At 57.2% G+C, this 230,686-nt stretch carries 171 protein-coding genes, 4 tRNA genes, 1 other RNA gene, 3 pseudogenes and 4 riboswitches (1 of these 183 cut by a window edge); of the genes and pseudogenes, 82 read left to right on the top strand and 97 right to left on the bottom strand.

Features of this window, described 5'->3' with window-relative positions; translation table 11 throughout:
- The 3 genes from QZ460_RS02180 to QZ460_RS02170 form a co-directional block, all read right to left on the bottom strand.
- Positions 1-2,670: the 5' portion of a helicase-related protein gene (locus tag QZ460_RS02180; RefSeq protein WP_290539945.1), read on the bottom strand. It extends 600 nt beyond the left edge of the window; only the first 2,670 of its 3,270 coding nucleotides appear in the window; the start codon lies at positions 2,668-2,670; its stop codon lies beyond the left edge, outside the window.
- A gap of 1 nt (position 2,671) precedes the next feature.
- The gene (locus QZ460_RS02175; protein ID WP_290539944.1) at positions 2,672-2,875 is read right to left on the bottom strand and encodes a helix-turn-helix transcriptional regulator; all 204 of its coding nucleotides are present in this window, start codon (positions 2,873-2,875) and stop codon (positions 2,672-2,674) included.
- A 74-nt stretch (positions 2,876-2,949) separates the two neighbouring features.
- Positions 2,950-4,437, bottom strand: coding sequence for a transposase (locus QZ460_RS02170; protein WP_290539943.1), 1,488 nt, complete (start codon positions 4,435-4,437; stop codon positions 2,950-2,952).
- Between the two features lie 252 nt (positions 4,438-4,689).
- Here QZ460_RS02170 and QZ460_RS02165 point away from each other — a divergent pair, with 252 nt between their 5' ends.
- A complete protein-coding gene (locus QZ460_RS02165) occupies positions 4,690-5,802 on the top strand; it encodes a Fic family protein (protein WP_290539942.1) in 1,113 nt (370 codons plus the stop codon).
- A gap of 382 nt (positions 5,803-6,184) precedes the next feature.
- Here the strand turns inward: QZ460_RS02165 and QZ460_RS02160 are convergent, their stop codons facing one another.
- From QZ460_RS02160 to lepA, 21 genes and pseudogenes are all read right to left on the bottom strand, one after another.
- Positions 6,185-7,105 carry a toprim domain-containing protein gene (locus tag QZ460_RS02160; RefSeq protein ID WP_290539941.1) on the bottom strand — a complete coding sequence of 307 codons (921 nt, stop codon included), beginning with the start codon at positions 7,103-7,105 and terminating at the stop codon, positions 6,185-6,187.
- Entirely contained in the window at positions 7,095-8,903 is a 1,809-nt protein-coding gene (locus tag QZ460_RS02155) for a reverse transcriptase/maturase family protein (protein ID WP_290539940.1), read from the bottom strand. Before QZ460_RS02155 ends, QZ460_RS02160 begins: the two co-directional genes overlap by 11 nt.
- A gap of 560 nt (positions 8,904-9,463) precedes the next feature.
- Positions 9,464-9,631 (bottom strand): annotated as a pseudogene (locus tag QZ460_RS02150) (DNA primase); the annotation flags it as partial.
- A 235-nt stretch (positions 9,632-9,866) separates the two neighbouring features.
- Entirely contained in the window at positions 9,867-11,057 is a 1,191-nt protein-coding gene (locus QZ460_RS02145) for a DUF5906 domain-containing protein (protein WP_290539939.1), read from the bottom strand.
- 4 nt (positions 11,058-11,061) lie between these two features.
- On the bottom strand, positions 11,062-11,370 hold the full coding sequence (locus tag QZ460_RS02140) for a helix-turn-helix domain-containing protein (RefSeq protein ID WP_290539937.1): 309 nt from the start codon (positions 11,368-11,370) through the stop codon (positions 11,062-11,064).
- A gap of 170 nt (positions 11,371-11,540) precedes the next feature.
- Positions 11,541-12,467: a DUF6043 family protein gene (locus QZ460_RS02135; protein ID WP_290539936.1), complete on the bottom strand. Its 927-nt coding sequence runs from the start codon at positions 12,465-12,467 to the stop codon at positions 11,541-11,543.
- 6 nt (positions 12,468-12,473) lie between these two features.
- Positions 12,474-13,811, bottom strand: a complete 1,338-nt coding sequence (locus QZ460_RS02130) for a site-specific integrase (RefSeq protein ID WP_290539935.1) — start codon at positions 13,809-13,811, stop codon at positions 12,474-12,476.
- 336 nt (positions 13,812-14,147) lie between these two features.
- Complete coding sequence (locus tag QZ460_RS02125; protein WP_290539958.1) at positions 14,148-14,894, bottom strand: adenine nucleotide alpha hydrolase; 747 nt, start codon at positions 14,892-14,894, stop codon at positions 14,148-14,150.
- A 587-nt stretch (positions 14,895-15,481) separates the two neighbouring features.
- Positions 15,482-17,377 (bottom strand): DUF5074 domain-containing protein, encoded by a 1,896-nt coding sequence (locus QZ460_RS02120; protein WP_290539934.1) that lies wholly within the window; start codon positions 17,375-17,377, stop codon positions 15,482-15,484.
- Between the two features lie 387 nt (positions 17,378-17,764).
- Positions 17,765-17,968: riboswitch (cobalamin riboswitch) on the bottom strand.
- 260 nt (positions 17,969-18,228) lie between these two features.
- A complete protein-coding gene (locus QZ460_RS02115) occupies positions 18,229-19,128 on the bottom strand; it encodes a hypothetical protein (RefSeq protein WP_290539933.1) in 900 nt (299 codons plus the stop codon).
- Positions 19,125-19,493, bottom strand: a complete 369-nt coding sequence (locus tag QZ460_RS02110) for a LytTR family DNA-binding domain-containing protein (protein ID WP_290539932.1) — start codon at positions 19,491-19,493, stop codon at positions 19,125-19,127. The genes QZ460_RS02115 and QZ460_RS02110 overlap by 4 nt, the downstream gene beginning before the upstream one ends.
- Positions 19,494-19,625: 132 nt before the next feature.
- The gene (locus tag QZ460_RS02105) at positions 19,626-20,198 is read right to left on the bottom strand and encodes a DUF2284 domain-containing protein (protein WP_290539931.1); all 573 of its coding nucleotides are present in this window, start codon (positions 20,196-20,198) and stop codon (positions 19,626-19,628) included.
- A gap of 141 nt (positions 20,199-20,339) precedes the next feature.
- Complete coding sequence (locus QZ460_RS02100) at positions 20,340-20,810, bottom strand: anaerobic ribonucleoside-triphosphate reductase activating protein (protein WP_290539930.1); 471 nt, start codon at positions 20,808-20,810, stop codon at positions 20,340-20,342.
- 1 nt (position 20,811) lies between these two features.
- On the bottom strand, positions 20,812-22,905 hold the full coding sequence (gene nrdD / locus QZ460_RS02095; protein WP_290539929.1) for an anaerobic ribonucleoside-triphosphate reductase: 2,094 nt from the start codon (positions 22,903-22,905) through the stop codon (positions 20,812-20,814).
- 136 nt (positions 22,906-23,041) lie between these two features.
- Positions 23,042-23,238: riboswitch (cobalamin riboswitch) on the bottom strand.
- Positions 23,239-23,523: 285 nt separating this feature from the next.
- A complete protein-coding gene (locus QZ460_RS02090) occupies positions 23,524-24,294 on the bottom strand; it encodes a S1/P1 nuclease (RefSeq protein WP_290539928.1) in 771 nt (256 codons plus the stop codon).
- Positions 24,295-24,324: 30 nt separating this feature from the next.
- Positions 24,325-26,076 (bottom strand): transcription termination factor Rho, encoded by a 1,752-nt coding sequence (gene rho / locus QZ460_RS02085; protein ID WP_290539927.1) that lies wholly within the window; start codon positions 26,074-26,076, stop codon positions 24,325-24,327.
- A 493-nt stretch (positions 26,077-26,569) separates the two neighbouring features.
- On the bottom strand, positions 26,570-27,313 hold the full coding sequence (locus tag QZ460_RS02080) for an MIP/aquaporin family protein (RefSeq protein ID WP_290539926.1): 744 nt from the start codon (positions 27,311-27,313) through the stop codon (positions 26,570-26,572).
- Between the two features lie 18 nt (positions 27,314-27,331).
- Complete coding sequence (glpK, locus tag QZ460_RS02075; protein WP_290539925.1) at positions 27,332-28,819, bottom strand: glycerol kinase GlpK; 1,488 nt, start codon at positions 28,817-28,819, stop codon at positions 27,332-27,334.
- A 320-nt stretch (positions 28,820-29,139) separates the two neighbouring features.
- Positions 29,140-29,212: transfer RNA gene (locus QZ460_RS02070), tRNA-Gly, on the bottom strand.
- Positions 29,213-29,277: 65 nt separating this feature from the next.
- Positions 29,278-31,185: an AMP-binding protein gene (locus tag QZ460_RS02065; protein ID WP_290539924.1), complete on the bottom strand. Its 1,908-nt coding sequence runs from the start codon at positions 31,183-31,185 to the stop codon at positions 29,278-29,280.
- Positions 31,186-31,206: 21 nt separating this feature from the next.
- Positions 31,207-32,997, bottom strand: coding sequence for a translation elongation factor 4 (gene lepA / locus QZ460_RS02060; RefSeq protein WP_290539923.1), 1,791 nt, complete (start codon positions 32,995-32,997; stop codon positions 31,207-31,209).
- Positions 32,998-33,124: 127 nt separating this feature from the next.
- Between lepA and lysA the strand changes: the two genes are divergently transcribed.
- Together lysA and QZ460_RS02050 are read left to right on the top strand one after the other, a co-directional pair.
- Positions 33,125-34,288: a diaminopimelate decarboxylase gene (gene lysA / locus QZ460_RS02055; protein WP_290539922.1), complete on the top strand. Its 1,164-nt coding sequence runs from the start codon at positions 33,125-33,127 to the stop codon at positions 34,286-34,288.
- 34 nt (positions 34,289-34,322) lie between these two features.
- Positions 34,323-35,225: a DMT family transporter gene (locus QZ460_RS02050; RefSeq protein ID WP_290539921.1), complete on the top strand. Its 903-nt coding sequence runs from the start codon at positions 34,323-34,325 to the stop codon at positions 35,223-35,225.
- A 180-nt stretch (positions 35,226-35,405) separates the two neighbouring features.
- Here the strand turns inward: QZ460_RS02050 and QZ460_RS02045 are convergent, their stop codons facing one another.
- The gene (locus QZ460_RS02045; protein WP_290539920.1) at positions 35,406-36,767 is read right to left on the bottom strand and encodes a TrpB-like pyridoxal phosphate-dependent enzyme; all 1,362 of its coding nucleotides are present in this window, start codon (positions 36,765-36,767) and stop codon (positions 35,406-35,408) included.
- A gap of 341 nt (positions 36,768-37,108) precedes the next feature.
- Between QZ460_RS02045 and pheT the strand changes: the two genes are divergently transcribed.
- Both pheT and QZ460_RS02035 read left to right on the top strand, forming a co-directional pair.
- Complete coding sequence (gene pheT / locus QZ460_RS02040; protein WP_290539919.1) at positions 37,109-39,574, top strand: phenylalanine--tRNA ligase subunit beta; 2,466 nt, start codon at positions 37,109-37,111, stop codon at positions 39,572-39,574.
- 95 nt (positions 39,575-39,669) lie between these two features.
- Positions 39,670-40,272, top strand: coding sequence for a lysoplasmalogenase (locus QZ460_RS02035; RefSeq protein WP_290539918.1), 603 nt, complete (start codon positions 39,670-39,672; stop codon positions 40,270-40,272).
- A gap of 3 nt (positions 40,273-40,275) precedes the next feature.
- On the opposite strand, the gene QZ460_RS02030 is transcribed toward QZ460_RS02035, so the two are convergent.
- Entirely contained in the window at positions 40,276-42,435 is a 2,160-nt protein-coding gene (locus QZ460_RS02030; RefSeq protein WP_290539917.1) for a family 20 glycosylhydrolase, read from the bottom strand.
- Positions 42,436-42,582: 147 nt separating this feature from the next.
- Here QZ460_RS02030 and mazG point away from each other — a divergent pair, with 147 nt between their 5' ends.
- The 7 genes from mazG (at position 42,583) to QZ460_RS01995 (ending at position 50,929) form a co-directional block, all read left to right on the top strand.
- Positions 42,583-43,356, top strand: a complete 774-nt coding sequence (gene mazG, locus QZ460_RS02025; RefSeq protein ID WP_290539916.1) for a nucleoside triphosphate pyrophosphohydrolase — start codon at positions 42,583-42,585, stop codon at positions 43,354-43,356.
- An 84-nt stretch (positions 43,357-43,440) separates the two neighbouring features.
- Positions 43,441-43,977, top strand: a complete 537-nt coding sequence (locus tag QZ460_RS02020) for a gamma carbonic anhydrase family protein (RefSeq protein WP_290539915.1) — start codon at positions 43,441-43,443, stop codon at positions 43,975-43,977.
- Between the two features lie 128 nt (positions 43,978-44,105).
- A complete protein-coding gene (locus QZ460_RS02015; RefSeq protein WP_290539914.1) occupies positions 44,106-45,410 on the top strand; it encodes a histidine kinase in 1,305 nt (434 codons plus the stop codon).
- On the top strand, positions 45,410-46,171 hold the full coding sequence (locus QZ460_RS02010) for a LytTR family DNA-binding domain-containing protein (protein WP_290539957.1): 762 nt from the start codon (positions 45,410-45,412) through the stop codon (positions 46,169-46,171). The genes QZ460_RS02015 and QZ460_RS02010 overlap by 1 nt, the downstream gene beginning before the upstream one ends.
- Before the next feature lie 139 nt (positions 46,172-46,310).
- Positions 46,311-46,748 (top strand): DUF4890 domain-containing protein, encoded by a 438-nt coding sequence (locus tag QZ460_RS02005; RefSeq protein WP_290539913.1) that lies wholly within the window; start codon positions 46,311-46,313, stop codon positions 46,746-46,748.
- Positions 46,749-46,922: 174 nt separating this feature from the next.
- On the top strand, positions 46,923-49,901 hold the full coding sequence (locus QZ460_RS02000; RefSeq protein ID WP_290539912.1) for a TonB-dependent receptor: 2,979 nt from the start codon (positions 46,923-46,925) through the stop codon (positions 49,899-49,901).
- Between the two features lie 371 nt (positions 49,902-50,272).
- The gene (locus QZ460_RS01995) at positions 50,273-50,929 is read left to right on the top strand and encodes a hypothetical protein (protein WP_290539911.1); all 657 of its coding nucleotides are present in this window, start codon (positions 50,273-50,275) and stop codon (positions 50,927-50,929) included.
- Between the two features lie 69 nt (positions 50,930-50,998).
- Here QZ460_RS01995 and QZ460_RS01990 read toward each other — a convergent pair whose 3' ends face one another.
- From QZ460_RS01990 to QZ460_RS01965, 6 genes are all read right to left on the bottom strand, one after another.
- Entirely contained in the window at positions 50,999-52,234 is a 1,236-nt protein-coding gene (locus tag QZ460_RS01990; RefSeq protein ID WP_290539910.1) for an ABC transporter permease, read from the bottom strand.
- A 1-nt stretch (position 52,235) separates the two neighbouring features.
- Positions 52,236-53,414: an ABC transporter permease gene (locus QZ460_RS01985; protein WP_290539909.1), complete on the bottom strand. Its 1,179-nt coding sequence runs from the start codon at positions 53,412-53,414 to the stop codon at positions 52,236-52,238.
- Between the two features lie 3 nt (positions 53,415-53,417).
- Positions 53,418-54,407 carry an efflux RND transporter periplasmic adaptor subunit gene (locus QZ460_RS01980; RefSeq protein ID WP_290539908.1) on the bottom strand — a complete coding sequence of 330 codons (990 nt, stop codon included), beginning with the start codon at positions 54,405-54,407 and terminating at the stop codon, positions 53,418-53,420.
- A 12-nt stretch (positions 54,408-54,419) separates the two neighbouring features.
- Positions 54,420-55,883 carry a TolC family protein gene (locus QZ460_RS01975; RefSeq protein WP_290539907.1) on the bottom strand — a complete coding sequence of 488 codons (1,464 nt, stop codon included), beginning with the start codon at positions 55,881-55,883 and terminating at the stop codon, positions 54,420-54,422.
- A 109-nt stretch (positions 55,884-55,992) separates the two neighbouring features.
- A complete protein-coding gene (locus QZ460_RS01970) occupies positions 55,993-57,072 on the bottom strand; it encodes a dihydrofolate reductase family protein (protein WP_290539906.1) in 1,080 nt (359 codons plus the stop codon).
- Positions 57,063-58,211, bottom strand: coding sequence for a metallophosphoesterase (locus QZ460_RS01965; RefSeq protein ID WP_290539905.1), 1,149 nt, complete (start codon positions 58,209-58,211; stop codon positions 57,063-57,065). Before QZ460_RS01965 ends, QZ460_RS01970 begins: the two co-directional genes overlap by 10 nt.
- 146 nt (positions 58,212-58,357) lie before the next feature.
- On the opposite strand from QZ460_RS01965, the gene QZ460_RS01960 reads away from it, so the two are divergent.
- The 12 genes from QZ460_RS01960 to aroE all read left to right on the top strand — a co-directional run bounded on the left by QZ460_RS01960 (position 58,358) and on the right by aroE (position 71,384).
- A complete protein-coding gene (locus tag QZ460_RS01960; RefSeq protein WP_290539904.1) occupies positions 58,358-59,713 on the top strand; it encodes a DcaP family trimeric outer membrane transporter in 1,356 nt (451 codons plus the stop codon).
- 151 nt (positions 59,714-59,864) lie between these two features.
- Positions 59,865-61,052 (top strand): mechanosensitive ion channel family protein, encoded by a 1,188-nt coding sequence (locus QZ460_RS01955; protein WP_290539903.1) that lies wholly within the window; start codon positions 59,865-59,867, stop codon positions 61,050-61,052.
- Positions 61,053-61,070: 18 nt separating this feature from the next.
- On the top strand, positions 61,071-61,373 hold the full coding sequence (locus tag QZ460_RS01950; RefSeq protein WP_290539902.1) for a DUF4491 family protein: 303 nt from the start codon (positions 61,071-61,073) through the stop codon (positions 61,371-61,373).
- Between the two features lies 1 nt (position 61,374).
- On the top strand, positions 61,375-62,457 hold the full coding sequence (locus QZ460_RS01945) for a CapA family protein (protein WP_290539901.1): 1,083 nt from the start codon (positions 61,375-61,377) through the stop codon (positions 62,455-62,457).
- Between the two features lie 110 nt (positions 62,458-62,567).
- Positions 62,568-63,146, top strand: coding sequence for a rubrerythrin (gene rbr, locus QZ460_RS01940; RefSeq protein ID WP_290539900.1), 579 nt, complete (start codon positions 62,568-62,570; stop codon positions 63,144-63,146).
- 168 nt (positions 63,147-63,314) lie between these two features.
- Positions 63,315-64,988, top strand: a complete 1,674-nt coding sequence (ettA, locus tag QZ460_RS01935) for an energy-dependent translational throttle protein EttA (RefSeq protein ID WP_290539899.1) — start codon at positions 63,315-63,317, stop codon at positions 64,986-64,988.
- Between the two features lie 4 nt (positions 64,989-64,992).
- On the top strand, positions 64,993-65,526 hold the full coding sequence (locus QZ460_RS01930) for a hypothetical protein (protein ID WP_290539898.1): 534 nt from the start codon (positions 64,993-64,995) through the stop codon (positions 65,524-65,526).
- Between the two features lies 1 nt (position 65,527).
- The gene (gene hisS, locus QZ460_RS01925; protein WP_290539897.1) at positions 65,528-66,874 is read left to right on the top strand and encodes a histidine--tRNA ligase; all 1,347 of its coding nucleotides are present in this window, start codon (positions 65,528-65,530) and stop codon (positions 66,872-66,874) included.
- 421 nt (positions 66,875-67,295) lie between these two features.
- Positions 67,296-68,867, top strand: coding sequence for a S41 family peptidase (locus tag QZ460_RS01920; RefSeq protein WP_290539896.1), 1,572 nt, complete (start codon positions 67,296-67,298; stop codon positions 68,865-68,867).
- A gap of 98 nt (positions 68,868-68,965) precedes the next feature.
- Complete coding sequence (locus QZ460_RS01915; protein ID WP_290539895.1) at positions 68,966-69,262, top strand: DUF3276 family protein; 297 nt, start codon at positions 68,966-68,968, stop codon at positions 69,260-69,262.
- Between the two features lie 439 nt (positions 69,263-69,701).
- On the top strand, positions 69,702-70,643 hold the full coding sequence (locus tag QZ460_RS01910) for a DUF368 domain-containing protein (protein WP_290539894.1): 942 nt from the start codon (positions 69,702-69,704) through the stop codon (positions 70,641-70,643).
- A gap of 3 nt (positions 70,644-70,646) precedes the next feature.
- Entirely contained in the window at positions 70,647-71,384 is a 738-nt protein-coding gene (gene aroE / locus QZ460_RS01905; protein ID WP_290539893.1) for a shikimate dehydrogenase, read from the top strand.
- A 298-nt stretch (positions 71,385-71,682) separates the two neighbouring features.
- Here the strand turns inward: aroE and QZ460_RS01900 are convergent, their stop codons facing one another.
- The gene (locus tag QZ460_RS01900) at positions 71,683-71,892 is read right to left on the bottom strand and encodes a DUF2007 domain-containing protein (RefSeq protein ID WP_290539892.1); all 210 of its coding nucleotides are present in this window, start codon (positions 71,890-71,892) and stop codon (positions 71,683-71,685) included.
- A 198-nt stretch (positions 71,893-72,090) separates the two neighbouring features.
- Here QZ460_RS01900 and dnaE point away from each other — a divergent pair, with 198 nt between their 5' ends.
- Genes dnaE through QZ460_RS01885 form a run of 3 tightly spaced genes read left to right on the top strand, consistent with a single transcriptional unit; the run spans position 72,091 to position 77,245 of the window.
- Positions 72,091-75,900: a DNA polymerase III subunit alpha gene (gene dnaE, locus QZ460_RS01895; protein WP_290539891.1), complete on the top strand. Its 3,810-nt coding sequence runs from the start codon at positions 72,091-72,093 to the stop codon at positions 75,898-75,900.
- Between the two features lie 38 nt (positions 75,901-75,938).
- Entirely contained in the window at positions 75,939-76,253 is a 315-nt protein-coding gene (gene trxA, locus QZ460_RS01890) for a thioredoxin (RefSeq protein ID WP_290539890.1), read from the top strand.
- Positions 76,253-77,245: an aldose 1-epimerase gene (locus QZ460_RS01885; RefSeq protein WP_290539889.1), complete on the top strand. Its 993-nt coding sequence runs from the start codon at positions 76,253-76,255 to the stop codon at positions 77,243-77,245. Before trxA ends, QZ460_RS01885 begins: the two co-directional genes overlap by 1 nt.
- A 19-nt stretch (positions 77,246-77,264) precedes the next feature.
- Here QZ460_RS01885 and QZ460_RS01880 read toward each other — a convergent pair whose 3' ends face one another.
- On the bottom strand, positions 77,265-77,804 hold the full coding sequence (locus QZ460_RS01880; RefSeq protein WP_290539888.1) for a nitroreductase family protein: 540 nt from the start codon (positions 77,802-77,804) through the stop codon (positions 77,265-77,267).
- 239 nt (positions 77,805-78,043) lie between these two features.
- Between QZ460_RS01880 and htpG the strand changes: the two genes are divergently transcribed.
- Positions 78,044-80,104 (top strand): molecular chaperone HtpG, encoded by a 2,061-nt coding sequence (gene htpG, locus QZ460_RS01875; protein ID WP_290539887.1) that lies wholly within the window; start codon positions 78,044-78,046, stop codon positions 80,102-80,104.
- Positions 80,105-80,436: 332 nt separating this feature from the next.
- On the opposite strand, the gene QZ460_RS01870 is transcribed toward htpG, so the two are convergent.
- The 8 genes from QZ460_RS01870 to QZ460_RS01835 all read right to left on the bottom strand — a co-directional run bounded on the left by QZ460_RS01870 (position 80,437) and on the right by QZ460_RS01835 (position 88,826).
- A complete protein-coding gene (locus QZ460_RS01870) occupies positions 80,437-82,077 on the bottom strand; it encodes an ABC-F family ATP-binding cassette domain-containing protein (protein WP_290539886.1) in 1,641 nt (546 codons plus the stop codon).
- 195 nt (positions 82,078-82,272) lie between these two features.
- A complete protein-coding gene (locus tag QZ460_RS01865; protein ID WP_290539885.1) occupies positions 82,273-82,683 on the bottom strand; it encodes a thioesterase family protein in 411 nt (136 codons plus the stop codon).
- Between the two features lie 212 nt (positions 82,684-82,895).
- Entirely contained in the window at positions 82,896-83,525 is a 630-nt protein-coding gene (locus QZ460_RS01860) for an FAD synthetase family protein (protein WP_290539884.1), read from the bottom strand.
- Positions 83,526-83,529: 4 nt separating this feature from the next.
- Entirely contained in the window at positions 83,530-84,177 is a 648-nt protein-coding gene (locus QZ460_RS01855; protein ID WP_290539883.1) for a redox-sensing transcriptional repressor Rex, read from the bottom strand.
- Positions 84,178-84,184: 7 nt separating this feature from the next.
- A complete protein-coding gene (locus tag QZ460_RS01850) occupies positions 84,185-86,005 on the bottom strand; it encodes a LysM peptidoglycan-binding domain-containing protein (protein ID WP_290539882.1) in 1,821 nt (606 codons plus the stop codon).
- 2 nt (positions 86,006-86,007) lie between these two features.
- On the bottom strand, positions 86,008-86,775 hold the full coding sequence (locus QZ460_RS01845) for a 3'-5' exonuclease (RefSeq protein WP_290539881.1): 768 nt from the start codon (positions 86,773-86,775) through the stop codon (positions 86,008-86,010).
- A 12-nt stretch (positions 86,776-86,787) separates the two neighbouring features.
- Positions 86,788-87,912: a DNA polymerase III subunit beta gene (dnaN, locus tag QZ460_RS01840; protein WP_290539880.1), complete on the bottom strand. Its 1,125-nt coding sequence runs from the start codon at positions 87,910-87,912 to the stop codon at positions 86,788-86,790.
- A gap of 32 nt (positions 87,913-87,944) precedes the next feature.
- A complete protein-coding gene (locus tag QZ460_RS01835; protein ID WP_290539956.1) occupies positions 87,945-88,826 on the bottom strand; it encodes a nucleoside phosphorylase in 882 nt (293 codons plus the stop codon).
- Between the two features lie 111 nt (positions 88,827-88,937).
- Between QZ460_RS01835 and glmM the strand changes: the two genes are divergently transcribed.
- From glmM to QZ460_RS01820, 3 genes are read left to right on the top strand one after another with little or no spacing between them, the layout of a single operon-like run.
- Positions 88,938-90,326, top strand: a complete 1,389-nt coding sequence (glmM, locus tag QZ460_RS01830) for a phosphoglucosamine mutase (protein ID WP_290539879.1) — start codon at positions 88,938-88,940, stop codon at positions 90,324-90,326.
- 4 nt (positions 90,327-90,330) lie between these two features.
- Entirely contained in the window at positions 90,331-90,777 is a 447-nt protein-coding gene (locus QZ460_RS01825) for a copper resistance protein NlpE (protein ID WP_290539878.1), read from the top strand.
- A gap of 1 nt (position 90,778) precedes the next feature.
- Positions 90,779-92,146 carry a dipeptidase gene (locus QZ460_RS01820; protein WP_290539877.1) on the top strand — a complete coding sequence of 456 codons (1,368 nt, stop codon included), beginning with the start codon at positions 90,779-90,781 and terminating at the stop codon, positions 92,144-92,146.
- A gap of 459 nt (positions 92,147-92,605) precedes the next feature.
- On the opposite strand, the gene QZ460_RS01815 is transcribed toward QZ460_RS01820, so the two are convergent.
- The 4 genes from QZ460_RS01815 to glyA are packed head-to-tail and all read right to left on the bottom strand — an operon-like array spanning position 92,606 to position 95,080.
- Entirely contained in the window at positions 92,606-92,890 is a 285-nt protein-coding gene (locus QZ460_RS01815; RefSeq protein WP_290539876.1) for a hypothetical protein, read from the bottom strand.
- Between the two features lie 39 nt (positions 92,891-92,929).
- Complete coding sequence (locus QZ460_RS01810) at positions 92,930-93,121, bottom strand: hypothetical protein (RefSeq protein ID WP_290539875.1); 192 nt, start codon at positions 93,119-93,121, stop codon at positions 92,930-92,932.
- Positions 93,118-93,798, bottom strand: coding sequence for a DUF2461 domain-containing protein (locus QZ460_RS01805; RefSeq protein ID WP_290539874.1), 681 nt, complete (start codon positions 93,796-93,798; stop codon positions 93,118-93,120). The genes QZ460_RS01810 and QZ460_RS01805 overlap by 4 nt, the downstream gene beginning before the upstream one ends.
- A 1-nt stretch (position 93,799) precedes the next feature.
- The gene (gene glyA / locus QZ460_RS01800) at positions 93,800-95,080 is read right to left on the bottom strand and encodes a serine hydroxymethyltransferase (protein ID WP_290539873.1); all 1,281 of its coding nucleotides are present in this window, start codon (positions 95,078-95,080) and stop codon (positions 93,800-93,802) included.
- Positions 95,081-95,229: 149 nt separating this feature from the next.
- Between glyA and fabG the strand changes: the two genes are divergently transcribed.
- Positions 95,230-95,976, top strand: coding sequence for a 3-oxoacyl-[acyl-carrier-protein] reductase (gene fabG, locus QZ460_RS01795; RefSeq protein ID WP_290539872.1), 747 nt, complete (start codon positions 95,230-95,232; stop codon positions 95,974-95,976).
- A 257-nt stretch (positions 95,977-96,233) separates the two neighbouring features.
- Entirely contained in the window at positions 96,234-97,109 is an 876-nt protein-coding gene (locus QZ460_RS01790; RefSeq protein ID WP_290539871.1) for a PorV/PorQ family protein, read from the top strand.
- A 159-nt stretch (positions 97,110-97,268) separates the two neighbouring features.
- Here the strand turns inward: QZ460_RS01790 and QZ460_RS01785 are convergent, their stop codons facing one another.
- Positions 97,269-97,748, bottom strand: coding sequence for a low molecular weight protein-tyrosine-phosphatase (locus QZ460_RS01785; protein ID WP_290539870.1), 480 nt, complete (start codon positions 97,746-97,748; stop codon positions 97,269-97,271).
- 245 nt (positions 97,749-97,993) lie between these two features.
- Between QZ460_RS01785 and QZ460_RS01780 the strand changes: the two genes are divergently transcribed.
- From QZ460_RS01780 to QZ460_RS01765, 4 genes are all read left to right on the top strand, one after another.
- Entirely contained in the window at positions 97,994-98,407 is a 414-nt protein-coding gene (locus tag QZ460_RS01780) for a DoxX family membrane protein (RefSeq protein WP_290539869.1), read from the top strand.
- Between the two features lie 104 nt (positions 98,408-98,511).
- On the top strand, positions 98,512-99,030 hold the full coding sequence (locus QZ460_RS01775; RefSeq protein WP_290539868.1) for a hypothetical protein: 519 nt from the start codon (positions 98,512-98,514) through the stop codon (positions 99,028-99,030).
- A 7-nt stretch (positions 99,031-99,037) separates the two neighbouring features.
- Complete coding sequence (locus tag QZ460_RS01770) at positions 99,038-100,234, top strand: BamA/TamA family outer membrane protein (RefSeq protein WP_290539867.1); 1,197 nt, start codon at positions 99,038-99,040, stop codon at positions 100,232-100,234.
- Between the two features lie 13 nt (positions 100,235-100,247).
- Positions 100,248-101,969, top strand: a complete 1,722-nt coding sequence (locus QZ460_RS01765) for a lipid A phosphoethanolamine transferase (protein WP_290539866.1) — start codon at positions 100,248-100,250, stop codon at positions 101,967-101,969.
- A gap of 404 nt (positions 101,970-102,373) precedes the next feature.
- Here QZ460_RS01765 and QZ460_RS01760 read toward each other — a convergent pair whose 3' ends face one another.
- Positions 102,374-102,547 carry a histone H1 gene (locus QZ460_RS01760; RefSeq protein ID WP_290539865.1) on the bottom strand — a complete coding sequence of 58 codons (174 nt, stop codon included), beginning with the start codon at positions 102,545-102,547 and terminating at the stop codon, positions 102,374-102,376.
- 163 nt (positions 102,548-102,710) lie between these two features.
- On the opposite strand from QZ460_RS01760, the gene QZ460_RS01755 reads away from it, so the two are divergent.
- From QZ460_RS01755 to QZ460_RS01725, 7 genes are all read left to right on the top strand, one after another.
- Entirely contained in the window at positions 102,711-103,841 is a 1,131-nt protein-coding gene (locus QZ460_RS01755) for an efflux RND transporter periplasmic adaptor subunit (RefSeq protein ID WP_290539864.1), read from the top strand.
- A 4-nt stretch (positions 103,842-103,845) separates the two neighbouring features.
- Positions 103,846-106,983, top strand: a complete 3,138-nt coding sequence (locus QZ460_RS01750) for an efflux RND transporter permease subunit (RefSeq protein WP_290539863.1) — start codon at positions 103,846-103,848, stop codon at positions 106,981-106,983.
- Positions 106,980-108,344 (top strand): efflux transporter outer membrane subunit, encoded by a 1,365-nt coding sequence (locus QZ460_RS01745; RefSeq protein ID WP_290539862.1) that lies wholly within the window; start codon positions 106,980-106,982, stop codon positions 108,342-108,344. Before QZ460_RS01750 ends, QZ460_RS01745 begins: the two co-directional genes overlap by 4 nt.
- A 259-nt stretch (positions 108,345-108,603) precedes the next feature.
- Positions 108,604-111,111, top strand: coding sequence for a ferrous iron transport protein B (gene feoB / locus QZ460_RS01740; protein WP_290539861.1), 2,508 nt, complete (start codon positions 108,604-108,606; stop codon positions 111,109-111,111).
- A 318-nt stretch (positions 111,112-111,429) separates the two neighbouring features.
- The gene (locus tag QZ460_RS01735) at positions 111,430-111,801 is read left to right on the top strand and encodes a CidA/LrgA family protein (RefSeq protein WP_290539860.1); all 372 of its coding nucleotides are present in this window, start codon (positions 111,430-111,432) and stop codon (positions 111,799-111,801) included.
- Positions 111,794-112,492 (top strand): LrgB family protein, encoded by a 699-nt coding sequence (locus QZ460_RS01730; RefSeq protein WP_290539859.1) that lies wholly within the window; start codon positions 111,794-111,796, stop codon positions 112,490-112,492. Before QZ460_RS01735 ends, QZ460_RS01730 begins: the two co-directional genes overlap by 8 nt.
- A 172-nt stretch (positions 112,493-112,664) precedes the next feature.
- Positions 112,665-113,852 carry an aminotransferase class I/II-fold pyridoxal phosphate-dependent enzyme gene (locus QZ460_RS01725; protein ID WP_290539858.1) on the top strand — a complete coding sequence of 396 codons (1,188 nt, stop codon included), beginning with the start codon at positions 112,665-112,667 and terminating at the stop codon, positions 113,850-113,852.
- A gap of 142 nt (positions 113,853-113,994) precedes the next feature.
- On the opposite strand, the gene QZ460_RS01720 is transcribed toward QZ460_RS01725, so the two are convergent.
- On the bottom strand, positions 113,995-114,435 hold the full coding sequence (locus tag QZ460_RS01720) for a peptidylprolyl isomerase (RefSeq protein WP_290539857.1): 441 nt from the start codon (positions 114,433-114,435) through the stop codon (positions 113,995-113,997).
- An 81-nt stretch (positions 114,436-114,516) separates the two neighbouring features.
- Positions 114,517-115,686 (bottom strand): formate-dependent phosphoribosylglycinamide formyltransferase, encoded by a 1,170-nt coding sequence (gene purT / locus QZ460_RS01715; RefSeq protein WP_290539856.1) that lies wholly within the window; start codon positions 115,684-115,686, stop codon positions 114,517-114,519.
- Between the two features lie 210 nt (positions 115,687-115,896).
- On the opposite strand from purT, the gene QZ460_RS01710 reads away from it, so the two are divergent.
- Positions 115,897-117,741, top strand: a complete 1,845-nt coding sequence (locus tag QZ460_RS01710) for a PQQ-binding-like beta-propeller repeat protein (protein ID WP_290539855.1) — start codon at positions 115,897-115,899, stop codon at positions 117,739-117,741.
- 34 nt (positions 117,742-117,775) lie between these two features.
- Here the strand turns inward: QZ460_RS01710 and ssrA are convergent.
- Positions 117,776-118,179: a transfer-messenger RNA gene (gene ssrA / locus QZ460_RS01705) on the bottom strand.
- A 246-nt stretch (positions 118,180-118,425) separates the two neighbouring features.
- On the opposite strand from ssrA, the gene QZ460_RS01700 reads away from it, so the two are divergent.
- The 3 genes from QZ460_RS01700 to udk all read left to right on the top strand — a co-directional run bounded on the left by QZ460_RS01700 (position 118,426) and on the right by udk (position 121,938).
- A complete protein-coding gene (locus QZ460_RS01700; RefSeq protein WP_290539854.1) occupies positions 118,426-119,163 on the top strand; it encodes an ATP-binding cassette domain-containing protein in 738 nt (245 codons plus the stop codon).
- Between the two features lie 117 nt (positions 119,164-119,280).
- Positions 119,281-121,239: a DNA topoisomerase (ATP-hydrolyzing) subunit B gene (gene gyrB / locus QZ460_RS01695; RefSeq protein ID WP_290539853.1), complete on the top strand. Its 1,959-nt coding sequence runs from the start codon at positions 119,281-119,283 to the stop codon at positions 121,237-121,239.
- Between the two features lie 75 nt (positions 121,240-121,314).
- Positions 121,315-121,938, top strand: a complete 624-nt coding sequence (gene udk, locus QZ460_RS01690; RefSeq protein WP_290539852.1) for a uridine kinase — start codon at positions 121,315-121,317, stop codon at positions 121,936-121,938.
- 150 nt (positions 121,939-122,088) lie between these two features.
- On the opposite strand, the gene mutS is transcribed toward udk, so the two are convergent.
- The 3 genes from mutS to QZ460_RS01675 form a co-directional block, all read right to left on the bottom strand.
- Positions 122,089-124,722 (bottom strand): DNA mismatch repair protein MutS, encoded by a 2,634-nt coding sequence (gene mutS / locus QZ460_RS01685; protein WP_290539955.1) that lies wholly within the window; start codon positions 124,720-124,722, stop codon positions 122,089-122,091.
- Positions 124,723-124,887: 165 nt separating this feature from the next.
- Positions 124,888-125,463 carry a uracil-DNA glycosylase family protein gene (locus tag QZ460_RS01680; RefSeq protein ID WP_290539851.1) on the bottom strand — a complete coding sequence of 192 codons (576 nt, stop codon included), beginning with the start codon at positions 125,461-125,463 and terminating at the stop codon, positions 124,888-124,890.
- On the bottom strand, positions 125,456-126,871 hold the full coding sequence (locus QZ460_RS01675) for an AAA family ATPase (protein WP_290539850.1): 1,416 nt from the start codon (positions 126,869-126,871) through the stop codon (positions 125,456-125,458). The genes QZ460_RS01680 and QZ460_RS01675 overlap by 8 nt, the downstream gene beginning before the upstream one ends.
- A gap of 51 nt (positions 126,872-126,922) precedes the next feature.
- Here QZ460_RS01675 and QZ460_RS01670 point away from each other — a divergent pair, with 51 nt between their 5' ends.
- From QZ460_RS01670 to QZ460_RS01645, 6 genes are all read left to right on the top strand, one after another.
- Positions 126,923-127,558, top strand: coding sequence for a hypothetical protein (locus QZ460_RS01670; RefSeq protein WP_290539849.1), 636 nt, complete (start codon positions 126,923-126,925; stop codon positions 127,556-127,558).
- Positions 127,536-128,150, top strand: coding sequence for a hypothetical protein (locus tag QZ460_RS01665; protein ID WP_290539848.1), 615 nt, complete (start codon positions 127,536-127,538; stop codon positions 128,148-128,150). Before QZ460_RS01670 ends, QZ460_RS01665 begins: the two co-directional genes overlap by 23 nt.
- Entirely contained in the window at positions 128,141-128,677 is a 537-nt protein-coding gene (locus tag QZ460_RS01660; protein ID WP_290539847.1) for an RsmD family RNA methyltransferase, read from the top strand. The genes QZ460_RS01665 and QZ460_RS01660 overlap by 10 nt, the downstream gene beginning before the upstream one ends.
- Positions 128,678-128,743: 66 nt before the next feature.
- Positions 128,744-128,820, top strand: a tRNA-Asp gene (locus QZ460_RS01655).
- 248 nt (positions 128,821-129,068) lie between these two features.
- Entirely contained in the window at positions 129,069-129,758 is a 690-nt protein-coding gene (locus tag QZ460_RS01650) for a phage integrase SAM-like domain-containing protein (RefSeq protein WP_290539846.1), read from the top strand.
- Positions 129,719-130,060: a hypothetical protein gene (locus tag QZ460_RS01645; protein WP_290539845.1), complete on the top strand. Its 342-nt coding sequence runs from the start codon at positions 129,719-129,721 to the stop codon at positions 130,058-130,060. Before QZ460_RS01650 ends, QZ460_RS01645 begins: the two co-directional genes overlap by 40 nt.
- Here the strand turns inward: QZ460_RS01645 and QZ460_RS01640 are convergent.
- From QZ460_RS01640 to QZ460_RS01630, 3 genes are all read right to left on the bottom strand, one after another.
- A complete protein-coding gene (locus QZ460_RS01640) occupies positions 130,039-130,311 on the bottom strand; it encodes a hypothetical protein (RefSeq protein WP_290539844.1) in 273 nt (90 codons plus the stop codon). The two genes, QZ460_RS01645 and QZ460_RS01640, sit on opposite strands and share 22 nt — an antisense overlap.
- Positions 130,312-130,448: 137 nt before the next feature.
- Entirely contained in the window at positions 130,449-131,285 is an 837-nt protein-coding gene (locus tag QZ460_RS01635; RefSeq protein ID WP_290539843.1) for an ankyrin repeat domain-containing protein, read from the bottom strand.
- Between the two features lie 292 nt (positions 131,286-131,577).
- A complete protein-coding gene (locus QZ460_RS01630; RefSeq protein WP_290539842.1) occupies positions 131,578-133,323 on the bottom strand; it encodes a S41 family peptidase in 1,746 nt (581 codons plus the stop codon).
- Between the two features lie 163 nt (positions 133,324-133,486).
- Here QZ460_RS01630 and QZ460_RS01625 point away from each other — a divergent pair.
- Positions 133,487-133,623 (top strand): annotated as a pseudogene (locus QZ460_RS01625) (IS982 family transposase); the annotation flags it as partial.
- Positions 133,624-133,862: 239 nt separating this feature from the next.
- Here QZ460_RS01625 and QZ460_RS01620 read toward each other — a convergent pair.
- The 12 genes from QZ460_RS01620 to QZ460_RS01565 form a co-directional block, all read right to left on the bottom strand.
- Positions 133,863-135,356 carry a PepSY-associated TM helix domain-containing protein gene (locus QZ460_RS01620; RefSeq protein ID WP_290539841.1) on the bottom strand — a complete coding sequence of 498 codons (1,494 nt, stop codon included), beginning with the start codon at positions 135,354-135,356 and terminating at the stop codon, positions 133,863-133,865.
- Positions 135,325-136,257 (bottom strand): hypothetical protein, encoded by a 933-nt coding sequence (locus tag QZ460_RS01615; protein WP_290539840.1) that lies wholly within the window; start codon positions 136,255-136,257, stop codon positions 135,325-135,327. Before QZ460_RS01615 ends, QZ460_RS01620 begins: the two co-directional genes overlap by 32 nt.
- Positions 136,254-137,135 carry a hypothetical protein gene (locus tag QZ460_RS01610; RefSeq protein WP_290539839.1) on the bottom strand — a complete coding sequence of 294 codons (882 nt, stop codon included), beginning with the start codon at positions 137,133-137,135 and terminating at the stop codon, positions 136,254-136,256. The genes QZ460_RS01615 and QZ460_RS01610 overlap by 4 nt, the downstream gene beginning before the upstream one ends.
- A gap of 11 nt (positions 137,136-137,146) precedes the next feature.
- Positions 137,147-137,857, bottom strand: coding sequence for an HmuY family protein (locus QZ460_RS01605; RefSeq protein WP_290539838.1), 711 nt, complete (start codon positions 137,855-137,857; stop codon positions 137,147-137,149).
- Entirely contained in the window at positions 137,854-140,214 is a 2,361-nt protein-coding gene (locus QZ460_RS01600; protein WP_290539837.1) for a TonB-dependent receptor, read from the bottom strand. The genes QZ460_RS01605 and QZ460_RS01600 overlap by 4 nt, the downstream gene beginning before the upstream one ends.
- 81 nt (positions 140,215-140,295) lie before the next feature.
- Positions 140,296-140,937: a DUF4903 family protein gene (locus QZ460_RS01595; protein WP_290539836.1), complete on the bottom strand. Its 642-nt coding sequence runs from the start codon at positions 140,935-140,937 to the stop codon at positions 140,296-140,298.
- Between the two features lie 1,615 nt (positions 140,938-142,552).
- Complete coding sequence (locus QZ460_RS01590; RefSeq protein ID WP_290539835.1) at positions 142,553-142,756, bottom strand: hypothetical protein; 204 nt, start codon at positions 142,754-142,756, stop codon at positions 142,553-142,555.
- Between the two features lie 1,254 nt (positions 142,757-144,010).
- Complete coding sequence (locus QZ460_RS01585; RefSeq protein ID WP_290539834.1) at positions 144,011-144,841, bottom strand: hypothetical protein; 831 nt, start codon at positions 144,839-144,841, stop codon at positions 144,011-144,013.
- Positions 144,842-144,869: 28 nt separating this feature from the next.
- The gene (locus tag QZ460_RS01580; RefSeq protein WP_290539833.1) at positions 144,870-145,700 is read right to left on the bottom strand and encodes an endonuclease/exonuclease/phosphatase family protein; all 831 of its coding nucleotides are present in this window, start codon (positions 145,698-145,700) and stop codon (positions 144,870-144,872) included.
- Between the two features lie 29 nt (positions 145,701-145,729).
- Positions 145,730-147,379 (bottom strand): RagB/SusD family nutrient uptake outer membrane protein, encoded by a 1,650-nt coding sequence (locus tag QZ460_RS01575; RefSeq protein WP_290539832.1) that lies wholly within the window; start codon positions 147,377-147,379, stop codon positions 145,730-145,732.
- A gap of 18 nt (positions 147,380-147,397) precedes the next feature.
- Entirely contained in the window at positions 147,398-150,499 is a 3,102-nt protein-coding gene (locus QZ460_RS01570; RefSeq protein WP_290539831.1) for a TonB-dependent receptor, read from the bottom strand.
- A gap of 748 nt (positions 150,500-151,247) precedes the next feature.
- Positions 151,248-152,429: a DNA-binding transcriptional regulator gene (locus QZ460_RS01565; RefSeq protein ID WP_290539830.1), complete on the bottom strand. Its 1,182-nt coding sequence runs from the start codon at positions 152,427-152,429 to the stop codon at positions 151,248-151,250.
- Positions 152,430-153,013: 584 nt separating this feature from the next.
- Between QZ460_RS01565 and QZ460_RS01560 the strand changes: the two genes are divergently transcribed.
- From QZ460_RS01560 to QZ460_RS01530, 7 genes are all read left to right on the top strand, one after another.
- Positions 153,014-154,606 carry an alkaline phosphatase family protein gene (locus QZ460_RS01560; protein WP_290539829.1) on the top strand — a complete coding sequence of 531 codons (1,593 nt, stop codon included), beginning with the start codon at positions 153,014-153,016 and terminating at the stop codon, positions 154,604-154,606.
- 25 nt (positions 154,607-154,631) lie between these two features.
- Positions 154,632-157,529 carry a GH92 family glycosyl hydrolase gene (locus QZ460_RS01555; protein ID WP_290539828.1) on the top strand — a complete coding sequence of 966 codons (2,898 nt, stop codon included), beginning with the start codon at positions 154,632-154,634 and terminating at the stop codon, positions 157,527-157,529.
- Positions 157,530-157,568: 39 nt separating this feature from the next.
- Positions 157,569-158,408 carry an endonuclease/exonuclease/phosphatase family protein gene (locus QZ460_RS01550; RefSeq protein WP_290539827.1) on the top strand — a complete coding sequence of 280 codons (840 nt, stop codon included), beginning with the start codon at positions 157,569-157,571 and terminating at the stop codon, positions 158,406-158,408.
- A gap of 10 nt (positions 158,409-158,418) precedes the next feature.
- A complete protein-coding gene (locus QZ460_RS01545; RefSeq protein ID WP_290539826.1) occupies positions 158,419-160,362 on the top strand; it encodes an alkaline phosphatase in 1,944 nt (647 codons plus the stop codon).
- Between the two features lie 68 nt (positions 160,363-160,430).
- On the top strand, positions 160,431-161,990 hold the full coding sequence (locus QZ460_RS01540) for a trehalase family glycosidase (protein WP_290539954.1): 1,560 nt from the start codon (positions 160,431-160,433) through the stop codon (positions 161,988-161,990).
- 23 nt (positions 161,991-162,013) lie between these two features.
- The gene (locus QZ460_RS01535; protein ID WP_290539825.1) at positions 162,014-163,012 is read left to right on the top strand and encodes a metallophosphoesterase family protein; all 999 of its coding nucleotides are present in this window, start codon (positions 162,014-162,016) and stop codon (positions 163,010-163,012) included.
- A gap of 174 nt (positions 163,013-163,186) precedes the next feature.
- Positions 163,187-164,005, top strand: coding sequence for an ROK family protein (locus QZ460_RS01530; RefSeq protein WP_290539824.1), 819 nt, complete (start codon positions 163,187-163,189; stop codon positions 164,003-164,005).
- Between the two features lie 285 nt (positions 164,006-164,290).
- Here QZ460_RS01530 and QZ460_RS01525 read toward each other — a convergent pair whose 3' ends face one another.
- Complete coding sequence (locus QZ460_RS01525; RefSeq protein ID WP_290539823.1) at positions 164,291-165,046, bottom strand: exodeoxyribonuclease III; 756 nt, start codon at positions 165,044-165,046, stop codon at positions 164,291-164,293.
- Between the two features lie 463 nt (positions 165,047-165,509).
- Here QZ460_RS01525 and QZ460_RS01520 point away from each other — a divergent pair, with 463 nt between their 5' ends.
- The 6 genes from QZ460_RS01520 to QZ460_RS01495 all read left to right on the top strand — a co-directional run bounded on the left by QZ460_RS01520 (position 165,510) and on the right by QZ460_RS01495 (position 173,937).
- Entirely contained in the window at positions 165,510-165,854 is a 345-nt protein-coding gene (locus QZ460_RS01520) for a hypothetical protein (RefSeq protein WP_290539822.1), read from the top strand.
- Between the two features lie 87 nt (positions 165,855-165,941).
- Positions 165,942-168,248 carry a TonB-dependent receptor gene (locus tag QZ460_RS01515; RefSeq protein ID WP_290539821.1) on the top strand — a complete coding sequence of 769 codons (2,307 nt, stop codon included), beginning with the start codon at positions 165,942-165,944 and terminating at the stop codon, positions 168,246-168,248.
- A 540-nt stretch (positions 168,249-168,788) separates the two neighbouring features.
- Complete coding sequence (locus QZ460_RS01510) at positions 168,789-170,471, top strand: putative transporter (RefSeq protein ID WP_290539820.1); 1,683 nt, start codon at positions 168,789-168,791, stop codon at positions 170,469-170,471.
- A gap of 436 nt (positions 170,472-170,907) precedes the next feature.
- Positions 170,908-171,104: riboswitch (cobalamin riboswitch) on the top strand.
- Positions 171,105-171,249: 145 nt separating this feature from the next.
- Positions 171,250-172,932, top strand: coding sequence for a putative transporter (locus tag QZ460_RS01505; protein WP_290539819.1), 1,683 nt, complete (start codon positions 171,250-171,252; stop codon positions 172,930-172,932).
- 97 nt (positions 172,933-173,029) lie between these two features.
- The gene (locus QZ460_RS01500; protein ID WP_290539818.1) at positions 173,030-173,395 is read left to right on the top strand and encodes a hypothetical protein; all 366 of its coding nucleotides are present in this window, start codon (positions 173,030-173,032) and stop codon (positions 173,393-173,395) included.
- A 2-nt stretch (positions 173,396-173,397) separates the two neighbouring features.
- Positions 173,398-173,937, top strand: a complete 540-nt coding sequence (locus tag QZ460_RS01495; RefSeq protein WP_290539817.1) for a cob(I)yrinic acid a,c-diamide adenosyltransferase — start codon at positions 173,398-173,400, stop codon at positions 173,935-173,937.
- Here the strand turns inward: QZ460_RS01495 and QZ460_RS01490 are convergent, their stop codons facing one another.
- From QZ460_RS01490 to QZ460_RS01470, 5 genes are all read right to left on the bottom strand, one after another.
- Positions 173,938-175,083: an ABC transporter substrate-binding protein gene (locus tag QZ460_RS01490; protein WP_290539816.1), complete on the bottom strand. Its 1,146-nt coding sequence runs from the start codon at positions 175,081-175,083 to the stop codon at positions 173,938-173,940.
- Between the two features lie 244 nt (positions 175,084-175,327).
- Positions 175,328-176,341, bottom strand: a complete 1,014-nt coding sequence (locus QZ460_RS01485) for a PKD domain-containing protein (protein WP_290539953.1) — start codon at positions 176,339-176,341, stop codon at positions 175,328-175,330.
- A 577-nt stretch (positions 176,342-176,918) separates the two neighbouring features.
- Positions 176,919-178,091 carry a DUF5074 domain-containing protein gene (locus tag QZ460_RS01480; protein ID WP_290539815.1) on the bottom strand — a complete coding sequence of 391 codons (1,173 nt, stop codon included), beginning with the start codon at positions 178,089-178,091 and terminating at the stop codon, positions 176,919-176,921.
- Positions 178,088-180,145 (bottom strand): TonB-dependent receptor, encoded by a 2,058-nt coding sequence (locus tag QZ460_RS01475; protein WP_290539814.1) that lies wholly within the window; start codon positions 180,143-180,145, stop codon positions 178,088-178,090. The genes QZ460_RS01480 and QZ460_RS01475 overlap by 4 nt, the downstream gene beginning before the upstream one ends.
- 86 nt (positions 180,146-180,231) lie before the next feature.
- Positions 180,232-181,896 (bottom strand): DUF4465 domain-containing protein, encoded by a 1,665-nt coding sequence (locus tag QZ460_RS01470; RefSeq protein WP_290539813.1) that lies wholly within the window; start codon positions 181,894-181,896, stop codon positions 180,232-180,234.
- A 186-nt stretch (positions 181,897-182,082) separates the two neighbouring features.
- Positions 182,083-182,296, bottom strand: a riboswitch (cobalamin riboswitch).
- 429 nt (positions 182,297-182,725) lie between these two features.
- Between QZ460_RS01470 and QZ460_RS01465 the strand changes: the two genes are divergently transcribed.
- The 6 genes from QZ460_RS01465 to QZ460_RS01440 all read left to right on the top strand — a co-directional run bounded on the left by QZ460_RS01465 (position 182,726) and on the right by QZ460_RS01440 (position 191,904).
- Positions 182,726-183,322, top strand: coding sequence for an RNA polymerase sigma-70 factor (locus QZ460_RS01465; protein ID WP_290539812.1), 597 nt, complete (start codon positions 182,726-182,728; stop codon positions 183,320-183,322).
- 106 nt (positions 183,323-183,428) lie between these two features.
- Complete coding sequence (locus QZ460_RS01460; protein WP_290539811.1) at positions 183,429-184,349, top strand: FecR family protein; 921 nt, start codon at positions 183,429-183,431, stop codon at positions 184,347-184,349.
- 181 nt (positions 184,350-184,530) lie between these two features.
- Positions 184,531-187,824 (top strand): SusC/RagA family TonB-linked outer membrane protein, encoded by a 3,294-nt coding sequence (locus tag QZ460_RS01455; protein WP_290539810.1) that lies wholly within the window; start codon positions 184,531-184,533, stop codon positions 187,822-187,824.
- Between the two features lie 28 nt (positions 187,825-187,852).
- On the top strand, positions 187,853-189,487 hold the full coding sequence (locus QZ460_RS01450; RefSeq protein WP_290539809.1) for a SusD/RagB family nutrient-binding outer membrane lipoprotein: 1,635 nt from the start codon (positions 187,853-187,855) through the stop codon (positions 189,485-189,487).
- A 32-nt stretch (positions 189,488-189,519) separates the two neighbouring features.
- Entirely contained in the window at positions 189,520-190,692 is a 1,173-nt protein-coding gene (locus tag QZ460_RS01445) for a glycoside hydrolase family 18 (RefSeq protein ID WP_290539808.1), read from the top strand.
- 27 nt (positions 190,693-190,719) lie between these two features.
- Positions 190,720-191,904 carry a DUF1735 domain-containing protein gene (locus QZ460_RS01440; protein WP_290539807.1) on the top strand — a complete coding sequence of 395 codons (1,185 nt, stop codon included), beginning with the start codon at positions 190,720-190,722 and terminating at the stop codon, positions 191,902-191,904.
- Between the two features lie 241 nt (positions 191,905-192,145).
- On the opposite strand, the gene QZ460_RS01435 is transcribed toward QZ460_RS01440, so the two are convergent.
- The 7 genes from QZ460_RS01435 to QZ460_RS01405 all read right to left on the bottom strand — a co-directional run bounded on the left by QZ460_RS01435 (position 192,146) and on the right by QZ460_RS01405 (position 201,997).
- The gene (locus tag QZ460_RS01435) at positions 192,146-193,084 is read right to left on the bottom strand and encodes a protein DA1 (protein ID WP_290539806.1); all 939 of its coding nucleotides are present in this window, start codon (positions 193,082-193,084) and stop codon (positions 192,146-192,148) included.
- On the bottom strand, positions 193,081-193,809 hold the full coding sequence (locus QZ460_RS01430; protein WP_290539805.1) for a hypothetical protein: 729 nt from the start codon (positions 193,807-193,809) through the stop codon (positions 193,081-193,083). The genes QZ460_RS01435 and QZ460_RS01430 overlap by 4 nt, the downstream gene beginning before the upstream one ends.
- A gap of 9 nt (positions 193,810-193,818) precedes the next feature.
- Complete coding sequence (locus QZ460_RS01425) at positions 193,819-195,561, bottom strand: hypothetical protein (RefSeq protein ID WP_290539804.1); 1,743 nt, start codon at positions 195,559-195,561, stop codon at positions 193,819-193,821.
- A 67-nt stretch (positions 195,562-195,628) separates the two neighbouring features.
- Positions 195,629-198,757: a hypothetical protein gene (locus tag QZ460_RS01420; protein ID WP_290539803.1), complete on the bottom strand. Its 3,129-nt coding sequence runs from the start codon at positions 198,755-198,757 to the stop codon at positions 195,629-195,631.
- A 17-nt stretch (positions 198,758-198,774) separates the two neighbouring features.
- Positions 198,775-200,235, bottom strand: coding sequence for a hypothetical protein (locus tag QZ460_RS01415; RefSeq protein WP_290539802.1), 1,461 nt, complete (start codon positions 200,233-200,235; stop codon positions 198,775-198,777).
- Positions 200,236-200,247: 12 nt separating this feature from the next.
- Entirely contained in the window at positions 200,248-200,721 is a 474-nt protein-coding gene (locus QZ460_RS01410) for a hypothetical protein (protein ID WP_290539801.1), read from the bottom strand.
- A 13-nt stretch (positions 200,722-200,734) separates the two neighbouring features.
- Positions 200,735-201,997 carry a hypothetical protein gene (locus tag QZ460_RS01405; protein ID WP_290539800.1) on the bottom strand — a complete coding sequence of 421 codons (1,263 nt, stop codon included), beginning with the start codon at positions 201,995-201,997 and terminating at the stop codon, positions 200,735-200,737.
- Between the two features lie 479 nt (positions 201,998-202,476).
- Here QZ460_RS01405 and QZ460_RS01400 point away from each other — a divergent pair, with 479 nt between their 5' ends.
- On the top strand, positions 202,477-203,007 hold the full coding sequence (locus tag QZ460_RS01400) for a type I restriction enzyme endonuclease domain-containing protein (RefSeq protein WP_366934979.1): 531 nt from the start codon (positions 202,477-202,479) through the stop codon (positions 203,005-203,007).
- A gap of 148 nt (positions 203,008-203,155) precedes the next feature.
- On the opposite strand, the gene QZ460_RS01395 is transcribed toward QZ460_RS01400, so the two are convergent.
- From QZ460_RS01395 to QZ460_RS01380, 5 genes and pseudogenes are all read right to left on the bottom strand, one after another.
- Positions 203,156-203,229, bottom strand: a tRNA-Asp gene (locus QZ460_RS01395).
- A gap of 66 nt (positions 203,230-203,295) precedes the next feature.
- Positions 203,296-203,451 (bottom strand): annotated as a pseudogene (locus tag QZ460_RS10195) (16S rRNA (guanine(966)-N(2))-methyltransferase RsmD); the annotation flags it as partial.
- 137 nt (positions 203,452-203,588) lie between these two features.
- Complete coding sequence (locus QZ460_RS01390) at positions 203,589-204,878, bottom strand: TolC family protein (RefSeq protein ID WP_290539799.1); 1,290 nt, start codon at positions 204,876-204,878, stop codon at positions 203,589-203,591.
- Positions 204,878-207,928 (bottom strand): efflux RND transporter permease subunit, encoded by a 3,051-nt coding sequence (locus QZ460_RS01385; protein WP_290539798.1) that lies wholly within the window; start codon positions 207,926-207,928, stop codon positions 204,878-204,880. The genes QZ460_RS01390 and QZ460_RS01385 overlap by 1 nt, the downstream gene beginning before the upstream one ends.
- The gene (locus tag QZ460_RS01380; RefSeq protein WP_290539797.1) at positions 207,928-208,938 is read right to left on the bottom strand and encodes an efflux RND transporter periplasmic adaptor subunit; all 1,011 of its coding nucleotides are present in this window, start codon (positions 208,936-208,938) and stop codon (positions 207,928-207,930) included. Before QZ460_RS01380 ends, QZ460_RS01385 begins: the two co-directional genes overlap by 1 nt.
- Before the next feature lie 154 nt (positions 208,939-209,092).
- On the opposite strand from QZ460_RS01380, the gene QZ460_RS01375 reads away from it, so the two are divergent.
- The 3 genes from QZ460_RS01375 to QZ460_RS01365 all read left to right on the top strand — a co-directional run bounded on the left by QZ460_RS01375 (position 209,093) and on the right by QZ460_RS01365 (position 212,154).
- Positions 209,093-210,013 (top strand): helix-turn-helix domain-containing protein, encoded by a 921-nt coding sequence (locus QZ460_RS01375; RefSeq protein ID WP_290539796.1) that lies wholly within the window; start codon positions 209,093-209,095, stop codon positions 210,011-210,013.
- Positions 210,014-210,097: 84 nt separating this feature from the next.
- Positions 210,098-211,261: a MalY/PatB family protein gene (locus QZ460_RS01370; protein ID WP_290539795.1), complete on the top strand. Its 1,164-nt coding sequence runs from the start codon at positions 210,098-210,100 to the stop codon at positions 211,259-211,261.
- Between the two features lie 56 nt (positions 211,262-211,317).
- Positions 211,318-212,154 (top strand): endonuclease/exonuclease/phosphatase family protein, encoded by an 837-nt coding sequence (locus tag QZ460_RS01365; protein ID WP_290539794.1) that lies wholly within the window; start codon positions 211,318-211,320, stop codon positions 212,152-212,154.
- Positions 212,155-212,234: 80 nt separating this feature from the next.
- Here the strand turns inward: QZ460_RS01365 and QZ460_RS01360 are convergent, their stop codons facing one another.
- The 10 genes from QZ460_RS01360 to QZ460_RS01315 form a co-directional block, all read right to left on the bottom strand.
- On the bottom strand, positions 212,235-213,113 hold the full coding sequence (locus tag QZ460_RS01360) for a DMT family transporter (protein ID WP_290539793.1): 879 nt from the start codon (positions 213,111-213,113) through the stop codon (positions 212,235-212,237).
- Positions 213,114-213,576: 463 nt separating this feature from the next.
- A complete protein-coding gene (locus QZ460_RS01355) occupies positions 213,577-214,422 on the bottom strand; it encodes a bifunctional methionine sulfoxide reductase B/A protein (protein ID WP_366934978.1) in 846 nt (281 codons plus the stop codon).
- A gap of 225 nt (positions 214,423-214,647) precedes the next feature.
- Positions 214,648-215,892: an imidazolonepropionase gene (gene hutI, locus QZ460_RS01350; RefSeq protein ID WP_290539791.1), complete on the bottom strand. Its 1,245-nt coding sequence runs from the start codon at positions 215,890-215,892 to the stop codon at positions 214,648-214,650.
- Positions 215,889-217,370: a histidine ammonia-lyase gene (hutH, locus tag QZ460_RS01345; protein ID WP_290539790.1), complete on the bottom strand. Its 1,482-nt coding sequence runs from the start codon at positions 217,368-217,370 to the stop codon at positions 215,889-215,891. The genes hutI and hutH overlap by 4 nt, the downstream gene beginning before the upstream one ends.
- Positions 217,371-217,386: 16 nt before the next feature.
- A complete protein-coding gene (locus QZ460_RS01340; RefSeq protein WP_290539789.1) occupies positions 217,387-219,408 on the bottom strand; it encodes a urocanate hydratase in 2,022 nt (673 codons plus the stop codon).
- A 5-nt stretch (positions 219,409-219,413) separates the two neighbouring features.
- Positions 219,414-221,111: a glutamate formimidoyltransferase gene (gene ftcD, locus QZ460_RS01335; protein ID WP_290539788.1), complete on the bottom strand. Its 1,698-nt coding sequence runs from the start codon at positions 221,109-221,111 to the stop codon at positions 219,414-219,416.
- Positions 221,112-221,302: 191 nt separating this feature from the next.
- Complete coding sequence (locus tag QZ460_RS01330; protein WP_290539787.1) at positions 221,303-223,291, bottom strand: TonB-dependent siderophore receptor; 1,989 nt, start codon at positions 223,289-223,291, stop codon at positions 221,303-221,305.
- Positions 223,292-224,009: 718 nt separating this feature from the next.
- Positions 224,010-225,314, bottom strand: a complete 1,305-nt coding sequence (locus QZ460_RS01325; RefSeq protein ID WP_290539786.1) for a cysteate synthase — start codon at positions 225,312-225,314, stop codon at positions 224,010-224,012.
- A gap of 33 nt (positions 225,315-225,347) precedes the next feature.
- Entirely contained in the window at positions 225,348-226,487 is a 1,140-nt protein-coding gene (nspC, locus tag QZ460_RS01320; protein ID WP_290539785.1) for a carboxynorspermidine decarboxylase, read from the bottom strand.
- 486 nt (positions 226,488-226,973) lie between these two features.
- Positions 226,974-228,164: a saccharopine dehydrogenase family protein gene (locus QZ460_RS01315; protein WP_290539784.1), complete on the bottom strand. Its 1,191-nt coding sequence runs from the start codon at positions 228,162-228,164 to the stop codon at positions 226,974-226,976.
- 279 nt (positions 228,165-228,443) lie between these two features.
- On the opposite strand from QZ460_RS01315, the gene QZ460_RS01310 reads away from it, so the two are divergent.
- The 4 genes from QZ460_RS01310 to QZ460_RS01295 all read left to right on the top strand — a co-directional run bounded on the left by QZ460_RS01310 (position 228,444) and on the right by QZ460_RS01295 (position 230,680).
- A tRNA-Lys gene (locus QZ460_RS01310) sits at positions 228,444-228,516 on the top strand.
- A 171-nt stretch (positions 228,517-228,687) separates the two neighbouring features.
- Complete coding sequence (locus tag QZ460_RS01305; protein WP_290539783.1) at positions 228,688-228,885, top strand: hypothetical protein; 198 nt, start codon at positions 228,688-228,690, stop codon at positions 228,883-228,885.
- Positions 228,886-228,979: 94 nt separating this feature from the next.
- A complete protein-coding gene (locus QZ460_RS01300; RefSeq protein WP_290539782.1) occupies positions 228,980-229,141 on the top strand; it encodes a hypothetical protein in 162 nt (53 codons plus the stop codon).
- A 321-nt stretch (positions 229,142-229,462) separates the two neighbouring features.
- Positions 229,463-230,680, top strand: coding sequence for a site-specific integrase (locus QZ460_RS01295; RefSeq protein WP_290539781.1), 1,218 nt, complete (start codon positions 229,463-229,465; stop codon positions 230,678-230,680).
- Positions 230,681-230,686: the final 6 nt, after the last annotated feature.

The following is a 230,686-nucleotide window of genomic DNA, read 5'->3' as shown; positions in this document are numbered from 1 at the left end:
CACACGAGCTCGCAAAGGCATCTTGTTGATTCGCTTTATCAAGTCGGGATTTTCCTCTTTCAGTTGTCTCAACCACATCAAATAGCGCAACTTCTCATCTCTGTCTTCGTCCACATTCTTGTCAAACAAACCAAAGCTTTCCGGATTTTCATCCGTAGAGTAAATCTGACTGTCCTCACCTAAAGCTGCATGGAAGGCAAAAAGCTTCATCTTGGCTTTTTTCTCCAACTCTATGTCGTTGTTCACCTTGGCTGTAGGAAAGAAGTTGAATATATGCACTTCTTTCGCTGTACTTCCGATACGGTTTACACGCCCGATACGCTGCATCAGCCTTGTCGAGTTCCAAGGGGTGTCATAATTGACGATAACATTGGCACGATGCAGATTCACACCTTCAGCCAAAACCTCAGTAGAGATAACTATGTCATAATCATTCTTTTTAACCCCCTTATAGTTGGCATCGAAGTTGGCTTCAAGCTCCGGCATTTTATCATTACGGTTATCACTTTGTATTGTAAGAATACGACCAAAACCTCTTTTCTTCAATGCCTCCGACAGATAGTTGGTAGTTTCTTTGCTTTCCGAAAAAACAACAAGTTTACCTTCTTGATTGATTGACTGATCAAAAAGTTTATCCTTGAGATACTCATTGACAAATATATCCAATTTAGGATCATTGGTTATTTTATCCCACGACTCGACCAGCTCCTGCAATATCTGTCCGTCGGCCTCCAAACCTTCCTTAAAACCGTTCTCGAAATCTTCTGGTGCACAGATTTCAATAGTCGGATCTGTATATTGCGTTTCCTCTATCAACCGTATGAGTTCGTCCTCACGACCGTCGCTCAACAATTCATTGACTTTCAAATTAGGAGCTATATACACTACACCCTTTTCAAACATATCAAGCATCACTTTGTTTGCCTGATAGTATCTTTGCAATGATTGCTTAAAGGCATAAAAACTACTATCTATTCGCTTGACAAGTAATGTTTTCATGATTCCTGCCAACTGAATAGATATCATATCCGCTTTCTTATACTTAGTCTTCTTCGAGGGAATCAAATATTTAATGGCTTGATAACGGTAATATTTAAGTCCATCGCCATCTTCTCCTCCCAAATATTTTATTGTCTTGTCATAAAGTTTATCTAATTCGGCATCCAACTGATAATAAATCTTATGAGGAGATTTCACCTCCGGAAAGTGGACATTCTGCGCCTCCAAATCCTTCTTGTAAGCTTCGTTTTCCATCAAATCAGTACGAGTACGACGCACCGTCAAAGGTTCAACCACCTTTGTTCGAATTTTTTCATATATGGCTTTTATCTCCTTCGAAATAAGTTCTATGTCCTTTTGTTTTTTTACTTTCTTATACTGGTCAATCTGTTCTCGAAAAAAACGTTGTAAGTTTCCTTCCTCCAGTGTACTGTCTTTGGAGTCTTGAAACAAATAAACCAAATTGGCAATATCTTCAGGCCTGTTATTTAACGGAGTGGCCGACACAAGTATAACCTTCTTATCATGAAGACTCCCATCAGCATACAGTGTTTTTGTCTTGCATAATTTCTGCAATTCATTATACATTGATGCTGTGTCACTTCTAAATTTATGAGCCTCATCAACAATAACCAAATCATAAAGTGCAGGCGTTTTCAATTTATGCAGACTTCCGTTAGTGATAATCTTATAATTATCTAACTTAAACTCTGTCATTGTTCGTTCCCAACCTTCTTTTAATGCCGGAGGAACAATGATTAAAGTGTGAGAGCGATGCATGGGAAATCCATTACCAAAAAAGAATTTCTTGGCAATAAGAGCCGAAACAATGGTTTTTCCCAATCCGACAACATCGGAAAGAAAAAATCCATTATGCTTCATCATTTTTGAATAACCATCATTTACAGCATCAATTTGGTAGGATAATTTTTTATATCCTTTAGGCAAATCTGACACAGAATTCGGGTCAAAATCAATACTCTTTCCGAAATACTCCAAAAGAAATTTCAAATAGACTTCATATGGTGTAAATTCGGTATTCAGATAAGATTCCTTTTTTATCTTCTCTATATGACTAATATCAATAGCAACTGATTCAGCCCACAAATTTTCAAAAGTATCTGTTGCAAATTGAATGTCATCATCGTATCTAAGTTCTACATTAAATTCAAAGTTTTTCTCCAAACCTGCTTCTGTCAGATTACTGGAACCAGTGATGACAGAACCATAGCCATGAGGATGATATACTTCTTCACGAAAGATATAGATTTTGGCATGGATATTTTGTTTAGGATGAATACGCATCTCAATTCTACCAGAAACAATGTCTTCTATAAATTGATACATTCCGTCTTCAACCTCTTTATCATACTTGGCTTCTTGAATGTTTTTCTTTATATCATTAAAGAATTCTTCTTGAGACTGGTCGCCATTGGGATTAAATAGTAATCCTTGCTGATTGGCTTGATAAGTCAACCTATCAACATTGATTCCCACCAAAATCCTAATATGAGGTGTTTGCTGTATAAACTTTCTGATTCTAAAATATCCTGAAGCTCTAAAATACCCAACTAACGCATCAAAAAAATGCACTTTTTTATACTTGAAAACACCTTCTATTTTTTCAAGTAAAGTATTTTCTTTTTCGTTAGTAAAAAAATTTGTTCCCATATTACAACTTTGTGTTTACTATCAAATCTCGGACATCAACATCAAGTTTTTCTGCAATTTGCATTAACATTTCCAACGAAGGTTGCATCTTGTTTGAACACCATTTGGATATAGTGGAAGGATCTTTCCCTAACTCTTTAGCAAGCCATTTTCCTGTTTTTTTCTGTTCAACCAAAACAACTTTAATCCTATTTATATCTTTCATCTTTCTTCCTTTTATTGGCGTATAATACAAATATACTGAAATTATATGACATAACTCAAGTTTCTGATTTAGATTTATGCTGTTTTTGCATAATTCCTCAAAGCCACAAGTCTCTCTTCTTTTTCTAAAACTTGTCGTAGGATATGTTCAGAATCAGCTTCTAGAACTTCAGCGATTACAACTACAACTTCTAGTATTATATTCCAGATTTTCTCAATTACTGTAATTTCTTTCACTCCGGCATAGACATCTCTGAACAGACCTCCTATGGTTTCGTAATCAAGTGACCTTTTTATCATTGCTAAAAGATTGTACCGTATCATCACCAAGGAAACATGAGAGATTTGTGAGGAAAAATCACGTGCAGAACATGAAGCCAAACCTAATACCCTTTTGGAGTCTGAGAAAAAAACTTCAATGGACCATCGCATAGCATAGATCTCGTAGGCTCTTAGAAAGTCCAGCTGCATGTCTGTGGTCAACAGGACTTTCCAACCCTCCTTCTTGCTTCGTCTGCAAAAGAACAACCGTACAGAGTATCCATCCAGAGTGGCATCGAAAGAAGCATGGTGACAATGATAGCGACGACTATATCTGATACTCTTCGATTTCACAATTTTAGCAATCAGCGCCTTGGCTGAAATCTCTCCATATGTCTTAGTCTTATATTTGGTGTTTCCTAATTTAGCCATGCCCGGCAGGTGAAATCTCCTGTGTGAGTGACAGACAAATTTTATGAGTCCCTTGCATGTAAACCAGCTGTCTACCAGTAAGTAATCGAAAGGTATCCTGGCACGTATGCATCTTTTGACCATCTCAATAAGTTTCTCGCCCTTGCCCATGAAATATTCATTTTTCCGCTTGGCTGAACAGGAATCCTCATCCCGCTTACGTTGGTATCTTGCCTCTCTTTGCTTTGCGGTCAGTCCTTGCTCCTTTCCCTCGACTTTTCCTGTTTCTCCATGAAGCGAGGCGTCAAGAATAAACTGACTGCGGCCATCACTCCAGCAGAGTGCAAGCATCTTATAACCCAAAATGCAGCTCTGGTGCACATGGGAAAAGATCTTTCCGATAGACTCTATATGCAGACCTGACTTGGGAAGGTCTGTGTCATCAGCTATCAGGACTGAAGGCAATGTACTCTTCCTATAGTCCTGCCGACAGGTTACATTTGAAATCAGTTTTACTGTTATGCGGTAGATGATATTGCGCCAGTCTATATTGTCTTGAGACATGAAGGAATATAGCATGTCCTTTTTACCTCCGAACATTCTACTTAAGACTGAGCCTGAATAATTGAAGGCATTGACCACTGAAAAAAATGGCATGAGAACAAGAAGCTGGAACACCTGCAGATTGGTGAGCTGGCAATTTTCACGTTTACGACCTCCGAGGTCAGCATTACCCAGATGTAGAGATTCCACAAGCTTGTTAAAGGTAGAAACAACGAGCGGAAGACGATTTTTATTGAATAAATTACAGATTTCTGATGGAATATTAGTATTTTTGCTCATGGCTTTAAGTATTGAGTAGTTATGTTTGACGACATCTAATTTACTCATTTTCCATAACATATGGGGTACTTAAAGCCCTTTTTATTTTACAAAAAATCTAAATCAGAAACTTGAGTGACATAATATTCACTTCTACAAACTTTTCTCAATCTTCCTTCCAAGGAACTTATATTGCTAAATATAGAATCCTCTACCAAACAAACGATGATGAGAATAAAGCCAATATTCCAATCACAAAATGACGAGAATAATTTGTATATTCTCGTCATAAAGGTTATTTTTGCGCAAAACAAATAGCGAATGAGACCGATATACATATGGCAGCAGCCTGCATGGCCGAAATTCACATGGGATGATTCCCATCTTATCACATTGCTTTCCGAAGTGCAGAATTTGGAAGGACGGATATATGGCATGATGAGCGGATTGGGATTCGACATGCAAAGTCATGCGTCATTGGACGTCATGACCGAAGATATTCTGCGTTCCAGCGAAATTGAGGGTGTGATACTCAATTCGGAGAAGGTCCGCTCTTCGATAGCGAGACATTTGGGACTCGACACTGTGGGTATGCCCGTTCCGGACCATTATACGGAAGGTGTGGTGCAGGTGATGATTGACGCGATAAATAACAGTCAAAGTCCATTGACTACCGAAAGGTTGTGCAACTGGCACGCAGCGATGTTTCCAACCGGAAGAAGTGGAATGTATGCGATAAAGGTGGGTGAATACAGAACAGGTGCCGAACCTATGCAGATTGTCTCCGGGGCCATGGGAAAAGAGAAGGTTCACTATGAAGCCCCGCCGTCAGAGGTGGTGCCGCAGATGATGGAGGACTTTATGGCCTGGGTAAACGGATGTCAGACCATTGACCCTGTATTGAAGGCGGCGATAGCCCATTTGTGGTTTGTGGCAATACATCCTTTTGATGATGGAAACGGAAGGTTGTGCAGAACAATTACAGATATGCTGTTGGCCAAGGCCGACGGATACAAGTTGCGGTTCTACAGTATGTCGGCGGAGATATTGCACGAAAAGAAATTCTATTATGAAGTATTGGAAAAGACAACAACGGGAACCACAGATCTGACCCTCTGGCTGGAGTGGTTCTTGCAGACAATGAAGTCCGCCATTCTTCGTTCTCAAACTACGGTGGAGCATATTGTCCGTAAGAGTTCTTTCTGGCAACGTAACAGGCAGGTGTCGATGAATGACCGACAGGTAAAGGTCGTCAATATGATGTGGGAGGGATTTGAAGGAAAACTCACCTCTTCCAAATGGGCCAAGATAACCAAATCCTCACAGGCCACGGCACTCAGAGACATTACGGATTTGATAGATAAAGGAATCTTAGCCGTTGCACCGGACGGAGGTCGCAGCACCAATTATATTCTGAATGAGAACGAGGAATAATTGATAAGAATCCGTGATAGAACATTTGTTCTGTCACGGATATAATTTGATGCTATTAGTCCGAATCGAAAGCAAACAGCGACTTTGGAGCTGTCCCGCCCTCCGCACGGAGCAAGGTTTTTTGTCGGACAAAACGGAGTTTGTCTGACAAAAACACACCTTGCCAACAGATAGCGGTAAAACGGGAGAAGCCGTTGCCTTCTGTCCGATTTCCCTTGAAAATGACTGTAAACAAAATTGCAGAAAGAACGACAAAAACGCATGACAACAAAACGTCTTGACGACAAATCTGCAAACAAACATGTCGGCAAGTCGGCATAACGACAAAACGACAAGTCTGTTGTCGACAGAACCGGGGATATATTCGGCGATGAGGGAAGGACTAAAGTCCCCGACTTTTCTTCCGTGGAAGACATTGCGTCTGCACCCGCTGTCTGTCGGACTTTGGGGTCTGCCGTTGTGACGGCTGCCGCTGGAGGCAAAGGTATTCGTTAAGGTCCTTGCAACCGCCATAGATGTGTGAGGCATCTCGTATCTGTCGGGTGCCGGCGTATTCCCTTCGGATTTGCTGCAGGGCTTCCATTCCCGCACGGTCATTGTCCAGGAAACAATGGATGCGCTCATAACCGCCCAGCGAATAGAGGGCTTTGGGGACATTGGCCGTGGAGTTCAGAACCATGTAGTCCTGTGCATCGAGTTCGGGCATGTCAGGGCATCTCTCGAAACGCAGGGTCAGAAACGAAAGGTAGTCGATGAACCCCTCGAAAACGTAACATGCACTCCTCTGTTCTCCCGACTGGCGGATATGGGATATTGCCTTGGGGGCGATGCACCCCTTGAAATAGCGGTTGCGGATTTCATATCCGCCCGACAGGTTCGGGAAGGCAATGGCAAAATACCGTTTGCCGTTATGAGTGAAGCGCGCTTCCCTGCATTCTCTTTTCGCCAATGCCGTATTTATGCCCCTTTCCTGCAGGTAATCCAGCAGGGCAGATGAAGAGAGCGGTGTGATGTTCAGTTGTTGGAAACACGGCTCGGAAGAGGATTGCCAACCAAAAGAGAAAGATACGGGGCGAAGCCAAGGGGTCTGTTGTTCGATGCGGTTCAGCAAGTAGGGCAAATGGTCGGAGGCGTAGAGATGCTCCGCAAGGGCGATGATGTTTCCACCCTTGCCCATGCGTAGGCTCGGTACAAGACGCCTTGCCGCCTTTCGGCAGTAGGTTTCCTCATACCTGCCCCCAAACCGTACTTGCATGTCTCCACGCATACGGCTCTCCATTGATAACATGACTTTATCCTGCATGGCTCTGTATTTTTGCATTACAACTTGTGCATACGACCAAAGTCTTTCGATGTTTTGCGAGCATCAGTTTTTCCCATTCCGTATCTCCTTTCAGATGATTCAGATTTCTTACATGATGCATTACAACAGGACCGACTTTCCCACACAACTCACATTCCTCGGATTTTAACCTTTCAACCAGCGTTGGTTGTGGTACTGTGATTATATATGGGATATTGTCCACATCTGCGAAAGACGATGGCAGTTTGCGTTTGAAACCTTCATTGTAGAATACTCTGTAACGTAGTTTACCTTTTGCATCGTGATACGGAACAATGATGTCATTTCCTTTTTTGTATTTGTCAATGACCTTACTGATTGAACTGTTTGTTTTTGCTGCAATGGTATGATACATACTGTATTCCATAATGTAGCCAAATTTAGAAGCTGCATACGAGACGTTATTGGCTATACTGTAATAGTTGTAGAATCCTCTGATTTCAGAGTTGTACCGTGCTACTATGTCTTCTATTTTCTTTTTCATCAGTTTGCCCCTCAATTTAGGAAACCACGTTTGAACCCCGTTTTCCATCTTATATTTAATGGCTTCATAGTGTTCCAATCTGTTTTTTACAGTTTCTGTGGCTACCTTGAGGACAACTGTACCATTGAAACTTCGGACTGGTACATTGAACTTGTTACGTTTGGTTACGTCAGTTTTACGGACTAAGACTTCATATCCGAGAAATTTTGCAGGCTTTTGAGCGTTTGTTATCAAAGTCTTTTCTTGCGACATTTCCAAATGCAGACATTCTTGCATATATTGAGTTATGTCAGACTTGATTTTGATACAGTCCGCCTTGCTACCAATAACACCGATTAAAAAATCATCGGCGTATCTCGTGTATTTCAGTCTTTTATAGGTATCGTCCATATAATCCCTACATGTAACCTTTAGCCGTTCACGTCTAAGTTTCTCATATTTGTCTTTAAGTTGTTTCGCACTTTCGGCATCTTTCGCACTTTCAATCTCAGCTTTCAGTTTGTATATCTGTTCGCTGAGTCTTGAATACTCCTTTGTTAGATGTCTTTCTTTTCCCTTGTTGAAATTACGGGTATATTCTTCCATGTACTTATCGAAACAGTCAAGATAGATATTTGCCAATATAGGACTTATTATACCTCCTTGCGGTGTTCCCGAAAAGGTGTTATGGTATTCCCAATTTTCAATGTAACCAGCATTCAAGAACTTACGGATGAGTCTGAGAAATCTTTCGTCAGAGATTCTTTTCCTCAGAATTCCTATCAATACATTGTGGTCGATGTTGTCGAAGAATCCTTTGATGTCTCCCTCTATGAACCACTTTGTACTTTTGAATGTTTTTTGTATGCGGGTTAAGGCGGTATGGCAGCTCCTGTTAGGTCTGAATCCATGTGAAGAATCTTCAAACACTTCTTCATAAATAGCTTCGAGAATTGTCCGTACTACCTCCTGCACAAGCTTATCCTCAAAGGAGGGTATGCCAAGCGGTCTTTTCTTGCCGTTTTTCTTGGGTATATACTTTCTCCTTGCCGGATTCGGCTTGAAAGATTCATCCTTTAGGGATGCGATGATGCAGCTTATTCTTTGAGGGCTCATTTGGTCTATTGTCTTACCGTCAGAGCCGGGTGTCATATTTCCCGGCTTTGCATAGATGCGTTGGTAAGCCATATAGAACATTTCCTCGTTGAACAAAATGCGATACAATCTTTCGAACTTGTAATCCGAAACTTTGCCATGCTTGTTTAAAGCTTTTAATACTTGCTCTGGACTTCTCATAATGTCTCACACATTTTCCGTTGTTTGTATTAAGTTATCTAACTGCTTCCCTTCGCCATGTACAAGGCTTTCCCTTGCTCGGACTACTACGGAAGCTCCGTTCCCATGTCAGATATTCAGAGCCTATGCTCATAGCTTTTCAGCATTCTGATTTAGGGAATCCCCATTTGCTTTCACAATAACTATTTGGCGCGACTGACTGTCGGATGCGACTTACGTTCTATATCCGCTTATTGCGGTTGCTCAGAAGCCAGTTCTTGCCCTGTTGTAATTTCGGTTTACATAGGGTGCTTCTGCCCGACATTTCAATTACCTTACGTCGGGGCCGGTACAGGTGCCGCAGAACTATCGTTCAACCAATCAGGCTTCATCCTTGTGTCTGTCTTTTCCTCTTGCCATACAGTCGCAGCGTAGTAATTGGCTGACTAATGGCTTTACTGACATGCTTCTGTCACCTTTGGGTTTCCCCTCCAGCTAAGTCGTTGAGGATAGGTCTATTTGAACTCTAACCTAATCTCTTGCCAAAGAGATATTTATTGTGTAGCCTATATGGGCGCATCGAAGTCATACCACAGGTTACGCTCGGTGTTCACCTTGAACGAGGCTTCCCGCTCGTTGCGGAACGGGGATTTATACCAGAGGTTGGGGCCCTGCTGCTTTACGGGACGGTACCCCAGACTGAGCAGGTAGTCCGCAAGGCGGATTTGTTTGATTTCCTGTAAGGTCATATCGATAATGGATTTGATGGTGAATAAAATAATGATGATTTGATGAATGTGTAAATCAATACACTGAACAACAAGTATCGAACGCTTCATCAGCAGCTCATCGGAATACTCACCAAAAGAGGAACACCCATTTCTCTTTTCATCGGTTCGATATTGACGATGAGTATTTGATAAGAGCGTATGTATTTGTAAGATATGTTTTTAATGCCGTTATTCATCATTTCATCAAGATGAATCATAAGGTGGCAAGTTGTTCTTTAGTAATCGTGTAGAACCGTCCGATTTTTCTTGTCGAAGCATAGGAGCGTTCACTACCGACTACCGCCTCATAAGTGGTGTAGGAAAGTGAGTTGGGGGCCGGAGACAGCTTCCACGACTCCTGCACCACTTTCCGCACTTGATACTTTTCCGCCTTCACCTGTGAGACGAAGAGCAGGTTTATCAGATCGTTCAGACAGAAAGAGACGCTTTCCACATTCATTTCGGCCATAATGTCGAGGAACAACTCCGTCATCTCGACTTCCACACGGTTACGGTTACTCCGGATAATTTTCTGCAGAGCGGCAGTATGGGTCTGTTTCGGGTTGAACCACATGCGGCTTTGCTTTTCCGTTGAAAGCGTCCTTTGTGTCAGAAAAAAGAGGAAGGCAGGGATCTCCGCTTTTAACTTTTGCAGGAAATTCGTGTCGTCGTTCTGCAACGGGTTGATCTTCCTTACCCAGTATCGAGTCTCCCCGGCATCAATGATTACAGGCAGATGTTCGTTATTGGAACACAATACGAACTTGGCGAAGAAGGCTATTTCCGTACGGTCTTTCCCTTTGGCTTCCACCTTGTAGTTGAAAGTGGTGCTCAGATTCTTCAACCGCTCGCTGTCTTCACGGCGGTTGAGTAACACCTCGTCCACTACAATGAGCAGCTTGCCGGCCCAATCGGAATTGAACTGACTGCGGAAATCCTCGTTGGTATTGAATGTCACATTATCCCCAAATACGGCTTTCAGAAAATTTAGGAATGTACTCTTGCCCGTGTTCCTTTCTTCCGATACCAGCAGCAGAATCGGTAATTTCTGTATCGGTTGCAGATAGAGCAGTTGCAGATAGTCCATGCCGATTTCATACTGTTCGTCGAAGATGTGCCGCATCAAGGAGGTGATGTGCGAAAAATCTCCTTCCTGTGGTTGATGGGCAATCGGTTCATAGAGATTCAGGAACCCGTCGATCTCTTTTTGGTAGTTCAGATGGTTGGGAACGGTACAAAAACCGTCATACTTCGGTACAGAGGCAAGATAATTCTTTCCGTAGTCCTGCCTAAGCGTACTGTTGTTCCATATCATGCGTCTTTTCTCATGTCCACCGTTAGCGCAGGGTTGCTTGACGACTTTGTACAGTGTCGTTCCCACACGCATGTATTTTTCTTCTTTCATAGGCTCAAATCGAAGGGGTGCGTTCTCCCAGGATTTTCTGTATGTCCGACTGTCGGTATCTGACCTTGTTGCCGATTTTCACGGGTTTCAGATAATTTTTCTTTGCCCAGTGCCAAAGGGTGGTGTCGCACACATCGCACATCTTCCTCACTTCCTCCTTGGTGAGGTACTTTTCCTTTTTCGCTTCCGTCATGAGGGTGGAGAGTTCATGCTGGGCACGGCTGATCAGTTGGTTGGAAAACGCAAGCAGGTCTTCTCCCGTCACCTCTAGTTTGATGTTTCCGTTGCGGAGGATTGTCATCAAGTCTGTCATAATTTATACGGTAACTGCCGGATATGAGACTTCTCGTTTCGGCAGCATGATAAACGAAAAGCCACTGCCCCGACAGGAGCAGTGGTGCAAATATATAATATTAATTAATTGAAAATCAACAATATTTAATACGTTAAATTCGCCGAATACAAAAACGAATCAAACGTATTTCAATCGAACAGATAGGCCTTCAGTTCTTCTATGGCGGCGAGGTCTTCTCCTATGTCTTTCATCAGTTTTCTGCTGTTCCCCCAAGGGGAGGTTAGGTTTCGGTATGCTTTCTGTATGCCTCTTTCGTGTACGATGTTTATTCCCTCATATTGCCGTTGCAAGGCGTTTCTGAAGGTTTTGATAGGGCAAGTGTACATGAAATGGCACTCCACCAAAGCGATGTACAGACGGGCGATGTCCGTTTCCGAACCTTGAGTCTTCAACCGCTCACCAATCTTTTCAATGATATGTGCGTTGCCGATCAGAAGTTCGGGCAGCGTGCGCACATCCGCCTTGCGGCCTACCGTTTTGTTAGTGCCTTTGGTTGAAATATTTTCCGAAGTCGACAGCTCTTCTATCGACCATTCCACAAGACGGTTTTCTTCGATGGCCCTCTGCTGCCGTCTAAAATCCGCCCACTCCTCTTGGGTTCTCATGCCGCTGCTGATGCTCTTTTTTATGATGTATCGGATCATGTGCGAGACGAGCCATCTGTATAATCCTGAAATATCCTCTCTTCGAATCAACTGTTCGCCCTGTTCTACCATACACTCATAACTTCGGCCGTAGTATAACCATGCAATCATGGCCGGAATGATACTTTTGGGAGACGAGGTCTGAAATTCGCCGATAATCTTCGCAGCGAGGTCTGATTGCAGAATCAGGGTCTCCAGCTCTTCGAAATCATGATGTCTCTCGTCGCAGATTCTTTTGCCGATGACTTGTCTGTATTTCGGTACGAGCCGTGTGGCTGTGTTGAAGATTTTGAAGAATCCCTTGAAATTCTTGTCATTAATCTCCCTCACAAAGGCGGCATACTCATCGGGGTGGCTGTCGAGCCACTCCTTGATGAGTCGTTTGAAGTTATCGTATTCCTGCTGTCCCATATATGGTTAGTCCAATAGTTTGACGAGGTCCTTTTTCATCTCTTCATCAATATCTCTGTACCGTCGGAAAGCCTTGCTGCCCTCCTTGTGCCCCGACAATGCAGAGACCAGATTGGGGTCTTTCACTTTCTTGTAGATATTACCGATGAATGTCCGCCTTGCCAAATGGCTGCTTGCCACTTCGTAGAGCGGTTTTTTTACCTCGTCGCGTGTTAGCGGATCTAAGATAGTGACAATACGGTCTACCCCCGAAAGTTTAAATATTTTTTTTATCGCATCATTGTATTTTTGTTCGGAGATGAACGGCAGGAGCCTGCCCTTATGGCCCTTGTAGCGTTCAAGGATCTCTTTGGCCTTGTTGTTCAGCGGAACACGCACCGTTACGGGATTTCCCTCCTTGGTCTTCTTGGGTATGTATTCGATGGCTCCATCGACCACGTTGAGCTGGGTCATGCGGTAGAGGTCGCTCACACGGCAGCCGATAAGGGTCTGAAAGATGAAGATGTCCCTCTGTATTGCTAGCTGTGGAGTGGCTGAAAGATTTGCATTGAAAATTCTGTCCCTTTCTTCAAGGTTGATATAAATAGGGGTTCCGTATTTGCACTCCTCTATCGGAAACTTGTCAAACGGTCTGTTGGCGGTCAGCTTGTTGTCGAAGCACCACAGAAAGAACGTGCGTATTCTCGAAAAGCAGTCGATCAGCGTGTTTTTGCTTCTCGGTTGTGGCGTGCGCTTTTCGGGGATAGTTGCATAGATACTCGGGTAAAGCCGACAATATTGGTATTCGTTCTGAAAGAAATCCCACATGTCCTGTAAAGTATCGGAGGTCACCGTATCAACATCAAGGACAAAATCCTTCTGTCTTTTTTTTGTGGTGCGCACATAAAGTTCATATCTTGCCAACGCCCGCTGTATCACACGGAAATTCTTTTTGCGGACTTCGGATAACGGGTGCTTGTCCAAAAAATTATTGAAAAGTTCCCCTATATTCGGTTTTATGACTATCTCTTCGGGGAGACGGTACTTTTCGGGATTGTAGTATTTGTCCAACGAGAGTTTTAGCCATTCTTTGTCGATGTCGTCCTTCTCAGCTTGGAAGGATTTCTCCATGAAAGTTTTCAGATTCCTTATTTCTTCGTTTATCTCGGAACGCAAACCATTATCGCATACGGCCTTGGTCTTTACGCACTCTCCTTTGTCATCCCACAGGTTGGGATTGATTGAAAGCTGGGTAGGAGCAACAGAATCAAGCTGTCTTCCATTTCTCAGACGGATATAAATAGTTGCGGTTGATTCAGTATCATACCGTTTGGCCGCTTTTTTAATGATGAAAGTTACTTTCATAGGCTTACAGGTTAAATATCTATCTGGATGCAAATATAGATATTTCCCCACATTTTCCCCACATCTGCTAAATAATTTGCAATCGGATTAATTCGGATTAAAATTCAATATGATTGTAAATAGTTGATATATAGTTGTATTACTGTGTTTTTCTACATTTTCCTTTTTACCCATATTTCCCCTACTTTAATTATTTCAAATGCGGCTCCGGGTACGCAGAAAGAAACCCCAATCAACGATCATGCTGTTGGTTGGGGTTTTTGTTCTATGCGCCGTATCTGTATCGTATCCGCATATTGGCCGGAGGCAGGAAACCAAAGGAGGTTTTATGGCTCATCATCGCTCTTTCAGATCGGCAAACCAGTAGGAGTATGTCTTCACGGTTCCGTTGTCGAGAGGGATGTCGTAACTTTGCGAAAAGGGTTCTCCCAGCCGGAACGGAATAGGATTTCGGAAGATCGGACCGTCGTAACAGAAGGTATGGTATTCGCCGTTTTCGCCGTTGGGATCGACATCGTTCGGCAGAGAGTCAATAAACTCCCGATTGATCTCCCGACCGATGGCTCCGGCTCCAAGGCCGTCGGCCATGGTAGTTACAACAACAGTGCGCAGTCCCGACTTGAGGAAATCGGCAATTACTTCCCCGGAGGTCTTCCCCCAAAGCGGTTCAACGACATCGATACCATGAGGAGCAAGCTGATCTTCACGATATTTGCGCACGTCGTGCAGGTGAATGTCTCCGAAAATAAAATGGGTAACACCTTGTGCCTTGAAATGCACGACAGCCCGGGACATGGCCGCCCCGTAATCTTCCATGTTCCCTTTCGGGGTCAGGTCTACAACATGAAGGGGGATCCCGATGCTGTCGGCTTGCGCCTGCAACAGCGGAAGGGGAATGCCGTGCATCGTCGAACGTCGTGTCGCGCGATTTACGGTGGTCAGCAGAGCCACGATTTCGTATTTGTCCGATTGCTGCGCCCGCAGCAGGGCATGGGCGGAATCTTTTCCCCCGCTCCAGTTGAAAACCGCTCTTATCCGTTTTCTGTCACCTTCTGAGCGGGTCGATGCCGTTGCATCCGTAATCGGGAGGTTGCAGGTCTGGGGGGTGATCTTTGTGGAGCCAAGCAGCATGGAATCGTACCATGCGAGATACTCCTCCTCTGCGCGGAATCCGAATGGCGAGCAGCCCCAACCGCGGCCGTAGTCGGGATGGAAACGGCAATGTCCTCCGATGCGTTCGGCATCGCGGAAGCGGGCGGTGCAGTCGTCGGCAGGCAGTGTCGCCGTGGGATCCGCGGCGGTATATCGGAGCGATGAATTCATGGGACAAAGATAATCCGTTTTTTTGGTTTTGGCGGAGATGGGTGCATCTCATATCGCAGCGTGAAGCGCTCTTTCAAAACAAACCGCAGTCGCTGCTGCAGATTTGTTTTTTTGGGGGGGGCGTTGGGATGCGGAGATGCAAAGGGTGTCGGATGCAAACCCCGCATCGTCCCGCTGCGGTGAAGGCTCCCGTGCAGGACCCGAACTTTTCCGCCGTCGGTCCGCAGGGATCGGGACAAAGTGGAGGGACGGGATTTCGTTCCCTTCGTGATGTTTTGTTCGCCCTGGGGCGGATGTGCCGCTGAAGGGCGGCACATCCGTTTCGGGCGGACAGATCCGCTGATGGGTCAGAACGAAGCCGGGAAGAAAACGCCGGCCGGGAAGTGGGTGTAGTTCTGATAATCGGCGACCATGGTTGGGGCTCCGTTGCTCAGGTTGTACACCGAAATATCATTGGTGAGGAAGCTCCAGCCGTATCCCAGGATCGTGTTGAAATAGTATTCGCCGGTTGTGGGATGTACGGCCGGCATGCTGTAAATCATCCCCCAGTTCGGGATGTTCGACTTTACATCGCCGAGCGTCTCCGTGGTATTTGTGGCGAAATCGTGACGGTAGATCGTTGAGGTGTTGTTGCAGAAGTAGATCTCGTTGCCCTTTGCTGAGATGCCGGGCGTGGCTCCCCAGCCGGACGAGACGCCGCCTGCATTCAGCGAGTGCTTGTCCATCGTGTAGTCGGAGGCGGAGAGCTTGATGATCTGAGCGGGGTTGGTCGAACACGAAACCCACAGATAGCCCTCGGTGTCGGACTTGATGACTCCGGTCACGGCTCCCTCCATGTTAATCGTCTGCACGACGGCTCCGTTTTCCAGCACGAGAACCGACTTGTTGGCCGGGGCGAAGACCTTGTTGCCGACGACGGCCATTCGGTTTTTCAGGGCGCCTTTCGTATTTTTCACAGCGGTGAGGGCTTTCGAGTCGAGATCGAACGTCCAGATGCCGGCATTGTCGCGGATGTAGGCCGTGCGTCCGATGACGGCCACATGCGAGGGCCAGGAGAGTCCGGGGAGCTCGTCCTTGCTGAATTTGGCGGTGTTTTTGAGCGTTTTGGCGTCGGCCTCGACCAACATGCCGTCATTGCCGCCGTTCTGGGAGATGATGTACATCTTGTCGTCGGTGATGAACAGGTCCTGAGTTACATTGCCCAGCTCCGAGGAATTCATCCGCCAGTAGGCGTGGTCGATGACGTGTCCGTCGGCGGTGATGTGGATGATCGAGCCGTTCTCCGTCGTCATGTTGCCCTCGTTGAGGACGAATGCCGCTTTGGGGTCGGAGAAGTCCACGGCGCAAATGCGTGCCGAAGCCAGCACCGTCTGGCCCTTGGCATCAATGGCGACAAGCGAGAGAATTCCCTCCGTATAGTAGGATTGGGTGAAAGCCGGGGCCTTAACTTTTATGCTCTTGGTTTTCAGGTCGATATCGGCGGTCCATCCCTGCGGCGTGTTCATCAGGTCGACGGCCGTGACATCCCCCGTGAAGGTCAGCGTGCGCTCCTGGTCGAAAGCGAACAGGAAGTAGTTCTCCTCTCCTTTCGAGCCTAACGGCAGCTCTTTGGGATAGACGAACGCGAAACCGGTCGTCGAGGCTTTCGGGATGACGATGGTCGTCTCGCCGTCGGCCAGTGTGAAGACTACCTCGGAGTCGCCGTCCTTCACGTCGGAGAAGATCGAATCGCCGTTGGTGCCTTCGGCTTTGACACCCATTGAGGTCCAGTTTTGTCCACCGTCGGTCGACATCTCCCACTCTTTCGAGTCGGGGTTGATGCGCAGTTGCGGGGTGATACCGTCGGCACCGTCGGCTTTGATCTTATGCCCGTCGACCTCGATGATCACACCGTCGAGCGCCCAGTAGTAGACCCCGTCCTCGTCTTTCTTGACGGACAGAGCCGGAGCGTCGGTTCCATTTTTACCGTTGGAGATCGTGGCTGTCGTTCCGTCGGAGAAGTTGATGGTGCATCCGGTCTCCGTTTTGTCGACGGAGGTGATCCTCACGTTGTCCTGCACGGCCTCGACCAGTTTTCGGAGGGCTTCGATGTCGGTGTTTGCCTTTTTGACGGCCTCTTCCATGGTTTCCACACGACCGCTCAGGTCGTTTACGGTGTTCCATAAATCGTCGTCGTCATACGAACAACTCCATGTCACAACACCCAGGAGGGCAATTGCAAGGAAGGTAAATAGTTTTTTCATGTCTGTAATTTTTTATTGGGTACTATTCGGAACAAAACGAGAAATGCTTGCCAACGGCAGCAATCCTTTGGCAAGCACTTGAACTGTAGGAGTAATGATCCAGGCCGGTGCAAGGCTGATTTTCCTCTCACCGCAAGCAGATCCATTATGTCGTATCCCAGTCATCATTAGCGTCAAGTTGACTACTGCACGACGGGGTGCGCGGAACAATCAAAACGGGGGAAGTGCGTTGCAATATGCGACAACCGAACCTTTTGACTCCAACCCGAAACCCGCGGGGTGCAAATCGGCAATGATGTACAGACGGGGAGTTGGGAAAAATCAAATCGGGGGGGAAGCGTTACGATAACGTTAGCCAGGCTTTTGATTCCGACCCGAGACCCGCAGGTGCAAATCATTGGTTAAGGCAGGTCTTCTGACTCGTCCCGTTTATCGCCGCCTTCCCGGTATGAACCAGTGGCAAAGATTTGGATAAACATTCTCCCGAAGGAGGGGGACTTACAGCAGCGAGTACTGTTCCGGATTCCCACCGGATTCCCTTTTCATCCTGTCCGGCGACTCCGGACAAGAACCTTGACTTCGCAAAGATAATTATTTTTTCAATGTTGTTATCCCCGTAACAAAAAAATAACCGGGCAAAGAGGAAATTTTTTCAGGATCTTCTTTAACTTCGGTGCTTGAGCTGCCCGGCCGCCGGGACCTCCTGGCGTACCTGTTCGGCAAGAGCCGCCCTTCCGCGCTCCGGCCGTTCGTCCCTCCCCCTCTCTCCCGGCACTGTTCGGAATAAGGCTTCCCTATCCACAAAATGATCCGGAAGTTTCGGCTTTTCTGACAGAGTGCGGTCGCTGGGTCTATTTTCTTTTCCAGACGATGTAGCTTATATTTTCGGGAATGCGCCGGCGGGCCGTATAGTAGTTTTTGTCGCCGAATTCATGGCGCCTGCCCTCCTGATCGACGGCCCAGCCGTAGGCGGACGAACCGACCAGATAGACAGCCTGTTCTACGCCCAGATCGACCAACGCCTGCGCAAAGTCGTGGAATGATTCCGGAGTTCGGGTTTCGATCATGAAGATTTCCCCTTGGCGGTGGCAGATTCCCCTGCGGATGGATTTTCCCCGGGGTGCATTTTCGACCAACGTTCCATTGTCAACCAGCGGGTATTGGCGGAAGAAATACCCCTCCCTTTCCGTGGCCTCTTCGAATAAGGGGGAGTTTTCGGCAACCCCCACGGTCACGACTCCCCCGATGGAGGCGCAAAATCCTTTTTTGGACACACCCCACGACCGGGGAGTCCCCTTCAGGACAAAAGCACCGACGATGCCACCGTTGTCGGCCCGGATGTCGGCGGCCTGGGCCGCATAGATCACCGACGAATCCTGCCGATCCATTCGTCCGACATGCAGCGACATCCCGGCATTGTGCGGAATGTAAATCCGCAGAGGAATGTCGTTGATGAGCGTGTCCCGAATCTCGGTGAACCCCCTTGCCAGGGAATCGACCCGGGCCCCGAGCCATTCGCTCCGGATCGGTTCGGGTGTCGCTTCGGGTTCGAAGTAGGCCGGTTCCGGTTCTGCTTCCGATGCTTTTTCGTGGCGCAACGCCGTGATGAAAACAGCCCCGCCGATCAGCAGCACACATCCCGACAGCATGAGCAGCATGATTATCCGGAAACGCCGTGAAGGCGTTTTTCCCCGGTCGTCCCCGCCGATGATGCGAATCTGATCGTCCTTGATATCCTTGAATTCTTTCATGCTTGCTTGGCCTCCTTCTCCAAAAGTTCCTTCAGCTGCTTCAGCGCCTCCTTGGATGCCGTCACCGTGTGGTTGAATGTGTTTACGTCCGAGAGGATCAGCTTTTGCTTCGGGATATTGATGTAGTAGATGTATGACCGATTGATGATCAGACTTTTCCCGATGCGGATAAAGACGGCGCCTTCGCTGCCGAGCTGAGTGCCGATCAACTTTTCGATTTGCCCCAATTGGTACGATACCATGCGCACCTCGCCGTCCGTCTGCACGATGGTCGAATAGTTTCCGTCCGAGGCGAAGTAGACGACGTGATCCGGTGCTATCCGCACCAGATCGATCGAAGTCGATATGATCAATTGTTTCTTCACCTTCTTGCTTTGCAGGACAAAAATACGCCTATTATTTCAGAAAAGGAAGTCCGTCATCCCGCAATGTATGTAACAGCCTTCGGAATGTACCAAATTCTCTTGCCCGTCGGGTGCCGCGCGGCCCTTCCCGCTCTATCCGTTCCAGACGACCGATTCCGTGTCGTGGAAAAATCCGCATACGAGGGTCAGGTACTCGGGCATGTGGCCCCCGCTACCCCACTTCAGCTCGATTCCGAACAGCTCGGAGACGGTGCGTGCCACGTCGAACCCACAGGCCTCGAGCGACGGACGCACCAGCTCCGGATGGCGGCAGGGCCTGCCTTCGGGACGCGTGCATCTCCCTTCGGGACAGTGGATGCACGTTCCGATGTAGGCGAACGAGCGTCCGCCGTATTGTCGTTCCATCTCCAGCAGCCGCCCTTCGAGCCGCTGCCGCTCGGGAAGAATCAGACGCCCCGCTTCTGAGATCGGGAGCCCCGGCTCTTCGGGGGTGATTCGCGTGGCGATGAGCAGCGCCGTGCCGTAACGCGTGATGTACTCCTCCATATCGAATCCGAACGGCGGACATCCCCAGCTGCGGCCGTAGTTGCCGCACTCCCGACAATAGCCGCCCACCCGTTCGGCGTCGCGGAAGCGGGCGACATACGCCGCAACGCTCAATTCCGCCGTGAAATCCCGGGCGGAGTATCGAAACGAATGATCCATAAGGCAAAGTTATGAAAAAAACCGTCATTTCTGACGGTTTCCGTAGTATTTGCCGTGGGAGCCGGCCGTAAGTCGTTGCATGGCAGACAACGCTGAACTAATCTCTGAATTTCCGGCCCCCACCGGCAAAATGGCTTTGCGTCACGGCTTGCGCCGGAACAGCTTCGTGATGTCCTCCATCGTCCCGTCGGGTCCGATCCGATAGAGCCGCTGGTTGGTCGTCGGCGCCGTCAGCGGACCCAGCGCTTCGACCCATCCGCCCAGCTTGATGTAGTCGAAAGCCGTTGGCTCGAGACCTTCGGGCAACTCCTCCCGCCCCGAGTACCAGGCCGTGCGCAGCGCCGGGCGGATTTTCCGAACACGCCCCGCCAGCCGGGCGATCGTGTGCGGCTCGGCGTCGCCGCCCATGAATGCGACACAGGTCACCGAACCTCCGTAGCGGGCCAGCAGCCCCTGCAACTCCGCATCGTCGAGCACACGCCCCTGGTTGGCCTGCAAATGCGGGCTGTGACATCCCGGACAGCGGTTGGGACAACCCGTGATGTTGATGGCCAGGGTCGTTTCTCCGGGAATCTCGGCGAAGACCACATCGAAATTGTGATACCGCACCATCCTACTCCGCCTTGGCGTAATAGCGCCGTGCCGCCTCCTGCTGGCGTGCGGCCGAGAAGTTCGAGACGCGTTTCATGTATCCGATCACGCGCGTCAGGTAGTCCACATCGTCCGAGTGGCATGCGGGGCACTGCTTCAGGTAGCGTTTGTCGATGTGCCCGCACTTGTTGCACACCGTGTTGGGGATGTTGAACGTGAAGTAGTTGCACCCTTCTGTAGCCGCCACGCGCAGCAGATGGCGGTACTGTTCCTTCGAGAGGTGGTCTTCGAGGTTCATGTGCAGGGCCGATCCGCCCGTGAGATGCTCGATGTAGCGGCGTCCGTGGAGCCGGAACTTGTCGATGATGTTCAGCGACTCGTCCTCCACGACGTAGAAATAGGAGTTGTAGCAGTCGCGCGGCACGGCATATCCGTCCTCGCGGTCCCATTTGGCATGCTTCACGCCAACGTTCTCGGCCGGGATCATCTCGCAGTTGAACATCACCTCCTTCGAGCGGTATTTCCTGTTGTAGCGCTCGATCAGCCCCAATATCCCCTGCACGAATGCGGCATAGTCGTCGTTGTCGTCGATGCGGATACTCAGGAATTCGGCAGCCTCGACCAGGCCGTTGACGCCGATGGTGAGATACTGGCGTGCGAGGTTGATGTAGCCCGCATCGAACAACGGCAACATGCCCTTGGCCTGCAACTCCTTGAGATTTTCGTTGTAGGCTATCTGCACCTTGTGAACCAGATCCACGATCTCCTCCAGATGGGCGAGGTAGTGCATGCCGTTTTTTACGGCATACTGGATGCAGCGGTTGAGGTTGATCGTCAGCACGCTTTTCGACCCGGTCGAGACGCCTCCCGCACCCAGCGTGTAGCTGAATCCGTTGTCCTGTATTTCGTTTCGTAGGCGGCAGCACGACGACAGCGAGTCGGCATTGTCGCTGATGTAGGTGAAGAACGAGTGCCCTGCGGCATACATTTCGGCCGTGAAGTCGCCCCACTCCCGGTCCATCACATCGCCGTCGCGGGTCAGCAGGGCCATTGTCTCGACGGGGAAGGTCAGCACGGTCTTCGTGCGTTCGCGGTTGAACCACGTCATGAAACGTTTCTGCAGCCACGAGAGCGATTCCCAATGGGGCTTTGAGCCGTCCGGAAAGACGAACTCCCCGAAAAGCGACTCGAAATAGTATCGGTCGTAGTAGGCGACGTTCCAGAACACGGCCTGGAAATTGCGCGCTCCGGTTGGCTGGTTGATCGAGTAGACGATCTGCTCGAAGCAGTCGGTGATCATCTTGTCGATCGTGCGTCGTTTCTTCGAGAGGTCGACCACTTCGTCGGCACGCGTGTAGTAATCCGGGCCGTACTCCTGTTCGATGAAATAGTTCATGTACATCAGGAATTCGGGCGTTGCGCAGGCTCCCGAGAGCATCGACGAGACGATGAAGACCATGTTGACAAACCCGCCGCAGAACGACTTGAGGTTGGTCGGCCGCGTCGAGTTGCCGCCCACCGACAGTGTGCCACCGAGCAGCCACGGGTACATGGTGATCGAGGCGCAGTAGTTGGCCATCGACGTTTCGTCGTTCTTGTAGATGAAATGGTTGTTGAGCAGCCTCAGGTATTTGTCCGACAGCTCCTTGCCGTACATCTCCTTGATGCGGTCGGTCAGCAGGCGCCGGTTCAGGCGGATGAAGTTCCGCTTCGGGAGCTCTCCGATCAGCGTGGCTATGTTCTTGTTTTCGACGTTGGCGTTGGCGTCGTATTTCGACCCGGTTGCGGGGTTCTTCGCGTCGCAGTAGTTGATGAGAAATTCGAGTTTCTCGCGGTCTTCGCGGTCTTCGGAGTGCTTCTGGCGGTAGAGCATGTAGCTTTTGGCCACCGCGAAATAACGTTCGGCCATCAGGGCCACCTCCACCTGGTTCTGAATCTCCTCGACCGACATGCCGTCCGAGACGCGGACACGGCTCAATACCGACGTGAGGTCGTCGTCCGTGGCATATCCTCCCACCGAGAGGAAGGCCTTGCTGATCGCGCGTTTGATCTTTTCGACCGAGAACGGAACTCGTTTTCCGTCGCGTTTGACAATGTAAATTTCCGAAATGCCCATATCTATCCCCTATTTAGTGTGCCTGTACGGAGTGAATCCCGGCTCACTTCTGCAGCGTCCGCAGAACAGGTCGGCATTCCTTCGAAAAACAGAATCGGTATAAAAAGGTCCGGGTATCGCCCCAAATCCCGAAGGCGGTTACCTTTTCCGGCAAGGCAGGTCTTCTGACTTGCCCCTTCCGCACGCCTTCCCGTCCCGGGGGACAGTGGCTCAAGAGTGTGCGGAATGCAACGGGGCTTACAGCTACGGGAATAGTCCCTGATTTTCACAGGAGTTCCCTTTTGATCTCGTGCCGACAGCCGTCGGCGGAGAACCTTGCACGAAAGCAAATATAGGAATAGTTCTCCGGAAAGGGAGCGTCCTTCGGGGTATTTAATGAACATTTTGTGAACAAATGCGCTCTTCCGGCCCGATCCGGACGCCGGGGTTGCGTCTCTCCGGGTTCCGGGGCGCCCCCCTCCTTCCCCGGTTGCAATGCAGGGATCGCCCGAACACGGGGTTCCCGATCCGGACGCCGGGATTGCGGGCTTTTCCGCCTGAATTTCCGATTCGGGGCTCCGGAAACGAACCGCCCGCCGGTCTCTCGACGGCGGGCGGCTTTGTCTCGTGCGGATCTGTTTATCGGTATATCTCGTTCAGCAGACGGGCCAGACGGTGTCCGCCGCGCAGGAACTGCCGTTCGACGACGGGCGTGTACTTGAAGATGTAGTCATACGAAATATCGCTTCCCTCGGGGGTGAAGGCATAGATCTCCTTGCAGATTTCGTGCGCCTCCTTCACCCAGTCGGTCGGCTCTCCGGCGGCGATCTGCGCAGCCTCTTCGTCTGTCAGCCGGTCGATCTGCTGCTGCCACTCGCTGTAACTCCAGTTGTGGGCCGACTCGGGGATGTTCGTGTCCCAGACCGAATGCAGATTCGTCTCGCGACCGAAGAAACGCACGGGGCGCTTGTTGCCTCCCAGGTCGGTCGATCGCCCGAGGTGCATCGGGCAGTGCATGTCGCCCACCAGATGGATCAGCATCTTGAGTGCGAGGTTCTCCTCCTCGGGCGAGAGCTTTCCCGACTTGAGTTTCTCTGTGAGTTCGCTCACGGCCTTCAGCACGTCGCCCTGGGGATTCCGGGACATGCTCTCCAGCGTCTCTCCTTCGTCGATATTGAGGTAGTGCCAGGTTTTCGAATAGGCGTATTCGGGCCAGTGGCTGGCGAAGTCGAGCCAGTTGGCCATGTACACGGGCGAGTATCCGTCGAGCACCTTGCGGACCTTCTCGGCCGCTTCGGGTGTCAGATGGCATTCGGCGATATACGCCGTCACATCGTGCCCCTTCTGTCCCCACGCGAAAGCCCCGCGGGCGAAAACAAGGCACAGAGTCATCAGAATCAGTCTTTTCATTTGTTTTCGGGTTTTTTGCACTTTGTGCGATTAGTGGTTCATTGTAGCGAGGAACTCCTCGTTGGAGTCGGTGAGTCCCATCTGTTTCTGGAGGAATTCCATGGCCTCCACGGGAGTCATGTCCGAGAGATACTTGCGCAGCACCCACGTGCGGTTCATCACGTCGCGAGGCAGCAGCAGGTCTTCGCGGCGGGTTCCCGATGCGATCACGTCTACGGCCGGATATACGCGTTTGTTGGCCAGCTTGCGGTCCAGCTGCAGCTCCATGTTACCCGTACCCTTGAACTCCTCGAAGATCACTTCGTCCATCTTCGATCCGGTGTCGATCAGCGCCGTTGCGATGATCGTCAGCGACCCCTTCTCCTCGGTGTTTCGGGCCGCTCCGAAGAATCGCTTGGGTTTATGCAGGGCGTTGGCGTCGACACCGCCCGAGAGCACCTTTCCCGATGCGGGCTGCACGGAGTTGTAGGCTCGGGCCAGTCGGGTGATCGAGTCGAGGAAGATCACCACGTCGTGTCCGCTCTCCACCATGCGCTTGGCCTTGTCGAGCACCATTTCGGCCACTTTCACGTGGCGCGAAGCCTGCTCGTCGAACGTCGATGCCACGACCTCGGCCTTCGAGTTGCGGGCCATTTCGGTCACCTCCTCGGGGCGTTCGTCGATCAGCAGGACGATGATGTATACTTCGGGATGGTTGTCGGCTATGGCGTTGATGATCGACTGCATGAGCACCGTCTTACCCGTCTTGGGCTGGGCCACGATTAGGGCGCGCTGGCCCTTGCCGATGGGTGAAAAGAGGTCCACGATGCGCGTGGACATGTTGTTGTGTCCTTTGCCCGTGAGGCAGAATTTCTCGGTGGGGAACAGCGGCGTCATGAATTCGAACTGCACGCGGTCGCGGATGTACTCCGGGGCCAGCCCGTTTATTTCGTTCACGCGCACCAGCGGGAAGTACTTTTCGCCCTCCTTCGGGGGGCGGATCGCACCGTTCACCGTGTCGCCGGGCTTCAGTCCGAATAGTTTGATCTGCGAGGGCGAAACGTAGATGTCGTCGGGGGAATTGAGGTAGTTGTAGTCTGCCGAGCGGAGGAATCCGTAGCCGTCGGGCATGATCTCCAATACACCTTCACCTTCGATCTCCCCCGCGAAGTCGTCCTTGGTGATGATCTCTTCCTCCATGTGCTCCATGTGCCGTGCGCCCCGTTCCGTGTGGGTCTCCTGCGCGGCGGGAGCCGCCGTTTCCCACATGCCCTGCGTTGCCGGTGCGGCCGGTGTTGCCTGAGCGGCCGGTTCTGCCGGTGCGGCTTGCGCGGCCTGTGCTGCCTGTGCTTCTTGAGCCGCCAGCGCCTTGGGCTTGCGGCCCCGGCGCTTGGGCTCGGCTTTTGCCGGCTCTGCCGCGGGAGCTTCGGCCTGTGTCGGAGCCGCCGCGGTCTGCGGTTCGGCAGCCGTTAGCGGCTTCGTCTCCATCGGGAAGAGCGGCTCTGCCTGGGCCTGCGGAGCCGCGTTTTCGTTCTTCGCCAGCCGCGGACGGCGTCCGCGCGGGGCCTTGATCTTCGATGCGGCGGCTTGCGGGGCCTTCTGTGCCGGCTCTGCGGCGGTCTGCGTCGTCTCTCCGTCCGCTTCCGCCCTGTTTTCCGCGGAGGTCTCCTCCGGGGAGTACACTCCTGCTATTTTCTCTATCAGTTCGCGCTTTTTAATCATGGCGTTCTTGATACCCAATGCTTTGGCTATCTTACGCAGCTCGACAAGGCTTTTCCCTTCCAGCGCTTTCAGATCTTGCATAGTTTATTTCCGTTGAATGTGATTTTCAGAACCAGGACGGTCGTCCTGTTTGTTGGAATTAGCATGCAAATATAGTGCATTATTTCGAATTACAAAATAAAAAATGCCTTTACTTCTCTGAATGGCAGAATGAATGGTATGAGCTGCCGCCTAAATACCTATTAATGGCGATTGCGTGTTCCGGAATTTTGCGCGACCTTTGTTCCAGAAACAATGAAGCAGGAGATTTTCGGCCATTGCATTGTTTGTATTGTTAATGTTTGTGTGTGAAAACCCTTCCGCCACGCGGAGGGGTTTTTTGTACCAGGTCCCTCCTGTTTGGCCCTATTGCTCTATTCGTCAGAGTGATACACGACGCGAGCACCGCCCGTTTCAAACCCCTCTGCCGCTGCTCTCCCTCTCCCGGATTTTGGCTGCCGGCCGATGGCTTCGGGGACCATACTTCGCCTCGCGCGCGGATCTTCCGAACGATTCGCCCTGCCGGCCATCCTCCCTATCCGCAGAAATAGAGACAGCCGTAGATCGCTCCCGCCGCCAGAGCGCCCAGCAGCGGCCCCGCCACGGGTACCCAGCTGTAATCCCATCCGCTGCCCCCTTTGCCCCGGATCGGCAGAAGGGCGTGCGCCAGCCGCGGCGGCAGATCGCGCGCGGGATTGATGGCATATCCCGTCGTGCCGCCCAGCGACATGCCGATGGACATGATGAGCATCGTCACCGGAAGACTTCCCAGACTTCCCATCCCGATTTCGGGGGTGTTCTGCTCGTTGCCGATGGCGAGGATCACGAATACCAGCAGGAACGTGCCGACCACCTCGCAGAAGAGGTTGCGCGGCTTGTTCATGATGGCGGGCATTGTGCAGAATACGGCCAGTTTCGTTGCGGGGTCGTCCGTTGCGTCGAAATGGTCCTTATAATATAGGTATACCACGATGGCGCCGCAGAACCCGCCCAGCAGCTGTGCGGCGACATACCCCGGGACGTATGCCCAGGGGAACGACCCCGCCACGGCCAGCCCCACCGAGACTGCGGGATTGAGGTGTGCCCCCGAATAGGGCCCTGCGATCAGCACGCCGCACATCACGGCCAACCCCCAGGCTATCGTGATCACGGCCCAGCCTCCGTCGAATCCTTTCGATCGCCTGAGGATGGTCGATGCGACCACTCCGTCGCCCAGCAGTACAAGCACCAGCGTTCCGATGAACTCGAACAGACATTTGGTGAAGAAGGTGATTTCCATATCGCTTCCTTTCAGGCGTTATTTCCCGTGCAAGACCCTGTGCACGGCCTCTTCCCAGCCGGCGATGGACTTTGCTGTCTGCGTGCGGTCGGCCGCGGGTTCGAACACACGCTCTGCCTGCCACTGCTTTCTGATCTCCCCGACGCTTTCCCAATAACCCACGGCCAGCCCCGCCAGATAGGCGGCCCCCAGTGCCGTGGTCTCCGTCACACGGGGGCGTATGACCTTCGTCGCGAGCAGATCGGCTTGAAACTGCATCAGCAGGTTGTTGCGCGCCGCACCGCCGTCGACCTTCAGTTCCACGGGCGAGATCCCGGCGTCGCGCTGCATCGCACCCACAATGTCCAGCGTCTGGTAGGCAATGCCCTCCAGCGCCGCGCGGGCTATGTGCGCCGCCGTCGTTCCGCGGCTGATGCCGCTGATCGCACCCCGGGCATACTGGTCCCAGTGCGGGGCCGCCAGTCCTGTCAGCGCGGGAACGAAGTAGACACCGCCGCTATCGGGCACCGACGCAGCCAGCGCCTCCACCTCCGACGAGGAACGGATGATCCCCAACCCGTCGCGGAGCCACTGCACGACCGATCCGCCGATGAAAATACTCCCTTCGAGGGCATAATCGACCTTCCCGCCGATCTTCCAGGCGATGGTCGTCAGCAGGTTGTTCTTCGAGACGATGGGCTTTTCTCCGCTGTTCATCAGCAGGAAACACCCCGTGCCGTAGGTGTTTTTCACCGCACCCGGTTCGACGCACATCTGCCCGAACAGGGCGGCCTGCTGGTCGCCGGCGATGCCCGCAATGGGGACTTTGTGGGCGAATATCGTGGTTTTCGTCGCTCCGTAAACCTCGCTCGACGAACGCACCTCGGGCATCATCGACGCCGGAATGTCGAACAGTTTGAGCAGCTCCTCGTCCCATTGCAGCGTGCGGATGTTGAACAGCATCGTGCGTGAGGCGTTGCTCGGGTCGGTCACGTGCACTTCGCCGCGCGTCAGCCGCCAGACCAGCCATGTGTCGATCGTTCCGAACAGCAACTTGCCCTTCTCGGCCCGTTCCCGTGCTCCCGGCACATTGTCCAGAATCCATTTGATCTTCGTGGCGCTAAAATAGGCGTCGATGATCAGGCCTGTTTTTTCGCGGATCCACTCGGTTTTTCCGTCGCTCTTCAGCGCGTCGCAGTACCCGGCGGTTCGGCGGTCCTGCCACACGATGGCGTTGTAGATCGGTTCCTCGGTTTCGCGGTCCCAGACGATCGTCGTCTCGCGCTGATTGGTGATCCCTATTCCGGCTATGTTCAGCCCGTTGATGTCGATCGCCGTGATGGCTTCGGCGATTACCGAAGCCTGCGACGACCAGATTTCGTGCGGATTGTGCTCGACCCATCCCGGTTTTGGGAAATACTGGGTGAACTCCCGCTGGGCCATCGAACGAATCTGCCCCTTGCGGTCGAAAACGATCGCCCGGGAGCTGCTCGTACCCTGATCCAACGACAAAATGTACTGCTCCATATTTTTCGGTTTAATCGTTGCGTCGGAATCCGGCCGATCCAAGGACCGACCGCTTACAAATCTATGAAAAATTTTCGGGATTCGAAACAACCCCGACGGGTTTTTCGTTGCGCCTTTTCGCCTTTTCGGCGGTTTTTTCGGATGGCTACCTTTTGCTGCATCCCGGATTGCCGCTACCTACCGCTATCCGCCGCTACTCGCTGCTTTCCGCCGGATGTGGGGGCGAAGCCTGCCCGGCTGCGTTCGTCCCCCCCCCACACACACCACCACCTCTCCTCTTCCAAAAGAAACAAAAAAAGAGGTCTGCAAAGACCTCTTCGAGCGGAAAACGGGATTCGAACCCGCGACCCTCAGCTTGGGAAGCTGATGCTCTACCGACTGAGCTATTTCCGCATTACGGAGTACAAAGTTACTCCGTTTTTTTTATTTGTCAAGTTTTCGGCGGCTGAAAAATGCGTCTACCCTACGATTTTTTTCAGCGATGCGATGTTTTCGGGGTTTTTCAAGTTGCGCCCCTCGGGCGAATAGAGGTAGTCGAGCCGGTTGCGGAAATGCTCCTCGACCTTCCCGCGCACGACCTTCATCGTGCTGTTCACCAGTCCGTTCTGCTCCGTGAAAGCCTCGTCGACAATCGCCAGTCCGGCCGGCAGCCACCGTTCCGGAAACTCTCCGGCATAGCTTCCTCCGGCGCGGTAGCGGTCGATCTCGGCGCCGATAATCTCTGCCGCCGCTGTCGCACGCTCCGCTTCGGGAACCCTGCGGGCCTCCAGCTCGCGGCGCAACGCCTCGCGGTTGGGCACCACGATCGCCCCCGTAAACGGACTTTGGTTGTTGTGGACGATGATCTGATCGATGTAGGGCGACTTGTCCACGATCGCCTCTTCCATCCCCTCGGGGCTGTATTTTTCGCCGTCCGACGCAATCAGCAGGCTCTTGAAGCGCCCCAGCACATAGAGGAAGTCATCCTCCGAGACATAACCCATGTCTCCCGTGTGGAGCCACCCGTCGCGCACGGTTTCGGTCGTGGCCTCGGGATTTTTCCAGTATCCGGCCATGACATTTTCGCCGCGGACGACGATTTCGCCCTTCTGCCCGCGCGGGAGCTCGCGCCCCTCCTCGTCGAGGATCTTCAGGTCCAGCGGAATGAGTATCTTGCCCGACGACCCGAACCGGTGCCAGTGATGTTTGGGCGAGTTGGTGGAAATCACGGGTGTCGCTTCCGAGAGGCCGTATCCCTGGAACATCGGGATTCCGATGGCGTAGAAGAACCGCTGCAATTCCGCGTCGAGCAGCGCGCCGCCTCCGACGAAGAATTCGAGGTGCCCGCCGAATGCCTGCCGCACCTTGCGGAACAGCAGGGCGTCGAAAATTCCGACGGCGGGAGCCAGCGCGATGCGCCATCCGCGGCCCTTGCCGTATCCGTCGCTGTTGTATGCATATGCCGTGCGGAGTGCGAGGTTGAAGAGCGCCTCGGTGAATTTCCCCTTGGCCCGGATCGAGCTTTCGATGTTTTTCCGGAAGTTCTTGGCCAGCGCCGGGACCGACAGCAGGAAGTGCGGCTGTACCTCGCGGATGTTCTGCGGGATGTTCTTGAGCGTCTCCAGGGGAGTTGCTCCGACCTGCACCGTGGCCACCGAGGCTCCGCAGGCGATCATGATGTAGAACCCCACGACATGGGCGAAACAGTGGTCCAGCGGCAGGATGATCAGTGTGCGGAAATGCGGCGGAATGTCGACCCGCGACAACGCCTGTTCGACGTTGGCCGTGTAGTTGCGGTGTGTCAGGATCACACCCTTGGGGTCGGACGTCGTGCCCGAGGTGTAGGTGATCGTGGCGTAGTCGTCGTTTCGGATGGCCTGCCCGATCTTCATGAACTCCTCCCTGTTCTTGGCGAGGTATTCGCGGCCCAGACGCTTGAGCGTCCCGTAGGCCGTCTCCCCGGTTTCCAGCGGGATGTGCCCGAGAACGATCACCTGCTCCAACTGCGGCAGTCCGGCGCGGATGCGGCGGATCTTGGGCAACTGGTATTTCGACACGAAAACGGCCTTGACCTCGGCGTGCCGCATGCGGAAGACGAGGTCGTTCGTCTCTTCGAGTTTCACCGACAGGGGCACACTGACGGCCCCGGCATAGAAGAGTCCTAATTCGGAAATGATCCACGCATTGCTGCCTTCGGCCAGTATGGCCACCTTGTCTCCGGGCCGGATTCCGAGTGCGGCGAGTCCGGCGCCCGTTTCGAGGGCTAGTTCCCGGGTTTCGGTATAGGTCGTAGGCTCGAATTTGTGATGCCGTTTTTCGAGCAGGAAGGTCTTGGCCCCGTATTTCCGCACGGAGGCTTCGAAGAGGTCGATGATGGTCTTTTTCATGTTTCTAATCCATTTTCAACTCTAATCCATTTTCAACACGGCGAGGAATGCCGACTGGGGTACTTCGACGTTGCCGATCTGACGCATGCGCTTCTTGCCCTTCTTCTGTTTTTCGAGCAGCTTGCGTTTGCGCGATATATCGCCGCCGTAACACTTCGCCGTCACATCCTTGCGCACGGCCTTTACCGTTTCGCGGGCGATGATCTTGGCTCCGATGGCGGCCTGTATGGCGATGTCGAACTGCTGCCGGGGGATCAGTTCCTTGAGTTTTTCGCACATCTTGCGTCCGAAATCGTAGGCATGGTCCGTGTAGGTGAGCGACGAGAGGGCGTCGACGGGTTCTCCGTTGAGCAGAATGTCCAGCTTGACGAGTTTCGAGGGCTGGAATCCCGTGCGGTGGTAGTCGAACGAGGCATATCCTTTCGAGATGCTCTTGAGCTTGTCGTAGAAGTCGAAGACGATCTCCGAGAGGGGCATGTCGAAGTTTACCTCCACGCGGTCCTGCGTGATGAATGTCTGGTTCTTCATCACCCCGCGCTTGTCGATGCAGAGTTTGATGACGTTGCCCAGAAACTCCGACTTGGTGATGATCTGCGCGAGGATGTAGGGCTCCTCGATCTTGGCGATCTTCGTCACCTCGGGTAGTCCCGACGGATTGTGAACCTCGACCACGTCGCCCTGCGTCGTGGTTATTCGGTACGAGACGTTGGGGACGGTCGTGATGACGTCCATGTCGAATTCGCGGTACAGCCGCTCCTGAATGATCTCCATGTGCAGCAGCCCGAGGAATCCGCAGCGGAATCCGAATCCGAGCGCCAGCGAACTTTCCGGCTCGAAGGTGAGCGACGCATCGTTGAGCTGCAGTTTTTCGAGCGACGCGCGCAGGTCCTCATACTGGTCGGCCTCGACCGGATAGATACCCGCGAAGACCATCGGCTTCACATCCTCGAAACCTGCGATGGCCTCTTGTGCGGGATTGGTCACCGAGGTGATCGTGTCTCCGACCTTTACGTCGGACGAGGTCTTTATTCCCGAGCAGATATACCCCACATCCCCGGCCTTGATCTCCTGCCGGGGGTGCATCTTGAGCTTCAGCACCCCGATTTCGTCGGCGTCGTACTCGCTGCCCGTGTTGAAGAACTTCACGTGGTCGCCCTTGTGCAGCGTACCGTTGAACACGCGGAAGTAGGCAATGATCCCGCGGAAGGGATTGAACACCGAGTCGAAGATCAGCGCCTGCAGCGGAGCGTTCTCGTCGCCTTCGGGGGCCGGAATCCGGTGCACGATGGCCTCCAGGACCTCCTCGACGCCCAGCCCCGTCTTGCCCGATGCCAGCAGAATATCCTCGTCCTTGCAACCGATCAGGTCGATCACCTGATCCTTCACCTCGTCGATCATCGCCGAATCCATGTCGATCTTGTTCAGCACGGGGATGATCTCTAGATCGTGCCCCACGGCGAGATAGAGGTTCGAAATCGTCTGCGCCTGAATACCCTGCGTGGCGTCCACCACCAGCAGCGCCCCTTCGCACGAGGCTATTGCGCGCGACACTTCGTACGAGAAGTCGACGTGCCCCGGGGTGTCGATCAGGTTGAGCGTGTATCGCTGTCCGTCCCGAGCCGAGTACTCCATCTGTATGGCGTGGCTCTTGATGGTGATTCCCTTTTCGCGTTCGAGGTCCATGTCGTCGAGCACCTGCGACTGCATTTCGCGCTGGTTGAGCGTGTTGGTTTTCTCCAGCAGACGGTCCGCGAGGGTCGATTTGCCGTGGTCGATGTGGGCTATGATGCAGAAATTTCGGATGTTTTTCATAGATGAACGTAAAATCTTGGGCAAAGATACATAAATTTTTGAATATATGGGAGGTCTTCCATTTGCCCGAATGACACAAATTGCCTATATTTGCGATTTCAACAAGTTAGGTTAAAGTTAGGTTAAGATGTTAAGCAGACAAATCGCCTCCAAACTCCGGGGCTATGAGACCCCGTTCTACCTTTATGATATGGCTCTGTTGCGCCAAACCCTCGAAAGCGTGGTCTACGAGTCGAAGAAATACGGCTATAAGGTCCACTACGCCATCAAGGCCAACTACGACGACCATCTGCTGGCGGTCATCCGCGAATACGGCCTGGGCATCGACTGCGCCTCGGGCAACGAGTTGCGCAAGGCCGTCGAGGCCGGATTCGACCCCAAGGGCATCGTCTATGCGGGAGTGGGCAAACGCGACAAGGAGCTTAGATACGCCATCGAGCAGGAGATCCTGGCCATCAACTGCGAGTCGATCCAGGAACTGGAGCTGGTCGACGCCCTGTCGGCCGAGGCGGGCAAGGTGACCGACATTGCGCTGCGCATTAACCCCGACATCGACCCCAAGACCAACCATTGCATCGATACGGGTCAGGCGGACAGCAAGTTCGGCATCTCCTATGAGGAGGTGCTCGCCCACGCTGCGGAGATCCGTTCGCTCAAAAACGTCAACATCATCGGCCTGCACTTGCACATTGGTTCCCAGATCCGCGAATTGCACGTCTTCGAGAACATGTGCAACAAGGTCAACGTCATCGTCGAGAACCTCGAAAATCTGGGATGCAAGTTCCGTTTCGTCGATGTGGGCGGCGGTCTGGGCGTCAACTACGACGTCCCCGAGAACGAGCCGATTCCCAACTTCGCGTCGCTCTTCTCGATCGTCCACAACCACCTGCGCATCGGCGACCGCGAGGTTCACTTCGAATTCGGGCGGTCGATCGTCGCCGAATGCGGCGAGCTGATCACCTCGGTGCTGTTCAACAAGACCACTGCCACGGGCCGCAAACTGGTGATCGTCGACGCTTCGATGACCGAGCTGGTCCGCCCGGCGATGTACGGCTCCTACCATAACATCGAGAACATCACGGCCAAGGATGACGAGGTGCGCGAGAAATACACGGTTGTCGGCACGGCCTGCGAATCGACGGACGTTTTCGACGAGAACGTCACCCTGCGCCGCACGCGCCGAGGCGACCTGCTGACCATCAAGTCGGCCGGAGCCTACGGCATGTCGATGGCTTCGCGCTACAACCTCCACGATCTTCCCGGTGCCGTTTACAGCGACGAAATCAAATAGATAAAGGGCGGTCGCAGCCGCCCTTCCTCATGTTATGTGGCTTACTTTGGCATTCACCTCGGCGGCATTGCTCGGCTTCTACGATGCGGCCAAGAAAAAGGCCCTCACGGGCAACGCCGTGCTGCCCGTGTTGTTGCTCAACACGCTTTTTTCGACCCTGTTCTTCCTTCCGGCAATCCTCTCTGCGGAGTTCGGCCTCGGGTGGTTCGACCGCACGATCCTTGCGACGACTCCCGGCGGATGGGAGGCCCACGGACTGGTTGTCCTGAAGTCGGCCATCGTGCTTACTTCATGGATTTTCGGTTACTTCGGCATGAAACACCTGCCGATCACGATCGTCGGCCCGATCAACGCCACACGTCCCGTCATGGTCCTTGTCGGGGCATTCGTGATCTTCGGCGAGCGGCTCAACGCCTACCAGTGGACCGGTGTTGCGCTGGCCCTCGTGTCGCTCTTTCTGCTGAGCCGGTCGAGCCGCCGCGAAGGGGTTGTCTTCACCCATAACCTCTGGATCCTGTTTATCGCCCTGGCGGCCGTTACGGGCGCTGTCAGCGGACTTTACGACAAGTTCATCATGGCGCACCTCGACCCGGTTTTCGTGCAGAGCTGGTATAACCTCTACCAATTCGGTATGATGTCCGTGGTGGTCGGCATCCTCTGGTGGCCCCGGCGCCACGCCACCACGCCGTTCCATTGGAGCTGGGCCATTCCGCTGATCTCGGTCTTCCTTTCGCTGGCCGACTTCGCCTACCTGTTCGCCCTGCGCGATCCGGACGCCATGATCTCCGTGGTCTCGATGGTCCGCCGCGGTTCGGTCGTGGTGTCGTTTCTCTGCGGTGCGGTGCTGTTCCGCGAACGCAACCTGCGCTCCAAGGCCGTCGACCTGGCCTTTATCCTCGTCGGCATGTTCTTCCTCTGGTTGGGCTCCAGAGCCTGACGCTGCCGCTTGGCTCCCCTGCCCCCTCCCGCAGCTCCCTCGCTTGGTTCTACTGCGCCTCCCCCGCGTGCCTCGTTCCTCTCCCGCATGGCTCCACGACAAGCCCCGTTCCTCGCCAACCGGGAAAAATAAAAAGGACGGACCCGCCCGGGTCCGTCCTTTTTGACTTGAAGCACTGCGTTAGATCAGATGCTCCAAACTGTTGATGGTCTTTCGGATTTCCTCGTCGCTCGGCGAGAAGTCCTTCAATGCTCCGGCCAGATACTGCTCGTAGGCATAGAGGTCGATCACGCCATTGCCCGAGAGGTTGAACAGAATGGTCTTCGCCACACCTTCCTCCTTGGCTTTCAGCGCCTCGCGGATCGTCGCGGCGATGGCGTGCGTCGACTCCGGAGCCGGGATGATGCCTTCGCTCTGGGCGAACAGAATGCCTGCGGCGAGGGTCTCGACCTGCGGCATCGCCTGCGCCTCGATCAGCCCGTCCTTCATCAGCTGGCTGACGATTGCTCCGGCCCCGTGGTAACGCAGCCCCCCGGCGTGAATGTTCGACGGCTGGAAATCGTGGCCCAGCGTGTACATCGGGATCAGGGGCGTGAATCCGGCCACGTCGCCGAAGTCGTACTGGAATTGGCCGCGGGTGAGTTTCGGACATCCTTCGGGCTCCACGGCGATCACACGTATGTTCTTGCCTTCGGCGAAATTTTTCCGCAGGAACGGGAAGCCGATTCCCGCGAAGTTGCTGCCGCCCCCGAAGCATCCGATCACCATGTCGGGCTCGGCGTCGGCCATCTCCATCTGCGTCGCGGCCTCCAGCCCGATGACCGTCTGGTGCAGCACGACATGGTTCAGCACGCTGCCCAGGCAGTAGCGCGTGTCTTCCGGGCGGCGCAAGGCCATCTCCACGGCTTCCGAGATGGCCAGCCCGAGGCTTCCCGAACAGTTGGGATCGCAGGCGAGGGCCGCACGTCCCGATTCGGTCAGCGTCGAGGGCGAGGCCACACACTCCGCGCCCCATGTGTTCATCATCAGACGGCGGTAGGGCTTCTGGTCGTAGCTGACCCTGACCATGAATACCTGAAGGTCGATGCCGAAGTGCTTCGCCGCGAAGGCGATCGATGCGCCCCACTGCCCGGCTCCGGTTTCGGTGGTCAGGTGCCTGATGCCCTGTTTGTAGTTGTAGTAGGCCTGCGGCACGGCGGTGTTGGGCTTGTGCGAACCGGCGGGCGAGACGCTCTCGTTCTTGAAAAAGATCTTCGCGGGAGTTCCGAGGGCCTTTTCCAGTCCGGTTGCCCGAACGAGCGGCGTCGGGCGCCAGATCCTGTATATCTCCTGCACCTGCTCGGGGATGTCGATGTATCGCTCGGTCGACATCTCCTGCTCGACCAGTTCCTCGGCGAATATCGCCGACATCTGCTCCTTCGTGACGGGCTTTTTGGTCTCGGGATGGAGCTGCGGGAGCGGTTTTTCGGGCATGTCGGCCACGATGTTGTACCATTGCGTGGGCATCTGTTTTTCGGTGAGGCAGAATTTTTTCGTTTTCATAATCGGTATCGTTTTTTTGGAATTTGAACGGAGCAAAAGAAAAAGCCCGCTGCTTACCTTTCGTAAACAACGGGCTTGTGTATTTTTTGGGGGGACAACTATACACACACGGTTCCGCACTCATTGTTCACGAGAGTCAATGAGCGCCACCACCAAGCCTGTATGTTGCAGATGCGGATCATCTTCCGATTTTGTTTTTTGCAAAAATATGCGGTCGTGCTGTTAAATGCAAATTTTTTACGAATTATTTTTGATACCTTTATATGTAGGGATTTTTTACCGTTTTTTGCGGAAAAATTTATATTTTTGCGTGATTATCCGCAAATTCAAACCTTAACGATATGAATATTTCGTATAACTGGCTCAAACGCTATATCGCAACCGATCTTCCGGCCGAAAAGATCGCTGAAATCCTGACGGACATCGGCCTCGAGGTCGAAGGCTTCGAGCAGATCGAAACCGTGAAAGGCGGCCTGCGGGGCGTTGTCGTCGGCCAGGTTCTGACCTGTGTCGACCATCCCGATTCGGACCACCTGCACATCACCACGGTCGACGTGGGAGCCGCCGAGCCGCTGCCGATCGTCTGCGGCGCCGCGAACTGCCGGGCGGGCCTCAAGGTGCTCTGCGCCACGGTCGGAGCGGTGCTCTACCCCGACGGCGGCGACGAGGAGTTCAAGATCAAGCGTTCGAAGATCCGCGGCGTGGAGTCGCTCGGCATGCTCTGTGCCGAGGACGAACTGGGCATCGGGACTTCGCACGAGGGCATCATGGAGCTTCCCGCCGACGCTCCCGTGGGCATGGCGGCCCGCGACTTCCTGCATGTGGAGGACGACTACCTGATCCAGATCGGCCTCACGCCCAACCGCGTGGATGCCGCTTCGCACATCGGCGTGGCGCGCGATCTGGCCGCTTACCTGAAGAGCCGCGGCGAAGATGTCGCCGTGACGCTGCCCGACGTTTCGGCCTTCGCTCCCGACAATCACGACCTGGAGGTTGCTGTCCGCGTTGAAAATCCCGAGGCTGCGCCCCGCTATGCCGGAGTCACGGTCACGGGCTGCAAGGTCGGCCCGTCGCCCGAGTGGATGCAGAACTGCCTGCGCGCCGCGGGCATCAACCCCAAGAACAACCTAGTGGACATCACCAATTTCGTGCTCTTCGAGCTGGGCCAGCCGCTTCACGCCTTCGACGTTGCGAAGATCGAAGGCCGTCAGGTCGTGGTCCGCACCTGCGCCGAGGGCACACCCTTCGTGACGCTGGACGGTGTGGAGCGCAAACTGACGGACAAGGACCTGATGATCTGCTCGGCCGAGCGCCCCATGTGCATCGCTGGCGTCTTCGGCGGTTTGGATTCGGGCGTGAGCGACACCACGACCGACGTATTTATCGAGAGCGCCTATTTCAACCCCGTGTGGGTGCGCAAGACGGCCAAGCGTTTCGGCCTGAATACCGACTCTTCGTTCCGCTTCGAGCGCGGCGTCGACCCCAACATGCAGGTCTATGCGGCCAAGCGCGCCGCCCTGCTGATGAAGGAACTGGCCGGGGGAACGATCTCCAGCGCTATTACGGACATCTATCCTGAGCCGATCGGGGATTTCGTCTTCGACGTCTCGCTGTCGAGGGTCAATGCGCTGATCGGCAAGCAGATTCCCGAAGAAGTGGTCCGCACGATCATCGCGGCGCTGGAGGTGAAGATCCTCGCCGAGCGGGACGGCGTGCTGACGGTCTCCGTACCGCCCTACCGCGTCGACGTGCAGCGCGAAGCCGACCTGATCGAGGACATCCTGCGCATCTACGGCTATAACAACGTCGAAATCCCCACGCAGGTCCGTTCGACGCTCTCCTATGCGCCGAAACCCGACCGCGGCCGGCTGATGAACCTCGCGGCCGATTTCCTCACGGCCAACGGGTTTACCGAGATCATGTCCAATTCGCTGACGAAAGGGGCCTACTACGAAGGGCTGACCGCTTGTCCCGCCGAGCGCTGCGTGCGTATTCTCAATCCGTTGAGCTCCGATTTGAACGTGATGCGCCAGACGCTGCTGTTCAACATGCTGGAGGCCGTCGGGCTGAATGCCAACCGCCGCAATGGCGACCTGTGCCTCTACGAGTTCGGCAACTGCTATTTCTACGATGCGTCAAGGCGCACGGAGGAGAACCGCCTGGCGGCCTACTTCGAGGAGTACCGCCTCTCCATCGCAGTCACGGGCGTCTCGACGCCACAGTCGTGGAACGCGAAGCCCGAGAAGGCGTCGTTCTTCACCCTGCGCGCCGTTGCCGAAAAACTGCTCCGCCGCTTCGGCCTCGACATCTACGCGCTGAAGACCGAGACGCTCGACAGCGATCTTTTCAGCGAGGGTCTCACGATGTCGCTCAACGGCAAAGAGCTGCTGCAGATCGGCACCGTGGCTCCCGCCATCCGCCGCCGGATCGATGTCAAGCAGGATGTGTACTATCTGGAGCTGAATTTCGACCTGCTTTCCAAGTCGACCCGAAAACAGAAGATCACCGCCGTGGAGCTGTCGAAATTCCCCGAGGTCCGACGCGACCTGGCGCTGCTGGTGGACAAGTCCGTGACCTTCTCGTCGCTGCGCGACGCAGCCTTCGCCGCCGAGCGCAAACTGCTGAAAAGCATCTCGCTGTTCGATGTCTACGAGGGCGACAAACTCCCCGAGGGCAAGAAATCCTATGCGCTGAACTTCATCCTGGAGGACAAGACCCGCACGCTGGACGAGCGGACGATCGAGCGTGTGATGTCGAACCTCACCCGGCAGTTCGAGCAGAAATGCGGCGCCCAGGTCCGGGCCTGACGAATTTGCTCAAAGCGAAAGACCGCCCGGCCCCATCGGAGCCGGGCGGTCTTCTTTCGAATCGGCCCGTGCGACACCTTTGCCATATCCCCACCTTGACGACGCTGCTTTTCGCGGCGGGCGTCGCCGTGTTCTTCACTCCGGCTGCCGTGCTGCCCTGCAAGGTCGCCTGCCCCGTCCTGCTGCTCTCCCTGGCTGTGTTCCTGACGCGGCGCCGGGAACTGTTCCCGTTCGGACTGGCCTTCCTGTTTTCCGCCGCCGGGGATGCCATGGGCGCCGGAGATCTGTTCATTCCCCAAATGTCCTTCTTCGCGCTGGCCCATATAGCCTATGTGTGGTGGTTCCTGCCCCGGGCGCGACGCCCGCTCCGCGGGACTTCGCTGGCGGTCATCGTCCCGCTGCTCGCTTTCCTGTTCGCCGTCATCGTCCCCGAGGCCCCGTTTCCGGGCGAACGCATCGGCGTGGCCGTCTACGGGCTGATCATCGCCGCCATGCTCTGCTCGGTGCTCCAGTACGACGGGGCGTGCGCCGCCGGATTCCGGTCTGCGGCTCTGCTGTTCGTCTTTTCCGACGGGGTGATCGCCTGGAGCCGTTTCATCGGCCCGGTCCCGGCCCGGACCTGGGTTGTCATGACTACCTACTACCTCGCGCAATACCTCTTCTTCCGCTGCGCCTTCAAGGCTGCAACCCGCAGCTGAGGCTCACAATACGGGTCTCACCTGCGGCGGTTGGATCGTGACGTAGGGCGTGCCGTTGTCGTCGCAAGTCGAGACGATCCGCACGGCCTTCACCGGACGCCCGGGGTGCAGCGTGATGCTCCCCATTTCCAACTCCCCCGCCCGCTCGAACGTCTCTCCGTCGTACGACACCTCGGCGTAACCCGTCATCAGGATCGTCTTCGGCAGCTGGCGGTTTCCCGTCTGCAGGTACATCTCACGACACCTCACCGGCTCTTCGAACGTGTAGCGAATCCAGTCCTGCCGGCGGCAGGCGCGGCGCGTGCGCGCAAAGCCCTTGTAGGTCCCGGCGTTGGCAAGGGGAAACTTCGTGCTCTCGCCCATCGAGGTCGTGATCGTCACGGCGGGAGTCAGGGTCCTCCACCGCGACCTGTCGGTCGCATAGGGGCTGCGGGCGGTGCCGTAACGCGAGTAGAACCGGTAGCGATGCGGTTTCCGGGTGCGGACCGGTGCCGTGTAGCGATGTTCTTCCGGGTCGCCGTCTTCGAGGTAGTAAATCGCGGACCCGTCGTCCGTCGAAGCGGTGAATGCACCGTCGGTGTAGTCGACCTTCGGGGGGAACAACCGGAAACGGATGCCCATGGCCGCCATACGGTCGTAATGTCTTCCTTTCAACTCTTCGTAATAGGCGCCCCACTCTTCGGCCTTGCCGCTCCAGGCAATGCGTGCGAGGGCGCAGACGCGCGGAAAGAGCATGTAGTCGAGGAAGTCGGGCTTCTCCGGCTCGTGCGAGATGTAGGCTTCGCTGAAGAATGCCCCCTGCAACCCCTCGACGTTGCGCATCTGTTCGGGACCGAACCCCTCGAAACGGAAGCTATGGACCTTTTTGGCATCGAAGATCGCCGCCCAGTCGTGTCCGTCCTCGTGCGGCGACTGGCGCATGTCGAAATAGAAGTACTCCCCCGGCATCACGACGGTGCGATAGCCCTTCGCCGTGGCGTCGAGACAGGCCTTGACACTCTCCCAGCCATGTACGCGGCACTCTTTCGTAAAGGCCCCCGTGTGCACCGCTTCGTTCCACACGGCGGGCCGCTTGCTGTGCGCGTGGAGGATTGCGGCCACGCGCTCCATGAAGAGGTCCTCCAGCCGGTGCGGGTCGGTCATTCCTTTCCGCCTCATCAGCGCCCGGCAGTCGGGACACCGCTCCCACTGCGTCAGGTCGACCTCGTCGCCGCCCACATGGATGTACTCCGAGGGAAACAGCGCGCACACTTCGCCCAGAATGTCGCCCAGCAGGACGTAGTTCTCCTCCCGGGCCACACACCACACCGAACGGTAGTCGTAACCGTTGGTCGACACGGTGTCGGGCCGATAGTTGCAGCGGATTTCGGGAAGCACGGACGCGATGTTGCGGCTGTGGCCCGGCAGGTCGATTTCGGGAATGATCTCGATATTGCGCAGGGCGGCGTAACGGATCAGCTCGCGCATCTCGCTTTGCTTGAAGTAACCGCCGTATTTTTCCGACCATTTGCCATATACGGGCCTTATGGGCGAGTCGCCGCCGCGAAAGCCGCCGATCCGGGTCAATTCGGGGTGCGAACGGATCTCGATGCGCCACCCCTCGTCGTCCGAAAGATGAAGATGCAGCTTGTTGATATTGTGGTATGAAAACAGATCTATATAACGCTTTACTTCATCTGCTCCGATCCACGTCCGCGCCACGTCGAGCATCATCCCCCGATAGCCGAACCGCGGCTTGTCCTCGATCCTGACACAGGCGATCCCGGTTCCCGGAGCCAGCCCCCTGCGGGCGTAGACTTCGGGCGGCAGCAGCCGGAAGAGCTGTTGCAGCCCGTTGAAAATCCCGCCGCGGGAGGAACTGCCGATCTGGATGTGGTCGGGGGCGATGTCGAGGATGTAGGCCTCCGAGGGCTCCCCGTCCGGGGCTTCGAGCGTCAGCGTGACGGCACTCTTCCCCGTCACTTCGTTGCGGAGCCCGCATCCGAGGTATTCGGCGGCGTATTCGGCCAGAGGAGTCAGTTCGCTGTCGGCGGAGATTGTCGTTTCGGGCCCGAACGTGAAGATCCCTTCGCGGGGTGTCTCCGTTTGCGGAGCGGGCTGCGCCGCGGCGGTGTACAGGCCGCAAAGGAGTGCCGTCAGGGGGATCGGAAGCCGTAATTTCATGAGACATGCGGATTTTGTTTCTCGCAAAGTTACTTTTTTTCCGCCGAATATGCTACCTTTGTCGGAGTGCCCCCGGTTTTAACGGGCGACCGGAGGCCGATTGCGGATAAACCGCTTCTGTGCCCGGGACGAAAAACAAGTTGTAACATGGATGATAAACGCCTGAAGGCCACGGCCCGTCTCCTGGAGGTGATGAACACCCTGCGCCGCGAGTGCCCCTGGGACCGCGAGCAGACATTCGACTCGCTGCGCAGCAATACCATCGAGGAGACTTACGAACTGGCCGATGCCATTACCGACCACAATATGGAGGGCATCAAGGAGGAGCTGGGCGACCTGCTGCTGCATGTGGTGTTCTATTCGAAACTGGGCGAGGAAGAGGGAGCGTTCGATTTCGGCGATGTGGCCAACGCGCTGTGCGACAAATTGATCTACCGCCATCCCCACGTCTACGGCGACATCCACGCCGACACACCGGATCAGGTCCGGGAGAACTGGGAGGCGCTGAAGCTCCGCAAGAAGAACCGCCGGAGCGGCACGCTGGGCGGTGTTCCGCGTTCGCTTCCGGCGATGGTCAAGGCCTACCGCATGGGCGAAAAGGCCGCCGGAGCGGGTTTCGACTGGGAGCACAAGGAGGATGTCTGGGACAAGGTCCGCGAGGAGCTGGGCGAGGTGGAAGCCGAGATGAAATCGGGCAGCAAGGCCGACCTCGAGGGCGAATTCGGCGACCTGCTGTTCGCGCTTATCAACGCCTGCCGCCTCTATGGCGTGGATCCCGAATCGGCGCTGGAATGTACGAACAGGAAGTTCATCCGACGCTTTAATTACATGGAGGAACACGCTGCGGCAAAGGGACATACGCTCCACGACCTGTCGCTCGATGCGATGGAGGAGCTCTGGCAGGAAGCCAAACGGCAGTAGGAAGTCCGTTTTGCGTGCGGCGGTGGTCCGCCGTGCCGGCCGGGGACTCTGTTTTTTGTAGGATTATTCAGAAACAACGAAATTATGGCACTTATACGAAAAGTCCGCGGGCATGAGCCTGTGATCGGAGAAAACACCTTTCTGGCCGAGACGGCCGTCATTCTGGGCAACGTGACCATCGGCCGCGACTGTTCGATCTGGTACAACGCCGTGCTGCGGGGCGACGTGAACAGGATCGTCATCGGCGACCGCACGAACATCCAGGACGGCGTGGTGCTCCACGCCATCTACGACAAGGCGAAGCACCCTTCGCAGACGATCATCGGCAACGACGTTTCGGTGGGTCACAACGCCATCATCCACGGTGCGGTGATCGGCGACAACTGCCTGATCGGCATGGGCGCCACCCTTCTGGACAATGCCCGCATCCCCTCGGGGTGCATCATCGCGGCCAATGCACTGGTGCTCTCGAACGCGCAGCTGGAACCCAACTCGGTCTATGCGGGAGTCCCGGCCAAGAAGGTCAAGGAGGTGACCGCGGAGCAGCGCGAGGAGATCATCCGCCGCACGGCCCGCGACTACATGCTCTATGCCTCCTGGTACGGCGAACCGGAAGAGTAGCCCTTTTCCGCACGCTGCGGCCGGCGACTGCATTTGCAGATCTGCCCCGCTCCGATCTCTCCCCGGGAGGGAAAAAACGAAAAGGACGTTTCAGACCGCAGTCTGAAACCGCAACAAAACGTTCATCCATGAAACTGCAACCCAAATACGCGGATCTGGTGCTCAACCTGCTGGTTGCCGTGGCGATCAGCCTGGTGGTCAACTTCTCCTATGTGCTGCTGATGCTCGTGGACCTGAACAGCGACAGCCAGACCCGCCCTTCCGGCCAGAGGGCCTTCGAACGGCCCGAGGAAGGGGTGCTTGCGGTCCATCCCGACGGCTACGGATACCTGATTTACGAGAACGGCGACAGCGTCTACGTGCCCACGCGGCGCATGCGGTGGCTGGAGATCGCACCCGGCGACCGGATCGTCGCGGATCTGATGCCGCCGCGCTCCGAGAGGGCGCATCCGATGCTGGCCCACATCCGCATCTGCAACGGCGCGGAGTTCGATTACGGCAAACTCTACAACGGGCCTTCGAAGATGACGGAGCTGCTCCTGCAGCTGCTCTACTATCTGGTCGTGTCGTTCGTCCTGCTCTCGATCCTCACGTCCGTCAGACACAATTACTCCATGACGCGCTTCGTGCGCCGCTGCCTGTGGTGCTGCGTCGCGGCGGTCGCCCTCTATTGCGTGGCTCCCGTCACGGCATGGCACACGGGGTGTATCGAACCGAACTTCATGAGCGGGCGCATGTTCGACTACATGCTGCTGCTCAAATGCTCGTTCGCCGTGGTGGCGTCGATGCTCTACGGGCGCATCTATGTGCTGATCTCCCAGCGGCAGGCCGTCGTCGTCGAGAACGAGCGGCTCAAGAACGAAAACCTCACGACACGTTACAACATGCTCGTCGGGCAGATCAACCCCCATTTCTTCTTCAATTCGCTCAACTCGCTGGCGATGCTCGTGCGCGAGCAGCACGACCAGAAGGCCCTGACCTACATCGACCAGCTTTCCTATACGTTCCGCTACATCATCCAGAATGGCCAGAGCATGCTGATGACGCTTGACGAGGAGCTGAAATTCCTGGAGGCTTACAGCTACCTGTTCAAGATCCGCTATGCCGACAAGCTCTTTTTCGACATCGACGTCGACGAGAAATACCGCGGGTGGAAACTCCCGGCCTTCTCGCTGCAGCCGCTGATCGACAACGCCGTCAAGCACAATTCGATCACCCGCGCCAAACCGTTCCACATCTCGGTCCGCACCGAAGGGGGACAGCTCGTGGTGTCGAACCCCAAGGTTCCCAAACTCGAACCCGAACCTTCGACCGGCATCGGGCTGGAGAACCTGCGCAAGCGCTGGCAGCTGATCACGGGCAGCGACATCGAAATCGACGACGACGGCCTCACCTTCTCCGTGCGCATGCCGCTGCGAAAACCCTCCCTATGATGAAAGCCCTGATTATTGAAGACGAAACCGCCGCCGCGCGCAACCTCGCGGCGATCCTGCTGCAGACGGCCCCCGACGTGGAGATCGTGGCGACGCTCGAGAGCGTCGAGGAGAGCGTTGCATGGCTCCGGGCGAATCCCCGCCCCGACCTGCTGTTCATGGACATCCACCTGGCCGACGGCGATTCGTTCCGCATCTTCGACGCCGTGGAGGTCTCGGCCCCGGTGATCTTCACGACGGCCTACGACCGGTATGCACTCGAGGCGTTCAAGGTCAACAGCATCGACTACCTGCTCAAACCGATCAACGCTTCGGACGTCGGCCGTGCGCTGGCCAAGCTGCACCGCCTCACGTCGGTCGAGCGCAGCGACTACGGCTCGCGGGTCCGCACACTGGCGGCCAGCCGCCGCGAGGAGGTTTTTCTGGTGCACGTGCGCGACAAAATCATCCCGCTGCACCGCAGTGGAATCGCCTACTGCTACACGTCGAACGAGAAGGTTACGGCCTACGGTTTCGACGGCGCGGCCTATCCGCTCGACAAGACCCTCGAAGCGTTGCAGGGGCTGCTTCCCGAGTCAGAGTTCTTCCGGGCCAACCGCCAGTTCATCGTCGCGCGGCAGGCCGTGAAGGAGATCGCCGTGTGGTTCGGGAGCCGCCTCACGCTGCACCTCACGGTCGAAACGCCCGAGCGGATCGTCATTTCCAAAGCCCGTGTTCCCGAATTCAAGGCCTGGCTGCGGACGTTTCACCCGGACGAATAGGCGGTTGACCCCGCCGTTCTGCCGTTTTACCCGGGGGACGGCTCCGGGGCTTCGTTTTGGCGTTACCTTTGCATCAGGGTCTCCGGAACATCCGATTGCCGGAGCCGACAAAGTCAAGTACAACCAAATTCGAGGAATCATGAAAAAGAGAATTTTTGCAGTTGCCGCAGCCCTCTGCCTGATGGCGGGGACGGGCGCTTTCGCCCAGGAGGCCCGATCGGCCGCCGCTTCCAGGGAGTGTCCGGGTGTGGAACAGATGGCGCAGCGCAGGACCGAACGCATGCAGCAGAAACTGAAACTCACCGATGCGCAGGTCAAGGAGATATATGCACTGAATCTGCAGCAGATCAAGGCGATGCAGTCCCTGCGCGAGAAGATGCGGGAGGCCCGCAAGGCCGAGACCGAAAAGATGAAGTCGATCCTGACGGCCGAGCAGTTTGCACAGTGGTCGCAGCTGCAGGCTTCGCGCCCCGGCGGATGCGCTCCGCAGGAGATGCACCAGGGGGGCTGCCACGCGGGCGCCAAGGAGTGCTGCACCAGGAACTGCCCGAAAAAGGACCGGAAGGCCAGGAAGTGAGCGGGAAGCTCTCAGCGGCTTGTTACAGTCGGGGCGTCAGTTGGGTCGACTGACGCCCTTTTTTTGCCGATTCACCCCGCGCAGAGCACAAAACGGGCTCGAAAAGATTAATTTTATACCCCGTTTAAATTCCGGTTTGCCGCCGTCGAAAAAGAGGACACACAAACAGATGATATGAAACAAGTTCTACTGACTACCCTGCTGACGCTTTTTGCCGCCGCGGCATTCGCCCAGAGGGGCAGCGTTACGGCCACGGTCGTCGATGCCGATACCGGGGAGCATGTCGCCGGAGCGGTGCTGACGCTCGCGCCGGTGAACTCCCCGGAGAAGAAGCGGCATTTCACCTCGGCCTTCAAGGGCGCGGTATCGATTCCGTCGCTCGCCTACGGCGAATATGCACTTTCGGTAGCTTTCCTGGGCTATGACAACCTCGACACGACCTTCCGGGTCTCGGCTGCAAGGGTCGAACTGGGGCTGCTGCGGCTCAGGCCGGGCGTGCGGATCGAGGCGGTCGTCAAGGAGGCCAGGGCGCTGCGCACCTCGCAGAAGGGCGACACGGTGAGCTACAATGCCGGAGCATTCAAGGTCATGGCCGACGCCGATGTTGAAGGACTGCTGAAGAAGATGCCGGGCATCACCGTCACCGACGGCACGGTCGAGGCGCAGGGCGAGACGATCCAGAAGATTTTCGTCGACGGCAAGGAGTTCTTCGGCGATGATGTCACCACAGCCATCAAGTCGCTTCCGGCCGAGGCTGTCGACCGCGTGGAGGTCTACAACAAACTCTCCGATGCGGCCGAATTTTCGGGCATGGACGACGGCGAGGGCTACAAGGCGCTCAATATCGTCACCCGTCCGGGCATGAGGCAGGGGCAGTTCGGCAAGCTCTATGCCGGAGTGGGCTACGACGCCGACACTAGGACCGAGGACCGCTTCAAATACATCGCCGGCGGCAATGTCAACGTGTTCAACGGCGACAGCCGCCTTTCGTTCATCGGCTTGTTCAACAACGTCAACCAGCAGAATTTCTCATTCGAGGACATTCTGGGTGTCTCGGGCGGCGGGGGCGGCGGCAGATATCGCGGCGGCATGGGTAATTACATGGTGCGCCCGCAGGAGGGTGTGGCGTCGGTCAACGCCATCGGCATCAACTACTCCGATACGTGGGGCAAGCGCGGGCAGGTGACCTTCCAGGGCAGCTATTTCTTCAACAATACCCATACCGAGAACCGCTCGACCATCGAGAAATGGTACGAGGCGCCGATGGTCCCCGATACGCTGTCGACCGGCGGCTATTCCGACACGAAGGGCCATAACCACCGGTTCAACGCCCGTCTGGAGTGGAAGATCTCCGAGAACCAGAGCCTGATGATCCGCCCGCGTTTCAGCTACCAGTCCAACGATCCGTGGAGCCGCACGACCGGATGGCAGTACGGCGCCCCGGCCGACGGCGGCAGCGGTTACAGCCGCACGGACAACTTCCGCGATGCCCTGCGCTACGGCTACAACATCGGGACGGGGGCCGTCTACCGGGCCAAGCTGGGCAAGGACGGGCGTACGATCACCCTCGACGGATCGTTCGGCTATGCGGACAATACGAACCATTCGAACTCGTGGTCGAACGTTCTCGGCACCCGGTCCGACCGTCCGGCGGTCGACCCGGCGACCGGCCTTTGGTCCCCGGCCGACTACATCGAGCTGCGCTACCTGCGCAATCTGGCACCGTCGTCGTCGTACAACCTGCGGGGACGCTTCACCTACACCGAACCGGTGGCCAAATACGCTCAGGTGAGCTTCCGCTACCGTGTGTCCTACAACTCGCAGGAGCGCGACAAGCGTGCCTATGTCACGGGAGACGACTTCTCGATTGCCGGGCTCAGCCCCGACCGCTCGCTGTCGAACTCCTACCAGAGCAGCTACCTGACGCAGAGCGTGGGTCCCGGATTCCGCTTCTCGAAAGAACGCAACATGTTCATTGCCAGCGTCTCCTACCAGCATTCGGCCCTTGCCGGGCAGATCGTGCGCACCGATTCCGAGAAGATCAGACACACCTACAACAACGTGACCTATTTCATGATGGGTCAGCTGAACATCAACCGCGAGAACTCGCTGCGGCTTTTCGTCTCGTCCTACACCGACAGCCCGTCGATCTCCGACCTGCAGAGTGTCTACGACGTATCGAACGCCCAGGATATCAGCCACGGCAATCCGGCACTGAAGCCCACCTATTCGCACCGGGTGAATTTCCACTACACCAATTCCAATGTGGAGAAGGGTCGTACCTTCATGTGGATGTTCTCGATGAACACGACACTGGACTACGCGGCCCGGCATCTGGTGCAGCGACCCGGAGAGATCACCATCGACGGAAAGGCCTATTCGCCCAATTTCTACTCGACGGCCGTGAATCTCGACGGCTACTGGCAGTTGCGGACGCACTTGAGCTATGGCCTGCCGATCGGGTTTCTCAAGTCGAATTTCAACGTCATGGCAGGCGTCACCTACACCAGGACCCCCAGCATGCTGGGCGGCCGGGTGGATGCGGCGACGGGTACGATTTCGGGCGGCGAGCGCAACGACAGCAAGAACATGGGCTACGACTTCCGGACCGTGTTGGGCAGCAACATCTCGGAGAAAGTCGACTTCACCCTCTCGTGGAACGGCACCTACAACGAGGCCACCAACTCGCTGAATGCGAACCGGTCGAAGAACCGCTATTTCAACCACACGGCGCAGGGCAACCTGAAGGTGGTCTTCCCGCTGGACTTCACCTTCACGACTAGTGCAGCCTACTCGCAGTATATCGGCTTCACGAACGATTATTCGGAGGATTATCTGCTCTGCAATGCCTGGCTGGGCAAGAAGGTCTTCAGGAACAGACGCGGCGAAGTGATGATCGGCGTTAACGACCTGCTCAACCGAAACCGGGCTTTCTCGCGCACGACGGGTTCGGGCTACACGCAGAACGCGACCAACAGCGTCGTCGGCCGCTATTATATGGTGCAGTTCACCTACAACCTGCGTCGCTTCGGCAAGAAAGGTTCGCGCAATATAAAGGATTATGAGGGTGTCGAGCCCTCCTCCGCTTACCGCCGCATGGGCTCCGGCGGGCCGGGCGGACCTCCTCCGGGAATGTACCACGGACTGCGGTAGCGGACCCTGCGAAACGATTTTGAACAGGTTGACGAGAAAGAGCCGTCAACCTGTTTTTTTTCAGGCTTCCGCCTGTGGGGAGGGGGGGTATAAATAACATACTTGTTTTTGGAATTTTTAATAAAATATTTGTATATATCGAAAATTTTGACGATGGTTGTATGCAACTGTATCTCCGCATGATGGCTTTTCGCGATTATTTTTCGCCAAAATCGCTCGGGGCGAATAATATATGTGTAACTGATTAAATGATGATGCCATGGAGAAAGCAGGTACAATGAAACAGGCGAGGACCTCCCTTCGATGGATTGCAGATGATAGCATCGATCCGTTTGCCCCATATTGACAAGTAATTTAAATCATGATTTCTTATGAAAAAGTTGCTAACAATTTTAGTTCTGTCGTCGGCGATGCTGTCGGCATGCGAAGGTGATCCCGAGTTTGCTCCTAAAACTTCGGTGGAGGCGAAAATCCACGAACTGATGACCGGTTACGATGGAAAAATCCATATGAGCGCATTCATAGCCGACGCACAGCGGGGTGTCTGGCTGATCGACGACATCGATATAACCTATACGAATGGAAAAACCGAAAGTGGCGTTATGGACGGAGCGGCTCTCATGAATAACATGATGCTTCTTCCCAACGGTGTATGTCGTACATTTTCTGCGCTTATGTACATTCCCGGTCCAATCGTCTATTTCGAAGGCGATCAATGGAGTGTCAGCCGTGAAATGAAGAATACCTTGGTCCTTTACAATCCCGGAATCGAAGAGAATGCGAAGACCGCCAACTACGACCAGTATGCCGCCCGGACGACGCTCGAACTGCTCTATTACAAGGACGGTGTATTCGTGATGGAAGGTTTGCAACCTTTTGCGTACATGGGTGGATGGACCTCGGAGGGCGTTTATTCGGATTATTGCCGGGTTGTCGGGCATATCGCCACCGACAAGGCAACGGTGGATAGATACCTGTCGTATATCTCCTACAAGCAGTATAAGGAGGAAAATCCCGATAAATTTTAGATTGCCGTTTACTCACAAAAGAGACGCCGGACCAAAATCCGGCGTCTCTTTTGTGAGTAAACGGAGCCGTTAGCGGCCTTCGTCCCCGTTCTTCTTCAGGGTGAGGTATTCGCGCTGCTCGCGGCCGATCACCTGGTGGATGCCGATGCAGGCCAGCCCGCCGTAAACGACCGTGAGGATGACGAGCCACTTGATTTCGGCGAAAACCTCGGGAATCGAGGCTCCCATGGTCTGGATGCGGATAAATCCGTTGACGCCGTGGCTGCTCGGGAACAGCTGCCCGAGGTTGAACAGCCAGTCGGGGATTCCCTGCCGCGGGTACGACACGCCGCTGAGCATCAGCACCGGGATCGAGGTCCACAGCAACAGCAGCAGCGAGTTTTCGCGGTAGCGGAACAGTGTCGAGACGGCGATTCCCAAGGCGATGCAGGCCGCCAGATAGGCTGCCATGAAGAGCACGACGGCTCCCGTCGCGCCGTTCATCGGGAAGTGGAACAGCCGGTAGTGCAGGCCGAGGACATAGGTGCAGGTCACGGCGTAGATCAGCGCGTAGACCAGTCCGCGCCCCAGGACGACGGGCAGCGTCGACATCCGCCGCCGCCCTTCGGGGCAGAGTTTGCGGTAAAGGCCGAATTCGCGCCATGTGCCGCCGATCATGCCGATGCCGATCAGCATCGTCTGCTGGATGATGACCATGATGATCGCCGGCATGACGAATGTGCCGTAGCCCAGATAGGGGTTGAACAGGTTGTGCGACTGGTAGATCACGGGTTGGGTCGTGGCCTGCGCCTGCGGGATATTGGCCCCCTTGGCGATCAGGCGCTGGAATTCGACCATGGCCCCCGTCTTGCCGATCGAGGCCACCACCTCCTGGAAAACCTGGCGGTACATCAGGAAGTAGCTGGCGTCGGCGTAAATCGCCACGTTGGCCTGCTCTCCGCCGTAGAGTTTCTCCTCGTAGTCCGACGGAATATAGACCACGCCGTAGATTTTGCGGTCGTAGAACAGTTTTTTGGCCTCTTCCATCGAGGTCGGGTTGTAGGCCACATAGGCGTTCGGCCCGGCGTTGAAGGTGTTGATCAGACTGCGGCTGGTCGGTGTGCGGCATTCGTCCACCACGCCGATCGGCACGTTGCGGAGCACCTGCGACCCGTAGGCCAGCGAGTAGGCCGTGGCGTAGATGATCAGGGCGAAAATCAGGATCAGCATCACCCCTTCGTCCTTGAAGATGGTCCGGAATTCGTTGCGGATGACCGCTCCAAACTGTTTCCAGTAAGAGGCTGTTTGTTTCGTAAATCGGCTCATATCACAATCTCCCCCAGAATTTTTCCTCCGTGCATACCCTTTTCAGACGCGGCAGGCACAGGAGCGGTAAAACGATGAACAGCGACATGTAGCACAGGTCGGGCAGCGAGTAGATCCACGGCGTGCCGCGGAGCATCTGGTCGACGAAGAGATCGGTGTAGAAGGTGAACGGGAAGATCCTGCTCACCCACTGTATGGGCTCCCACATGGCCATGACCGGGAACGTGAGGCCCGAAAAGGTGAAGGCCAGCACCGAATATCCGCCGCCGATCGAGAGCGATAGGCGCAGGTTGGCCAGCAGCGCGACGATCAGCACCGAGATCGACTGATAGCTCAGAATGAAGAGCAGCGTGCCGACGAGAATCACCGCGAGACTGCCGTTGAGCGGAGTCCCCACGATCTTGAAGTTGATCACCAGCATCGCCAGCGAGATCAGGAACATCGCCGCCGTGATGGGCAGCACCTTGCCTGCGAGCGCCGCCGCGACCGAATCGTTCCCTGAGGCGAGCCATTCGCGGGCCGTGGCGCGCTTGAGCTCTGTGCCGATGGCGAAGATGGTGGCCATCACCACGAAGATTATCAGCATCATGGGCATGAAGCTCGGCGCGAGGTAGTATCCGTAATTGATGTGCGGATTGAAGAGCACGTGCTTGTTCAGGCGCACGGGCATCAGCTGCGCCATGGCCTGCCGCTGCGTGAGTCCCTGTTTCTGGAGCAGCTGGAGCTGAATGCCGGCCGAGAAGGTCGTTACGGCGGTCTGAATGTCCTTCGACAGCAGTCCGTTGACCGTGATGTTCGTCCCCGAGACGTAGTTTTCGAGATGGGTCTGCCTGTTGCTCAGGATGTTCTTCTCGAAGAAGGCCGGGATCTGCACGACGGCCATGATCTGTCCCTCGCGCATCAGCCGCTGGCCCTCGTCCATGCTCTGGATGCCGTAGGCCACCATTGCCGTCGGGGTGTCGTCGATCATCTGCACGGCCTTGCGCGAAAGCGTCGTGTTGTCCTGGTCCAGGACGGCGATCGGGATGTTGCGGATCGCGCCCTGGTTGAACAGCAGGGCGAAAAACGCGAACGACACCACGGGCAGGACGACCATCAGCACGAGGTACATCGGCTGACGGGAGATCCGGCCCGTCTCGCGGCGCATCACGGCGCAGGTATTGTGCAGGAATCCGGGCATCGCTTACTTTCCGATTTGGTCCCAGTCGACGAGCACGCTCATGCCGGGGCGCATGTCCGCGGTTTCGGTGACGGCCTTGGCCTTGATGGCGAAGGTGCGGATGTCGAACCCGCCCTGCGTGCGTGTGGCCGACCACGTAGCGAAATCGGCCTGCGGGGAGATGTAGGTCACTTCGAATTCCACGTCGCGGTCCAGCGCCGGGACATATCCGTTCATGCGGGTCCCGATCCGCAGGCCCGGGAGCAGCGTCTCCTTCACGTTGAAGGTCACCCACATGTCGCTCATGTCGAGGATGGCGACCACCGGATAGCCGCTGCCGACCAGCTCGCCCTCCTCGGCGATGATCGTCGCGATTTCACCCGTCACGGGAGCATAGACCATTGCGTCGCCGATGTACGACTCCACCTCGCTGACAGCCCCTTCGGCCTGACGGACACGGGCTGCGGCGGCCTCCTTGTCCTCCTTGCGGACACCGTCCGTAGCCATGTCATACTGCGCCTTGGCCGCCAGAGCCGTGGCCTCCATGGCCTTGTAGTTGGCCGTGGCCTCGTCGAGCTTCTGGGCCGGCACCACCCCGTCGTTGTAGAGGTTCTGCACCCGCTCGTAGGTCTTGCGGGCCAGTTCCAGCCCGGCCTGCGCCTTCTGCCACATGTTCATCGCGGCCTCGATCTGCTGCACGCGGGCGCCGGCCAGCGCCATGGCGTCCAGTGCGGCGGCGGCGCTCTTCACGGCCTCGGCCTGCCGGAGCTTGGCCTCCAGTTCGGGGGTCGAGAGCGTGTAGAGGAGCTGCCCCTTCTCCACGCTTTCGCCCTGGGTCACTTTCATGTCGTCGATGCGGCCCGGCACCTTTGACGAGGCTTTGTAGGTGGTGCACTCCACCGTGCCCTGAATCAGCGTCGGGGTTCGTTTGGTGAGGTACCAGCTGATCAGTACGACCGAGAGGACGATGACCGCTGCGGCTGCCAGAATTCCGATTACGTTGCTTCGTTTCATATCGTTTGCTTGTTATTTTTTGTCAAAGAGAACCACCCGGGCGTCGTTGCGGCGCGCGTAGGAGGGATATTCGTCGCTGATGCCCGCGGCCTCGAGCAGTTGGGCCAGCAGCAGGTCGTAGTTGTAGGCCGCCTGCAGGCGCTGGGTGCGCACTCCCGCGAGGTTGAGCTCGGCGTCGATCAGGTCGGTCGAGGAGCTCATCCCTTCGAGGAATGCGGCGTTCTTCATCCGGAGATACTCCTCGGCGAATTTGAGCGACGCATCGATCGAGGTTATCTGGTTGCGGTAGTTCATCATCTGGTTGTAGAGTTTCTCCACCAGCACCTCAATCTCCTTTCCGGCCTTTTTCTGCAGCTCGCCCACGCGGCGCACGGTCTGCCTGGCGGCCGAATACCTGTATTCGCGGTTGAGACCGTCGAAGAGCTTGATGTTGACCCCCACACCCACGGCCCAGCGCGGCACGAGCCCCGCGACCTGGTAGTTGTAGAACGAGCCGCCGCCGATGGCCGCCACCTGCGGCAGAAAATCGGCTCGCTGGGCGCGCATGCCCTCCCGGGCCAGTTCGTGTTTGAGCGACACCTGATTGAGCAGCGGGTTGCGTGCCTGCGCAAGGTCCTGATAATAGGCCAGATCCTCGACCTTTTCGAGCAGGAACATCGCCGTCACCGGGCGCCAGTCGCTTTCGCGCCCCAGGGTGTTCGACAGCGCGCTGGCTACGGTCTCGACCTGCAGTTTGGCGTTGGCCAGCTCCCGTTCGGCCTCGGCCATCTTGAACTCCACGTAGAGAAGTTCGCTCTGGGCGATCATGCCGTTGCGTTCGAGGGCCCGGGCGTCCTCCAGATGCCTGCGCACGCCGTCCACCACCTGCTGGCGCACGGCGACGACCTGCGTGGCGAGTGCCAGACCGAAATAACGCTCGACGAGCTCCGAGATCAGCGCATTGCGGGTCTGGTTGCCCTGCGCGACGGCCGTCTTCTCGTTGATCCGCGCGGCGCGGTTCGCGGCGTTGATCCTGCCGCCCATCCAGATCGGGACGCTCACCTGACCGCCCACGAATCCGAGGCTCTGGTCCTGCACCTTGAGGAACCAGTCGGCATTCATCATCGGGTTCAGCAGCCCCTGAAGCGTCGGAATCTTGTCGGCGGGGAGCAGTCCGTTCTGCACGAGCGCCGACAGTCCGCCCGTCACGCCCTCTTTGACGGGGCCTTTCAAGTCGTTGAAGTCGAAGCCGATGTCCTTGGCCATGTAAGCGTATGCGCCCGTGAGGCTGATCTGCGGTATGCGAAGGCCGATGGCCGCGCGGCGCTGCTGCTGTGCGGCGCGCTCCTCGTAGGCCGCGGCTTTCAGCGCAGGGTTCTCCGTGAGGGTGACGGCGACCGCCTCGTCGAGCGAGAGCATCTGCCCGGCCTCCTGTGCGGACACCGCAGCCGGGATCGTCGCCACCGCCATGAAGGCGATCGTGACAGCTATTTTCATACTATTCATGCGTTTATTGGGCAAATATAGATTTTCTTGCAATATCTCCTCCGGCGGGGAGGACATTTCGGACATTTTTAGGTCCTTATGGCCACAAATTGTACCCGTCTTACTCCCCGAGGTGGGCGTTGGCCCGGCGCACTCCTTCGGCCAGTTCGGGGTAGACCCGCACGTCGACCCCCGCTTCGCGCAGCGTCTGCGCCCCGCGGCAGCAGACGAACCGGTCGGGTTCGTACAGCGCAAAGACCACGCGTGCGAATCCGTGACGCAGGATCAGCTGCGTGCAGCTCTCCGGTTCGCTTTTCCGCTGCGAACACGGCTCCATCGAGGAGTAGATCGCCGCCCCGCGCAGTTCAGCGCCTGCGGCCAGTGCCTTGCGGATGGCCTCCTGCTCGGCATGGTGCGTGGGCGAAGTCTCGTGGGTGTATCCCGTGAAGGTCCTTCCGTCGGGAAGCACCACCACGGCCCCGACACAATAGGAGGTCCGGCTGGGCCGGCAGCGCAGCCCTTCGGCCACCGCCTGCTCCAGATAGCGGAGGTCTTCGTCACGGGTGTCGGGACGCAGCGTGCAGATTGCAACCTCCATGCCTCCCTGATTTTCCCACCGGCATGCGGCCCCCTCCGGAATCTCGAACCGGAACCGGGCGCCGCCCCGCTCCGGGCTCAGCGTCAGCTGCGGATTGATGGCCCGGCGCACCGTGTCGGCCATTCCTTCGGCCAGGAACATGTTTAGGACGCAGGCGCCCCCTTCGACCAGCAGGCGCTCCACGCCGCGCTTTTCGAGTTCGGTGACCATCCCTGCGGCCGTAATTGAACCTTCGCTTGAGATGACCTCCGCAATCCCTTTTAATTCGGGGATTTCTCGGTTTGAAAACACGTAGCGCTCCGCGTCGCCCTCCGTGAAGAATCGCAGCGACGGTGAGAGCCGCCCCGAGTGTGTGAGGGTGACTTTCGTCAGGTCGGGACGCAGGCCCCTGGCACGGCGCAGTTCCCGTGCCGCGGCATCGCGCAGGAGCAGTGCGGGATCGTCGCGCCGCAGTGTTTCGGCCCCCGCGAGGATTGCGTCGTGCGAGGCCCGGAGACGCTGGACCGCCTCCCAGTCTTCGGGTGTCGAGATCATCAGCCGCCGGGGGCTGTTGTCGTCCAGGTAGCCGTCGGCCGTTGTGGCGAAAGATAATGTTATCTGCATCGTTTCAAGGTAAACAGGGTGACTTCGGGCCATGCGCCCAGCCGCATGGGATATGCAACATATCCCGTGCCGTCGTTGATATAAAGTGTGTGGCGCCCCGTGTCGTAGCGTCCGCTCCAGTGTTTGTAGACCCATTCGGCGGGCGACCAGCCGCGACCCCAGGGCCTGATTTTCAGCTGCATCGAATGTACGTGCCCCGAAAGCGTCAGGTCGCCGTAGCCGGAGGCTGTGATCTGCTCCCAGAGCTGCGGCAGATGGACGAGGGTGATGTTGTAGAGCGAATCCGGAACTCCGGCGTATGCCCTGGGGATGGCCGTTCCCGGCAGGTTGCGGTCGTGGCGGCGTTTGCGCAGTGCGGGATCGAACGACAGCCCCGTGAGCGAGATGCTGTCGGCGCCGCGCCGCAGATAGACGGTCGTGTCCTCCAGAATGGTCCACCCCATCGCCTGCTGGCGTGCGATCACCTCGCGGGCTTCGCGGGCCGCCGGAAAACGCAGCGAATCCTTGATGTAGGTCCCTACGTCGTGGTTGCCCGTGACCGACCAGACCGGGCCCGCGATCCGCCGCAGGAGTGCCGTGGTGCGTTCGTCCAGCTCCCCGGCGCGGATGTTCACCAGGTCGCCCGTGAAGAACACCGCCTCGGGACGCAGGGCGTTCACGCTGTCGGCCAGCCGCGTCAGTTCGCGTTCGGGACAGACGAGGGTCCCGACGTGCATGTCGGTGATCTGCACAAACCGAAAGCCGTCGAAGGCCTCGGGAATGCGCTCGGAGCAGATCTCCACCCGGTTGACGCGGATGGAGGTGCGTCCCAGGGTCGTGCCCCAGAGGATGAACAGCACGAACGCACCGGCCGCGACGTAGCCCGTGCGGCGCAGGTTCACGAAGTTGAACGCATAGAACGTCAGGCGCGGCAGAACGGTGATGATCCACGCCCAGAACAGCCACATGTAGAGGTACATCAGCCCGGGGCTGTTGTCGCGGCTGACGAGATTTATGAGCGCCGAGAGGATCGGCAGGACATCGGTTGCGGCGATCCACGCCACCAGTGCGCGGTGCACGGGCCGCTTCCGGCGGCGGAAGTGGATGAAATCGGCGGCGATGGCCGTCAGGGTGAGTATCAGTGTCAGAAAAAAGAGCATATACCTTATTATTTAATATCGGGCAAAGATACGAAAAAATGCGTTTCCCGCGGTTTTCTTTGGCATACAACTTGCTGATTTGTCCGTTGTGCTACAACTCTTTGAGAACGAGCAGGAACATTAATAAAACCAAATTCATTCGGCTTATGAAAACATTTCGACTTTTAATCGTGGCTCTGCTGCTTGCGGGTTCTGCCTCGGCGCAGCGCCACGGATGCAAGGACATGTGCGACGGGTATTCGCCCACGGTCTATCTGATCTCGATGCACGAGGTGGACACCATCTACAACTACGGGCCTCATGCGATGCAGCAGGCGGCAGCGCTCAATCGCAAGGCCATGGACGACGCCACGCAGGACTACATCGAGACCCACCGTCCGGGCTTCCAGCAGGTCGAGAAACCGCAGTTCGTATTCGCCACGAAGAACAACCGCTTCTCCTTCTCGATGGGCGGTTTCGTCAACCTCCGCGTCGGGTATGACTTCGACGGCATTGTCGACAACATCGACTTCGTGACCTACAACATCCCCGTTCACGGCAATTACGATACCCGGCAGAAGCTGATGATGGACGCTTCGACCTCGCGTCTGTTCATGAAGGGCATCACCAACACCCGGGCGCTGGGCCGCGTGGTCGTGTTCATGGATGCCGACTTCCGCGGAGGCGCCACGGGCAGCTACATGCCCCGCCTGCGTTCGGCCTACGTCTCGTTTCTGGGCCTGACGCTGGGACGCGACGTGACGACCTTCTGCGACCTCTCGGCAGCCCCGACGACCATCGATTTCGAGGGCCCCAACGCATACAACTTCAACTTCGCCACGTTGATCCGCTATGAACGGGCCTTTGTCGACAACCACCTCAAGTTGGGCGTTGCGGCCGAGATGCCGTCGGTCAGCGGTACCTACAACGCCAATTTCGCGGCGCTGAAGCAGCGCGTCCCCGATTTCCCGGTCTACTTCCAGTATGCCTGGGGTCCCAACCGCGACAGCCACATCCGGGCGTCGGCCGTCTTGCGCAACATGTACCTCCACAACCTCCGCACGGGCAACAACACCTCGCTGCTGGGATGGGGCGTGCAGTTCAGCGGCACGATCAAGGTGGTGCAGCCGCTGCAGCTCTTCATGAACGGCGTCTACGGCAAGGGCATCACCCCGTATATCCAGGATCTGACCGGTTCGGGACTCGACTTCACGCCCGACCCGGAGAATCCCGACCGGATCCAGACCATGCCCATGTGGGGCTGGCAGGCCGCGGCGCAGATCAACCTGACCCGGCGTCTGTTCATCTCGGGCGGTTATTCGACCGTCCGCGTGCAGCACAGCCACGGTTTCTACTCCGAGAGTCAGTACAAGCAGGGACAGTATATCTTCGGCAACATTTTCTATTCGCTCACCCCGCGCTGCAAGGTGGCCGGCGAGTACCTCTACGGTTCGCGCAAGGACATGTCGAACGACAAGGGCCGCGCCAACCGCGTGAACGTGATGCTGCAATACACTTTCTGACGATCCGGCACATCGGATTTCCGGGCGGCTTCTTCCGAAGCCGCCTTTTTTGGCGGCGCCGACGGATTTGCCGGCTCCCGGGCAGGCGGGAGTTTGCACGGGTCCGACTTTTTCGTATCTTTGCCATCGGACCAAGCGACAACAGTATCCTATGGAAGAAGCAAACCATGCGATAGCCCGCTGGCTGACCGAAGCCGGATGGAGCGAGGCCTATGTCAATCCGACTGTCAAGGCAGTCGTTGTTCTGGGCATATTCGTCGTTGCCTGTGCGGCGGCGGTTCTGTTCCGCCGGCTGATCGTCCCGCTCCTGCAGAACATCAGCACCCGGACGAAAGCCGAGTGGGACGACTATCTTTTCAGCGACAAGGTCATGCATCGCGCGGCACGTCTGGTGCCGCCCCTGATCTGGTACGTCCTGCTGCGGGTGGCCTTTTACGACATGCCCGTGCTGCTGGATGTGCTGCACAAGGCGTGTCTGGTCTACCTGATCGTCGCCGTCCTGCAACTCCTCGCGGCCTTCCTCGATACGCTCTACGAGATCTCCAGCCACCACGAGACGCTGCGCAACCGTCCGCTGAAAGGCGTCTACCAGATGATCAAGCTGCTGGCCGTATGCGTCGGGGCGATCCTCATCATCAGCATCCTCATCGGTCGGGACGCCACGGCCATACTCGCGGGACTGGGAGCTTCGGCGGCCATCATCATGCTGATTTTCAGGGACAGCATCCTGGGACTTGTCGCCGGCGTGCAGCTCTCGGCCAACGACATGCTGCGTCCCGGGGACTGGATCACGATGGCCAAATACGGCGCCGACGGCTATGTGACCGAGGTGACGCTGACGACGGTCAAGGTGCAGAATTTCGACAAGACCATCACCACCATCCCGCCCTATGCGCTGGTCAGCGACTCGTTCCAGAACTGGCGCGGCATGTGGGAGAGTGGCGGACGGCGCATCAAGCGGTCGCTGCTGATCGATGCCAGTTCGGTGCGCATCTGCACGGCCGGGGAGCTGGCCGCGCTTCGCGAAAAAGGGCTGGCCGGGGCAACGCCCGCGGCGGAACCCGTTGTCAACCTCTGCGCCCTGCGGGAGTATGCCGCGCGCTACCTGAAGGAGCATCCGGACATCAACCCCTCCCTGATGCAACTGGTGCGGATGCTCCAGCCCACCCCGGAGGGTATCCCGATCGAGGTTTACTGCTTCACGCGGCAGACCGAATGGGTGGCTTACGAGGCCGTGCAGGGGGCTGTTTTCGACCATCTGTTCGCCGTCCTTCCTGACTTCGGCCTGCGGGCCTACCAACGTTCCTCCGACCGCAGTCCCCAAATCTTCGAATCTTGATTTTAACAGATCATAATTATGGAATTTTTAGCACAATACAACCTTACCGGAATCGTCATCGGCATCGCCACCTTTCTGATCATCGGCATTTTCCACCCGATGGTCATCAAGGGCGAATACTATTTTGGTGTGAAAATCTGGTGGCTGTTCCTCGTGATGGGAATTGCCGCCATCGCCGGTTCGATCGCCGTGCGGCACATCTTCTGGTCGACGCTGTTGGCCGTGTGGGGCGCCTCGTCGCTGTGGTCGATTGGCGAACTGTTCGAACAGCGCGGACGCGTGGCCAAGGGCTGGTTTCCGAAAAACCCCAAACGGAAATAGCATGCGCCTGCGCCGGATATGCCTGCTGGCGACACTGATCTTTCTGGCTGCGTGCTGCACACCTGCGGGAGGTCCTGCGCCCGTTGGGCCGCCGCGTCCGGCGGGCTGGTCGGGTCCGGGGCCCGTGCCGCCGCCCCGGCGGATGCAGCTGCTTTTCGGCGGCGACGTGATGCAGCACATGACGCAGGTCAACGCCGTGCGCCGCGGCGACGGATTCGACTACGAACCCGTTTTCCGGGCACTCGCACCCCGTATCAGGGCCGCCGACCTGGCTGTGGTGAACCTCGAAACCACCCTCACGCGCCGCAACCGCCATACGGGCTACCCGCTCTTCCGGTCTCCCGCGGTGCTGGCCGATGCCCTGCGCGACGCGGGCGTGGATGTGGCCCTGCTGGCCAACAACCACTGCTGCGACAACGGTATCGAAGGCATCCGCACGAGCATCGAAGAACTGGACCGCTGCGGGATATGCCACACGGGCGTGTTTGTGGACAGCGCCGATTATCAAAGGAATAACCCGCTTTACCTCACGCACTGCGGCATGCGTCTGGCCATCGTCAACTACACCTACGGAACCAACGGCATGCCCGTTCCCCGGGGTGCGATCGTGAATCGGATCGACACGGTGCGCATGGGCGCCGATCTGGCGGCGGCACGCGCTTCGGGGGTCGATTTCATCGTCGCCTGCGTCCATTGGGGCGACGAATACCAGCGGCGCGAGAACGCCGCGCAGCGGAGTTTGGCCGCATTTTTGCGTCGTCATGGGGCCGATGTGGTCGTCGGGAGCCATCCGCACGTGATTCAGCCCTGGAAGGCCGATTCGTCGCACGTGGTCCTCTACTCGCTGGGCAACCTCGTCTCGGGCCAGCGCCGCCGCTACACCGACGGCGGGCTGGTGGCCACGGTGGAGGCTGTCCGGCATCCCGAGGGGCGGATGACCTATCGGCTCGAAACGACTCCCGTGTGGGTCGGCCTGCCGGGCTACCGCATCCTGACGCCCGAGGTTGCCGACACGATGACGCTGCCCGCGGCCTACGGGGTTTTCCGTGCCGATCTCGACGCGCTGCGGAGGGGCGAATTATAAGTAAATCAAATGGCTTCATAGAAAGATCCGATGGTGTTTTTTTGGAGATTGTCGTCGAAAGCCATACCTTTGTAACAGCAAGAACAACACATATTAACAATACTAAAATTATGGAAAAGAGCATTAAAGGTACGCGTACCGAACAGAACCTGTTGAAAGCATTTGCCGGCGAGAGCCAGGCCCGCAGCCGCTACGTATTTTTCGCCAGCAAGGCCCGCAAGGAGGGTTACGAACAGATCGCCGGTGTTTTCACCGAGACGGCCGAGCAGGAGAAGGAGCACGCCGAGCGTTTCTTCGGCTTCCTGGAGGGCGGCGACGTGGAGATCACGGCCAGCTACCCCACCGGCCCCGTAGGCTCGACGGCCGACAACCTGCTGGCTGCGGCCAAGGGTGAGAACGAAGAGTGGGACGTGCTGTACCGCGAATTTGCCGAGATTGCCGACGAGGAGGGATTCAAGGAGGTCGCCACGGCCTTCAGAATGATCGCGAAGGTGGAGGCCGAGCACGAGCGCCGCTATCTGAAGCTGCTGAGCCGCCTCACGGACGGTGATTTCTTCAAGCGCGACGGCAAGATCTGGTGGCAGTGCCGCAACTGCGGCTTCATCATCGAGGCCGAGCAGGCTCCGCTGCTGTGCCCCGCCTGCAAGCACCCCCAGGCCTATTTCGAGCCGAAAAAGGAGAACTATTAGTCCGTCCTGCGGCCCGCGTACAAGTCCCGTCTCTTCGGAGGCGGGGCTTTCTTTGTTTCTGCCGCATGGGGGCTTGTGCAAATATTCGGCCTCTGGAGGTTTAAAATTCCGGATTTTCTCCGTATCTTTGCAAGAATCCTTAATTTCGGACAATTCAAACACATAGATATGGCAGACGAAAAAATCATCTTCTCGATGGTCGGTGTCAGTAAGACTTTCACCAACCAGAAACGGGTGCTCAACAACATCTACCTCTCCTTTTTCTACGGCGCGAAAATCGGCATCATCGGCCTGAACGGCTCGGGTAAGTCGACTCTGATGAAGATCATCGCCGGAATCGACAAGAACTTCGAGGGCGAAGTGGTCTTCTCGCCGGGTTACACGGTGGGTTACCTCGAGCAGGAACCCCGGCTCGACGACTCGAAGACGGTCCGCGAGGTCGTCGAGGAGGGTTGCGCGTCGACCGTGGCCTTGTTGAAGGAGTATGAGGAGATCAACGCAAAGCTCTGCGAGCCGATGGACGACGACACGATGGCCCGGCTGATCGAGCGTCAGGGCGAGCTGTATGAGAAGATCGACCACTGCAACGGCTGGGAGCTGGACAGCGTGCTGGAACGCGCGATGGATGCCCTGCGGTGTCCCGATCCCGACGAGCCGGTGAAACACCTCTCGGGCGGCGAGCGTCGCCGGGTGGCCCTGTGCCGCCTGCTGTTGCAGCAGCCCGACGTGCTGCTGCTCGACGAGCCCACGAACCACCTCGACGCCGAGTCGATCGACTGGCTGGAGCAGCATCTCCAGCAATACAAGGGTACGGTGATCGCCGTGACCCACGACCGTTATTTCCTGGACAACGTCGCCGGGTGGATCCTCGAACTCGACCGCGGCGAGGGCATTCCGTGGAAGGGCAACTACTCGGGCTGGCTCGATCAGAAGACCGCGCGCATGGCCATGGAGGAGAAGCAGGAGTCGAAGCGCCGCAAGACCCTCGAACGCGAGTTGGAGTGGGTGCGCATGTCGCCCTCGGGCCGTCACGCCAAGTCGAAGGCCCGACTGTCGGCCTACGACAAACTGATGAACGAGGATACGAAGCAGAAGGAGGAGAAGCTCGAAATCTTCATCCCCAACGGTCCGCGTCTGGGCGATGTGGTGATCGAGGCGCACGAGGTTTCGAAAGCCTTCGGCGACCGCGTGCTGTACGAGGGGCTGGACTTCTCGCTGCCGCCTGCGGGTATCGTGGGTGTGATCGGTGCGAACGGCACGGGCAAAACCACCCTCTTCCGCATGATCATGGGGCTCGAAACCCCGACGAGCGGATCGTTCCGCGTGGGTCCCACCGTGAAGCTGGCCTATGTGGACCAGCAGCACAAGTCGATCGATCCCGAAAAGACAGTCTTCGAGGTGATCTCGGGCGGTCTGGACCTGATGACGCTGGGCAACCGGCAGGTCAACGCCCGCGCCTATGTCGCCCGCTTCAACTTCTCGGGCGCCGATCAGGAGAAGAAATGCGGCATGCTGTCGGGTGGCGAGCGCAACCGCCTGCACCTGGCCCTGGCTCTGAAGGAGGAGGGCAACGTGCTGCTGCTGGACGAGCCGACCAACGACATCGACGTCAACACGCTGCGCGCTCTGGAGGAGGGTCTCGAGAACTTCGCCGGATGCGCCGTGGTGATCTCCCACGACCGTTGGTTCCTCGACCGTATCGCCACACACATCCTCTCGTTCGAGGGCGATTCGAAGGTGGTTTTCTACGAAGGCTCCTACTCGGAGTACGAGGCGTGGAAGAAGGCGCAGGGCGGCGACACGCAGCCCCACCGCGTGCGTTACAAGAAATTAATGGCCTGATGCAATGCGTGCTGCGGTCTTTTTCGCGCTCTTCCTGGGGCTCTTCTCGTGCGGAACGCCGGCAAACCGTCCGGTCGATGTGTTTGTCTGGGACCGGCTCCGTGCCCACGAAGATCCGGCCTGTGTAGAACCGGTCGGAACGTGCGACAGCGACGGATTCCTTGCCGAGGTGGAGCGATTCCCCTGGCGGGAGCAGGCGCGCGAGGCAGTGAAGCTCCGGAAAAACTCCCCCACGCTCTCGGTGACGGATTTGAAGACCGACCGGTCGTTTTTCATCTCGTCCGCAGTGGATGACGATGATCGGCTGGGCTATTTCGTCGGGTATATCTGTCCCGGGGAGCAGGGAATGCGGGCACGGCGTCGCGTGAGCATGTATGAGGTTGAACGGATGGAGGCGATCCGCGAGATGGTCGTCCTTTTCTTCCGTCGCGACGATGCCGCCTTGAAGCGCCTGCTCGGGAAACATCCGAAATACATGGATGCTCGGGACAACATGGATTGGGAAACATACCTGAAAATGAAACAAAAATTTATATAATATGGCACAACAGAAACCTTCGATTCCCAAGGGTACGCGCGACTTCTCCCCTGCGGAGATGATGCGCCGCCAGTATATTTTCGACACGATCCGCCGGGTGTTCCGCTCCTGCGGCTTCGCGCCGCTGGAAACCCCCTCGATGGAGAACCTCTCGACCCTGCTGGGCAAGTACGGCGACGAGGGCGACAAGCTCCTGTTCAAGATTCTCAATTCGGGCGACTACGCCGCGGGACTTTCGGACGAGGAACTCCGTTCGGGCTCGAAAATCTGCGAAAAGGGGCTCCGCTACGACCTTACGGTGCCCTTCGCACGTTATGTCGTGCAGCACCAGGGCGAACTGACGTTTCCCTTCAAGCGCTACCAGATCCAGCCCGTGTGGCGCGCCGACCGGCCGCAGAAGGGCCGCTACCGCGAATTTTACCAGTGCGATGTCGACGTGATCGGCACGCGCTCGCTGCTGTGCGAGGTCGAACTGGTCGAGATCGTCGAGCGGGTCTTCAAGGCTCTCGGCATCCGCGTGGCGCTGAAAATGAACAACCGCAAGATCCTCTTCGGCATCGCCGAGGCCATCGGCCACGCCGACAAGATGATGGATATCACCATCGCCATCGACAAGCTGGAAAAGATCGGACTGGACAACGTGAAGGCCGAACTGATGGAGCGCGGGTTGAGTCAGGAGGCGGTCGGCAAACTTCAACCGATACTTGAGTTGAGAGGAAGCAACGAGCAGAAGCTCAATCAACTGAAAGAGGTGCTGTCTGCCTCGGAAACGGGTCTGAAGGGTGTCGCGGAGATGGAGACCGTCTTCGGCTATGTCGAGCGGCTGGGCATCGACCTTGCGGTGGAGCTGGACCTCTCGCTGGCACGCGGTTTGAACTACTACACCGGGGCGATCTTCGAGGTCAAGGCCCTCGATTTCGCCATCGGTTCGATCTGCGGCGGCGGCCGTTACGACGACCTGACCGGCATCTTCGGCATGCCGAACATGTCGGGCGTGGGCATTTCGTTCGGTGCGGACCGTATTTACGATGTGATGACGGGGCTTTCGCTCTTCCCCGAGGAGGTCAACAGTTCGACCCGCGTGCTGTTCGTGAATCTCGGTGCGGAGGAGGAGGCTGCCGTCCTGCCGTTGCTGCGCCGGTTGCGCGGGCTCGAGATCGCTGCCGAAATCTACCCCGAGGCCAGCAAGATGAAGAAGCAAATGGAATATGCCAACCGCCGAGGCATCCCCCATGTGGTGATTGTGGGCTCGCAGGAACTGGAGGCCGGCGCCGCAACCGTCAAGGACATGCGCACGGGCGAACAGCGCCAGGTGCCCTTCGCCGAGTTGGCCGAGACTGTCCGGTAGCGGGACCTGCCCGCCGCCGTGTTGTTGCGTACATCCCGCCGGGTTGTTGTGTACGCCCCTCCGCGTTGCTGGGACGACGTGCTCCCTGCCGCCGTGTACGTCTTGCTCCGACGCTCCGTACGCTCCGCTGTCGCTTGGGGGCTGTCGCGGGGAAGGGCATCCGGGGGCTTGAATGTGCTGCGGCCTTGCTTTCGGGCGGGCTTGGGTGGTCTGCGGCTCCATTCGCCCGGCGCTTTGTTGCCGGGTGGCTTGCAACAAGGGGCCCCGCACCACGATCCCGGGGACTTGAATGTTCTGCGGCCTCGCTTTCGGGCAGGTGTGGGTGTTCTGCGGCTCCATCCGCCCGGCGCTTTGTTGCCGGGCGGTACGGAAACCAGCACGATGCCGGATTGAAATACGTTAATTTAAAGATTGTTGCGTCATGCGTCGCTTATTCGTCATACTTGCTACCCTCTTGGTTGTGCCCCTCGCGGCGCAGAACGAGGATGATGTGCGCCAGTTTCAGAAACTCGCACAGGTCTTCCGCTATCTTTCGGGACTTTACGTCGACGAGGTGGAGATGAAACCCGTTGTCGAGGGTGCCATCACGGGCATGCTCGGAGAGTTGGACCCCCATTCGGCTTACATCGGTGCCGAGGAGATGCAGGGCGTGCAGGAGAGTTTCGACGGGGAATTCAGTGGTATCGGCGTGGAGTTCAACGTCCTGCGTGATACGGTGATCGTGGTGAACACCATCGCCGGGGGGCCTGCCGAACGGGTCGGCGTCAGGGCCAACGACCGCATCGTGCGCATCGATACGCTCGATGCCGTGGGGATGAGCCGTACGGAGGTGCCCAAATACCTGCGGGGCAAGACCGGCACGAAGGTCGGGATCGACATCGTGCGCCACGGCACTCCCGGACGGCTCCATTTTGTGATCGTCCGCGACAAAATTCCCCTGAACACCGTCGACGCCTCCTATCTGGCCGGCGACGGCATCGGTTACATCAAGGTCAACCGCTTCGGACGTACCACGATGGCCGAATTCACCGAGGCCTACCGCAAACTGGGGCGGCCCGAAGGGCTGATCCTCGATCTGCGGGGCAACGGCGGCGGCCTACTGGAGCAGGCCATCGAGATGGCGGGGTTCTTTCTGCCGCGCGGTGCGGTGATCGTCTCGACCGAGGGGCGCGCCGTTCCGACATCGGCATTCCGTGCCCAGACCAACGGCGAGGACCTCAAGGGGCGTCTCGTGGTGCTGATCGACGAGGTGTCGGCGTCGGCATCGGAGATCGTTGCCGGGGCCGTGCAGGACTGGGACCGCGGTGTGGTCGTCGGCCGTCCGAGTTTCGGTAAGGGACTCGTGCAGCGGCAGATCGGGCTGCCCGACGGATCGGCCGTGCGCATCACCGTGGCCCGCTACCACACCCCTTCGGGGCGCGTCATCCAGCGTCCCTACGAGCGGGGAAAGCGCCGCGAATACTACCTCGACCACCTGCGCCGTTACGACGATGCCGCACGCGACTCGCTCGACACGACGGCCCCGGCCTACCGCACGCTCCGCACCGGGCGCACGGTCTACGGCGGCGGAGGCATCCGTCCCGACATCCTGGTCGAGGCCGACACGGCGGGTTTCTCTAATTACTACGGCGAACTGATCCGCCGCGGCATCGTGGCCGATTTCGTGGGCGAGTGGCTCGACGGTTCGCGCGACAGCCTTGCGCGCCGCTATGCCTCGTTCGAAGCCTTCGATGCGGGATATACCCCTTCGGACGAGGTTCTCGAACGGCTTTCGGAGCTCGGCGAGCGCCGCGGCGTGAAGTTCGACGCTGCGGGATTCGTCATCTCCGAACCCCTGATGCGCATGCAGTTCAAAGCCCTTGCGGCAGAGCGGCTGTTCGGCACGGGAGCTTATTTCCGGGTCATCAACCCCGCCGCAAGTCCTGCCTATGCCCGGGCCGTGGCGATTCTCGAAGATTGGGAAAACTTGGGGCAGTCGGTTCTCGAACCGTAAAAATAGCGCTGCAAGTTTTTGGGGATTCACTTTTTTTGCGTATATTCGTAGATACGAGCATGCTCTGAAAAACTGAACCCAACCCAAAAACGAAACCCATGTTATCCCCAACCCATCCCCATCGCGAAGGCGAAGATTACGGAGCCCAGATTCTCTCCAAGGCCGTGAAAGCGGGTCGCCGGACCTATTTCTTCGATGTCCGGGCCACGCGCGGTGACGACTATTTCCTGACCATCACCGAGAGCCGCAAAATCACGGCCCCCGACGGTACGTCGAGTTACGACCGGCACAAGATCTTTCTCTACAAGGAGGATTTTTCGAAATTCGCCGACGGACTGCACGAGGTCGTCGAGTTCATCCGCCGCAGCAAGGCCTGTCCCGAATCGGAGGAGTAGCCTGTTTTTGAACCGTTTTCGAATTGTTTCCGGATCCGTTCGGAGTGCGTTCTCGGGCGGTTTCGGGACGCTTCGGATCGGGGACGGTGACTTTAGGCCGTTCCCGGATTCGTTTCTCGGGGTGTCCCGACCCCTCTCGAATCCTCCCGACCCTTCCCGACCCCTCTCGAACCTTCCCGGAGGTTTTCGATGCGTTTTCGGGGTGTGTCGGGATTGGCTGTCGGCCCGGGTTTGGCGTAAGAAGCGCCGGATCACAGGCGGTTGTTTCCGGAAAGAGACGGCTCTTTTTCGGGCGGAACATTCCGGAGTCTGATACCTTTTGCCCCGGTCTTTGGCTGCGCCGCCCCTTTTCCGTCGGAATAAAATCGCAAACAAGTTTGCTTTTGTATCCGGCTTATTCGTATCTTTGCGTCTAAAAACCAAAATACGCAAACAGACCATGAATTTTTCCCGGTACATCGTTCTTGCGCTCAAAGGGTGCGCCATGGGTATGGCCGACGTCGTTCCCGGCGTCTCGGGCGGTACGATCGCCTTCATTTCGGGCATCTACGAAGAACTGCTCGACTCGATCCGCAGCGTCAATGCCACGGCGCTCACGCTGCTGCTGAAACTCCGCTTCGCTGAATTCTGGCGTCATGTCAACGGAAATTTCCTGTTGCCCGTGCTGCTGGGTATCGCCCTCGCGATCTTCTCGCTGGCCCGCCTGATGACCTATCTGCTGACCCACCATCCGATCGCCATCTGGTCGTTTTTCTTCGGACTGATCATCGCCTCGGCGCTGCTCGTCGCCCGGCAAATCGGACGCTGGGATGCGCGAACCCTCCTCGCTTTCGCCGCAGGGGTCGCCTCGGCCTGGTGGATCACCGTCGCCACGCCCGCAGAAACCCCCAACGACTGGTGGTTCGTGATGCTTTCGGGCGCCATCGCCATCTGCGCCATGATTCTGCCCGGCATCTCCGGAGCCTTCATCCTGCTGCTGCTGGGCAAATACCAGTATATCATGCAGGCTGTGGGCGATTTGAATATTCCCGTCATCGTGATCTTCGTCATCGGAGCCGCAGCGGGCATCATCTCCTTCTCCCACCTGCTGTCGTGGCTGCTCAAACACTGGCACGACGTCACGGTGGCCGTGCTGATGGGCTTCATGGTCGGTTCGCTCAACAAGGTCTGGCCGTGGAAGGAGACCGTCGAGACCTATCTCGACAGCCACGGTGTCGCGCAGCCGCTCGTCCAGCACAACATCGCCCCCGGGACCTTCGAGCAACTCACCGGACAGCCGTCCCTGCTTCTCGAAGCCGTCGTGCTCTGCCTGGCCGGCTTCATGGCCATCTACGGCATCGAGCTGCTGGCGCGCTTCATCGTCAAAAAAGAGGAGCAATAGCCCATGCGACGCTTCGGACTGATCGGCCGCCCGCTGGGGCATTCGGCTTCGGCCGCCTACTTCGCGGAGAAGTTTAATAGAGAGGCTGTAAGCGATTGCGAATACTCGCTTTACGAGCTCGATGCGATCGAGGATTTGCCCGGTCTTCTGGAGCGTGTCCCGGATCTCTGCGGACTGAATGTCACGATCCCCTACAAGCGCGGCGTGATGGCTTTTCTGGATTCGGTGACGCCCGAAGCCGGGGCCATCGGGGCCGTCAACTGCATTCGCCGCACGGCGGACGGACGTCTCGCGGGTCACAACACCGACGTCGTGGGTCTCCGGGCCGCGCTGAACGAACTGCTCGGCGCAGTCCAGCCCGGGCAGGCCCTTGTGCTCGGCACGGGAGGCGCTTCGCAGGCCGTGCAGTATGTTCTTGCCGAGCGCGACATTCCCTTTGCGCTGGTGTCGCGCGATGCGGCGAAGGGCAACTACACCTACGACAATCTCCCGTGTGAGGTGGTGGCGGAGAGTTGCCTGATTGTCAATGCATCGCCCGTGGGGACCTACCCCGATGTCGATGCCGCGCCGCGTATCCCCTATGCCTATGTGACGCCGGACCACTACCTGCTCGACCTGGTATACAATCCGCCGCTGACGCAGTTCCTCGACTACGGCAGCCAGCGCGGGGCGCATATTCTGAACGGGCGGACGATGTTCGTCGAGCAGGCCGAAGCCTCGTGGAGGATCTGGAACGATTGAATCGGCACTTCAGGTAATCCCTGCAGTATTTTGTGAAATAGCTTGTTACGGATTGTTTCGCTCGTTTTGTCGGAGCGGACTCGATCATGCCACCGGCAACTGGTTGCGGCCGTCCGGGGAGACATTGTGTGCCGTCGGTCGTGTGCGGTCGGTCGGCTATTTGCCGGGGAGATTCTCCGCCCGAAGAGGCGTTGCGTGCCGTGCTGCCCCCCCCCGGCAACCGGTTGCGGCCGCCGGACAACTCCCGCGACAGCCGAACGAAAAGCTCCGCCGTGCAGCGGAGCTTTTTCATGCGCTCCTACCGGTGGCGGAGCATCGCCTTTGCCTTTTCGTAGTCCTCCTCGCGGATGACAATCTGGGCGGGCATGGTCCCTATCGGGTAGATGGCCGACATGTATTCGTTGCGGATCGTCGACCAGATGCCGGCGCTGTCGAGCATCGACTTGGCGATTTCGGCTTCTGTGATGGTGTTGTACTCCGCCAGTACAACCAACGTGTCGTCTTGCATAGTTCTTCGGTTTTTGGTTCGGTACTTAAAGTTACGTATTTTGTCGGTAAAATGCAATAGCCCTGCCATGAATTTTTTGCGGAAAGGCCTTGTTTCCCTCCGCGGACGGGGCCGGGCCTCATTCCGACAAAACAAGTCGTCCGGCATTTGATTATACTCCCGATTTATATTATCTTTGTCCTTGCAAAACGTTGACCTATGTCCCAATTCGTACACCTTCACGTACATACACAATATTCGATCCTCGACGGGCAGGCCAGCATCCAGCGGCTTGTGGACAAGGCCATGGACGACGGCCAGCCCGGAATCGCCGTGACGGACCACGGCGACATGTTCGGCATCAAGGAGTTCTACAACTACGTCCAGAAAGTCAAGGGCAAATACAAGGACAAGGTCGCCGGGACGGAGGCCCGCATCGCCGCCCTGCGCGACGGCTCGGAGGCCTGTGCCGATCCCGCCGGCGAGATCGCCAAATGCGAGAAGCAGCTGGAAGAGTTCCGGCGCAAGCTCGCCTTCAAGCCCATCATCGGCTGCGAGGTCTATGTGGCGCGCCGCCGGCTCCACAACAAGGAGGGCAAGCCCGACCAGAGCGGCTACCACCTGATTCTGCTGGCCAAGAACCTCAAGGGATACCACAACCTCATCAAGATCGTTTCGAAGGCGTGGACCGAAGGTTTCTACATGCGTCCGCGAACGGACCGCGTGGAGATCGAGAAATACCACGAGGGGCTGATCTGCTGTTCGGCCTGTCTGGCGGGCGAGGTGCCGCGCGCCATCACGGCCAACGACTTCGAAAAGGCCGAGGAGGCGATCCAATGGCACAAGAAGGTCTTCGGCGACGACTACTATCTCGAACTGCAGCTCCACAAGGCTACCGTCGAGCGCGCCAACCACGAGGCCTATCCCATGCAGCTGCATGTGAACGAACACCTGCGCAAACTGGCCGCCAAACACAACGTCAGGATGGTCTGCACCAACGACGTGCACTTCGTGGACGAGGACAATGCCGAGGCGCACGACCGGCTGATCTGTCTCTCGACGGGCAAGGACCTCGACGACCCCAAGCGCATGCTCTACTCGAAGCAGGAGTGGCTCAAGACGACGGCCGAGATGGCCGCGATCTTCGGGCAGACCGACCCCGAGGCGATGGCGACGACCGTCGACATCTGCAACCAGGTCGAGTGCTACTCGATCGACCATGCGCCGATCATGCCCAACTTCGAAATCCCCGAGGAGTTCGGAACCGAGGCCGAATACCGCGCCCGACTCACGGAAAAGGACCTTTTCGAGGAATTCACGCGCGACGAGAACGGCAACGTGGTGATGTCGGAGGAGGAGGGACTCAAGAAGATCCGGAAATTGGGCGGTTACGACAAACTCTACCGCATCAAGTTCGAGGCCGACTATCTGGCTAAACTGACGATGGAAGGCGCACACAGACGCTACGGCGAGCAGCTGACCGAAGAGCAGGAGGAACGGCTGAGATTCGAGCTGCATATCATGAAGACGATGGGTTTCCCGGGCTACTTCCTGATCGTGCAGGACTTCATACGTGCTGCGCGCGAGGAACTGGACGTGTCGGTGGGTCCGGGCCGTGGATCGGCTGCCGGATCGGCCGTGGCCTACTGTCTCGGGATCACGCAGATCGACCCCATCGCCTACGACCTGCTGTTCGAGCGTTTCCTGAATCCCGACCGTATTTCGCTCCCCGATATTGACGTCGACTTCGATGACGACGGGCGCGGAAGGGTCCTGAACTGGGTGACGCAGAAATACGGCAAGGAGAAGGTGGCGCACATCATCACCTACGGCACGATGGCCACCAAACTGGCCATCAAGGATGTGGCGCGCGTGCAGAAACTCATGCTCTCGGAGTCGGACCGGCTCTGCAAACTCGTGCCGGACAAGATCCCCGACAAGAAGCTCAACCTGCAGAACGCCATCGACTATGTCCCCGAGCTGAAGGCCGCCGAACAGTCGGACAACCCGATTCTGCGCGATACGATCCGTTATGCCAAGATGCTCGAAGGCAACGTCCGCAACACGGGTGTGCACGCCTGCGGTACGATCATCTGCCGCGACGACATCACGGACTGGGTCCCCGTTTCGACGGCCGATGATAAGGAGACCGGCGAGAAGATGCTCGTCACGCAGTATGAGGGTTCGGTGATCGAGGACACGGGACTGATCAAGATGGACTTCCTGGGTCTGAAGACCCTTTCGATCATCAAGGATGCCGTGGAGAACATCCGCCAGACCAAGGGCGTGAAGATCGACATCGATGACTTCACGATTATCAACGATCCGGCGACCTACCGTCTCTACGGCGAGGGCCGCACCGTCGGGACCTTCCAGTTCGAGTCCGCGGGCATGCAGAAGTATCTGCGCGAGCTGCAGCCCTCGACCTTCGAGGATCTGATCGCGATGAACGCCCTCTATCGGCCCGGACCGATGGACTACATCCCGGATTTCATCGCCCGCAAGCACGGCCGCAGCCCCATCGAGTACGATATCCCCGTGATGGAGAAGTACCTCAAGGACACCTACGGCATCACGGTCTATCAGGAGCAGGTCATGTTGCTGTCGCGTCTGCTGGCCAACTTCACCCGCGGCGAGTCGGACACGCTCCGCAAGGCCATGGGTAAGAAACTCAAGGACAAGCTGGACCACCTGAAACCCAAGTTCATCGAGGGCGGCCGGAAGAACGGCCACGATCCGAAGGTGCTCGAAAAGATCTGGGGCGACTGGGAAAAATTCGCCTCCTACGCCTTCAACAAGTCGCACGCCACGTGCTACTCGTGGGTGGCTTACCAGACGGCGTACCTCAAGGCCAACTATCCTTCGGAGTACATGGCCGCCGTGTTGAGCCGAAACCTCACGAACATCGAGCAGTTGACGATCTACATGAACGAGTGCAAGCGCATGGGCATCAGTGTCATGGGACCCGACATCAACGAGTCGATGCAGACCTTCTCGTCCAACACCTCGGGGGACGTGCGCTTCGGACTCGCCGCCGTGAAGGGTGTCGGCGCGGCCGCCGTGGAGAGCATCATTGCCGAACGCAAGGCCAACGGGCCTTTCAAGGACATATACGACTTTGTCGAGCGCGTGAACTATTCGCTCGTCAACCGCAAGTGCCTCGAAAATCTGGCTTACGCCGGGGCCTTCGATTCGATCTCGGATTTCGCCCGCTGCAAGTTCTTCGGCGTCGACCTGCGCGATTCGAACGGCATCACCTTCATCGAGCAGCTGATGCGCTACGGGCAGCGGTTTCAGACCGAGCAGAACAATGCCCAGCAGAGCCTGTTCGGGGGTGGCGAGCATGTGGATATCCAGCGCCCGGTGCTTCCGGCCTGCGCCGACTGGAGCCAGTTGGAAAAACTCACCAAGGAGCGCGAAATGGTGGGTCTTTACCTCTCGGCACACCCGCTCGACGATTACAAGATCATCATCGACCACATGTGCAAGACCCAGCTTTCGGAGCTGGAGAACCTCGACACCCTCAAGGGGCAGGAGATCGCCGTGGCGGGCATGGTCGTGGGGGTGCAGAACCTGATGACCAAGACCGGCAAGCCGTGGGGCAAGTTCAAGCTTGAGGATTACAACGGAGGCCACGAGTTCGCCCTTTTCGGCAAGGACTACGAGAATTTCCGCAAATACCTTTTCCCGGACTATTTCCTCTTTGTCCGGGGCCGCGCGCAACCCAAGCTCTACAACGACAAGGAGCTGGAATTCAAGATCATTTCGATGATCCAGCTGCAGGAGATGCGCGACACGATCAAGGAGATGATCGTGCAGGTGCCCATCGAGGAGGTGACCGAGGCGTTCATTCGCGAACTGGGTGAGCGGGTGCGCGCGTCGAAGGGCGACACGCTGCTGCGTCTGAACGTCTACGACCGCGGAGCGCAGGTCTCGCTGCGTCTCTTCTCGAAAAGCCACAAGGTGAGCCTCACGCAATCCCTGGTCGGATATTTGGAAGACAACAGCATCCACTACTCAATTGCATAAGCATACTTTAATCGATAATCAACAAAAAATTCAAAGCTATGGCATTGGCAATCAACAAAGACAATTTCGAAGCGCTGGTCGCAGGCGACCAGCCGGTAGTCATCGACTTCTGGGCTGAATGGTGCGGTCCCTGCCGCACGATGTCGCCCATCGTGGACGAACTGGCCGCAGTATACGAAGGCAAGGTCGTCATCGGCAAATGCGATGTCGAGGAGAACGATGAGATCACGATGAAATACGGCGTGAGGAACATCCCGACGATCGTCTTCCTCAAGGGCGGCGAGCTGGTCGACAAGCAGGTCGGCGCCTGCACGAAGGAAGCCCTGAAGGCCAAAATCGACCAGCTCCTCTGATGCTGCGCTCGATCGACTTCCACGGGCTGAAAGCCGTGGAGTTCTCCAAGGGGGACTATACGGCGCTGCTGATTCCGGAGATGGGGGCCAACCTCGTGCGGCTGGCCAACACCCGGCTGGGTGTGGAGATTCTGCGGACGCCCGGTCCCGGGGAGATCGCGACGTTCCGGGGCCGCCCGCACGTCTTCGGGCTTCCGATCCTGTTTCCGCCCAACCGCATCGCCGACGGCCGCTACCTCTTCGAGGGACGCACTTACCAGTATCCCATCACCATCGAACGGGAACGGAACTACCACCACGGCATTCTCAAGAGCGAGGCGTTCATGGTGTCGAAGGCCCGGGAGACGGACCGCGAGGTGATGGTCGAATGCCGCTACTATTCCAATGCGGGGAACGATGCCGTTTTCCGCCATTTCCCGCACGAGTTCAAGTGCAAGATCGTCTACCGGCTCATGGCCGAAGGCCTGGAGCAGGAGGTGGTGTTCTCCAACCGCAGCAAGACCCGCATGCCGCTGGGCGTGGGGTTTCATACTCCGCTGGTGATTCCCTTTGCGGGCGGGGGCGACGCCGACTATGTGATGCGTTTGGCCGTCGGGGAAGAGATCGAACTCGGAGACCGCAACCTCCCGACGGGGCGCCGGCTGCCGCTGTCGGAGCGCTTTGCCAAATTGCGCCGCGAAGGACTTCGGGTCACCGGCTGCGAGCCGATCGAGGCGGGATTTACGCTGCGCGAGATCGATGTGGACGGCAAATCGTTCCGCGGAGCACTGGTCGAGCACCGGCCCTCGGGCGTGAGAACCTTCTATGAAGTCGACGGGCAGACGACCTGCTGGACGCTGTGGAACAACGGCGGACAAGTGCCCTACTGCTGTCCCGAGCCGCAGACTTGGACCACGAACGCCCCCAATGCGGCCGATCCTGCGGCCGAAGGGTTTCAGTCCATTGCCCCGGGCGAGTCGTGGCACGCGCTCTTCCGGCTCTACGCAAGATGAAGATGAAAAAAGGGGATCTTTACAGATCCCCTTTTTCGTTGCTGAATGTCTCCTGAAAAACCGTTTCAGCCAACGGTTTGCGCAGTTTGTCGTGGCGTTCGGGGTCGGCTGGGGTCTCGTCGCCGTAGCCGATCAGCAGGATGTTCACGGGTTCGAAGTCGGCCGGAAGGGCGAACTCTGCGCGCACGGCTTCGGGTTTGAACATGCAGATCCACAGCGTGTCGAGGCCCAGCGAAGCGGCGGCAAGCATCATGTGGTCGGTGACGATAGAGGCGTCGATGTCCGAAATGTTCTTGCCGTCGTACTTGCGGGTCCATGCCTCGGAGGTATCGGCGCAGATGATGACGGCTGTCGGGGCGCCGAAATCGCGCGTGCAGCGTGCAAGGCGTTCCATGCCCTCCTTCGACTGTACGACCACCAGCCGCTGGGGCTGGCGGTTGGCTCCCGTGGGGGCCACACGTCCCGCTTCGAGAATCACCTCCAGTTTCTCCGGCTCCACTTGCCGGGAGAGGTATTTGCGGCAGGCATACCGCTTCTTCGCCAGTTTCAAAAAATCCATGTGCAAAGGTTTTAATTGGATAAAGCTACGGACCGGCCGGGCGATGCGGATGTGCATTCGCAAAATCGCTCGCCCGGTGAAAGCCGTTATGCGCTCAAAGATACGAAAAATCGCGTCATGATACAACCGGATACCCCGTTTTGGCAGGTTCGGCTGACAGAATGGCAGAAAAAAGGTAGTGGCACATCGTTTGTTGGATGAAGGGCAGGAAATCAAAATACAACAACAACGATAGTACTATGAAAAACGGAAAAATCGGAGTTACAACGGAGAATATTTTCCCCGTCATCAAGAAGTTCCTCTACTCGGACCATGAAATTTTCCTGCGCGAGCTGATCTCGAACGCCGTGGATGCCACCCAAAAGCTGAAAACCCTCTCGTCGATCGGCGAGGTCAAGGGCGAATTGGGCGATGTGACGATCCGCGTGGCTGTCGACAAGGAGCAGAAAACGCTCACGGTGACCGACCGCGGTGTGGGTATGACGGCCGACGAGGTCGACAAGTACATCAACCAGATCGCTTTCTCGGGTGCCGAGGAGTTCATGGAGAAATATAAGAATCAGGCTATTATCGGGCACTTCGGACTGGGATTCTACTCCTCGTTCATGGTGGCCGACAAGGTCGAGATCTTTACTCGCTCCTTCCGCGAGGGGGCGAAGAGCGTGCACTGGAGCTGCACCGGGTCGCCCGAGTTCGAGATGGAGGAGACCGACGAAGCCCGTGACCGCGGCACGACCATCGTGCTGCACCTCTCGGAGGATGCGCTCGAATACGCCGAGGAGGCGCAGGTCGAGGCCCTGCTGAAGAAGTACTGCCGCTTCCTGCCCGTGCCCATCGCCTTCGGCAAGGTCAAGGAGTGGAAGGACGGCAAATATGTCGACACCGACAAGGACAACATCATCAACAACGTCGAGCCGCTGTGGACCCGCAAGCCCGCCGACATCACCGAGGAGCAGTACAAAGAGTTCTACCGCGAGCTCTACCCGATGAGCGACGAGCCGCTGTTCTCGATCCACCTGAACATCGACTATCCGTTCCACCTGACGGGCATCCTCTACTTCCCGAAGATCCGCAACAACTTCGAGATCCAGAAGAACAAGATTCAGCTCTATTCGAACCAGGTCTATGTGACGGATCAGGTCGAGGGTATCGTGCCGGAGTACCTGACGCTGCTGCACGGCGTGATCGACTCGCCGGACATCCCGCTCAACGTATCGCGCAGCTACCTGCAGAGCGACGCCAATGTGAAGAAGATCTCGAGTTACATCACCCGCAAGGTCGCGGACCGGCTGCAGGAGCTGTTCACGACCATGCGTGCGGACTACGAGGCGAAGTGGGACGACCTGAAGATCTTCATCCAGTACGGCATCCTCACCGACGAGAAGTTCGCCGAGAAGGCCGCCGGGATCATGCTCTGGAAGAACGTCGAAGGCAAGTATTTCACCCCCAAGGAGTATGCGGAGGCTGTGAAGGAAAACCAGACCGACAAGAACAAGACGGAGGTGTTCCTCTATGTGGACGATCCCGTGGAGAAGCACACGTTCCTCGAAGCGGCCAAGGGCAAGGGCTACGACGTGCTGGTGATGGACGGTCAGCTGGACAGCCACTACATCAACTGGTATGAGTCGAAGAACAAGGAGTCGCGCTTCGTGCGTGTCGACAGCGATGTGGTCGACAAACTGATCCAGAAGGCGGAGAGTGTCAAGATGTCGCTTACCGAGGGCCAGCAGGAGGTGCTGACGCCCGTTTTCGAGAGCCAGATGCCCAAGGACGAGAAGATCCACTACAACATCTCGTTCGAGGCCATGTCGGCCGACGAGGCTCCGGTGGTGATCACGCAGAACGAGTTCATGCGCCGTATGAAGGAGATGGCCCAGACGGGTGGCGGGGGTATGAGCCAGTTCTACGGACAGATGCCCGACAACTTCACCATCGCGGTCAACGCCAACCACCCCATCGTCATCGACATCCTCGCCGATGTGGAGAAGACCTACGGCGACAAACTCAAGTCGATCACCAAGAAGATCGACGCTGCGGTGGCCGAGGAGAAGCGTTTCGACGAGGTTGTGAAGGACAAGAAGGAGGAGGAGCTTTCGTCCGAGGAGAAATCCATGCGCGAGGAGCTGTCGAAGAAGATCGTCACCCTGCGCGACGAGCGCAACCAGCGCCTGCGCGAGATCGGCGGCGAGAACCGCCTCGTCAAACAGATCATCGACCTGGCGCTGCTGACCAACGGCATGCTCAAGGGCAAGAACCTGACGGATTTCATCCAGCGTTCGATTTCGCTGATCGGAAAATAGCGTCTTCGCAGCAAGACCTGCCGAAAGAACAAGACCGCAGTAAAGTTGCGGTCTTGTTTTGTTTTTTGCATGCGTGTTCGGGGGCTTGCGGCGTATGTATAGCGAACGGCCTGCTCTCGGGATTGCGCAACTGTCGGCACAATGACCGGCACCGGGATTGGCGCAACGGCTTGGGCAACTGTCGGCACCGGAACTGGCGCAACAGCCGGAACAGCTGTCTGCACAACGATCGGAGCAACCGCGGCAAGGTGAAAAACAGCCGGAGAGATGAACGGATTGCAAAAACGACCGCTCCTGTCACGGGGCGGTCGTTGCGTTGAAGGCGGGGAACTTCAGCTTTTCCGGCGCTCGATCTCGCTGATGTTTTCGATCCTTTTCTTCCGCAGGAAGCCATAGACTCCGTCGAGGTGCTCGGTGACGCGGCCGTGGGAGAATTCGTAGATTTTGGACGTCAGTCCGTCCAGAAAATCGCGGTCGTGGGAGACGACGATCAGCGTGCCGTCGAAAGCCATCAGTGCCTCTTTGAGGATCTCCTTGGTCTTCAGGTCGAGGTGGTTGGTCGGCTCGTCGAGGATCAGCAGGTTGACCGGTTCCAGCAGCAGCTTGATCATTGCCAGGCGTGTACGTTCGCCGCCCGACAGCACCTTCACGAGCTTCTCGCTGGCCTCCTTGCCGAACATGAAGGCCCCGAGGATGTCGCGGATGCGGGTCCGGATGTCGCCCACGGCGATGTCGTCGATGGTCTTGAAGACGGTGATCGATTCGTCGAGCCCCGACGCCTCGTTCTGCGCGAAGTAGCCGATCCGGACGTTATGCCCGATCCGGATCTCGCCCTCGAAATCGATCTGACCCATGATGGCCTTGACCATCGTCGACTTGCCCTCGCCGTTGCGCCCCACGAAGGCCACCTTGTCGCCGCGCCCGATGGTGATCGACACGTCGCCGAATACCCGGTGGTCGCCGTATGCCTTGCCCAGCTCGGAGGTGATGACCGGATAGGAGCCCGAACGCGGGGCTGGCGGAAAGCGCAGGTTCAGTGACGAGCGGTCCTCCTCGTCCACCTCGATGAGCTCCAGTTTTTCGAGCATCCGCACGCGCGACTGCACCTGGTTGGTCTTCGAATAGGTTCCCTTGAAGCGCTCGATGAACTCACGGGTCTCGGCGATCATCTTCTGCTGGTTGTCGTAGGCCGCCTGCTGCTGTTCGCGGCGCTCCTTGCGGAGTTCGAGGTAATGGGAGTAGTTGACCTTGTAGTCGTAGATGCGTCCGCGTGAGATCTCGATGGTGCGCGTGGTGATGTGGTCCACGAAGGCCTTGTCGTGGGAAATGACCATCACGGCCTTGGCGTTGTTCATCAGAAAATCCTCCAGCCACTCGATCGACTCAATGTCGAGGTGGTTGGTCGGCTCGTCCAGCAACAGCAGGTCGGGTTTCTGCAACAGCAGCTTGGCCAGTTCGATGCGCATGCGCCAGCCGCCCGAGAATTCGGAGGTCTGGCGCGTGAAGTCGCTCCGTTCGAAGCCCAGACCCAGCAGGATGCGCTCCACGTCTTCCTGATAGTTGGTGAGGTCCACGGCATAGAACTTCTCGGAGATCGCCGTGACCTCCTCGATCAGTTGCATGTACGACTCGCTCTCGTAGTCGGTGCGGGTCGTGAGCTGCTCGTTGAGCGCCGCGATCCGCCGTTCGATTTCGAACAGGTGTTCGAAGGCCCGCGACGCCTCCTCGACGAGCGTGCGCCCGTCCTCCACCTGGAGGTGCTGGGGCAGATACCCCACTTTGCCGCCCTCGCCCACGGTCACATGGCCCCGAGTGGCCGGGCGCACCCCGGCGATGATCTTCAGCAGGGTCGATTTGCCCGCTCCGTTTTTGCCCATCAGGGCGATCCGGTCCTTGTCGCCGATCGTGAAGGAGATGTCTTTGAAAAGCGTCGTGCCGCTGAACTCTACGGTGAGGCCGTCTATTGAAATCATAAGTTGTCGCAAATTGAGCCGCAAAGGTACGAAAAGTCGGGCGCAGAAGCAAATGCCGGGTTGCTTCAGTCGGGGCGGAGTGCCTTCGGGACCACGCTGCGGGGAGTTTTTCGGGCGGAGGAGCACTCCTTGCGGCACAGAAAAAGCCGCTTCGCAGGGCAAAGCGGCATGTATGGGTTCCGGCACGGGGGCCTCTTATTCAGTCCAGCGGTTGCGGATCAGCTCCAGGAACCATTCCGGACAGCGGCACGGACGGCGCGAATCGCTGTGGATGAAGCCCAGCTGGGTCATGCCCGTATTGAGCAGGTCGCCCCGTTCGTTGTAGATTTCGTAGAAGAAATTGATGCGCGTCGCGGGGATCTCCCGGAGGATGATGCGCACGGTGAGCAGTTCGTCGAAATAGGCCGGCTTGCGGTATTTCGACTGCACTTCGAGAATCGGCATCATGATGCCCCGGCGTTCGACTTCGGCGAACGACATGCCTAGCGAGCGCATAAACTCGCTGCGGGCGGCTTCGTAGTAGCAAATGTAATTCGAATGGTGGCAAATGGCCATCTGGTCGGTGTGCTTGTACCACACCCTGATCTGACAATCGTGGCTTAACATATTCTTTCGGGTTTATTCCTTTTCAATTTCTGGTTCGCCTCTTTCGGGGTTGCTGGCATCGGGCGGGCTTCAGCGGTCGCTTTCCGGCCTACTCCCGGTCTGCGGGCGTCGGGGTGGTCTCCGGTACTCTCTTCCCGGTCCTCCTCTATTAGCTCGTCCTCATGGCTGCGGGCGTTGGGTCGACTCTTTTCGGCCCCTCACCTTTATCCGGCCTAAGGAGAATCCGGAAGGAGGATCCCGGAGTTCTCTCCCGCGCCCGGAATCAGCCTTTCGGGCAACCGGCGGTCCAATAGGCGCTCGGCTTCGGCCGTTTTCCCTTCTTCCAGCAACTGGCGGATCACGGTCGAACTGACGTGCTTGCCGTCGACTCTGCACGGACCCACCTTCACGATGCGAAGCCGGCGCGATGTCGCGAGTGTATCGCAGTCGATCCGGTTGTGGCCGAAGCGGTGGTTGTAGCCCGCAACGAGCGTCTCGGCCCCGACCTTCCCGATCAGGTACTCGTCCACGAACTCCTCCCCAGACAAGGCGCTGAACGCCCTGTCGAAGGGTATGACGATCACGTTATCCACCCCCAGCTCTTCGAGCAGGGCTGTTTTTTCGTCGAGCGTCGTCAGCAGCCGCAGCCCTTCGGCCCTCCCCAGCGTGATGCGCGGGTGCGGCTCGAAGGTCAGCACAATGCTTTCGCCGTCGTTGGCGTGGGCCTCGGCGATCAGCCTCCCGATCAGGGCCCGGTGGCCCAGGTGCACGCCGTCGTAGGAGCCGACGGTGACCGCCGGGCGGACGAAGTGCGGAAGTGTATCGAACCCGTGAAAAACCCTCATCTCTCCCTCTCCCGGCATTCGGTTACGAATTGTTTGCGTCGCCCTCCTTGACGAAGTAGGCGACTTTTTCTAGCAGCGTGGTGATGTCGTAATTCTCGACGATGATACCCTGCGGGAAGTTCAGCGGCGTGGAGGTGAAATTCAGCACTCCCCGTATGCCGGCATTGATGATCGGCAGCACGAGACTCGGGGCCACGTTCGTCGGCGAGGAGACGATGACGATCGAGATGTCCTTGTCTTCGACCACCTCCTCGAACGAGTCCATGTGGTAGCACGGGATGCCGTCGATGGTCTTGCCGACCTTTTCGGCGTCGATGTCGAATGCGGCGGTGATCTTCAGCTTGAGCCCCTTGCCGTTGAAATACTTGGTGATGGCCTGGCCCAGGTGGCCCATGCCCAGCACGGCGATGTTCATGGGCGAGGGGCTGTCGAGGATGCCGCTGATGTACTCGATCAGCACCTGCACGTCGTAGCCCTTCTTCGTGTCGCTCGAAAAGCCGATCAGCATCAGGTCGCGGCGCACCTGTACGGCCGTGATTCCGTGGATGCCGGCCAGCACGTGCGAAAAAATATGCGTGATGCCCTGCCGGTGGCTGGCGAGCAGCGTGCGGCGGTATTCGCTCAGTCGCTCGATGGTTTTCTCGGGAATCGTATTCGTTAAAGTTGCCATGAGGCTCTTATTCGATGGTTATGGTGAAGTCGCTGTTGTAGTTGACCCGTGTCCAGTTGCGGTTGACGTGGTTCTCGCGGCCTTCGCTCTGTCCGAAGCGATAGCTCGTCTGCAGCGGTGTGTAGCGGCGGTCTTCGAGGTCGTATTCGATATCGTCGTACATGGCCGGGGTGAAGATCATGGCCGTGTCGTAGCCCCGGTAGGAAAAGAGGGTCGGCAGCGCGCCGAACGAACGGATATAGGCGCTGTCGAACATCCGCACGCTCTCCGAATCGCGTTTGGCGTGGTAGGTCGAGAAGAAGATCACGCGGTTCTTGAAGAACATCGCGCGGTCGACGGTGTTGTAGCGGTTCCAGCGGCTGTTGCCCAGCACCACGAAGCGGGGCGCCGTGCGGCCGCGGCTCGTGAGGCTCGTGTCGGCCGAGGCCAGAGCCGCGAGGATGCGGTCGATGTCCACCTCGTTGTCGGAGAGAATGATGAAGACGTTGTCGTCCGTATTCTCCAACAGCGGCGTGAGGTCGCTCGGGCTGTTGGCCGAGCGGGCCGAGGGGTGCTCATATTTATAGGTATGGCGGCGGTACTCCGAATCGCCCAGCAGCGTGAGCATCTCGCGCTCGAACTCCTTGTCGGTCGACGCGGAGTAGATCAGCGTCACACGCTTGTCGCCGTTCACCAGATCGCCCGCCTTCTCGTACTTGAGCGACGGATCGGGTGCAAGCTGGAACAATGCGTCGCTGTTCATCCCCTCGATGTGGGCCAGGGGTGACACCACGGGGATCTTTTTCTCCTCGGCAAAGCGGATCACCGGATACAGCCCCTCCTCGTAGACGGGGCCGACAATCAGGTCGGCATTCCGGAAGTCATCGCTTTCGACGATTTGGCGGATGCGCGCCGTGTCGCGGGCCGTGTTGTAGAGGTCCACGTTCACCGAACGCCCGTATTTGATTTTCACGCTGTCGAGTCCCAGCAGGAAACCCTGGTAAAACTCCAGATAGTTGCCGTTGGCCTCGCCGTCCGTGGCGAGGGGCAGCAGCAGCGCCACATTGAGCGGATCGCCGGCCCGGAGTGCCCGGAAGTCGATCTGCACGACCGGATGCCCGGCCTTCGCCGTGCTGTCCGCCTGTCGGAGACTGTCGGCGGCCTCCGGAACCTGTCCGGTCTCGGGTGCGGGGATCTTGACCATGGCCCCGGCCTTGAGATCGGCGGGTTTCAGCCCGCCGTTAAGCGCGCTGAACTCCGCCTCGGTGATCCCAAAGCGGCGCGAGAGCGAATAGAACGTCTCGCCCGGATGGACGATGTGGTAGGCCGTGCCTTCCTCGGCCACGCTGTTCAGCGATTGCCGGTACTCCTCCCACTGCTTCTTCGTGCCGGCCTCATCCTCCGACCCGATCTTTTTCTTGCGGATCAGGATGCGTTCACCGAGGCGCATGTGCAGCGGGTCGAGATTCGGGTTGTCCTCCAGAAGGGTTTTTACCGGGATCTCATACTGCCGCGAGATGGCGTAGAGCGTCTCGCCCTTCGACACGAAGTGGAAGTCGAAGGTCTTGCGCAGCTTCTTGTCCGACTTGGATTCGGGAATGTCGGCCACGAAGGGAATCTTGATGTTCTCGGCGGTTTTCAGGCCGCGGGCGACCGCAGGATTGTTTTCGAGAATCACCTTTTCGCTCACCTCGTAGGTTTTCGAAAGGCCGTAGATCGTCTCGCCCGCCTGCACCGTGTGGATGTAGTATTTGGCACCGTTGATATAGACGATCGTCGTGGACTTCCCCGCCGCAACGGCGCAGAAAGCCCACATGATCGTCAGAGCTGCGGCACAGAGTCGTTTCATTGTCATTTCATTTTTTCGCGCATCCGGATTTCCGTGATGACCTTTTTGGTGTAGAGCGGGAAATCGCCGTTCATCATCCAGGCATAGTAGCTGGGCTCGATGCGGAACACCTCGGTTACCGGACGGCCCTTGTACTTGCCGAATCCGAAGACCTCCTCGCCCTTCTCGTTGTAGAGGATGCGCCCGGCGTAGTCGGCCGATTCGGCGCGGCACGAGTATTCGGCCAGCTTGTCGATGTCGTTCTCCAGGTCGTCGTAACGGTCGAGCTGGGCCTTCAGCACCTCGTAGGTGGCTCTCGTGTCGGCCTCGGCCGAGTGGGCGTCCTCGAGGTTCTTGTCGCAGTAGAACTTGTAGGCCGCGACCAGCGTGCGCTGCTCCTTCTTGTGGAAGATGTTCTGCACGTCGATGAACTTGCGGCGTTTGAAGTCCACATCCACACCGGCGCGCAGGAACTCCTCGACCAGCACCGGCAGGTCGAAGCGGTTCGAGTTGAAGCCACCGAAGTCGCAGCCGCGGATGAACTGCTCGAGCGACCGCGCGACCTGCGCGAATGTCGGGCACTCCTTCACGTCGTCGTCCGTGATGCCGTGTATGGCCGACGCCTCCTCGGGGATGTGCATCCCGGGATTGAGGCGCCGGGTTTTGGTGATCTCCTCGCCGTCGGGCATGACCTTGATCATCGAGATCTCCACGATACGGTCCCGGGCGGTGTCCACTCCGGTGGTTTCGAGGTCGAAGAAGATGATCGGTCGTTTGAGGTTCAGTTTCATCTGCCCCCTCCCTTATGCGTTGATCATCATGGGCATCAGCAGCATGAGCGTAGCGCTGGTCTGCTTGTCGTCGTAGACGGGCTTGAAGACGCCGGCACGGGTCGAGTCGGCCAGTTCCACCACCACCGTCGGTGTGTCCATGTTCGAGAGGATCTCGACGAGGAACGTCGACTTGAAGCCGATCGAAATGGGCTGCCCGTCGTAGCTGCACGATATGGTTTCGTTGGCCGATACCGAGAAGTCGATGTCCTGCGCCATGAGGACGATCCGGTTGTCGGCGATGTCCATGCGGATCAGGTTCGTCGTGGGGTTCGAGCAGACGGCGACGCGCTTGATGCCGTTGACCAGCTCGATGCGGTCCACCAGCACCTTGTTGGGGTTGTTGGCCGGGATCACGGCGTTGTAGTTCGGGTAACTGCCCTCGATGAGCCGGCAGACGAGCGTGTGGTTCTTGAGTTTGAACAGGGCGTTCTTCGAATCGAAGGCCATTTCGATCGCGTCGTCCTCCTTCAGCAGCACCGACTTGAGCAGGTTGGCGGGCTTCTTCGGGAGGATGAACGATGCCGTCTCCACGTTTTCGGCCTCGGCCTCATACTTCACGAGTTTGTGTGCATCGGTGCCCACGAACGTCAGCGCGTCGGGTGCCAGGTTGATATAGATGCCGTTCATCACGGGGCGCAGTTCGTCGTCCGCCGTGGCGAAAATCGTCTTGTTGATACCGTTCACGAGCGTGTCGACGTCGAGACGGAGTTCCTTTTTCTCGGCGTTCAGCTGCGGCACGGCGGGATAGCTGACGGCGCTGGCTCCGGGAATCGAGAGCGATCCGCTCTTCCAGTTGATCTTGATCTCCCAGTTCTTGTCGTTGACCTCGATGGTCAGCGGCAGTTCGGGGAACTCCTTCAGCGAGTCGAGCATCAGTTTGGCCGGCGCGGCGATCGTACCTTCGCTCTCGACGCTGTCCACCTCGATCTGTCCGACGAGCGTCGTCTCGAGGTCCGACGTGGTGACTTGCAGTGTATTGCCGTTGAGTTCGAAGAGGAAGTAGTCCAGGATGGGCAGCGTGTTCTTATTGCTGATGACCTTGCCGGTGGTTGCCAGAAGCGAAAGCAGGGCCGAGCTTGATACGGAAAATTTCATACCTTGTTTCTGTTTTGTCTGTTTATGTTTTCTTACTCTAAAATAGCCAGTTTGTCGAGGGCCGTCTCGATCATCTTCCGCACGAAGGGCTTGTAGTCGGTGTTCACGTCCTGTGCGATGCGCTGGGCGATGATCGTGCAGATCGTGGCGGCGCGGTGGCCCATCAGGGCTGCGAGCCCGGCCAGAGCCGATCCCTCCATCTCGAAGTTGGTGATGCGGCGTCCTTCGTAGTCGAACGACTCGATCTTCTCGTTCAGCCGGGCGTCGTGCGGTTCGAGCCGCACCCAGCGGCCCTGCGGGGCGTAGAATCCCGGTGCGGCGATGGTGATGCCCTCGCGGGTGACGTCGCGGAAATGGTCGAACAGGGTCTTGTCGGCGTCGATGAAATAGGGGCGCGGCATCTTCTCATACCAGCCCGTGTGTTTCACGAATGCCTCTTCGAGCCCCAGGTCGCAGACCGCGTCGCGGCCCTTGTAGTAGCTCAACAGGCCGTCGAAGCCGCACGAGGTGCGCGAGAAGACGAATTCGCCCACCTTGATGTCGGGCTGAATGGCGCCCGAAGTGCCGAGGCGCACCAGCGTGAGCTGCCTCTTTTGGGTCTTCTCTTGGCGTGTGGCGAAATCGACGTTGGCCAGCGCGTCCAGCTCCGTGACGCAGATGTCGATGTTGCCGATGCCGATGCCGGTCGAGAGGACGGTCATGCGTTTTCCTTTATAGCAGCCCGTCACGGTCTTGAATTCGCGGTTCGAAACCTCGCACTCTGTCGAGTCGAAAAATCCAGCTACGAGGGCCACGCGGCCCGGGTCGCCGACCAGGATCACCGTGTCGGCCAGCTGCTCGGGGTGCAGGTGCAGGTGAAAAATCGAACCGTCGTCGTTGATAATCAATTCGGAAGCGGGAATGGTTCTCATAATTGTCGTTTTTAAATTTCCATAATTGGCATAAAAGTAATATATTTACCTCGAATATCAAAACTTCGAAGTGAATTTTTCATAAATATAAGTATACGTAAAACCGAATAAGACATGACACTCATCAAATCCATTTCGGGCATCCGCGGCACGATCGGCGGACGTGCGGGCGAGAACTTGACGCCTCCCGACGTCGTAAAATTCACCGCGGCCTATGTGCGCCTGATCGCCCGCCGCTCTCCGGGCAAAAAACTTACCATCGTCGTAGGACGCGACGCCCGTATTTCGGGCGAAATGGTCTCGAACCTCGTGGAAGGGACCCTGCTGGCCTGCGGCGCGGATGTCATCAACGTCGGGCTGTGCACCACCCCCGGGACCGAGATGGCCGTGATCGGCAAGAAGGCCGACGGCGGCATCATCATCACCGCCTCGCACAACCCCCGCCAGTGGAATGCCCTGAAGTTGCTCAACTCCGACGGCGAATTTCTGAACGACGCCGAGGGCAAGCAGGTCCTGGCCATGTCCGAGGAGGCGGACTACGACTATCCCGAGATCGACGCCATCGGCCGCGTGCTGTCGCGCGAGGATTTCAACGACGAGCATATCCGCCGCGTGCTGGAGCTGCCGCTTGTGGATCGCGAAGCGGTGCGCGGGCGTCGTTTCAAGGTCGTCGTCGACGCCGTGAATTCGGTGGGCGGCATCGTGATGCCGAAACTGCTGCGCGAGTTGGGCTGCGAGGTCGTGGAGCTGAACTGCGAACCCACGGGCGAATTTGCCCACAACCCCGAGCCGCTGCCGCAGAACCTCACCCGGATTTCGGAGGTCATCGTTCGCGAGAAGGCCGACCTGGGTATCGTCGTCGACCCGGATGTCGACCGCCTGGCGTTCGTCTCGGAGGACGGCTCGATGTTCGTCGAGGAGTACACGCTGGTGGCCGTCGCGGACTATATCCTGACCGAAAAACCCGGCAATACGGTTTCGAACCTCTCCTCGTCACGTGCCCTGCGCGATGTCACGGAGCGCCACGGGGGCAAGTATTACGCCTCGGCGGTCGGTGAGGTCAACGTCGTGGCGAAGATGAAGGAGGTCGGCGCAGTGATCGGCGGCGAAGGCAACGGCGGAGTGATCTACCCCGAGTTGCATTACGGCCGCGACGCGCTGGTGGGCACGGCGCTCTTCCTGACGTGGCTGGCAAAGAAGGGCATGACGATGACCCAGCTGCGCGCCACCTACCCTTCCTACTACGCCTCGAAGAACAAAATCGAGCTGACGCCCGCCATCGACGTGGATAAAGTACTGCGTGAGGTAAAGGCGGCTTATGCCGATGAGAACGTGAATGATATCGACGGTGTCAAGATCGACTTTGCGGAAAACTGGGTGCACCTGCGCAAGTCGAACACCGAGCCGATCATCCGCGTCTACACCGAGGCGAAGTCGATGGACGAGGCCGATGCGCTGGCGCAGCGCTTCATTGCTGAAATCAAGAAAATCGCTAACATTTAAAACGATGAAAACCAACTTTTTGATCCTGGCCGCAGCCCTTGCAATGGTCTCCTGCGGCGGAAACGCACAAAAGAAGACGGCGACAGCCGAAACGCAGCAGACAACGGCCGCGGCTTCGGACAAGCAAGTCGCGGAGAATTTGCCCGACTACCTGGGAACCTACAAAGGCACGCTGCCCGCAGCCGACTGCCCGGGAATCGAGACGACGCTGACGCTCGCTTCCGACGGGTCCTATACCCTGCATCTGAAATACATCGACCGCGACTCGGACAGCGACGGGAAGGGCACCTTCTCTGTTGCGGAGGGTCTGGTGGAACTGGCGCCCTCGGACGGCGGACAGCCTCAATATTACAAGATCGAGGAGAACAGTCTGCGCCGTCTCGACGCCGAAAAACAACCTGTGACGGGCGAGCTGGCAGCGAATTACGTACTGCAAAAAATCTCCGAATAACATGGATAAAGCAAAGGTTTATATAAAGGAGAATAAGGATCGCTTTATCAGCGAGTTGTTTGACCTTCTCCGGATCCCGTCGATCAGTGCCCAGTCCGAACACGGGCCCGATATGCAGCGTTGCGCCGAATTTCTCGCGGCGGCACTCGCGAAAGCTGGGGCCGACCGTGCCGACGTGCTGCCCACGGAGGGCAATCCGGTGGTTTATGCCGAGAAGATCGTCGATCCCAAGGCCAAAACCGTGCTGGTCTACGGCCACTACGACGTGATGCCCGTGGATCCGCGCGACGAGTGGCGCACGGAGCCCTTCGAGCCGGTCATCCGCGACGGCCGCGTCTGGGGCCGCGGTGCCGACGACGACAAGGGCCAGCTGTGGATGCACGCCAAGGCGTTCGAAGCGATGTGCGCCACCGATTCGCTGCCCTGCAACGTGAAATTCATGCTCGAAGGCGAGGAGGAGATCGGTTCGCCGAGCCTCTACGGTTTCTGCGAGCAGAACAGGGAGATGCTCAAGGCCGATATTATATTGGTGTCGGACACGTCGATGATCTCGATGCAGACACCGTCGATCACCTGCGGACTGCGCGGACTGGCCTATATGGAGGTCGAGGTGACGGGACCGGACAAGGACCTGCATTCGGGGCTGTTCGGCGGCGCGGTGGCCAACCCGGCCAACGTGCTGGCGCGGCTGGTGACGGGACTCGTCGACGAGAACGGCCGCGTGACGATCCCCGGGTTCTACGACGATGTGCGAGAGTTGACCCCCGCCGAGCGCGAGGCGTTCAACAAGGCGCCGTTCAACCTCGAGGATTACAAGAAGTCGTTGAAAATCGGCGATGTGGAAGGTGAAGCGGGCTATACGACGCTAGAACGTACGGGCGTCCGCCCGTCGCTTGACGTCAACGGCATCTGGGGCGGCTACACGGGCGAGGGAACCAAGACGGTCATTCCGTCGAAGGCTTCGGCCAAGATTTCGATGCGCCTGGTGCCGAATCAGGACTACCGCAAGATCTCGGAGCTTTTCGAAAAGCATTTCCGCGCCATGGCACCCGAGAGCGTGACGGTCGTGGTGAAATCGCTCCACGGCGGCATGCCATACGTCGCACCGACCGACATGCCGGCCTACAAGGCAGCCGAAAAGGCCGTCGAGGCGACTTTCGGCAAGAAGCCGCTACCCTTTTATTCGGGCGGATCGATTCCGATCATCAGCGGATTCGAGTCGATTCTGGGCATCAAGTCGCTGCTGATCGGCTTCGGACTGGCCGAGGATGCCATCCACTCGCCCAACGAGAGTTACGGACTCGAGCAGTTCGACAAGGGGGTGGAGACCATTCCGCTGTTCTACAAATATTTCGCAGAGTCAGAATAGCGCCAACGGCGAGTGTCTGGAATTCGCCGTGCGGCTCCTGCCGCTACATTGTCTACGGTCTGCCGCAGCGGCTGCCGATCCGCAACAGGACCAAGTCGCTGGCGGAGGCGGCTGTTGCCCGTCGTCCCGCCAAATTCGGGGATGGTGGTGGCCGCCGACCCGCAACAGGACCAAGTCGCCGGCAGAGGTGGCGAAGCCTCCTCCCGCCAAGCTGGTGACGGTGAAGTGACCATACGCCGCATGGCAAACGAAAATCCGCAGCCCCTGAGGGAGGCTGCGGATTTTGCATCTGCGGCGGGCGCCTAAATCCGATATTCTAATCCTGAGGCCCGTAGTTGGCGTCGATATAGTCGGAAATTCCGAAGTCTTTCGCTGCTGCGGGTGCATCAAGCGGCGTGATGCGCGTGCCGATCGCCAGCCGCTACCGCTTGAAGACCCGTTTTTCGAGGACCGAGTCGATCAGGCCGCAGTTCTCGCCCATCGGCCGCCACGCCATCGAATGGTTGGTCTCGGTGACGGAGCGGAACCGTGCGGCATCTTGCGGCGCGCGAGGTCGTCGGCAATGCTTTTCGAGCCGAACATCCAAACCCCGTCGACGCCGATCGTACCGTAGGTTAGGTTGCGGTCGGCATCGCCGTGGTAAAGCGGCATCGGCGCGGGATTGCAAGCCCGGCGAAGAATGCCCTGTGTGTCGCAAACGGCTTCTGCATAGTCGATTACTCCGGCGTAGTTAAAGTTTTGCATAAACTTCTCGACCGCCAGCGGAGGCCCGTTGCAAAGCCGCTACTCGCCCATCGGTACCGTGACGGCCCCAGCACTCGACCCGCACGTCACGATTCGCGACGGGGCGTCATCCGCCATGTGTCGGTAGGCATGGGCCCTTGAATCGTAGAGGTTTTCCGTCGCCATCGAGAGCGTTGTCTCCTGCGCCTGGGTGGAATGCACCTCGTCGAGCTGGCCGGCTTCTTGTCTCACTGCATCTCCTCGTGGGCGTAGCGAATCGCGCGGTTCAGAATGTCGATGAACGGCTGCGTGCGGCGGAACTCCTCGACGGTGTGGTCCAGCAGGTCGGGGGCGAGCAGGAACTCCTCGGAGACGGGTTGCTCGAGGAAGAATTCCTTCAGCTTCAGCAGCCCGACATGGGGGCTGTCGGCCGGGAATCCCGTCGGTACCCGCTTGAGGCTGTTGTTGCGGCAGAGCCGGAACCCTTGGGCCTCCCGGATCGCCGCCTCGATCTGTGCGCCGTTGTCGAGCACCTCCTCGCGGATCGACCGCAACTCCGTCGGCCCGAGGCACACGGCGCCGGCCGAAAGCAGGTTGCGGCACTCCCCCGAGCCGCTGCCGGGCTCGATGTGGAAGTAGTATCCCGCGAAGCCCGATTTCTTGCCTTTCGGTGCGATGTAGGCCCCGATATGGGTCTTGTAGGGCGATTTGTCGGGCGAAAATCGGGTGTCGCGGGCGATCCGGTAGGTGCAGTCCTGCGCCCGCAGGCCGCGCACCGTGGGGTCGAACGACGCGATGCCTTCGATCAGCCGTTCGGTGAAAGCGGCGAACTCTCCCTTCACGCGGGTCCATTCGGCGCGGTGGGCGTCGAACCATTCCCGGGTGTTGTCCTCTCGCAGCCGGCGCAAGAAGTCGATGACGTCTTTCATCTTACCATGCGAAGAGCGGATAGTCGGCCATCAGCGCGTTCACGTCCTTGCGCACGGCGGCGATGTTCGCCTCGTTCTCCGGGTCGTGCAGCACGCGGTCGATCAGCCCGACGATGTAGTCCATCTTGTCCTCCTTCAGTCCGCGCGTGGTGATGGCCGGGGTGCCGAAACGCAGGCCCGAGGTCTGGAACGGCGAACGGCTGTCGAACGGAACCATGTTCTTGTTGGTGGTGATGTCGGCGGCCACGAGGCACTTTTCGGCCAGCTTGCCCGTGAGTTCGGGGAACTTCGTGCGCAGGTCGACGAGCATCAGGTGGTTGTCCGTACCGCCCGAGACGATCTTGTAGCCACGCTTGACGAAGGCGGCGGCCATGGCTGCGGCGTTCTTCTGCACCTGCGTCTGGTACTCCTTGTAGGCGGGTTCGAGCGCTTCGCCGAAGGCTACGGCCTTGGCGGCGATGACGTGCTCCAGCGGACCGCCCTGGATGCCCGGGAAGACGGCCGAATTGAGGATCTGCGACATCATCTTCACGGCGCCCTTCGGTGTGGTCTGACCCCAGGGGTTCTCGAAGTCCTTGCCCATCAGGATGATGCCTCCGCGCGGACCGCGCAGGGTCTTGTGGGTCGTCGAGGTAACGATATGAGCGTACTTCACGGGGTTGTCCAGCAGTCCTGCGGCGATCAGACCGGCCGTGTGCGCCATGTCCACCATCAGCAGCGCGCCGACCTTGTCGGCAATCGCGCGCATGCGTTTGTAATCCCACTCGCGCGAGTAGGCCGATGCGCCGCCGACGATCAGCTTGGGTTTGCACTCCAGGGCCTTGCGCTCCATGGCGTCGTAGTCGATCACGCCCGTAGCCTCGTCGAGCTGATAGCCCACGGCCTTGAAATATTTACCCGACATGTTGACCGGCGAACCGTGTGAGAGGTGTCCTCCGTGTGCCAGGTCGAGTCCCATGAACGTGTCGCCCGGCTGCATGCAGGCGAAGAAAACGGCCATGTTGGCCTGTGCGCCCGAGTGGGGCTGGACGTTGGCGTATTCGGCGCCGTAGAGACGGCAGATGCGCTCGATGGCCAGTGCCTCGACCTTGTCCACGACCTCGCAGCCGCCGTAGTAGCGCGCTCCGGGGTAGCCTTCGGCGTATTTGTTGGTCAGGACCGAACCCATGGCTTCCATCACCTGGTCGCTGACGAAGTTCTCCGAAGCGATCAGTTCGATGCCGTGCATCTGGCGGCCGCGCTCGGCGGCAATCAAATCGAAAATCTGGGAATCTCTTTTCATATCGTTGTATGGATTTTGGAATGTTGTTTACAGACGGTAAAGATAGCGAAAAATGCCGAAATTCGTTCCGCAGGCAGGCGATTAAGATATTTTTCCTATATTTGCCCTATAAAATTGGCAGATATTGCCACAAAAAAGATAAGAGAATTATGAAATTACTGGATGGAAAAGTGGCCGTTGTGACCGGCGCCGCACGCGGCATCGGCAAGGCCATAGCACTCGAATTCGCCAAAGAGGGCGCCAACGTGGCATTCACCGACCTTGCAATCGACGAGAACGGCAAGGCTACCGAAGCCGAAATCGCCGCACTGGGCGTGAAAGCCAAGGGATATGCCTCGAATGCAGCCAACTTCGAGGAGACGCATGCGGTCATCGACCAGATCATGAAGGATTTCGGGCGTATCGACATCCTCGTGAACAACGCCGGAATCACCAAGGACGGACTGATGATGCGCATGTCCGAGGCTCAGTGGGATGCCGTGCTGACGGTGAACCTCAAATCGGCGTTCAACTTCATCCACGCCGTCGTGCCGGTCATGGCACGTCAGAAAAGCGGCTCGATCATCAACATGTCGTCGGTGGTGGGTGTCAGCGGCAACGCCGGACAGTGCAACTACTCGGCTTCGAAGGCCGGCATGATCGGATTGGCCAAATCCATCGCCAAGGAGATGGGCCCGCGCGGCATCCGTGCCAACGCCATCGCTCCGGGATTCATCATGACCGAGATGACCGACAAGCTGCCCGACGAGGTGAAGGAGGGCTGGTACAAGCAGATTCCGCTGCGCCGCGGCGGCACGCCGGAGGATGTCGCCAAGGTGGCGCTCTTCCTCGCCTCGGATCTTTCGTCGTATGTCAGCGGACAGGTCATCCACTGCTGCGGTGCGATGAACTGTTAGCCGGCAACCGGAACGTTGCGGAAAACGATGCCGTCGACGCATCGGCTGAAGATGAAAGCGCCTGCCGGAGCCATTCGGTCGGGCGCTTTTGTTTTCGGACGGGCGGAAAATTCCGCCGCCCTGAATGCCCCGGATTCCCGGGCCGTCCCTCCTCTTTTGGCGTTGTGGCGCCGCACCCGGAAGGTCGCCGGCCGTGAGACCGGCAGGATTCTGCGGAGCGGATTTGCTTCCGTCCCTCATTTTCGTATCTTTGCAACATGAAACGATTCGCAATTTTGCTCGCGGCGCTGGCCGCACTCCAGACATACGCCCAGGAAGCGACGCTTCCCAGTCCCGACGCCAAGTCGCTGGGCATGGGCGGCGTGATGATGACCACCCTCTCCGGTTCGCACGCCATCTACAACAACTCCGCGACGGCCGTCTTCTCCTACACGCCCTCGCAGATCTCATCCTCCTATTACGGACAGCGGAACTTCGACTATTACGCCGTGTCGGGATTCTGCCGGTTCGACAACATCAACCTCGTGCAGGCCGGCTGGCGGCAGTTCCTCCGCGGACACGGCAACAACGACATGGCCGTCGATCTGGGCTATGCGCGCCGCATCGGCGACGGGTGGGCCATCGGCATCGTGGGCCGCTACATGCACCTCAAGCGTCCCGACATCTCGGCCGACGCCCTCTCGGTGGATCTGAGCGCCGCATGGCAGCGGCCGCTGGAGAACATCGGCAGCTACTCGACGTTGCGCGCAGGCGCCAAGCTGGGTAACCTGGGCGGGTATCTCCGCGATACGGAATACATCCTGCCGATGGATTTCACCGTGGGAGCGGCCCTCGACACGTTCCTCACCGATGCGCACGAAATCACCGTCGGGGCCGACATGGGCTACTATTTCTCCCCCTCTGCAGTCCGCGGTTTCCAGATGTCGCTGGGTGTCGAGTACAACCTGATGCAGCTCATGCAGCTGCGCACCGGCTACCACTACGGCGAGCGGCGCAACTACTACCCGAGCTACTGGACCGTCGGCGCGGGACTGCGCATCCTCCACCTGCGGCTCGATTTCGCCTACCTCTTCGCCAAGAAGCACTCGCTGCTGCGCAACACGTACAGCATCAGTTTCGGGTTGGACTTCTGACGCGAAGCCGGCCGGCCGCTTGCGTTTTTTCGCAATCGGGCGCAGAACTTGCCGGATGTCAGACTTGTCGGGTGTCGGACTTGCCGTGGCCCGGCCGCGGAATGCGGAGCCGGGCCCCGGACAGATTCTCTGGGTCTCCCTTGTCAAGGGGAGACCTTTTTATTTTCCGCTTTCGGAGAGGTATTCCAGAATGCCCCCGCAGCCGTCTTCCAGCATGTCGAGCACCAGTTCGAAGCCCTCGTGCCCCTCGTAGTAGGGATCGGGCACATAGGTGCGGTCGGGATGGCGGCGGCAGAATTCCGTCATGCGGAAAATCTTCCGCGCGGCCTCGGGCGACGGTGCCAGCCGGTTGAGCGACTCGTAGTTCATGTCGTCCATCGCCACGATCATGTCGAAGCGGTCGAAATCCTCCTCCCGGACCTGCCGCGAGCGGTGTGTGAGCGCATAGCCGCGGCGCGAGGCCGCACTGCGCATGCGCGGGTCGGGAAGTTCGCCACGGTGTCCCCCGTAGGTTCCCGCCGAATCGATCCCGAATGCTTCGGACAGGTTCCGGTTTTCCACGATGCGGCGCATGATGCCCTCGGCAGCCGGAGAGCGGCAGATGTTGCCGAGGCAGACAAATAATATGTTTGTTTTCATAAGGTCCGAATTTGGGATCTCGTTCGGATCGGCACCCGGTGCAGGCCGGAAAAGGGCGGTTTGTCGTCCGTCTGTCCGGTTGCGCGTCCCGATGCCGTTTGGAAGAGACCGTCAAAGGTAGCAAAAAGTCGGCTGGATGCAAAATCGGGGTCTGCCGGTCGGCAGCATCTTCCGGGCGGAGAAAAAAGGTGTCGCGGCACGGGGATGGCGCGATTTCCGGAACGCGAATTGCAGGGTGTCGGTGTATGGGAAAACGGATTTCAGACTGGATCGGACGCTACGCGCGCATGGATTGGGCGGTGCTCTACATGCGGCTGTTCGCGGGGGCTTCGCTGTTGTTTCACAACATCGGCAAAATACAGGACTACAACGAGATAATAAATTCATATCCATCGTTGCTTGATCTCAATCCGCCGACCGTGTTCGTCGTCGCAACGCTCGCCGAGGTGCTGCTGGCCGTGCTGCTCATCATGGGGATTCGGGTGCGCATGGCGGCCCTTGTCCTGACGCTGGGGGTTCTTGCGATGTTCGTCCGGGACGGATTCAGCGTCGGAGAGCCGGCATACGTGTGGCTCGGAATCTATGTCTTCCTGATCGTTTCGGGCGGCGGAGTGTATGCCTTCGATCCGGCTTCGGCCCCGTCCGGGCGAAAAAAATGACCTATCGAACAATAATATACACCCTCGCAATCTCCATCTTCGAAGAAATATTGTAACTTTGCCTCGATTTGTTTTCATTGGAAACCTACAAAACCAGAAACGTAATGAAGATAAAAGTGATTGCAATCCTGGCTGCCTTCGCGCTGACCGCATCGGTCGCTCAGGCGCAGGAGCTGCCCCGCAAAGTGCAGAACGTCGAGGTCCTCGACCTAGACGGCAAGCCGGCCAAACTCCCCTGCTACGGAGAAAAGAACCTGATGATATTCTATGTGGATCCCGACCGGCACAAGCAGAACGAGGATTTCACCATCGAACTGGAACAGAACCACCGCGCCGAGAGCGACAATATCCACGGCTTCGGCGTGATGAACCTCAAGGACGCCCCGATGGTTCCCAACGGCATGGCCCGCAATATGGCCAAGAAACGCACGGCCAAGAACGGCGCCACGGTTCTCGCCGACCAGAACCGCATCTTAAGCACGGCATGGGGACTGGGCGACTGCAACAACCAGTTTGTGCTGATGATCGTATCGAAGGAGGGGGAACTGGTCTTCCTGCGCAAGGGTGTTCTCTCCGACGCCGACAAGGAGGCCTTCTACGAAACCATCGAAAAGTACAAATAGACTCCGGATGCTGCGACGCCCAGCCGTTCTGCTCCTCATAAGTGCAGGCATGCACCTCGCGGCGCATGCCCAGGAGGCTGCCATACGCACCTCCGACGGTGATTCGCTCAGCTACTCCTATACGCCGCTGCCGCCGCCGGCTCCCGGAAAGAAACCCTTTCTGAAGCGCTTTGTCGACTATTTCGGGGAGTCGACCTCCGACAAGACCTTCGAGAAGAAGATCGATTTCACCTTCGCCGGAGGGCCCAGCTACTCGAAGAACACCGATCTCGGCATCGCGCTGCTGGCTGCCGGACTCTACCGTCTCGACCGCACGGACTCGATCACGGCGCCCTCGGACGTCTCGATCTTCGGCAACGTCTCGATCTCGGGTTTCTATGCGCTGGGGGTGACGGGGAACACCATTTTCTCGCGCAACAAACGTCGTGTGAACTACACGGCGATGTTCGCTTCGGCGCCCCGCAGTTTCTGGGGCATCGGCTACAACGAGGGACGCTGCAATCCCGAGAGTACCTACACCGAAAAGAGCTATCTGGTCGAGGGCCGCTACCTGCACGAGTTCCTGCCCCACGCCTACATCGGAGTGCTGGTGAGTTTCGAACACACGCAAGGTCTGAAATTTTCCAGCCCGGAGTATTTGCACGGAGAAAAACAACACTACACGGCCACGGGCATCGGTGCCATTCTGGAATACGACTCGCGGGACTTCATCCCGGGGCCCTACCGGGGAGTCTACGTGAGTTTCCAGGAGACGCTCTTCCCCAAGGGGCTGGGCAACTGCGGCCGGACGCTGTGGCGTTCCACGTTCCGGGCCGACGCCTACCGGCAGGTCTGGAAGGGCGGCGTTCTGGCTGCGGATCTGTATGCGGTCTTCAACTCCGACGGCACTCCGTGGCCGATGCTCGCCCGCATGGGCGGCAGCCAGCAGATGCGCGGATACTATCAGGGCCGCTACACGGACAACGACATGATCACCGTGCAGGTCGAGCTGCGCCAGCGCATCTGGAGGCGGATCGGCTGTGCGGTATGGGGCGGCGCGGGCAATGTTTTCCCCTCGCTGTCGCAATTCGACTGGTCGCAAACGCTGCCCAACTACGGCGCAGGCTTCCGGTGGGAATTGAAAAAACGGGTGAACGTACGCCTCGACTACGGTTTCGGCAAGAACACGAGCGGTTTCCTGCTGAGCATCAACGAGGCCTTTTAAGACGATTTTTTTTATGAGAGCCGATCCAAATAAAGCAAATAAGACAACTCCCCGGAGGACGGTCAAAACCCGCAGCCGCTTCACGACGCTGCTGACCGTCTACTTCTTTGTGGCATTGATCATCCCCAACTGTGTGCTGGCCAATACGGAGCCCTACTCGGTCTGGGCCGATGAGGCGCTGATCCTCATGCCGCTGGGTTTCTACATGATGTGGAGCGTGGCGCTGCGGCGCTCGGGGGTGATGATCTGGCTGGCCTTCCCGTTCATCTTCTTCTGCGCCTTTCAGATCGTGCTGCTGTATCTGTTCGGCAACTCGATCATCGCCACGGACATGTTCACCAACCTGCTGACGACCAATCCGGGCGAGGCGGGCGAACTGCTGGGCAACATCTATCCGTCGGTGATCCTGGTTTGCGCCATCTACCTGCCGCTGCTGTGGCTCGCGGCCCGCGAGATCGGCCACAAACGCTACATCACGCGCACGGCGCGCATGAATATCGGACTGACCGGAGCGGTGCTCTTCGCCGTGGGGCTGCTGGCCCTGTGGCCCGCCTACCGCGTCAGCGAGGAGCGCCACGTGCTGCGCGACGAGATTTTCCCGGTCAACATTATCTATAACCTCGGGTTGAGCGGCTCGGAGTTCCGCAAGTCGTACAACTTCCACAAAACCTCCGAGGGCTTCACCTACGAGGCCGAACGCACGGCCGAAGCTCCGGGACGCGAGGTCTACGTGTATGTCATCGGAGAAGCATCGCGCGCGATGAACTGGCAGCTCTACGGCTACGAGCGGGAGACCAATCCCCTGCTCTCCAGGGTCGACGACCTGTTGGTTTTCCGCAACCTGCTGACCCAGAGCAACACCACCCACAAGAGCGTGCCGATGATCCTCTCGTCCGTCGCCACCGACGAACACGAGGAGCTCTACCGCCGCAAGGGGCTCCCGGCACTCTTCAACGAGGCGGGATTCGACACGTGGTTCATCTCCAACCAGTCGCCGCAGGGCGCGATGATCGACCACCTGGCCCACGACGCCCGACATGTGATCTACATCCGCTCGCCGCGCCACGACACGCAGCTGCTCGACGAGATGCGCAAGGCTCTCGAACAGAGCACGTCGCAGAAACTCCTCTTCGTACTCCACTGCTACGGCTCGCACTTCAGCTACCACCAGCGCTATCCGCGTTCGTTCGCCCATTTCCAGCCCGACAAGGACGTGGCCATCGCCCTGCAACACCGTCAGATGCTCGTCAACGCCTACGACAATTCGATCCGTTACACGGATTATTTCCTCGCGGAGACCATTGATTACCTGCGCTCGCTGAAAGGCACCTCGTCGGCCCTGCTCTACTGTGCGGACCACGGCGAGGACCTGATCGACGACGACCGCGAACGTTTCCTGCACGCCTCGCCCACGACGACGGCCTATCAGCTCTATGTGGCTTCGCTGGCCTGGTTCTCGGAGGATTACCGGAACCGTTTCCCCGAAAAGGTCGCCGCCGCCGAGGCCAACGAGATGGCCCCCACGACGACTCACGCGCTGTTTCACACGATGGCCGACATGGCTTCGATCCGCGGACGCTTCCTCACGACGAAGGTCTCGCTCGTAAGTTCCGATTTCGACCGCACGGCGCCGCGCTACTATCTGAACGACCACAACGAAGCCGTTCCCTTCCGCAAGACGGGCCTGCAGCCGGAGGATCTGGAGGTCTTCCGGAGGTATGGAATCGAACCTTAGGTCCGCTTTCGGGCGGCTGGTTTAGCGCATCGCCCGCTTCTGCTTTCGGAGGTGTAGATTGCCCCTCCTCCCTCCCGAACGAAGTGCGGCCCGGATAACCGGGGAGCCGAATGGAATGATGACGTGCGGGGCGGACAAACCGGGGGATGAAATGATGGAGTCCGGAGGGGCGGATAACACCGGAGGGATCCGGGTCAATGGATGTGCCGAATGAAATTAGCCGGATAAACCCGGAGGGGCTCGAAGGTACCGGATAACACCGCGATGACCCGGATGGATTGCATGTCGGACGGGACGAGTTGCCCGTTCGTGCCGCGGGCGGGTAAAGGTGAAGATGCGCCGGCAAATTGGAAAACGATAAAGGCTGTCCTTTGGGACAGCCTTTATCGTTGCGCGGAGCTCGATTATTTGGAAGCTTCGACGGAAACCTTGCGGAACTCCTTCATCAGTTTCGAAATTTCGAGAGCCGATTTGCGGGCACGCGTACCGGCAGCCTTGTTGTTCTTCTCTACCTGGGCTGCTGCGTTGGCTGCAAATACCTCAAACTCTGCGTTGATCTTTTCTACTAATTCTTTCATAGCTTTATTTTATTAAATGGGTTTGTTATCAACGCAAAGATATAAAAATATTCTAAACAACATCGTTCGGAGCTGGAAAAACCGTTTATTTTGCCGGAAAAACCCCGTTTCAAGGGGCTGACGGTACGTTTTTTGTCGTTCCCGAGGGGTAAAACATACCCTTATGAACCGAATTTTCCCCTCCGCATGCCTCTTCGCCGCGCTCCTGGCCGGCTGCGCGCGGCATGCGCCGAAACAGGTGCCACCTCCCCTGCGGGTCGAGGTGGCCGAAGCCGCCGTCGACAGCATACCCTACCGCATGCGTTTCATCGGTTATCTGGCGAGCCGCTTCGAGGCCGTGATCCAGCCGCGCGTGAACGGCTACCTCTCGTCGAAACAATACGGCGACGGCATGCCCGTGCGGCGAGGGCAGCTGCTGTTCACCATCGACCCCGACCAGCTGTCGACCTCGATGCTGGCGGCCGAAGCCGAACTCGAATCGGCCCGGGCACAGGAACTCGAGGCCCGCAACAACCACGACCGCGCCGTGCCGCTGGCGCGCATCGAGGCCATCAGCCAGTCGCAGCTGGACCAGTACACGGCCCAATGGAAGGCCGCCGAGGCCTCGGTGCGCTCGGCCGAACAGGCGCTGCGCAGTGCCCGGATGAATGTGGGATACACCGAGCTGCGCTCGCCGATCGACGGCATTGTCGCCTGCACGAAGGCGCACGTGGGCGACTATGTGGGTCCCGGCACGCAGTTCAACGTGCTGACGAGTGTGTCGAACATCGATACGCTGACGGTCGACGTGGCCATTCCCATGGTGCAGTACCTGCGCCATGCCGGTCCCCGCACTTCGATCTACGACAACGAAGGACTGTTGTCGGACATCTGCCTCGTGCTGGCCGACGGCTCGACCTACCCGCTCGGAGGAGTCTACGACTACACGCGACGGGATGTCTCGTCGACCACAGGGACGCTCGTGGTGGTGGTGATGTTTCCCAATCCCGACAAGAGCCTGAAACCCGGTCAGTTTGCCCGCGTCGAGGCCAGCGTGGGCCCCGTGCTGCCGCGCGTCGTCGTGCCCCAGCAGGCCGTGAGCCGGACGCAGAACGTCAGTTCGGTCTGGGTCGTGGGGCCCGACAGCACGGTGCGCTACCGCCGTGTCGTCCCGGGCGACACCTACGGTGCGATGTGGTGCATCGACGAGGGGCTCGAACGGGGCGAACGGGTCGTGGTCGCCGGGCGGCAGAAACTGCGCGACGGAGCGAAGGTGATTCCCGAACGCGCGGAGAGTGGTTTCGAAACGAGGTAGTGCCATGGAAAAATTCTTTGTTTCGCGTCCGATTTTCGCCATTTCGCTGGCCATCGTCATCGTGCTCGTCGGCCTGATCTCGATCATGGGGCTTCCCATCGAGCAGTACCCCGACATCACGCCTCCGGTCGTGGAGGTGTCGGCCTCCTACGATGGAGCCGATGCCGAGACGGTCGACAACGCCGTGGCAACCCCCGTGGCCCAAGCCGTGATGGGTGTCAGCGACATGCTCTACATGCAGTCCACCTCGGCCAACGACGGGTCGATGGTCCTGCAGGTCTCCTTCGACATCGGCTCCGACCCCGACCTCGACGCCATCTTCACCCAGAACAACGTCGCCACGGCTACGGCCGAACTCCCCGCGACGGTCACCCGGCAGGGCGTCACCACGCGCAAGACCATGACGGGCTTCCTAATGGTCTACTCGCTGCACAGCGACGGCCGCTACGACGGGGAGTTTCTCGCGAATTACGCCTACATCAACCTCCGGAACGAGCTGCTGAAGATCGACGGCGTGGGCAAGGTCAGCATCATGGGCGCGGGCCAATACGCCATGCGGGTGTGGCTGCGGCCCGACGTGCTGAAATACTACGGCATCGCCGTCGACGAGGTGACCTCGGCCATCGAGACGCAGGGCGGCATCTATCCCGCGGGGCAGTTCGGCGCCGAGCCGGCCCCCGACGGTGTGGCCTACACCTACACGGTGACCATGCCGCCGCAGATCGCCACGGCCGCGGAGTTTGCCGACATCGTCGTGCGCACCACCTCCTCGGGCGAGCAGATCCGTCTGGGCGACATTGCCGAGGTGTCGCTCGGCAGCCGCACCTATGGCGTGAGCTCCTCCTACGAGGGCGCCCCGACGGCCATGATCGTCGTTTACCAGCAGCCGGGCAGCAACGCCGTGGCCGTGGGCGCCAAGGTCAGGGACGCGATGTCGAGCCTCTCGAATCGGTTTCCGGACGGCATCGGGGCCGCCCTGATCGTCGACGGCACCACGAGCATCAAATCCGGCGTGAAGGACATCTTCCGCACGCTCGTCATCGCCCTCGTCCTCGTCGTGTGCATCATCTACCTCTTCCTCCAGGACTGGCGCGCGACGCTCATTCCTCTGGTGGCGATCCCCGTGTCGCTCGTCGGCGCCTTCGCGCTCTTCCCGCTGCTGGGATTCTCCATCAACATCATCTCGCTGCTGGGACTGGTGCTGGCCATCGGGCTGGTGGTCGACGACGCCATCGTCGTCGTCGAGGCCGCGCAGCTCAATATCGAACGGGGACTCAAACCCCGCGAGGCGGCGCTGGAGGCCATGCGCAACGTGGCTTCGCCGATCATCGCCACGACCGTCGTGCTGCTGGCCGTATTCGTCCCCGTGTCGTTCACCGACGGCATCACGGGGCGGCTGTTCCAGCGCTTCTCCGTGACGATCGCCGTCTCGGTACTCCTCTCGGCCTTCAACGCCCTGACGCTCTCGCCGGCACTCTGCGCCCTGCTGCTGCGCCGCCGGGAATCGCCGCAGAGGGGATTCTTCGCCGCCTTCAACCGCTGGTTCGCACGGCAGATGGAGCGCTACACGGCCTTCACGCCCTTGCTGATGCGCCATGTCGCGCGCACAGGTCTGTTCGTGGCCGTGCTCCTCGGGGTGATCTTCGTCATGTGGCGCAAGCTGCCCGCGGGCTTCCTCCCCGAGGAGGATCAGGGCTATGTGATGGTGATGGTCTCGACCCCCGAAGCCTCGTCGCTGCAGGTGACCCGGCGGGCGATGGCCGATGCCGACGCCGTGATCCGCACACTTCCCGAAGTCGCCTCGACCTCGTTTGCCGCGGGATTCAACATGATGGCCGGCATCGCCTCGACGTCGAGCGGCATCATCTTCGTCAAGCTCGTCGACTACTCAGACCGCAAGCTCTCGGCCATGCAGATCGCCCGGCGGCTCACCGGGGAGCTTTACGTCGCGGTCCCGGGGGCCGAATGCTATGCCTTCATTCCGCCTTCGATCCCCGGGCTGGGCGTCACCTCGGGCGTCTCGGTCGAGGTGCAGGACCTCGAGGGGCGCGGCACGGCCTACCTGATGGAAAACGCCGCGCGGCTGATGGATTCGCTGCGCGGGAATCCCGCTGTCGGCGCGGTTTCCACGCCGTTTGCCGCCGGAGTTCCCCAGCGGCGGCTGCATGTCGACAAGCAGCAGGCACTGGCCGCCGGTGTGGACCTCGGGACGCTCTACGGCGAGCTGGCGACCCTGCTGGGCGGCAGCTACATCAACAATTTCACCCGCTTCGGCAAGCTCTACCAGACCTACATCCAGGCGGCGCCCGACTACCGCCTCGACCGGCGGTCGCTGGAGAGCTACTACGTCACTTCGGCCTCGGGCGAGAGCGTCCCCGTGGCGTCGCTCGTCGACGTGGTGGACACCGTGGGTGTGGAGTACGTCTCGCAGTTCAACCTCTACCGTTCCGTCTCGCTCACCGTGACCCCTGCGGAAGGGGCCTCGACGACGACCGTCATGGATGCGATCACCGCCACGGCCGCCGGAGTGCTGCCCGACGACATCGGCACGGCGTGGAGCGGGACCTCCTACCAGCAGGCCAAAGCCGCGAAGGGAGGAGCGATGGTCTATGTGCTGGCCCTTGTGTTCGTCTTCCTCGCGCTGGCGGCCCTCTACGAATCGTGGGGTCTGCCGCTGGCGATCCTGATGAGCGTTCCGGTGGCCGTGCTGGGCGCCGTGCTGTTCGTCGGCGGCGCGCATCTGATAAGCAGCCTGTATGTCAACGATATCTACATGCAGATCTCGCTCGTCATGCTGGTCGGACTGGCGGCCAAGAATGCTATTCTGGTCGTCGAATACGCCGACCGGCTGTTCCGCCGGCAGGGCGTGTCGCTGATGGAGGCCGCCGTCGGAGCCGCAAAACTGCGTGTGAGACCGATCATCATGACCGCCTTCGCCTTCATTCTGGGCGTCATGCCCCTTGTCTTCGCCAGCGGCGTCTACGCCACGGCCCGCAACATCATGGGTGTGGCCCTTGTGGGCGGCATGCTCTTCGCCACGCTGCTGGGTATCTTCGTCTACCCTGCGCTCTACTATTTCGTCGGGAAGATCGGCCGCTTCGAACAGCGCCGCGAACGTCAAAAAACGGAGGAAAAACCATGAAAACAAAACTCGCGATAACCGCCGCCGTGCTGATGCTGGCCGCCTGCACCCCGAAATTCTATCCGCCACAGGTCCCGACCCCGGAGCGTTATGTCTACGGTGCGGGCTTCTCGTCCGACACGACGGGCGTGGGCGAACGCTGGTGGGAACTCTTCGGCGATGCGACGCTCGACGCACTGATCGAGCGGGCGCTGGCGAACAACCGCAATGTGGCCGTGGCGGTGGCACGCGTCGAGCAGGCTCGGGCCAGCCTCGGGACCGTGAGGGCGCAGTACCTGCCGCAGATCAGAGGGGAGGTCACGGCCGGGGGCGACGATGCGCCCGGGACGAAGGCCGTGCAGTCGTATGCCGTCGAACCTACCCTCTCGTGGGAGTTGTCGCTGTTCGGGGCGCTGCGCAATGCCAAACGGGCCGCCCGGGCCGAAATCGGGGCTTCGGAATGGGCCTTGGCCGGGGTCCGGCTTTCGCTGGCCGCCGAGGTAGCCACGGCCTACTTCACACTGCTGGAGTATGAACGCGACCTGTCGATCGCCCGGCAGACCCTCCGGCTGCGGCGCGAGTCGGCCGCGCTGATCGATTCGATGTTCCGCTACGGCATGTCCGACGGCGTGGCGCTGGAGCAGGCCCGGAGTCTGGTCTACTCGGCCGAGGCGGACGTCCCGCGCTACTGCCGCGCCGTGGAGCAGACGTGGCTTTCGATGGGGATTCTACTGGGCGAGACGCCCTCCCGGGCGCAGCTTTCCGGTGCGGGACTGCGGCTGCTGACCGACTACCGTCCCGCGGACATTCCCGTGGGGCTGCCCTCGGAGCTGCTCAAGCGCCGCCCCGACATTCGCGAGGCGCATGACAACATGCTGCGGGCGGCGGCGCAGGCCGGGCAGGCACGGAGTGCGCGCTTCCCTTCCATCGTGCTGACTGCCAATGGAGGAGTGGCTTCCAGTTCAATCAAAGGTTTAACCGGAGCAGATCCCTGGACATGGCATGTTCTGGGGTCCGTCGCCGAGCCGATTTTCGGATTCGGGAAACTGCGCAGGGCCGAGCGCGCCGCGATGGCGGCCTACACCCGTTCGGCCCGGACCTACGAGCAGACCGTGCTGACGGCGTTTGCCGATGTGGAAAAGGCGCTGGTGGCCATTGCCGCCTACCGCCGGCAGACCGAGCGCACGGGCGAACTGGTGCTCGCCAACGAGCGCATCGCCACGATGGCCCGCGCGCTCTACCGCAGCGGATTTTCCGACTACCTCGACGTGATCGACGCCGAACGCAGTCTCTACCAGTCGCAGATGGCACACGTCAACCTCGTCGTGCAGCAGTATATCAACTACGTCACGCTCTGCAAGGCGCTGGGCGGAGGGTGGTAGCATGGCGGTTCCGCAGGCCGGGCCGTCATCGCCCGTTGGGGGCGGCCGACGCACGCGGCGCGGGGGTGTCGGGGATGCTGGCGCCGGGGAAGGTGTCGGGATGTCGGGCGAAGGTCCGTCCCCAAGGCGGATAATCCCCCATGGGGCGCCGGAGGAAAGGGGCGGAAAAGAGGCGGCGGAGGAGGGCTTACCGATAAATGGGGATTGCACAAATCGCCGGAAAATCGTATCTTTGCGCACAAAAAAGCAATAGAAAAAAATGCGCTTATCCGAACTGAAAACCGGCGAATCGGCGACGATTGTCAAAGTCGTGGGACACGGAGGCTTTCGCCGCCGCATCATGGAGATGGGCTTTGTCCGCGGACAGCGGGTCGAAGTGATCCTGAACGCCCCCTTGAAGGACCCGATCGAGTATAAAATCATGGGATACGACATCTCGCTGCGGCGCAGCGAGGCCGATATGGTCGTCGTGCTCACCGACAGCGAAGCCGGGGAGTATCTGGCGCAGCCGGAACACCGCCACCCCCACTCCGGGGCGTGTGCACATCCCGCGGCGGAAGTGCGGACGGAGGAGTCCGCCGAGGGGCGTTGTGCGAGCATCGACGAGGTTGTGGCGCGCCACTCCCGCACCATCACCGTCGCGCTGGTCGGGAATCCCAACAGCGGCAAGACCTCGCTTTTCAACGTCATATCGGGCGGCCACGAGCATGTGGGCAATTACAGCGGTGTGACCGTTGGGGCCAAGATCGGCCACCGGATCTACCGCGGCTACCGTTTCGAGGTCACCGACCTGCCCGGAACCTATGCCCTCTCGGCCTACACGCCCGAGGAGCGTTACGTGCGTCACCACCTCGCCACGAAGACCCCCGATGTGGTGATCAACTCCGTAGTGGCCTCGAATTTGGAGCGCAACCTCTATCTGACAACCGAGCTGATCGACATCAACCCGCGCATGGTTGTGGCACTCAACATGTTCGATGAACTGCAGGAGAGCGGCGCGAAGCTCGACTACAACAGTCTGGGCCGCATGATGGGGGTGCCGATGGTCCCCGTGGAGGCGCGCAACAACCGCGGCATCGATGCTTTGCTGGACACGGTGATCGACGTATACGAGAACCGCGACGAGCGCGTGCGGCACATCCATATCAACATGGGTCCCGTGATCGACGAGGGGCTGCGCAAACTCAACGGCGACATGAGCGCCTTCCGCGACGAGCTCCCGAAAAACTTCCCGCCACGCTACTATGCGCTCAAGATGCTCGAGGGCGACCGTCAGGCCGAGGAGAGCCTCCGCGCCTGCGAACGTTACGGGGTCTGGGCCGAAATCCGCGACCGCGAGGCCCGGCGCATTGCCGAGGCGCTGGGCGAAGACGTCGAGACGGCGTTTGCAAATCAGAAATACGGATTCATCCGGGGAGCGCTGAAGGAGACCTTCACCCCCGGGCGGAGCGAGGAGGTCACGACGACGGCCGTGATCGACACCTTCGTGACGCACAAGCTGTGGGGATTCCCGATTTTCTTCGCGCTGATGTGGTTCATGTTCTGGTGCACGTTCAGCCTCGGAGCCTATCCGCAGGAGTGGATCGACGCGCTGGTGGGATGGATCGGCGATGCGGTGGATGCGCTGCTGCCGGCGGGACCGCTCCGCGACCTGCTGGTCGACGGCATCATCGGCGGCGTGGGAGCCGTGATCGTCTTCCTGCCCAACATCATGATCCTCTACCTCTTCATCTCGTTCATGGAGGATTCGGGCTACCTGGCCCGTGCGGCGTTCATCATGGACCGCGTGATGCACCGCATCGGGGTGCACGGGAAATCGTTCATCCCGCTGATCATGGGCTTCGGCTGCAACGTGCCCGCGATCATGGCCTGCCGGACCATCGAGAGCCGAAGCAGTCGCCTGATAACCATACTCATTACGCCGTTTATGTCATGCAGCGCGCGAATACCGATCTACCTCCTGTTGGCTGGCACGTTCTTCGCCGCCAACGCCGGGATGGTGATGCTGGGGCTCTATGTGCTGGGAATTGTGCTGGCCGTCGTTACGGCGCGGCTGATGCGGCGATTCCTCTTCCCGGTGGACGAGACGCCGTTTGTGATGGAGCTGCCGCCCTACCGTCTCCCGACGTGGAAAACCACGTTCAACCACATGTGGGACAAGTGTGCGCAGTACCTCAAGAAGATGGGCGGCATGATCCTGATCGCCTCGGTCATCGTGTGGTTTTTGAGCTACTATCCCCGTACGGAAGCCACTGCCGGAACCGAAGCGCACTACGAAAATTCCTACCTCGGGCGCCTCGGCAAGGGCTGCGAGCCGATATTCAGCCCCCTGGGTTTCAATTGGAAAGGCAGCGTGGCCCTGCTGTCGGGTTTCCCGGCCAAGGAGATCGTGGTCTCGACGCTGGGCGTGCTCTACTCCGAGGGGGCTGAGGCCGCCCCCGTAACGAAGCAGGCTGTGATCGGCGGTGCGGACGGCGCGACGGAGATCGTCGTGAAAACGGACGATATGATGCCCGAAGAGGCATCCCGTGCCGCGGAAGACGAGGAGGACTCGCTCTCGCAGCGCCTGCTCGCAAGCGGCGACTTCACGACGGCCTCGGCGCTGGCCTTCCTCGTCTTCATCCTGCTCTACGTGCCCTGCATCGCCACGGTGGCCGCCATCGGTGCCGAAGCCGGGTGGAAATGGGCCGTGGCGTCGGTGGTCTACAATACGGTGCTGGCCTGGGTGGTGGCCTGGGTGGTATATCGCATCGTGCTGCTATTCTGAGCAATGGGATGGCAGGATTACATCGTTGCGGCCATCGGGCTGGCAGTTGCGGCCGTCGTCGCGAGGCGGCTGTGGTGTCTCGTGCGCGGGCGGCGGGGAGGTTGCGCGTCGTGTGCATCGGCGCAATGTCCGCTCAGGAAGCGCTCCGGAAGGAGTTGACCGGCCCGAGAGGCGCTGCGCCCGGGTCGGGCTTCAAATAAATTTGGCATTGCCCCCGCCATGCACTATATTTGTCGCCGCAAACGGCGGCAGGGGCCTGGAGTCGGACTTTTCCGACGCTCCCGGACGGGAAGCTCTCTCCGCCAGGTTCGAACGACAATGACAGGACTTTTCCAAATTCTGCTTTTCTGGCTCACGGGCAATGCCTTGAGCCTTCTCACCGGAGGTTACGTGTCGGGCAACATCATCGGCATGATTCTGCTTTTTGCGGCGCTGTGCCTGCGCTGGGTGCGGGCCGAGACGGTGCGCCCCGCGGCGCGGTTCCTGCTGGGGGCCATGGCGCTCTTTTTCGTACCCTACGGCGTGGGGCTGATGGACTCCTACCGGGTGATTCTCGAAAACCTCTGGGCCATCCTCGTCTCGGGAATCGTCTCGACGATCCTGGTGCTGATCATCGCCGGCCAAACCTTCCAGAGCCTGAACCGCCGCGCCCGCCTGCGGCACATCAAACAACTCCGCCACGATGCTTGACGCCTCATTTCTCTCCTCGGATCTCTTTCTGCTGACCCTCACCGTGGGGCTTTACTGCCTCGGAGGGATGATCTACCGCCGCATGCGGCTGCCGCTGCTGCATCCCGTGCTGCTGACGTTCGTGGCCGTGATCGTCTTCCTGCGCTGCGCCGGAATCGACTACGAGCGCTACCGCGATGCCACGGGAATACTCAATTTCGCCCTCGGCATGTCGGTCGTGGCGCTCGGCTATCTGCTCTACGAACAGGTGGAACGCCTGCGCGGAAGTCTGCTTCCCGTGGGCATGGCCACACTCGCGGGGTGTGTCGCCGGGGTGTTGAGCGTCGTCTATATCGCCATGGCATTCGGCGCCGAGCGGCAGATTCTCAACTCCATAGCTCCCAAGTCGGTGACCGTGCCCATCGCCGTGTCGGTCGCCGGACCGCTGGGCGGCAATGTCTCGGTGACGTCGGTCGTGGTCTTCTGCGTGGGGATTTTCGGCAGCATCTTCGGCGAATGGGTCCTGCGCCGCTGCGGAGTCCGCGATCCCGAGGCCCGGGGATTTGCCCTCGGAGCCGCAGCCCACGGCATCGGCACGGCCCGCGCCATCGAAATGGGAGCCGTCGAAGGGGCTTTGAGCGGGCTTGCCATGGCCCTGATGGGGTTGGCGACGGCGCTGCTCATGCCGCTGATGGAGAAATACCTGTATTAGAGGGCGTTTGCAGAGCCTGTCCGGCGGAACGGCGATCTGCCCGGGGCGCCTTGCGGGGCAGGACGGGGAGCGGATCCGCAATTTTTCAAAAATCCGAATTTAAATTTTTTTAATTTTACTATTATTTCCCTATCTTTGCCCGGAAAAGCATAATCCCAAACATATTCAAGCTATGGCAAAAGCAGTCAACATCGCCCGTTCGCATCGGCTGGACGGCATCGGAGAGTACTATTTTTCGCGTCGTCTGCGCGAGATCGCCGAGATCGAAGCGGCCACCGGGCGCCAGATCGTAAAATTGGCCATGGGTAGTCCCGACCTCCCGCCCCATCAGTCCGTAATCGACCGCCTGGCGAAAGAGGCACAGCGTCCCGACGTACACAAATACATGTCTTATCAGGGTGAACCCATTCTGCGCAAGGCTTTTGCCGACTGGTATAAGAAATGGTACCGCACCGAGCTGGACTTCAAGTCGGAGGTGCTGCCGCTGATTGGTTCGAAGGAGGGTATCATGCACATCTGCATGACGTTCCTCGACAAGGGCGACAAGGTCCTCGTCCCGAACCCCGGCTACCCCACCTACTCGGCAGCCGTGCGTCTGGCGGGCGGCGAAATGCTCCCCTATGCGCTGAACAAGCAGACCAACTTCTACCCCGACTTCGAGGCCATCGAAAAGGCCGGACTGGAGGGTGTGAAGATGATGCTCGTCAACTACCCCAACATGCCGACGGGACAAACCCCCTCGATGGAACTCTTCCAGAAGATCGTAGACTTCGGAGCCAAGCACAACATCCTGATCGTGCACGACAATCCGTACAGCTTCATCCGCAACGCCGAACACCCGATCTCGATCCTGGAGGCCGAGGGTGCGAAGGACGTGGCTCTGGAGATGAACTCGCTGTCGAAGGCCCATTCGATGGCCGGCTGGCGCGTGGGTGTCGTCGTGGGAAAGAAGGAGTGGATCACCTCGATCCTCACCTTTAAGTCGAACATGGACTCGGGTATGTTCTACCCCATTCAGGCGGCGGCCGACACGGCGCTGGCGCTGGGCGAGGAGTGGTTCAAAGAGCTGAACGACATCTACTACGGCCGCGAAAAGCAGGCTTACGAACTGCTCGACGCTCTGGGATGCCGCTACCGTAAGGGACAGGCGGGTCTGTTCGTCTGGGCCGAACTGCCCGAGGACTACGAGGGCGACAGTTTCGCATTCTCGGACGAGGTGATGGAGAAGACCGACGTGTTCCTGACCCCCGGCGGGATCTTCGGCTCGGAAGGCAACGGCTACATCCGCATCACACTCTGCTGCCCCGAGGAGCTGCTGAAGAAGGCCACCGAGAAGGTCAAGGCCGCTTTCGGCAAGTAGGAGCGAATTGACCGATTAACGAAAAACAGCCGTCCCTTCGGGGGCGGCTGTTTTTCGTGTGCCTTGCTTTGCGGGCCCTTGTATGCCGGGACCTTTGCTTGGGGTTCCTTGCTTTGGGGGCCCTTGCCTGCCGGGCGGGGCGTCACTCGGAGACAATGCGGATCGAGAGGATCTTGTCGCCCGGGCGGATGTCGTCGATCACGTCCAGTCCCTCGATCACCTGTCCGAAGCAGGTGTGGCGGCCGTCGAGGTGCTGTGTATTCTCGCGGTTGTGGCAGATGAAGAACTGCGAGCCGCCCGTGTCACGCCCAGCATGGGCCATCGACAGCACGCCGCGGTCGTGACGCTGGCGCGGAGCCGACGTTTCGCACTTGATCGTATAGCCCGGGCCTCCCGTGCCGTCGCCCTTGGGGCAGCCGCCCTGGATCACGAAGTCGGGAATCACGCGGTGGAAGGTCAGCCCGTCGTAGAAGTTGTGTTCGGCCAACTCGATGAAGTTGGATACGGTTCCGGGGGTCTCGTCGGCGTACAGCTCGGCTTTCATCGTCCCCTTTTCGGTCGAAATAATTGCGTATTTTTTCATGGTTCGGTTTTTATGGGCCGGTTCCGGCGGAACGCCCCGCGGAATGTGCGGGTCGCTTACGCCCGGGAGCCGGCGTTGTCCTTATTCGGTGACTTTCACTTTTGCGGCGGCGGTACAAACCCGTTTGCGCAAGGCTTCGAGGCTGCTGCCGTGGGGTTCGTAGCCCACGACGACGCCCATGCGGCGGTTCATGCGTGCCGAGGGTTTGCCGAAGAGGCGGATGTCGGTGCGGGGATCTTCGGCGAGGGCCTCTTCCACCCCCTCGTAACGCGGTGCGGAGCTCTCCACGCCCGAGAGGATCACCGCGCTGGCGCCCATGCGCTCGAAGGTGACGGCCGGGATGGGGATTCCCAGCACGGCCCGCAGGTGCAGTTCGAACTCATTGAGGTTCTGCGTTCCGGCCAGCGTCACCATGCCCGTGTCGTGCGGCCGGGGCGAGAGCTCGGAGAAATAGACCCCGTTGTCGTGGCTCAAAAAGAACTCCACGCCCCACAGTCCGGCTCCGGTGAGGGCCTCGGTGACGGATGCGGCCATGCGCTGGGCCTCGGCGAGGTGCTCGGGAGCGATCTCGGGCGACTGGAAACTCTCGCGGTAGTCGCCGCCCTTCTGCACATGGCCGATCGGCGGGCAGAAAAGGGTCGGTCCCTCCTTCTGGGTGACGGTCAGCAGCGTGATCTCGCTGTCGAAGCGGATGAACTCCTCGATGATCAGTTCGCGGATGTCGCCGCGCGACCCTTCGCAGCCGTAATGCCAGGCGTGCTCCAGTTCGTCGGGGCCCTTAACCAGCGACTGGCCCTTGCCCGAAGAGGACATCAGGGGCTTGACCACGCACGGGAAGCCGATTTTTGCGGCGGCCTCGCGCAGCTCGTCGAGCGATGCGGCGTAGAAATAGCGCGCGGTCTTCAGCCCCAGCTCCTTCGCCGCGAGGTCGCGGATGGCTTTGCGGTTCATCGTGAAATTCACGGCCCGGGCACTCGGCACGACCTGGATGCCCGCCCGCTCGAAATCGTAGAGCCGCTCGGTGCGGATGGCCTCGATCTCGGGGACGATGATGTCGGGGCGGTATTTCTCGACCGCTGCGGCCAGCGCCTCGCCGTCGAGCATGTCGAAGACCTCCGCGGCATCGGCCACCTGCATCGCGGGAGCTCCCGCATACTTGTCGCACGCCACGACGGTCTGCCCCAGCCGCTGCGCCGCAATCGTAAACTCCTTGCCCAGCTCGCCGGAACCCAGAAGAAGAATGGTTTTCATGATAGATATGATATGTATGTGGTTTGTTGTCCGTTTGTCTGTCGCCGCTCCCCTGCCGCTCCCTCGCCGGGTGAAAATCCGCCCCGGGCGGGTGACCGTCGGTCGGGATGGCGCCGGAAATCCGGAATGCCCTTCCCGTTTTTTCGCCATGCAAAGATAGTTTTTTCCACCGAATTTCGTATCTTGGCTTAACAAAACTGCGCAAGCCCAATGAAATCCTTCAAAATCCTGTTGTGCTTCGGTGTACTGTGGGCATCGTCTGTATTCCCGGCCCAGCCTCCCTGCGACACGCTCCGCGTCGCCTTCCTTACCGACATCCACGTGACACCCGGCAACGTGCAGGATTCGCTGTTCCGCGTCGCAGTGGACGAAGTCAACGCTTCGCCGTGCGACATCGCGATCTTCGGCGGCGACCTCACCAATCTGGGCAGCGACGCCGAGCTGGAGCATGTCCACGCTCTGATTTCGCGGCTCGAAAAACCGTGGCACGTCGTGCCGGGCAACCACGAGACCACATGGTCGGAAAGTGCCTGCACGACCTTCGCCCGGATCTTCGGCCACGACGGGCGCACCGCTTTCCGTGCCGGGGGCTACCTCTTTCTGGGTTATGCTTCGGGGCCTTTCATGAAGATGGCCATGGGCGCCGTGCGCACCGAGGACCTCGCGTGGCTGGCTTCGGAGGCCGCCAGGGCCCGGCCCGGGGAGCGCATCGTGAGCCTCTGCCACTATCCGCTCAACAACGACCTCACGAACCGTGCGGAGGTGACGGCGACGCTCCGGCGGCTGGGCATCCCGCTCACGCTGTTCGGCCACTACCACCGCGAGCCCTCGCTGTTCAACTTCGACTCCATAGCCGGCATTCAGGGGCGCGCCCTGCGGGGCAAGAGCGATTCCGATGCGGGCTACACGCTGCTCGACTTCTGGGGCGACTCGGTCCGCGTGCGCGAAAAGCCGCTGGGTGCGGAGCCGCGCACGTGCTTCACGATCCGCATGCAGGACGACCCGCAGACGCTGGCCATTGCCTCCGATCCGATGCCCCCGGTTCCAGACTGCAAGGCCCACGCGCAGCTTGTGCTGCAGGACAGCGCCACGATCTACACCGGGGTGGCGTTTCACCGGGATCTGCTCTATTACGGCACGACGCAGGGCGTGCTGCGCGCCTACGACACGCGCCGCAACCGCGAAGTGTGGCGGAGGCGTTTCGGCGGGGCGCTCTACACCACGCCCCTCGTGGCCGAAGGGGTGGTCATCGCGGGCACGACGACCGACGGATTGCGCGCCTACGACGCCCGCACGGGTCGCGAACGGTGGCACATCGACACCCCGACGCCGATCGTCGGGCAGGGACTCGTCGATGGCCGCGGCGCGGCGCTCTACATCGGGCTGGGCAACGGCACGATGGCCAAAATCGCAGTGCACGACGGGCAGATTCTGTGGCGCTATGACTACGGCCGCGGGCAGTCGCAAGGGCAGCCCGCGCTGGCGGACGGGAAACTGGTTTTCGGAGCCTGGGACCGGCATCTCTACTGCCTCGACGCCGCAACGGGAAAACTCTGCTGGAAGTGGACCAACGGCTCGAAAAGCCTCTTTCTGTCCCCGGGAAACATCGCTCCCCGGATCGCCGGAGGCCGCGTGTTTTTCACCGCGCCCGATCGGGCCGTCACCTGTCTCGACCTCGCCTCGGGAAGCGTCGTATGGCGCTGCACCGACTACAGGGCCCGCGAAGCATCGGGCATGAGCGCCGATGGCAAGCGCTTCTACGTCAAGACTATGGATGGGGAACTGCTGGCTGTCGACACGGCTCCGGATACCTTCCGCCGGCTGTGGATCGTCCCGGCGGGCTTCGGCTACGACTACACGCCCTGCCCGGTGATCGTGAGCCACGGCATGGCGTGCCTTGCCGACCGCTCGGGCAACCTCGCCGCCGTGCGCGAAGACGGCACGCCGCTCTGGTGCTTCAAGTGCTGCAACTCGGCGGCGAACTTCATCACCGAGGCCCCCGACGGTTCGCTGTGGGTGACTTTCGCCGAAGGGAAGATTTTCCGTATTCTCTAAAAAAAGCGTCCCGGAAAACCGGAACGCTCTTTTTGAGTGGAGGTGGCGGGAGTCGAACCCGCGTCCAAACAGGGAACCCGAAAGCTTTCTACACGCTTAGCCGCCATTTGATCCTTCTCCCCGTGTCTGGCAGGCAGCTACCGAACGCGAGGCCCAGTTCCTTGATTTTCGCGCACCGACCGGAACCCTCCGGCACGCTATCTCTAAATGGATGATACCCCGTATGAAGAGCCGTTATAGAGCGGAACGTCCCTTCGGGATACTCGTCGCCAAAGCTCCTTGGCTTCGGCGATTAAGCTAATTTTCCTTGAAAATTAGGCAGCGAGTGCAAGGCTGTTGTTGCCATTTGTAGTTTGAGCATCGGGATTAACGAGCCGCCACACAGCGCTCGGCGTGCTTACAATCAAACTCTGCCTGCTGTCAAAACCAGGCACCCCCGGTCTTTCCGTGCAAAGTCAATCGGAAACGCTGCAAAGATAGTACAAAACGCGGCCATTCGCAAATTTATTTGCCGGAGGCCGGGCGGAACACGGGCCGAGCCGGTGTTTCGGAGGGGGCGGAGGGGCGGAATGTGCGTCGAATAGGTGCTCAGGAGGCCGGGCGGAGCGCTTTTTTGCCCCGCGGGTGAAGCGGGTACGGATATTTTTCGTATCTTTGTTTATTCGGAAAACAGAGCGAGACGCTATGAATGAAAAATATGTCGTAAATCTCCGGGATGTGGCTATCTACCATGCCGACAATCCCTTCGGCAGATGCTCGGAGAAGAAACTCCTGCAACAGGGCGAGATGGTTCTCTCGGAGGTCAACCTTTCGGTGGCGCCGGGTGAATTCGTATACCTGATCGGGCGGGTCGGAAGCGGAAAAAGCAGTTTACTCAAAACTTTATATGCCGAGATGCAACTCCTTACAGGCAAGGGATATGTCGCGGGGTTTGACCTGCGCCGCCTGCGCCGCAAGGACATCCCCTACCTGCGCCGCCGCATCGGCATCGTCTTCCAGGACTACCAGCTGCTCACCGACCGCAACGCCTTCATGAATCTCTACTACGTGATGAAGGCTACGGGCTGGAAACGCGAGCAGGAGATTCGCGAACGCATCGACCGTGTGCTGGGGCTGGTGGAACTCGGGGCGAAGAGCTACAAGATGCCTTTCGAACTTTCGGGCGGCGAGCAGCAGCGACTGGTGATCGCGCGCGCACTACTGAACGACCCGCAGGTGCTGCTGGCCGACGAGCCGACGGGCAACCTCGACCCGGTGACGGCCGACGGCATCATGCAGCTGTTCCAGAAGATCGCCTCGCAGGGCTGCGCCGTGGTGATGTCGACCCACAACACGGCTCTGATCGAGAACTACCCCGCCCGCGCCGTGCTCTTCTCCAAGGGCCGGATCCGCGAGGTCGACCTCAAGGCCGAGCTGGCATAGGCCCGGCATCGGGGAGCAGAGCGGACGAACAGTCCGAAGAATCGTCCGGAAAGCCGTTTCCGGGCGCTTGTTTTATCCGGAAATTTTCGTATATTTGTACGCTATTTTAAGACTACGATGAGTACCGAATTAGAAAACGTTAAAAAACAAGAAGAAGAATATTCCGCGTCGAACATTCAGGTTCTCGAGGGCCTCGAAGCGGTGCGCAAGCGCCCCGCCATGTATATCGGCGACATCGGCGAAAAGGGCCTCCACCACCTGGTGTACGAGGTCGTGGACAACTCGATCGACGAGGCGCTGGCCGGATACTGTACCGACATCGACGTGACGATCAACGAGGACAACTCCATCACCGTCAAGGATAACGGACGTGGAATCCCGACCGACTACCACGAGAAGGAGGGCAAATCGGCTCTCGAAGTGGTGCTGACGGTGCTCCACGCCGGCGGTAAGTTTGACAAGGGCAGTTACAAGGTCTCGGGAGGTCTGCACGGCGTCGGCGTCTCGTGTGTCAATGCGCTTTCGACGCTGCTGATCGCCGAGATCCACAGCCGCGACGGCAAGATCTACCGCCAGAGCTACAGCAAGGGAACCCCGACCTCGCAGGTCGAGGTGGTCGGCGAATGTACGGACCGCGGTACGATCATCACCTTCAAGCCCGACGGGTCGATCTTTACGCATACCACCGAATACAAATACGACATCCTGGCCAACCGTCTGCGCGAACTGGCGTTCCTGAACAAGGGCATCCGCCTGAACCTCTACGACAAGCGTCCCGACGAGGAGGGCAAGACCCGCGAGGACCATTTCTACTCGGAGGAGGGACTCAAGGAGTTTGTCAAATACCTCGACGCCACGCGCGGCACGCCTATCGTCGAGCAGATCATCTACCTCGACACCGAGAAAAACGGCGTCCCGGTGGAGGTGGCCATGCAGTATAACGATTCGTTCTCGGAGAACGTGCACTCCTATGTAAATAACATCAACACCATCGAGGGCGGTACGCACCTGACAGGCTTCCGCCGTGCGCTGACCCGCACGCTCAAGAAGTACGCTGAGGATTCGGGCATGCTCGCCAAGCTGAAGTTCGACATCAACGGCGACGACTTCCGCGAGGGACTCACCGCTGTCGTGTCGGTGAAGGTGCAGGAGCCGCAGTTTGAGGGACAGACCAAGACCAAGTTGGGCAACGACGAAGTTGCCGCCGCTGTCGATCAGGCCCTGGCCTCGGCGCTGGGCGACTACCTGGAGGAGAACCCCAAGGATGCCAAGGCCATCGTGCAGAAGGTGATCCTCGCGGCTACGGCGCGCCATGCGGCACGTCATGCCCGCGAACTGGTGCAGCGCAAAACCGTTCTGTCGGGAGCCGGGCTGCCGGGAAAACTCGCCGACTGTTCGAGCCGCGACCGCTCGATCGCCGAAATCTTCTTCGTCGAGGGTGACTCGGCAGGCGGTACGGCCAAATCGGGCCGTGACCGGAATTTCCAGGCCATCATGCCGTTGCGCGGTAAGATCCTGAACATCGAGAAGGCTCAGGAGCACCGCATGTGGGAGAACGAGGAGATCAAGAACATGTTCACGGCCCTCGGCGTCACGATCGGAACCGAAGAGGACTCCAAGGCGCTGAACCTCGAGAAGTTGCGCTACGACAAGATCATCATCATGACCGATGCCGACGTCGACGGAAGCCATATCGCCACGCTGATGTTGACGTTCTTCTTCCGCAAGATGAAGGAGCTGATCGAAAACGGACATGTCTATATCGCCACCCCGCCCCTCTACCTCGTGAAGAAGGGCAAGCAGGAGCGTTACTGCTGGACCGAGAAGGAGCGCGACGAGATCACCTCGGAATTCGGCAAGGGTACGCATGTACAGCGCTACAAAGGTCTCGGTGAGATGAACGCCCACCAGTTGTGGGAGACGACGATGAACCCCGACACGCGCATCCTGCGTCAGGTGAACATCGAGAACGCTGCCGAAGCCGACCGCATCTTCTCGATGCTGATGGGCGACGAAGTGCCGCCCCGCCGCGAGTTCATCGAGCGGAATGCACACTACGCCAATATCGACGCATAAGACGATAACCGAGCAAAGGGTCGCCCGAAAGGGTGATCCTTTGCTTTATATAAACACATGCTAATAACTGACAATATGGACGTTACTGTAATCGGAGTCGCCGGAGGAACCGGCTCGGGAAAATCGACGCTCGTCAAGCGTTTGCAGGAAGCATTCGTCGGCGACGACGTGGTGACGCTCTGCCACGACTACTACTACAAGGCACATCCCGAACTCACCTACGAGGAGCGCACGAAACTCAACTACGACCATCCGCAGGCCTTCGACACGGAGATGCTTGTGGAGCATATCAAGGCTCTGAAGAACAACGTGCCCGTCGAGCACCCGGTCTATTCGTTCGTCGACCACAACCGTACGTCGGAGAGCGTGAGTGTGAAACCCTCGAAGGTGATCATCGTCGACGGCATTCTGATCTTCGAGAACAAGGAGCTGCGCGATCTGATGGACATCAAGGTTTATGTCGACACCGACGCCGACATCCGGCTGGCGCGGCGTATTCTGCGCGACGTCTGCGAGCGCGGGCGGACGATGCAGTCGGTCATCACGCAGTACACCTCGACGGTGAAGCCGATGCACGAGGAGTTTGTCGAGCCGTCGAAGAAGTACGCCGACGTGATCATTCCCGAAGGCGGCTTCAACTCGGTGGCCGTCGCCATGCTGATCCAGAACATCCGTTCGCTGATTCAGAGCAGCAAATAGCCGCACAACGCCCGAACGCAGTACGGTAAAACCAAACCCGGACCTCGAAGAGGCCCGGGTTTTCGTATTTTCGCAAGGGAGCGGGCAGGATATTCACCGCAACCGGAGAGCGGGGACGCGGCTGGAATGCGCAGTTAAAGTGTTACTTTATTACAAGCCTGTTATCTTTTTGATTTCGTTTAGTTTATTGAGGGCTTCAATTGGGGTCAGCGAGTTGATGTCGAGGCCCTTGATCTGGTCGCGGATCTGCACCAGCACGGGATCGTCCAGCTGGAACATCGACAGCTGCATGTTTTGAGAACCGACGCTCTCGGCGGCATCCTTCACGGCCTGCGCCGCGGATTTCCGGCCCCGCTCCTTGAGGCTGCGGCTTGGGACAATCTCGTTGTTGCCGTAGACCTGCTCGAGGTTGCGCAGGATTTCGTCCGCCCGCGAGACGATCGACACCGGCATGCCGGCCATGCGGGCCACGTGGATACCGAACGAATGCTCCGTGCCGCCGCGTTCGAGCTTGCGCAGGAAGACGATCTGATTGCCCAGCTCCTTGACCGAGACGTGGAAATTCTTGACCCGGGGGCACATCTGCTCCATCTCGTTCAGTTCGTGGTAATGTGTGGCGAAAAGCGTCTTGGCACGTGCCGAGGGGTGGTTGTGGAGGTATTCGACCATTGCCCAAGCGATCGAGATGCCGTCGTAGGTCGACGTGCCGCGGCCGATTTCGTCGAGCAGCACGATGCTGCGGTCGGAAATGTTATTGAGGATGCTGGCCGATTCGAGCATCTCGACCATGAAGGTGGACTCGCCCTGCGAAATGTTGTCCGAAGCCCCGACGCGCGTGAAAATCTTGTCCACATAGCCGATGTGGGCAGACTTCGCGGGGACATACGAGCCCATTTGGGCCATCAGGATGATCAGCGCCGTCTGGCGAAGCAGCGCCGACTTACCCGACATGTTGGGGCCGGTGATCATCATGATCTGCTGCTGCTTGTCGTCGAGCAGCACGTCGTTGGGGATGAACTCCTCCCCCACGGGCATCAGGGTCTCGATCACCGGGTGGCGGCCCTGGCGGATGTCGATGAGCTTGCCGTCGTCCAGCACGGGACGCACGTAACCGCGTTCGCAGGCCATGCGCGCGAAGGACTGCAGGCAGTCGATGCGTGCCACCACAGCCGCGTCGTGCAGCATCGGAGCCAGCGAACCGCAGATATAGGCCATGATTTGGGCATAGATGCGCTGCTCCAGGATGAGCATCTTCTCCTCGGCACCGAGGATCTTCTCCTCGTACTCCTTCAGTTCGCCCGTGATGTAACGCTCGGCATTGGCCAGCGTTTGCTTGCGGATCCAGGTCTCGGGGACCTTGTCCTTGTGGGCGTTGCGGACCTCGATGTAGTAGCCGAAGACGTTGTTGTAGCTGATCTTGAGCGACGGGATGCCCGTGGCCTCGCTCTCGCGCTGCTGGATGCGCGAAAGGTAGTCCTTGCCGTGGAGCGCGATGCGGCGCAGGTCGTCCAGCTCGGGGTCGACGCCGTCGGCGATCACTCCGCCCTTCTGGATCTGGTTGTTCTGCGGGTCGGGGTAGATTTCGCGCGCGATACGTTCGCGGACCTCAGCCAGAGGATCGATCTGACCCGCAAGCGCATGCAGGCGCTCGTCGTCGGTGGACTCCAGGGCGGCCTTGAGCGTCTCGATGGCTCCGAGCGAGTTCTTGAGCTGCACCAGTTCGCGGGGCGTGACCCGCTGAGCCGCAATGCGGCCCGCGATACGCTCCAGGTCGCCGACAAGCGAGACCTGCTCGCGGATGACGTCCGCCAGATCGGCGTCTTTGACCAGACGCTCCACCACGTCGAGGCGCTCGTTGATCTTCGCAGGGTCCTTGATCGGCAAGGCGATCCAGCGTTTCAGCAGGCGGCCGCCCATGGGCGTCAGCGTGCGGTCGATCACGTCGGCGAAGCTGCATTTCTCGCGCGCGCCGTTCGACGAGAAGAGCTCGAGGTTGCGGATCGTGAACTTGTCGATCCACACGTAGTCGTCCTGGTCGATGCGCGCGATGGAGGTGATGTGCCCCGTTTCGCGGTGCTCGGTGAATTCGAGGTAGTAGAGGATGGCTCCGGCGGCCGAAAGTCCGCTGGTGAAGTGGTCCACGCCGAAACCCTTGAGGGATTTGGTCCCGAACTGCTTGCAGAGTTTCTCGCGGTTGACATCCTCCGAAAAGACCCACTCGTCGAGGCGGTAGGTGTAGAGTTTCGACCCGAACGAGCCGGAAAAACGGTCCTCATAGCCGCGTTGGAAGACGACCTCCTTGGGCTGGAGGTTCGAAATCAGCTTGTCGACATAGCCGTCCGTCCCCTCGGCCACGTAGAACTCGCCCGTAGAGATGTCCAGAAAAGCAACTCCCGTCGTCTGACGGCCGAAATAGACCGACGCGATGAAGTTATTCTCCTTGTTGGCCAGGATGTTGTCGCCCAGCACGATGCCCGGGGTGACCAGCTCGATCACGCCGCGCTTGACGAGCCCCTTGACCTGCTTGGGGTCCTCCAGCTGCTCGCAGATGGCAACACGCTCTCCGGCCCGAACCAGTTTCGGGAGGTAGGAGTCGATGGCGTGGTAGGGAAATCCGGCCAGTTCGACATATGTGGCCGATCCGTTGGCGCGACGTGTGAGCGTGATGCCCAGGATGCCGCTGGCCTTGATTGCGTCGTCGCCGAAGGTCTCGTAGAAATCGCCCACGCGGAACAGCAGAATGGCGTCGGGATGTACGGCCTTGATGGAGTAATATTGCTTCATCAGGGGCGTCTCGACGTATTTTTTATCGGTTTTCTTTTCGGATGTCAAAGTAGGATCTTGTATGATTTATATTATAATCAACAAAGATAGGCCTTTTTAAATGCCGCGCAAAGCGGGTGTCCGATTTTTTTTCGTCCGCACGTCCGGAACTTTCAGCCGGAGGTGTCAGAGGATCCCGGTTGCGGAGAACATTTTGCGGTAAAATTCAGCCTTCCACTCCACGGGGCGCGGGAAGGCCCGCGACGAGGAGGGCATGCGCCAGAGCGTCAGGTCGCGGCCCGCAAAGGGCATCGGCACGCACTCCCCCACGCCGGGTTCGCTGCAGCCCGTGATGGCACGCAGCGTGTCGGTGGCCTTCTGGCCCGTGGTGACGACGGCCCGGCAGGCGGGAATGCGGGTCAGAAGGGCTTCGAGGTCGACTTCGCGCACAACTTGAAGTGAGGCGTCCGATGCGTTGTCTTTGAGCCGGATGACCTCTACGGCAGTATCGTAGAGTGCGATCCCCCGCTCGCGGCAGAAGATCTCGATGCGCTCCCGGTCGAACCGCCGTCCGCCCGGTGCCAGGAAGTGCATTTTGTCGCCCGTGGCAAGGTAGCCCACGATGCGCCACATGTCGTTCTGAAGGTTGGGATAGAAGAACTCCATCGACCAGCGGAGGCGTTTGGGCGGAAAACTGCCCAGCATCAGCAGGCGGGCATTTTCGGGAAGGAAGGGTTCGAGGGGGTGGCGTTCGCTATTCATAGAATTGTTCATCGAAATTTACAAGGTATAATTTATCGGAGGCGCGCGTCAGGGCCGTATAGAGCCAGCGGAGCATGTCGCGCGACATCGGTTCGTCGCCGAACAGGCAGCGGTCGACGAAGACCGCCCGCCACTGGCCGCCCTGGGCCTTATGGCACGTGACGGCATAGGAAAACTTCACCTGGATGGCGTTGAAATGGGGATTCTCGCGGATCTCCCGGAATCGTTTCAGTTTGCTCTTGATCTCCGCATAGTCCTTCTCCACCTCATAGAAAAGGCGCGTGGACTCCTCGCGCGTGAGCGAAGGCGACTCCGAGGCGATCGTATCCAACAGGATCTTGCACGCAACCTCGGTGTCGTTGTAGTCGGGGAATTCGAGCACGGCATCGGCGAAGCGGAAGCCATAGAAATCCTCGAACCGGCGCAGGCGTTTCAGCCGCGCGATGTCGCCGTTGGCGATGAAGTTCATCGGGCACTCCTCGATGCGGCCGGGAAAGTAGTAGTTGTTCTTGACCACCATCAGCATGTCGCCGCTCTCGATCTCCTCCTCGGCATAGAGCACGTTGCGGCGGATGCCCTCGTTGTAGCGGTTGGCCCGCTTGTTCGAACGCGTGATGACGATCGTCTCGTCGCGGCCGTAGCGGGCATAGCTGTCCTGAAGTTTTTCGAGGAACTCGCCGCCCTCGACCGCCTCGATGTCGGGAAAATCCATCCTGAAGCGGGGAATTTCGCAAAGCCCCCTTTCGAGCATGCAGCGCACCAGCGTGGCATTGAAGAGAATGCCCGACTGTGCCTCCTGGCGCACCACCTCGTCCATCGTGCCGTAGACGACGTCGCCGTAGGCGGCCATCGACGACGGGTCGAGAGCCGGGCTGAAATCGGATCCGACGGGAGGAAGCTGTGCGCTGTCGCCGACCAGCACCAGGCGGCATCCCCGGCCGCTGCGGACATACTCCACAAGGTCCGAAAGCAGCGACCCGCTGCCGAAAACGGCTCCGCCCGATGTGCTCTCCGAGAGCATCGAGGCCTCGTCGACGATGAACACCGCCCCGCGTTCGGGGTTGATATTGAGCGAGAATTTCGATTCGTAATCGGCATTCGTCCGCTCGCGGTAGATGCGTTTGTGGATGGTAAGTGCTTTTTCGTGAGCGTATTGGGCCAGAACCTTGGCGGCACGCCCCGTGGGAGCCAGCAGCACGGGTTTGATTCCCAATTCCTTAAGAGCGCCGACAAGACCCGCAACAAGCGTCGTTTTGCCGGTTCCGGCATAACCGTTCAGCACGAAAATCCTCGAAAAATCATCGTCTGCAAGGTATTCGGACAATTTTTCTATAATTTTTTTTTGTCCGGGAGTTGTTTCGAAACAAATTTTAGCGTAAATTTGGGTCGCGATACGTGTACTGAACATGCGTCGGGTTTTTTAATTGATGCAAAATTAATAACAAATATTTATTTAAAAATGAAAAAAATCTTTCAAATCTTTCTTGCCGTAGTAATCGTGGGTTTGGTCTACGTCATCTACGTTCAGATCTCGACTCCGATCCGCTTCGAAAAAGAAACAAAGGCGAAAAAAGCCCAGGTTATCGAACGCATCAAGGATATCCGTACGGCTCAGCGCGCATTCAAATCCAAGTATCAGCATTTCACGGCCAGCTTCGACTCGCTGGCGGCCTTCGTCCTGAACGACACGCTCGAACTCGAACGCAAGATCGTCGACGAAGACGACTCGGCGGCTATGGCCATGCTGAAGAAGTCGGGCAAAAAGAATATCGAAAAGTTCAAGATCGCCGTCATCGACACCATTTTTGCCCCCAAGAAGCTGACACGGCAGGATGTTGAGAATTTCCGCTACATCCCCGAAACCGACAACAAGGCCCAGTTCATCATGGAGGCCGGTATCATCACCACCGAGTCGAAGGTCGTGATTCCCGTTGTGGAGTGCCGTGCCCCCTACAAGATGTTCCTTGACACGGTGACCTACCATCAGGAGGTGATCAACCTGATCGACGAAGAGCAGAACAACTTCAACCGCTATCCCGGCATCAAGTTCGGATCAATGGATTCCGGTAACAATGAAGCAGGAAACTGGGAATAACAAGCCGCAGTCAGGCTATAAGGTGTCCATTCAGCGCTCGTTGGATGGACACTCTTTTTCGGTCCCGGCGCTCGCGGAGCTGTCTGCCGGAGACGGGGAGGTGACGATGGAGCTGCTGCTGCCCCGCACGATGCTTGTGCCGGGAGAGCTCTTCGACGCGGAGCGGAGCACTGAGATGCTCGCGGCGAACGGCATGCCGCCGACGGCGGCGGAGTGTGTTGTTGCAAGCGATCCGGAAGCGGAGGCGGTGGCCGTAACGGCAGTCGACCGCGAGGTCCTGCGGCAGGTGACGGAAAAGCTGGGAGGTCGGGTGCGCTTCACTACCCCGCTGCTGCACGTCCCTGCGGATGCCGCCAAAACCATGTGGATGAGCCGCCGTGCGGGAGTTCTATATATTAAGGTATACGACGGCGGCAAATTGCAGCTGGCCGAGGCGATTCCTGCGGCAACGGACATCGAGGTAGCTTACTTTTTCGAGCGGCTTGGGGGCTGTTTCCCGTTGAAGGAATACGAGCTCCGCATTGCGGGCGACAATCCGAAAGCGGCGCACAAGCTGCTCGGCAAACGATTCAGAGAGACAAGATGCGAATAGTCAGTGGAAAATACCGTGGCCGGGCAATCAATCCGCCCAAAAAACTGCGCGCACGGCCCACGACCGACTTTGCCAAGGAGAACCTGTTCAATGTGCTGGGGAACCTGGTCGATTTCGAGGAGTGCGACGTGCTCGACCTCTTTGCCGGTACGGGGTCGATCAGTTATGAATTTGCCTCGCGCGGCGCACGGAGTGTTACGGCGGTGGAGATCAATGCCGTGCATTATAATTTCATCCGGCAGACGGCAGCGATGCTGGGGATTGAAAATTTCTACCCCGTCAAGGCCAACGTTTTTCTCTATCTGAAAAGCTGCGCCAAGCAATTCGACGTGATCTTCTCCGACGCTCCCTACGATTTGGAAGGCAGCGAGCAGGTGGTGAAGCAGGTTTTTGAGGGGGATTTGCTGCGTCCGGGCGGCATTCTGATCTTCGAGCATTCGAAAAAGATGAATTTTTCGGATTTTGAGGAGTTCTGGCAATTAAGGAGTTACGGGAGTGTTCAATTTTCTTTTTTCAAAAAAGTGTGAAAAAGCCTTCGAATCGCTTGTTGATTCAAAAAAATGCGCTATATTTGCACTCGCAATAACCGGAATGGTGCGTTAGTTCAGCTGGTTAGAATACGTGCCTGTCACGCACGGGGTCAGGGGTTCGAGTCCCCTACGCACCGCCAGAGGCCGATGAAGAGTCGGGCTAAATAAAGCAAAAGCCTTGTAAACGAGTAGTTTACGAGGCTTTTTGTTTTTAGATTATCTGCATGAGAAAGCAAAAAACAACCGGTTTCGGGTGTCCAAATCGGTGGACTTTTTCCGAGGGCCGAATCGTCCACCGAATAAGCATTTAACTCATTGATTTGCATCGTATTTCATCTTGACGCAAAAGGCTCTTGAAAGTAATTTTGCAACCTGTAAATACGATGTTATGGAAAGGACAACCTGCACGCTGATTTACTACCTGCGCAAAACTCGGATCGACAAGGAAGGGAAAGCGCCGATTTATGTACGCCTCACAGTCAACGGCCAACGTGCCGAAGTTTGTGCTCGGGCCCGCATCTTGCCCCGGTATTGGATTCAATCCCGAGGCAAGGCTGTGGAAAACAACCGGGAAGGCCGTGAGATTAACCGGCTGCTGGAGGCCATCTCGTTCAATATTGCGCAAACGCGACGCACGCTAGAGGCAGAAGGGAAAGAGATTACGGCTACGGGGATTATGGATCGCTACCTGGGCAAGGACCTTCCCGAGCGTCATACCCTGATGGAGGTCTTTCGGGAACACAACAAACGGTGCCGGGCTTTGATCGGAATCGACTTCACCGCATCGACCGTACAGCGTTACGAGAGTCTAATGCGCATCACGGGCGAATTTCTGTTAAAGGAGTATGGCTCCGAGGATCTCTATCTGGACGAATTGCCGGTCCATTTGGTCGAGGATTATGAGTTCTACATGAAGACCGTAAGGCGATGTGTTCACAATACGGTGATGAAGAATCTGAAAAATTCAAGAAGATCATCCGCATCGCGCAAAGCAACGGCTGGGTTCCGAAGGACCCGTTTTACGGTAAACATATCTACATGGAGCCGGTCGACCGACCTTCCCTCAGGCCTGTTGTAGGTATGGACATTGTTCATGGTGGACTTGCCGCCTGCGTTGACCGTCAGGTTCTGCAGTCTGCGGCGTGCGGGGTTGTAGGTTCGCTGCGTCGCACAGGTGGCAATCGCCGGGTTGGGCACAATCAGCGTGCGGCGGGGCTTGGTGACTTCGCCCATCTGTTTTATGATGTAATTGCGAAAAAAACGCGAAGGCAGAACATTTATTTCCGTCTTCGCATTTTTACTTATCAGAGATTCTTAATTAATCAAGGCTCTATTTTTGCAATTCTAAATTTGGAACATTATTTTAGATATCCATCATAAATTTTAGATGGTTCAACTATATGTCCATTATATAATACCAAGTAGCAAGGTTCAAAAATACGAATATCATTTAATGTCGTATCACTGAAATTTGCCAGAGGGAAATCTGCATCTAATGCTAACTTGCCATCATAATCATTGTATATACATATTCTTATAAAATTTCCGGAAACAGATATTTTCTTTAACCAATAGTATTCCTTTAAATCACCTTTTCTTATTGCACCTTTTGGATTATTTGCTTCTTCCATATCAAATATAGATATAACTAATATAAAGATAATTAAAAGAATAGAGGTGATAACTAATATAAGTAGTCGTTTAATTCTTCCTTGCATCAGATTCGTCTCCTTTAGCTATTGTTGTTTTATTCAGCGTATCTCAAAATCTAATTCGAGGTAATACCCAATCCCTTGCTTTTTAAGAAATCGATGATTCGCATTTTATATTTATACTCACTTGTGCCAAATTCTGATAAATCCTCTTTCAGTATATCCCACAAATACATTGGCTTCCCTTTATCTTTGGGATCACTCTTTTCTATTGGTACAGAATAATCAAATCGGTAGTAAATGGGACGATTGTAGTCAGCTCCATTTTGCAACAGGTAATAAGCTACCTTATATTCATCCACCATTACAGATTCACTCAACGCTGATTGACCGAATTCGTTCTGGTAATTTACATCAGCCCCTTTCAACACTAATAATCGGACCAAATCTAATCTCCCTGTTCTGGAAGCCGCTATTAATGGAGTAAACCGTGTGCCGTTTTCCTTGCGCCTTTCTCCTGTTTCAACATCATTTACATCAGCGCCATATTCAATCAGTGTTTTGGCAAAAGTAATGTTGTAAAATTCGGAAGAGCAAGCCATAATAAGAGGAGAGGTGCCATCAAATGTGTCATGTATATTCACATCTGCCCCTTTTTTCAGTAATGCCTTAAACGGTTTCAACTGCTGGTTCATAATTGTCAGCATTAAAAGCGTTTCGCCGTATCTGGATTCTTGATAATTGATTAACTCTGGATTTTCAGAAACAATCTTGTCGATCTGTTCCGTATTTCCGTCCTCCACAGCTTTGGCCAGTTCCCAGGCTGGCGTATTCTGAAAAAGACGATAATCGCTGCCGGTCAGTTTCGATTGATCTGCGATTTTTTCCCTGCTCAAATCGGAGCAGGAAAATAACAAACAGGCGAAAAACAAGCGTATAATTATTGTTTTCATTAGTACTCTTGATCGCGTAAATATAGTGTCCTGATTTACTGTAAAAAAACGTGTTGGCAAAGTTAATTTTTTATTTACTCTTTGCCAACACGGTTTCATTCATGTTTTTATTTCTTATATTCATCAGGGGTAACACAGAAATTTTTAATCATATTATCTGGTTGCCCCTTAAAAAGCCCATTTTTGCGAGATATTGTTCTGATAGAGTATCTTGCCGATTTATCAAACGCTTTTTATTGATTAAACTGCTGAATACCTGCGCATAAATGTATTTTTAGGAGATGACTAAATATCAGCGAGCCAGCTCCAGTGCCCGTTCGAGCACCTCGTCACGCCCGGCCTGCAACCCTTCGGCCGTCGGCAGCACCTCGACATCAAGGCGCACGCCTACGGTCTGGGTCTGGGTCCCGTCCGGATAGAAGACGCCGACTCCCGAAAAACTGGTCATCAACCCTCCGGGTAACGGGAGAAGGACGACATCCCCGTCGGCGCCCGAGGTCGGCGAGCCGATGGTCAGTGTCTGCGGGCAGCTCTGCAGCGCCATGGTCTGGAACTCGGGATTGCTCTGCGTTATTTCGTCGGCCAGTAAGATTACCCGCCCTTTGTAGGGCTGGGTGCACCGCTCGGCACCCTCCTCGAAGCCATTGTACAGCAACAGCTCCTGCCGGAAGAAGAGGCCGGGCAGGGCCAGCGTCGGATGAACCATCTGCCAGGCAACGACCGGCTCGGTACGCAGCGACTGGCTAATGAGCGCTGTCAGCGTTAAGTCCATATTCTGTGGGCATGTGCGCAGGTCGATGATGAGCGCCCGCGTGCGGGGCAGCGTCTGCCCGACCTCGGCGAGGTGCTCGCGTGAGAAGGTCCCGGCGTAGATGTACCCCACCGAATCGGCCAGCAGGCGGAAGGGCGGCTGCACAAGCTGTACCGGGTCGTAAAGGGGGGGGGAGACGCTGCCATAGGGCACCGTTGCCACGCGGAGCGTGTCGCAGGACCCGGAGCGGCGGCGAACCACCTCGGCGGTATCGCGCCGTGTGCGTAGCCCGTGAAAACGGAGGGCTTGGCGCAGGCTCGCCTCGTTCGACCGCGAGGCATACTCCTGCAGCAACTCCAGTCGTTTGGAGATAGGCTCTCCGTCGATGGCCAGCACCTCGTCGCCCCGTTCGAGGGCACTGTCGCCGGAGTAGCCGACAAAGAGGCGCCCTTCGGCCTGGAGCGGCCACACGGGCAGTATCCGCTGTCCGAAGAGCATCTCGACCAGCGCGTAGGCATGGCCGTCGTTGAGCTCGCGGATTAACCGCATGTAGAGGCGGGCAAAACGTCTCCCGTCCGTTTCAACACCTATGAGAGGAATATAGGTGGAGAGCACCTCCTCCCATGGGTGCAGTGTCAGCGAACGGTTCGGGGCGTAGTACTCGATGACGTTCCACAGCCGGAAGAGCAGCAGCAGGTTGAGCCCGCTATCCATCTGCGGGGTCGGATAGAAAGACTCGCCGCACAGCGAAAGGTAGTGATAACCCGGTTGTCCGTTTTCCATTGTTCCCATGCGGAAGTAGTAGTTCTCATCGCGCTCGGCATAACGCAGGTCCTGCAGCAGGTGCGACAGATCACGCCCCAACAGGGTCGTATCTCTGGTCCACGCCAGGTCGACGGTCGATACCAGTTCGAGCGGTGCCAGTGCCTGTTCGCACTCGGCCCGGTTGGGGGTGTAATCTCCCAGCGAGCGGACCCAGTCGAGCAGGTGCCGGTTGCGGGTCTCCCGGTCGGCGTGCACGACCTGCGGCAACAGGACGAACAGGGCGCTGTCGACATCGACACGGCGCAGCGTGTCGCAGAAGACCGGATGGTGGTACTTGGCATAGCCCCAGACGCGGCAGAGCGTTTCGAGATTTCCGACGGCACGGGGATCCTTCAGATCCTCCGCCGTGAGGTTGAATCCCGAGGAGGCGGGGACAGGGACGGGAGGTTGCTGGGCCTGCATGACGGGTGTAACGCACAACAGACAAAGCAGAATACAGGAAATACGAAATAATGGTCTCATTTTACTTATTATTGTATAGGCATATGTAATACAGCATGGTCATTGTGCTTAATCCAAAAACGGATATACCTTCCAATAAATTGTATTCTTCATAATGTTTCCCATCCTTGGGGTTATACGACTTATAACCAATCTTTGAATTACTGAAATTGATAAACGATTTATGTATAAAAAGTGTGTATTGCTGATATTTATCAAATTAAATGCGGCTAAACTTTTAATGGACAAATATCGTATGCACAACCTACAGGCAATATCGCAAAATCTCCAAACATCTGCAAGCAAGTCGCCGGTAATTTATAGACGGGAGATTACTTCGTTCTCGTGTAATAGAACCCGGGAAAGGTTGGCCGCTCCTAAAGGATGTGGAGGCGAGGGGGCCTAAGAGGGGCGAAGAGTTCCTCGGAGAAGGTCGGAAGAGACCGGAGAAAGACCCGGAAAAACAGAAGCCTTGTAAACAAAGTGTTTACAAGGCTTTTTGTTTTGGGGTTGTCTGCCTGAGAAAGCAAAAGACTGCCGGATTCGGGGCGGGTTGCATTTCAGTCCTGTCGGAGCTTGTTCCTGCGCCGTAGCTTCCATCCGCTCCACAGGATCCACACAATGGCAAGTCCGGTGAAGAAGACAAACACATAGGTAGCGGCGGTGCCGATGTAGATTCGTCCGTTATGCACCTCCAGAGCAAGGTTCCAGAGCGACATGGGCTGCATGGCAAGGTATTCCGGCTGGGGAAGCGCGGCCGTTCCGTCGGAATACTCCACGGCAAACGCTTCGTCGCCCAGGTCGGCACTGAAACCGGATATGGCTCTTTTGCCGAATGGTGGGCCGACCTCGCATTCGGGCGCTTCGCCCGTAAACCAGTCGGTGACCGTGTCGTGAGCCCGGTCCCACACAAACAGACCGCTGAAAGATCCGCAGAGCCATCGGCCCTGGGCGTCTTGCTGCCATACGTTCAACCCCATCACGCTGACAGGCGGCGTATGCTCCAGCTTTTGGGGAACGCCGTCAATCGATTTTAGGGTGTAGAAGCCCTCGGATGTGGATAGCAGCCATTCGCCGCAGGCCGCATCATAGCGTATCATGCGCAGTTTGTCGTTCCACGGATTGGGGTTGTCGAGGGAGCTGCCGGGCAGGGCGGGCGTGGTGCATGATGCGAGGGCTATCAGTACGGGAGGGCGCAGGCTCCATCCTGTTGCGGTGATGAGCAGGGTCAGGACGAGGGTCATGCGCCCGATCTTGTCGTGCCACAACAGCGAAAGGCGGGTCCAGCGTGCCGCCGTGGTCGCAGTCCGGCCCTGGCTGCGTCTGCGCTGCATGTATTCGGGCAACAGCCAGCAGAGGATACCCGTTGCACAGAGCAGCACCAGAACCACGGCCACGGCATCCATGACGAACTTGCCCGGCAGGCCGAACAATTCGCCCGTGTGCAGCATCCACACCGTGCGGAACAGGGAGATTTGGCCCTCGTAGTCCGTTGGGGCCTGCAGCCGGATCTTCCGGAATCGGTCGCAGGATCGCTTCGCGACATAGAGATGCGAACGCCCCAGCACCACCAGTGTATCTCCCCGGCAAGTCATGTCCGTCAGCATCTCGCCGTCGCCCTCGGGAAGCGAAACATGCTGCCAGCCGGCATTGATGTCGTGGCGGTAGAGTCCGAACGGGCTGAGCGCATAGAGGCGGCTGTCCGCCGCCTGGATCGCGGCGCGTATTTGTCGGCTGTCGGCGCCCTGGGGAAGCCCCGGGTTGAAGTCCGAAAATGCGGAGGCCGAAGAGTCCGTTTGCCAGAGGCCGCCCGTTCCGTAGACCAACACACGGCGCCCGCGGTTATTGTCCGTATAGGACAATGTGCCGCGCAGCAATCCGTTGTTCCAGCGTCTGTATTCGTAACGGGACGGCAGCCACTTGCGGCTGATGTCAATCTCCCGGACGGATTCCCGATGGTTCAGGACGATGCCCGACAGGCAGAACATCATCAGGAAAAAGCTGAAGACGATACCCAGCCACTTATGATGTTTTCTCCAGGTTGCCCGTTTCATGGCGATGCGTTCCGTTTCTTGCGTAATGGTTATAGAGAAGACCGGATGCCGTAGCCAGAAAGGACAGGCCGATGATGACCAGCTGATCGATGTGCGCCAGGGGCGCCGACCACAAGCCTTCGAGCAGGTGGATGCGGTCGAAGACCTCCACGGCGATCCAGAAAATGATGACCGTAGCGAAACCGTAGCGCAGGCTGATGCCCCAGGAGGCATAACGCAGCAGGCGGGCAAACATGAACAGCGAGCCAATCAGTCCCAGCATCCCCACAAGCAGTGTGATCGGATGGTGGTCGCCCAGGAAGCGTTCGTCGTAGCAGAACATCAGGGTGAGGTAGCACGTCCACAGCATCGTCATCACTTCCATAAAGGCAACAATGCTGGTGTGCCGCGTCATTGGCCGCGCCGCGATCTCCTTCTTGTGCCTGCCGAAGAACCGACGCTGCCACCAGTTCAGGAAGTTGCAGCCGTTGGCCGTACAGAACAGGTACAGCAACATCACCATAGCCCAGAAACCGAAGGTCGCCGGAAGGATCAGGTACTCCGGGCGGCTGACAATCTCGCCGGTCACGGGGTCGAGTTGCGCCCGGGTGCCGAAGCGTTCGGCATAATACATGAACAGAAAATCGATGGCTCCCATCCAGTAGAACATGCCGCCGAACAGGCCCAGCAGGCTCTGGCGGACGTCTCCCTTTACGAATACCCCCGCGACGACCAGTCCCAGACCGAACAGTCCCATGCCCATTCCGGCATAGAACTGCTCCACACCCGTAGTCCCGTCCTTCAGCAGGCGCGCAAGGATATGTGTAAGGGGCATTGCCGCCAGAGTCACCGCGATGGACACTGTCGCCTTGACCCAGTGCACGGGTTTTCCGGTTGTCTTCCGGTTTCCTATCCTCTTCATTCGGATACAACCGTTTTCTTCCTGGCCGCCACATACCAGAGATAGAAGGCCAATATCACAAACACCATCAGGATGATTCCCATCTCCGCAACGTGGTTGAGCGGGTCTGTCCATATTTCGCTGAAGAGGTCCATGCGGCCCAGAATCTCCACCGGAGTCCAGAAAACAATGACCGTAGCGATGGACATGCGGATATTGGGTCCCCACGAAGCGATGCGCAGCTGCTTGGCGAAGATGAAGAACGAGCCGATCAGGCAGCCCAGGCCCACAAACGCCGTCACGAGATGATTCTCGCCCAGGAATACATCGTCGTAGCAGAACATCAGCAGCAGGTAGGAAGCCCACAGAATCATCATCAGCTCCATGAAGGTGACGATGCTCGTATGGCGTGTCATGGGGCGTGCGGCAATCTCGTGCTTCCGCCCCCGAAACAGCAGACGCTGCCACCAGTTGATGAAGTTGCAGCCGTTGCGCGTGCTGAACAGATACATCACCATCACCATCATCCAGAATCCGAAGGAGGCCGGAAGGATCAGGTACTCGGGGCGGGTCACGATCTCGCCCGTCACGGGGTCGAGTTCCGGCTGTGTGCCGAAGCGGTTGGCAAAATACATAAACAGGAATTCAACCCATCCGGTCCAGAAGAGCAGGCCGCCGAACAGCCCCCACAGGGTCTGGCGCGTATCTCCCTTGGCAAAGACGCCCGCAATGACCATCAGCATACCGACGGCCCCCATGGCAAATGCGGAATAATGCAGCGTGGTCTCGTCCATAAAATGTTCCATCAGGATCATCACGGCATGACCGAGCGGCATGGTAAACAGGACCATCAGAAATGAAGCGGAGGCTTTCCACCAGTATCTTTTTGCTTTTTCCATATCTTTTTTTCTTATTTCAATTCGTCGCAATAATAGCTGATTCTTCCGCCTTCGTCACCAATCTCCACGTTGGCGTTGTACCAGCTGATAATCTGTATTTTAAAGTAGCGTTTCCCGTCGGCCGTACGCACCACATAGGTGTGTAACGACGGAGTATAGACGGGAGGTGGTCCGGCAAACGTCATCGCCTTGGCCAGCAGCGGATTGGCATTCGTTTTGGTCCTTTGCGGTCCGTTGTTCGGGTCGAACCAGGGGTTGGAATTAAAGTCCAGTCCGTTTTCCACCAGATAGTGGTTCCAGTCGTTCTGCGACATGGTCACGCTGACCTCGCCATTGTCAACCGTCCATTCCAGATCCGTCGGCAACTGAGCAACGCTCGTCCATTTGTCGTATGCGCCATATCCCAGGTCGGCGGCGCCTCCACGGCCTATTCCGCTCGTTCCGCTGTTGGTTCGCAGCACATAGCCGCAGAAGGCCAGATCCCAGTCCGTGCGGTTGAACTGTTTGCCTTCCTGGATATCCATATTCACCTTCTGGGCATTGAACATCTGCCCGGTGCGCAGGTTGAAATAGATCCAGTCGTTCGTCACTCCGGTGGAATAACCCGACTTGCGCGGCAGGGTCTTCCCGGTGAAAGGCCGTATGTCGTCATAGTCCACACACGAGGACAGGAGCAGGCAACCCAACACCAAAGTTATTGTTTTTATGTCAAAACCTTTCATTTCCGTTTCTTCAAAGCGTTAATCACATCGTCAAGCATGAATTCCAGCTGCACCCACCCGTTGATTCCGGCAGTGGCCGGGACGTTGAACATGGTAATGCCCGACCCGAGAGTTTTCGGCACGTAGTTGAACAGGTTGTCCAGCCCGAAGGTCAGCTTCACCTTGTTCCAGAACGTCTGCGACACGGACAGGTTGCACAGCACATAAGGAGGCAGGTCGCAGCGGAAATAGGCGTCATAGCTCTTGCTGTCCTCTTCCACGAACACGCGATCCTGCACGTCGAACTTCTTGCCTCCCATATAGGAGGCGCTGAACACCGCGTTCAGCCGGTAGTTCTTCCGCGTGAACTTGTAGTCCAGGCTGGCGGTGGCGGCATGGGGAGAAGTGGTGTTGACCTGCACGCCCTGGTTCTTGCTCACATCGACAAAACTGTAGGTTCCGTTCAGCGTCAGGCAGTCCAGCGCACGCCAGCGCAGCAGGGCTTCGACTCCCAGCAGGCGTTGCCTGTTCAGGTTGGTGTACTCGAAGTTGTACTGCATGTCGTAGACGCGCCACACGCCCTCGATCTTGTCGCGGAAATAGTTGCCGTAGGCCGTGGCGGACACGAACAGGCGGTCGTTGCTATACTCCGCACCGAGCGAAAAGTAATTGTTCTTCTCCGGCTGCATATTCTCGTTGCCGCGGATCATGAACATCCCCAGGTGGTCCCAATTGAAGAAGAGTTCCTTGATGCTCGGCGAGCGGTAGCCCATCGAATAGTTGGCACGGAGGCTCCAATGCTCGTCGGGCGAATACTTGGCGGCCACCTTGGGCATCGCCATGAATCCGAAAGCCCGCGAAAAATTGGTGCGGATTCCGGCAGAGACCATCCATCGGGGATTGATGGTCCATTCGTCCTGAAGAAAATATTCCGTCTCTTTCAAGGCTCGGGTTTTCAGGTCGTGGTTGGCATTGCCCGAGAAACGGTCGCTGGTCAGTTCGTCCGACGTGTGTTCGATGCCGAAAATTAGGCTGTGGCCGTCGAAATAGTCGCTTGTAATGGTCAGACGGGGCTGCCAGATGCTGCTCTCGTAATCCTTTCGGCGGGTGTTGATGCGTTCGTGGCGCTTGTAGCGGTTGTAGAAGTCGGAATGAAAGCTTCCGGTCACGCTGAACCAGTCCTTTACGCGGTAAGTCACCTTGGCTCCGGCATTCCATTCGTTCGCCTGGCTGAAGGTCATGTCCTGTATCAGGTCGTAGGTGTTCATAAAGAACCCTCCGCCATAGATCAGCACGGACAAGCCCGGCAGCGGGTCGTAATACACCTTCTGCGACATCGTGATGTGCTCCTTGCCCTCGATGCCCATCGGCGGGCGGGCTGCGGCACTGATCACCGTAATGTCATGGGGCAAAAAGGGGTTGGCCTCCTGCGTGTAGACCTTCTTGTCGTTCTCGGCCTGATACATGTAGAAGGCGTCGGTGGAACTGTACCATACGTCGGTCTGCGAGGTTACCTTGCCCGCATTGAAGCCCGCGGAAACCCAGCCTTGCAGGTTGGGACGGTCGGCATTCTGCTCGAACATGTACAGGAAGTCGCTTGGCTGCGGATTCTTGTAGTTGCGTTCGTTCATCTGCCCGTAGCGCACTCCGGCGTCGATCGACAGCGGTTTGGACGTCTTTTTGGTGATCAGGTTGATGACAGCTCCCGCCGCACGGCTTCCGTAGAGGGTGGAGCTGGCGCCCTTCACGATCTCGATGCGGTCGATGGCGTGGAGGTTGAAGCGTTCATAATCCAGGTTACCCGCCATGTCGCCCGTCATGCGCTCGCCGTCCATCAGAAACAGCACGTGGCGGGCATCCAGTCCCTGCATCGAGATTTCGTTGCCGAAGCCCACTTTCTGGATGTTCAGTCCGGGGGTCTCCTGCTGGAGCGCCTGCTGCAGATTGGCATATCCGGCATCAACCAGCTGCTTGCCGCCCAAGACCTGCGTGGTGATGGGGGAAAGTTTGAGGGGACGGGCCGAGCGTGAACCCGTCACGACCACTTCGTTCAGACCCAACGCATCCTCTTCCATGTAGACGGTCTTTTCTGTTTCGGAAGCTCCTACCTTTCCTGTCTGCGGCACAAAACTGATGTATGTCACCTTATAGTAGCAACTGCCTTTCGCGGCGAGTTCCAGCACGGCCTGTCCGTCCAAATTCGTGATGGCGTGCATCGCGTTCCTCAGTTCCGGATTGTCGGCATAGGTCACATTAGCGGCTATAATCGGCAGCTCCGTCCCTTTCTCCAGTACCGTCAATCTGAAGATCTGCTGGGCTGCAGCATCCATACAGACGCATAGGGCCAGCAGCAGTATGAGGAGTTTAATTTGTTTCATCTATCGGTTCTTTAATAACATTAAAAGAAAGGGCACGTTCTGTCCTTGTGCCCTTCCTTCGACAATTCCAAATGGCCCTGTTTAATTCTTTCCCTGCTCTTTCTTCGCTTCTTCGAGGTCTTTCTCATACTGTGCGAATTCTTCGTCGAAGCGGCTAATGCGCGTCTTGTCGATGGTCTGGAGGAAGGTTTCGATACGCACGTTCATCATGTTATAGTCTATGATGAACTCCACTTGCTTGGTGTTCACGTTCAGGAAGCCGGTAACACTGGCTCCGCTTCCTTCCTTGTCACCCTTGGCTTCGCTACGGCCGATGGTCACTTTGCCGTCCGTGCCCACAAATTTAACCCAGCCATTACCGGGATACTCGTCCTGTTCCCAATTATTGAGATTCGTGAATTTGGTGGTGCTGCGGAAAGTGATGCCGAAGGGCATGGCTCCCACGGTGAAGTTGTTTAGATTGAGGATCATGCCTCCTTCCTCATTCCACTCGAACTTGAACTTGGTGGGACAACCTCTTTCGAGCAGGGTCTTGTCCACGCCGTTCATGGTTGTGCGGGTGGAAAGCACGATTTCTTCATTGAGTATTTCCTTGGCCTTGGCCAGATATCCTTGAGTCGGAGGATCATCCTGCTTGGAGTCATTGCTTTCGCACGATGTCAGCCCTGCAACGGCCATAAAAAGGAGCATTATATATGTGTAGATTTTCAATTTGTTATTCATTTTTATGTTTGTTAGAGGTTCTTCAATAAGGATAAAGAGTTGGGAAGAAGTACTTGTCGGAATTTCTCCCCGGATCTTTAAATATTACACGATTTTACCATTAAATCAATATTGTCAGTTTCTGGCATACTGCCGAGTGGTGTTTGGCAATGTCCCGTTAAAGACATGATCGCCTACCAATATTTGGGTATTGACACTCACTCGCATTACAATATTTGCTACAAGAGCAACACAAAATAGGATTTTCTTTTTCCATGAAAAATTTAAATTAAGAATTAAACATTATATATAAAAACATTCGTTATTTCCACCAAACGGCTTGTTTCGTTTGTTTTATCAACAAACACCCTCTCTTTGCCAAACGGCCGGCTTTATCCTTTTCGGGAATACGGAGAGTTCGGGCAGGACTTCTGTGGGGATACGCGTTCCGGAAGGCCGGGTGTTCTCGTATTTTTCGCCAAATCATCCAACCGCTGTTCCCCGTCGTTGCAGAACAGGGATCCCCGCTGGGCGAGGATTATCTTCAATTTTCACTATTTATCATCGGCTCCCGACTGTAGGAGAGGCCTTCGTCTTCGTGGCATGACGCACAGCACAAGCCGAGAGCCAATATTGCAGGTGTATAAAATTCAGTCATTTTTGTTCGGGATAAATAGATTTTAAATCGTATCGTAATTTGTTTGCAAAGGTCTCTTTTTCTTTATTGCCGTGCAATACCTAAAATTAGGGTTTATTCGGCACAAATTACAATCCGAGGAGGCTTTTGATCTTCGCGGCAGAACTCTCCTGTCTATTATAAATTGTTATATGGGATATTTCGAGCTGTAGGAAAGAGAGGCTGTCGGCGATCTCGTTGTCTGCAACAAACGCCGGCAAGGCATAATTTTGAGGTCACGCTACCGGTGATTGAATCGGATGCGCTACGCTTGTTCTACGCTTTTATCCGGCACCGAATCGGCCGGCGGATTTTCCAACGCCGGCATGTGGTTTCGGCAAAGAGAGCCGGGACTTCGGGATTAAGCCCCTTTTCTGCCCTGGGATCCGATGAATCGGGAGATGATCTCCTCGGGCAGCGGTTTCATAATTGCACGATTTTAGAAACAGCCAGAAAACTCGGGCTGCAGAAGAGATAGGACTACTGCCTGAGGCGTTCATGACCGTCAGCGACAACTCCATGCACTCCACCTGTGCATTGAGCGCGGCGTTGGGCATGACAGCCTACTGGCATAGGCTGTACACGCTGTAATGAAAAGGCCGAGTTACAGGTGCGGAAGCGCCGGCTGTCGAGCGTCTGGAGGGGATTCGGGTAGTTCGTCGGTGCGTCGAAGATTTCCGGGTAGAGCATCGGGCGGATATACAGCGTTGCTGGTTGCGTCGTGTAGTCGGTTTCCGAACGGAAATTCACCACCCAGCGTCCCCTGCGACGCACGTCTTGCGCAGTGTGATTTTCGGGAGCCGGAAGCGCTGGTCGACTCGCTCGCCATCGCCCCCCCCGTCCGTAATCGGCATCCCACTGCCCGCCGAAGGTTAGACGCTCCTGCAGGTAGTGTTTTTCAGTATTCGAGCGCAGCTGCAGGTTCACCTCCGTGCGGCCGGTGTGGTGTTTAGTATAGGTTTATCCCGTGGCCACAAGCGGCGCGGCATCGGGCCGGTAGTAGGTTGTCACGGAGCAGCCCTCCGAGGTCTGGAAGTCGTGCACGTAATGGGCGTTATCCGTCATTTCGAGCTTCTTGCGCAGCTTGACGATGGCGTCCGCCGCGATCGAGTGGATCTCGTTGTCGAGGTAGCGCTCGAGCGAGGGCTCGGTCGGGCGGTGCACGCCCTGCAGGCCTCGTACAGTCCCCCGTAGAAGCTCGTCCGCTCGTGTTGTTGGTCTTATAGGTGTTGAGAGTCTGGAAGTCGCGCCCAAAGTACATCGCCATAGCCTTGGCGTTCCACATTCACGGCTTGTAGCCCGCACCCAGTTGTTGTTCGATTGATCGATCCTCTTGTCGATAGTAACCCACAAAAAGTTGTAATACTTGACATGAGTTGCCCCCCCACCTCCAACAACATCCGATTGTAGCACACTTTTCCCCGGAGCGTATCGGATTATGGATCAGATCATAACAGGCTTTTACCCGGGTCGTATACTGGGCTTATCCAGAGACCACCCTATAATATACAAACGATCGGAGGATTTCTGGATCAAGATTCTGGCAGACTGAGCCCGTGCAAACAAGGTGGTGAAGGCGAAAAGAAATGAAATAAAATATTTTATACCATGCATACTATAAAGAATTTATGAATGCAGGAAGAAACCTTCCTGCATCCGAAAATTACGAACACCAGATGTCTCCCTCACAGTTGAGATCCTTATCGACAAGTGCGAGTTCCGCTACTGCATGATCGGAAGAGTTGGCGATAACAGGCCCGAAAAGGATTTCCACATGGATAGAGCCTGCTCTGGACGCTCAGGCATCGGCACGGCTGCCGCATCCGGCCTGTCCGACTGATTCCGGATTTGCCCACAAGAGATACTTCCCAACAAAACGCCGATCAATAGCACGTAATACTTTATGGCCCCATCTCGATGATACCTCAAATAACGAATTGCCGGGCCGACAACGCATTTGTTGGCTACATCAGCGATATTTCTTATTTGCTGAAAAGGTCAAGAGAGTTTCGGCCGGCTCAATATACCAGTAAGGGAGGCCGAGTGTGCTTCGTCAAGCCGTAGTGAACGAGGATAATTCGGCTATCGTTATCAGCTACATGGCTTCTGTTCAGGGAAAAGCAGTCAGACGGCCACAACCTATTTTAAGTTGGAGCCTCCGGTTTTTTCGAATAAAGTTGGAGGCGACTAATCAGGTATTAGTAAAATTCCCGATTCTTTCAAATCGCTAATGGCGAGACAAATGTCCCGTTAATAAGTTCGATATGTATCCGTAAAGATAAATACCGCAAAGTTCTGAAATCGTGCGATTTCAGAACTTTTTTATTCTCTATCCCAAAGAAAGGATCCGAAATCTTGAAACAAAAGAGTGTCACAGGTTTCCCTGCGACACTCTTTATTGAAAACAGATCGAGGCAATTACCACATCACGCTGATTTCGTATGAGTTGATACCATTGGCCAGGGCCTCCGTCTCTACGCTTTTGAAGGCCCAGAAGTGCTGTTCGGCCAGCATGAAGATGGAATACTCCGCACCTTCGGCCACCTTTGACACGACAAATGAAGGATCCGCCTCGGCAACTTTCGCCGTCAGTGCATCCATTAATGAATTTTTTACAGTACCGATGACCAGCATGTTCATGCCCCCACTGCGCTTCAGGGAGTTCATGACTCCCTCACTGCCGCCAAAAGCGTCAATCTGATCCTGAGCATCGAAACGAACCGTGCGGAAGTTGATATTGAATGAAACGGGAACCTTGGTCAACCCTTCGCCCGTGGCATCGGAGCGGAAGCCCTCCATCTCGGGAGACAGGCTGGTGACATAGCAATTCTTGCCGCAGGGAACTCCCAAAATGGAGTGTGCAGGTTGATTGAAGAACATACAACTGCCTTGGACGTCGTTTGTCGAACTCACCGAGTTCAGCGCAAAACCCATCATGCGCAGACCCTCGGAAGCTATCTTGGACACATTCACCACTCCGCTGCGATCCGAGCGGTCAAGGATCGTAAGCCACGACTTGCCCTTCAAGGTCTTAAGCGCATAGTCCTTGACAGCCGTAAAGTCGGCATCGGAAGAGAACAGGGGCTTGTTTTCCAAGCGGGACACGAATTGAATGGTGGCACTGAATTTTTCGGAAGGCCAGGCATTCTGCGATTCAAAAGAGTATTTATCATCGTCAGAGCAGCATACCAATGTCGGAACGACAAACAATAACGATAACGACAAGAAATATTTTTTATACAATTTCATTTTTCTCCTTCTTTAAAAGTCCGATAACTTATTTAATCTCCAACGTGGCGTAAACCGCATTGTGGTCCGAAAGGTTGCCACTGAACATGGTTCCCGAATCGGTAACCGTCCATGTATTCTTCGGGAAGGTCAGAATGTAATCCAGCCAGTTGTCCGCCGCCATGTCGCAGAGTTGGGGAATCTGCTCCAACTCGCTCAGGCTGCTGACGTTCAGGTCTCCCATCATCACTGTGGGATAAACCGGCTTATTTAGGCTGAGAAACTCGATAGACTCAGGTTCCTGATACTTGACCTTGGCATAGGTATCCATGTGGTCGAAGTGTGTACCCGCGATGCGGATGATTCTTGTCGAGTTATTTTGGGTCGGAACCAGAATGTCGGCATAGCCGATGCTGCGCTGGTCGGAGCCGAACTCATAAAGCTCACTGCCGCTGTTGTGGTCGTAGTAGCCTTTGCCTTTATAGTTCTTGTAGGTGAACTTCTTCGATGCCGTGCTGACAAAAGGATATTTCGACAGAATGACATTGCCGTAGAAGCCAACCTCCTTGGGATAGGATTCGATGAAGTAGGCGTACATGTTCAGAGATGCGGCCAATTCAGCCATCTTCTCCTTGCCCATGCGGCCCGTCATCGTCTCAAACTCGTTCAACACCATGACGTCCGGATCAATATCCTGAATAAATTTGACAAAGGGGGCGACGGGGAAGCCATTGCGCTCTCCGCTCTTATCTTCCTGCTCGAACGAAAGAACATTCCAGGAAGCCACTTTCAAACGTACTGCCTGAGCCTTAACACTCGTTGCCGAAACCAGCAGGAGACAGAAGGCTGACACTCCCAATATATATTTTACAAGTTTCATATTCTACTTTTATTTTAGGTTCCTAACTATTAATAGCCCTTGTTCTGTTGCAAGTAAACAGTGCCTTCAAATGCCTGTATGGGAATGGGGAATACTTGATTGATCTGGGGATCGAAGTGACGGCCGGAGTCATAGTTTTCAGGACCGTCGATGACCACCTGCTCGGTAGCATAATCCCAGTGCGACTTGATGCGGCGGGTCGGCTGTGCATAGACTTCCTTGGCATCGCCCCAGCGCACCAAATCGAGATGGCGCGAAGGCATAAACTCAAATGCCAACTCGCAGCGGCGCTGGTTCTTCAGCTCGGTCTTGGTTGCATTGCTGTTCTCCGGGAGACGTGCTCTGCGACGGATGCGGTTCAGCAGCTGCTTGGCTTCATCGTTGCCCTCGCCCTTCATCCAGATCAGCGCCTCGGCCTTCATCAGCAGAATATCGGCGAAACGGATCAGGCAGGTTCCCAGCGTATTCGAAGCATTGTTTCCGTTGGAGCTGACTTCCTTACCCTTACAGTCGGCTTTCTCCCAGGGTGACATGAACTTGCAGAAAGTCATACCCGTATCCGAAGCGATGTCACAAACCTTCTGGTAGGAACCTCCCCTCTCATTCAGCAGGGTACTGTTACCGCCGTAGCAGATGTCACTGCCGACGAACTGGATGTGCTGACCAGGATAGAGGATGGTCGCGTCACGACGAATGTCCCCCTCTTCGTAAGCCTCCCACAATCCGAGTGTGGGTTGGAAGTAACCCCAGTGGTTGTAGAGCCCCCAACCGCCGTTCTGGAAAGACATGCCATGGAATTTGGGACCATCGATAGGGCTGCCCAGCAGAGAGAACAGGTATTCGCAACCGAAATTCTGCTCTCTGCGCCACAGGTTGTGGAAAGCATTCTTGGTATTGTCGTCGAACAAGTCTCGCTTATCGGGGCCCGAAAGCTCCATTACCTTGTTACACATCTCGATGACGGTGTTGTAGTAGTTCTTGTCGAACTGTGCGGCATAGAGAGCGGCACGTGCGGCGAATGCCCAAGCGGCAGCCTTGTGCGGCAGACCATAGTTGTTCTTTTCGATCTGCGAGAACAGCGGCAGTTTCTCGGCAGCCGTTTTGAAATCGGCGATAATCTGATCGTAGTTGTGCAGAACGCTCGCCGGGCGCGGAGCATCCATCTGTGCGGGTTCGGTTGTATCCAGAATGATGGGGATACCGCCGTTAAAACCGTTGTCACCATAGTAAGGAGCAATCCAAAGCATGGCCAGGCCGCGGAAGAAATAGGCCGTACCTACAGCTCTTTGCGCGTACGCGGGGTCGAGGTTCAGAGTCGGAACCAGTTTGATGATGTTGTTGGCCTTGGCATTCACCTGATACATCGCACCCCAGGTGTCTTTCACATCAGAACCGTTCGACGGCGACATCTTGAAGTTGCGAATCTGGTCGGCCTCCGGCTCGTTGCGGCCCACGGTGATATTATCGCTGCAGCACTCAAACCACATGACTCCCCGGCCCGTAACACCCTCCGAATCGTTGGATGTAAAGGAGTACAATGCTGTAATCGCCTTGTCTATGTCCTCCTGGGTTTCCCACTCCGTTGACGCTCCATATTTGGTTGTCTCCAGAAAATTCTCGCAACCCGAGAAAGTCACTCCCAGGAAGCAAAGCGCTGAAAACATCAATATCCTTTTCATAGTTGTATTCGATTAGAATTAAAAGTTAAGATTTACACCGAAATTGAAGAAACGCGACAGGGGATATACACCGCGGTCGATACCGTAGTTGCCAACCTCGGGGTCGATGCCCGTGTAATCCGTGAATGTGCAGACGTTTTCCACGCTGAAGTAAACACGAATCGAACCGTTCCTCATGCCAATGAAGTCAGTCGCAGCATGGGGCAGTGTGTAACCGATGGTGATATTCTTCAGACGCAGGTAATCGCCATCCTCGAGGAAGTGATCCGAGAAACGGGTGTAGTTACCGTTCAAGTCGCTGGACTTGGTCAGACCCAGACGCGGGTGCTTGCTGCTTGTGGGGTTGAAGTCCCAAGTGTCCAGAACATCGGAAACCATGTTGCCGTAGTCGTTACGACCGTTCATGGTCATCTGCTTCAGACCGTTGTAGATTTTGTTACCGGCAACGCCCTGGAACATGAAGCTGAAATCGAGACCCTTCCAGTTCAATGATCCTCCGAAGGAGTACGTGTATTTGGGAGTATAGGAACCTGCGAAGGCTTTGTCGTCGTCGTTAATCACTCCATCACGATTGACATCGACAAAAATCAGATCACCGACTTTGGCATCGGGCTGCAGCAATTTAGCCTCACCGGTCTGCTCGTTTTTATAGATATACTTGTCAATCTCATCCTGCGAACGGAAGATGCCTGCCGTGCGATAGATCTTGAATGAATACCAGGGTTGGCCGACGTCGGAATACAGCAGAGGCGAAGAGTTCAGGTTGGGATTCTTGTGCATTACGGAACCCAGACGCGAACCGTACTCTCGAACGTAGCCCTTGTTGTAGGACAACATACCCCAAACGTTGTAATTCAATTTATTGCGAGCAGCCGAATTCTTGTAATTGATCGAGAACTCCCAACCTTTGTTCAATACGTTACCCATGTTACCCATAGGAGGCTCTGCAACGCCCAACTGCAGAGGAGTGGGAACGAAGTCAATCAAATCTTTGGTAACCTTGTAGTAGTAGTCCACGCTGATGTCCAACTTCTTGCGGAACATCTGCAGATCCAGTCCGACACTGGTCTGCTCGGTCACCTCCCAACGTGCGTTCAGGTTGGGAATCGTCGAAAGGTAGGTGCCATAGCGGTCCTGATCCATATTTTCGCCAAAGATGCCGGGATACTCATACTGAAGCAAATCGACCTTGGCCACATTGTCGGGATACAAATCCACGTTACCTATGCGCCCCCAACCGGCACGAATCTTAATCAAATCGAAGACGTTGTTCAGCCCCGAATTCTGGAAGAATTTTTCGGAGGAGAGTTTCCACGAACCCGAAACAGAGGGGAACCAGTCATAAGGTTTCGACTTGGGAAGTTTCGAGGATGCATCGCGACGGATACTCCCGACGAGGAAGTAACGATCGTCGAACGAATAGCCTACACGTGCAAGGAACGAATACATCGAGTACTCCCGGATATACTCTTTGGGGGCAGGTGTCCACTGCTCGGCATTGGGCCAGGTAATCTGATTACCCTCTTCCGAGGTGTAATTCTTGGAGTAGATGAAGCGGTCATGGTTCTTCTTGAAATCTGCGGTGAACCCAGCCATGGCGCTGATGTGGTGGCGGTTGAACACCTCAGCCCATGTGATGACAGTCTCCGACAACCAGTGGCGGTTGCGGTGGAAACTCTGGGCTCGTTCATTCTCACTGCGCTGAAGACCTTGCTCGGTCATCTTACGGCGGAACTCATCAGCTTCGGCATTATGGAGGTCTGCCGTGAAGTCGGACTTGATGGTCAAAGAGGTAATCGGCTTGATTTCAATAGAGGTTGTCGAGAAAATCTTGTTTTCGGGATACTTGCGGTGCATTCTCGAAAGGTCGGCAACCGGGTTGTAAAGTAAAGGAGTGCCCGATACGCCGGCCCACGAAGGAAGCGTACCCCCAAAGATGCGATTACCCTTTTCATCCAATACGTAGTTACCCTTCTCATCCATCTCATAGACAGGAGCGAAACGGGGATACCACATGGCGCCGATGATGGGGCCTTCGTGTGAGGTGTTGACGTTACCCTGACCGTTGGAAACCACGAACGAGGCTCGCTCGGAGAGTTTCAACCACTTGGTCAACTGGAATTCGGTGTTCAACTTCGCATTCAGACTCTCGCTGTAAGTATTCAGCAGTGTGCCTTCCTTCTTGTCATAACCGACAGAGAAATAGGATCTCAGTTTATCGGTTCCGCCCGAGATGCTCAAAGCATAATGCTGCTTCAGACCTACTCTGAAAATCTCGTCCAACCAGTCGGTGCGGGTGATGTTGCCGAAGGGGAACAACTCGGGATTTGCTGCCGAAGGCAACTGTGAACCGGGGTTGTTTTCCACCGCCTTAGCCCAAACCGTATTATACTGCTCGGCGGTCAGCATTTTGGGGAGGTTAGACACCTTGTCCAGCCCCCAGGATGCATTCACCGAAACATTGAGCTTACCCTTTCGGGCTTGTTTGGTGGTGATGAGGATAACACCACTCGATCCTACGGATGCACCATAGATGGCGGCCGAAGCGGCGTCCTTCAGAACAGTGATGGTTTCGACATCCTCCACCATGTAGGGGGCGTTGGGCACGCCGTCGACAACCACCAGCACTCCGTCTCCGGATGTGGGATCATCGTCATTACCCTTCGATCCTCTACCACGGATGGAGAACGATGCGGGGCTCATGGGATCACCCACCTGCTGGATGGTCACACCAGGCATACGACCCTGGAGCAGGGATGCCAAGTCTGTCGAACGGCTTTTGGCGACCTCGTCCACCTTCACGGTGGTCACCGCCATCGAGAGGTCCTCCTTGCGCGAAGATCCGTAACCGATAGCCACGACCGCACCGATCATCATGGAATCCTCCTCCATGGTCACATCAATCACACTGCGATTGTTCACAGGAATCGACTGCGTTTTGAAGCCGATGAACGAGAAGTTAAGAACGGCGTTGGCAGCTACCGTGATGGAGTAATTACCCTCGGCGTCAGTAGTGACTCCGTTGGCAGTACCTTCTTCGACAACGGAAGCTCCGAGGACGGCATTGTTCGACGCATCCGTCAGACGACCGCTAATCGTGACTCGATTTTGAGCACTCACTGGAACAGCGAGTATGCAGAATAGCAAACTCACTAAAAGAAATCGGACTAAAGTCCGCCCCTTCTCAGAAAAAGTCAAATTCATTTCAATAAAGTTAAAAGTTAGTATATGATGGTAATTTGGCTTCGTTTTAATTAAAAAAATTAATAACCGCAACTCGTTTTGGGGTGAAAATGTAGTATCTCTTTCGAGAAATAAAATTATCAATAATATTAATCATTGGGGTGTAGATTCGCGCATTGATATCCTCATTTTACGAATATTTGAAATTTCGAACTATAAAACCAGCTCCGCGAAAATTATGAAAAGAGCTGAAAATCGATAAATAGCGGATTCGGCTCTTTGTCGAACATGCAACCGATCCGCAAAAAAACGCCGGGTGGAATATATTATATATAGGTATAAAAACAGCCTTAAAAAAATGTTTATATGACATTCGGAAGTCATGATGCGAGGATCGATTCGAAGGGTAGTGCCTTTTCTGAATGCAATTTCTCAGCTATTGGGTGAGTCTGGTTTCTTGCGATAAAAATATTTAGTTATGAAAAAATGCGCCTTAATGAGACGATTTCATTAAGGCGCATTTTTTCGCTGCATCTGTAAATAAATTAGACCGTCACAACATCACCCATAGGCTGATTTAGCGTCATTCTCTCTTTTCGTCCTATCGGCAAAATCGGGCCCTCCTATTTTGCTGCAGCATATCGACTTCTGCATGAGCGAATCTGCTGTTTGCGGAGGAGGGAAATTATTGGATTTTCAGTACGTTATGTCTGATTTTCTCCATATACTCCGACGGCGTTATGCCCTTGATTTGCTTGAAGGTGCGCGACAGATTCTTGATGTCGAACAATCCCAGTTCGGCCGCTGCTTCGGAGATGCTCTTGCCATCGTTAAGATGCTGTACCACTTGCTCGATGCGGGTCTGCGTGATGTAATGATAGATCGAGGTGCCGATTTCCTTGCGGAATTTAACCTCGAGCAGACGGCGGGACAACGGAACCAGACGGGTAATCTCCGCTACGGAGATCTTTTTGGTGATGTTGTCGTGGATGTAGCGCAGAACAAGGGTGATGTGGGGATCGGTGGTGGCATAGATGTCGGTGGACTGGCGGGTGACGATGTGGGTGGGGATGACCATGACATCCTCCGGATCCGCCGAAGGGTCGTTGAGCAGTCTGTCGATGAGCTGTGCCGTGTCGTATCCCGCCTGCTCGACGGCCTGATTGAGCGACGAGAGGTTCGGCACGCTGAGTTTGCACAGCGTCTCGTCGTTGTCGACGCCCAGAATGGCGATGTCGTAAGGAATGCGGCACCGGTCGCCGATCTGGTGGCAGGCTTCGACGATGTGGTTGGCCTGGTTGTCGTCGGCGGCCATGATGGCAACCGGTTTGGGAAGCGACTTGAGCCACTCGGTCAGGTATTCGGTGTTGTAGTACCACAGGATATTCTGCGTATCGCTCGTCAGCGACGAAAAGGTGAAGTTGGGATTGGCGGACTCGACGGTCTGCTGGAATCCCTCCTTGCGCTCGTCCGACCAGACGATGTCCCGGATGCCGTAGAAGGCAAAGTTGGAAAAACCGCGCTTTATGAAGTATTCGGCTCCCATCTGTCCGGCCAGGCGGTGGTTGCCCGTGATATTGGGGATGGTGCTGAAGCGGTTTTTGAAGTCTTCGGCTATGGCGATGATGCCGTTTTGCGCAAAGAGCTCTACGGGGTCGTCGTTGTAGAATTGTCCCACGACGGCGTCGGCCTTGATTTTCTTGGCCCACTCCACGACTCCTTCGATGCCGGATACATCGCGGACCGAGAGCGGCAGCCGGCACAGGTTCCATGCCTGGCGGGTGGCTACCGTGTAGCGGAATACCCCCTGAAGGATCCCGCGCGAGTATCCTTCGGAGAAATCCATGAGGAAAATGATACAGGCCATAGCGTATTTGTTTTGTTGCCGGGTAAAGATAGTGATTTTCGGCAATACGGCAAATCTTCTCCGCGACGGGCGCAGGTTCGATTGGCCGGTGCAGAAGAGCGGGGTTTGTCGCGGAATCATTCTTAAAATTATTTAGTTACACTCCCCTACCCCGAATTTCGGACGGGTTGGAGGCTAAGTCTTCGCTCTTTTGCGCAAAATAAGGATATAAGGTCGCAAATTGAGGATTGCGGATCGAATAACTGCCGTATATTTGTAAAGAAAATAAAAAGTATGATTTTATATTTAAAATATTTTAAAAATTTAAAGAGCTTGACAATAGCATGAAGTAGTTAAAACTGCCGGAACACCATTTATTCACTATTAACCATAAAAACATGAAAAAAATTAAACTATGTCTTACCATGCTTGGTGCATTGTTGCTGACGATGCCAGCAAGCGTGTTTGCGCAAGGGACGTAGGTTGTGGGGCCGTCTTGGTTCTGGATTTCAATGCCCTGCAGTGCTCGCGCATTCTACGATAACGGTGGATATTCGCGGCGTTCTTTCTTCGGTCGGTTGGAAATTTAATATTGAATTTTGAAGATGAAAAAGTATCTCGCTTTTATAGGTTGCATCGTGTTGGCGGCTTCGTGTACGCCAGACGATATGCCGCATGCCAGGCACGTGATTATGATCGGGTGCGACGCCATGGGAGCTTTCGCTCTGCAGCGCGCCGAAACCCCCAACTTGAACCATATGATTGAGAACGGAGCCGTCTCGATCAATACGCATAGCGTCCGCCCCACGTCGAGCAGCCAGAATTGGATGTCGATGGTCAGCGGAGCCCTTCCCCTCCAGCACGGGGTTCTCGACAACGACTGGGAACCCGACAACATCGTCATCGAACCCTGTTTGAAAAATGCCAGGGGATTTTTCCCCACCCTGTTCGACGACATCAAGGCGCAACGTCCCGAGGCTACAGTCCACATGTTCTACGAGTGGGAGGAGCTGGCGCGCATGTTCGATGTCTCGGTGGTCGACAAGGCCGTCACGGGGCTTGACACCGAATGTACCTTCAACGCGGCGATGGAAGATTTCTTCGAGAACAAACCCGCGCTGTCGTTCATATCGCTCAACGAACCCGATCATGTGGGACACGTCTTCGGACACGAGTCCGCCGAGTATATGGCGCAGGTTTCGCAGCTCGATGCCATGATCGGCGAGCTGGTACGTCGGCTCGACGAGTCGGGAATGTCGGAGAATACCGTGGTGATCGTCACGGCCGACCACGGCGGTTTGGGCAAGTCGCACGGCGGCGATTCGCTTTTCGAACGGCTTGTGCCCATTGTCTTCTACGGCAAGGGGGTCACACGGGGCAAGGTGATCGAGCCGGCGTTGCTGATCTGCGATGTGGCTGCCACGGTATGCGGCTTGCTCGACGTCGCGTTGCCGCGCGAGTGTGTGGGACGCTTCGTCCACGAGGCCTTCACCCCGCGCGTCAACGATCGGATCTATGTTCCCGTGCCGTTCGTGAGCCCCTCGGAAGGGTTCTTTACCGAACCGGTGACGGTCACCATGACGGCCGACGCCCCCGATTGCGAAATCTACTACACGCTCGACGGTCTTGAACCCGACACTCTCTCGTTGCGCTACGAGGGCCCCGTGCAGATCTCCGGCCCGGCACAGCTGCGTGCCGTGACCTATCGGAAGGGACAGCGCAGTCTCACGGCGGCGGGGTCGCTGCGCGTGGTGGGCGAAAACGAAAGCCCCAATGTCTCCTATCGCATGTGGGAGGGCATTCGGACCAAGACGCTGCCGGTGTTCTCCACCCTGGGGCGCCCCAAGGCGTCGGGCAAGGTCTATGAATTCTCGCTCGACCAGCTCGATGTCGAGGAGAAGGACCATTTCGCCGTGGAATTCACTGCCGACCTGCATGTCGACAAGGCCGAAAACTACCGTTTCGGCGTGCTTTCTGATGACGGGAGCAGGGTCTACATCGATGGCCGGCTGCTCATCGACAACGACGGGTCGCACTCCTCGGACATGAAGTATGCCAACATCGACCTGTCGGAAGGTCTGCACCACATCAAGGTGGAATATTTCGACGACTACATGGGACAGCGCCTGGAGCTGCGCTACTCGTCGGGACATATCGGCGAGCAGGTGGTGCCTTTCGCGCGTCTGTGCCGGAATTAGAGAATAATACGAACAAACTCACTGTATGAATTTAGCAAGATTGGGTCTGGTAGCGGTATTTCTGGCTGCAACCGGATGTGCGAACTCCGCACGACAGCATCCTGTCGATTATGTCGATCCCTTCGTCGGAACGGGATTCCACGGACACACCTACCCGGGAGCCACCACGCCTTTCGGCATGGTGCAGCTCAGCCCCGACACGCGCAGTGGCGACTGGGACGCCTGTGCGGGATATTACTACGCCGATACGAACATCGACGGCTTCTCGCACACCCACCTCAGCGGTACGGGATGCGCCGACCTGGGCGATGTGATGATGCGCCCCACCTCGCGCGAGGTCAAGGCCGCCGACGGCAGCTATACGATGACCCCGGCCGCCTTCTCCCACGATGAGGAGGAGGCTTCGTGCGGCTACTACGCCGTGAAACTGCTCGACGAGAAGATCCGTGTCGAACTCACTGCATCGCCGCGTGTTGGTGTCCACCGCTACACGTTCGAGGGCAGCGGACCGCGTCAGGTGGTCATCGATCTGATGCACCTGCTCACCGATGAGAACATCAAGCAGCACGAACTGCACGTGGTGTCGCCCACCGAGGTCGGAGGCATGCGCTGCACCGACGGATGGGTCGAGGACCAATATGCCTTCTTCTCGGCCGCCTTCTCGCAGCCGGTCGTCGCGTCACACAACTTCGACAACAGGCAACTGCTGCTCGTCTTTGCGCCCGATGTCAGGGAGCTGACCGTCGCCGTGGGCCTTTCGGCCGTCAGCGAGGAGAACGCCCGTCTGAACCGCACCACCGAGGTACCGGTTCTGGATTTCGAGGCCGTGCGCTCGGCGGCGCGCGCGATGTGGAGCGAGGCGCTGGGAGACATTGAGGTCGAGGGAGGCACCGAAGCCCAGCGCAAGACCTTCTACACGGCACAGTATCACACCAAGCTCACGCCCAACGTGATGAACGACGTCAACGGCGACTACCGGCGCAACGACGGCTCGGTGGCTCGTCTGCCCGAGGGCGGGAAGTACTATTCGACCATGTCCATCTGGGACACGTTCCGCGCATGGCATCCGCTCCAGACGCTTGTCGATGCCGAACTCGTGAACAATATGATCCGCGACATGCTCGACATGTACGACGCCACGGGAGAACTCCCCATCTGGCCGCTCTCGTCGGGCGAGACCCGCTGCATGATCGGCTACCATGCGGTCTCGGTTATTGCCGACGCCTACATGAAGGGAATCCGCGGGTTCGATGCCGAACGTGCGTTGGAGGCCATGGTGCGTTCGTCGAACATCAACCAGAAGGGGTCGGACTACTATGTGAAGTATGGCTTCATCCCAGCCAACATCAAGCGCGAGTCGGTGTCGTGTCTTCTGGAGTATGCCTACGACGACTGGGCGATAGCCCGCATGGCCCAGGCGATGGGCCGTTCGGAGATTGCCGGGGAGTACATGCGCCGCGCCCAGAACTATGTGAACGTCTTCGACGGATCGACCCGGTTTTTCCGCGGACGGCAGCTCGACGGCAGTTGGACCACCCCCTTTGTGGACTGGAAGGCCGGCCGCGACTACACCGAGGCTTCGCCCTGGCAGTACCGCTTCTTCGTGCCACACGACGTCAACGGCCTGATGCAACTCTTCGGCTGCCGCGAGAGTTTCATCGAAGCTCTGGATCTCCTCTTTACCACGGAGACCCCTTCGGAGGATCCGGGACTGGTCGACATTACGGGTATTTTGGGGCAGTATGCCCACGGCAACGAGCCGAGCCACCACATGGCCTATCTCTACAACTGGGTGGGACAGCCCTGGAAGACCCAGGAGATGACCCGCCGTCTGCTCGACGAGATGTATGCCCCCACTCCCGAAGGGGTCATCGGCAACGAGGATTGCGGGCAGATGTCGGCTTGGTACATCCTCTCGTCGCTGGGGCTCTATTCGGTCTGCCCCGGTTCGAACCAGTTCGTCCTGACTTCGCCCCTCTTCGAGAAGGCCACCGTGAAGCTGGCCAACGGCAAGACGCTCGTCATCTCGTCCAACGCTTCGAAACGGAACCGCTACATCAAGTCGGTGAGCTTCAACGGCCGCCCCGTCGACCGGACCTATGTCGATTACGAGCAGCTGATGCAGGGCGGCGTGTTAGAGTTTGTCCTCGCACCGGAACCCCATGCGGAATGGGCGGCCGGCGACGAGGCCTGCCCCTACTCGCAGACCGGAACCGAGGTCGTGTCGATACCCTATACCACCGCGAACTTCAGCCTCTTCACCGAAAGCATCGACGTGGATTTGAACACCACGACCGAGCATGCCGAAATCCGCTATACGCTGGACGGTTCGGAGCCCGATGAAGATTCGGAACGCTACACCGCTCCCATTCGGATCGACCGGTCGCTCACCCTCAGGGCCCGCGCCTTCAAGCCGGGCCTTGTACCCAGCCGCACGCTGAAGATCGATGCCGAGAAGGCCGTGTTCCTGGAGCCCGAGGCGCAGCCCTCCGCACTGGAGAAGGGCGTGCACTACGACTATTATGAGGGCAGCTGCTCGCAGGTGTCGCAGATCACGGAGCAGGAATACATCGGGTCGGGGGTCCTTCCCGAACCGGGCATCGCCGGGGCGCGTCAGTCCGACCACTTCGCTTTCATCTTCGAGGGGCTGATCCATGTTCCCGAGACCGGCGTCTGGTCGTTCATGACCAACAGCGACAACGGCACCATACTCGAAATCGGCAACAGGGTCGTGGTCAACAACGACGGTTCGCATCCGGCCGTGACGGCTACCGGCCGCGTGGCGCTGAAGAAGGGCTACCATCGCTACAAGCTCTCCTTCTTCGAGGATTATGGCGACGAGTCAATGGAGTGGGGATGGAAAGCCCCCTCGGAGGACGACTACCGGCCGATTCCCGCCGCAAATTTGTATCTTCAGCAGTGATATCATAAATTTGCAGACTTATACTGAAACAAACAACCCATGAAAAAACTCATTCCATTTCTTGCCGCAGCCCTGATGACCGCCTGCGGTTCCACGACGGAGTTGAACGTCATGACCTTCAATGTCCGCTATGACAATCCCGAAGACGGCCGCAACAACTGGAAGTTCCGCAAGGAGCGCGTGGCCGAGGTGATCCGGGACAACCGAATCGACGCATTCGGGACCCAGGAGGTGCTGATCAACCAGTACAACGACTTGAAAGGCCTGCTCCCGGAGTATGCATCGGTCGGCGTGGGCCGCGAGGACGGCAAGGAGCAGGGCGAGTTCAACGCCGTCTTCTTCCGCCGGGACCGCTTCACCCTGCTCGACTCGGGCAGCTTCTGGTTGAGCGAGACCCCCGAGGTGGCCGGTTCGCGGGGCTGGGATGCGGCCTGCGAGCGGCTGGCGACGTGGGCCGTCCTCAAGGAGAAGGGCGGCACGGAACTGCTCTTCATCAATACCCACCTCGACCACATGGGCCGGGTGGCGCGGCGCGAGGGCGTGACGCTGCTCATCGAGCGTATCGGCAAGCTGGCCGCAGGGCGTCCCGTGGTGCTGACCGGCGATTTCAACGCCGAGCCCGGGTCTTCGGTTGTCGGACATGTCCTCGCCTGCGGCATCTTCAACGACTCAAAGGCCGTGGCCGCCACCAAGGCCGGCCCCGACTGGAGTTTCGCCGACTACGGTTCGATTCCCGAGGCCGAGCGTCCGCTGATCGACTACATTTTCGTGTCGAAGGGGGTCGGGGTCAGCCACTACGAGGTCCTGCCCGACCACAACGAGGAGGGGTTCGTCTCCGACCACGCTCCGCTGAAAGCTGCCATTCACATCGAAAAATAAAAGGAAAACCATGAAACTGAAAAAAATCGCAATGGGGCTGTCGGCCCTCATGTTGTCTGTCTGGGCATCGGCACAGCCTCCCATGCTGATCCACTCCCACAACGATTATTGCCGTCGCATGCCTTTCTATCAGGCCTATGCGCAGGGAGTGCACTCCATCGAGGCCGATGTCTTCCTCCACAAGGGGAAACTGCTCGTGGGACACGACATCGAGGATCTGCGCGACGAGATGACCTTCGAGCAGATGTACGTGCGTCCGCTGGTGACGCTGTTCGGCCGCAACGGCGGCAAGGCATGGGCCGATTCCGACGAGAACCTCCAGCTGTTGGTCGAGCTCAAGTCGGAAACGGAGCCCACACTGAAGGCCGTGGTGAAGATGCTCCGGAAATACCCTTCGGTATTCGATCCTTCGGTCAATCGCCATGCCGTGCGTATTGCCATCACGGGCAACGTGCCCTCACCCGAGGAGTTCTCGGAGTATCCCGAATGGATCGCCTTCGACGGTCAGTGGGACGAGGACTACACCCCCGAACAGCTTGAGCGCATCGCCCTGGTAAGCGCCAATTTCCGCAACTTCTCGAAGTGGAAAGGCAAGGGGTCGATTGTCGAGTCGGAAGCCGCAAAATTACAGGAGGTTATCGACCGGGTGCATGCATGGAACAAGCCCGTGCGCTTCTGGGGCGCTCCCGAGGGCATCACGGTCTACTACACGTTCTGGAACATGGGGATCGACTACATGAATACGGATCGTCCGGAGCAGTGCGCCGAGTTCTACAACGATTTCGGCAACAAGAACTTTCAGATCGGTGCGAAGAACCCCTCCGAAAGCAGCCGGGTGACCGGCACGAAGCGTCTGGACAAGGCTACGCGCAACTTCTCCGGCTTCCAGAGCGAGAAGATGCATCTCTCAAAGGGAATCGAGGTCTATCAGCCCTCCTTCCTGAACGACGGCGCGCTGTCCAGAGTCAGGAATGTGATCCTGCTCATCGGCGACGGAATGGGCCTCGAACAGATCATGGCGGGCCTCTATGCCAACCACGGCCTGTCGCTGGCCACCCTGAAGCACATCGGATTCCAGCGGACCCATGCCCTGAATGCCTTCACCACCGACTCGGCGGCGGCCGGCAGTGCTCTGGCCACCGGCGAGAGCCACAACAACCGTCATATCTCGGCCACGGGCGACAATGTCCCCGTTCCCTCGTTGAGCGATTTCTTTGTCGCCAATGGCTGTCCGGTGGGTGTGGTGACTCTGGGCGATGTCTCCGATGCTACCCCTGCGGCCTTTTACGGCCACAGCACCGAGCGTGACAATTCCGACATCCTGACGGCCTATCTGACCGACGGATGTATCGATCTGCTGTGCGGCAGCGGCATCGCGAAGTTCACCAAGCGCGAGGATGGCCGCAACCTGGCCGAGGAGCTCGAGGCGAAGTACTCCTTCGTGCGCTCGGTTGACGCCATCAATGCCCGCGAGGGCAAGGTCATCTGCATCGACGAGCAGATGGGCGAGGCCGCCAGCGAGGAGAACCTCCCGCTGCTGGCCCAGGCCACCCGCGAGGCGATCCGAAAGTTGCAGGAGCGCAGCGACAACGGCTTCTTCCTGATGGTAGAGGGCGCCAAAATCGATTACGCCGGCCACGCGCGCTGCCTCCCGGGATCGGTCATCGAGACGCTGAGCTTCGACCTGGCCGTTGCCGAGGCCCTGAAGTTCGCCGACAGCAACGGCGAGACGCTGGTCATCGTCACGGCCGACCACGAGACGGGCGGTCTGATGCTGCTCGACGGCGACGAGAAGACGGGGCGTGTGATGGGTGTCTATGTCACCGACGACCATACGCCTGCACTGATTCCCGTATTCGCCTACGGCCCCGGCGCCAGGGAGTTCATGGGGTGCTATCGCAACACCGAGATCCCCCACCGCATCAAGGCGCTCACCGAAGGAAACGACCGGTAAAATTGAGCGTTATGATTCGTAAAGTCATTTTGGGTGTTGTGCTGGCGGGGCTCCTCCCGGGGGAGCTCATGGCGCAAAACCAGCATCCGGAGAGCGGTCAGTCGCCCTACAAGAACACCTATGTCAAGGATGTCTTCGTCGCCGAAAACGAGTTTCGCAACATGAAGCCCGAGACGATTCGTCCGCGCAGCTTCGACCAGGCGCGCCACATTCTTCCCGCCCCGTTCTGGGAGGGACATTCGCGCGAGGTGGAGATGTACTGGCATGCCTGGAAAATCGCGGTCGGCAACATCCGCCAGCCGCAGGCTGATTCGGGCTTCGTCGCGCCCTATCTCGACATCGCATACAACGGCAACATCTTCATGTGGGACGCCTCCTTCATGATGATGTTCGCCCGGTATGGCTACCATTTCTTCCCCTTCCAGCGCACGCTCGACAACTTCTACGCGCACCAGCATCCCGACGGCTTCATCTGCCGGGAGATTCGCGCCGACGGATCGGATTGTTTCGAGCGCTACGACCCCACCTCGACCGGACCCAACATCCTGCCGTGGGCCGAGCTGATGTATTACAGGCAGTTCGGCAATCTGGACCGTCTGCACAAGGTCTTCCCCGTGCTGTGTTCCTATGCCAACTGGTGGCGGCTGAACCGCAGCTGGCCCAACGGAACCTACTGGTCGTCGGGATGGGGCACCGGCATGGACAATATGCCGCGTGTGCCCAAGGGCTACAATCCGATTTTCTCCCACGGCCATATGGAGTGGATCGATGCCTGTCTGCAGAAGATAATGGTCAACGACATGCTGCTGCAAATCGGCTTCTACACCGAACGCTGGCAGGAGATCGAGGAGCTCGAGGACGAAAACCGATACCTTAGGAAGCATATCAACACCTGCATGTGGGACGACAGGGAGGGCTTTCTCTTCGACCGCTGTGCCGATGGACGGCTCAACGGCACCAAAGGCGTCCATGCCTATTGGGTCCTGCATACCGACGTCCTGCCGAAGCAGCGTCTGGACCGTCTGGTGGCGCATCTGGCCGACACGGCCACCTTTGCGCGTCCGCACCGCGTGCCCTCGCTGTCGGCCGACCACAAAAAGTACAACGACGCAGGCCGCTACTGGCAAGGGGGAATCTGGCCCAGTTCGAACTATATGATTATCGACGGCCTGTGGAGGAAGGGCTACCGCGAGCTGGCTCAGGAGATCGCCGAGAACCACTACAACGCGGTTTTCGAGGTGTGGAAGAAGACCGGAACATTCTGGGAGTATTATGCCCCGGAGAAAATCGAACCCGGATTCATGGCCCGCAGGGACTTTGTGGGCTGGACGGGACTGCCGCCCATCGCCGTGTTCATCGAATACATTCTGGGCATCAAGTCCGACTTCGCCGAGGGGACGATCGAATGGAATATCACCCATTGCGAGGCGCACGGCATCGAACGCTATCCCTACGGTCCCGAGTCGCTCGTGGGGCTCAAGGTCAAGTCGCGCGGAGCGCTCGGGGAGACTCCCGTCATCAGCGTCGAGACCCCGGTGCCGTTCACGCTGACAGTGACATGGGGCGACAATTGCCGACGCAGCGTAAAGGTGGAGCGCAGCGGCACTGTCAAGCTGGCCGAAAAGTAAAAACCTGAAAATAACCTACTACCATGAAAAAAACAGTTACATTATTGTGCGCCTGCATCACATGGTGCGGTGTCATGGCGCAGACGCCCGTCCTGAAGATCAACGAGGAGGGCAAGTATAAGATCGCACAATTTACCGACACCCACCTGGATTTGAGCACGGACTACCGCCGCGCACAGTCGGCCAGGACCATCGACCAGCTGAACTACATCCTCGACAGCGAGAAGCCCGATTTGGTGATTTTCACGGGCGACGTGGTCACGGGAAAACCCGCAGCCGAGGGATGGAAGATGATCTTGGCTCCCGTCGCGGAGCGCAATCTGCCCTTCTGCGTGACATTGGGCAACCACGATGCCGAGCAGGATATCTCGCGTACCGAAATCGCCGAAATCGTCACCTCGTTCAAGGGTACGCTCAACACCCGCAAATCGGGCGAACTGGACGACGTGGCCCTCGAAGTGATGTCGCGCAAGGGCGACAAGGTCGACAAGGTGCTCTACTGCATCGACTCCCACGACTATTCGACCCTCGACGGGGTTGACGGCTACGCCTGGATTACCCGGGAGCAGATCGACTGGTACCGCAGCCTCAGCGCAAAATATGCCGCCGCCAACGGCAACAGACCCCTGCCCTCGATGGCCTTCTTCCACATCTGCCTCCACGAGTTCGCTCCGGCCTGGGCCAACGACGAAAACACCCATGCGGGACGTCGCGCCGAGGACGAATGCCCCGGGGTGCTGAATACCGGCATGTACAGCTCGATGGTCGAGATGGGCGACATCTGCGGCGTGTTCGTGGGTCACGACCACGATATCGACTATGTGGTGGCGCAGAACGGCATAGCGCTGGGATACGGCCGCTTCTCGGGCTACGACACCACCTACAACAACCTGCGTCACGGCGTGCGCATCATCGAGCTGCACGAGGGGGTCCGCGAATTCGAGTCCTGGATCCACGAGCGCGACGGACGCATCGTGAACCGCATCCTGTTCCGTGACGGCAAAATAGAGCGGCTCGACTGATTCCGAAACGGAAACGGCCGGAACGCCGCATCATTTTTGCAGCGTCCCGTTTCCCTGAACCTGAGTATGGACGGCTGGCGGTACACTCCGGGCGCATGAAGTGCCGTCGGCTCTAAAAAATCTGTCGTGGAAGGTCGGCATGCGCCCGGCCGATAGGCGGCAGTGGGTAAACTTATGAATATTGGAATAGATTTGGGAGGCACAAACCTTCGGGTCGGCCTTGTCCATGAGGGCGAGATCGTCAAACTCCTGTCCGAGCCCTGCAAGGCCACGGCATCGGCCGAGGCTGTGTTGGAACATATCTCGACGCTGGTTGCGCGGATCATGACACCCGAGGTCCGTCAGATCGGCGTGGGTGTGCCTTCGGTGGTGGATTCGGTCCAGGGCATCGTCTACGACGTGGTGGGTATCCCCTCGTGGCGCGAAGTGCACCTCAAGGAGTATCTCGAACGCCGCTTCGGGCTGCCCGTGCATGTCAACAACGATTGCAACTGCTTTGCCCTGGGGGTCTGCCGTTACGGCGAGGCCAGGGGCTACCGCGATGTGGTCTGCATGGCGATGGGTACGGGTGTCGGCGCGGGGATTGTCATCGACGGCAAATTGTACTGCGGTCAGAATACGGGGGCCGGCGAAATCGGTGCCGCCCCCTATCTGGACCGGGACTACGAGTACTATTGCAGCAGCCGTTTCTTCGTCGGCCGCGGCACCACGGGCAAGGAGGCCTGTGAAAAGGCTGCCGCAGGGGACGAGGAGGCTCTGGCACTGTGGAAGGAGTTCGGGCATCATGTGGGCAATCTGGTGATGCTTGTCATGTATGCCTACGATCCGGAGGCGATCGTCCTCGGCGGCAGTATCGCGCAGGCCTTCGCCTTCTTCAAGGATTCGATGTACGAGACGCTCGACGGCTTCCTCTATGCGGGCGCGGTCAAGCGACTGCACATCTGCTGCTCGAATGTCGAGAATGCGGGATTGCTCGGAGCCTCGATTTGCTGATTGGACAGCCGCTGGCGGCGGAATGTGCGGCAGCGTGCCGACCGACTCTTCGGCATCCAGCAGTTTCGGTGCACCCGCATCGCGTGGCGGCAGCCTCCGCTACCCCACTCCGTCCGGTGCGAAGCCGGGGTCGAGAGCCTGGCAAGCGGCGCATTGGGGTTGAACAGCCGACGATGTGCGGCCCAGGGAGAAGAGATGGACGCGGAAAAATCCGTTGCCGCAACAGACAAGAGAGCCGGCAGGTTTTACGACCTGCCGGCTCTCTTGTCTGAGCTCCCGGAGCTGTTACAAATCGACCTCCACCATCACGGGGCAGTGGTCTGAGCCTAAGATTTCGTTGTGGATTGCGGCGCCGCGCAACCGGTCTTTCAAACGCGCCGACGCGAGGAAGTAATCGATACGCCAGCCCGTGTTCTTCTCCCGGGCCCGGAAGCGGTAGGACCACCACGAATAGGCCCCCTCCAAATCGGGATGGAAATGGCGGAACGTGTCGATAAATCCGGCATCGAGCAGTGTCTGGAACTTCTCGCGCTCCTGATCGGTGAAGCCGGCATTCATGCGGTTGGTCTTGGGATTCTTGAGGTCGATTTCGCGGTGTGCCACGTTCAAATCGCCGCACACCAGAACCGGTTTGCGCTCATCGAGCCGGAGCAGGTAGTCGCGAAAGTCATTTTCCCAAGTCATGCGGTAGTCCAGACGCTTCAGTCCGTCCTGCGAGTTGGGCGTGTAGACGGTCACCAGAAAGAAATTCTCCATCTCCAGGGTGATGACGCGTCCCTCGTGGTCGTGTTCGTCGATGCCCATGCCGCAGGTGACATTCACGGGAGTGTGGCGGGTGAAAATCGCCGTCCCCGAATAGCCCTTCTTGTCGGCATAGTTCCAGAAGGAGCTGTAACCCGCGAATGCAAGTTCGAGCTGTCCCTCCTGCATCTTGGTCTCCTGCAGGCAGAAGAAATCGGCATCCAGCGCCGTAAAAACCTCCCGGAAGCCCTTGTCGCAGCAGGCACGGATTCCGTTGACGTTCCATGATATCAGTTTCATATTCTTGTCGTTTTTCAGATTCGTTTTGCGTATATCGGGGCACAATACCCCAAATTACAACGCCAAGTTACGGAAAATATTTCTGCCGGCCAAAAACGCAATGGCCGCATCCGCGGGCATCCCGGGCAGGGACGCCCTGCAGCCCGCCCCTGCCCGGTGCCGGGGCGGCAAGCAGAGTGGGCCACAAGGGCGTGCGCGAAATAGCCCCGCCCAAAGCGAAGACCGGGGAGAGGTGCGCGAAATCTCCTCTGCCCGGGGATGCTCCCGAGGATGCGTGTGCAAAATAGCCCCGCCCGGAAGAGGTGTTTTTTTGATTTTTTTACAAAATTGTAAATATACCTGATTTACAGCGTATTAATTCTTTTGTTTTCGGGCCTTTGCCCTTGTGTCGAATGCCGAAATTGGCGATAAATGCTGTTTTTTATCTTTTTTTCCGTATCTTTGGGGCGAACCCCAAAGAACAGTGCGTAACTATACACGGAACATAGGAGCGGCGTTGCTACTGGTACTCTTCGCATGGTACTGGGGTTCCGTCACGCTTTTTCCCCACGTTCACAAGATCGACGGGCACACCTATGTTCACTCCCATCCTTTCTCCGGCACATCGAACAACCCCGGGCACAGCCATACCCCGCAGCAGTTTCAGCTGATCGCTCACCTGTCGCTGCTGGTGATGACGGCCGCCACGCTTGTGGCCTTTGTCCTGCGCCTGCTGGGTGTTTCCTTCATCTTCAAGACGCAAGCTACGTCGGCCCGTCAGGATGTGCCGATCCGGATTTACGGGCTCCGGGCGCCTCCGGCCTGCTGATCCACATTCTTCTCCGAAGGGGACGGGCTGCCGCCTGCCCCTGAGACCATGTAATTGTATCAGTAACATCCAAAAACAAATTTACCCATGAAAAAAATGATATTGGGGGCATTTCTCATGCTCCTGCTTCCCGCCCTGTGTTTGGCCGGGGAAGAATCCGTAGTCAAGCCCCGCAAACAGAGCGACGCGCACATCACCGGCCATGTCATCGACGCCAAGACGCGCGAACACCTCTCCTTTGCCACCATCGCCGTCCAAGGCACGACCATCGGCATTGCGACCGACGCTACGGGACACTTTTTCCTGAAAAACCTGCCCCAGGGCCGCTTTACGCTCGTCGCCTCTTCCGTGGGCTACAAGAGCGCCGAGCAGACGGTCGAGATCCTTCCCAACAAGACCCTTGAGGTCAATTTCGAACTCACCGAAGAAGCGCTTTCGGTCGAGGAGATCGTCGTTTCGGCCAGCCGGACGGAGAGCAACAAGAAAACCGCGCCGACCATCGTCTCGGTGGCCTCGACCCAGCTCTTCGAATCGACCGCCTCGTGCAACATGGCCGAGACGATGAATTTCCAGTCGGGCCTGCGCGTCGAGACCAACTGCAGCAACTGCGGCACAACCCAGCTGCGCATCAACGGACTCGAAGGTCAGTATTCGCAGGTGCTGATTGACAGCCGCCCGATCTTCAGCTCGCTGGCCTCGGTCTACGGTCTGGAGCAGCTTCCCGTCGCCATGATCGAGCGGGTCGAGGTGATTCGCGGAGGAGGATCGGCCCTGTTCGGTGCCAACGCCATTGGCGGTGTGGTCAACATCATCACCAAGGAACCGCTGCGCAACTCTATCATGCTGTCCAACACGACCAATATCTTCAGCGGGGGCACGACCGACTTCAACACCTCGCTCAACGGTTCGTTCGTCTCCGACGACTACAAAATGGGTGTTTTCCTGTTCGGAATGCTCAAGGACCGCGACTCCTACGACCGCAACGGAGACGGATTCTCGGACATCCCGAAACTCAACTCCGAGACGGCAGGCTTCCGGGCCTATTACAAGACCTCGCCCTATACGCGTCTGACGGCCGAGTACCACCACATCCATGAGTTCCGCCGCGGTGGAGATGCCTTCGACCAGCCGCCCCACAAGGCCGGCATCGCCGAACAGCTCAACCACAAGATCGACGGCGGCGGCTTGAAATTCGACTGGTTCAGCCCGAACAACCGCCACCGGATGGGTATCTACACCTCGGCGCAGAATATCGACCGCAACAGCTATTTCGGCACGGACCAGAATCTCGATGCCTACGGTGCCACGACCGACAAGACGTTCGTGGCCGGAGCCCAATACACCTACACGTTCCACAAACTGCTGTTCTTGCCCTCGGAGCTGACGGCAGGTATCGAGTACAACTACAATACGCTCCACGACAAATACCTCGGTCTGGGACGCGATTTCAAGCAGGACTCCCATAGCACGGGCTTCTTCTTCCAGAACGAGTGGCAGAGCGAAAAGGTCAATTTCCTGATCGGAGGACGTCTGGACAAGCACAACATGATGAAGAACGTGGTCTTCTCGCCGCGTGTGAATGTGCGCTACAGCCCTACGGAGAAGATCGGACTGCGGGCCAGCTATTCGAGCGGCTACCGCGCGCCGCAGGCCTACAACGAGGACCTGCACATCGATGCCTTGGACAACAAGCTGGCGATCATCCGTCTGGCCCCGAACCTCAAGCCCGAATATTCGCACAGCTTGAGCGCATCGGTAGATCTGTACCACAATTTCGGCCGTGTGCAGGGCAACCTGCTCATCGAAGGATTCTACACAAAGCTCAAAGATGTCTTCTCGCTGGACAAAATCGGCGAGGATGAGCATGGCAACATCATCAAGGAGCGGCGCAACGCCTCGGGAGCCACCGTGGCCGGTGTGGGTGCCGAAGCCAAGCTGGGTATCCCGGGACGCTTCGAACTGCAGCTGGGCTACACCTTCCAGCGCAGCCGTTACGACGAACCCGAAAAGTGGTCGGACGATGTGGCCCCGCAGCGGAGGATGTTCCGCTCGCCGGACCACTACGGCTACCTGACGGCGAAGGTAAACCTCACGCGCGATTTCGTGGCCTCGCTCTTCGGCAACTACACGGGACGCATGCTCGTGCAGCACAATGCCGGCTATATCGAGCAGGATACGGAGCGTCTGACGCCCAATTTCTGGGATATGGGTCTGCGTCTGTCGTACAACTTCAGACTCACGAAGCAGCTGCGGCTGGAAGTGAACGCCGGAGTGAAGAACCTTTTCGACAGTTTCCAGAAGGACCTCGATTTCGGGCAGAACAAGGATGCCGCCTATATCTATGGCCCGGCAGCTCCGCGCACCTACTTCATTGGTGCAAAATTCGCCCTCTAAGCGGGATGCAGCCCGAAAGTTATTCGGATGCGGGGATCGGCCCTGCATCCGAATAACTTTTTTTATCGAGGACCGGGAGGACTGCCCGGAAGAAGTGGAAGATCGGCCCGATCGGGAAAATGTGCAAAGAATTCAAAAAGCAATTTTTTTTACATTGGACGGTATCTAATGACCGATTTATTATTATATTTGTTAAAGCAAAGGTTTTCGAAGCGCCAGTTGCGCGATGAGGAGTGAAAAGGGAGTGACGAAAGCTTCTGCAACAATACCCGTTGCTGAGGATTTCGGCTCCGAAGATGGGGCGCAAAAGTTTTAGAATCTTTGCCGCAGGCCGCAAGGCCTGGAAGGCGTCGACACGGAAACGAGCCGGAAGATCGGCCCAATCGGTTCGATGCCGAAGAACCCCGAGGAATAGATATTCGATATTGGTTGTGTATTACTTTATTGTTTTTTAAACCCGACGCTGCCGCGGGACAGACGTGTCGTCTTTGGCGTGCAGGCTTTGTTTTGCGGCGGATATCGGCATAAAAGGGATTCAGTATGGAACTAATTGAACAATTATTGTTTGGTTCCTCCTCATCTGGGGGGGGGGAAGTAGCCCACTCGGTGGTGCTTCTGGCGCTGGTTATCACGATCGGCATCATTTTGGGTAAGATAAAGATCCTCGGGGTCTCGCTGGGTGTGACGGGCATCCTGTTCGTCGGCATCGCCTTCAGTTATTTCGGGATGAAAATCGACGAGCACCTGATGCACTTCCTCAAGGAGTTCGGACTGATTCTCTTTGTCTATTCGATCGGCCTGCAGGTCGGCCCCGGGTTTTTCTCCTCGTTCCGCAAGGGCGGCATCACGCTGAACAAACTGGCGGTGCTGGTGGTTGCGCTGGGTGTCGCCACGACGGTGGTACTCTACTACGCAACGGGATTATCCATGACGACGATGGTCGGCGTGATGTCGGGTGCCGTGACCAATACGCCCGGGCTGGGCGCCGCACAGCAGGCATTCAGCGACCTGCATGTCGGATCCGATGCTCCGGATATCGCCACGGGTTATGCCGTGGCCTACCCGCTGGGAGTCGTGGGCGCCATTCTGACCCTGCTGTCACTGCGCTACCTGCTGCGTATCGACGTGCAACGGGAGGAAGAGGCCGCCGGACTGGGAACGGATGCTCTGAAAGACTTCACGACCCGGCGCCTTTCGGTCGAAATCAGCAATCCGGCCGTCGAGGGGAAAAGCATCGTCGCAATACGGGATCTGGCCCTGCGCGATTTCGTGGTCTCGCGCATCTGCCACCCGGGCAAAACGCCCGAGCTGGCTGCCGCGGCAACAACCGTCCACGGCGGTGACCGGATTTTGCTCGTGACGGCACCCAAAGATGTCGAGGCGCTGGTGGCCCTGCTCGGCCGGGAGGTCGACTCCGAGCCGATGGTCCTGGACAAAACGATGATTTCGCGGCGCATCCTGATCACCAAGCCCGAACTCAACGGCAAGACCCTCGCCGAACTGCGGGTGCGCTCGACCTATGGAGTGACGATCACGCGCATCAATCGCTTGGGTATCGATCTGGTTGCCTCCGGAGACCTGCAGCTCCAAATCGGCGATCAGGTGACGGTCGTGGGGCCCGAATTGTCGGTAACGCATGCCGAGCGGCTTTTCGGCAACTCGCTCAAGCGGCTCAACCACCCCAACCTGATCCCCATCTTCATCGGCATCGCACTGGGTGTTCTGCTGGGAAGCATTTCGTTCTGGATTCCGGGCATCCCCCAGCCCGTCAAGCTGGGACTTGCCGGCGGGCCGCTGATCGTGGCCATCCTCATCGGCCGCTACGGGCCTCGCTACAAGCTGGTCACCTACACGACCATGTCGGCCAACCTGATGTTACGCGAGGTGGGTATCTCGCTCTTCCTGGCGGGAGTCGGGCTGGGTGCCGGCGAGGAGTTCGTGCCGACGCTCCTGGCGGGCGGATATGTCTGGATCGCCTACGGAGCAGCCATTACGATCATACCGCTTCTGCTGGCCGGACTTTTCGGGCGCTTTTACTACAAACTCAACTATTACACGCTGATCGGCGTACTTTCGGGAGCGTCGACCAATCCGCCCGCCTTGGCCTATTCGACCGAGCAGACCGCAACCGATGCCCCGTCGGTGGGATATGCCATGGTCTATCCGCTGTCGATGTTCCTGCGGGTGCTGGCGGCTCAACTCCTGATTCTGATTTTCGCCTGACCCTCAAAAAGCGAGACAAAACAAGACAAATCTTACGCCCAATTTCTGGAGCTCGCTCTTCGGTAGTTCACGGGGAGGGCTTCACCGCTGCAAAATTTGCTCTCTGAGCGGGGAGAGTGCCATTCGGGTGCAGGGATCTACCCTGCCCCGATTTTTTTGTGATAGATCGAAAAACAGCCCGGAATGGATCCGGGCTGTTTGGTCTTCGGGCGGCTCCCCCGTCGTCGGGCAAAAAGAGGGATCAGGCCGGAACAGGCTGTGGTTCGGAGAGGAGAGAGACTGGCCGCGTGGCTGCGACGGGCCGGACGGCGGCAAAACCGTCGCCGGCAGGACAGGCGGGGAAAATTCGCAGATCCCGAATAGGCGTTTTAACGGCCTGCAAGGCTGTTTTCTGAAAATAATTCGTTTTCCGATGCTATTATTCGGGATTAAACTTTATATTTGTCCCAGATTTGGTTCTCCGCTTTTCGCACGAAAAGGGAGATGAAAAGGGAATCGGGTGCAAATCCCGGACAGTCCCGCTGCTGTGAAACTCCGCGAAAGTTTCGAACATCTCGCCACTGGTCCGCAAGGATCGGGAAGGCTTCGGAACAGGAGCAAGTCAGAAGACCTGCCAAGTCGATTCGACGTCGAAGGACCCCGAGGGATGGGCATTCGATATCGGTTGTGTATTGCTTTATATGTTTTTTTGAACCCGACGCTGCCGCGGGATTGACCTGCCGTTTTCGGTATGCAGGTTTTGTTTCGCGGGCGGATGCCGGCATAAAAGGGATTCGGTATGGAACTAATCGAACGATTGCTATTTGGCTCCGACTCGCTGTGGGGCGGCGGCGTCGCCCACTCGGTGGTGATACTGGCGCTGGTCATCGCCTTCGGTGTCATATTGGGCAAGGTGAAGGTCTCCGGCGTGTCGCTGGGGGTGACGGGTATCCTGTTCGTCGGCATCGCCTTCAGCTATTTCGGGATGAACATCAATGAGCACCTGATGCACTTCCTCAAGGAGTTAGGACTGATACTCTTTGTCTATTCGATCGGCCTGCAGGTCGGACCCGGGTTTTTCTCCTCGTTCCGCAAGGGCGGTATCACGCTGAACAAACTGGCGGTGCTGGTGGTTGCGCTGGGTGTCGTCACGACGGTGCTACTCTATTACGCGACGGGATTACCCATGACAACGATGGTCGGCGTGATGTCGGGTGCCGTGACTAATACGCCCGGGCTGGGCGCCGCACAGCAGGCATTCAGCGACCTGCATGCCGGGGCCGATGCTCCGGATATCGCCACGGGTTATGCCGTGGCCTACCCGCTGGGAGTCGTGGGCGCCATTCTGACCCTGCTGTCGCTGCGCTACCTGCTGCGTATCGACGTGCACCGGGAGGAAGAGGCTGCCGGACTGGGAACGGATGCCCTGAAGGATCTGACGACCCGCTGTCTCTCGGTCGAGATCAGCAATCCGGCCGTCGAGGGGAAAAGCATTGCCGCAGTTCGGCGTCTGGCCCTGCGCGATTTCGTGGTTTCGCGCATCTGCCACCCGGGCAAAACGCCCGAACTGGCCGACGCTGCGACGCTGCTCCACGGCGGTGACCGGATTTTGCTCGTGGCGGCGCCCAAAGATGTCGAGGCGCTGGTGGCCCTGCTCGGCCGGGAGGTCGACTCCGAGCCGATGGTCCTGGACAAAACGATGATTTCGCGGCGCATCCTGATCACCAAGCCCGAACTCAACGGCAAGACCCTCGCCGAACTGCGGGTGCGCTCGACCTATGGAGTGACGATCACGCGCATCAATCGCTTGGGTATCGATCTGGTTGCCTCCGGAGACCTGCAGCTCCAAATCGGCGATCAGGTGACGGTCGTGGGGCCCGAATTGTCGGTAACGCATGCCGAGCGGCTTTTCGGCAACTCGCTCAAGCGGCTCAACCACCCCAACCTGATCCCCATCTTCATCGGCATCGCACTGGGTGTTCTGCTGGGAAGCATTTCGTTCTGGATTCCGGGCATCCCCCAGCCCGTCAAGCTGGGACTTGCCGGCGGGCCGCTGATCGTGGCCATCCTCATCGGCCGCTACGGGCCTCGCTACAAGCTGGTCACCTACACGACCATGTCGGCCAACCTGATGTTACGCGAGGTGGGTATCTCGCTCTTCCTGGCGGGAGTCGGGCTGGGTGCCGGCGAGGAGTTCGTGCCGACGCTCCTGGCGGGCGGATATGTCTGGATCGCCTACGGAGCAGCCATTACGATCATACCGCTTCTGCTAGCCGGACTTTTCGGGCGTTTTTACTACAAACTCAACTATTACACGCTGATCGGCGTGCTTTCGGGAGCGTCGACCAATCCGCCCGCCCTGGCCTATTCGGCCGAGCAGACCGCGACCGATGCCCCGTCGGTGGGATATGCCACGGTCTATCCGCTGTCGATGTTCCTGCGGGTGCTGGCGGCCCAACTCTTGATTCTGATTTTCGGATAAACCAAAAAAGACGCGGCAAAACAAGGATTTGTTACTGCCATAACTGTCATTGCATCGAGATTAGTAGTCGGCCGCGTCTTTTTTTAATTTTAAAATTATGAATATCGTTTTATACGGAGTTACGGCGGATGTCGCCGAACGGATTGCCGAACGCTACGGATTGAAAGTGGTGAATTCTCCGGACAAATTCGATGCGTCGGGAACGATCGTACTTGTCCCGTCGATAAACGCCCCGCGCTACCTGTTGGCTTTCTTCAACGCCATGCTGCGCCACGAGGAGGATGTCGATGCGGTCATCATCTGCGGAGCCGACTCCTGCGCGGCCGTCAGCACCGTGCACTACTGCACCCCACAGGGGAAATTCTTTACCCTGAACGGCGATCTGGACGCCGGGGAACTGCTGGCGGAACTTTACCAGCTCCTCGATTCGCTGTTCGCCCAGGGAAATCAAATCAATTTTTAGCAATGGAGACCAAAGGCTATCTACACGTTTACACCGGCAACGGCAAAGGCAAGACCACGGCGGCATTCGGCCTGGCCCTGCGGGCGCTGTGCAGCGGGAAGGACGTCTATGTCGGGCAGTTCGTCAAATCGATGAAGTACAACGAAACGAAGGTCGAAGGGCTGTTCGACGGCACGAATCCGGCATTCGGACGCATCCGCATCGAACAACTGGGGCGCGGATGCTTCATCGGGAGAGATCCCGAGCCGGCCGATGCCGAGGCGGCACACAAGGGATGGAGCCGTTGCGCGGAGCTGCTCCGAAGCGGCGAATACGCGGTGGTGATCCTCGACGAATTGACCATCGCCCTGCATTTCGGGCTGCTTTCGACCGCCGTCGTGCTGGATGTGCTGCGCAACCGCCATCCGGCTGTCGAGGTGGTCATCACGGGACGCTATGCGCCGCAGGGACTGATCGACGCGGCCGACCTGGTAACCGACATGTGCGAGGTGAAGCACTACTACCGGCTGGGGCTTCTTTCGCGCGACGGCATCGACCGCTGATTATTCAAGCCTCCGGTAGTAGTAGGTTTCCCGGTCATTTTCGTCCAGCACCTCGGGGTGCAGGATCGCGATCAGGTCGTGCAGGACGACATCGGGCCGCACGACGCCCGATTCCCAGTAGTCGTTGCCTCCGGCGGAGTTCATCCGTCTGTTGCAGTTGTAGACCGCACCGTTTTGCACACACCGGGTCCGGGCGAATTTGGGATACAGCTCTTTCAGTTCGTCGAGCGACGAGGCATTGCCCGTGTTGAGCCACACGTCGGCCGCCGAGGTCAGCATATAGGCCTCTTCCAGGTCGATGGGCAGCGAACGGTTCGAGGTGTTCTTCGTGTAGATGTAATCGCCTCCGGCGTCGGCGATCAGTCGGGCGACGTAGCTCTCGGTCGACGCCATGAACCACGAACCGGCATAGGGGGCGTTGATCATCACTTTGGGATTTTCCGAAGTCGCCGCTGCGACTTTTTCCTTCAGTGCATCGTATCTCCGGGGAATCGGCGCAAAAACCGATTCGCCCTTTTCGCGGCTGTCGGTAATTTCCGACACGGCGACCAGCCATTCGGCTTTGCCGAGCGGCGACTCCTCGAGATATTCGCCGACATAGCAGAACGGGATCCCCATCTCCCGCAGCTTCGGCTCCATGCCGCTGGCGCCGCTGATGCCGAACAACAGGACCAGATCGGGCTTTTGGGCCAGCAGCAGCTCGTAATCGACATTCCCGTCGAATCCGACGTCGGCCACCGTCCCGGCATGGGTCGTCACATACTCGTTCGTGACATAGTCCCGGCCCGAAACGCCGACGATCCGGTCCGTCTGTCCCAGCGCATCGAGCATCGCCACATAGGTCGACGACATGCAGACGATACGCCGCGCTCCGGCTTCCACGACCTGACCCGTAAATCCGGCCGGTGCCTTTTCGCCGTTGCGGGCGATGAAGAGCATCGTTTCGCTGTCCTCGGCGCCCTGCCACGGACTCTTCGTCTTCAGCAAGGTGCTCTGCATCCCCTCGGCGCCGGAGATCCCGAAGCCCGATGCATGGGAGGGTGTGTATACCGGAAGCGTGTAATCGTCCACTCCGGCGGTTTGCTGCCCGCAGGCAGTGATCAGGGCCATTGCGGCCGCCAATCCGAATTTCAAAAAGTTTTTCATCGGCTCAAAATTACAAAATAAACTGCGAAAACCGGAGTTTGAATCGTTTCAGAACAAAGAAACGCACGTCAATCTCCAACTTCGGTTTTCGCAGCGTGTCAAAGAACGGCGGCGGGAATGAATTACGAAGAAGGGTTTGCAATGGTTCACCGTGATCAAGGAACCCGCCGCCGATTGATTATCCATAAGTCCCGAACGCCATTTCCGGGGCCCGGGAAACCGGATCGCTCCGGTTGTTCCGACCTTAAGGCCGTGTAGCTATGCTCTGCTTCAGCAGATGCAGGTCTTCGACACCCATGATTTCGGTCGAACACTCCCCGAGCCAACCGTTCTCCTGATTGATGCCGGTGTAGATTTTTATGTAATCGACACCCGGCAGGTTGACTTTGTCACCGCTCGAATCGACCGCCCAGCTTATGTCGATCGCCGAATCGTCGAGGTTGTTGATCTCGTTGTCTGCATAGCCGTAGCGGAATTTGTACAGCACGAAATAGCTCCCCGCACCGCTCTCGTCAATCGCATTCTGGGGCAGGCACGTTCCCGTGAAGGACAGCGTTTCTCCGGCCCACTGCGGATAATAGGGCTGCGCGTGGTACTGATTCTTCACTTTGTAGCCGGACTTCCCCTGATTGTCATCCCATTTGATATAGGTACCCCATTCCTCTCTCGATGTCGGCTCGCTGTCGGGGCGGTAATAGGTTATCCGGTAATTGAAATGGGTCTCCACATCGTTGCCTTTGCCCTTGGCCATTTCATACCACGCCTCTTGGGTCGGATCGACATGGGCGCTGCCCTGTATCTCATACCACTGCACCTTGTCCGGCCCGAGGTTGTCGGGATCGTAGGCCACCATGATGACTCCCGGCTCGCAACTTCCGCCCTCTGGAGCATTCGGATTGGGGTTGGCATTTGCGTAAAAGGCATTGCCCAGGACCCGGAAGTCGCGCAAGCCTTCGACATTCTGGATTGTATGGTCGAAACCGACCGTCACATAGCCGCCGAATCCGCCGAGGGTGATCATTCCGCGCTTGTTATCGCCAATGGCCTCCAGCACCTTTTGGTTCATATCCTCCTGCGTGTCCCCTTCCTCATACTTCGGCAGTTCGTTGGTAAACTGTCCGACAGCAGGCATGTAGTCGAAGACTTTGGTGACATAGGGATTCGACCCCTCGGCAGGCGGGTCGACAGGAGCGTATTCGACAAAAACCGTGAAATGATAGTCGAAGGAGATATCGCCCTGCGAGACCGTCAGCTTCATGCCGATGGATCCGCCGTGTGAAAACATGTGCTCAAGATTCTTGGTCTGTGCAACCTGCTCCTCGTCCTCGAACCAGGTATAAGAGATCCCTTCGTCGGAGACGCTGGTCACATTGACCCGGAACAACTGATCGACCTTGGCCCGAAATCCTCCTTCCGGCTCTTCGATGGTTATGTCCTCCTCTTTGAGTACGTAATCGCTGCTTACCGTGACCTCGAAATCATAGTCGAAGACGGTCGTTCCCTGACTGGCCTGCAGCCTGAGGGTGAATGTGCCCAGCGACGTGAAGGTGTATTCCAGATTTTTCGTGTCGGCAATCTTCGACTCGCCGAGCGACCATGCGTAGGAAACGCCCTCGTCCGAGACGCTTTTCACCTCGATCCGGAACGGCTTCCTGATCAGAGCCTTGAATCCCCCTTCGGGCTGGCTCACGGAGATATCCTCCTTTTTCAGCAAATAGACATCGGTACCCTTGTCGGAGTCGCTGCACCCGGCAAGAAACCCGATTGAAAGCAATGCCGACACAAGCAGCAAAACAATTCGTGTGTAATTTGTTTTCATACCCAAGAATATTAAGTTAGTTTTTCAGAGGTTGCAGTTTTTTACGGGTGAAGACGATATGCGCCGGAATGTTTCCGGTGCTTATCGACCACTTCCGCTTCCCGTCCGGACCGAAGCAGTGCAGGGTCCCGGCCCGGACGTAATCCTTGGCGTCGGTAACCAGAAACTCCCCGGTGTTCGGGTTGACGGCAATTCCATAAGGTGTTTGGATGCGCTCTTCGGTCCCGTCCTTGATGAAGTTGCGCGTGACGATCTCCCGCGTGCGCGTGTCTACGATGGCATAGGATACCGTCCAGTCGTTGGTTATGTAACTCCATTCGGTGCTGTATAGGAACAGCGAATCCCGGCACAGGGTCATCTGCGTGTTGGGCAGGTTCTCGAACTCGTAGGTCACTTTGTCCGTCGAGGTGTCGATGATGAATGTCTTGGAGGGCACTTCGTAATAGTCTCCGCGGGAGGAGACGTACAGATTGCCGTAATTGTCCGGCTGTATCCGGTGCAGGTTGATGGCGACGTCTATTTTCTTTTCTTCCGTGAAAGTCTTCAGATTGATGACCGACACGGTGCGGTCGTAATTGGGGACCCGGTAGCCGCCCGAATTGGCGACATAGAGTTTGTCGCCCACAATAGCCATCTCCTCGGGCTGATAACCCACGATACACTCGTCGACGACCTGAAGCGTGGCCGTGTCGATTTTGGCCACATAGCCGATCCGGGCATCCGGGGCTATTTGCACCGGACCCGCATAAGCGCTCACATAGGCATATTTGCCTTTGAAGGCGAGGTAGCGGCAGTTGGGGATCGCAATTTTGGCGATGTGCCTGACCGTATTGACATCCATCACCTCGACGTAGTTCGAACAATTGATGACCGCCCAGAGCTTGTCGCCGTAGATTTGAATGTCGTTTCCCACGTCGCCCAGGTCCTTCACTTCGTAAGGGTTGCGCTCGCCGTAAATATTCCGCGTATAGACGCCCGTTTCATAGTCGTAATAGTCGAGCGATGCCTGATTCGTCCCCATGTTGCCTTCGTTGAGCAGGAAAAAGCCGTATATGTCGCCCGTCACCTGCTCCCACGGGTTTACCAGGGTCGGCTCGGAGGGCAGGATCGGATCGTCCTTGCGGCAGGAGGCGGCAAGGAGGAGCACGCAACTGAAAGCAATGAGCCTCTTAAAATAAAACCTGTTCATAATGTAAGACTTAGAATAATCTTGAAATTGGTCCCCGGCATGGGATACCACTTGACCACCTCGTATTGCTGGTTGAAAATGTTGTTCACCTCGGCGGTGATGCGGAGCCGGGCGCGTTTGAATGGAATATCCCGCGACAGCGACATGTCGTGCGTGTACCACGGCTGGATGTAGTTGACCGGGATATTGTTTCCGAGCATATAACGCTCTCCCGTGTAGATGAAGCTGTAATTGAAATCCCACTTCCGGAAGGAGGCGTTAAGCACCGCCGAGCCGCTGTGCCACGGAATATAGGGTATCTGGTCGCCATATCCGTCCATGACGTTCTCCTCCCACCCTTCATCCTTCTCCCTGGTAAAATCCTGCGCCTTTTGATAGGTGTAGCTCAACCGGGCATCCAGCGTCAGTCCGCCTATCCGGAAACTGGGATTGAACGTCACATCTACCCCGCGGATCTCCACATACCCGAGATTCACCATCGTCCAGACGAGCTGATTGGAGGTCGGTGTGGCGATTATCTTGTCTTTCACCTCGTTGTAGTAGGCATCCACCGAAAGATTGAGCGCCGAGAGCACCCCTTTGCCGAATTGTCTGGTGTAGACAACCCCCACGTTGTACTGCGTGGCGTACTCCGGTTTCAGAAGCCGGTTGCCCAACTGGACGTAATAGAGGTCGTTGAAGGTTGGCATGCGGAATATCTCCTTGTAAAAGGCCCTTATATCGAGCCCGATCCTTTTAAACGGACGGTACGAGGCGATCAGCGTGGGCGAGAAGATGTTCTTGTCGGGCGCCGTTTCCATCCTCCGGGCACTCCGGTCGTGCACATAGGTGTAAAGCAGGCTGGCCTGCATGCTGAACCGGTTGAAGTTGACCGATGTGGCCAGGGCGCCCAGCAGCGTGCAGCGTCGCGGTTGGATGAAATGGGCATTGAACATGTCGGTGCCGTCCGCATCGAGTTTGTTCCACTGGAAATCGGTCGACAGATTCGCCGTCCACCACGGGGTGAGCACAAACAGATTGGCCGCCGTGACATAGACCTCCTGCTGCCAATAGTGATTGTCCATCGGTTGGACGGTACTCTCGGGCGGCATGATGTAGTTCATGTAATCGTTGGCATATTTGGCCTGAATCCTGTAACTGTAGAAATCCGTCACCTCCTGTCGTAAGGAACCCTGGACGAAAAAGTTGCGGTCCCGCTGCCGGTCTTCGTTCAGCAGCGAAATTCCGTAGTCCTTCTTCACGGCGGCACCGGGATACCCCCGCTCGGAGTTGTAGAAGTAGCCTTTCACCTGCCATTCGCCGCGCCGGATCCTGCCAAAGAGGGCCGCCTCGGCGCGGAGGAACCATACATCCCCGTTGCGCCGGACTTCGGTGGTGTCATAGCCGCCGTCCTTGTGGTAGCGGAATTTGTATTTTCCGGAAGTGTTCAGATATTCGATATTGGCCGACGACGAAAGGTTTTTGCCGATTCGATGCTCCCAGAGGGCGGAGGCGTTGATCAGATCGAAGGATCCGCCCTTGAGTTTCACGTTGAAGCGGTTGTTGCGTCCGCCCGGGAAAACGGGCCTGCGCGTCACCATATATACCGCACTTGCCGAGGCAAAGTCGCGTGCGGACTGGAATATGTCGCTTTTCTGACCGTTGTAAACCGAGACCAATTCCATGTTGTCGAGCGAAAACTTGCCGAGGTCCACCGTTCCATTCTGGGCGTTGCCGATCTGTATGCCGTCGTAAAACACCCCCACGTGCTGGCTGCCCATGCTGCGGATGTTGACGGTCTTCAAGCCTCCGATCCCTCCGTAGTCCTTGATCTGCACACCGGAGAAATAGCGCAGCGCATCCGACACGGAATGCGAGTTGAGCCTTTGCAGCTTCTCGCCCGAGAGAATCTGCGCTGGGACGACCGTCCGGTTCTGCCTGCCGAGCACCGTCACCTCGTTGATGGCCAGCGTGCGGATCGAATCCGGATATTGCCGGCTCCCGACACCCTGAGCATGCGCGAAGCCGCCGACGAGAAGGTGGAACAGGATCCAAATTGCCGATATTCTTTTCACTTCCTGATACCGTTTGTTTGTTCATATGGAGTGCCGGGATTTTTCGGTCCCGACACTCCGGTTATTTGGCACAAATGGGGGCCGACCTATTCGAATCGCACCGCCAGGTCGTCCCACGCGAAATAGGCCGGTTGGCTGAATCCGTAACCGTTGTCGCTGTCACCCGTGACATTGAATTCGATCCGGCTCACCTTCCCCAGCTCGGAGAGATCCCACTTCTGCCAGTCGATGACGGTGCGTTTGTAATTGGCGATTTCGAAAGTCGGTCGCACGGAAGTGATCTCCTTGCCTTCGGCGTCGAATCCGATTGCCACCAGTCGGACAAATCCGTCCGGTCCGACGGGGTCGGTGAGGCCGTTGCCGCTTACCACACACTTGAGCAGATAGGTGGTTGCCGTAACGTACATGTGGTCGACGACACGTGCTACGTCGTCTTTGAACCAGATGGCCTGGAGCTTGGTACCTCCATAGCCGGACTCGTCCCGATAGCCATAATGGACGCAGAAATTCCGGGAACCGTTGTGACCTCCGAACCCGGTTTCGGGGTGCCGGTAATAAACAGCCAGCTGGCGCTCGAAAGTGCCGTTGTCGATATTCGTCTCCACATAGTTGGAGATGGCTTCGCCGCCACCCCAGTATTTGTGGTCGCCCCATTCGTCGGTCAGCTGATGCATGATTTCCGTGTTGCCCTGATCATACCAGTTGTAAACCTTGTCTGTGGACGGATAAAGCAGCGGCCCGTTGTACTGGGGCGTATCGATCAGCGAGGACCAGTAGTTGGCCCCCTGCGCTCCCTTGTAATCATCGTCCTCAAAAGTGAGGTATCGCAGTTCATAGCTGCCTGCGGAGACATATATCGAGGCTGTTGCCACAGCACCGTCGCTGCCGACAACACTCACGGTTACGGTCCCTTCGAGTTCCCATCCATCCGACTTCGGCGCTATGATGCGCAGACGTCCCTTATTCTCTTTAAAACTTGCGCTGACCGTCCAGTCCATAGGCCCGGTGGCTCCTCCGGCGAGGGCCACTGCATTCTCGGTTGCGAATTGGAAAACACGCGTTTGGCCGTATTGGAAATATTCGGTCGGCTCGGCGTCTATCTCGATGCTTGCATTCAATCGTTTCACCACGTCGATCGTAGTCCCGTCGGCAAGATGGAACGTGTAATAGCGGCCATTGTCCACGACATCGGTGAAAAGATAGGTATACCCTTCGGTTGTGGCCGGCAAATCCTTCCCATTCCACTGAACCCGGACACCGTTTACCGTCCAGTAACCTTCTGCGTCTACACCGATCTCCGGAGTGGCTCCGTCCTTGCCCGTAACAGGGATCTTCTGGGTTTTGGCATCGTCGGCATACATGAAATCGGTTTTTCCGTCGATCGTGACTGCCCAATAGTAGACCCCTTCTTCTTCCTGTACGGTAATTATCGGAGCTTGGGCATCCTTTCCGTTTTGTCCGTCCTTTCCGTGATACAGCTCGATGATTTTTCCGCTGCCGAAGGTTACGATCCAGCCTTTTCCGGAATCCATTGCGGAAAATCCCGTAATGGGGTCGCCGACATCTATCGCATTGATCAGTCCCTCAAGCCGGGTGATATCCTTGTTCATTTGAGCGAGGGTATTTTCCAGGCTGCTCACCCGACCGTCCAAGTCGTTCACTTTGTTCCACAGGTCGTCGTCGTCATACGAGCAACTCCACATCGCAACGCCGAACAGGGCAATTGCCAAAAGGGTACATAGTTTTTTCACCTCTGTTGTATTTTAAGTTTGACAAATAAAAAAACACCCGGAACCCCTTCGGGATACGGAACAACAGAATTTCAAAACGGATTCACCTCCTTTCGCAGGACTGTCTCGGAAAGCTCATTTTGGACTGGCATGCAGGATGCAGGGGTAATCGCAGTTTTGATTTTCACCCGTACTCCCGCAGGTTGCAAATCCTAATAAGGCATCGGCAGGTCTTCTGACTCGTTCCGGTTTCACGCCTTCCCGGCCCAGCGGCCAGTGGCAAAGAATGTAAAACCTTTTGCGCCCCATCTTCGGGGCAGGAACTCACAGCAACGGGTATTGTCGCAGATTCTCACTGCATTCCCTTTTCATTCCTCGTCGCGCAACCGGCGATTCGGAAACCTTTGCAACAGCAAATATATAAAAAAAAGATGAAAAACAACATTTGTCGCAACTCTTGCCGTCAGAAAGGGACCCAAAGACCGGTCCAGGACGGAAAACGAGAATAACAACCAATTAGGAATCAACGCGTTTACCCTATCACAAAAAGTCCGAAAAATAAATATCTGACGGGATGTGTTTCCTTTTCGGATGCCAGAAAAGGGTGCGGTCGGTCGCAGGAAAAGTCGCCCAAATCCCTGCAAACCGTTTGCAGTTGTCGAAATATTTTGCGAATATTGCATACAGGTTGTGCATGCGTGAGTTGGCCTTCAATTGGCTGAATGCAGACAATAGGCTGATAATCAGCCCACACACAACTTTTTAGGCATGAGCCCTTTTTAATTTTAATTCCGCCAACGGCTTTTCACATATATTTGTTTTATGAAGCAGGACGCATTTTAGATGATTCATGGAGATTCTGGACGACAATAGATTGACCAGTGCGGAATTGAGCACGATTTACTCCGAATATTATCAGAAACTTGTCATTATAGCACTCAGATACGTACGGGCGAAATCCGCCGCTGAGGACATAGTGACAGACAGTTTCGTGTCGTTTTGGGAGCATCGTGACAAATTCACGCGCGCGGACAACAAAATCGGCTATCTGTTGACCATCGTCAAGCACAACTGCATGAACTACCTGCACCGCCAGCAGAGTTTCTACAAAATCGAGCAGCAGCTCGGCTGCGAAAACCAACGGATGCTCAACGAGAGCATCCGCGCACTGGGAAACTTCGAACCCACGACCTTCTACGCCACGGAGGTGCAGCAAATCATACGCCGCGAACTCGACAAACTGCCCGAACTGACACGCAAGATATTCGAGCAAAACCGTTTTATGGACAAAACCTACGACGAAATAGCCGAAGAACTGGGCATCACACGCCGCAAAGTCACATCCGAGATCCAAAACGTATTGGCCATCATGAGAAAAGCCTTGGCCGAATACCTTCCCGTCGCAGGCCTTATCTCGGTTATCCTGAACAACTTGCACAAATATTAATTTATTTAAATTATTATTAAATATATTTATTTTGCAAAAACCCTTATTTTCGATGTAAGGTTTTTGTACAGAATTGTTATATAAAAGTATGGACAACGAAACATTATTGAAATATTTAAAATGCGAGACCTCTGCCGAGGAGGAGAAGGCCGTTCTCGACTGGCTCGATGAAGATGAGGCACACCGCCGCGAACTCGACGCCCTGAGCGTGATTTTTTCGGCCATGGTGCTGAACATGCCCCCGAAATCCCCGGCGACGGGCCTCCGCCGCCCGTTCTGGCGACGCATCGCAAACCGTGCGGCCGCCGTTGCTGCCGTGATAGCCCTCGCGGCGGGTGTCGGCTTCCAGGTCTCCAACAACCGGATAGAACGCCTCGCACAACAAATGGTAACTGTGGAGGTGCCCAAGGGACACCGAATGGACATGACCCTGCCCGACGGCACGGAAATCCGCCTGAATGCAGGATCCAAATTGGAATATCCGACGCTATTTTCGTCCGAAAGCCGCCGCGTCAAACTGTCGGGCGAAGCCGTGTTCGATGTGGCCAGGGACACGAAACGCCCCTTCACGGTCAATACCTACGCGTGTGACATCAAAGTCCTGGGCACGAAATTCTGCGTCAATGCCGACGAAGCCAACGAGCGCTTCACGACCCTGCTCATGAGGGGTTGCGTCAAGATCGAGCACCTGCTCGCCGGCGATGCCGACATCATCATGTATCCCTATGACTATGTGAAACTGGAAGGCAAGACCCTCAAGCGGCAGCGGGTCGATCATTTCGATTCGGTATTGTGGACCGACGGAATCATCAGCTTGCAGGACACCTCGTTCGAGGAGCTTATCGCCCGCTTCGAGAAGGCCTACAACATCGACATCATCGTCCAGAGAGACCGCCTCCCCCACTTGTACTGTCGCGGCAAGATCCACATCTCCGACGGTATCGAACACGCCATGAAGATTCTCCAGATAGACGCCGACTTCGACTACGAATACGATGCCAACGCGGCGCGTCTGATTATCCGATAACGCACAACCCAAAAACCAACATCCGTAACCTACTAAAAACGAGAAGCCTATGTAACACGCCAACCCGATGAGCCCAACAAACCGTGGATAAAAAAGAGGTTGCGAATCTCAACCACTCGCAACCCCGGGCCACTAAAAACTACATCCAAAATGATTTTTAATGACTTTTAACCGTAAAATTATGAATAAAAAGAGTATTCAGCAAATAAAAATGCTGTTTACATGCCTGTTCGCCTTTGTAGCGACATTCGTCCCCGACATGGTAATGGGTCAGAATGTCAAAGTGACACTGAACAAATCCAATGTCTCTCTGGAGCAGGTAATGAATGATATCGAAAAGCAGACCAAGTATCTTTTCATCCACCACGAGAATCTGGATCTGCAACATTCGTGCAGCGTCAACGCCGACAACGAACCCCTGCACTCGGTTCTGAACAAAATATTTGCCCAGTTCGACATCGCTTATACCATTACGGGCACCAACATCATCCTGAAGCAGCTGTCGAACGAACCCGTCAAAGTCTTAGGCCGCATCGTCGACGGCAACAACATGCCCATCGTCGGAGCGAGCGTGCTGGTGAAGGGTACCACCATCGGAACCACCACCGACATCGACGGCAACTACGAAATCACCGTCCCCGGCCCTGCCAACGCCAAGGAGCTGGAGGCCAGCTACCTCGGCTACGAGACCGTGGCACAGGCGGTCGGCACCCGCACGCGCATCGACTTCACACTGCAGGACGCCGCAACATCGGTCGACGCCGTGGTTGTCACCGCACTGGGTATCAAGCGTTCGGAGAAGGCCCTCTCGTACAATGTGCAGAAAGTCGGTGCCGACGATATCATCAGCGCCAAGGACGCCAACTTCATGAACTCGCTGAACGGCAAGGTTGCCGGCGTCAACATCTCGAAGAGCTCCAGCGGTGTGGGCGGCGCAACGCGAGTCGTCATGCGAGGCAACAAGTCCATTGCCGGCAGCAACAACGTATTGTATGTGATCGACGGTGTCCCCATCGGCAACCAGGCCGACCGCGAGGGCGACGGTTCGACGTTCGAATCCCCGGCATCGGGCGAGGGTATCGCCAACTTCAACCCCGACGACATCGAATCCATCTCGGTGCTGACCGGACCTTCGGCTGCCGCTCTTTACGGTGCAAACGCCGCCAACGGTGTGATTCTGATCAACACCAAGAAAGGTAAGGAGGGCGATCTGAAAGTCAATTTCTCGACCGCCGTGGAGATGTCGAATCCCTACATCCTGCCCGAGTTCCAGAACACCTACGGCAACCTCGCAGGCCAGTACACCTCCTGGGGAGACCGGCAGCCTTCCAGCGGCTTTGCCCCCGTGGACTTTTTCCAGACCGGAGTCACCTTCAACAACTCGGTGAACCTCTCGGCCGGTACGGAGAAGAACCAGACCTATTTCTCGGCTTCGGCCGTCAATGCGGAGGGCAACGTCGAGAACAACAAGTACCACCGCTACAACGTGACGTTCCGCAACACCGCCAGGATGGTCAAGGACAAGCTGACCCTCGACCTGAGCGCCAACTACGTGCGCGAGTTCTCCAACAACATGGTATCGTCGGGACGTTACTTCAACCCCATCGTCGGCGTGTATCTCTATCCGCGAGGCATGAACTTCGCCTCGGAACGCTATTTCGAGCGCTACGATGCGGAGGTGGGCTATAACCGTCAGGTCTGGGGCCCCGGCTCGATGGGTCTCGACGTGCAGAACCCCTACTGGATCATGTACCGCAACATCCGCCCCGTGACCAAGGACCGCTACATGATTACCGGTAGCCTGAAGTGGCAGATTATCGATTGCCTGAACCTCACGACCCGTGTGCGTATGGACAATACCTACACCGAAAGCGAGGACAAGCGCTATGCCTCCACGGTGAAGACCTTTGCCGCGGAGAAGGGCCGTTACAAGTACACCAGCGAGATCTACCGCCAGAAGTATGCCGACATCATGCTGAACTTCGACAAGCAGTTCGCCGAGAAATACCACGCGACCATCAATGCCGGAGTTTCGTTCGAGGAGTACGACACCAAAGGACACGGCTTTGGCGGCGAGCTGCTCACCCTGCCCAATGTCTTCACCTGGGGCAACGTCAACCACGGTCTGGCCGAGGCATCGCAAACCGGCGGCAACAGCCGTACCAAACAACTTGCCTCGTTCCTGTCGGCCGAGTTGTCGTGGAACGCAGCCCTCTACCTCACCCTCACGGGCCGTGCCGACAGGCCTTCGCAGCTGGTCAACGCCAAGAACGAGTGGGTGCTCTATCCCTCGGTAGGCCTTTCGGCCATCGTCACCGAGCTGCTGCCCTCCTCCTGGAAGGAGCGGATGGCCAGGACGCTGACCTTCTTCAAGGTTCGCGGTTCCTACACCGAGGTGGGTTCTCCCATTCCCTTCACGGGTCTTACCCCCGGCACCGTGACCCACGAGATCGAGGGCGGAGCCATCAAGCCCTTCGAGTTCTATCCGCTGGATAACTTCAAGCCGGAACGCACCCGTTCGTGGGAGGTAGGTTTCGACTCCCGCTGGTTCAACAGCATGGTGACCTTGAGCGTGACCTACTACCACTCGAACACCCTCAACCAGTTGCTGAAGGCCGACCTGCCGATTTCGTCGGGCTACAAGTACATGTACTTCCAGGCGGGCAACGTGCAGAACTGCGGTCTTGAGATGACTTTGGGCTTCGACAAGACCTGGGGCAAGTTCAACTACAACACCACCTTCACCGCCACCACCAACAAGAACGAGATCAAGAAGCTGGCATCGAACGTGAAGAACCCCGTCACGGGCGAAATCATGGACCTCAGCGACATCAAGATGGGCCGTTTCCGTCTGCGCGAGGGCGGTCAGATCGGCGACATGTACGACGAGCGCCGCGTGGCACGCGACGAGGAGGGCTACATCGCCTACACCCCCGGTCAGAAAATCAACCTCGAGACCACCGATCCCTACAAAATCGGCACCGTGAATCCCAAGTGGAATCTGGGCTGGAGAAACGGCTTCAGCTACAAGGGCTTCCACCTCAATGCGCTGTTCACGGCCCGCATCGGCGGCCATGCGATCTCCCACACCCAGGACTACATGGACTACTTCGGTGTGTCGAAGGCTTCGGCCGACGCCCGCGACCTGGGCTACGTCATGCTGGGCAACATCAAGATGGAGCCCAAGGACTTCTACGACACCGTACACGGTCTGGACGCCTACCACGTATATTCGGCGACCAACGTCCGCCTGCAGGAGCTGACCTTCGGCTACACCTTCCCCAACCGGTGGTTCCGCAACGTGCTGAAGAATGTCACCCTGTCGTTCTACGGCACCAACCTCTGGATGATATACAACAAGGCGCCGTTCGATCCCGAGTTGACCGCAGCCACCGGCACCTACGGTCAGGGGCTCGACTACTTCATGAACCCCAGCAACCGCACCTACGGCTTCAGCCTGAAGTTCTCATTCTAACAACAACGAACCTGAAACTTAGCAGATCATGAAAATCACAAAATATTTTTTGGTCCTCGCCGTGGCTGTTGCAGGCATCTCTTGCGATGACTTCGAAGACATCAACAAGAGTACCACCGGCGTCACCGACAAGGAACTGGGCACCCTGCTCTATCAGACCAAGCTGACCGAAATCCAGAAATACGTCATTCCGATCGGCAGCCCCGCACAGACGACCGGCCCGGGTAACGATTTGGGTGTTACCGACGTCATGTCGTCGGGCAGCTACATTGGCTACTTCGGCATGAACAACAACTGGGGCTTCGGAACGGAGGCTACCTGGGACTTCAAGCCCAACCGCATGGACTACGCGCTGGAGATCCTCTACGCACGCCTTTACAGCATCTGGACCACCATTGCTCCCCTGCGCGAATCGACCGACGTTGCCGACCAGAATGTCGTGGCTCTTTTCGACCTGATCAAGATCGCCGGCTGGCTGCGTACCACCGATGTTTTCGGTCCCATGGTCTACACCAATGCCGGCAACGGAGACATCGCTCCGAAGCTCGATTCGCAGGAGACCGTCTACAAGGCGATGCTCGCCGATCTCGAAAAGATTTCGAAGACCCTCAATGCCGCTACCGCACGCATCATGGCCAATGCCGACATGATTTACGCCGGTGATCCCCAGAAGTGGACCAAGTTCGCCAACTCGCTGATGTTGCGCCTTGCCGTCCGCACCCACTTCGTCGACAAGGATCTGGCACGCCAGTATATCGAAAAGGCTCTTGCTCCGGAAAACGGAGGTGTCATCGAGAGCATGGAAGACGAGGCCCGCCTGGGCGACTCCGGAGCCTTCCCCCTGCTCAACCCCTTCATCGCCATCATCGACTACAACGAGGAGCGGATGGGAGCAACCGCCTGGCACTACCTCAAGGGCTACAACGATCCCCGCATCGAAAAGTATTACACCAAGGGGGTGTGGAGAAATCGGGAAGAGTTTTTCTGTGTATGTCCTTCAAACAACGAAGGGAAGGCCGAGGGTAAAAACTCTCCTGAATTCGCATCAAAGCCTAATTTCGAGCCGAAGAGCCCCATCTACTGGTTCCGTGCTTCGGAAACGTTCTTCCTCAAGGCCGAGGCTGCTCTTTACAACTTGACCGATGGCGACGCACAGTCGTTCTACGAACAGGGAGTCAGGATGTCGTTGAAGGAGTGGGGAGTCGATGGCGAAGCCAACAGATACCTCAACCAGCAGAATGTTCGTATTCCCAAGCTCTCGAACACCGACTTCGATAACCCCACTTACGTTTATGGCAACGGATACTATAACTCGAATATCAACGAAGGCAACGTATCCCCCAAGTGGAGCAGCGAGAGTTCCGAGGAAAAACACCTGCAGCAGATTATCACCCAGAAGTACCTGGCACTCTACCCTAACGCCATCGAGGCTTGGACCGAGTACCGCCGTACAGGCTATCCCTTCCTGGCCAACAATCTGGTGGATTTCAGCCGCAAAATCAATAGCGACAAGTCGATCCGCACTCCCGAGCGTTTTATTTATTCGCCCAAAGAGTACTCTACCAACCCCAACATGCAGAGAGTGACCGAACTGCTGGGAGGTCCCGACGAAGGCGGCACCAAACTCTGGTGGGTGCGTAGCGACCGTCCGAAGCAGAACTAACAACTTACTAAACACTAAATCATCTTGACACTATGAAATTGCATCAATATATATTGTTCGGTATGATGTCCCTCGGAGCCGTATCCTGCTCGGATTGGACCGAAATAGAACGCGAGACATTCCCCGGGCAGGAGCAGATAAGCCGTTATATCCCGCTCATCGAGGCACAGTCGGAAGAGGATCTGACCCCCAAACAGCGCGAATTCTACAAGAAGTTGCGCGAGGAGTACCGGCCCTCGCCCCACGTGAAGGGCTTCGGCTGGTACGGTAACTGGACTGGCAAGGGTACCAATGCACAAAACTACCTGAAGATGCTGCCCGACAGCGTCGATTTCGTATCGTTGTGGGGAACTCGCGGCAACCTCTCGAAGGAGCAGAAGGCAGACCTGAAGTTCTTCCAGGATGTCAAGGGCGGTCAGGCGCTGCTCTGCTGGATTTGTCAGGACATCGGCTCGGCCATCACTCCCGAAGGCGAAGACATGAACACCTACTGGCATGAGTTGGCCAAGAAAAATGGAGCTACGGGAGGGTTCAAAGATATCGCCAACGAGGCTGCCAAACTTTATGCCCATGCCATCGCCGACACCGTGGTGAAGTACAACCTCGACGGGTTCGATATCGACTGGGAGCCCGGCTATGGTCACAGCGGTTCGCTGGCTACATCAGCAAGCCGCTCATCTATCGGCGAGGATAAGTATAATACCGAGGCTTACTGGTTCATCAAGACCCTGCGCGACCGTTTCGACGAGTTCGAGAAGACTCCCGAACGCAACGGTCGCCCCATGTTGCTCGTAATGGACGGCGAACCTTACTGTGCCGATACCGAAACATCGAAGATGCTCGACCACTACATCTACCAGGCATACTGGGAGGGGAGCCATCAAGCCGTGAAGAGTAAGATCAACCATCCCCATCTTGACGAGTGGGAACGCAAGACCATCATCACGGTGGAGTTCGAGCAATTGTGGCGCCAGGGCGGTAAGGTCGGCTACCGACCTGCCAACGAAGACTTGAAGAAGTACATCAATCTCAGCCAGTCCGTACAGTTGTTGGACTACGCCTGCATGGATCTCCCCAGTGGAAAGCGTATTGGCGGTGTGGGTACCTACCACATGGAGTACGACTTCAAGAACAGCCCCGAATACAAGTGGTTGCGCCTGGCACTCTATGTCGGCAACCAGGAATATCCCGGCAATTTCCAGTAACAGTTAAAATCTATTTGAACACGAATCATGAAAAAGATATTGATGACATTGGCAGCCGGAGTCATGGCGCTTACGGCCTGTCAAAATGAGTTATACAACAATCCTTTGGAGGATTTTGTGGCAGACCAGGGTGCCTACATCGACACCGAAGGTCCTATCCAGATCTTCGTCGAGGAAAACAAGGAGTATCACCTCAAGGATATCAAGATAGGACTCTCACAGAAGGGAGAGACGAATAACTTCGTATCGCTTACGGCCGGTAGCCAGGAACAACTTGACCGCTACAATGCAGCCAATGGCACTTCCTATCTGATGTTGCCCCCCGAAATGTATGATATTCCCTCCGAAATGGAGTTTAAGGCGTCGGTAACCAAGCAGATACTGCCAGTGACGCTCAAGGATATCCGTTTCTCGATGAAAGGAGAGTATGCCTTACCCGTGAGCGTTTCGGGCGGTAGTGTCGCAGCTATCCCCGGCTCGAACGAAGGCATCATCATTCTTGAGAAACTGACCCGCACCAAGGTACTTCGGTTCAACGGCAGCGACTCCGAGAATGCGCAGATGTTCCCCAACGATTTCAAGGTTGACTACTGGACCCTGGAGTTCATGATCAACCGGGATGAATACTTCCAAAACAATATGGCCATTGCCGGCACCAAGCTGGTAGAAAACGCCGGTCCCCACGACGAAATTTACACCCGTTTCGGTGACGTGACCATCGAGCCCAACCAGTTCCAAATCAAGACCGGTTCGTCGCAGATCGATGTCGACAAGAAGCTGTTCGCCGCCCAACCCAACACCTGGTATATGATTTCGATCGTCTATGACGGTAAATTCCACCGCATCTATGTCAATGGCGGTCTGGTGGCCGAGCAGGAGATTCGTTCGGGGGCTTACGGTCTGATCGGATTCTGGATTTCGGGTAAAAACCAATACATCCGCGAGGTCCGTTTCTGGGATTCGCCCCGTACCGAGCAGCAGGTGAAGAACTACGTTTGGAAGATGGTCAACCCCGAGGATGAAGGTCTGTTGCTCTACTATCCTTGCAACGGCAAGAAGCGCGACATGGACGGCAACATCACCGAGGATGTAAGCATGATTTGGAACTGGGCCACCAAGTACAAGAAGACGCATCCCGAAGCTGCCCTCGACCTTCCGGCCCAAGGCAGCTACCCTGAAAAAGAGTTCGTCTTCCCCTTGCAGAACGAGTAATTCCAAGTCGTCATCAGGACGACACCCGCTATCCTCCCCCGATGTTCCCGCAACATCGGGGGTTTTTATTGGCCTCTCCGAGGGGCCGCCCCCACCTGTCACTCCCCTGCCATCTCTTGCGCCCCCAAGGTCTATCTAACCCAATCTTTATATTCGCCGGTGATGGTTTCGATTGGAAGAGGCCCGCAATCAAACGGAATAAACGAAGTCTCCTCCGGAATTGTGCGACGGGATAGTCATGTCATATGCTCCGCCTCAAACGGGACAAGTAGTTATCCAAACCGATTTGATCGACCTCGCATTTGACATTTCTGAATCCCACACCATATACCGGATCGGGATTCTGCATCATACGCTTAATTAATGATGCCGAGTAATCCGTATCCACGGAGGAGAGCACCAAATAGGATGCATAATTGCACAAGCCCTCCAAATCGGCCTCTTTTTTTATCTCAATCCCATTTTGATTGATCCATGTGTGCATCATCTCATGACCAAGAACCTCGGCAAAATCGAGTTTTGAAAGCCCCTCAATGACATGGATCTCAAAAACCAGATCGCCATCGTCATAGGATGTTGTGTAGGCCAACCCAACAGCAGACGGGCTCCCCGATTCGGCCAACATTTGCGGTCTAGGAATAACATGCACCGGTATATGCGGCATATAATCTATGTCGTATGATTTGAAAACATCAATCACATAAGAATAGATTTGCGAAATATCTTTCGTGCTTTTGATATTGGGTTTATGCCACTCGCGGTCGGAAATGGATTGGGGCATGGTTGGCTTCGCCGGAATCTCCGTATCCGGTGGAGTTTCCGATTCTCCTGACGATTCTTCTGATACTGGGGGCAAATCTGGCGGAGTTGGAGTAGAGCTGGGCGGCAACTCTTTTTCCAGCATATCATTAATACACGTGCCGTCGGCCGTATAAAGCATCCCCCAAACAGTCGCATTTTCAGTGTCTCCGGCAATAGCATCGGCCGTAAAAATCACATCCTGCCATACAATATTTTCACATAGAAAATCATAGTTCCAACGCGAATTGAGCACATTGGACATTCGGATTCGTATTCCGGAAGATAATACGAGCGTGTTGCCAGACATCACCTCCACCACTTCTTCATAGGGAGAACATGCCGTGCATAACAAAACGATTGCGGTCAGGATATATCTCATATCTGGTCGTTGCTATTCCAGTCAATAACAGGGACGATGTGAACCAAAAAACGCTGATTGGCCGGATTAACCTTACCTTCGATGTAGTCCGGTTCACGAGGGGATCCAAATACCCCGCTTCCCGATACGATCAATTCACATCGCAATTCCGGACTCGTGAATGAAAGACCGCCATAGGCAACGTTGTTGGCCGGATTCAGCCAATACTCCCGGAGGGAAAGCGCGCGCAAGTAGCTCAACACGGCATTATGCTGTTCTGCACCACTTCTGGATGCTTGTCCCTCGATGACTATCAGGAATTTGATTGTAAATCGGTTATCCTTACCCTCAATGTATTTGATTCGGATATCGTCAATCGTCTTGATAACACTTTTTCCCACCTCCGCTATCTTCGAGACCACATCCTTGTTACTCAATCCCGACGGCAATTCATATTGATCGACAAGATACTCGAAATGAATTCTCAGAATGTGCTTTTGATATTTTGCATTATACTGGAAATATGAGTTGCTATCCAAAGATTGCAACGCCGTATTCATATCCTGGATGCGTTGATACTCCTCTTTCAGCACAGTCAGTTCACTGACTGCATCCGTGAGTTTCTTGTTATAATTTTTGAAAAGGAAGAATGAGACGACGAACAAGACGAGCGTGATGGCAAATAAGTTTGTCATCACATCGACATAACTGGGCCAGAAAAACTCCTTGGAATTATTTTTCTTCATGGGTTATCCCTATCTTTTCCTCGAAAAGGCCCGTCGATACCAGGGCTTTGACGATTTCGGAATATGGACTTGCGCCGACATCGTTGTGGTATTTCCGGATCCTTTGGAAGAGGAGTTCCGATATCTCATGTTTGCAGACAGGTTATCCAACGAGGACTTGATTTGCTCCAGGTAGCCATAGAGCTGACGGCCATCCGCCGGAGAGATCTTCGTACTGATCGTGTCCAGTTTAGCATTCATATCGGCAAGCTGACGCAGATACCCAATCGGATTCTCCTGCCCGTTTACAACCATCTCATTGAACACATCATTCCAAGAGGCGATAAAATGCTGAGCACTTGCGGTAATGGTCTCCATCTGGCTCCCCAAATATTTCTGCAGTCCGCTTTCAGCCAAGCCCAAATAATCCTTGACTGTTTGCTGGGCTTGCTCCATGGCCCTAATTTGGGCTTCGATATATTGGATACGGCCTTCGTTGCTGTCAAATTCATTGGCTGTAAACGATTCAACAAACTTCTCAATACGTTTGAATTGATCGAGAACGCTTTGTATGTATTCAAACATCTGACGGGGTTGAGCCACCAGCCCATTGAGCTTCTCCTGCGACTCCAGTGTGATATTGTTAAGTGTTTGCTGTGTCTCGGTGATAGCACGACCAAGATCCTCCTCCAGTTTGACAAGGCTCTCCCGACTCAACGTTTGGCTCTCGACCAATGCCTTTTGGGCATCAAGTATCGCGGCCTGATTAGACATGGCAACCTCCTGCCGTGTCGACAGTTCCTCGGCTTTCCGATCGACCTCATCCAGTACATCTCCCAATCCGACACACTTCTCTGCAGTCTTTGCAATATTGGTTAAGGTCTTATTGAACGCAGCGTTATTGAGTTTATCCAGTACCTCGTCCTGGCGACGCATCAACTCGGAATAGGTCGACGCTCCTTGAGCAAGCACGGCTATGGCTTGCTGGATTCCACCCAGATTCCTGGCAAGATTGGACCCGAATTCACGAGTAATTCCTTCGAATGTTGCCTTCAGCTCGGTATTCAAGCTTTTTACGGTCGTATTCAACGCTCCGATCGTCGTTCCAAGAGCACCTATCGATCGTTGTAATTCCTCTTTTAGCGTCTGCGCCAATGTTGATGGCAATTGAGGCAAGATGCTGGTCTGAAGAAAATTGAAAAAGGCATCCTTCTGACTTTCCAATAGAGCAGAGGTTGCAGCGGCTCGTTTATTGTTGACAGTCGTGTAGTACAGCCCAATAAAACTCGTCGCCATGGCAACAATGACACCGAAGATAAACACCGCGATTCCTTCGGCGTCGAACATATGGTCTTCGTTATTGGTGACCATCGAATAGACCAACCCACCGAGACCGCATCCAACACCTAAATAGGTACCCATCAATCCGATATACATCGGGAATGCTATCCGCGAGGTAGCCTCTTCGAACTCCTTATCGGTGATACGGTTGGTCGTATCTTTCATTATTCCCAAATCAATATTATCCCGATTCTTGTCGATATATTTATTGATTTGAGTACAGATTTGCCGATAGACTGTCGAGCCTTTGGTCGCCACAATCTGTGCGACATCCTCCGTTCCTCCGATCTCGTGTCCCTCCGGAGGGAAAATTTTCCGTATTTTTCGAATGGCGTTCTTAGTCGTCTTATGGAAATACAGCTGAAGAAGCCATATAACTATCAGTACAAAAACAGTGAAACTGTTGCTTAATATGAGTTGCAGAATATCCATATTCAATAGCCTAAATCATCTGACAATAACGGGGAGGCTTTCGTATCAAGAGTCTCCCCGTCAAAGATCAATCATTGCGTTGGATAGCCTCCTCCAATTTGAAAATCATGTGACGAACCGGAATGAAGAATAACGTACTGTAAACACGTTTGCCCTTCACGTACAGTTTCCCGGATGCAAGATGTTCAACAACCTCCTTCAAATCGGTGCGATATTCCTTTTCCGTGGATTCAAATCCGCTACAATCGCATTTGAATTTATTGAGCAATTTCTTGAACCCGTTCTGCATGGCAATGACATTGGCGCATATTGAGTTCACCAGTTCTTCCTGTAATGTTGAATTCCTGATAACCAGCTCATCGACAGCATCGAGGCACTTCTGATTATCCACATCAGTTCTTGCTCCAAGGTAGATAAAGTTTTCGATTTCACCCTCAATGAAATATTGCATTTTGCGGGAACGAAGACCTCCGTATGCAGTCATCTCCTTACCGGCAAAGTGCCCATCGTCGGGTAAGGTTACACTGATCGAAGCAGGCTGTTCGCCGTACACATCACCAAATGCCGCAACTGCAATAATCGGCAATTCCCGTCTGATATACCCTAAATACTTGCTGCCATTGCCGCTCAATGTAATCTCCACCGGAATAGCCATACCCTTGAATTTCATGGTTTGTGCAATATGGTAGAGCAAGGCGTAGAAATGACCGATATATATCGGAGTGTTCTCGCTCTTACGCAACTCGGCCGATACTCGGAACGTTTCTTCATTGGTCAACCAGAAGTTCATGATTTCCACCGACGAATACTTTTCGCCATCAGCCGTTATGGCTTCGTTGATAGTTTCCAACTCCGGATTGTTTTTCTCCTTGACCCGTTTGGTCATTGTATCTTTCAAACGACGATAAAGCGGATTGGACTTGTCGTTTGATTCAACACCACGGCCACTTCCCCACAGGACATCGCATCCGAAAAGTGACGACATGGCAAATTGCGGTTTACTGTCTCTGAATACCGCTATATCGACACTGCCTCCACCAATATCAATTGATACGACACACTCCGCATTGCGTTTGTCGACAGCATAATAAGGAGCCAGCGACTCGGTCATACTCTTGGTGCAGCCACTTAATCCGAATTCCTTGCATCCTTCTTCCCATACATCGTGGATTTCGTTGAGCGTATCACGTGTCATTGCCAACGGATAAAAGTAGCGGAATTGCACTTTCCCCTTCCTGCAACCCTTCCCAATGGCATGAATCACACAGATGCGAATCAACTCCCGAATGTATAATCGGGTGCACAAATTATTCTCCGAACTCCACTTGATGTCGGTCGTATATCTGTTGTCCCCGCGGCTCTGCTCACGGTCATAAGTAAAGGCGATATTGGCATCCTCGAATATGTCCTCGGGCAATTTGGTCTTGGAGCAAGAGACAGCCGTTCGTGTCGGAAACCGATAAGTTTCCCCATCAATCGACGAGGGGATAAACTCGCTTCGAATCAAAGGCACCAATCTGGCCAAAGCTTTCTCTCGTTCGTTAGCAGCATTGGCATACTGCACATAACGGTGAATCTTCGAATGATTGTTGGGATCATGGTTTCCATGCAGAAAGACCATCGACTCATCCGCGGTTGTCAGCGCAGTCGGAGCCTCGTCTCCCGTACATGCAGCCACAAAAGTTGAGGTTGTACCAAAGTCAACAGCAAAACACATCTCCTTGTCATTGGTTAATGGCACTTCAAATTTGGGTTTCAATACGCCCGATCGTTCGGTATCCCCTACTTTGTACTTGACCTGAATATAATCGAAATTACTGCCTACAACCGAGTAATGAATGGTTCTCAGATTCAATCCGGCAGATTTTTCATCCGTACGAATTTCCCTGACCACACCAATCTTGGCACCCTGCGTCCGATCCTTGTATTCATCGCGGGTATAAATCCACAGCGGCTCGATGTTCCCCGCATTCTGCCGGTAGAAGGTCAGTTCAAAAGCATCCTCGGGTAATCGATTCTTGAATTCGTAAGCTAATATGACATTATATGTGACAACACGCTCCGTCACATACTCTTCCGGATACCTGAAGAACGGATATACGCCCATGTCAAATGCCGGCAACTCCACTTTCTTGATCTCACTTTTGAGATCATGACTGTAATCGCCCATGGTCACTCGGTTATATTCCATCCGAATGCCGTCCACGATTCCCGGATCTCCGACTCGGGACAGCGAGGCAAGGTTGAGAGGCAACAGCACATCTTCCTTGTCCGGGATAGTCAGGAATCGGTCCTTGTTCAGATTAAAACCGACTGATACGGCATAATCATTAATCAGGGCTGCAGCCTGTGGCCGATTATTGCGAAGCAGGCGCAATTCACCGGCATTTTTCAACCCCAGGGGAATCCGTACCTCTGCCCTTGCACTGTCATACAGCGGCTCAACCGTTTTGGAATCGAACGAATCAGTCCGTCCTCCCCCGAATTCCCGATCAAGGAATGCCCCCAACGCTGTTTGGCTCCAGATTCCTCGATAAATACAAAGCATGTGGTAGAGGTAATCCTGAAAGATTCTCTCTCGATCACATACCGGAACAGGGTCTTGAAAAAAATAGGCACCATTCGAATTGCGACGAGGTAATTTCAGGTCATATTCATTACGGGAGTCAATATTGCGGTCCAGTCGACTCGACGTTACGAATAAAGTCTGCGGAGAAGACATGGCCAAAGTCAGCGAGCGACCCTGATCCTCATAGATGACAAAATAAATATCTTCGGCCAACTTACAAGTATCCAAGGCCCGGCCCAGCAAGGATTCCGATATGATCCTATTATTGTTGTCTATTACGGTATTGCTCAAAGGCAAGCCTTTTTTCAATGCATCAATCGTGCTGTGTTCGATTCGGATAACATCCTGATACAATTCGTAATTGAACAGAATTTCCAAAATGTCGAGCGTGTCGGATACCAGTTGCTGGTAAGCATAACCTGCTTGTCCAAAACCTCCGGAAAAAAGCATTGACTCGAACGCTTGCTTGACCACTTCTGCCCGGGCATAGGGCGTGGGCATGGCATTGAGAGCCAAACCGCTCTCGACGGCATTGAAGAAACCTTTGTCGGAGGTAAAATCATGGGCAATCCAGCCTGATTTGTTTCCTTCCTTATTTTCAGATATGATTTCAGATCTCAGGAGCATAATTCAACGGTTTTGGATTATTTGCTGTTTACGTCGCGTATCCCCAGATAACACGTATTGAGGAACTTGGCAATATCTTCGGTTTGGTCGGATAGATGTTCTGCTTTTCGGCTCCTATTGCTGATCGCCAAATAATAATCAGACATGTGCGTTTTGTGAAGTTTCTCTGTTCCGTTATACACCGGATTGGCATTCTTCGGACAGAAACGATAAAACGACAGTTGCCCGTCGGGCGAGAGAATGTCAGCTGTATTGACCGGCGCAAATGATCGCTCATTATCGCGTAATTCTCCGAGCCAGCGGACGAACGAGTCTCGAGCCGTATCTTCAGAGAAAATCAACTCATCAAGAGCAGCTAGCTTATCCATGAGATTTTGACTTAGTTTCCCCTTTTGATAAACCTTGCGATTGAACGGATATTGATTATCGTGGCGCATTTGTAAATAGAATTTGCTAAAAGCATAGAAATTCGCCAAGGCCTCCAGCACATCTTTCATGCTATCGACACAGTCTCCAAACTGAATGGTCGGATGCAGGTCTTTGGTAAAAAACATCTTCCACTTGGGCTTCTTGTTATTCTTATCCAGTTCGGCCAATGCAAAGTCCTTAATGGCCGTTGCTGCAGTCAATTCGACAAAGTGGGCCATGTTGCCTTGCTGACGTTCGTCGTAGTGATAGGTTTTCTGTGAAGGTTGAGTGTCTCCCAGCACATAGAACGTATCAACTTCGGGATTGCATTCTTTATAGTAATTCAGAGCTGCCAACGATTTGGTATTGAATATATTCGAGTCAATCTCCTTATCTTCTGCCCCCTCCTCGGGGATGCTCAACCGGAAATACGGAGTCAGTGTAATAGCGGCAATAGGCACACCTCCGGCCTTGCGGTTCAATTCCTTCGCGATTGCAGGGATTCCAGAAGCACCAGTACCTCCGAACAACGAACCGATCAAGATAATCCGGTCATTCTGCGTCAGACTCGAGCAATATGATTGAAACCACTTGCTACAAATGAAATCCTGAAAGACCACGCTTCCGACATTCGGACTACCCTTGAAGCCGACGCTCATGGATTTATCGAGATTCTTCGAGTTGTACAACACGTCAATTATCCGTCGGGGACTCTCATGAACGTTGATCCGTTCATAGCCGATAAACTGACCAAAGCTCTGATTGATTGTCGTGTCAACCTTCATGACATTGAGTTCATCCAGGTTCTCGATAATCAAAGGAACCTGCAGGAATCCAATATTGCTTTGCGAATAGATTCTCTGGTATAATGTGACAAGATCGGTTGCAAACTTCAGGTCGTCGGACTGCAAGTGTGGATCTACGATGTAAGGCTTGATTTTGTATCCGGGGATATCATATCCCGAAGCCAACAACATGACCAAAGAGCGGAGCACACGCAATCCGCTACCTCCGATGCAGATGACGTGCATCGTATTTGTTCGTGCCGGAACAGTTGTATTGTATGTCATAGGTCCTACGGTTTAAAACGGGGTACATGACGCATTGGTGTATTTGGAAAAAGCCTTCGAAAAAAGAATCGAAAGACCAAAGAACAATACCAATGCATAGATAAAATTGCAAAAGGAAACAGCCAGATACATTTTGCTTTGTCCGGACACCATGGATAAATTGGACATGCTGAAGGACATGAAGCCATACATAATGCCATAGGTAGCTAAGGCTATCACGATGGATGTAGCAATCAGCCACAATAGCCACCATTTGCGTCGGTAGCGGAATGACACTCGGGACGATGAATGTTTTGTCCACCCGAAATAGTAGTAACACGCCAGCATCAGGGTCAAAATGATCAGTACGAAGGCAGCCACATTGACACCGACATTCTGGAACAGGCTTTTGAACCCACTAATGGCCAAACGAATCGGCTCAGCCTCATCTCTGCCCCAAGTTACCCATCCGAATACTTGGAGCATCCATTTGTAAAGAAAAAACATGGTTCGGTTTTATTTAGATTTTCTTTGTTACAAATAACGACATCGGTGTCTTCTGCAGATGATCGGTATCGGGATATGCAGCACACAGACCTTTGACGAATGCATCGAGCGAGAGAGTTTTAGGCAAATCAGATTCTGCTTTGGCTTCATAGTATTTGCTCACCCACCCGGTATCGGGAGCTGAGCCATCGACCAGGCGGATCAATACAACATCACTCTCAAATGTATTGAGTCCATTCATGGATAATCTCAAATAGATGTTGGGATGCAGTTTGTCCACGAGCTCGCCATTGATGGACGGTCTATAATTCGGTAAAATGGAAACAGAGGTCTTGATATCATTCAAATAAGATGTTACCTCAAAACGACTTGCATCCAGAGTGTTGAGTATGTCTGCCGGAAGGTATCCGTAATCGACAGCCAAAACCACTTCTGCCGGTTGCATGGACGAATCAAATGCCGTGAAGGAAGAGCAGTGCTCCGTAGCGTATTTGCTCAATAGTTCACTATTATTCTGAGCCATTCCCATCGCCGAGCCTGGGAGCGCCGTATATCGAGGACTTCCATAATCCATATTGAATTCCAACATACCCATCACCCGACCGGCATCTGAGCATGCATCCAATATTTCATTTCGCACCCATGCCACTTTGTGGGAATCTCCCATAATAATCAGATAATACGGGAATTCGTCACAGAGCAATTTCCCATTTGCGGATAAGAAGTCAGATTCACAGCCAATCATGCAAACTGCCAATTGCGTCCGATCAGAAAAACGGGATTTGACATCAATCTCGTATTGATCCATTTTTGTCGCATATCCTTGCCCGATCGGAGAATATTTCATGTCGGAGACCATAATGGCCACATCGCAATAAGTGCTGTCCATGTCGCCCAAAATCCGATCTATCATATTCGGAACGACCGTCGATGCTTGGGAAACCAACGCGCCTTGATTCATCTTTTCCCGAAAAAGCGCAGCTGGATAGGAGGTCGTTTTCAACCCATTATTGTCAAAGACTTCTACCGCCGACAAGATATTTTTAATCGGAGTGTGCTCCAGAATCGCAGACATGCTGCGCTTGAACGCAGTCGGCTCATTGCGCCGAAACAATCCATTCATGCTACCCGAAGATTCAACATAGATGCGAATTGAAGAGGGCTGTTCCGCCTGATAAAACGTCTCCAGCTGCGATGCGGCAAGCAAACCATCGGCATCGTAAGGCGGCAGGTTATTTTCGTTCAGAGAGGAAGAGCATCCGCAAAACAAAGCCATACTCAGACATATAGCAAGCAGAGAGGGACAACGTACAGGTTCTCGCATGGTAAACTTACTTGGCAATCAATTTGCTGCCATCAATTTTACCGCTCGACTCCCGGATGCGGTAAGTTCATTACATACAAAAAAGCGTGGAGCCGATTCGTCTATCTGATAGGATGCTGTAGCGAACTTCAAAAGAAGGACCGTTGCAATACCTGCCCCTAAATTATAGATATGGGATAGAGACTGCAGATTATACCCGCCCATAACTAAATCAGGGATATGCAGCCATATCCTTTCTTTTCGTCGAAAATCGTCACATCATCAATCAAGGACAGCGCGAACACTTTTAATTTAACATCTCGCTTTAGGTGTGAAAACCTAATAGTAAAGCAAATATAACAAAATTTTGCTAAATCAAGCAATGGAGCATCTACTATTCATAACTTCGAACTGTATTTTTTATCGAATTGTAATCTCGTGGTGCTCATATTTTGTTGCCCAACACCAAAGTCAAGTTGATGGAGCGGCTCTTGAAGATGGTCATCACCGAATTTAAGAAAGTCAACAAGATGCAGGGGATAGATTTTTCAAAACGACTCAATGACCTTGTCTCGCGCTATAATGACCGTAGCGACAGTGCTGTTTTTGTCGATGATGTGATTACAGAGGTCGCCAGTCAGATGGCGGACTTGCTTCGTGATATCAATGCAGAGAAGAAATCATTCCTCTCGCTCGGCATCACCTTTGAAGAGAAGGCTTTTTATGATATTCTGAAGGCGATAGCCCGGCAGTTCAACTTCGAGTATCCCGAAGACAAGTTGTTGGCACTTTCGGCTGAGATCAGGAAAATTGTCGATGACAAGTCCCAATATACGGATTGGGCGAACCAAAAGGACATCAAAGCTAAATTGAAGATGGATTTGATACTGCTTCTTGCCCGATATGGTTATCCTCCGGCAACCAATGATAAGGTGTTCAAAGCGATTTTCGAGCAGGCAGAGAATTTCAAGAAGTACAGTTAAACGTCGGGCGTACAATCAAAGAATCAGCCTGTCGGGCAGGCTTTCAGTTTTTCAGAAGAAAATATTTCACTTTATTTCTTTGCCCTTGATTTTTGGGTATGAAAAAAGGGTATAAATCTCGTAACTACTTGATTTACACCCTTTGGTGCGGTGCGTAGGGGACTCGAACCCCTGACCCCGTGCGTGACAGGCACGTATTCTAACCAGCTGAACTAACGCACCATTCCGGTTATTGCGAGTGCAAATATAGCGCATTTTTTTGAATCAACAAGCGATTCGAAGGCTTTTTCACACTTTTTTGAAAAAAGAAAATTGAACACTCCCGTAACTCCTTAATTGCCAGAACTCCTCAAAATCCGAAAAATTCATCTTTTTCGAATGCTCGAAGATCAGAATGCCGCCCGGACGCAGCAAATCCCCCTCAAAAACCTGCTTCACCTCCCGTCCACGGCCCCGCAAACCGTCGCGGGAGACCGCTCCGAAAGCTCCCTTGCGAGCGCCTTTACCCGAACCGCCCTGGAAAAAGCGCAAAGGCGGGCGCCCGAGACCGATCGGACGCCCGCCTTTGCAGCTGCCTGCCCCTATCGCCCCGTCACACGCATGTAACGAGCCAGCGACGTCCTGTAAGCGGCGCATGCTGACGTGAAGTCGTTGCGGCTCCGGGTGTAGAGCGTCTCGGCGTCCAGCAGGTCGGTGAGCGGCGCCGTCCCTGCCTGGTAGAAATTGCGGTTCTGCCGCAGGTTTTCGGTGGCCGACGATACGGAACGCCGCGTCAGCAGGATCTGCGCATAGGACTCCTGCACCTCGCTCCACGTCCGCTCGATCTCCACGGCCAGCATCTCGCGGGCCTGCTCGCGGTCGTTCTCGGCCTGCTGCTCCCGGATGCGGGCCTGCTTCAGAGCGTGCGCCCCACCCCACCAGTCGGAAATCGGGACCGACACCTGGGCGAAAACCATCCCTCCGTCGACATCCTTGTCCGTCACGTTGTAGTAGAGGTAGCTGGCCCCGACGCCCACCGTCGGCAGCCGTTTGCCGCGCTCCATGCGCTTCCGGTACTTCTGGGCCTCGACATTCTTCTCGGTGAGCTGATACTCGACCCGGTTGTCCAGCGCCTCCTCTGTCGACACGTAAAACTCCGCGGGAGCCTCGGGCTCGCCGAACTCCGCCGCCGCCACGTCGAAACCGTGCCAGTCAACGCCGATATGCTGTGCCAGCAGCATCTTCGACACCTTCAGTCCGTTTTCGACCTTCAGACGCGTCGAGGCGATCTCCTGCTGACGCAGCTCCACGCGCAGCAGGTCGTTGGTCGTCACCAACCCGGCCTTGACCGAGAGCTCGACCTGACGGTGAATCTCCTTCAGCTGGCATTCCACGGCCTCGATGGTCGCAAGGTTTTCGCGCAGCGACACGACCTGCCAGTAATAGGTGTCGGTCTGCTCGCGCACCTCCGACTCGGTCTTCCGCAGCTGCAGCTGCCCGACCTCCTCGCCCAACCGGGCAAGCTTGTTGCCGTTTACGATCTTCAAACCCGCAAAGACGGGCTGCACGGCCGTGATTCCGCTCATAATCCCCCGCTTGGCCAGCGACAGGGGCAGACTCATCGTCCCCAACTTCGGGAGGGTTATGCCGAAATCGGCCTGCACCAGCCCGTGCTGGGCCTGAAAAACGCCACCCGTGGCCGAGACCTGCGGAAAATAGTTGGTCAGCGCCTCGCGGCGCGTTTGCAGGGCCGCTTCGAGGTCGAACCGGCCGTTGCGGAGCGTGCGGTTGTTTTCGGCGGCTGCCGCGCGGCATTCGTCGAGGGTCAGGGTCTGCGCCCCGGCCGGGAGGGCTGCACAGCAGACAATCAGAAAGATGAGAGCCTTTTTCATCACTTGTAGATTTTGGAGTAAAGAACCGGAAGGATCGTGACCACAAGGATCAGCGAGCCGATGCCTCCGGCAAAAATCGTAACACCCACGGGAGCCCAGAACGTACTGCCGCCCAACATCATCGGCACGACACCCACGGCCGTTGTTGCCGTCGTGAGGAAGATCGGGACCATGCGGCGCTTTCCGGCGTCGTAAGCCGCCAGTTTTCCCGACCAGTGGCAGATCTTGCGTCTGTCCTCGGCGTGCTGATACATCAGGATCACGTTCCGCACGATCATGCCCAGCAGGGTAATGAAGCCCAGCACCGAGGTCAACCCGATGGTGAAGTCGGCGATCCACAGCCCGACCATCGCGCCGAACAGACACAGCGACATCGAAGCCATGACGACCAGCGTGATGCCGAATTTCCGGAAGTTGACTAGGATGAAGAAGAAGATGATCACCAGCGAGATGCCCAGCCCCGCGGCAATGGGCGGCAGCGTCTCAGCATCGAACTCGTGCTCGCCGCCCAGCTCGGTCTCAATCCCCGGTGGAAGGGGAATCTGCTCGTTGATCATCCGGTTGATGCGCGAGGTCATCCGCATCGCGTTGGCGCCGCGTTTCAGATCGGCCGTCACGGTGATGCAGCGCATGCCGTTGCGGTGGACGATCTTCGACTGGCTCCATGCAGGCTCCACGTCGGCGATTTGCCGCAGGGGCACACTCACCCCCGGCACGGGCGAGGAGACATAGGTGTCCCCGATCTCCGACAGCGAGCGTTCACCCGTCCGGGTGTCGTTCTTGAGCACTACGGGGAGCTTGTAGTCGCCCTCCCAGACCGAAGCCACGGGCACATCTCCCGATGCCAGAGCCATGTTTGCGGCCACTACCGTGCGTGTGATGCCCATCTGCGACGCCGTGACAGGATCGAGCCTTACGTCGATGATGGCCCGCGGATCCTCGTAATCGGCATGCACCCATTGCAGTTCGGGCATCTGCCTCATGCGGACCATCAGCCGGTCGGCCGCGGCGCGCAGCGAGTCGATGTCGCTGCCGTAGAAGCGGAACTCCAGCGACGGCACGTTCTGGTAGTCGAGCTGCTTGAACTTGACATAAGCCTCGGGGAAGCGGTCGGCCCACGAGTCGGCATACTCGTCGAGAATCGCCTCCGTATCGCCTACCGATGTGGTGTTGACGATGAACTGCGCATAGTTCTTGCCCGCAATCTGCGGCGCGTAGCTCATCTGGAAGCGGGGCGACGAGCACCCCACGAACGAAGTAACCGATTTCACCCGTTCGTCGGCACGCAGAGCCCGGTAGACCGAGTCGGCAACGGCCCCGGTGCGCTCCAGCGGGGTGTCGGGCCGCAGGTAAATCTCCACGGCAAACTGATCCCGGTCGGCGAAGGGCACCATGCGGAACTTGAGCTGTGTGGCGATCAGCAGCGAGATGACCACCGAGGCGGCGCCGAAGGCGATCGTCGGCCACCCGTGGCGGAAGGTCCATGCCAACGCCCGGCTGTAGACGTCGTGCACCCTATCGGTGAACGACTTGCGCCCGTCGCTGCGCACGTTCACGGCGGGGATGATCAGTATTTCGAGGAACGGGATGACCATCACGGCCAGCAGCAGCGACACCATCAGGTTAATGGTGATCGTCCACGGGAAATAGGTCAGGAAGTCTCCCATCATGCCCGTCATCGTGAAGAGAATCGGATAGAAGATCATGCAGATGCAGATCGTGGCCAGCAGCAGCGAGGGGAAGAATTCGCGGGCGCTCTCCACGGCTGCATACCAGCGCGAATAGCCCTGCCCGAGGTAATCGAGATAACCGTCGATCACCACGATCGAGTTGTCGACGATCATTCCCAGCACGACGACCAGCGCGGCGAGCGTCACGGTGTTCAGCGGGATGCCGCAGAGATACATCATGCCCACCGATATGAAGGTCGACATCGGAATCGTCAGCGCGGCGACGATGGCCGACCGCAGCGGGAAGAGGAGCATCATCACGACGATGATGATGGCCATGGCCACGAACAGGTCGCGCAGGAACGAGTGCACCGAGTCGCCGACGACCTTGGCCTGGTCGGCGATGCGCTGCACGCTGACGTCGGCGGGCAGTTCCTCCTCGATGAATGCGTGCAAGACCTCGTCGACCTCGCGGCCATACTCCACGATGTTGTTTCCGGGCTGCATCTCCAGCGAGAGCAGCACACATCGGTGTCCGTTGTTGCGGATATAGCTGTCCGGATCATCGTATTCACGCACGACGCGCGCCACATCCTTGACCCGCAGCACATGGCCTTCGGGATCGCTCCAGATGATCTGCTCGGCGACCTCGCGCTCCCCGGCCAGCGCCGGGGCGATGTGAATCGGGGTCTCGGTCTCGTCGTTGCTCACCGAGCCGCCCAGCGGGGTCAGCCCCTGTGCGGCTAGCGCCGCGGAGAGCACCTGCTCGCCGATGCCGTAGGCCGCGAGGCGGGCCGGATCGACATATACCGAGATCTGCTCCTGCATCACGCCGTAGGGGCGCAGGTTGGAGACCGACTCGATGCGGCGCAGCCGGTCGCTCAAATCGTCCATGTATCCCTTCAGTTCGCGGTAGGAACGCGTGTCCGATTCGAGGGTGATGAGCAGCGCCGAGGTGTCGCCGAAATCGTCGTTGGTCACCACGGCCACCACACCTGTGGGCAGCTGCATCTTGAAGGCCGCCAGCCCGTGCTTGACTTTCGACCATACCTCGTCCTTGTTGTTCACATTGCCGTTCAGCTCGACCATCACGTAGCACATGCCATGCTGCGACGTGGAGGTGGTCTTGGCGCGCTTCACCTCCTTGTAGGTCATCAGAAACTGTTCGAGCGGCTTGGCCAGCTGCTCCTCGACCTCCTCGGCCGTCGCCCCGGGATAGACCCCCACGACAACGCCCTGCCGAATCGTGTACTCGGGGAACTCCTGCTTGGGGATGCGCGTCAGGGCATATACCCCGAACAGGAACAGACAGCCCACGATCAGGAAGATGATGCGGAAATTGCGCATCGACCAGGCTATTACGTTGTTCGAACTTTTCATCACCATACGACTTTACTGCCCGCTCCGATCTTCTGCATGCCGTCCACGACGATGCGGTCTCCCGCCGCGACGCCTTCGGTCACCACGACGCCGTTGTCCACCAGCCGCCCCGTCGCAACGGCCGCACGCACGACGGAATCGCCGCGCACGATCCACACGAAGCGGCTCCCGTCGCCCGCCTGCTGCACGGCGCGCATCGGAACGGCGATCTCCTCGACCGCCTCAGCGGGTGAAACCCTCACGCGGCACACCATCCCCGGCAGCAATTCGCCTGCGGCGTTGTCCAGCGTGGCGCGCACGTCGTAGGTGTGGGCCGCGGGATTGGCCACGGCGCCCTTTTCGATCTTCCCGGCCGCAAATACCCGGTCACCGAGTGCGGCGACACTCACCCCGATCCGGCTGTCGGCCCCCAGCCGGGCAATCTCCTGCTCGGGGACCGAGAAGCGCACCTTTACGCGCCCGATCTCGAGCAGCGTCAGCACGGGAACGCCCGGCAGAGCCGTCTCCCCGGCCGAAATCCGCCGCTGTCCGACCACCCCCGAAAAGGGAGCATACAGCGAGCAGTCCTCCAGATTCTTCTTCGCAAGTCCGAAAGCCGACTCGGCCTGCCTCAGGCGGGTCTGCGCCTCGACCCACTTGATTTCGGGCAGACTCTCGGCATCGTAGAGCTGGCGCAAGCGCGCGCAGGCATCCTTCGCCTGATTCAGCGCGGCTTCGGCGGCCTCGAACGTGCGGCGAGCCGACGTGGGATCGAGCTCGGCCAGGAGCTGCCCTTTGGCCACCCTCTGGCCCTCTTCCGCAAAGGTGCGGGCGACGGTCCCGGCTACGGGGAAGCTCAGGGCTGCCGAAGACTCCTCTTCTATGGCCCCGACATAGAGGGCCGCCCCGACGTCGGCCGAGGACGCGGCCACGATGGTTTCCACACGCAACGGATCCACCGTGCGGTTCTTTTTCGGAGATGAACAGCCGGCTACCAGCAGCAGCGCGGCACAGAAAACAGTTTGTTTCATCGGATCTTCAATTTTTCGATGCAAAGTTCCCCTTTTAGCTCTCTCCGGTAAAGGCCGCCGTGTCGGTTTTATTAGTCGATTGGTTCGATTTCCAACCTTTCGACAAATCCTATTCGGCAAAATCACTATATTTGCCCAAAATACGACCAATATAATGGACGAAAAGAAGATTCGGAATTTCTCGCTCGCCACCCTGCTCAACGTCAACGAACCGCGCCCTGAAGACCTCTATTTCGATGGATGCCTGATTGCTTCGCGCGTCAATGTCATGAACACGGTCCATATCGACCTGTTCCGCTACCCGGCGCGTCTGGATGCCTTTGCGATCCTTTTTTGTTCCGAAGGTTCGATTTCGTTCACTTCGGGACTGCGCCGCCACACGCTCGACGAAAAGATGCTGTTCGTCCTTCTTCCGGGCTCGATCCTGCAGGTCGAGTCCATCCGTCCGGAGTCCTCGGTCTACGTGGTGATCTGCGAAGAGGAGTTCATCCGGCGCATCAACATCGACCTCAAGCTGCTCTCGAGGCTTTTCCTGAGTGTCGAGAAACAGCCCTGCCTGCAGCTCAGCGAAGCCGAATGGGCCGGCATCACCGGCTCGTTTGCCGAAATCCGCTCCGAGAGCCTGCCCCTCCCGGGCGACGTCTATTCGCCGGAGGTCCTGCGCTCGATGATCCGCACACTGGCCTACAAAGTCTGCCGCATCATCGGGCGGCACATCGAGTCGCAATCCTCCCCCGAGACCTCGGTCCGCAGCCGCAACGACGAGTATTTCAACCAGTTCATGAGCGAGCTGACCAAACATTACATGCAGGAGCGTTCGGTGGGTTTCTACGCCGCGCAGCTGCACCTGACGCCCAAATACCTCACGACGATCATCCGCAAGACCTCGGGGCGCACGGCCGCCGAATGGATCGACGACTACGTGGTTCTCGAAGCCAAAAACCTGCTGAAATATTCGACGATGAGCATCCAGGAGATCGCCTACTGCCTCAATTTCCCCAACCAGTCGTTTTTCGGCAAGTATTTCCGCAACCACACGGGCATGACCCCGTCTTCCTACCGCATGAGCAAATAGCCCGCGGTTTTGCCGCATGCGATGCGGCCCGGGGTTGCAACAATCCGACTTTTTCGTAACTTTGTCTCAAAAGCACCTGACGATATGACCCACTACGATTTCGACCAACTGATCCCGCGCCGGGGCACCAACTCGGTGAAGTGGGACGAGGAACCCGCATCCGACATCCTTCCGATGTGGGTCGCCGACATGGATTTCCGCACGGCTCCGTGCGTTGTCGAAGCGCTCCGCCGCCGGGTGGAGCACGGCATCTACGGCTACGCCACGGTTCCGGACAGCTACTACGGGGCGGTCACATCCTGGTTTTCCCGGCGTCACGGCTGGGCGCCCGGGGCGGACTGGATCCTCCCCGTGACGGGTGTCATTCCGGCCCTTTCGGCCATTCTCCGGGCGCTGACCCGCCCCGGAGACGGAGTGCTGCTGCTGACGCCCGTCTACAACCACTTCTTCATCGCCATCGACAACAGCGGATGCACCGCTGCGGAGTGCGAGCTGACCTACGCCGACAACCGCTATACGATCGATTTCGACGCCCTGGAACGTCGGGCCGCCGACCCTGCGGTGAAACTGATGCTGCTCTGCAACCCGCACAATCCCGCCGGACGGGTCTGGAGCCCCGAAGAGCTGCGCCGCATCGGCGACATCTGCCTGCGCCACGACATCCTGGTCCTGGCCGACGAAATCCACTGCGAACTGGTGATGCCGGGATTCCGCTACACACCCTTCGCCTCGCTTTCGGAGGCGTTCGCCCGCCGTTCGGTCACCTGCACCTCGCCCAGCAAGGCGTTTAACCTCGCGGGAGTGCAGGTCGCCAACATCTTCGCCGCCGACGCCGCCCTCCGGGAACGCATCGCCCGCTCGCTGGCAATCAACGAGACGAGCATGATCAGCCCCTTCGCCATCGAGGCGCTGACGGCGGCCTATACGGACGGCGCGGAGTGGCTCGACGCACTCACCGGCTACCTGTGGGAAAACTACCTCTTCCTGCGGGACTACTTCGCGCATCACCTGCCCCAATTCCCGGTGCTTCCGCTCGAAGGAACCTATCTGGTCTGGGCCGACTGCCGGGCCGCGGGGCTTTCGTCCGACGCCCTCACCGAACGGCTGCTGGAGACGGGCCGCCTGCACGTCAACTCCGGCTCCATCTACGGCGCCGCGGGCGAAGGCTTCCTCCGCCTGAACATCGCCTGCCCGCGCCAGTTGCTGGCCGAGGGCCTCGACCGCCTGAAACGGGTCCTGACAACCTGAACACAGCCCGAAAAACCGCATTTCCCCCTACACAAATCAATCACACCTGTAACCCCATGAGGAAAACAACACTTCTGCTGCTCCTGGCAGCTTTCTGCTCCATCCCGACATTCGGCGCCGACGCGGCCGAATCGTTCAAACTGATCTCCTACAACCTGCGCAACAGCCATAGCCGGGACGGCGACAACGACTGGACGAAACGTCGCCACGCCACCCCGGAGATGATCCGCCGGGAGGCTCCCGACGTTTTCGGCGTTCAGGAAGGGCTCATCGACCAGCTGCAGTACATCGACGCCGCATGCCCGCAGTACGCCCGCGTGGGCGTGGGCCGCGACGACGGCTCCGAGCAGGGCGAGTTCATGGCCATCTATTACCTGCGCGAACGCTTCGAGCTGGTCGACAGCGGCACGTTCTGGCTCAGCGAAACGCCCGACAAGGTGTCGCGCGGCTGGGACGGGGCCTGCAACCGCACGGTGACGTGGGTCGAACTCAGAGACCTGAAGTCGGGCAAGGAGTTCTTCTATTTCAACACACACCTCGACCACAGGGGCCGGCTGGCGCGCCAGGAGGGCATGAAACTGCTCCTCGCCCGAATCCGCGAGATCGCCGGCAAGAAAGCTCCGGTCATCGTCGGCGGAGACTTCAACGCCCCGGCCGACAGCCCGATCTTCAAACCCCTGACCCAATACATGACCCCGGTCCGCGACAAAGCCGCGACGACCGACCACAAGGGGACCTTCAACGGCTTCGGCTCGGCTCCCGACACCATCGTCATCGACCACCTGTACTACCGCGGCAAGCTCAAATGCCGGCTTTTCGCCACACTCGACGGCGACTACGGGGCGCCCTACATTTCGGACCACTACCCCATCGCCATGGTCTTCACCCTCTGAAAACACGAAAAATCCCGGAGTCCGGACTCCGGGATTTTTCATACCTTCCGCCGCACGCCGGACGTTCCGCTCCTCCCCGACTACCCTTTCCGGCTGCGCAGCACCACGACCGAAACCGCCGCCACAATCAGCAGAATGCCCGCGGCACCCTTCGCCGTGAAAGGCTCGGCAAAAAGCCATACGCCGATCACCACGGCCGTCAGCGGCTCCAAAGCTCCGAAAATCGAGGTCAGCGTCGGCCCGATGCTCTTGATGGCCCGCACCAGCGCCATGTTCGAGACGGCCGTCGCCGGAATAGCCACGCCGAGAATATAGAGCCACGTATGGGGATCGGTCTCCAGACGCACCCCGCCCGTCAACAACCCTCCGACGATGAAGAACAGCGCATCGAAAGCCATCACGTAGCAGGTCAGCACCGTGGAATCAATCTCCACGGCGCGGCTCCGGCGCACCCCCACGATGTAACCTCCGTAGGAGACGACCGAGACGGTTGCCGATACAATCCCCAGCGTCGTGTCGCCGCGTGTAAAATCGACGTTCCCCAGCGACAGCAGCACGGCCCCCACAATCGACATGCCGATCGCCGCGAAGGTCCACCCCGATCCGCGTTCGCGGAAGAAACACATCATCACGACTGCCACCACCAGCGGATACATGAAATGAATCGTCGATGCCACCCCGCTGGAGATATTCTGATAGGCGATCACCAGGCTCAGCGACGTCGCGGCGCGAAACAGACTCAACAGGAACACCGTGCCCAGCTCGCGCCTCCCGAGGCGGAAATCGCACCCGGCCAACAGTCCGTATATCCCCAGACACAACGACGCCACACCCCAACGGTAGGTCAAAACCTCGAAGGATGAATAACCCACACCCAGCAACAGCAGGGTGAACAGCGGGGCCAGTCCGAATGTCGACGAGGAGAGGGCTGCCCAGAGAATTCCTTTGACACGCAACATAAAAAAACTTGTTTGACGTGCAAAAATAGACAATATATCGTCAATATGCACCCCTCCGCCCCAAAAACCTCCTCCGGCCACAACCACTCGCTCCGTCCCGGAAACCACCTCCGACTGCATTCCTGCCGCAACCATCCGCCCCTCCGGCTACCCCGTCACCCCGGGAAACGACGGCAGCCGCATTTCTCGACCGAATGTCCGAACGCCTCCTCCGGGAACGCTCCAACAACCCCACTCCGGGCACGTCTTCGCCCCGAAAAACGATAGCAGCCGCATTCCCATCGTACCCCCTCGCCCAGTCCCGGAACAGCCTCCGACCGAACCTCTCGCCCCTCCAGCTACCTCTTCGCCCCTGAAATCCTTCTCCGGCCGAACCTCTCGACCCGAAAAGCAAAATCGGCCGCTTTTCCAGCGGCCTTCCCTCCATCTGAAAACTCCCGGCTTGCGGGCCGGGAGTTTTCGGTTAAAATCGCTTGGTGTAAGCGTGGCAATAGGGCTGTGTCCCCTTGCGGTCGTAATAGTCCTGATGATACCCTTCGGCGGGCCAGAAGGTTGACGCCTTCGTCACACGCGTGACGACGTTGTACCCTTTTGCACGCAACTCGGCGATCAGCTTTTCAGCCGTCGCACGCTGCTCCGGGGTCGTATAGAATACCTCCGAACGGTACTGGTCGCCGATATCGGGACCCTGCCGTCCGACCTGCGTGGGGTCGTGAATCTCGAAAAAGAGCCGCGCCAGCCTTTCGTAGGCTACCTTCGCCGGATCGAACGTCACCCTCACCGCCTCGGCATGCCCCGTGCGGTGGCTACACACCTGCTCGTAAGTGGGGTTCTCCGTGTGTCCGCCGATGTATCCCGACTCGACGTCGATCACCCCCGGCTCCTTCGAAAGCAAATGCTCCACGCCCCAGAAGCAGCCTCCGGCAAAGATCGCCGTTTCGGTCTGCTCCTTTTTGGCCGCAGGCACAAACACCAGCGACACGGAGTTGACACAGTGGCGCGTGTCGCGGGGTGTAAAACCCTCACCCGTGAAAACATGCCCCAGATGGCCGCCGCACCGGGCGCAGGTGATCTCCGTCCGCCGCCCGTCGGCATCAATGGTCCGCTTCACGGCCCCCGGAATCTCGCTGTCGAAACTCGGCCAGCCGCACCCCGAGTCGAACTTGTCCGACGAACGGTACAACGGCGCGCCGCACTTGCGGCAGACATAGGTTCCCTCCTCCTTATGTTTGTAATAGCGGCCCGTGAAGGGGGCTTCCGTCCCCTTGTCCTCAATTACCCGCTTCTCTTCCGGTGTCAATGGTTTCATAGTTTGTCCATTTACGGCCCCGCACAAGGCGAGGCAAATGATTAAAATAACGGTTTTCATAAAATTTTTCAATTTAAAAACCGCGCCACCCGGACCCAACGCCGGATTTCGGCCAAGAGCGAAGCGTCGATTTTTTCCGGGGCGTTTCGCCCCGCCTAGGTCTCTGAAAACCGGATTCCAACCGGGGCGGACGTTCCCGTCCCGAAGCATATCGCCTGCTCCCGCCTATACATCAGACACCTTGCGTCCGCGCAGGAAGACCTGCCGGATCAGGGGTGTCTGATAGGCATAGAAAAAATACTCTACGGATGGCATCGGCTTGGTTATAAAAAAATTAGCAACTTTACCTAAAGTAACGCTTCCGTATTCGCGGCTCAGCCCCATGGCATAAGCCCCGTTGAGAGTTGCGGCGTTGACCGCCTCGGCAGGGGTAATTTTCATGCGGATCGAGGCCAGCGAGCAGACCATGCGCATGTTGCCCGAAGGCGACGACCCGGGATTGTAGTCCGAGGCCAACGCCACACCCAGCCCCGCGCTGATCATCGCACGGGCCGGGGGATAGCTCATCCCGAGAAAGAACGCTGCGCCCGGCAGCAGCGTCGGCATGGTCGCCGCGCCGTGCAGCACCTCGATCTCCTCCTGCCCCATGCGTTCGAGGTGGTCCACCGAAAGAGCCCCGCAGGCCACGCCCACCTGCACGCCGCCCGAGACAGCCAGTTCGTTGGCATGGATCTTCGCACGCAGACCCAGTTTGCGCCCCTCCTCGAGGATGCGGGCCGTCTCTTCGACCGTGAAAAAGCCCTCGTCGCAGAAGACGTCGACGAAATCGGCCAGCCCTTCGGCCGCCACGGCGGGCAGCATTTCACGGCACACCAGATCGACATACTCCGCCTGCCGTCCCCGATAGGCCCGCGCCACGGCATGCGCCCCGAGGAACGTAGCCCGCACCTCGAGCGGCACGCTTTCGCGAATGCGCCGGATAACGCGCAGCATCTTGAGCTCGTCCTCGGTCGAAAGGCCGTAGCCGCTCTTGATCTCCACACACCCCGTACCCATCGCCGCGATCTCGCGCACGCGTTCCATCGCCTGCTCATAGAGTTCGTCCTCCGAAGTCCGGTGCAACAGGTCGGCGGAATTGAGGATTCCTCCGCCCCGCCGGGCGATCTCCTCATACGACAAGCCGTTGATCTTGTCCAGAAACTCCCGCTCGCGGCTTCCGGCATAGACCAGATGGGTGTGCGAATCGCAGAATGACGGGAAGAGCATGCCCCCGGCGGCATCGACAACCTCGTCGGCGGCGATCTCGCCCAGCGAGTCCATGTGCCCGAACGCCGCGAAACGGCCGTCTTCGGCCAGCAGCCAGGCGTCGTCGAGCGTCTCCAATCCGTTCATGTCGGCGCCGCAGTAGCGCAGACGGCCCGTCGCTTCGAGACCGACAATACGGGCTATATTCTTCACCAGGAGTCTCATAGGCTGTGCAGGAATTGGACGGAGGCTTCGATATGGGGATACATCACCTCGTCGTTGTCAATAAACGGAACCACTTTGCGGTAGTCGGCCACCATCCGCTCCAACTCGGGCGACGTGTGCGCCGGACGGCGGAACTCGATGGCCTGCGCGGCGTTGAATAGCTCGATGGCCAACACCCGCTCGGTGTTGCAAACCACGCGCCAAAGCTTCGTGGCCGCATTGGACCCCATGCTCACATGGTCCTCCTGTCCTTGCGACGAGGGGATCGAATCGACCGATGCGGGCATGCAAAGCCCCTTGGACTGGCTCACGATCGACGCCGCGGTATACTGCGGAATCATGAAGCCGCTGTTCAACCCGGGGTTGGCCACGAGGAATTTGGGCAGTTCGCGCGCCCCGGAGATCAGTTTGTAGGTCCGGCGTTCGGAGATGTTGCCCAGTTCGGCCAGGGCGATCGCCAGAAAATCCATCGCCAGGGCGATCGGCTGTCCGTGGAAATTGCCCGCCGAGACGACCATGTCCTCCTCGGGGAAGACCGTCGGATTGTCCGTCGTGGAGTTGATTTCCGTGGTCAGAACCTGCTCCACATAGTCGATCGTGTCCTTCGAAGCTCCGTGTACCTGCGGCATGCAGCGGAACGAATAGGGATCCTGCACATGGTGCTTGGGGCGGGCGATCAGTTCGCTGCCTTCGAGCAGGCGGCGGACATTCCGGGCCGTGACGAGCTGTCCGGCGTGGGCGCGGATCAGGTGCACCTCGTCGCAGAAAGGCTCGATGCGCCCGTCGAAGGCATCCAGCGACAGTGCCCCGATGCGGTCGGCCCATTCGCTCAGCCGCCGGGCGTGAATCAGCGACCAGACGCCGTAGGCGCTCATGAACTGCGTGCCGTTCAGCAGCGCAAGGCCCTCTTTCGACTGCAGGCGGATCGGCTCCAGACCCTCTTCGGCGAGCACTTCGGCCGCGGGGCGCACCCCGCCCTTATACTCCACCTCGCCCAGCCCCAGCAGCGGCAGGCTCATGTGGGCCAGCGGCGCCAGGTCGCCCGAGGCGCCCAGCGAACCCTGCTGGTAGACGACGGGCAGAATGTCGCGGTTGAAAAACTCCACCAGACGCTCGACGGTCGCCAGCTGCACGCCCGAATGGCCGTAGGACAGCGACTGGATCTTGAGCAGCAGTATCAGCCGCACGATCTCCGAGGGCACCCGCTCCCCGGTTCCGCAGGCGTGCGACATCACGAGGTTCTGCTGCAGGAGCGACAGTTGGTCGCGGTCCACCGAGATGTCGCACAACGACCCGAAACCGGTCGTGATGCCGTAGATCGGCCGCTCAGGATTCTCCATCTTGCGATCGAGGTATTCACGACAGCGGGCGATGCGTGCCCGGGCGTCGTCGCTCAACGCGAGCATCAGCCGCCGTTCGAGGATTTCGCGGACACGCCGGATCGAGAGGTGCTCCGCGGATATATAGTGCTGTTCCATGTGAAATAACAGATTGTTAATCGTTGTTGTTCAGAGCATTGATAATAACATTTTCGTCTGCGAAATTAGGCAGGGTCACACACAGCCCGGGCGTGCGGTCCATCTCGCGGCGGATGGCCTCGATGGCCCCTTCGTTACGCGCCCAGCTGCGACGTGCAATCCCGTTGTTGACGTCCCACAGCAGCATTTCGCGGATGCGGCGGCCGGCATCCTCCGAGCCGTCGATCACCATGCCGAAGCCGCCGTTGATCACCTCGCCCCAGCCCACGCCGCCGCCGTTGTGGAGCGAAACCCACGTCGCGCCGCGGAACGAGTCGCCGATGACGTTCTGCACGGCCATGTCGGCCGTCAGACACGAACCGTCGTAGATGTTCGAGGTCTCGCGGTAGGGCGAATCGGTTCCCGAAACGTCGTGATGGTCGCGTCCCAGAACCACGGGGGCCGTGATGCGTCCGTCGGCAATGGCCCGGTTGAACGCCTCGGCGATCTTCATGCGCCCTTCGCAGTCGGCGTAGAGAATGCGGGCCTGCGACCCGACGACCAGACGGTTGCGCCCGGCCTCGCGGATCCAGTGGATATTGTCGTCGAGCTGTCCCCGGATGTCCTCAGGTGCCGTCTTGCGGATCTCCTCCAGCACTTCGGCGGCCAGCGCATCGGTCGTTGCGAGGTCTTCGGGACTTCCCGAGGTGCAGACCCAACGGAACGGACCGAAACCGTAGTCGAAGAACATGGGTCCCATAATGTCCTGCACGTAGGAGGGATAGCGGAAGCGCCCGCCCTCGCCCGTCACCGCAGCCCCGGCGCGCGAGGCTTCCAGCAGGAAGGCATTGCCGTAGTCGAAGAAATACATCCCCCGCTCCGTCAGCTTGTTGATGGCATCGACCTGACGCCGCAGCGACTCCTGGACACACTCGCGGAAGCGCCCCGGCTCCTCGGCCATCATCTTGTTCGACGCCTCGTAACTCAGGCCCACGGGGTAATAACCGCCCGCCCAGGGGTTGTGCAGCGAGGTCTGGTCCGACCCCAGGTCGACAGGAATCTCCTCCGCAGCCAGCCGCTCCCAGAGGTCCACAACGTTCCCCACATAAGCCAGTGACACAACCTCTTTATCCTTGACAGCCTGACGGATGCGCGGTATCAGTTCATCCAGTACTTCGTGCAGTTCATCGACCCATCCCTGCTCGTGGCGCTTCTGCGCCGCCTTGGGATTGATCTCGGCGACGACCGACACCACACCCGAGATATTGCCCGCCTTGGGCTGAGCTCCCGACATGCCGCCGAGACCCGACGAGACGAACAGCATCCCGCGCGTATCGCTGCGGCCGGCCGTGAAGCGTTTGCGCGCGGCGTTCATCACCGTGATCGTCGTGCCGTGGACAATGCCCTGCGGCCCGATATACATATACGATCCGGCAGTCATCTGCCCGTACTGCGACACCCCGAGGGCATTGAGCCGCTCCCAGTCGTCGGGCTTCGAGTAGTTGGGAATCACCATGCCGTTCGTAACCACCACGCGCGGAGCGTCGGGATGCGACGGGAAGAGCCCCAGCGGATGCCCGGAGTAGATGACCAACGTCTGATTTTCGGTCATTTCCGAAAGATAGCGCATCGCAAGACGGTACTGCGCCCAGTTCTGGAACACGGCGCCGTTGCCGCCGTAGGTGATCAGCTCGTGGGGATGCTGGGCCACCTTCGGGTCGAGGTTGTTCTGAATCATCAGCATGACGGCCGCGGCCTGCCGGCAGCGGGCGGGATACTCGTCGATCGGGCGGGCGTGCATCTCGTAATCGGGACGCAGGCGGTACATATAGATACGGCCGTAGCGGCGCAACTCCTCGGCGAACTCCTTCGCCAGCACGGCGTGGTGCTTGGGCGGGAAGTAGCGCAGGGCGTTTTTCAGCGCCAGCGCCTTCTCCCGATCCGAAAGAATCTCCTTGCGTTTGGGCGCATGGTTGATCTGTTTGTCGTATGCTTTGGCTGCGGGCAGCCGTTCGGGGATGCCCGCGCGAATGTCGGCTTGAAACTCCTGAAGTGTCATTTTACTCAAATTTTACGTTCCACGATCTCCAGCACCTCGGCTTCGAGATGCCGGGCTTCGGTTGCCAGCGCTTCCGCTTCGGCGACCAGCGCCTCGGCCCGGGTGCGGTCCTTCAGTCCCGCGGCGTTGATCTTCACATTGAGACACGCTCCCAGCACCGCACTGCGGGCCGCCAGCGCACCCACACCCGCATCGGAGACCGAATTGGGGTTGCCATCCGAGGCCATGGCGCGCACGATTTCGAAAACCCGCATGGCGGCCTTCATCGTCCGCAGGGGAACCTCCGTGGCATAGAGCGTCGCCTCCTGCAGGGCTGCGGCGCGCGCCGCCTTCTCCTCGTCGGTCGACTTGGGCATGGCAAAAACCGCCATGATGCGGTTGAACGCCGCAGTGTCCTCGTCGACCAGGTGCATCAGCTCCGCAAGAACGCCCTGTCCCCGCTCGGCCCAGTCGGAGAACTCCTCCCAACGGTCGTCCCAGCCGGCCTTGTGTGCCGAGAGGTTGGCCACCATCGTCCCGAGAGCTGCGCCCAGCGCACCCATATAGGCGGCGATCGAACCTCCGCCCGGAGCCGGGGATTCACTCGCCGTCTCGTCGGCGAAAGACTTGCAAGTCATGTCGATAAGCCGCTTGTTCGGAACCTCCGCTTCAAGCAGATATTCGATCACCTTCTCGGCCGGGTCGAACGGCTTCAGGTCGTCCAGACCCATCGACTTGACGGCGATGCGGATGATCTCCTCCTCGGCGATGCCCGTCGAGCGGTGCTGCTTGCGGAGGAAGTATTTGCCGGCTTCGACCAGAGCCCGTTTCGGGACCAGTCCCACGATCTCCGTACCCGTGACGCGCACACCGCGGGCGTCGGCCTTGCGGCATACCTCGTCGAAAGCCACATGGAGCGGGGTCCGGGAGATGTCGGTGATGTTCATCGAGACCTGCGCAATGCCGTACTCCTCGATGAACCAGCCGATGGCCTTCGTGGCCGGAAGCGTTCCGGGCCGCATCACGGGATTGCCCGCGGCATCCTTCACCACCCGGCCCGTGATGGGGTTGCCCTCGCGGACGGGGCGCCCCTTTTCACGCACGTCGAAGGCGATGGCGTTGGCGCGGCGCGTGGAGGTGGTGTTCAGGTTGAAATTCACGGCAATCAGGAAATCGCGCGCCCCGACGGTCGTGGCTCCCGTTCGGGCAACGTCCTCGTCGTAGGGACGCGCCCCGAAGTCGGGCGCGGAGGCCGTATGGGCCAGTTTCTCGGGCAGGGCCTCGTACTCCCCGGCGCGGCACACGGCGAGGTTTTTCCGCTCGGGGACAAAGGCCGCAGCCTCGTAGCAATAGGTCGGGATGCGCAGTTCGTCGGCGATACGCCGGGCCAGCGCACGCGCCAGTTCGGCGCATTCGGCAAGCGTGACGCCCGCAATCGGGATCAGCGGCAGCACGTCGGTGGCCCCCATGCGGGGATGCGCCCCCTTGTGGCGACGCATGTCGATCAGTTCGGCCGCCTGCTTCACCCCCGCAAAAGCGGCTTCGACGACCGCTTCGGGTGTGCCGACGAAGGTCACAACCGTGCGGTTGGTCGCCTCGCCCGGATCCACGTCGAGCACTTTGACACCCCCGGAAGCCTCGATGGCCGCGGTGATCCGGCGGATAACGGTTTTATCGCGCCCCTCGCTGAAATTGGGGACGCATTCAATGATTCTTTGAGACATAAGATCGTCGCATTTAAATTCTTATACTTCAAAGATAGAAAATAATCGGGAAAAATCCGAAAAAACCGTAACAAAACAGGCGGCTTTTTTCAAAAAAAGAAAGTCCGGCGCTTTGACGCGCCGGACCGTGAGAGCAGCCGGACCGGAGCCGGAGGCCGAAAACGACCCGGTTCCGGGAAAGGACGAAAGGATTATTTACCGATGGTCAGCGTCACCCCACCCGTACACCAGAAACCCGGCAGGCGGATTCCGCCGATGTCGCAGTAGCGCGCATCGGTGATGTTCGTGGCGTCGACGTAGAGGCGGCAGATGCCCTTCTCCCACTGAAGACGTCCGTCGAGCAGGAAATAGGGCTTGAAGTCGCGCTCTTCGGTCAGGGAGGCATTGCCCGATTCGGGATAATGCGTGTAGCTGCCGTTGCGGTCGTAGACCGAGCCGGTCAGCGCAAGCGACATCCGTCGCAGGAAGTGCACCTCGACAGCCAACGCCGCCTTGTGGCGCATGAAATCCATCACGCTTTTGGCGACGATGTCGGCGTTCCGGTCGGTCGTGATGTAGCCGTACGAGAGAGTCACGCGGCGCAGGAAGCCTTCCGAAACCGTATAGCCGCCCGCGAGTTCAAGCCCGAAGGTATTGAGGCGGCTCGTCTGCTCGGAATGCCACTTGTTGCCCATGTCTTCGCGCCAGACCCAGTCGATGATGTCGCGTCCGGAGCGGTAATAGGCCTGCGCCGAAAGGTTCCAGCAGCGCTTGAGGTAATTCACTCCAAAGCGATAGGTGACTGCATGTTCCGGCGTAAGGTCAAGGTTGTTGATCTGGGCCGGAGAGGTGTAGTAGAGGTCCGTAAAGGTCGGCAGGCGCATCGACTGCCAGGCCCCGGCCTCGAGGCGCAGCCCGGCCGCGGGGGTATAGCCCGCCGACAGGCTCCACAGGGCCGAAGTGCCGTAGGGCGTGAGGCTCACACCCGCCGAAGCCGCCACATCGAAGCGCAGCCACTGCTTGGCGTGACGCAACCACAGGTTACCCGTATGGCGCGCCTTGGCATGGGTGTAATGCCCCTTGGGAACCGAGAGTTTGTCCCCGAGATTGGAACTGTAAATGTGGTTGAAGGCATAGTCTCCTCCCAGGGAGGTGACGCCCGCCGCCCAGTCGCAGTCGGCCCAGAATTTCGCTCCGACATTGTCCGTATTGTGGCGGTTCATCGCCGTGCCGCGCGTCCAGTCGTAGCGGTCGAAATTCTTGCGGTAGCTCGCGGCGGCGCCCAACGAAAAGCGGCCTGCGCTCTTCAGCCACCGCAGCGACCCCAGAGCCGTGGCGGTATGCTCCCACTGGTCGGGATTATAGGCCGCATAGAAGCCGTTGGAGCCGAAATCGCGGTCCTGCCACCCGGCCTGCAGGTCGAAGAATCCGGCCCGGCCGGCGTCGTAGGTGGCACGCACAAAGGCGTTGTAGTTGGAGAAATCGGTATTGTGGCGGTAGCCGTCGCTGCGGCGGTAGGAAACCGCGCCGAGCACCGAGAAGCGACCCGAAGTCACCGCACCCGAAAGATTGCCGTAGCCGTAGCCGTACTGGCCACCCGAGGCTTCGAGGCGCAGGTAGGTGGGACGCAGCGGCGTCGTGCGGATGTTCACCGCTCCGGCATAGGCCCCGACGCCCGGAACGCCGTCGATCAGTTCGACGGCCGAGATGCAGTCGAGGTCGACGGGCAGCGCGTGGGACTGATGCCCGGTGCGGGCATCGGTGAAATCAATACCGTTGAGAAGGACCATGGTCTGGTCGAAAGAGCCTCCCCGGATGAAGATGTCGGCCTGCGTACCCTTGCCTCCGCGTTCGCGGAGATCGACCGAAGGTGCAAGGCGCAGGGCGGCTTCCAGAGTCTGGACAGGCGCCGGGGCCTGGGCTTTTCGGTCGAAAAGCGGGGTGTGCGACTGGGCGTTGCGCGCGGAAACCGGATGGCTCCCGGTGACGCCGACTTCCCGGATCCGCAATGTCTTGAGGACAGCGGTCGTGTCGGCAGTCTGCGCAGACGCTTCTTGCGTCGCAAGCAGCAGGATCGACATCCCGGCGGAAAGGACCCCGATTGCCCAGCAACGGCGCAGACTCGCAAAGACCGACCAGCCTTTGCGGTTCCAGCGCCGCCAGTGGGTGGCGGAGGTGGGTTTTGCCTGGATGTTTTCCATGTGTTTGAAATTTGGGTTAAGAATAAAATTAAAAAACAAAATCCGAACCGTTCCGGCTGCTCGGGCATCCGGTTCGGCCCGGCAAAGGTAATAAAAAAACGAATCGCAACGATCCGTTTGCGAAAAAGAGCGCCCACAGCGCGGATTCGCCCCAGGCGGTCCGTCTCGTTTCGGCAAGTCCGGCGGCAATGCCGTGCGGGAAGTTTTCCGAATTTCCGTTACCCCGTGCGTCCCGTGCGGGTAGTTTTCCGGGTTTCCGTCACCTCTTGCGCACAGCCGCGGCAGCCCGCGCGGCGGGAAGTTTTCCGGATTTCCGTTACCCCGTGCGTCCCGTGCGGGTAGTTTTCCGGGTTTCCGTCACCTCTTGCGCACAGCCGCGGCAGCCCGCACAGCGGGAAGTTTCCCGGATTTCAGGAGGGTCTGAGCGCACGGCGGGAAGTTTTCCGGGTTTCCGTTGCCCCGTGCGCCCGGCCGCGGCAGCCCGCACGGCGAGAAAGGTCCCGGGTTTCAGGAGGGTCTGAGCGTGCGTGGCGGCAAAGTCGGGAGCAACGGGCGCGAGTTTGCAACGCCCCGCGGCGGCCGCTGCCTGCCGGGGTACAGCCGGCGCCGGACTTTCTGTCAAGGCGTCACGGCTTCGGCGAAAACGGGCTGCGTCGCGTCTCGGAAACAAAAAAAAGAGACGCATCCAAGTTGATGAGTCTCTTTTCGATAAGCCGGATTATTTAACCGGTTGGTTGAACAGCGCTTCCACTCGCTCCACCACATCGTTTTCGTCGGGTTCGAGCGGGAAGACGTGGCTTGGCTTGAGGTACCACAGCTCCTTGCCCTCCTTGAAGTGCTCCTCGCCGCCGCCCGTTATATTGAGCATGACGGTGGCATCCCTGGCGATTTTACCCGCGTTCACGGCGTTGATGAGCGACGCCAGCGCAACGCCCGCCGCCGAATAGATGTCGACGCCTTCGAGTTCGTGGAACAGTTTGCGGGCCTTGCGCGCCATGGCGTTCGTAGCCACGAAGATCTCTCCGTCGGTGGCTTTCAGCGCATCGAAAAGACCGCCCGTGATGCTGTAGGGCGGACGGCGGTTCGAAAGCACCTTGGCATCGATGATCTCCGCGTCGCGGCGCGCCTTGTCGTCGTCATAGGGCAGCATTTTGCGCGATGCAGCCTGCCAGGCGTCGTACATCGGGACAAACGGGGCGTTCTGCGCCACCATCAGACGCAAGGTGTTCCGACCGAAGCGCCCGTCCTCGATGAGGCGCATGTTGGCCTCCCAGGCGGCGATGGCGCCCGTGCCGCTGCCCACGGCCTGGAAATAGTAGTCGGGGATGCGGCCGATGGTCGTCACGGCCGAAAGGACCGTGCAGCCCATGCCGTCGCGGCGCGCGACATTCTTGGCTCCGCCCTCGGCATAGAAGGCCGGGCTTTTCAGCGCGATGTCGCTCAGATGGATGGCGTCGAAATAGTCACCGCCCTTCTCGCACGCAATGAGCTTCACGCAGGGATTCAGCGGCTGGTCGAACCACAGCGCGTCGATATTGTCGTAGGGAACCGAGAGCAGCAGCCGGATGTTGTTGTCCGAGCAGACCTTGGCAAAGGCCCGGGCGGTATTTCCGGCCGAAGCCACCACCAGCACACGCTGTTCGTCGGCTGCCGCACGCCCGCAGACCGAATAGGCCTCGGTCTCCTTGAACGAGCAGGTCGACATCGTGGCCCCGATGGCCGGATGCCAGCCGTTGAAGGTGATCCAGAGGTTTTCCAGCCCGAGGTAGGCGGCGAGGCCCTTGCTCTTATAGGTCACGGGTGCCGACGATCCCTTGAGGAGACGCCGCACGGGCAACCAGTCCGAGAAACGGTAAAGGCCCCAGTCGGCCGGTTTCACGTCGAGCTGCCGGCGGGCGTATTTGGTGCGCACGAGCGACGGCTCCTTGCACTGCGGGTCGGCAAGCATCCAGCCGGTGTCTTCAAATTCGCGGCCCGTGGCGACGCATTCCAACGTGTAGGGGGTAGGTGTAAAATTTTCCATGAAGCGATTTTCGTATATCTGAATTCAATTTGTCTATGACATGCGGTTGCGGAAGTCCTCGTAGCCGAATTCGCGGACGACCTCGATGCGTCCGTCGCGGCGCGCGATGACGATGGCCGGATGATGGACGCCGTTGAACATCGTGGTCTTGACCATCGTGTAGTGGATCATGTCCTCGAAGACGATGCGCTCCCCCACCTCCAGTTCGTGGTCGAAGGCCCAGTAGCCGCAGTAGTCGCCCGCAAGGCAGCTCGTGCCGCCCATGCGCCAGCGTTTTTCGTCCCCGGCAGGTTCATGTGCCCCGACAATGGCGGGTTTATAGGGCATTTCGAGGCAGTCGGGCATGTGGCAGGCGAACGACACGTCGAGCATCGCCGTCGTCTCGCTGCCGTTCACCACGATGTCCTCGACGGTCGAAACCAGGTAGCCCGTGCGCCAGGTGAAGGCGCTGCCGGGTTCCAGAATCAGACGCAGGTTCGGGTGGCGGGAGGCGAACGCCCGCAGCAGGGCGATCAGACGGTCGCAGTCATACCACGAGGCAGTCATCAGATGGCCGCCGCCCATGTTGAGCCACTTGATCCGGTCGAGATATGCCCCGAAGTGCGTCTCGACAGCCTCCAGCGCCTTTTGCAGATGCTCCGGGCGCGACTCGCAGAGGACATGGAAATGCAGTCCCTCGACACCCGCCGGAAGCCCGCCGTGCGCCGCCAGCTGTTCGGCCGTGACGCCCAGCCGCGAGCCGGGAACGCAGGGGTTGTAGAGGTCCGTCTCGACGGGCGAATACTGCGGATTGATCCGCAGACCGCAGGAGATGCCGTTGATGAGGGCTTTCTGGCCGAAGCGGCGGAACTGGGACAGCGAATTGAACGTGATATGATCGCTGCAGGCGAGGATTTCGTCGATATTGGAGTCCGTATAGACCGGGGCGTAGGTATGGGCCGGACGCCCGAAGTGCTCGAAAACGAGACGGGCCTCGGCGGCGGAACTTGCCGTCGCTCCGTCGGAGTGCTTTGCCAGCTCGGGGAAAATGCGCCACATGGCGCAAGCCTTCAGGGCGACGATAATTTCGGCGCCCGATTCCCGGCGCACACGGTCGACAGTCGCCAGGTTCCGGTCCAGCAACTCCTCGTCGAGGACGTAACACGGAGAAGGCAGTTTCAGAAAGTCAATCATCGGGTTGTTTTTAAATCAAAACAGTTGCAAAAGTAGCAAAAACCTCCTGAAAACCACGCGGCGCAGTCTTGGTTTTCGGGAAAATACGCATTTATACTTAGCTCCTGCGGACGCCTCCCGGAGCGGAGGTCCGGAGTCGGTTGTCGCAGGGAGCTCTTCGGGGAAAAGAGGGTTCCGCCGAAAACCGTCCCACTCGGCTGTAACCCGGGCGGAGCGGCGAGTCCGTTGCGGGGTCGGCCCGGGCGGTTGGGGTCCGAGCGAAGCAGAGGCTTCGTTGCGGGGTAGGTCCGGTCGGTTGGGCTTCGGACGGAGCGGCGGGTCCACTGCGGGGTCAGTCCGGGCGTTTGGGGTTCGGGCGGAGCGGCGGGTCCGTTGCGGGATCGGTCCGGGCGGAGCGTGAAAAAAACCGGATGGGCTGTACTTGGGGTACGACCCATCCGGGTATTGCGAGGGATGAGCGGCAGAGGCCGCAGTCTTCCCAATGAACTACACCTCCAGGTTCACATCGAACAGCTCATGCCACGGAAGTCCCTGTTCGCCCAGCTCGGCCAGGAACGGATCGGGATCGAACTCCTCGACATTGAACACGCCGGCGCCGCGCCAGAGCCCCTTGGCCCACATCGAAGCACCCAAAGCCGCCGGAACACCCGTGGTGAACGACACGGCCTGCGTGCCGGTTTGGCGGAAGGCCTCCTCGTGGTCGCAGTTGTTATAAATATAGTAGGTGCGCTCCTTGCCGTCCTTGATGCCCTTGATGCGGCAGCCGATCGAAGTCTGGCCGTGATAGTTGGCGCCCAGCGACTTGGGATCGGGAAGAACCGCCTTGAGGAACTGGATCGGGACGATCTCGACACCGTTGTAGATGATCGGGTCGATGCGCGCCATGCCGATGTTCTGGATCACGCGCAGGTGCGTCAGGTACTCCTGGCCGAAGGTCATCCAGAAGCGGGCACGCCGGATCGTGGGATAGTTCTTCACGAGCGATTCGAGCTCCTCGTGGTAGATGACATACGATTCGCGCTCGCCGATGCCCGGATAATTGAGCGGCTTGTGGATCTCGTGCGGCTCGGTCACCACCCACTGCCCGTTCTCGTAGTAGCGCCCCTTCTGGGTCACCTCGCGGATGTTGATCTCGGGGTTGAAGTTCGTGGCGAAAGCCATGCCGTGGTTGCCGGCGTTGCAGTCGACGATGTCCAGGTAGTGGATTTCGTCGAAATGGTGCTTGGCGGCATAGGCCGTGAAGATGGCCGTCACTCCCGGGTCAAACCCGCAGCCGAGGATTGCCGTGAGGCCCGCGGCCTTGAAGCGGTCCTGGTAGGCCCACTGCCACGAGTATTCGAAATGCGCCTCGTCCTTCGGCTCGTAGTTGGCCGTGTCGAGGTAGTTGCAGCCGCACTCGAGGCAGGCGTCCATGATCGTAAGATCCTGGTAGGGAAGCGCCACGTTGACCACAATGTCGGGCTTAAACGCACGGAAAAGCTCGCACAGCTGCGGCACGCAGTCGGCGTCGACCTCGGCGGTCTTCACGCGGTTGCCGCCGATGGCGGCCGCAACGGCGTCGCATTTGGATTTGGTGCGGCTGGCCAGCATCACATCCGTGAATACGGGGTTGGCCGCAATTTTCTGCGTCACCACCGTTCCGACACCGCCGGCTCCGATTATCAGTGCTTTACACATAGAATTATCCGGTTTTAAAAATTAGTATACATCTTAACGCCTACAAAAATATCCTTTTATTTCGGCAAAACAAAATCCGCGTGTCAAATTTCGCGATCCCGGGCATCCGAAACCACCGGAAAGGGCCCGGGCAGCCATCGGCCCCAGGCCCCAGGCGGCAGCCGAAAGAGAAAAAATGCTTTTTTTGCGCAAAATTTGCAGGCCGGGTATTGGATTTTAAAAATAAATCCGTACATTTGCACCACCAAAACGGGAGCAATTCCCAATTTGGCAGACGGAGATTCCGTAGCTCAGCTGGTAGAGCACAACACTTTTAATGTTGGGGTCCTGGGTTCGAGCCCCAGCGGGATCACTGAAACAAATCGCAAAAACCTGATAATCACCGATTGTCAGGTTTTGTTTTTTCACCCCCCCCCTCCACCACCGCGGAAGGATTCCGGGAGCCTCGCGCGGCCCAGGCAGTAGAGCATATCCGGTGATCTCCTTTGGCCAGGATGCTCTTCGGGGAGCAGACGGCGTAGTCATGGCCAACTATCAGCGCCTTGTCGGCGAGGTTTCTCTGCAATTTGCCGGTCGTAGAAACGGGGATTGTTTTGCCCGTTTGATTCAAGCGTATATGACTGAAGAAGATTTATCAAACTATCCCGAATTGGAAACGCTCCGGCAGATAGAGGAAGAAACAAGGATGGATAAATCAGGAAAAGAGCCTGAAAATCAATGAAAAATACGGGACTGGGACCCGAATCCCGTATTTCCCCTTTACTCCAAATATCCCATAGCGCCCCAGAAAGCGGCCGAAAACGGGCTGACAGGTCGTGTCACGAGTTATTTCGGGAACGGTCCGGCAGTTCCGCACAGAAGCGTTCCGTGGCTTCGAAAACTCGCTTCCCGTTGCTGCGAAGAATTCCTTCAAGGCGCGTATGCACAAAGAGCAGGGCATCGGAATGTCGATCTACACCCGCAAGGCGCATCTCTGACTCCGACAGCGGCCACCACCCCACTGCGGGCAGGCTTGCGGGCCCGATACAGGACAAGCCGGTGCTTCGGCCGGGCCCGTCCTGCGGGTAGTTGCGGCTTGCAAAGCCGGGGCGGGCTATCGTTCGCCGGGTGACGGCAAAAGTTCGTCCTGCCGTCAGATTCGTAAATTGGTGGCCGGAAACAGGGATATTTGCGCCCTATGGCATCTTTTGCAGACGCCACAAGGGGGAAGAGGTTGTTCCGGGCATCGAAAGGCACAAAAAATGCAGATTCGCAATGCGTAAGAGCGACCGAGGTATCCCGAAACGAACGAACACAACATGGCAACAGTAAAGGTAAAATTTCGAAAATCGAGCGTCGCAGGCAAACCCGGCTCGATCTACTATCAGCTCTGCCACGAAAACACCTGCAAGCTGATCACCACGAAGATGCACATTCCCTCCCGCGCGTGGAACGCCCTTGACGAGCAGATCATCACCCAGGGGGAGCATCGCCTGAAGATGTACCAGCTCAAAATCCAGAGCGACATGCGGCTGCTGCGGCGCATCATCCGCGAAATGGACGAGCGCAGGAAGGGTTATACGCTGGAGAATATCGTGGAGGCGTTTCGTGCCAATTCGTCACAGGTGACCGTGCTCGAGTACATGCAGCGCCAGATCGAGCGGCTGCAAAAGAGAAAGCACTACGGCACGGCCAAGAACTACCAATATGCACTGAACAGTTTTTCGGCATTTCTGGACCACGAGGACCTCTCGTTCGGACTGATGAACGAAGGGCTCATCCTGCAGTACAACGACTGGCTGGAGTGCAGGAACGTACTGAAAAACAGCATCTCGTTCTACATGCGCATCTGGCGGGCCGTCTACAACCGTGCGGCACGGGAGGGGATCGTGGAGCAGAGTCTGCCCTTCCAAAACGTCTATACGGGCATCGACCGCACCCGCAAGCGCGCCGTCGACGAGGAGATCATCCTGAAACTTCTGGAACTGGATTTGACCCTGCACCCCTCGCTGGCCCTGTCGCGCGATCTGTTCGTGTTCAGCTATTGCGCCCGGGGCATGGCCTTTGTCGACATGGCCTTCCTGAAGAAGCGCAACATCGAGAATAACAGGATCTGCTATCACCGTCGGAAGACCGACCAGCTGATGATGGTGCGTCTCGAACCCTGTATGATACATATCCTCCGCAAATACGAGGACAAGACCCGCGATTCGCAGTATGTATTCCCGATTCTCACCGCCGAGGACGACGAGAAGGCCTTCGTCCAGTACCACACGGCCCTGGGTTACCACAACCGCAAATTGAAGAAACTGGCCCAGATGACCGGTCTTCCCATCGCGCTCTCCTCCTACACCTCGCGGCACACGTGGGCGACGACGGCACGACGGCACAACGTCCCCCTGTCGATCATCAGTGCCGGCATGGGACACTCCTCCGAGAGGACTACCGAAATCTATCTGGCATCGTTGGAGAACTCCGTCATCGACGAGGCAAACAGCGGTTTGCTGACGGATATCAACCGGTGCATTTCTTTTTAAGAAAGA

It is taken from the genome of Alistipes sp. (assembly GCF_020026455.1).
In the GTDB taxonomy this organism is placed as follows: domain Bacteria; phylum Bacteroidota; class Bacteroidia; order Bacteroidales; family Rikenellaceae; genus Alistipes.
The sequence above is the reverse complement of the archived record's forward strand: the minus strand, read 5'-3'. Positions and strand labels throughout refer to the sequence as shown.

Coding starts and splice junctions, on each gene's coding strand:
- QZ460_RS02175 (WP_290539944.1), bottom strand. CDS start 2,875: ATGAAAGATATAAATAGGATTAAAGTTGTTTTGGTTGAACAGAAAAAA.
- QZ460_RS02170 (WP_290539943.1), bottom strand. CDS start 4,437: ATGAGTAAATTAGATGTCGTCAAACATAACTACTCAATACTTAAAGCC.
- QZ460_RS02165 (WP_290539942.1), top strand. CDS start 4,690: ATGAGACCGATATACATATGGCAGCAGCCTGCATGGCCGAAATTCACA.
- QZ460_RS02160 (WP_290539941.1), bottom strand. CDS start 7,105: ATGCAGGATAAAGTCATGTTATCAATGGAGAGCCGTATGCGTGGAGAC.
- QZ460_RS02155 (WP_290539940.1), bottom strand. CDS start 8,903: ATGAGAAGTCCAGAGCAAGTATTAAAAGCTTTAAACAAGCATGGCAAA.
- QZ460_RS02145 (WP_290539939.1), bottom strand. CDS start 11,057: ATGAAAGAAGAAAAATACATGCGTGTGGGAACGACACTGTACAAAGTC.
- QZ460_RS02140 (WP_290539937.1), bottom strand. CDS start 11,370: ATGACAGACTTGATGACAATCCTCCGCAACGGAAACATCAAACTAGAG.
- QZ460_RS02135 (WP_290539936.1), bottom strand. CDS start 12,467: ATGGGACAGCAGGAATACGATAACTTCAAACGACTCATCAAGGAGTGG.
- QZ460_RS02130 (WP_290539935.1), bottom strand. CDS start 13,811: ATGAAAGTAACTTTCATCATTAAAAAAGCGGCCAAACGGTATGATACT.
- QZ460_RS02120 (WP_290539934.1), bottom strand. CDS start 17,377: ATGAAAAAACTATTTACCTTCCTTGCAATTGCCCTCCTGGGTGTTGTG.
- QZ460_RS02115 (WP_290539933.1), bottom strand. CDS start 19,128: ATGAAAGAATTCAAGGATATCAAGGACGATCAGATTCGCATCATCGGC.
- QZ460_RS02105 (WP_290539931.1), bottom strand. CDS start 20,198: ATGGATCATTCGTTTCGATACTCCGCCCGGGATTTCACGGCGGAATTG.
- QZ460_RS02100 (WP_290539930.1), bottom strand. CDS start 20,810: ATGGTGCGGTATCACAATTTCGATGTGGTCTTCGCCGAGATTCCCGGA.
- nrdD (WP_290539929.1), bottom strand. CDS start 22,905: ATGGGCATTTCGGAAATTTACATTGTCAAACGCGACGGAAAACGAGTT.
- QZ460_RS02090 (WP_290539928.1), bottom strand. CDS start 24,294: ATGAAAAGACTGATTCTGATGACTCTGTGCCTTGTTTTCGCCCGCGGG.
- rho (WP_290539927.1), bottom strand. CDS start 26,076: ATGCAAGATCTGAAAGCGCTGGAAGGGAAAAGCCTTGTCGAGCTGCGT.
- QZ460_RS02080 (WP_290539926.1), bottom strand. CDS start 27,313: ATGGAAATCACCTTCTTCACCAAATGTCTGTTCGAGTTCATCGGAACG.
- glpK (WP_290539925.1), bottom strand. CDS start 28,819: ATGGAGCAGTACATTTTGTCGTTGGATCAGGGTACGAGCAGCTCCCGG.
- QZ460_RS02065 (WP_290539924.1), bottom strand. CDS start 31,185: ATGAAAAAGACCATCATCGACCTCTTCGAAGCCTCCGTGCGGAAATAC.
- lepA (WP_290539923.1), bottom strand. CDS start 32,997: ATGAAAAACATCCGAAATTTCTGCATCATAGCCCACATCGACCACGGC.
- lysA (WP_290539922.1), top strand. CDS start 33,125: ATGTTAAGCAGACAAATCGCCTCCAAACTCCGGGGCTATGAGACCCCG.
- QZ460_RS02050 (WP_290539921.1), top strand. CDS start 34,323: ATGTGGCTTACTTTGGCATTCACCTCGGCGGCATTGCTCGGCTTCTAC.
- QZ460_RS02045 (WP_290539920.1), bottom strand. CDS start 36,767: ATGAAAACGAAAAAATTCTGCCTCACCGAAAAACAGATGCCCACGCAA.
- pheT (WP_290539919.1), top strand. CDS start 37,109: ATGAATATTTCGTATAACTGGCTCAAACGCTATATCGCAACCGATCTT.
- QZ460_RS02030 (WP_290539917.1), bottom strand. CDS start 42,435: ATGAAATTACGGCTTCCGATCCCCCTGACGGCACTCCTTTGCGGCCTG.
- mazG (WP_290539916.1), top strand. CDS start 42,583: ATGGATGATAAACGCCTGAAGGCCACGGCCCGTCTCCTGGAGGTGATG.
- QZ460_RS02020 (WP_290539915.1), top strand. CDS start 43,441: ATGGCACTTATACGAAAAGTCCGCGGGCATGAGCCTGTGATCGGAGAA.
- QZ460_RS02015 (WP_290539914.1), top strand. CDS start 44,106: ATGAAACTGCAACCCAAATACGCGGATCTGGTGCTCAACCTGCTGGTT.
- QZ460_RS02010 (WP_290539957.1), top strand. CDS start 45,410: ATGAAAGCCCTGATTATTGAAGACGAAACCGCCGCCGCGCGCAACCTC.
- QZ460_RS02005 (WP_290539913.1), top strand. CDS start 46,311: ATGAAAAAGAGAATTTTTGCAGTTGCCGCAGCCCTCTGCCTGATGGCG.
- QZ460_RS02000 (WP_290539912.1), top strand. CDS start 46,923: ATGAAACAAGTTCTACTGACTACCCTGCTGACGCTTTTTGCCGCCGCG.
- QZ460_RS01995 (WP_290539911.1), top strand. CDS start 50,273: ATGAAAAAGTTGCTAACAATTTTAGTTCTGTCGTCGGCGATGCTGTCG.
- QZ460_RS01990 (WP_290539910.1), bottom strand. CDS start 52,234: ATGAGCCGATTTACGAAACAAACAGCCTCTTACTGGAAACAGTTTGGA.
- QZ460_RS01985 (WP_290539909.1), bottom strand. CDS start 53,414: ATGCCCGGATTCCTGCACAATACCTGCGCCGTGATGCGCCGCGAGACG.
- QZ460_RS01980 (WP_290539908.1), bottom strand. CDS start 54,407: ATGAAACGAAGCAACGTAATCGGAATTCTGGCAGCCGCAGCGGTCATC.
- QZ460_RS01975 (WP_290539907.1), bottom strand. CDS start 55,883: ATGAAAATAGCTGTCACGATCGCCTTCATGGCGGTGGCGACGATCCCG.
- QZ460_RS01970 (WP_290539906.1), bottom strand. CDS start 57,072: ATGCAGATAACATTATCTTTCGCCACAACGGCCGACGGCTACCTGGAC.
- QZ460_RS01965 (WP_290539905.1), bottom strand. CDS start 58,211: ATGCTCTTTTTTCTGACACTGATACTCACCCTGACGGCCATCGCCGCC.
- QZ460_RS01960 (WP_290539904.1), top strand. CDS start 58,358: ATGAAAACATTTCGACTTTTAATCGTGGCTCTGCTGCTTGCGGGTTCT.
- QZ460_RS01955 (WP_290539903.1), top strand. CDS start 59,865: ATGGAAGAAGCAAACCATGCGATAGCCCGCTGGCTGACCGAAGCCGGA.
- QZ460_RS01950 (WP_290539902.1), top strand. CDS start 61,071: ATGGAATTTTTAGCACAATACAACCTTACCGGAATCGTCATCGGCATC.
- QZ460_RS01945 (WP_290539901.1), top strand. CDS start 61,375: ATGCGCCTGCGCCGGATATGCCTGCTGGCGACACTGATCTTTCTGGCT.
- rbr (WP_290539900.1), top strand. CDS start 62,568: ATGGAAAAGAGCATTAAAGGTACGCGTACCGAACAGAACCTGTTGAAA.
- ettA (WP_290539899.1), top strand. CDS start 63,315: ATGGCAGACGAAAAAATCATCTTCTCGATGGTCGGTGTCAGTAAGACT.
- QZ460_RS01930 (WP_290539898.1), top strand. CDS start 64,993: ATGCGTGCTGCGGTCTTTTTCGCGCTCTTCCTGGGGCTCTTCTCGTGC.
- hisS (WP_290539897.1), top strand. CDS start 65,528: ATGGCACAACAGAAACCTTCGATTCCCAAGGGTACGCGCGACTTCTCC.
- QZ460_RS01920 (WP_290539896.1), top strand. CDS start 67,296: ATGCGTCGCTTATTCGTCATACTTGCTACCCTCTTGGTTGTGCCCCTC.
- QZ460_RS01915 (WP_290539895.1), top strand. CDS start 68,966: ATGTTATCCCCAACCCATCCCCATCGCGAAGGCGAAGATTACGGAGCC.
- QZ460_RS01910 (WP_290539894.1), top strand. CDS start 69,702: ATGAATTTTTCCCGGTACATCGTTCTTGCGCTCAAAGGGTGCGCCATG.
- aroE (WP_290539893.1), top strand. CDS start 70,647: ATGCGACGCTTCGGACTGATCGGCCGCCCGCTGGGGCATTCGGCTTCG.
- QZ460_RS01900 (WP_290539892.1), bottom strand. CDS start 71,892: ATGCAAGACGACACGTTGGTTGTACTGGCGGAGTACAACACCATCACA.
- dnaE (WP_290539891.1), top strand. CDS start 72,091: ATGTCCCAATTCGTACACCTTCACGTACATACACAATATTCGATCCTC.
- trxA (WP_290539890.1), top strand. CDS start 75,939: ATGGCATTGGCAATCAACAAAGACAATTTCGAAGCGCTGGTCGCAGGC.
- QZ460_RS01885 (WP_290539889.1), top strand. CDS start 76,253: ATGCTGCGCTCGATCGACTTCCACGGGCTGAAAGCCGTGGAGTTCTCC.
- QZ460_RS01880 (WP_290539888.1), bottom strand. CDS start 77,804: ATGGATTTTTTGAAACTGGCGAAGAAGCGGTATGCCTGCCGCAAATAC.
- htpG (WP_290539887.1), top strand. CDS start 78,044: ATGAAAAACGGAAAAATCGGAGTTACAACGGAGAATATTTTCCCCGTC.
- QZ460_RS01870 (WP_290539886.1), bottom strand. CDS start 82,077: ATGATTTCAATAGACGGCCTCACCGTAGAGTTCAGCGGCACGACGCTT.
- QZ460_RS01865 (WP_290539885.1), bottom strand. CDS start 82,683: ATGTTAAGCCACGATTGTCAGATCAGGGTGTGGTACAAGCACACCGAC.
- QZ460_RS01860 (WP_290539884.1), bottom strand. CDS start 83,525: ATGCCGGGAGAGGGAGAGATGAGGGTTTTTCACGGGTTCGATACACTT.
- QZ460_RS01855 (WP_290539883.1), bottom strand. CDS start 84,177: ATGGCAACTTTAACGAATACGATTCCCGAGAAAACCATCGAGCGACTG.
- QZ460_RS01850 (WP_290539882.1), bottom strand. CDS start 86,005: ATGAAACGACTCTGTGCCGCAGCTCTGACGATCATGTGGGCTTTCTGC.
- QZ460_RS01845 (WP_290539881.1), bottom strand. CDS start 86,775: ATGAAACTGAACCTCAAACGACCGATCATCTTCTTCGACCTCGAAACC.
- dnaN (WP_290539880.1), bottom strand. CDS start 87,912: ATGAAATTTTCCGTATCAAGCTCGGCCCTGCTTTCGCTTCTGGCAACC.
- glmM (WP_290539879.1), top strand. CDS start 88,938: ATGACACTCATCAAATCCATTTCGGGCATCCGCGGCACGATCGGCGGA.
- QZ460_RS01825 (WP_290539878.1), top strand. CDS start 90,331: ATGAAAACCAACTTTTTGATCCTGGCCGCAGCCCTTGCAATGGTCTCC.
- QZ460_RS01820 (WP_290539877.1), top strand. CDS start 90,779: ATGGATAAAGCAAAGGTTTATATAAAGGAGAATAAGGATCGCTTTATC.
- QZ460_RS01815 (WP_290539876.1), bottom strand. CDS start 92,890: ATGCAAAACTTTAACTACGCCGGAGTAATCGACTATGCAGAAGCCGTT.
- QZ460_RS01805 (WP_290539874.1), bottom strand. CDS start 93,798: ATGAAAGACGTCATCGACTTCTTGCGCCGGCTGCGAGAGGACAACACC.
- glyA (WP_290539873.1), bottom strand. CDS start 95,080: ATGAAAAGAGATTCCCAGATTTTCGATTTGATTGCCGCCGAGCGCGGC.
- fabG (WP_290539872.1), top strand. CDS start 95,230: ATGAAATTACTGGATGGAAAAGTGGCCGTTGTGACCGGCGCCGCACGC.
- QZ460_RS01790 (WP_290539871.1), top strand. CDS start 96,234: ATGAAACGATTCGCAATTTTGCTCGCGGCGCTGGCCGCACTCCAGACA.
- QZ460_RS01785 (WP_290539870.1), bottom strand. CDS start 97,748: ATGAAAACAAACATATTATTTGTCTGCCTCGGCAACATCTGCCGCTCT.
- QZ460_RS01780 (WP_290539869.1), top strand. CDS start 97,994: ATGGGAAAACGGATTTCAGACTGGATCGGACGCTACGCGCGCATGGAT.
- QZ460_RS01775 (WP_290539868.1), top strand. CDS start 98,512: ATGAAGATAAAAGTGATTGCAATCCTGGCTGCCTTCGCGCTGACCGCA.
- QZ460_RS01770 (WP_290539867.1), top strand. CDS start 99,038: ATGCTGCGACGCCCAGCCGTTCTGCTCCTCATAAGTGCAGGCATGCAC.
- QZ460_RS01765 (WP_290539866.1), top strand. CDS start 100,248: ATGAGAGCCGATCCAAATAAAGCAAATAAGACAACTCCCCGGAGGACG.
- QZ460_RS01760 (WP_290539865.1), bottom strand. CDS start 102,547: ATGAAAGAATTAGTAGAAAAGATCAACGCAGAGTTTGAGGTATTTGCA.
- QZ460_RS01755 (WP_290539864.1), top strand. CDS start 102,711: ATGAACCGAATTTTCCCCTCCGCATGCCTCTTCGCCGCGCTCCTGGCC.
- QZ460_RS01750 (WP_290539863.1), top strand. CDS start 103,846: ATGGAAAAATTCTTTGTTTCGCGTCCGATTTTCGCCATTTCGCTGGCC.
- QZ460_RS01745 (WP_290539862.1), top strand. CDS start 106,980: ATGAAAACAAAACTCGCGATAACCGCCGCCGTGCTGATGCTGGCCGCC.
- feoB (WP_290539861.1), top strand. CDS start 108,604: ATGCGCTTATCCGAACTGAAAACCGGCGAATCGGCGACGATTGTCAAA.
- QZ460_RS01735 (WP_290539860.1), top strand. CDS start 111,430: ATGACAGGACTTTTCCAAATTCTGCTTTTCTGGCTCACGGGCAATGCC.
- QZ460_RS01730 (WP_290539859.1), top strand. CDS start 111,794: ATGCTTGACGCCTCATTTCTCTCCTCGGATCTCTTTCTGCTGACCCTC.
- QZ460_RS01725 (WP_290539858.1), top strand. CDS start 112,665: ATGGCAAAAGCAGTCAACATCGCCCGTTCGCATCGGCTGGACGGCATC.
- QZ460_RS01720 (WP_290539857.1), bottom strand. CDS start 114,435: ATGAAAAAATACGCAATTATTTCGACCGAAAAGGGGACGATGAAAGCC.
- purT (WP_290539856.1), bottom strand. CDS start 115,686: ATGAAAACCATTCTTCTTCTGGGTTCCGGCGAGCTGGGCAAGGAGTTT.
- QZ460_RS01710 (WP_290539855.1), top strand. CDS start 115,897: ATGAAATCCTTCAAAATCCTGTTGTGCTTCGGTGTACTGTGGGCATCG.
- QZ460_RS01700 (WP_290539854.1), top strand. CDS start 118,426: ATGAATGAAAAATATGTCGTAAATCTCCGGGATGTGGCTATCTACCAT.
- gyrB (WP_290539853.1), top strand. CDS start 119,281: ATGAGTACCGAATTAGAAAACGTTAAAAAACAAGAAGAAGAATATTCC.
- udk (WP_290539852.1), top strand. CDS start 121,315: ATGGACGTTACTGTAATCGGAGTCGCCGGAGGAACCGGCTCGGGAAAA.
- mutS (WP_290539955.1), bottom strand. CDS start 124,722: ATGAAGCAATATTACTCCATCAAGGCCGTACATCCCGACGCCATTCTG.
- QZ460_RS01680 (WP_290539851.1), bottom strand. CDS start 125,463: ATGAATAGCGAACGCCACCCCCTCGAACCCTTCCTTCCCGAAAATGCC.
- QZ460_RS01675 (WP_290539850.1), bottom strand. CDS start 126,871: ATGTTCAGTACACGTATCGCGACCCAAATTTACGCTAAAATTTGTTTC.
- QZ460_RS01670 (WP_290539849.1), top strand. CDS start 126,923: ATGAAAAAAATCTTTCAAATCTTTCTTGCCGTAGTAATCGTGGGTTTG.
- QZ460_RS01665 (WP_290539848.1), top strand. CDS start 127,536: ATGAAGCAGGAAACTGGGAATAACAAGCCGCAGTCAGGCTATAAGGTG.
- QZ460_RS01660 (WP_290539847.1), top strand. CDS start 128,141: ATGCGAATAGTCAGTGGAAAATACCGTGGCCGGGCAATCAATCCGCCC.
- QZ460_RS01650 (WP_290539846.1), top strand. CDS start 129,069: ATGGAAAGGACAACCTGCACGCTGATTTACTACCTGCGCAAAACTCGG.
- QZ460_RS01645 (WP_290539845.1), top strand. CDS start 129,719: ATGGAGCCGGTCGACCGACCTTCCCTCAGGCCTGTTGTAGGTATGGAC.
- QZ460_RS01640 (WP_290539844.1), bottom strand. CDS start 130,311: ATGGAAGAAGCAAATAATCCAAAAGGTGCAATAAGAAAAGGTGATTTA.
- QZ460_RS01635 (WP_290539843.1), bottom strand. CDS start 131,285: ATGAAAACAATAATTATACGCTTGTTTTTCGCCTGTTTGTTATTTTCC.
- QZ460_RS01630 (WP_290539842.1), bottom strand. CDS start 133,323: ATGAGACCATTATTTCGTATTTCCTGTATTCTGCTTTGTCTGTTGTGC.
- QZ460_RS01620 (WP_290539841.1), bottom strand. CDS start 135,356: ATGAAACGGGCAACCTGGAGAAAACATCATAAGTGGCTGGGTATCGTC.
- QZ460_RS01615 (WP_290539840.1), bottom strand. CDS start 136,257: ATGAAGAGGATAGGAAACCGGAAGACAACCGGAAAACCCGTGCACTGG.
- QZ460_RS01610 (WP_290539839.1), bottom strand. CDS start 137,135: ATGGAAAAAGCAAAAAGATACTGGTGGAAAGCCTCCGCTTCATTTCTG.
- QZ460_RS01605 (WP_290539838.1), bottom strand. CDS start 137,857: ATGAAAGGTTTTGACATAAAAACAATAACTTTGGTGTTGGGTTGCCTG.
- QZ460_RS01600 (WP_290539837.1), bottom strand. CDS start 140,214: ATGAAACAAATTAAACTCCTCATACTGCTGCTGGCCCTATGCGTCTGT.
- QZ460_RS01595 (WP_290539836.1), bottom strand. CDS start 140,937: ATGAATAACAAATTGAAAATCTACACATATATAATGCTCCTTTTTATG.
- QZ460_RS01585 (WP_290539834.1), bottom strand. CDS start 144,841: ATGAAATTGTATAAAAAATATTTCTTGTCGTTATCGTTATTGTTTGTC.
- QZ460_RS01580 (WP_290539833.1), bottom strand. CDS start 145,700: ATGAAACTTGTAAAATATATATTGGGAGTGTCAGCCTTCTGTCTCCTG.
- QZ460_RS01575 (WP_290539832.1), bottom strand. CDS start 147,379: ATGAAAAGGATATTGATGTTTTCAGCGCTTTGCTTCCTGGGAGTGACT.
- QZ460_RS01565 (WP_290539830.1), bottom strand. CDS start 152,429: ATGGCCTGTATCATTTTCCTCATGGATTTCTCCGAAGGATACTCGCGC.
- QZ460_RS01560 (WP_290539829.1), top strand. CDS start 153,014: ATGAAAAAGTATCTCGCTTTTATAGGTTGCATCGTGTTGGCGGCTTCG.
- QZ460_RS01555 (WP_290539828.1), top strand. CDS start 154,632: ATGAATTTAGCAAGATTGGGTCTGGTAGCGGTATTTCTGGCTGCAACC.
- QZ460_RS01550 (WP_290539827.1), top strand. CDS start 157,569: ATGAAAAAACTCATTCCATTTCTTGCCGCAGCCCTGATGACCGCCTGC.
- QZ460_RS01545 (WP_290539826.1), top strand. CDS start 158,419: ATGAAACTGAAAAAAATCGCAATGGGGCTGTCGGCCCTCATGTTGTCT.
- QZ460_RS01540 (WP_290539954.1), top strand. CDS start 160,431: ATGGCGCAAAACCAGCATCCGGAGAGCGGTCAGTCGCCCTACAAGAAC.
- QZ460_RS01535 (WP_290539825.1), top strand. CDS start 162,014: ATGAAAAAAACAGTTACATTATTGTGCGCCTGCATCACATGGTGCGGT.
- QZ460_RS01530 (WP_290539824.1), top strand. CDS start 163,187: ATGAATATTGGAATAGATTTGGGAGGCACAAACCTTCGGGTCGGCCTT.
- QZ460_RS01525 (WP_290539823.1), bottom strand. CDS start 165,046: ATGAAACTGATATCATGGAACGTCAACGGAATCCGTGCCTGCTGCGAC.
- QZ460_RS01515 (WP_290539821.1), top strand. CDS start 165,942: ATGAAAAAAATGATATTGGGGGCATTTCTCATGCTCCTGCTTCCCGCC.
- QZ460_RS01510 (WP_290539820.1), top strand. CDS start 168,789: ATGGAACTAATTGAACAATTATTGTTTGGTTCCTCCTCATCTGGGGGG.
- QZ460_RS01505 (WP_290539819.1), top strand. CDS start 171,250: ATGGAACTAATCGAACGATTGCTATTTGGCTCCGACTCGCTGTGGGGC.
- QZ460_RS01500 (WP_290539818.1), top strand. CDS start 173,030: ATGAATATCGTTTTATACGGAGTTACGGCGGATGTCGCCGAACGGATT.
- QZ460_RS01495 (WP_290539817.1), top strand. CDS start 173,398: ATGGAGACCAAAGGCTATCTACACGTTTACACCGGCAACGGCAAAGGC.
- QZ460_RS01490 (WP_290539816.1), bottom strand. CDS start 175,083: ATGAAAAACTTTTTGAAATTCGGATTGGCGGCCGCAATGGCCCTGATC.
- QZ460_RS01485 (WP_290539953.1), bottom strand. CDS start 176,341: ATGAAGCTGACGGTCTCGCAGGGCGATATCTCCTTCGACTATCATTTC.
- QZ460_RS01480 (WP_290539815.1), bottom strand. CDS start 178,091: ATGAACAGGTTTTATTTTAAGAGGCTCATTGCTTTCAGTTGCGTGCTC.
- QZ460_RS01465 (WP_290539812.1), top strand. CDS start 182,726: ATGGAGATTCTGGACGACAATAGATTGACCAGTGCGGAATTGAGCACG.
- QZ460_RS01455 (WP_290539810.1), top strand. CDS start 184,531: ATGAATAAAAAGAGTATTCAGCAAATAAAAATGCTGTTTACATGCCTG.
- QZ460_RS01450 (WP_290539809.1), top strand. CDS start 187,853: ATGAAAATCACAAAATATTTTTTGGTCCTCGCCGTGGCTGTTGCAGGC.
- QZ460_RS01445 (WP_290539808.1), top strand. CDS start 189,520: ATGAAATTGCATCAATATATATTGTTCGGTATGATGTCCCTCGGAGCC.
- QZ460_RS01440 (WP_290539807.1), top strand. CDS start 190,720: ATGAAAAAGATATTGATGACATTGGCAGCCGGAGTCATGGCGCTTACG.
- QZ460_RS01435 (WP_290539806.1), bottom strand. CDS start 193,084: ATGAGATATATCCTGACCGCAATCGTTTTGTTATGCACGGCATGTTCT.
- QZ460_RS01430 (WP_290539805.1), bottom strand. CDS start 193,809: ATGAAGAAAAATAATTCCAAGGAGTTTTTCTGGCCCAGTTATGTCGAT.
- QZ460_RS01425 (WP_290539804.1), bottom strand. CDS start 195,561: ATGGATATTCTGCAACTCATATTAAGCAACAGTTTCACTGTTTTTGTA.
- QZ460_RS01420 (WP_290539803.1), bottom strand. CDS start 198,757: ATGCTCCTGAGATCTGAAATCATATCTGAAAATAAGGAAGGAAACAAA.
- QZ460_RS01415 (WP_290539802.1), bottom strand. CDS start 200,235: ATGACATACAATACAACTGTTCCGGCACGAACAAATACGATGCACGTC.
- QZ460_RS01410 (WP_290539801.1), bottom strand. CDS start 200,721: ATGTTTTTTCTTTACAAATGGATGCTCCAAGTATTCGGATGGGTAACT.
- QZ460_RS01405 (WP_290539800.1), bottom strand. CDS start 201,997: ATGGCTTTGTTTTGCGGATGCTCTTCCTCTCTGAACGAAAATAACCTG.
- QZ460_RS01390 (WP_290539799.1), bottom strand. CDS start 204,878: ATGAAAAAGGCTCTCATCTTTCTGATTGTCTGCTGTGCAGCCCTCCCG.
- QZ460_RS01385 (WP_290539798.1), bottom strand. CDS start 207,928: ATGAAAAGTTCGAACAACGTAATAGCCTGGTCGATGCGCAATTTCCGC.
- QZ460_RS01380 (WP_290539797.1), bottom strand. CDS start 208,938: ATGAAACAAACTGTTTTCTGTGCCGCGCTGCTGCTGGTAGCCGGCTGT.
- QZ460_RS01375 (WP_290539796.1), top strand. CDS start 209,093: ATGGACGAAAAGAAGATTCGGAATTTCTCGCTCGCCACCCTGCTCAAC.
- QZ460_RS01370 (WP_290539795.1), top strand. CDS start 210,098: ATGACCCACTACGATTTCGACCAACTGATCCCGCGCCGGGGCACCAAC.
- QZ460_RS01365 (WP_290539794.1), top strand. CDS start 211,318: ATGAGGAAAACAACACTTCTGCTGCTCCTGGCAGCTTTCTGCTCCATC.
- QZ460_RS01360 (WP_290539793.1), bottom strand. CDS start 213,113: ATGTTGCGTGTCAAAGGAATTCTCTGGGCAGCCCTCTCCTCGTCGACA.
- QZ460_RS01355 (WP_366934978.1), bottom strand. CDS start 214,422: ATGAAACCATTGACACCGGAAGAGAAGCGGGTAATTGAGGACAAGGGG.
- hutI (WP_290539791.1), bottom strand. CDS start 215,892: ATGAGACTCCTGGTGAAGAATATAGCCCGTATTGTCGGTCTCGAAGCG.
- hutH (WP_290539790.1), bottom strand. CDS start 217,370: ATGGAACAGCACTATATATCCGCGGAGCACCTCTCGATCCGGCGTGTC.
- QZ460_RS01340 (WP_290539789.1), bottom strand. CDS start 219,408: ATGACACTTCAGGAGTTTCAAGCCGACATTCGCGCGGGCATCCCCGAA.
- ftcD (WP_290539788.1), bottom strand. CDS start 221,111: ATGTCTCAAAGAATCATTGAATGCGTCCCCAATTTCAGCGAGGGGCGC.
- QZ460_RS01330 (WP_290539787.1), bottom strand. CDS start 223,291: ATGGAAAACATCCAGGCAAAACCCACCTCCGCCACCCACTGGCGGCGC.
- QZ460_RS01325 (WP_290539786.1), bottom strand. CDS start 225,314: ATGGAAAATTTTACACCTACCCCCTACACGTTGGAATGCGTCGCCACG.
- nspC (WP_290539785.1), bottom strand. CDS start 226,487: ATGATTGACTTTCTGAAACTGCCTTCTCCGTGTTACGTCCTCGACGAG.
- QZ460_RS01315 (WP_290539784.1), bottom strand. CDS start 228,164: ATGTGTAAAGCACTGATAATCGGAGCCGGCGGTGTCGGAACGGTGGTG.
- QZ460_RS01305 (WP_290539783.1), top strand. CDS start 228,688: ATGGCCAACTATCAGCGCCTTGTCGGCGAGGTTTCTCTGCAATTTGCC.
- QZ460_RS01295 (WP_290539781.1), top strand. CDS start 229,463: ATGGCAACAGTAAAGGTAAAATTTCGAAAATCGAGCGTCGCAGGCAAA.